The organism is Leifsonia aquatica, assembly GCF_014190775.1.
GTDB lineage: Bacteria > Actinomycetota > Actinomycetes > Actinomycetales > Microbacteriaceae > Leifsonia > Leifsonia aquatica.
In genome coordinates this window covers 115344-342250 of the sequence record NZ_JACHVP010000001.1, presented here as the reverse complement: position 1 = coordinate 342250, position 226907 = coordinate 115344, and the positions used below count along the sequence as shown (strand labels likewise).

Sequence of the window (226907 nt, the reverse complement as noted above, 5' to 3'; positions counted from 1 at the left end):
CCGTGCCGAAGTCGGGCCCGGCGAAGCGGTCGAGCGCCTCGCGCTGGGCGACCGCGGACCGCAGCCGGATCTGGTCGGACTGGCCGTGCACGACGACGAGCTGCTCGCCGAGCTCGGTGAGCACGCTCACCGGGGCGCTGCGTCCGCCGACGACGGCGCGCGAGCGCCCCTCGGCGGAGACCGAGCGGCTCAGCACAAGCTCCGCCGCTCCCCCGCCCAGGGCGTCGACGTCGCCACCGGCGTCGCGGACGCGCTCGACGACGTCACCGGAGTCGATGACGCGCCAGCGCCCTTCGACCCAGGCCTGGCCGCTCCCCAGTCGCACCGCGCCGGTGTCGGCGCGCGACCCGAGCAGCAGGCCGAGGGCGGAGACCACCATCGTCTTGCCCGCGCCGGTCTCGCCGGTGATCGCGGTGAATCCCGCGCCCAGGGGCAGGGAGGCGTCGGCGATCACACCCAGGTCTTTGATCGAGATCTCCTCGATCGCTCCACGCACGTCAGTCACGTCAGTCACGGCCCGCCGGCCCCCTCCATCCCGTGACGGGAAGATCGAACTTCTGCACCAGCCGGTCGGTGAACGGCCCCGGGTGCAGGCGCGCCAGGCGCACGGGCACCGGCGATCGGCGCACGACCACGCGGGCTCCACGCGGCAGGTCGAAGGCCCGCCGGCCGTCGCACCAGAGGATGCCCTCGCCGCCCGTGCGGTCGAGCAGCTCGACGGCGAGCGACGACTCCGCGTCGACCACCAGCGGCCGCGAGAACAGCGCGTGCGCGCTGAGCGGCACCAGCAGCAGGGCGGCGACACCCGGCCAGACGACTGGGCCGCCTGCGGAGAACGAGTAGGCGGTCGATCCCGTCGGGGTCGACATCACGACGCCGTCGCAGCCGAAGCTCGACATCGGCCGGCCGTCGACCTCGATCACGACCTCGAGCATCCGCTCGCGGCTGGCCTTCTCGACCGTGGCCTCGTTCAGCGCCCAGCTGTCGTAGACGACCTCGTCGCCGACCTTCACCCGGGCGGAGAGCGTCATGCGCTCCTCCACCGTATAGTCCTTCGAGAGGCCGCGTGCGACCGCGATCTCGAGGTCGTCGCGCTCGCTCTCGGCGAGGAAGCCGACGTGGCCCAGGTTGACGCCCAGCAGCGGCGCGGAGCAGCCGCGCACCAGCTCGGCCGCGCGCAGGATGGTGCCGTCGCCGCCGAGCACGATCACGAGCTCCAGCTCGTCGGCCGCGACCTCGTCGCCGAGGAGGGCGATGCGGTCGAGGCCCGGTTCCGCCGCGAGGAGGTCGCGCCGCTCGTCCGCGCTGAGCACCGGGATGACGCCGGCCTCGAGCAGCTGCGTGCACACGCGCACGCCCGCGTCGAGGGAGTCCTGACGGCCGGTGTGCGCGACGACGAGGATGTATCGCGTCGCTGCTCCCATACCCGACTCTCCCTCCGGTCGTGCTCGTCATCCCATTCTGTCGGAGAATCGGCCCGGTCTGGGTCGATCGCCCGCACCTGTGGAGAATTCACGGGATGTTCCGCCGGGCCTGCGCCCGCTGCCGCCTGCGCTCAGCCGGCGAGCTCCTGCGCCCGGTCGAGCCACTCCGTCGGGTTCGCACCGCGCTCCGTGAGGTGGATGAGGAACTCGCGGTTGCCGTGCGAGCCCGCGATCGGCGAGGCGATCACGCCCGCGGTGCCGAGCCCGAGGTCGAACCCGGCCCAGAGCACACCGGTCAGCGCGTCCGCCCGCAGGACGGGGTCGTGCACGATGCCTTCGCGCACGCCGGTGCGGCCCACCTCGAACTGCGGCTTTACCAGCAGCACGAAGTCCGCCTCCGGCACGACCGTCTCGCGCAGGGCGGGCAGCACCTGGCCGAGGGAGATGAACGAGAGGTCGGCGACGACGAGATCGGGCCGTGCGTCGTCTCCCGTCAATCCCGCCAGCTGCTCGGCGGTGAGGGAGCGCACGTTGACGCCCTCGAACGACGCGAGCCGCTCCTCCTGCATCAGCTGCGGGGCGAGCTGGCCGTGGCCGACGTCGACCGCGATCACCCGCGCCGCGCCGCGCTCGAGCAGCACCTGGCTGAAGCCGCCGGTGGAGGCGCCCGCGTCGAGCGCGAGGCGCCCCGTCACCGGCACGTCGAAGGCGTCGAGCGCGGCGACCAGCTTGTGCGCGCCGCGGCTGACGTAGTGGTCGGCGCCCGCGACCTCGACGCTCTGCTCCTCGCCCACCTTGGCCGACGCGCGCACGACGGGCGCGCCGTCCACGGTCACCAACCCCTGGGCGATCAGCGTCGCGGCGTGCGTGCGCGACCGGGCCAGTCCGCGCGTGGCGAGAGCGACGTCGAGCCGTTCAGCCATGCCGCTGCGCGTCGGCTCCCTCGAGCCGTTCGGAGAGCTCGGCGTGCAGCTGGGCGTACGCGTCGGCACGCGCGGCGAGCGGCTGCTCCTCGATCACCTCGAGGCGGGCCACCAGCGCGTCGTCGCTGTCGTCACGATCCTGGTCGGACATGCGTTCAGACTACTCGTCGGCCTATTCGACGAACACGCCGGCGAGCGTCTTCTTGCCGCGCCGCAGCACGACCATCCCGCCCGGGAGCGCCGCGCCACCGATGGGCGCATCCGCGTCCTCCGCCTTCGCGTTGTTCGTGTACACGCCGCCCTGGGCGACCGCCCGGCGCGCCTCGCCGAGGCTCTTGGTGAGCCCGGTGTCGGCGAGCGCCTGCGCGATCGTCGTGCCCGGCGCGGTGGTCGTGTTCGGCAGCTCGCGCAGGGCCGACTCCAGGGTGGCTCGGTCGAGGGAGGCGAGGTCGCCCTGGCCGAACAGCGCCTCGGCCGCCGCGATGGCCGCCTCGGTCTGCTCGACGCCGTGGACGAGGGTCGTCACGTCGCGGGCGAGCCGGAGCTGCGCCTCGCGGCGGAACGGCTCGTCGGCGACCTTGTGCTCGTACTCGGCGATCTCGTCGCGGGTGAGGAACGTGAACACCTTGAGGCGGCTGATCACGTCCGCGTCGTCGGTGTTGACCCAGAACTGGTAGAACGCGTACGGGCTGGTCAGCTCCGCGTCGATCCAGATCGCGTTGCCCTCGCTCTTGCCGAACTTGGTGCCGTCGCTGTTGGTGATGAGCGGCGTGCCGATGGCGTGCACGTGGGCGCCCTCCACCTTGCGGATGAGCTCGGTGCCGCTGGTGAGGTTGCCCCACTGGTCGCTGCCGCCGGTCTGCAGCACGCAGCCGTACTGGCGGTACAGCTCGAGGAAGTCGAGGCCCTGGAGGATCTGGTAGCTGAACTCGGTGTACGAGATGCCCTCGTCGGAGTTCAGGCGCGCCGAGACGGCGTCCTTCTTGAGCATGGTGCCGACGCGGAAGTGCTTGCCGATCTCGCGCAGGAAGTCGATCGCCGAGAGCGGCGCCGTCCAGTCGAGGTTGTTGACGAGGCGCGCGGCGTTGTCGCCCTCGAAGCTCAGGTACTTCGACACCTGGCCCTGCAGCGAGCGCACCCACTCGGCGACGGTCTCGCGCGTGTTCAGCGTGCGCTCGGCCGTCGGGCGCGGGTCGCCGATCAGACCGGTCGAACCGCCGACGAGTCCGAGGGGCTTGTGGCCGGCCAGCTGGAGGCGGCGCATGGTGAGCAGCTGCACGAGGTGGCCGAGGTGGAGGCTCGCCGCCGTCGGGTCGAAGCCGCAGTAATACGTGACCGGTCCGCCCGCGAGGAGTTCTTTGAGTGCGGCCTCGTCGGTGGAGACGTGGACGAGACCGCGCCAGACGAGCTCGTCCCAGATGTCGTCGAAGGACGGGTCGATGGCCTGCGTTTCGAGGGTGGCGGATTCGGACATCTGCCCAGATTATCAGCGGGAGGGCCGCCTCCCCGGCCGTCCTGAATCAGGGCCAGGGGCCTGATCTACTAGCAATCAGGTCCCTACGCCTGATAGAGTTCCAGTCAGGCCACCAGCCCTGACCAGCCAGGAGGACCGATGTTCGTGATCACCGCGGACCAGGTCGGCAGCCGCACCGGCCCCGACCTCGCCACCGAGACGATGCGCGCCCTGCAGGAGCGCCACGGCGAGACCCTCGCCCTGCCCATCGACCGCAACGCCGGAGACGAGCTCCAGGCGTTGACGCGCGACCCCGCGACCGCCTTCGCCCTGGTGCTCGAGCTGACCCGCGACGGCCTCTGGAGCGTCGGGGTCGGACTCGGCTCGGTCCGCCTCCCCCTCCCCGCACAGACCCGTGCCGCGAGTGGAGACGCCTTCGTCGCGGCGCGCACTGCGGTCGGGCGCGCGAAGAAGTCCCCGACGCGGTTCGCTGTGGAGGCGGTCGCCGACCCCGAGGCCGCTCACGACGTCGAAGCCCTCGCCGACCTCCTCCTCACCCTCCGGGACGGGCGCTCCCCCGCCGGCTGGGAGCTCTACGACCTCATCTCCGCGGGCCTGACCCAGGCCGAGGCCGGCGCACGACTCGGGATCACGCCGCAGTCGGTGAGTGATCGCGCCCGCGCCGCGAACCTCCGCGTCGAGCTGGCGGCCGTCCCCGCCCTGACTAGGCTGTTGGCGAGCGCCGATGCCGCCCAGCTCGTCGCTCCCCCCGCGACCGCGCACGAATCGGAGGACGAATGACGACACTGCCCCCGGCGGCCTTCCTCGCCTTCTTCTTCCCGCACGCGGTGTGGGTGCTCGTCCTGCTGCTGACGATCGCCGCCCTCTGCTGCATGGTCGCCACCCTGCGCACGCCCCGGCGCCCTCTCGTCTACACGGCGAGCGGCCTCCTCGCGGTCGCGTTCGTCCTCGCGGTGCTGCCGCAGGAGCAGGCTCCCCTGGAGTTCCGCCTCTTCATCGGCATCGCGGCGCTCGCGCTCAGTGTCGCGGGAGGCGGGCCCGCCTCCCAGCTGGTCCTCGCCCTCGCCACGCGCAGCACGACGGTCGCGGGTGACCACGGCGGCATCGTCGTGCACGACCGCTCCACCGGCTCGGCCGCCGACGCCACTCGCGAAGTGCTGCGCGGCGGCACCACCATCGGCTTCCTGGAGCGCTTCGCCACCACCGGCGCGATCATGGCCGGCTTCCCGGAGGCCCTCGGCGTGCTCATCGCCATCAAGGGCGTCGGCCGCTTCACCGAGCTCGACACCGCCGAGGCGCGCGAGCGGTTCATCATCGGCACGCTCGTCAGCATCACCTGGGCGTGCGTCTGCGCGGGCCTGTTCCGCTTCGTGGCTGCCTGAGCTCAGTCGTCGACGCTCAGTCGTCCGATTTCGGGTGCCGCTTGTACGGCGACACCGTCGGGTCGCCCGGCAGCCAGTAGCGCCACGGGAAGGCCCCTCCTCCGCCGGCGCCCGAGACACCGGTGCGCGGGCCGGTCGCGTACTCCGCCTGCTCGTCCGGCAGCAGCAGCTCGAAGCGACCGCCGAACAGGTCCGCGCCGTCGTCGGCCAGCGCGATCCCGGCCGCGACGACCAGCCGCGCCGGTCCACGCGCGAGGTCGCGGTGCGGGATGGTGCGGCCGCTCGCTCCGACCCGGCGCACCTCCGCGAGGGACTCCCCCTCGACCACCTCGGCCGCCCGCAGGAGCACCGCCGTGGCCTCGCCCTCCGGCGAGCAGACGACGTTGGCGCACACGTGCATCCCGTATGTGAAGTACGCGTACAGGTGCCCGGGCGGGCCGTACATCACCGCATTGCGCTTGGTGCGGCCGCGGAAGGCGTGCGAACCGGGGTCCAGCCCGTCGCCGATGTACGCCTCCACCTCCGTGATGCGGAGCCCGACCGTCCCCTGGGCGGTGGTGTGGCGGAGCACGGCGCCGAGGAGGCGCGGCGCGACCTCCAGCGACGACGCCTCGAAGACCTCGCGTCGGGGATGGTGCAGCGGCATCGCGGGCCGGGTCCGCGTCAGAAGATGCGGCCGCCGGCGGCGACCGCGACGATCAGCCCGACGACGATGACCGCGATCGCGACCACGACGATCGTCGGGATGATCCACGGACGCTTCGGCGGCGTCTGCTCGGGGCGGGCCATCAGACGAGGTCCCGTCGCGTCGCGGCGAACGAGCCGGTGAAGGCGCGCACGCGCTCGGTGAGGGCCGCGAGTTGCTCGGCCACCCGATCCGGTGCCGTCCCTCCGACGCCGGCGCGGCTGGCGACCGAGCCTTCGACGGTGAGCACGGAGCGCACCTCCGGGGTCAGCAGCGGCGAGACGGCGGCGAGCTGGGCATCGTCCACCTCGTGCAGCTCCAGGCCGTTCTCCTCGGCGAACTTCACCAGGCTGCCGGTGATCTCGTGCGCGTTCCGGAACGGGACGTGCTGCTTGACCAGCCACTCCGCGACGTCGGTCGCGAGCGAGAAGCCCTGCGGCGCGAGCTCCGCCATCCGGTCGGTGTGGAAGCGGAGGGTGGCGACCATGCCCGCAAAGGCGGGGAGCACGACCTCCAGCGTCTGCACCGAGTCGAACACCGGTTCCTTGTCCTCCTGCAGGTCGCGGTTGTACGCGAGCGGGAGGCCCTTGAGCGTCGTGAGCAGTCCGGTCAGGTTGCCGATGAGGCGGCCGGCCTTGCCGCGGGCGAGCTCGGCGATGTCGGGGTTCTTCTTCTGCGGCATGATCGACGAGCCGGTCGAGTAGGCGTCGTCGAGGGTGACGAAGCCGAACTCGCGGGTGTTCCAGAGGATGATCTCCTCGGCGAAGCGGGAGAGGTCGACACCGATCTGCGCGGCGATGAAGGCGAACTCCGCCACCACGTCGCGCGCGGCGGTGCCGTCGATCGAGTTCTCCGAGCTGGCGGCGAAGCCGAGCTCGCGCGCCACCAGGAGCGGGTCGAGACCGAGCGTCGAGCCCGCCAGGGCGCCCGAGCCGTAGGGCGAGACGTCGGCGCGCTTGTCCCAGTCGGCCAGACGCTCCAAGTCGCGCACGAGCGGCCAGGTGTGCGCCAGCAGGTGGTGGGCCAGCAGCACCGGCTGGGCGTGCTGGAGGTGCGTGCGACCCGGGAGGATCGCCGTCGGGTGCGCGTCGGCCTGCGAGGCGATCGCGTCGATGAGGGCGATCAGCCGCTCGGCGATGACCCCGGCGTGGTCGCGCAGGTAGAGGCGCACCAGCGTGGCGATCTGGTCGTTGCGGCTGCGGCCGGCGCGCAACTTGCCGCCGAGCTCGGCGCCCGCGCGCTCGATCAGGCCGCGCTCCAGCGCGCCGTGCACGTCTTCGTCGGACTCGGCCGCGACGAACGCGCCCGAGACGACGTCGGCGTCCAGCTGGTCGAGTGCGGCGAGCATGCCCGCCAGCTCGGCGTCGTCCAGGTAGCCCGCTGCGGCGAGCGCCGTGGCGTGCGCACGGGAGCCGGCGATGTCGTAGGCGGCGAGCGCCCAGTCGAAGTGGGTGGACTTGCTCAGCGCTGCCAGCTCGGGTGAGGGTCCTCCCGCGAACCGGGCGCCCCAGAGGGAGCCCTCGCCGGTCTTGCCGACCCCGGTGCCGTCCGTGCCGTCCGTGTCCTCGCTCATGCGGCCTCCTCCTGGTTCTTCGCGAGCAGCCAGGCCAGCAGGGCCTTCTGCGCGTGCAGCCGGTTCTCGGCTTCGTCCCAGATCACGGACTGGGGGCCGTCGATGACGTCCGCCGCCACCTCGTAGCCGCGGTAGGCGGGCAGGCAGTGCAGGAAGATCGCGCCCGGTGCGGCCTGCGCCATGATCGCGGCGTCGACCTGATAGTCGCCGAAGGTGGCGAGGCGCTGGGCCTTCTCCGCCTCCTGCCCCATCGACACCCAGGTATCGGTGACGACCACGTCGGCGGCGGCCGCCGCGGCCGCCGCGTCGGTGAAGACCTCCACCGAGCCGCCCGTACTCTCGGCGATGCGGCGCGCGTCGGCGAGGATCGCCGGGTCGGGCGCGTACTCCGCGGGGGCGGCGACGCGCACGTGCATCCCGGCGGTCGCGCCGCCGAGCAGGTACGAGTGCGACATGTTGTTCGCGCCGTCGCCGAAGTAGCTCATCGTCAGCCCGGCGAGCGAGCCCTTGTGCTCCTGGATGGTCTGCAGGTCCGCCAGGATCTGGCAGGGGTGGAACTCGTCCGACAGCGCGTTGACGACCGGCACCCTGGTGCCCGCCGCCATCTCCTCCAGGCCCGCCTGGGCGAAGGTGCGCCAGACGATGGCGGAGACCATGCGCTCGAGCACTCGCGCGGTGTCGGCGACCGACTCCTTGCCGCCGAGCTGGCTGTCCGCGCTCGAGACGACGAGCGGGCTGCCGCCCAGGTCGGCGATGCCGACGGCGAACGAGACGCGCGTGCGGGTCGAGGTCTTGTCGAAGAACACGGCGACGGTCTGCGGTCCCTCCAGCGGCTTGCGCGCGTACGGGTCGCGCTTGAGCTCGGCCGCCAGGGCCAGGATCTCGGCCTGCTCGGCCGGGGAGATGTCGTCGTCGCGGAGGAAGTGCCTGGTCATCGGATTCTTTCGTCTCGGGAGGTCAGAGGGCGGCGAGGGCGCGGCCGAAGCGCTCCCGGAACTCCGCCAGTTCGGCGTCGCCCACGATCAGCGGCGGCGCGAGCCGGATGCTGGACTCGTTCGGGGCGTTGATGATGAGCCCCTCGGCGAGGGCGGCGTCGGACAGGCGGTGCGCCTCCCCCTCGGTGAGCCCGATGCCGATCAGCAGGCCGGCGCCGCTCACGTCGCCGATGAGCGGCGAGTCGTAGGACCGGATGATGGCCCGCAGCTCCTCCCCGCGGCGAGCGGCGTTCTCGACCAGGCCGGCGCGCTCGATCTCGCCGAGCACGGCGTTGCCGGCCGCGGTCGCGAGCGGGTTGCCGCCGAACGTGGAGCCGTGCTGGCCTTGGGTGAAGAGGTCGGATGCCCAGCCGAACGTGACGAGCGCACCGATCGGCACACCGCCCGCGATCCCCTTCGCGACGGTCACCGCGTCCGGGAGGATGCCCTCGTGCTGGTAGGCGAACCAGCGGCCGGTACGGCCGACGCCCGTCTGGATCTCGTCCAGGATGAGCAGCGCGCCGTGCTGCTCGGTGAGCTCGCGGGCACGGGCCAGGAAGCCGGCGGGCAGGTCGAGCACGCCCGCCTCCCCCTTGATCGGCTCGATGAAGAGCGCGGCGACGCGGTCGTCGATCGCCGCCTCCAGCGCCGCGATCGTGGAGTCGATGTGCTCGACTCCGCCCGGGAGCGGCTCGAACGCCTCGCGCATCGGCGGCTTGCCGGTGAGGGCGAGGGAGCCCATGGTGCGGCCGTGGAACGCGTTGTTCAGCGCGAGCACGCGGGTGCGGTGGCCGTGCGGTCCGCGGTTCAGGCGCGCGAGCTTGAAGGCGGCCTCGTTGGCCTCGGCGCCCGAGTTGCCGAAGAGCACGCGGCCCTGATCGCCCGCGCCGGTGATGGTGCGGAGGCGCTCGGCGAGCTCCAGCTGCGGTGCGGTCGAGAAGTAGTTGGAGACGTGGGCGAGCGTGCCCACCTGGTGGCTCACCGCCTCCACCAGTGCCGGGTGCGCGTGCCCGAGCGAGTTGACCGCGATCCCGGCGAGGAAGTCGAGGTACTCGACCCCGTCCGTGTCCCAGACCCGGCAGCCCTCGCCGCGCGCCAGCATCAGCTTCGGCGTCGCCAGCGTGCGCATGATGGCGTCGCCGAAGCGACCCTTCCACTGTCCCTGTGTCAGCTCGCTCACGCGGGCACCACCTCCGTTCCGATTCCGGACTGCGTGAAGACCTCGAGCAGGATCGAGTGCGGCACGCGCCCGTCGATGATGGCCGCCTTCTCCACGCCGCCGTCGACCGCGTCGAGACAGGCCGCCATCTTCGGGATCATGCCCGACTCGAGGGAGGGCAGCAGCTCGCGCAGGTCGTCGGAGTCGATCTTCGACAGCAGTGAGTCGCGGTCGGGCCAGTCGCTGTAGAGGCCGGCGACGTCGGTCAGGATGACCAGCTTCGCGGCTCCGAGGGCGACGGCGAGCGCGGCCGCCGCAGCGTCGGCGTTCACGTTGAGCGCCTGCCCCGGGTCGTCGATGTCCGGCGCGATGGAGGAGACGACCGGGATGCGGCCGGCCGCGATCTGCGCGTGCACGGCCTCCGGGTTCACTCCGACCACGTCGCCGACGAGACCGAGGTCGACCTCCTCGCCGTCCACGACCGCTCCGCGGCGCCGACCCTGGAACAGGCCCGCGTCCTCTCCCGAGAGGCCGGCCGCGAGCGGGCCGTGCTTGTTGATGTTGCTGACGATGTCGCGGCTGATCTGGCCGGTGAGCACCATGCGCACCACATCCATCGCCTCCGGGGTGGTCACGCGGTAGCCGCCGCGGAACTCGGAGTGGATGCCGAGCCGGTCGAGCATCGCCGAGATCTGCGGTCCGCCGCCGTGCACCACGACCGGGCGGATGCCCGCGTAGCGGAGGTAGACCATGTCCTCGGCGAAGGTGCGCTGCAGGTCCTCGTTCACCATGGCGTTGCCGCCGAACTTGATGACGATGATCTGGTCGTGGAATCGCTTGAGCCACGGCAGCGACTCGATCAAGGTCGCGGCCTTGGCGGCTGCCGCAGAGCGGTCCTCCGCCTCGTCGATGGCCTCGGTGTCGATGGCTGCCGTGTCGATGCCGGCGGGGTCGATGTCTGAAGGAGTCGTCATATCAGCTGGCGTACGCACTGTTCTCGTGCACGTAGTCGTGCGTGAGGTCGTTGGTCAGGATGGTCGCCGTCTCGGCTCCCGCGTGCAGGTCGATCAGCACGTGCACGGCGCGGGGCGCGAGGTCGACGAGGTCGCGCGGCTGGTCCGGCTCCCCCGCCGTGCAGACCTGGACGCCGTTGATCGCGACGTCGATCCCGTACGGGTCGAACGCGGCATCGGTCGTGCCGACGGCGGCGAGCACCCGGCCCCAGTTGGGGTCGTTGCCGAAGATCGCGGCCTTGAAGAGGTTGCTGCGCGACACCGCACGTCCGACCTCCACCGCCTCGTCCTCCGAGTGCGCGTTCACGACCTCGATGGCGATGTCGTGGGAGGCGCCCTCGGCGTCGGCCTGGAGCTGCTCGGCCAGGCTGCGGCACACCTCGGTCAGGGCGAGCGCGAACGCCGCCTCGTCGGGCACCACGCCGCTCGCGCCGGAGCCGAGCAGGGCGACGGTGTCGTTGGTGGACATGCAGCCGTCGGAGTCGAGCCGGTCGAAGGTGACCCGGGTGGCGGTGCGCAGTGCGCGGTCCAGCTGCTCGGAGTCGAGCACGGCGTCGGTGGTGAGCACGACGAGCATCGTCGCGAGGCCCGGCGCCAGCATCCCGGCGCCCTTCGCCATGCCGCCGACCGTCCAGCCCTCGGGCGCGCGATGCTCGGCCTCCTTCGGCCGTGTGTCCGTGGTCATGATGGCCTCGGCGGCGCCCAGACCCGCGTCGGTCGCCAGGGCGGTGGAGGCGGCCTCGACACCCGCGACGAGCTTGCCGAGGTCGAGCTGGTCGCCGATCAGACCGGTCGAGCAGACGAGCACGTCACCGGCGGAGACGCCGAGCCGCTCGGCCACGGCCTCGGCCGTCGCGTGCGTGGTCTGGAAGCCCTGCGCGCCGGTGTAGCAGTTGGCGCCGCCGGAGTTGAGGACGATCGCCGAGACCACACCGTCGGTCATGACCTGCTCGCTCCACAGCACCGGGTTCGCCTTGCAGCGGTTGGTGGTGAAGACGGCGGCCGCGGCGGTGAGCGGGCCGAGGTTGCGCACCAGGGCGAGGTCGCGCTTGCCGCTCGACTTGAGCCCGGCGACCACGCCGGCTGCGGCGAATCCGGATGCTGCGGTCACGCTCACGGGGCGACTCCATTCACTGCGAGGCCCGTCGTCTCGTCGAGACCGAGGGCGATGTTGGCGGACTGGATGGCGGCGCCGGCCGTCCCCTTGTAGAGGTTGTCGATCGCGAGCACCGTCACGACGCGGCCAGCGGCCTCGTCCAGGGCGACCCCGATCAGTACCGTGTTCGAGCCGAGCACGTCGGCGGTCCGCGGCACGGACCCGGCGGGCAGCACGTGCACGAACGGCTCGTCCGCGTACGCGGCCTCCCACGTCGCCTGCACCTGCTCGGGCGTGACGCCGGGCTTCACCCGCGCGGTCGTGGTCGCCAGGATGCCCCGCGACATCGGCACGAGCACCGGGGTGAACGAGACGGTCGGGGCGGTGGCGCCGGCCTTGCGGAGGTTCTGCTGGATCTCCGGGATGTGGCGGTGCGTGCCCCCGACGGCGTACGGGTTGGCGGAGCCGAGGATCTCGCTCGCGAGGTACATCGTCTTGAGGCTCTTGCCCGCACCCGACGGACCGACCGCGAGCACCGCGACGACGTCCTGCTCCTCGACCAGCCCGGCGTGGATGCCCGGGGCGAGTGCGAGCGAGACGGCGCTGGCGTTGCAGCCCGGTGCGGCGATCCGCGTGGCGCCGGCGATGTTCTCGCGCTGGCGGCCGTCTCCGACCTGCAGCTCCGGGACGCCGTACGCCCAGGCGCCGAAGTGCTCGCCGCCGTAGAACGCGGCCCAGTCGGCCGCGTCCTCCAGGCGGTGGTCGGCGCCGCAGTCGACGACGAGCGTCTCCGCCGGCAGCTGCGCGGCGATCTCGCCCGACTTGCCGTGCGGCAGCGCGAGGAAGACGATGTCGTGGCCCGAGAGGTTCTCGGCCGTGGACTCCACGAGCGCGAGGTGCGCCAGCGAGCGCAGGTGCGGCTGGTGCGCGATGAGGGGGTGACCGGCGTTCTGATGCGCGGTCACGGTGCGGATCTCGAAGTCCGGGTGATCGGCGAGGATGCGGAGGAGCTCCCCACCCGCGTATCCGGATGCGCCGGCGACGGCGACCGAGAAGGTCATGCTACTTCCTTAGTGAGTGGACGACAGGGGCCTCGGCGACGGCGACGCCCACGTCGACCCACGAAGGGTCGCCCGAACGCCGCCTAGATTCGGCGGTCGCGCAGGCGTCGGCGCAGGGCGCGGGCGGCGAGGGCCGCACGCGAACTCACGGTGCACCGGACGGAAAGCATGCGTCCACCCTAGCGGCCCCGCGGCGCCCGCCGCCACTCGGCGGGCGCCACGACGTCATTCGCGGATGGCCGCCCCGAACCGCTCGGCGGCGAGCGCCGCTCCGGAGAGCTTCGCCTCGCTCGCCTCGGCGGCGGTGAGCGTGCGGTCCTCCGCACGGAAGCGCAGGGCGAACGTCAGGCTCTTGCGTCCCTCCGGCAGCCCGGTGCCGCGGTAGTCGTCGACGAGGCGGATGTCCTCGAGCAGCGCACCGGCGCCCTCCTGCACCGCGTCGAGCACCTCGCCCGCGGGCACCTCGACCGGCACCACCAGGGAGAGGTCCTGCGTCGCGGCCGGGAAGCCGGCGATCACACGGGCGACGATGTCGTCGGACGACACCGCGATGAGCGCGTCCAGGTCGAGCTCGAACACGGCGACCACGCGGGGCAGGTCGAGCTCGGCGGCCAGCGCCGGGAGCAGCTCGCCCGCGTAGCCGATCGCCGTGTCGACGCCGTCGCGACCGCGGGCGATGAGGCGCGCGGTTCGTCCCGGGTGCAGAGCCTGGTGGCTGCTCTGCTCCGGGCGGACCTGCACGCCGACCGCCGCAGCGGTCTGCGCGACCATGGCGAGGGCGTCGGCGATGCCGGCGGCGACCGCCTCCAGTCCCGGCTGCTTCTCGACCGTGTGGCCGACGACGAGCCCGGCGAGATGCCGCGGCTGGGCCGGGATGCCGGCGTTCAGCGCGTCGAGGGTCTCGTCCGCCGGGAGGGCGGCGCCGGGCGGGAGCGTCTCGCTGCCCAGGCGGTCGGCGCTCGGGAGGAACACCGTCCCGAGCTCGTAGATCGACAGGTCGACCAGGCCGCGCGCGATGTTGCGCTTGGCGACGTCGACGAGCCCGGGGAGGAGCGAGGTGCGCAGGTACGGCGCGGTCGCGTCGAGCGCGTTGGCCAGCTTGACGGCGGGCACGCCGCCCGCCTCGGGCGAGCCGAAGAGGTCGTTCTGCTTCTCGCTCACGAACGGGAAGGCGAGCACCTCGGTGGCGCCGTTGTCCGCGAGGATCTGCGCGACGCCGCGGCGGAGCTTCTGCTCGCGGCTGAGCCCGCGCCCGGGAGGCGCGACCGGCAGCACCGAGGGGATGCGGTCGTACCCGACGATGCGGGCGACCTCCTCGGCGAGGTCCGACTTGTCGAGCAGGTCGGGCCGCCAGCTCGGCGGAACGACGAGGAGCGCACCGGCGGTCTCGGAGACCGATCCGCCGATCTCGGCGAGCGCACCGCGCACCTCGTCGGCGGTGAACTCCACGCCGATGAGGCCGGCGATGTAGCCGTCGGGGAGGCGGATCGCCTCGGCGTCGGTCGCGGCATCGTGCAGCGAGCCGAGCTCGTCGGCGTGGCCGCCGGCGAGCTGCTCGAGCAGCTGGACGACGCGCGCCGCAGCCGCCACGGCGACGCGCGGGTCGACCCCGCGCTCGAAGCGCTTGGACGCCTCGCTCGGCAGCTTGTGCCGGCGGGCGGTGCGGGCGATCGACACGGGGTCGAAGTTCGCGGCCTCGATGAGGACGTTGGTGGTGCCCTCGCCGATCTCGGTGGAGGCGCCGCCCATGACGCCGGCGAGACCGATCGCGCCGGAGTCGTCGGTGATCAGGAGGTCCTCGACGTGCAGCGCACGCGCCTGCTCGTCGAGCGTGACCAGGGTCTCCCCCGGGTGCGCCCGGCGCACGACGAGACCGCCGGTCACCTTGTCGAGATCGTAGCCGTGGATCGGCTGGCCGAGCTCCAGCATCACGTAGTTCGTGATGTCGACGATGAGCGAGATCGACCGGATGCCGGCGAGCTTGAGCCGCGACACCATCCACGGCGGCGTCGGGCGGCTGCCGTCCACGTCGCGCACGACGCGGGTGACGAACACGCTGGAGCCGATGCGCCCGCGGATGGGCGCGCGATCGTCGATCGCGACCGAGAAGCCGCGCGCGTGCTCGGCCGCCGGGGCGACCGTGACGGCGTCGGCCGGATCGCGGAAGGCCGCTCCCGTCGCGTGCGAGTACTCGCGGGCGATGCCGCGGATCGAGAACGCGTAGCCGCGGTCGGGCGTGACGTTGACCTCCACGGCCGTGTCGTCCAGGCCGAGCAGCGAGATCGCGTCGGTCCCGACCTCCGGGTCGAGGCCCATCGTGACGAGGCGCAGGATGCCGGCGTGGTCGTCGCCGAGGCCGAGCTCGCGGGTCGAGGCGATCATGCCGTCCGACACGTGGCCGTAGGTCTTGCGGGCCGCGATCGGGAACGGACCGGGCAGCACCGAGCCGGGCAGCGTCACGACGACCTTGTCGCCGCGCAGGAAGTTGCTCGCGCCGCAGACGATGCCGCGCACGTCCTCGCCGCCGTCGGCTGCCGTCTGCCCCTCGGGGGCGACGCGCACCTGGCACCAGCGGATGGTCTTGCCGTTGCTCTGCGGCTCCTCGACGAAGTCGAGCACCTCGCCGACGACGACCGGTCCGGAGATCTCGAAGGTGTGGATGTCCTCCTCCTCGAGCCCGACGGCGACGAGGGCGGCGTGCACCTCCTCCGCGGTCGTTCCGGGCTCGAGGTCGACGTACTCGCCGAGCCAACTCAGGGGGACGCGCATCAGACCACCATTCCGAACTGCTGGGAGAAGCGGACATCGCCCTCGGCCATGTCGCGCATGTCTTTCACGTCGTTGCGGAACATCAGCGCCCGCTCGACGCCCACGCCGAACGCGAAGCCCGAGTAGACGTCGGGGTCGATGCCCGCGGAGCGGAGCACGTTCGGGTTGACCATGCCGCAGCCGCCCCACTCGATCCAGCGCGCGCCGCCCTTGAAGGTCGGGTGCCACAGGTCGAGTTCGGCGCTCGGCTCGGTGAAGGGGAAGTAGTTCGGGCGCAGGCGCACCTTCGCCTCCTCGCCGAACAGCGTCTTCACGAAGTGGTCGAGGGTGCCACGCAGGTGCGCCATCGTGAGGCCCTTGTCGACGGCGATGCCCTCGGTCTGGGTGAAGACCGGCAGGTGCGTCGCGTCGAACTCGTCGGTGCGGAACACGCGCCCGGGCGCGATGCGGTAGACGGGCAGCTCGTTGCCGAGCAGCGCCCGCAGCTGCACCGGGGAGGTGTGGGTGCGCAGCACGAGGTGCGAGTCGGTGGGCTCGGCGAAGAACGTGTCCTGCATCGCGCGCGCCGGGTGGTCGGCGTCGAAGTTCAGCGCGTCGAAGTTGTACCACTCGCTCTCGAGCTCGGGTCCCTCCGCGACCTCCCAGCCCATGCCGACGAAGCTGTCGGCGATGCGCTCCTGCAGGAGCGACAGCGGGTGCCGGGCGCCGGGGGTCCAGCGGGAGGGGAGCGCGGTGACGTCGACCGTCTCGGCGGCCAGCGCTGCGGCCTCCTCCTGGGCGGCGATCGCCTGCTCCTTGGCGGCGAACGCCTGGCCCACACGGGCACGGGCGCCGCCGACGAGCTTGCCCGCCGCGGCCTTCTGGTCGCCCGGGAGGGAGCGGATGCTCGCGTTCAGGCGCGCGAGCGGCGAGCCCTCCGCGGTGTGCTCGTGCCGCACGGCCTTGAGCGCGGCCGAGTCGCCCGCGGCGTCGATCGCGGCGAGCGCCGCCTCGACCGCCGCTTCGACCGAGCCTTCGGTGATTTCGGTGGTTTCAGACACGGTTCCTCAGTCTAGTCGTCGGCGTACACCGGATAGGCGGCCTCCCAGAGCCCCTGCGGATCAGGGACCGTCAGGCCGGCGAGCTCGAGCGTCAGCTGGTCGATCAGCGAGTGCCAGCCTGCCGCGAAGTCCGGCGCCGAGCGTAGCCGCCCGGCGCCGAAGATCTCCTCGATCGGGTCCTGCACCAGGGTGAGGACGGTCGTGCCGGTGTCGCCGTCATCGAGGCGGAAGGCGACCGAGGCGCTCCCCCAGCTGAGGCGTAGGAGGTGCCCCTCGACGAGATCGAGCACCTCCAGCTCCTGCACGCCGCCCTCCACGTTCTCGTCGCCGAGCCGCATGACGTCGCTGCGGCGCAACCGCCGCTCGCGCGCGGGGTCGTCCGGCCAGCCGAGCACGGGCCAGAGCCAGCGGCCGACGCGGTCCGGGAGGGTGAGGGCGTCCCACACGTCCGCCCGCGGGGCGTCGAGCACCCGGCGCAGTCGCACGCCCGAGAGCCCGTCGACCCGCTCGGTCTCTCCTGCGACGAGTGCGGCCTCCGCCATCCGGTAGTCGGCGAGAGCCTCGTCGAACGCCGCGGGGTCGGCCGCCTCGCCGAGGTAGCCGTCGTGCTCCTCCGCCGATGCGGAGGCTCCGAGCTCCCTGGCCAGGTGCGTGAGCACGTCCTGCCAGCCCGCGCCGTACACCGAGGCGGTCACGGCCTGCACGCGGCGGTGGTTCAGGCGCAGGATGGCGGACGCCGTCCCGGCGGGCTCGATCGTCGCCTCGAGTTCGGTCTCGGCTTCGGTCTCCCCTGCGCCGGTGAACCGCCAGCTGACGAGGAGGCGCGACTCGGGCTCGCAGGCGAGCACGCGTCCCGTCACCCGGGCGTCCTGATCGGGCCCGCCCATGTCGAGCTGGAATGCGTCGGGCGTGCCGCTGAATACGCCGATCCAGCGGGCGAGGCGCGCCGGATCCGTGAGCGCGCTCCAGAGCTCGGCAGGCGTCGCGGGATACTCCCGTTCGACGGTGACGGAGCGGCGCGCGCCGTCGAGGGCGATGTCTCCCCAGAGCGTCACGATCCGGCCTTCCGCGCGGGGACGTGCCGATCCGCGCGCGTCTGCTTCCGGCCGCGGGCGAGCTCGGTTCCGAGCGCGTCGAGGCGCTGCTCCCAGAACGCGCCCAGACCGTCGAACCAGGCGGCCGCGTCGGCGAGCCCGGCTCCATCGAGGGTGTACACCCGCTGCTGACCGCTCACACGGGAATCGGCGACGCCGACCTCCCGCAGCACACGGAGGTGCCGTGATGCGGCGGGCTGACTGATGCCGAACTCGTCCGCCGCCAGGGCGGCGAGCTCCCCTGCTGTGCGATCACCTGCTGCCAGCAGCTCCACGAATCGTCGGCGGACGGGATCCCCGACGGCTTCCAATGCGTCCATGAACGCAAGCTATCATCCCCGCGTTATATAACGCAAGGGTTAAAGACAGGGTCAGGACCGCTGTGCGAACGCCGATTCGTAGAGGCAGACGGAGGCCGCCGTGGCGAGGTTCATCGATTCGGCCTTGCCGTAGATCGGGACCGTGACGGTGCGGTCCACGAGCTCCAACTGGTCGTCGTCGAGACCGTGGGCCTCGTTGCCGAAGACCCAGGCGGTGGGACGGGACAGGAGGCCGTCCGTGCGTGCGGCGAGGAGGTCCTCCCCCTTGATGTCCGCCGCGAGCACGGTGAGCCCGGCCGAGCGTGCGCGACCGATCACGTCGGCGAGGTCCGCGCCGACGGCGACGGGCACGTGGAAGAGCGAGCCGGTGGTCGAGCGGACCACCTTCGGGTTGTAGAGGTCGACCGTGCGGCCGGTGAGCACCACCGCGTCGGCACCGGCCGAGTCCGCGGCCCGGATGATCGTGCCGGCGTTGCCCGGGTCGCGGACCTCCTCCAGCACGGCGACGAGCTTCGGGCCGTCGGCGAAGATGTCCTTCACGGAGGTCGGGAACTGCCGGCAGACCGCGACGAAGCCCTGTGGCGTCACCGTGTCGGCCATCGTCTCGAGCACCTGCTCGGTCACGAACTCGACGTCGACACCCGCCTCGACGGCGGTCTGCGCGATGTCCGTGTAGCGTTCGAGCGCCGTGGGGGTGGCGTAGAGCTCGACCACGAGTTCGGGTCGGAAGGCGAGCGCCTCCGCGACGGCCTGCGGCCCTTCGAGCAGGAAGAGACCGGTCTCTGACCGGGCGTTCCGCTTCGCCAGCTTCGCAACGGATCGGACGCGCGGAGAGCGCGGGTTGTCAAGCATGCGACCAGCTTAGGGGCAGCTCCACGCCGGGCCCGGGAGGCGGATCGAACCCTTTCGCGCCGCGTCTCGTGTCTAGGGGAAGAGCCGAAGGAGGCAGGAGCCATGAGGACCGGAACCAGAGCAGTGGTGATCGCGGGTGCCGTCGCACTCGCGCTGAGCGCGGGGACGGCGGGAGCGCTGGCCGCCACGACCGGACGCGGCGGTGCCGACGATCCGCCCAGCGTGATCGAGGACAACGTCCGCGTGCCCGCCGCGACGCCCTCCCCGTCGGCGCCCCGCCCCACACCCGCCACGGTGCCCGCGCCCGGGCCGGCGGTCGACGACCACGGAGCCGACGACCCCGCCACGCACGACGTGGGCGACGACCACGGCACCGACGACCCCGCGACCCACGACGTCGGAGACGACCACGGCGCAGACGACCCCGCGACCCACGACGTCGGAGACGACCACGGCGACCACGGCGCCGAGCCCGGTCACGGTGGTCACGGCGGCGACGACTGATCCCGGCGCCCCGCAATTCCGGAGATCTGGCGGCTACTGCTCAGGAACGCCGGAGTTCCGGCCCTCTGAGCGGCGTGTCCTCCCGATCGTCCGGAGTTCCGGCGAAATAACTGGCGCGCCATCCCGAGCTTCCGCGGAGTCGTCCGGAGTTGCCGGTGTCGGCTCGCAACTCCGGACACCACAAACGGCACGCCGCTCAGTTCACCGTTCGAACGGTGATGTGCTTGCCCAAGCCGAACATCTCCGGATTTGCTTGACACCCGCCACGCAGAACGGCCCGGTCGACGTGAGTCGACCGGGCCGTTCGTGGTGGTGCAGCTGCTTACGCGGCGGCCTTCGGAGCCGAGGTGTCGGCCGGGAGGGCCTTCTTGGCGGTCTCGACGAGGGCCGCGAAGGTCGCGGGCTCGGTGACGGCCAGCTCGGCGAGGATGCGACGGTCCACCTCGACGCCCGCCAGGCCGAGGCCCTGGATCAGACGGTTGTAGGTGAGGCCGTTGGCACGGCTCGCGGCGTTGATGCGCTGGATCCAGAGACGACGGAAGTCGCCCTTGCGCTGGCGGCGGTCACGGTACGAGTAGACGAGCGAGTGGGTGACCTGCTCCTTGGCCTTGCGGTAGAGGCGCGACCGCTGCCCGCGGTAGCCCTCGGCGCGCTCGAGGATGACCCGACGCTTCTTGTGGGCGTTGACAGCCCTCTTCACTCTTGCCATTAGTCAAACTTCCTTAAAACGTACGGGTGGGGTTACTTGCCGAGCATCCGGCGGACGACCTTCGCGTCCACCTCGGGCACGACCTGGTCGGCGTTCAGGCGACGCTTGCGGTCGCTGGACTTGACCTCAAGGTTGTGGCGCATGCCGGCCTGCTGCTTCATGACCTTGCCGGTGCCGGTGATCTTGAAGCGCTTCTTGGCGCCGGAGTGGGTCTTCTGCTTGGGCATTACTTCTCCTCGTTGGTCGCCTGGGCGGGCGAACTCTCGTCGGACTGCGCAGCGTCGTCTGCGTCAGCAACCTCATCGGTGTCGCGCCCCTGGGCGCGAGCCTTCGATGCGGCACGTTGTGCGTTGGCCTCGGCCTTGGCCTCGGACTTGTTCTTCAGGGGGCTGATGATCATCACCATGTTGCGGCCGTCGATGGTCGGGTTCGACTCGACCTGGCCCAGCTCGGCGACGTCCTCGGCGAAGCGCTGCAGGAGGCGGACGCCCTGCTCCGGGCGCGACTGCTCGCGACCGCGGAAGAGGATCATGGCCTTGACCTTGTCGCCGGCCTTCAGGAAGCCTTCGGCGCGCTTGCGCTTGGTCTCGTAGTCGTGCTTGTCGATCTTGAGGCGGAAACGCACCTCTTTGAGGATGGTGTTCGCCTGGTTGCGCCGGGCCTCCTTGGCCTTCTGCGCAGCCTCGTACTTGAACTTGCCGTAGTCCATGATCTTCGCGACCGGCGGCTTCGAGTTCGGCGCAACCTCGACGAGGTCGAGGTCTGCCTCCTGAGCGAGCCGGATGGCGACCTCGATCTTGACGACACCGACCTGCTCTCCGCTGGGGCCGACGAGTCGAACTTCGGGGACGCGGATACGGTCATTCGTACGGGGATCGCTGATGTTTGTCTCCTCTGATCGAGCGATGCTTCACAGCCGCGGATCATCGGGCGACGATCCGGCGAAAGAGGAGGTTCCACGCACCAGCACAGCCCTGCGATCGAAATCGCAGTGCTTGGTACAGCACCCTGTCTACCTCCGCGCCGGAGCGCATCGGCGGAGTGCAACAACCCGGTAACCTGTAAGCGGTCAAGCGCGGGTGGGAGGAATCTCCACTTTCGTACCGGGACAGAAGTCCCGGAGCCCGAACGATTCTAACAGAGGAATGCAGTGAGCGACACATCCCCCTCCTTCTCCTACCAGGAGGCCGACCCCCAGCACCACGACGAGGCCCTCTCGGAGGCCACGCGCGACATCGCCGACGTGCCCGCCGTCGAGGTCATCACCACCACGGCGGTGCACCTGATGAGCGCCGCCGCGGTCAAATGCGGGCTCGCCGACGACCCGGACGCGCAGACCGATCTCGACGAGGCGCGCAAGCTGATCGACGCCCTCGCCGGCCTCGTCACCGCGAGCGCGGCGCACCTGGGCGACCAGCACGCGCGCAGCCTGCGCGACGGACTGCGGTCCCTCCAGCTGGCCTTCCGCGAGGCCTCCCCCATCCCCGACGAGATCGGCAAGGGCCCGGGCGAGAAGTACACCGGACCGGTCAACTGATCCCATGGACGCCGCCGCCGTGCGCGCACTCGCCCTCGGCCTCCCGGAGGTCGACGAGTACGAGCACGGCGGCCTTCCGGCGTTCCGCGTGCGCGGCACCCGGTTCGCGACCATGCTCGACGCGGAGTCGTCGACGATTAACCTGATGCTCGGCGAGGCCGGCATCCGCGAAGCAGCGGCGGCGTGGCCCGAGCACTGCTCGGAGCGCTGGTTCGCCGGGCGTCTCTCCTCGGCGCGGGTCGCGTTCGCGACCATCGAACCGGCGCTCCTGCGCGAGCTCGTCACCGACGCCTGGCGCAACCGGGCTCCCGCCGCGCTGCGCCGGACGCTCGACTGACTCCTGCGGCGCGGCCGGTCGTCGCTACCAGCGCGGAGGCCGGCGGTCCGTCCAGCGCACCGTCCGCTCCAGCTGCGCGGCCAGGGAGAGCAGCGTGCGCTCGCCTCCGGGGCGCCCGATGAGCTGCACACCCATCGGGAGGCCGCTCTCGGTCTGCGCGACGGGCAGCACGATCGCGGGGAGGCCCGTGACATTCACCATCGAGGTGAACGGTGTGTACTGCACCTGCTGGGCGAAGTTGTGCTCGCCGTCCTCGGCGTCGTACCAGCCGACGGGTCGCGGGGTCATCGCCAGGGCCGGAGTGAGCACGGCGTCGAACGACGACAGCTGAGCGATGAACGAGCGCTCGTAGGCCGTCAGCGCCGACAGGGCCTCGCCGAGCTCACGCGCGCCGAGCTCGCGACCGCGGCGGACGAGCCAGGAGGTGAGCGGCTCCAGGAGGTCGAGCGCCTCGCCCTCGAGCGGAACGCCCGCCGCTCCCGCCTGCCAGATCGTGCGGAACGCGGGCGCGTACGTCGCGTCGGGCCGCAGCGCGGTCTCCTCCATCCCGTGACCCATCGCCGTGAAGGCATCGACCGCGGCGTCGAGGGCGGCGCGGGCTTCGGGGGCGATGGCGATCTCGTAGGCGTCGTCCCAAGCGGAGGTCGTCATCACGCCGAGCTGGAAGCGGCCCTCGCCGCGGACGGCGGTGCCGAGGAAGGGGCCGTCGTCGTCGTACGGCGCCCGGAGCGTGTAGTGGTGGTCGATGCGGTCGCCGACCTTGGCGATCATCCCGTCGAGGAGGAGTGCGGCGTCGGCGGTGGTGCGCGCCAGCGGACCGTCGACGACCAGGCCGCCGAGGGAGGCGATCCCACTGCCGGCGGGGACGAGACCACGCGTGGGCTTGAGCCCGACGAGACCGCATGCCGCTGCGGGAATACGGATCGATCCGCCGCCGTCCGAACCCGGCGCGAACGGCAGCATCCCGCTCGCCACCGCGACGGCCGCGCCGCCGCTCGACCCGCCGGCACCGAGCGAGGGGTCCCACGGGTTGCGCGCGGGAGGGGCGGCGAGCGACTCCGTGTACGCCGGGAGCCCGAACTCGGGCGCGTTGGTCTTGCCGAGACTGACGGCTCCCGCAGCGTCGAGTGTCTCGACGATCTCGTCGCTGGTATCGGGCACGTAGCCGGCGAAGGCGCGGGAGCCGAATCCGGCGGGCACGCCGGCTCGCCGCCAGAGGTCCTTGTCTCCGGAAGGCAGCCCCCAGAGCGGCGCCGTCTTCGGCACCCGCTCCGCCACCTCCTCCGCTCGCGCCAGTGCGGCGTCGCGGGTGACCGTGACGAACGCGCCGAGTTCCGGATTCAGCCGCTCGATGCGATCGAGGTAGTGCGAGGTCAGCTCGCGGGGTGAGACGCGTCCGCTCTGCAGCTCCTGCCAGAGCGCGAGCGCGGTGAGCTCGTGGAGTTCCGCCATGGCGCCAGGCTATCCCGCTCTTGACAAAGCCGGGCAGGCCTGGTTGGTTAGTTACATGAGTAATGAACCAAAGAGGTTCGGATGATCGAAGAGGGCAAGCCGATCTTCGTTCAGATCGCCGAGCAGATCGAGGACGACATCATCGACGGGGTCTACCCCGCCGAGACGCAGGTGCCGTCCACGAACGAGTTCGCCGCCTTCTATCGCATCAACCCGGCCACAGCCGGCAAAGGCGTCAACCTCCTCGTCGACGAGGGGGTCCTCTACAAGAAACGAGGCATCGGAATGTTCGTCTCCACGGGGGCTCGGGAGCAGCTCGTCGCCAAGCGGCGCGAAGCGTTCCGCGACGAATACCTCCGCCCCCTCCTCGCCGAGGCCGCCAAGCTCGGCATCGACCCCTCCCAGCTCGCCCAGATGATCCAACGGAAGGAGTGAGCGCATGAGCGCCGCCCCCGTCCCGGCCGTGCAGGTCTCGGGAGTGACCAAGAGATTCGGGTCGTTCACCGCGATCGACGACGTCTCCGTCACCATCCAGCCCGGCCGCATCCACGGCCTCCTCGGGCGCAACGGCGCCGGCAAGACCACGCTCATGCAGCTGATCACCGGCCAGGACTTCCCGAGCTCCGGCGACATCCGCGTCTTCGGCGAGAACCCCGCCGAGAACGCGCGCGTGCTCTCCCACCTCTGCTTCATCAAGGAGAGCCAGCGCTATCCCGAGGACTTCCAGCCCAAGCACGTCTTCCGCAGCGCACCGTGGTTCTTCGAGCACTGGGACGCCGAGTTCGCCGAGCGCCTCATCGAGGACTTCCGCCTCCCCGTGAACCGCCGCATCAAGAAGCTGTCCCGTGGCCAGCTCTCGGCCGTCGGCGTGATCGTCGGCCTCGCCTCCCGGGCGCCGCTGACCTTCTTCGACGAGCCGTACCTCGGGCTCGACGCCGTGGCGCGACAGATCTTCTACGACCGCCTGCTCGAAGACTTCGCCGAGCATCCCCGCACCGTCGTCCTCTCGACGCACCTGATCGACGAGGTGGCGAACCTCCTCGAGCACGTGATCGTCATCGACCAGGGCCGCATCCTGATGGATCAGGATGCCGAGGAGCTCCGCAGCTCCGCCACCACCGTGGTCGGCCCCCGCAGTGCCGTCGACGCGTTCGTCGCGTCGCACGAGGTGCTGCATCGCGACGGGATCGGCGGCCTCGCCTCCGTCACCGTCTCCGGCCTGAGCAGCGCCGATCGCGCCGCCGCCGGTTCCGCCGGGCTGGAACTCGCCCCGGTCTCCCTCCAGCAGCTCATCGTCCGCAAGACCAACGTCCGAGAGACAGAATTCGAGCAGAGCGCATGACCGCGATCGATCCGGGAGCCCTGGCGCTCCCGACCTCCGAAGCACGCCAGCACCGGGTCTGGCGCATCGTCCGGCTGAACCTCGTCAACAAATGGACCGTCATCTGGCTGCCCATCGTGATCATGGGGTTCATCTGGCTGGTGAACTGGCTCATCTGGTGGATCATCTGGGCGGCGAGCGCCGGCCCCGACCGCGCGAAGGCACTGGAGGGCACCCAGTGGAGCGGCGGAGCGTTCTACGTCTTCGTCTACATGCTGGTGATCGGCATCCAGGTGATCTCGGCGACCTTCCCGTTCGCCCTCGGGTACGGCACCACCCGCCGGGACTTCTCGCTCGGCTCCGGGCTCACCTTCCTGATCCTGTCCATCGGCTACGCCCTGGGATTCGCGATCCTGTCGGCGATCGAGGAGTGGACCAACGGGTGGGGGCTCGGCGGCCACCTCTACACCTCGGTGTACTTCGCCGACCAGAGCTTCCTCGGACGCTTCTTCATCGTCCTCTGCGGGATGCTGTTCTTCTTCGCCGTCGGGGCCTTCTCGGCCACGCTCTTCATGCGCTGGCGGATGAACGGCATCCTCGCGGCCGGCGCGGTGCTCGTGCTGCTCCTCGTCGGCGCGATCGCCCTGGTGACGCTCACGGACAGCTGGCCGGCCGTCGGCGAGTGGTTCGCCTCCGCCGGTCCGCTCGGCCTCGCCGCGTGGCTGCTCGTCCCCACCGTGCTCGCCGCCCTGGCGGGTCACGTGGTGCTCAGCAGGGCGACGCCGAAGAGCTGATCCGGCGTGGACGTGGCCCGGGCATCCCTCCTCGCACAGCGGGATGCCCGGGCCACGATTGTTCATCGGCCTCACTCGGCCGGCGAATGCCGTCCGACGATGTCGTGCCTCCACCCTACGAACGGATCGGCCGCCCGGACGGGCTCTTCACCGCATGCGTAGTGAGTTCATAGCCCGTTCCTAGCCTTCGGCGGCGGGCTCCTCCCCCAGCTCCTGGAAGACGGTCAGCTGGAGGCCGGCCGGAGCCGACAGGCGCGAGTTGAGCGAGTTCCAGGGCGTGACCGTGGGCGGCGCGATCAGCTCGGCGCCGGCGTCCACGAGGCGCGCGGTCACGGCCCGTCCGTCCCCGACCTCGAAGGCGAGCCGGATGTGCGGCGCGACCGGTCGCCCGACCTCCACCTGGTCGATCATCGCCTTCTGCGCGGGGTTGGCGAGCTCGAGCGTCGCGCGTCCCGCGTCGAGGATCGTCACCTGTGCTCCGCCGTCCCCCGCGTACGCCTCCTGCTCCGGGAGGCCGAGCGCGTCGCGGAAGAACGCCAGCGCCGCGTCGTAGTCCCGCGCCTCGACCACGATCCGCAGCTGCCTGACCCGTGCCGTGTCGTCCATTCCTGATTCCTCCCCGATCGGTAACGTGTGCTCGTGCTGGGATACATCTTCCTCGGGATCGCGATCGCCACCGAGATCGTCGCCACGACGTTCCTGAAGTTCACCTCGGGCGAGAACCCGAAGTGGTGGGCGTTCGTGATCGTCGTCGTCGGCTACGTCGCGTCGTTCGTCGCCCTCTCCCAGTCGCTCTCGCGCGGGGTGCCACTGGCCATCGCCTACGCGATCTGGTCGGCCGTCGGCGTCGCCGCGATCGCCCTGATCTCGTGGGTGTTCTTCAAGGAGCCGCTGACCTGGGTGCAGGTCGCCGGGCTGGTCCTCGTCATCGGCGGCGTCGGGCTGCTCGAACTGGGCGGCAAGCACTCCGCCTGACGCGTCAGGCCGAGCCGACGAACGCCTCCAGCGCCTCGTCGATGGTGCTCGCCGGCGGGATGTACTCGAAGACCGCCCCGATACCGGACGGTTCGTAGGTGCCGTCCGCCGCGACCGTGATCGTGCCGAGGAGGCGGCCGCGGCCGAGTTCGTCGTCCTCCAGCTGGGTGTGGTCGTAGACCGTGTACTCGTCGCCGTCCTCGTAGACGGTCAGGTCTTCCAGCAGGGGCATCTCAGAACCTCCTCGTGAAGGGCAGCGGCTTCCGCATCCGGATGAGCAGCAGGAGCGGGACGAGCACGTAGGGCCCGTTATACAGCAGGAAGATGATCGGGTGCGGCGTGCGCTCCCCCACCGGGCCGAAGAACTCGACGCCGAAGATCGGGATCGCCGTGAGGCTGATGATCATCGTGGCGTAGATCACCGCGAAGAGCTGGATCCAGTTGAACCCCTTCACGAGGCAGACGATCAGCAGCACGTAGAACGGCAGGTAGACGAACGCGCTCGTGCCCGTGATGAACCGCAGCCACAGCGGCTCCGCCTGGTAGAGCGGGTCGTACTGCGACGAGTACGTGTAGTTCCACTGGGCCAGGATGTTCGTCGTCGTGGCGGTCTGCGGGATGCCGAGCGTCGGGATGGCGTCGCTGATGATGCAGGTGATCACGAACAACGAGAAGATCACCAGGAAGAAGATGTCGATCGGCCGCTTGCGCAGCGGGAGGTTCGCGGGCGTCGCTGGGGCGGCGGGTGCGACCTGGCCGGTGCCGGAAGTCACTGTGCTCACAGCGCGAGCCTAGACCTGCGCGTGCCGCATCATGCGGAGGCGACGCGCCCGGAACCCGCTGTCATTTGAGCGACTTCTGCAGCAGGACCGTGCCGAGCCAGCGGTCGAACTTGTAGCCGACGCGGCCCATCCGGCCGATCTCCTCGAAGCCGAAGTTCTCGTGCATCTTGATCGACGCTTCCGCGCCCTTGTCGGCGATGACGGCGATCATCTCCTTGAGCCCGGCGGCCTTCGACCGGTCGATGAGCTCCTGCATCAGCACCGGGCCCAGGCCCTTGCCGGTGGACGCGGCGCCCAGATAGATGGAGTTCTCGACGGTGAACCGGTAGGCGCGCTTCTGCTTCCAGGGGGAGACGAGGGCATAGCCGAGGATCTGGCCGCTGGGCGACTCTGCCACGATGAACGGCATCCCGAGCTTGTGGAGGTACGCGTACTTGCTGCGCCACTCGCGGAGGGTCATGGCGTCCTCGTCGAAGGTCACCGTGCTGTTCGCGACGTAGTGGTTGTAGATCTCGCGGATGTGCGGCAGATCCTCCGGCCGCGCCTCGCGCAGGACGTACTCGAACGCCGGCTCGGCCTCCGCCGGCTTGCGCAGATGACGCGGCAGCTGACGGCGCGTCTCGTATTCCTCTTCCAGCACGGGGACAAGCCTACGTCGCTCACGTTGCGTGCGCGTTACGGTTCGAGCGTCCAGTCCACCGGCGCGAGGCCGCGCTCCGCGAGCAGGGCGTTCGCCCGCGAGAACGGACGGGAGCCGAAGAACCCGCGGGACGCCGAGAGCGGGCTCGGGTGCGGCGACTCGATCGCCGGGTTGTCGCCGAGCAGCGGCTTCAGCGTGGAGGCGTCCCTCCCCCACAAGATGGAGACGAAGGGCTGGTCGCGCGCGACGAGGCTGCGGATCGCGTGCTCGGTGACCGCCTCCCAGCCGGCACCGCGGTGCGAGGCGGGGGCGCCGGGCCGCACGGTCAGCACTCTGTTGAGCAGCATCACGCCGTTGTCCGCCCACGCGCTGAGATCGCCGTGGACGGGAGGGGTGATATCGAGGTCGTCGCGCAGCTCGCGGTAGATGTTCTGGAGGCTGCGCGGCACCGGCCGCACGTGCCGCTCCACGGCGAACGACAGCCCGATGGGATGACCGGGCGTCGGGTACGGATCCTGGCCGACGATGAGCACGCGCACGTCCGCGAGCGGGGCGCGGAAGGCGCGGAGAACGTCCGGCCCGGCCGGGAGGTAGGGGCGGCCGGCCGCCACCTCGGTGCGCAGGAACTCCCCCATCGCGGCGATGCGGTCGGCGACGGGCTCGAGGGCGTGCGCCCATCCCGGGTCCATCGAGCCGTCCGCGGCCAGCTCGGCGAGCGACTTCGCCACGGGTGCGGTCAGTGCGCCGCGGTGACCGGCGGCAGGGCCGACCAGGGGAAGGTGATCCAGCGGTCCGTGCGGCGCCAGACGAAGTCCGGTTCGAGGACGGTGCGCGGCTTGGAGTAGAGGCAGACGGTGCGCACGTCGGCGCCCGAGGCGGCGATCAGGTCGACGACCATGGCCAGCGTGCGGCCGGAGTCGGACACGTCGTCGACGAGGAGCACGCGCTTCGCGTTCAGAGCGGACGAGTCCAGCATGGGCGGCAGCACCACCGGCTCGGGGAGGCGTTCGTCGACGCCCGTGTAGAACTCGACGTTCAGTGCGCCGCAGGCCTTGATGCCGAGGGCGTACGAGATGGCTCCGGCGAGCAGGAGGCCGCCGCGCGCGATCGCGATGACCATGTCGGGCTCGAAGCCGGACTCGAGGACCTCCCCCGCGAGATGGCGAGCGGCGTCGCCGAACTCCAACCAGCCCAGCACTTCCCGTTCCGTCTCTGCGAGAACACCTGTACCTGAGTCGTCGAGTTCGCTGGCCACCCCCCTACGTTACCCGCCTCCGACCGGTGCTAGCATCCAGCATGACCTCAGAGAAGACCGTCGCTCCCCGCCGGGCCGCTGTCGCGATCGGCGTCACCGCCGGCCTGATCGGATGGCTCGCCGTCGTCGAGCTCACGAGCGGAATCCTGCAGGGCTACTACGTGCCCCTGATCTCGGACACGGTCAAGCACCTGGGCATCCACGACGCCGATTACAACTGGTTCGAGGCCGCCCAGCTGCTGCTCTCCGCGCTGGTCGTGCCGCCCCTGGCGAAGCTCGGCGACATGTTCGGGCACAAGCGCATCCTGCTCATCGCGACGGTCATCACTGCGCTGGCGACGTGGGCGCTGGCGTTCTCGGGCAACTTCACGATGTTCCTCATCGCGTTCGCCCTGCAGGGCTTCTACGTGGTCTGGCTGCCGCTGGAGGTCGCGCTGATCTTCGACCGCGGCCGCCGCACCGGCACAGGCGCGTCACAGACCCGTCGCGCCGCCGGCCTGCTGGTCGTCGCGCTGGAGCTCGGCGCGATCCTCGGCGCGATCGGCGCCGGGCTGCTCTTCGAGGCCGTCGGGCAGAACCTCACGATCACGCTGATGATCCCGGCGATCGCCGTGACCCTCGTCTTCTTCGCCATCCTGTTCGGTGTCCCGGAGTCGGAGCCGACACCCGACCGGAAACTCGACGGCGTCGGCTTCCTGCTGCTCACCCTCGGACTGCTGCTCATCACCTCGGGGCTCACCTTCCTGCGGATCAACGGCGTCGGCACCTGGTGGGTGTGGGTCCTCATCGCCGCCGGCATCCTGGCCTTCGTCCCGTTCGGCAAATGGGAATTGAAGCAGTCCGACCCGGCGATCGACCTGCGGGTGCTGCGGCGCCCGAACATGTGGCCCATCCAACTCACTGCGGGACTTGTCGGCATCAGCCTCCTCGGGGCCCAGGCGCCGCTCAGCACCTACGCCGGAACCGACCCGGTGAACGGCTACGGGCTCGGCCTCTCGGCGGGGCAGCGCAGCCTCCTGATCGGCGCCTATCTGATCTCGATGATCGTCGGCGCCGTGCTCTTTCCGCTGGTGTCGTCGTGGCTGACCCCGCGTGTGACGCTCATCGCCGCCTCGTTCCTGGTCGCCATCGGCTACCTCCTCTTCCTGCCGTTCCACCTGGAGACGTGGCAGGTGTTCACCAACATGGCGATCGCGGGCATCGGCTCCGGCGCGCTGGTCGGAGCGCTGCCCGCAGCGGCAGCCGCGGCGGCTCCACGAGGCCAGACCGGCGTGGCCACGGCCATGACCAACACCACGAAGACCATCGGAGGCTCGTTCGCCTCCGCCGTGTTCGGCGTCGTGCTCCTCGCCGGCGCGGCCACGGTCACAGCGACGGCCGCGAGCCTCTTCGGCTACATGCTCGTCTGGACCATCTGCGGACTCGGCGCCCTGGTCGCCGCCGTCCTCCTGTTCTTCGTGCCCAAGCTGGCGTTCGCCGACGCGGAGGAGCCCACCGCCTGAACGCGGACGAGCCGCCGCGGGTTCCGGAGCTTCCGGATCCCGCGACGGCTCGTCGCGTGATGGTGCGGGAGGCTACGCGCGCGCGGCCTCGGCGACCGAGCGGGCGGCGGCGAGGCCGGCCGACAGGTCCGCCTTCAGGTCGTCGATGTTCTCGAGGCCGACCGAGAGGCGCACCAGGCCCGGGGTGACGCCCGCGGTGAGCTGCTGCTCCGGGGTCAGCTGGGAGTGCGTGGTCGACGCCGGGTGGATGACGAGGCTGCGCACGTCGCCGATGTTGGCGAGGTGGCTGAACAGTGCCAGGTTGTCGACGAGCGCACGGCCCGCGTCCACGCCGCCCTTGAGCTCGAACGAGAGCACCGCGCCGACGCCCTTCGGGGCGTACTTGTTGGCGGCGGCGTACCACGGGCTGGTCGGCAGGCCGGAGTAGTTGACCGTGGCGACGTCGGGGTGGTTCTCGAGGAACTCCGCGATCTCCTGCGCGTTCTGCACGTGGCGCTCGACGCGCAGCGAGAGGGTCTCGATGCCCTGGATGAGCTGCCAGGCGCTGGCCGGGGCGATCGCCGAGCCGAGGTCGCGGAGCAGCTGCACGCGCGCCTTGATGATGTAGGCGAGGCCGTCGCCCACCGCGGCGGTGTAGCTGGCGCCGTGGTACGACGGGTCCGGCTCGGTGAGGCCCGGGAACTTGTCGACGTTCTTCGACCACTCGAAGCTGCCGCCGTCGACGACGATGCCGCCGATGACGGTGCCGTGGCCGCCGAGGAACTTGGTGGCCGAGTGGACGACGATGTCGGCGCCGTGCTCGAACGGGCGGATGAGGTACGGGGTCGCGATCGTGTTGTCGACGATCAGAGGAACGCCGGCCTCGTGCGCGACGTCGGCGACGAGCGCGATGTCGAGGATGTTGATCTTCGGGTTGCCGATCGTCTCGGCGAAGAAGAGCTTGGTGTTCGGGCGGACCGCGCGGCGCCACTCGTCGGCGTCGTCCTGGTTCTCGACGAACGTAGTCTCGATGCCGAGCTTCGCGAGGGTGTACTTGAAGAGGTTGTACGTGCCGCCGTAGATCGAGCTCGACGAGACGATGTGGTCGCCGGCCTGCGCGATGTTGAGCACGGCGAAGGTCTCGGCCGCCTGGCCGGAGGCGACGAGGAGGGCGCCGGTGCCCCCTTCGAGCGCGGCGACGCGCTCCTCGACGACGGCCTGCGTCGGGTTCTGGATGCGGGTGTAGATGTTGCCGAACTCCGCCAGGGCGAAGAGGTTCTTGGCGTGCTCCGCGTTGTTGAAGACGTAGGAGGTGGTCTGGTAGATCGGGGTGGCGCGCGCGTTCGTCACGGGGTCGGGCGCAGCACCGGTGTGGATCTGCTTGGTCTCGAACTGCCAGTCGGCGGCGTCGGTCATGGCGTAGCTCCTTCGGGTGGAAATCGACGAGCGGCTTTGCCACCGCCTCCAGACCAGGGTAGAGGCGCGCCTCACGCACGGGCAACGCACCCGAAACACGCCGTAACCCGTGAGAATAGGGTCCATGAGCAGACGTGTGGTCGTGACGGGAGCGAGTTCGGGCATCGGGGCGGCGACGGTGCGTCTCTTCCGCGAGGGCGGCTGGGACGTGGTCGGGGTCGCCCGCCGCGAGGACCGGCTGCGCGATCTCGCGGACGAGACCGGCGCCGAGGTCTTCGTCGCGGACCTCACCCGCCAGGAGGACGTCGACGCGCTGCGCGACCACCTGGCGGCAACGGGAGGCGTCCACGCCCTCGTCAACAACGCCGGCGGCGCGCACGGGCTCGCCTCCGTCGAGGAGTCGAGCGTCGACGACTGGGTGTGGATGTTCGAGATCAACGTCCTCGGCACCAAGCGCGTCATCAGCGCACTGCTCCCTCTGCTCCGGGAGGGGGCGGCGCAGACCGGGCACGCCGACATCCTGAACCTGACCTCCATCGCCGGCCACCAGGCGTACGTCGGCGGCGGCGGATACAACGCGGCGAAGTTCGCCCAGCACGCGCTGACCGAGGTGCTGCGGCTGGAGCTGAACGGCGAGCCCATCCGGGTGGTGGAGGTCGCCCCCGGCATGGTCGCGACCGAGGAGTTCTCCCTGGTCCGCTTCGGCGGCGACCAGGAGAAGCGCGACGCCGTCTACGAAGACGTGCCCGAGCCGCTGACCGCGGAGGACATCGCCGAGACGATCGTGCACGCCCTGGAACTCCCCCGGCACGTCGACCTCGACCTGATCGTCGTCAAGCCGGTCGCGCAGGCGGCGCCCTACCGCTTCCACAAGGGTCAGCTCCGGGTCAAGGACTGAGACCGTGGGCGACGACGCGAAGCGCGAACGCTGGGAGCGGGTCACCGCGTGGCCCGGGATCGGCGCGAGCGTGGTCTTCATCGTCGCCTACTCGGTGAACATCCTGGCGACCGATCCGCCGAGCGCCGTGCACGCGGTCGTCGTGACGGTGCTGATCGTGGTCTGGGCGTTCTTCCTCGTCGACTACGTCGTGCGGATCACGCTGGCCGCCCACAAATGGCGGTTCGTCCGCGCCAACGTCGTCGACCTGCTCTCCGTGCTGTTCCCGATCGCCCGGCCGTTCCGGCTCCTGGGCTCGCTCCAGCGGATCCCGGTGCTGCGCGGCAACTCGGCGGCGCACCTGCGGCGACGCATCCTCATCATCGCGGCGACGTTCGTCGTGATGTTCATCTACGTCATCGCTCTCACCGAGTACCAGATCGAGCGCTACGCTCCCGGCTCCAACATCCACTCGTTCGGCGACGCCGTGTGGTGGGCGTGCGTGACGATGGCGACGGTGGGGTACGGCGACTACTACCCGGTCACGGTGCCCGGCCGCATCCTGGCCGTCGTCCTGATGATCGGCGGCATCGCGATCGTGGGCACGGCGAGCGCGACGATCGTGTCGTACCTCAACGAGCACACGCAGCACCTCCGGCACCAGCCGCCGTCCGACGAGGGGCGTCGCCTCGACCTTCCCCGGGAGGACGACGCGCGGGAGACGCCGAAGGGCGACGAATGACCCCGACGCCCCTCGCTCGGTAGAACCGCTACTCGCCCGCGGTCGCCGCTTTGGTGACGCCGCGGTCGACCCGCGTCGCGGTTCCCGGTGCTGCGGCGCTCAGCGCGTTGGCACCGAGCGCACCGCCCGCGAGAGAGCCGAGGATCGAGCCCAGGTCGAGCCCGGTCAGGTCTTTCACGACCTTGGGCACCTCGCTGACGACCTGACCGACCGTTTTCGTGACGGCGGATGCGCCGTCGGTGCTGATCACGGTGAGGTTGTCGATGTTGGCGAGCGGCTCCGCGACGGCGCGGGTGATCTCGGGCAGGCGGTCGATGATCTCCGACGCGAGGCCGGCCTCGCCGAACTTGCGCAGCGCCTCCGCCTTCGCATCCGTGGCCCGGGCCTCGGCGAGACCCTCGGCCTCGATCGCGGCGGCACGCGCCTCGCCGTCGGCGCGGACACCGGCGGCGAGCGCGATCTGCCGGTCGCGCTCCGCGTCTCCCGCCAGGCGCACGGACTCGGCGGCGGCCTGCGCGTCCTGCACGGCGGCGACCTTGTTGGCCTCGGCGATCGTGCGGCGCTTGTAGGCGTCGGCCTCGGTGGCGGCGTTGGTGGCGTCGCGCTCGGCCTGGGCACGCTGGACGGTCGCGTAGGCGTCGGCCTCGGCCGGCTTGCGCACCTCGATGTCCAGGCGCTCCTGCTCCACCTTGGCCTTCTCGGCCAGCGCGTCGCGCTCCTGGGTGGCGACGAGCTTCTCCTGCTCGGCCTGCGCGAGCTGACCCGCGGCCTCGGCCTCGGCGTTGGCGCGGTCGGTCTCGGCCTTGATGCTGGCCTGCTTGAGGCTCAGCGCCTTCTGGCGCTCGGCGATCTGCTCGGCCGCGTCGATGCGCGCGAACTCGCTCGCCCTGGCCGTCTCGACCTCACGGATCTCGGCGTTCTGCTTGGCCAGCGCGGCCTCCGCGCGACCGAGGTCCGCCAAGTAGTTCGTCCCGGGGGTGGAGATGTCCGAGATGTTCAGGAGGTCGACCTGGAGGCCCTGTTCGGCCAGGTCGACCTTCGTGGCCTCGACCACGGCCTCCGAAAGGGCGTTGCGGTTGGAGATGATGTCCTTCACCGGCATGTTGCCGATGATCGAGCGGAGCGAGCCCTCCAGCGACTGCTGGATGATCTCGGTGAGCGAGTTCTGCTGCGACAGGAAGCGCTGGGCAGCGCGGCGAACGCCCTCGGGGGTGCCCGAGACCTTGAAGTTCACGCTCGCCTGGATCGCGAGCTTGATGAAGTTGCTGTCGACGCCCTCCACCACGATGCCGATCTGTCGCTGCTCCAGCGAGATCGCGAATCCCTGCTGCAGGATCGGCCAGATGAAGACGCGGCCGCCGATGACGACACGCTGCCCGCCCTCGTGCTCCCCCGAGACGGTTGCCGCAGCCGACGGCCGGCCGGCGCCGCGGCCGACGATGACGAGCGCCTCGTTGGGCGCCACGCGCCGGATGCGGCTGGCGATGAAGAGGAACACCGCGAGGACGGCGACGATGATGCCGACGACCGCGATGATGCCGGCGATGGAGGAGGGAGTGGTCATGTCTCAGTCCTTCTCAGGGTCGGTGGATGCGGGGATGGAAGCGGATGCGAGGCGGACGACCTTCACACGTGAGCCATGCGTCTCGACCACGCGGATGACGGTCCCGGCGGGGATCTCGTCGTCGGAATAGGCGAGCCGCGACTCCAGCTCGTGCGGCCCGTCGAGGCTGACCTCGCCGCCGTTCGGGCTGACGCGCGTGCGGGCGACGCCGGTAAGGTCCGCGGGGTTCGACGGAGCGCCGTCCTCGCTGCTCTGGAAGCGCCGTACGAGCAGCTGCACCCCGACGAGCGTCACGAGTCCGGCCGCGGCGGCGATCACGTACGCGAAGCCGACGGGCCAGTCGTTGGCGAGCACGAGAAGCCCGGACGCGCCAAAGATCGTGAGACCGGCGCCCAGGCCGGTGCCGGAGAGTGCCCCGTCCAGGAGGTCCAGGAGCTCACCGAAGAGCATCGAGATCAGGAGGAGCGCCAGCCCCACCCCGCCGATGATCAAGAAGACGATCATGATCCGCCCACCCCGCAACACATGTTGAAGCTCTCATCAATTTGAAAGCCAAGTCCCAGGAAGCCTACTGCACCGGTGGCGACGTAACAGAGCGCCGACGCTCGTCCCACTCCGGGAGAATGGGGCCATGGAGTGGCAGACATCCGCCGATACGGCGCCGTCGAGTTTCATCACGGAGGCCCAGGCACGCTCGCTGCTCGGCAAGCCCCCGGCGAGCGGCGCGTGGAAGGAGACCGACCCGCCCGCCGGCCGCCGCTTCGCGGGCATCGGGCCGTTCTCGTTCGAGAGCGGCGAGTCGCTCCCCTACGTCCGAATCGCTTACGAGACCTGGGGCGAGCTCTCCCCCACCGGCGACAACGCCGTCCTCGTCCTCCACGCGCTCACCGGCGACGCCCACGCGGTCGGCTCCTCCGGTCCGGGACAGCCGACCGCCGGCTGGTGGTCCGGGATCATCGGCCCCGGCAAGGCGATCGACACCGACCGCTGGTTCGTCGTCGTGCCCAACATGCTCGGCGGCTGCCAGGGGACGACCGGTCCCGCCTCCATCGCGCCCGACGGCGCCGAATGGGGACCGCGCTTCCCGTTCACGACCATCCGCGATCAGGTGAACGCGCAGGCGGCCTTCACCGACGTGCTGGGCATCGACCGCTGGGCGGCCGTCGTCGGCGGTTCGATGGGCGGGATGCAGGCGCTCGAGTGGGCGGTGTCGTTCCCCGAGCGGGTCGAGCGCCTCGCGGTGCTCGCCGCGCCTCCCTTCTCCACGGCCGACCAGATCGCGCTCAACTCGGTGCAGATCGAGGCCGTCCGCACCGACCCCCTCCACCGCGGCGGCGTCTACTACGACGCCGGCGACGGCGACGGGCCGCACCAGGGCCTCGCGCTCGCGCGGCGGATGGCGCTGCTCAACTACCGCAGCCCGTCGGAGCTCAACGCCCGGTTCGAGCGCACGTGGCAGAGCGGGATCAGCCCGCTCGGCGGCGGCGGGCGGTTCGCCGTCGAGTCGTACCTCGACTTCCACGGCAACAAGTTCACGCGCCGCTTCGACGCCAACAGCTACATCACGCTCGTCCAGGCGATGAACTCGCACGACGTCGGCCGTGACCGCGGGGGCGTCGCCGCAGCGCTCTCCCGCGTGACCGCCCGCACCCTCGTGCTCGGGATCGACAGCGACCGCCTGTTCCCGGTCGAGGGACAGGAGGTCATCGCCTCCCACCTGCCCGACACGATCGACGGTAGAGTTCCTGTGGTGATCCGCTCGGACTTCGGCCACGACGGGTTCCTCATCGAAGACGACGCCGTCAGCGAGCACCTGCGGCGCCTGTTCGCGGCCTGAGCGGAACGGAGGAGGATGTCGCGCATCCAGAAGGAGCGTGATCGGCTCCTCGCAGCGACCGCCCGCACCGTCGGGCTCACCGCGAGCGCGACCGCCCTCGTCTGCCTGAGCATCCCGGGAACGCTCCCGCTGCCGCTCTACCTCGCTTCCCTCGTGTTGCTCGCGTGCCTCGCCTACGCCCAGTTCCAGCTGGGGACGCTGCTGCGCTCCACGCTGTGGATGTGCGTGATCGTGGTCGCGGGCTCCGCGATCGTGCTCGTCAACCTCCTGCCGATGGAGCCGCTCGGCCCGTCCGCGCTGAGCGTGGTCGGTGTCGTCGGCGCGGTGGGAATCGCCTGCCTGTCGGTGCTCTCGGTCACCTCCCGCGCCCGGCTGCTCGTGCTGATCGCGGCCGCGGTGGTCACTCTGGCCGCCACGTTCACGACGCTCATCGCGACGCACTCGCGACTCGCCGAGCCGGTGCTGCTCATCGTCGCGGGATGGGTCGCACTGACCGCGACCGGGGTGTGGCTGGCGCGCACCGTGCCGCGCACGCTGAAGCGCATCTCGACGATGAGCCGCGCCTACCGGGTGGAGCGTCAGGCGAGCGAGACGGAGGCGCGTCGCCGCCAGGGCGCGCGCCTGCTGCACGACACCGTGCTCGCGACGCTCACCCTCCTCGCCCACTCCGGTGTCGGGGTCGGGGTCGGGGCGCTCCGCGAGCAGGCGGCCGAGGACGCTGCGCTGCTGCGGCAGCTGCGCCTCGGCTTCACGCCCGACCCCACCCGCTCCGGCGACTACCGGCTCAAGCCCGTCGAGGAGTCGACCCTCGGCAACACCCTCGAATCGGTCAAGCAGCGCTTCCGCCGCATGGGCCTCGAGGTCAACTGGCACGGGTCCGGCCAGGTGCTGCTGCCGAGCGACGTGCTCGACTCGTTCCTCCTCGCGCTCGGCGAGTGCCTCGAGAACGTCCGCCGCCACTCCGGCGTGAACGAGGCCCACGTTACCATCACCGACGACGAGACCACGGTGCGCGCAATGGTCACCGATGCGGGCAAGGGCTTCGACGTCGGCAGCATCGAGGAGGGCCGGCTCGGCTACACCGAGTCGATCGTCGCCCGGCTGCGCGACGTCGGCGGGAACGCACGCCTCTTCTCCTCCCCCGGCAGCGGGACGACCGTGGTGCTGGAGGTGCCGAAATGAGACGTGCGGACGAAGCGACCATCCGGCGCCCCGCGCTCGCCCGCCCGGCCGACGAGGAGCGCGACGCCCTCGGACGCGCCCGCCTCGATCTCGGCTTCAACGTGGCGGCGCTCGCACTGATCGCGTTCCTGCTCGTGCTCTTCGTGCTCAACATCGGCGTGTACCCCGTGCTCCCCCTCGGCATCGCCGCCTGGGCCCTGATCGCCGTCACCCTCGTGGCGGCGCTCGTGCTCCGGTTCCGTCTGCCCGAGGAGCTGCCCGGCTGGCTCTTCGCCGCCGCGCTCATCATCTGGGCCGCCGCGGTCGCGCTCGACGTCGTGGGGACGTCGTCGCCCGACTGGCTGCCGCTGACCGCCGCCGCCGCGGTGGGCCCCGCCCTCCTGCTCTGCGTCCCGGTGCGGCCTCCCCGCGACATCGTGATCGTCACGGCGGTCCTGGGCGTGGTGCTCGCGGTCGTGCTCGTGCTGCGCTCGGGAGGCGACATCCGCATGCTCGGCCCGGGCGTCGTGACCATCGCGATCGCGATCGCGCCGCCCCTGATCAGCATGCAGATCATCCGGTCGCTCCGCACCCTCGTGCAGCTGGAGCTGGACCTCGTCCAGGTGCAGAGCACGGTGTCGTCACCGGGTTACGCGGTCGGCATGATGGCGTCGGAGGAGCTCGCCCGCCTCGACCTCGCCGCCGAGCGCCTGCTCGACGGCGTCGCGACCGGTCGCACCCCGCTCCCGCTCGACGAGGCGACCGCGGACGCCGCGGCGAGCATCGCGACCGAGCTGCGCCTCCACCTCATCCAGGGTCGCAAGGAGACCTGGCTGTACCACGCAGTGACCGAGTCCGCCCTGCTCGGGCCCACCGTCGCGTTGACCGATCCCGAGGGGCTGGCCGCCGGCCTGAAGCGCGACCAGCGCGACGGATTGCTGACCGCGGTCTGGCTGCTGATCAGCGATCCGGTCCGTACCGGTGCCGGCCAGCCGCGGAGCCTCTCGCTCGACATCTCCCGCCCCGTCGCCCCGCTTCCGGGCTCTCCGACAGCCGGAACCGCGATGGCCATCACGATCGCGAGTACCGGTGTGCCGCGAAACGGGGTAGACCCCGCGGCATGGCAAGCTATCCGTAAAGTGGGTCGATTCGTCGAGTCGTTCTCGGGCTCGACGCTCCGCATCGACATCACCACTGTGAGCGACACCACGGCCGACCCGACCTGACGGCCGCACCAGAACCGAAGAGAGGCTGCTCGTGAGCGAGGCTCCCCCCATCCGTATCGCCATCGTCGACGATCACAAGATGCTGCTCGGTGCGCTGACCGAGTGGATCCGCAATGCCGCGGACGACATCAACATGGTCGCGGCCGTGGCCAGCTGGCCCGATCTGCTCACGCACCCGGAGTTCCCCGTCGATGTCGTGCTGCTCGACCTCGACCTCAAGGACAACATCCCCGTGTCGCTGAAGCTCTCGACGCTGAAGACGACCGGCGTCCGCACGGTGCTGATGAGCACCTACTCGGAGCCGGCCGTCGTGCGCGAGGCCCTGGCGGCCGGTGCGCTCGGCTACCTGGTGAAGAGCGAGGACGCCGAGATGATCGTGGAGGCCATCCGCGCGGCGAGCAAGGGCGAGTCGTTCATCTCGGCCGAGCTCGACCTGGCGCTCAACGCCGGCGAGATCGGCGGGGCTCCGAAGCTGAGCGCGCAGGAGCGCCGCGTGATGGCGCTCTACGGCGCCGGCGAGCCGGTGAAGGCCGTCGCCTTCCAGCTCGGCATCTCCGACGAGACCGCCAAGAGCTACCTCAAGCGCATCCGCGAGAAGTACCGGGTCGCCGGCTACGACGTGGGCACCAAGGTCGCCCTGCGCAAGCGCGCCATCCAGGACGGCATCCTGCTGCAGAACGACTGACGCCCCGCGCGTCCGTCAGTCGATCGGCACCGTCGGGCGCTGGGCGTGCACGACCCCCGTGTCCACACCGCGGTGGATGCGCGAGCGGTCGATGCCGAACGACACCAGCGCCAGCACGATGCCCGCCACGGCGAGCACGGCGCCGACGGCGACCGGCGAGACGTAGCCGAACCCGGCCGCGATGGTGAGGCCGCCGAGGAAGGCGCCCATCGCGTTCGCGATGTTGAGCGCCGAGTGGTTGAGGGCCGCAGCGATGGACTGGCTGTCGTGCGCCACATCCATCAGCCGGGTCTGGATGGTGGGCGAGAGGGCCGAGGCCGCTCCCGCGATCACGAACACCGAGATCAGGAGTCCGGCCAGCGTCGCCGCCGTGAAGAACAGCACAGCGAGACCCGCCAGCAGCACGACGAAGAACAGCATCATGCTGCGCTCCACACTGCGGTCGGCCATGCGCCCGCCCAGGATGTTGCCGACGGTCATGCCGATGCCGATCAGGACGAGCACGAGCGGCACCGCCGACTCCGGCAGCCCGGTGACCGTGGTCGCCATCGGCGAGATGTACGTGTAGACCGCGAAGAACCCGCCGAAGCCGATGGCCCCGATGAGCAGCGCCAGCCACACCTGCAGCCGGCCGAACGCGCGGAGTTCGTTGCGAAGGGTCGCCTTGGGGTCGCCGGCCTGCCACGGAACGAGGAAGGCGACCGCGGCGAAGGTGAGCGCGAAGATCGCGGCGACGACCAGATACGCGATGCGCCAGTCGGTCGCCTGCCCCACCCAGGTGATGAACGGCACACCGATGACGTTCGCGATGGTGAGCCCCGAGAGCACGAAGGCCACACCCTGCCCGCGCTTGCCCGGGCCCATGAGCGAGGCCGCGACCAGGGATGCGATGCCGAAGTACGCGCCGTGCGGCAGAGCGGAGAGGAAGCGCGCGACCAGCACCAGCCCGAAGGTGGGCGCGAGCGCCGATGCGATCGTGCCGACGGTGAAGGCGACGAGCAGCCACAGCAGCAGCTTCTTACGCGGCAACCGTGCGGCGACTGCGGCGATCGTGGGGGCGCCGACGACCACGCCGAGCGCGTAGGCCGAGATGATCCATCCCGCCTGCGCGATCGCGTCCGTCGACGACGCCGCGTAGACCTGCGGCAGGAGGTCGTGCGCGATGTTGGGCAGCAGCCCCATCGCGACGAACTCGGTGGAGCCGATGCCGAACCCCCCGAGGGCGAGGGCCAGCAGCGCAAGACGAGTACGGGCCGACGACAACTGCGTCGGCCCGTCGATTCCGGGATTCACTCGGACAGCCTATATCGAATCGTTTCGATCGGATGCCCGGAGAGCACTCGTCACGTAACGATCACGTGAAATCCGGGCGGTCACGTGTATTCGGCGGCGCTCAGGCGTCGAGTGCGGCCTCCAGGCGCTCCAGCTTGCCGTCGAGCTCGCCGGTGTGGCCGGGGCGGATGTCGGCCTTGAGGACCAGCGAGACCCGGGTGCCGAACGCGCCGACGGCCTCGGTGGCGCGGCGGACGACGTCGAAGACCTCGTCCCAGTCGCCCTCGATCTCGGTGAACATCGAGGAGGTGCGGTTCGGGAGGCCGGACTCGCGGACGATGCGGACGGCGGCGGCGACCGCGTCGTGCACGGAGTCGGAGCCGTCGGGGCCGCCGCTCGGGGCGACGGAGAAGGCGACGATCATGGTGTTTCCTCTCGGAGCGGGGCGCCCGCCGCCGCGGCGACAGGTGCACGGAACGGCCAGACCCGGGTGGGCACGGTGTCGTAGACGGCATCGTCGGCGTGCCGATGGCGCCACAGCGCGCCGATCGCCCAGCCGAGGATGACGAAGTACATGATGTTGCGGACGGTGAGCACGGCGACCATCCCCGGGTCGGGGATCAGCAGGTAGTCGTACAGGAACGGATACAGCACCTGGGTGAGTCCCGCGGTGGCGAGGACGAGGAGCGCCGGGGTGCGGAAGCCCCTCCCCTGGTAGACGAGCCCGATGACGACCGGGGCGGCGAGCCAGGTGATGTACTGCGGAGAGCCGACCTTGTTGAACGCGATGAGGGCCGTCACGATCGCGAGGGAGAGCTCCGGCAGGATGCGCGTGTACGGGGTCCGGCGGTGCAGCGCCCGGATGCCGAGGAGCGCGACGACCACGCACGTGATGGCGAGCAGCGGGTTCATCAGCGACCCCGCCAGCTCGGTGCCCGCGCCGCTCACCTGGAAGGTGATCAGCTGGGAGTCGTAGTAGACGGCCGCGCCGGGGACGTGGAAGGCGGCCTGCCACATCCAGAACGTGCTCACGGGCGCCTCGATCTGGATGCCGCGGCCGGTCTGCATGGTGATGAAGCTGAGGAGGTGCATCCCGGCGCCGAAGATGAGCGGGACCGCCACGATGACGGCCGACGTGACGACCGCGACGACCACGATGTGCCAGCGGGTCCGGAGCGCGACGACGGCGGCGACGAGCACGGCGGCCGGCCACACCTTGATCCAGGTGGCGACGGTGAGCACCACGACGGCCGCCCGCTCGTGGACGGCGAGCCACAGCAGCCCCACGATCGCGAGCGCAGCCGCGACGGAGTCGAGCCGGCCGACGGCGATCGGTCCGAGCAGCAGCAGGAACCCGAGCCACCACCAGGCGGCGATGATGCGGCGCGGATCCCGGCCGACGATGAGCGTCGCGAACGCCGCCGCATCCAGCAGCAGCACCATGGTGAGCCAGCCGCCCACGTAGTTGTCGACGCCGAAGAGCAGCGGGAGCATCACGGGCACCAGGGCCCCGAAGGGGTACACCCAGTCGGAGTCGACCCCGACGATCTGCGTGCCCTGCGCAGCCAGCTGCGCCCACGGCTTGTAGACGAAGTACACGTCGCCGAGACCCTTGCCGCCCTCCAGGGCGAGGCCGCCGATGATCAGGTGCACGAGCAGGAAGCCGATCCAGAGCGCGAGGGGATGCGCGAGCGCCCGGCGCAGCGCCCCCGGGGCCGACGCCGGAGCGGCCGACGCCGATATCGGCGCTGCGTCCATCCCCATGCGCCTCATCCTAGGGGACGCCTCAGACCGCTCCCCTGGGAGCACGACCGCGCTCTCTGAGAAGATCGCGGACCACGTGCGGCACCGCCTCCGCGATGTCGAGAGCGACGATCGGTGCGCCGTCGGAGGCGCGCTCCCCCGCACGTCCGTGCACCCAGGCCGCCGTCGCGGCGAGCGCGGCGAGCGCCTCGTGGCCGCGCGCTGCGATCTCGTCGGCGTGCGTGGCGACCAGTGCGCCCAGGATGCCGCCGAGCACGTCTCCGCTGCCCGCGGTCGCGAGCCACGCGGGACCGGCGGTGACGGTGAAACGGCCGCCGGACGGGACGGCGATGTGCGTGGTGTGCCCCTTCAGGAGCACGGTGACGCCGAGGCTGCGGGCGGCGCGGGCGGCCCAGGCCGCCGGATCCGCCGCGATCTCGGCCGCGGTCACCGCGTCGGAGTCGTCATCCGCCTGCGCGGCCAGCATGCCGGCCAGCTCGCGGTAGTGCGGGGTCACCACGACCGGCCCGACGGCCGAGCGGACGAGGTCGAGCGCTCCCGCATCCACCACCAGCGGCGTGCCGTCGGCGAGGGCCGCCTTGAGGCGGAGCAGGTCGTCAGAGGGGCGTGCGCTCGCGTCCATCCCGGAACCGATCAGCCACCCCTGCACGCGCCCGCCGGCCGAGACGGCCTCGGGACGACGGCGCAGGACCTCTTCGGCGGGTCGCGGCGCGCCGAGATACCGGATCATCCCGACGCCGGTCCGAGCCGCCGCCTCCACCCCGAGCACGGCGGCGCCCGGGTAGCGGTCCGACCCGGTCACGACGCCGAGCACTCCGCGGGAGTACTTGTCGCTCGCCTCGCCGGGCACCGCGATCCACTCGGCGGCGTCGGCCTCTCCCCATTCACGGACCCGGTCCTTCTGCGCGTCGTTCATCGCACCTCCTCCCCCCACGATAGGTTCTCCGGCCGCGATGGGCCCGTGCGCCCGCGATAAGTTGGAGGCATGGGCATCAGCATCCCCGGCAGAGTGGTCGTCTTCGACTACGGCGAGGTCATCTCCGTCACCCCCACCGAGGCGGATCGCACCGCGCTGGTGGAGCTGGCGGGCGGCGATCGCGACGTGTTCTGGCCCGCCTATTGGCGGCACCGCCACGACCTCGATCAGGGCACGCTCGGCATCCAGCAGTACTGGCGCGGGATCGAGCGCGAGCTCGGCGAGAAGTGGGACGACGCGACCATCCACCGGCTGTGGCTGGCCGACTTCCGCAGCTGGCTCACCATCGACCCCGGCACCCTCGACGTGCTCATCGACCTGCAGGAGGGCGGCACCCGGTTGGCCCTGCTGTCGAACGCGGGTCGCGATTTCGGTTCGTACTTCCGTCACGGCACGCTCGGAGATCTGTTCGAGCAGGTGTTCGTGAGTGGCGAGCTCGGGACCATCAAGCCGGACGCCGCGATCTTCGAGCACGTGCTGGAGGCGCTCGGCGTCACGCCAGAGCAGACGGTCTTCATCGACAACAAGGAGGAGAACGTCCGCGGCGCCGAGGCTGTCGGCATCGCGGGGCACGTGTTCACGACCTCCGCGGACCTCCGGGCATATCTCGAGGGCCTGGCGGCTTAGACCTGTCGATGACTACTCTCTTCGATCCATACACCGTGCGGGGAGTGACGGCCCGCAACCGCCTCTGGACCTCCCCGATGTGCCAGTACTCCGTGCTCGACCGCTCGGGTGTCCCGCAGCCGTGGCACCTCGTGCACCTTGGCTCGATCGCCGCCGGCGGCAGCGGCATCGTCTTCACCGAGGCCACCTCGGTCAGCCCCGAGGGGCGCATCTCGCCGGAGGGCACCGGCATCTGGACGGACGAGCAGGCGGAGGCCTGGCGCCCGATCGCCGACTTCATCGCCGGCCAGGGCGCCGTGCCCGGCATCCAGCTCGCCCACGCCGGCCGCAAGGCGTCGAGCTGGGCGGCCTGGGGCTTCGAGGACCGCACCGGCGGCTCAGTGCCGCTGGACGAGGGAGGCTGGACCACCGTCGCACCCTCGGCGGAGGCGTTCGGCGACATGGCCGTCCCGGTCGCTCTCGATCTGGCCGGGATCGACACGGTGGTCGAGGACTTCCGCGCGGGCGCGCGCCGCGCGGTCGACGTCGGCTTCCGCATCCTGGAGCTGCACGCCGCCCACGGCTACCTGCTGCACCAGTTCCTCTCCCCGCTCGCCAACCACCGCGAGGACGAGTACGGCGGGTCCCTCGAGAACCGCGCCCGCCTGCTGCTGCGCATCGTGACCGCGGTGCGCGAGGAGGTCGGCGAGGACGTGCCCCTCTTCGTCCGCTTCTCCGGCAGCGACTGGGCTCCGGGAGGCTGGGACGAGCAGCAGACCGCGACCGTCGCCGGCTGGGCGCAGGAGGCCGGGGCCGACTTCTTCGACGTCTCGAGCGGCGGCATCGCGGCCGGCATCCGCATCCCGATCGGGCCCGGCTACCAGGTCCCGTTCGCCGAGCACGTGCGGTCGTCGGCCGAGGTCCCGGTCAGCGCGGTCGGCCTCATCACGACCCCGCAGCAGGCGGCGGACATCGTCGAGAGCGGCGCCGCCGACGCGGTGATGCTGGCGCGCGAGATCCTGCGCGACCCGCACTTCCCGCTCCGGGCCGCCCACGAGCTCGGCGCGACCATCGACTACTGGCCGCCGCAGTACCTGCGCGCGCAGTGGCGCTGAGGCTCCCGCACCGCTGACACCGCGACGCGGCCCGGCGCTCAGGAGCGCCGGGTCGCGTCCTGCACTTCGCCGACGAGCTCCTCGATGATGTCCTCGAGGAACAGCACGCCGGCGGTCTCGCCTTCGGCGTCCACGACGCGCGCCAGGTGGCTGCCCGAGCGACGCATCGTCGCGAGGGCGTCCTCCAGGTCGCTGTCGACGAACACCGTCACCAGCCGGCGCACGCGCTTGGCGGGGACGGGGAGCTCGAAGCCGGTCTCCTCGAGGTCGAGCACGTCCTTGAGGTGCAGGTAGCCGGTGGGCTCGCCCTCCGAGTCGGGCACGACGTAGCGGGAGAAGCCGTGCTTCGCCACGGCGCGCTCGACGTCGGCGGGGGTGGGCGACGGCGGCAGCGAGACGAGGGTGCCCGGGAGCACCATGACGTCGCGCACCTTCTTCTCCGTGAACTCGAACGCGGCGGTGAGCGCGCCGGTGCGGTCCATGAGCACGCCCTCGCGCGTCGACTGGTTCACGATGGTCGCGACCTCGTCGAGCGTGAACGTGCTGGCCGCCTCGTCCTTCGGCTCCACCCGGAACAGGCGCAGGACGCTGTTCGCCGTCGCGTTGAGCGCCACGATGATCGGGCGCACGGCGCGGCCGATCGCCACCAGGGGCGGCGCGAGCAGCAGGGCGGCCCGGTCGGGCATCGAGAAGGAGATGTTCTTCGGCACCATCTCGCCGAAGACCACGTGCAAGAAGGACACGAGCACCAGCGTCACGATGAACGCGACCGTGCCGATGACCTCCTCCGACCATCCCGTCGCGTGGAGGGGGACCTCCAGCAGGTGGTGGATGGCCGGCTCGGAGACGTTCAGGATGAGCAGCGAACAGACGGTGATGCCGAGCTGCGTGGTCGCCAGCATCAGCGTGGCGTGCTCCATCGCGTAGAGCGCGGTCTTGGCACTGCGCTTGCCGCGCTCGGCGAGCGGCTCGATCTGCGAGCGGCGCGCGGAGATGACGGCGAACTCGGCGCCGACGAAGAAGGCGTTGACCAGCAGCAGGACGACCAGCCAGACGATCCCGATCCAGTCACTCATGGCGCACCCCCTCCGCCGTCGGGTCCGTCACCGGGTCGGGCGTGTACCGGATGCGGTCGACGCGCCGCCCCTCCAGGCGCTCGACGCGCAGCGTGCCGCCCTCGATCGGGACCTCGTCGCCCACCTTCGGCAGGCGGCCGAGCTCGTTCATGACGAAGCCGGCGACGGTCTCGTACGGGCCCTCCTCTGGCACGGTGACCCCGGCGCGCTCCTCGAGCTCGTCGGGGCGCAGGATGCCGGGGAAGGTGATGGAGTCGCGGCCGCGCACGACTCCGGCGCGGGTGCGGTCGTGCTCGTCGGCGACCTCGCCGACGATCTCCTCGACGAGGTCCTCGAGGGTCGCGATGCCGGAGGTCCCGCCGTACTCGTCGACGACGACGGCCATCTGGTAGCCGCGGCCGCGCAGCTCGCCGAGCAGCGTCTCCAGGTTCATCGTCTCGGGCACGCGCAGCGCGTCGGTCTGCAGCGCCGAGACGGGCACCTTGGCGCGGCGCTCGCGCGGCACGGCGACCGCCTGCTTGACGTGGACGAACCCGACGACGTCGTCCACGTCCTCGTCGACGACGGGGAAGCGGGAGAAGCCGGAGCTCCGGGCGAGGCCGATCACGGCCTGCGCCGGATCGGTGCGGCGGACGGTCTCGATGCGGGGGCGCGGGGTCATCACATCGGAGGCGTTGCGGGTGGAGAAGGCGAGGGTGCGGCTCAGCAGCGTGGCCGTATCGGCCTCCAGCACTCCCGCACTCGCGGAGCGCCGGACGAGCGACGAGAGCTCCTCGGCGGTGCGGGCGCCCGAGAGCTCCTCCTTCGGCTCGATGCCGAGCAGGCGCAGGAACCCGTTGGCGGTGCCGTTCAGCAGCGCGATGAACGGCCGGAACACCGTGGTGAACACGGTCTGGAACGGGATGACGAGCTTCGCCGTCGCGATCGGCAGGGCGAGCGCGAAGTTCTTCGGGACCAGTTCGCCGAGGATCATCGACAGGAGGGTCGCGACCAGGATGGCCACGATCGTCGCGATCGGCGTCACCGCCGCATCCGGCAGGCCGATCGCGAGCAGCGGACCGCGCAGGAGCGAGCTGATCGCGGGCTCCATCGTGTAACCGGTGAGCAGCGTGGTGAGCGTGATGCCGAGCTGCGCGCTGGAGAGATGGGTCGAGGTGATCTTCAGCGCCGCGATGGTCATCGACAGGCGGGACTCGCCACGGGCGCGCCGGGCCTCGAGGTCGCCGCGGTCGAGGTTCACGAGCGCGAACTCGCTCGCGACGAAGAGGCCGGTGCCGATCGTCAACAGCAATCCGACGCCGAGGAGGAGCCACTCAGAGAGCACGGTGGTCACCCCGCTCGCGCCGGCACGGCGGACTCGGGAGCTGGAATGGGCTACAAGAAGGAGGGTCGTCCATTTCCCGGCCAGTATAGCGGCGCGGTCTGCGAGGCATCGCAGCGGATCCGGGGTGGATTCCCAGCGTCTCCATCGAACGGCCATAGTCGCCGCGCAGGGCCGCCTCCGACAGTGACCTCAGCACCCACCCGAGAGGATCCGTCATGAGCACCGCCGACCCGAACGCCGCCGTCCCGAACCCGGGATGGCCGCAGCAGCCCGTCCCTCCGCAGCAGTCCGTCCCGCCGCAGCAGCCCGCTCCGCACTACGCGCCCCCGCAGCCGGCGCCGAACCAGACGTGGCAGCAGCCGGTCGCCGCGAAGCCCGCCGCGAACGGCAGCATCCTGCGCCGCTGGCCGGTCTGGGCCCAGAACACCGCCATCATCGTCGGCGCCGTGGCCGTGCTCGCGATCGTGTTCTTCGCCGGCTTCTTCACCGGGCACGCGACCGACGGTCCGCAACGTGGAGGCTTCGGCACGAACCAGAACTTCGATCCGCGCCAGTTCGGCGGCGGCACCGGCGGCACCGGCGGCGGCTCGACCCAGCAGGGCGGCGGCGCCACCGGCGGCACGACCCAGGGCGACGGCTCCTAGGCCCTGGCCGCGAGCATCGTCTCCATCAGCGCGATCTCGGCGTTCTGGCTCGAGACCACCCCGGAGGCGAACGTGCGCACGGTGCGGTCCTCGCTGCGCGCGAGGACCGCATCCGCCATCTCGACCGCGCCGCGGTGGTGGGCGATCATCAGCGTGAGGAACACACGTTCGGCCTCCACCCCCGACACGGCGCGCAGCTGCGCGATCTGTGCGGGCGTCGCCAGCCCCGGCATCGGCTCCCCCGGTGCATGGGCGCCACCATCGTGGTCGTGGGCCCCCGCTGTGCCTCCGACGGTGGCCGGGCGCGTCATCCACGTCATCGAGGGCTCAGCGGCCGCCTGCGGCAGCCCCCAACCGGTCAGCCAGCCGTACAGCTGACCGGCCTGCTGGCTCTGCGTCGTGGCGATGTCGTAGGCGAGGAGGCGCGTCTCCGCGTCGTCGGTGCGGTCGCGCACGATCATCGCGAGCTCGACGCCCTGCTGATGGTGCTCCTGCATGTCGCGGGCGAAGCCGGCCTCGGCGCTCGTCGTCCCCGGCGTCTGCGGGGCGCCCACGCTCAGCCGGCCCGCCGAGAAGGCGAGCACCCCGGTGACCGCGACGATCACCAGGCCGGCGAGCACGAGCGGCCACGCCCGTCCCGGCGCGCGACCCATCGGCTAGGAGACCTTGCCGGGGGCGTCGAACGCGCCCGTGCAGGAGGCGCCCGGCTCGGGCACCGACGAGCTCTGCCAGTACGCCTCGAAGAACTTCGCGATGCGGGGGTCGTCGGCCTTCTGCACCTGCAGCTGCACGTTCCAGCCGCTCAGCACGATCGGGGCCGGGAGGTCGTCGTACGGCGACAGGACCGCGTACGTGCGCGGGATCTTCGTCTTCAGCAGGTCGAGCTGGCTCGCGGGGAGATCCGGCGAGTACGTGACCCAGATCGCTCCGTGCTCCAGCGAGTGGACGGCGTTCTCGTTCGGCACCGGCTGGTCGTACACGCCGCAATTGAGCCACATGGGGTTGTGCTCGCCGCCGGCGGGCGGCGTCTGCTTGTAGTCCACGGCGCCCGTCACATGCCCGGCCGTGTTGTCGAACGTCTGCACGCCCTCGATGGAGACGTTCTTCCCGCCGGCCTCGTACGTCGCGGCCTTCGGAGCGGTCACGATGATCGTCGCCACCAGCGCCACCACCGCGACCACGCCGGCGATGGCCGACCCGATCCCGATCCAGCGGTTGCGCGTGCGGCGCGCCTGCTCCTTCTTGAACTGCTCGAGCTTCGCCGCTCGGGCCTCGGCCTGACGCTGCTTGCGATTCGGGGCGGACGGGGATGGGGTCACGACGGGCCTCATTTCGACGTGGAGCGTGCGCTCCGACGGGGTGGGGTCGTCGGGGACAACCCGTTCGCGAGAGTCTCGCATTTCCGCCGGGCCGGCGCTCACAGATCCTTCTCAGCCCTGAAGGGCCTCCGCGCTACCAGCTGACCGGCAGCGCCTTGCCCTCCTCGTAGCCCGCGGCCGACTGGATGCCGACGAGCGCGCGCTCGTGGAACTCGGCGACGCTGCGCGCCCCGGCGTAGGTGAAGGAGCTGCGGACGCCGGTGGTGATCATGTCGAGCAGGTCCTCGACCGACGGGCGCAGCGGGTCGAGGTAGATGCGCGAACTGGAGATGCCCTCGGCGAAGAGCGTCTTGCGCGCGAGGTCGTAGGCGTCGAGGCGCTCGAACCGGCCGTTGACCGCCTTCGTGCTCGCCATGCCCCAGCTCTCCTTGTAGAGAGCGCCGCGCTCGTCGCGGTCGAGCGTGCCCGGCGCCTCGATCGTTCCGGCGAACCAGGAGCCGATCATCACGGAGGCGCCGCCGGCCGCGAGAGCGAGGGCGACGTCGCGCGGGTAGCGCACCCCGCCGTCGGCCCACACGTGGGCGCCGAGCTCGCGGGCCGTCTCGCTGGTCTCGAGCACCGCCGAGAACTGCGGACGGCCGACCGCGGTCATCATGCGGGTGGTGCACATCGCGCCGGGGCCGACGCCGACCTTCAGGATGTCCGCGCCGGCGGCGACGAGGTCGCGCACGGCCTGCTCGGTGACGACGTTGCCGGCGACGATCGGCAGACCGAGACCGAGTTCCTTCACGGTGCGCAGCGCGCGGCGCATGCCGTCCTGGTCGCCGTGGGCCGTGTCGATCACGAGCACGTCGACGCCCGCCGCGGCGAGCGCCTTGGCCTTGCCCGCCACGTCGCCGTTGATGCCGATGGCGGCGGCGACGCGCAGACGGCCGGAGGCGTCGACCGCCGGGGTGTAGATGGTGGAGCGCAGCGCGCTCTTCTTGCTCAGCGTGCCGACGAGGCGGCCGTGGTCGAGCACCGGCGCGAACTCCAGCCCGGCCGCGTCCATCACCTCGAACGCGGCGCGGCCGTCGGTGAGGTCCTCCGCGTCGAGGGAGGTCAGCGTGCCGTGGAGCAGGTCGCCGATGCGGGCATCGGGCAGGGCGGAGCCGAGCTGCACCGCGGCGAGGCAGCCGAGGAACGCGCCCGACTGGTCGTGCACGACGATCCCGTGGCCGTCGACGGCCGGGATGCGGCGGAGCACGTCGGCGACGGTCTCCTCCGGGGTGGCGGGGTACGGGGTGTCGAAGGCGACGGGCTGGGCCTTCACCCAGCGGATCGCCTCGTCGAGGTCCTGGAGGTGCATGTCCTGCGGGAGCACGCCCAGGCCGCCGCGCCGGGCGAGGGTCGCGGCGAGGCGCTTGCCCGTCACCGAGTTCATGTTCGCGGACACGATGGGGATCGTCGCCCCCGTGCCGTCCCCCGGAGCGAGGGAGACGTCCAGCCGACTCGTCACGTCCGAGCGGGACGGGACGAGGAAGACGTCCGAGTAGGTGAGGTCGTGGCGCGGCGTCGTTCCATAGAACTGCATGGGAATAACGGTATCGCCCCCGACTGGGCGCCTGCACGGATGCGCCGATGGGATTAGGCTTGATGTTCGGATGGAAGCGGGCGGCCACAAGCCGCCCGATCGGACGAAATCAATGGAGAGAGTGGGCGAGCGGCTGTGTCGAGCCAATTGACCGGAGTGGGAACCGACGACGGATCGTCGGGCGAGTTCGGGGCCAACGAATGGCTCGTGGACGAGCTGTACGAGCAGTTCGTCAAGGACAGGAACTCGGTCGACAAGTCCTGGTGGCCGACCCTCGAGAGCTACCGCCCCACGGTCAAGGACGGCGACGCGGACGCCTCCCTCCCCTCGCCCGACGAGACCCCCGCATCCACCCCGGCCGAGCCGGTCGTCCCGACGCCCAGCGAGCCGACGGCCCCGTCGCCGGCCGAGCCGACGGTCCCCGCCCCCACGGAGCCGCCGAGCACCCCGTCGGACGCCCACCCCGTCACCACCCCGATCCCCGTGATCGGCAGCCAGCCCGTCGCGCGCACCACCTCGGTGGCGCCGAAGCCCGCGCCGGTCCCGGCCGACGCCCCCGTCACCTCCCCCAACACCGTCGTCGGCGACGGCGAGGAGGCGGAGGACAAGGTCACCCCGCTGCGCGGCATGGCCAAGTCGCTCGCGACCAACATGGACGCCTCGCTCACGGTCCCCACCGCGACCAGCGTGCGCACCATCCCGGCGAAGCTGATGATCGACAACCGCATCGTCATCAACAACCACCTCAAGCGCGCCCGCGGCGGCAAGGTCTCCTTCACCCACCTCATCGGTTGGGCGCTGATCAAGGCGCTCAAGGAGTTCCCGAGCCAGAACGTCTTCTACGACGAGGTCGACGGCAAGCCGTCGGTCGTCGCTCCGGCCCACATCAACCTCGGCATCGCGATCGACATCCCGAAGCCGGACGGCACCCGTGCCCTCCTCGTCCCGAGCATCAAGCGCGCCGACACGATGCGCTTCGGCGACTATCTCGCCGCCTACGAGGAGCTCGTGCAGAAGGCGCGCGCCAACAAGCTGACCGCCGGCGACTTCGCGGGCACCACGATCTCGCTCACCAACCCGGGCGGCATCGGCACCGTGCACTCGGTCCCCCGTCTGATGAAGGGGCAGGGCGCGATCATCGGCGCCGGCGCACTCGAGTACCCGGCGGAGTTCCAGGGCTCGAGCGAGAAGACCCTCGCCGGCCTCGCGATCGGCAAGACGATCACGCTGACCAGCACCTACGACCACCGCGTCATCCAGGGCGCCGGCTCGGGCGAGTTCCTCAAGATCGTGCACGAGCTGCTGATCGGCAAGCGCACCTTCTACGAGGACATCTTCGCCGAGCTGCGCATCCCGTACGCCCCCATCCGCTGGAACCCGGACATCAGCGTCGACCTGGCCAGCGCCGTCGACAAGACCGCCCGCGTCCAGGAGCTCATCAACTCGTTCCGCGTGCGCGGCCACCTGATGGCCGACATCGACCCGCTCGAGTACAAGCAGCGCTCGCACCCCGACCTCGAGATCGAGACCCACGGCCTCACCTTCTGGGACCTCGACCGCGAGTTCGTGACCGGCCAGTTCGGCGACAAGCGCACCATGAAGCTGCGCGACATCCTCGGCGTGCTGCGCGACTCGTACTGCCGCACGGTCGGCATCGAGTACATGCACATCCAGGACCCGGCCCAGCGCAAGTGGTTCCAGGACAAGCTGGAGCGCGCGTACGAGAAGCCGACCCACGACGAGCAGCTGCGCATCCTCGGCAAGCTCAACGAGGCGGAGGCGTTCGAGACCTTCCTGCAGACCAAGTACGTCGGCCAGAAGCGGTTCAGCCTCGAGGGCGGCGAGTCCACCATCGCCCTGCTCGACACCATCCTCCAGGGCGCGGCCGAGGCCGAGCTCGACGAGGCCGCGATCGGCATGGCCCACCGCGGCCGCCTCAACGTCCTCACCAACATCGCGGGAAAGACCTACGGTCAGATCTTCCGCGAGTTCGAGGGCACGCAGGACCCGCGCACGGTCCAGGGCTCGGGCGACGTCAAGTACCACCTCGGCACCGAGGGCACCTTCAAGGGCGCCGGCGGCGAGGAGATCCCCGTCTACCTCGCGGCCAACCCGTCCCACCTGGAGGCCGTCGACGGCGTGCTCGAGGGCATCGTCCGCGCCAAGCAGGACCGTCGCCCCGCCGGCACGTTCCTCACCCTCCCGATCCTCATCCACGGCGACGCCGCGATGGCCGGCCAGGGCATCGTCGTCGAGCAGATGCAGATGTCGCAGCTGCGGGCCTACCGCACCGGCGGCACGATCCACGTCAACATCAACAACCAGGTCGGCTTTACGACGCCTCCCGGCGAGGGCCGCACCTCGGTCTACTCGACCGACGTCGCGAAGACCATCCAGGCGCCGATCTTCCACGTGAACGGCGACGACCCGGAGGCCGTCGTGCGCGTCGCGCAGGTCGCGTTCGAGTACCGCCAGGAGTTCAAGCGCGACGTCGTCATCGACCTCATCTGCTACCGCCGCCGCGGTCACAACGAGGGCGACGACCCCTCGATGACGCAGCCGCTCATGTACAACCTCATCGAGGCGAAGCGCTCCGTGCGCCGCCTGTACACCGAGGCCCTCGTCGGCCGCGGCGACATCACCGAGGAGGAGTACGAGCAGGCGCACCGCGACTTCCAGGAGCGCCTGGAGCGCGCCTTCATGGAGACGCACGCGGCGCAGACCAACTCGACCCCGATCGTAACCGCTGACGGCGTCGCGGCCGGGCTCGAGCAGCCCGCCGCGCAGCAGGCCGACGACAACGTGGGAGAACCGGAGACCACGGCCGTCTCGGAGCAGGTCATCCAGCTCATCGGCGACGCGTTCAACAACCCGCCCGCGGGCTTCACCGTGCACCCCAAGCTCCAGCAGCTGCTCAACAAGCGCAGCGACATGAGCCGCAACGGCGGCGTGGACTGGGGCTTCGGCGAGCTGCTCGCTCTGGGCTCGGTCCTCATCGAGGGCACCCCGGTGCGTCTCGCCGGTCAGGACGCCCGCCGTGGCACGTTCGTGCAGCGTCACGCCGTGCTCCACGACCGGGTCAACGGCCAGGAGTGGCTGCCGCTCGCCAACCTCAGCGACAACCAGGCACGCCTCTGGATCTACGACTCGCTCCTGAGCGAATACGCGGCGATGGGCTTCGAGTACGGCTACTCGGTCGAGCGTCCCGACGCGCTCGTGCTCTGGGAGGCCCAGTTCGGCGACTTCGCCAACGGCGCCCAGATCGTCATCGACGAGTTCATCTCCTCGGCCGAGCAGAAGTGGGGCCAGCGCTCGTCGCTCGTCCTGCTCCTCCCCCACGGCTACGAGGGCCAGGGACCGGACCACTCCAGCGCCCGCATCGAGCGCTACCTGCAGATGTGCGCCGAGAACAACATGACCGTGGCGCGCCCGTCGACGCCCGCGTCGTACTTCCACCTGCTGCGCCGTCAGGCGTACGCCCGCCCGCGCCGCCCGCTCGTCGTCTTCACGCCGAAGGCGATGCTGCGACTGCGCGGCGCGACCAGCGACGTGGCCGACTTCACGTCGGGCAAGTTCGAGCCGGTCATCGACGATGCCCGCATCACGGACAAGACCGCCGTCAAGCGCGTCCTGCTCCTGGCGGGCAAGCTCTACTACGACCTGCTCAACGAGCTGGACAAGAACCCGAACCCCGAGATCGCGCTCGTCCGCGTGGAGCAGTACTACCCGCTCCCCGGCGCCGAGCTCAAGGCGGTCGTCGACTCCTACCCCAACGCCGAGCTGGTGTGGGTGCAGGACGAGCCCGAGAACCAGGGCGCCTGGCCGTACATGATCCTGGAGACCTCCAAGCTGGGCCCGCGCCCGCTCGGCGTCGTCTCCCGTCCGCCGTCGGCCTCCCCGGCCGCCGGTTCGGCGAAGCGTCACGCACAGGAGCAGTCGGTCCTGATCCAGCGGGCGCTCACGCTCTAGCCGCGCCGTACGCGTTGCGTCGAAGGGCTGCCGGACCTCGGTCCGGCAGCCCTTCTCGCTGTCTCTCGGCCCTTACGCGAGCCACCGGACCCGGCGTACGTTGAGGGCATGACCGTCCTGACGAATCACCGCCTCGGCGAGCCCTGCTGGGTCGATCTCGCCTCGTCCGATGCCCCGCGAGCCCGCGACTTCTACACGGCCCTGTTCGGCTGGACCGCCGACGAGGCGGGCGCCGAGTACGGCGGTTACACCACGTTCCGCAAGGACGGCCGCACCGTGGCCGGGCTCGGCCCCGCGATGCCGGGAGCGCAGGCGGACGCGTGGCTCACCCACCTGCTCGTGGAGGACGCGGACGAGGCGGAGAAGGCCGCCGGCGACAACGGCGCGCAGTCGCTCGCGCCGGCGATGGACGTCGGCGATCAGGGGCGCCTCGCCATCGTCGCCGACCCCGGGGGTGCCGTCGTCGGGCTGTGGGAGCCGCGGGAACACCGCGGCTTCGAACTGGTCGCCGAGGTCGGCGGGATCGCGTGGCACGAGCTCTACGCGCGCGCCTACCCGGCGCAGATCGACTTCTACACGAAGGTGTTCGGCTGGCAGACGCAGGTCCTCGGTGACACCGCGGACTTCCGGTACGCCACGTTCGGCGACCCGGACGCGCCGAGCGGCGGCATCTACGACGCCGACGGCATGCTCCCTCCCGGCGTCCCGTCGCACTGGGTGGTGTACTTCGGGGTCGCGGACGCCGAGGCCGCATCGCAGCGCGTCGTCGAGCTCGGCGGAACGATCGTGCGCGACCCGTGGGACAGCGAGTTCGGGAGGTTCGCGCAGGCGACGGATCCCCTCGGCAGCCTCTTCTTCCTGCACCAGGTGGGCACCGGCAGCTGAGGCGAGCCGCGCTCTCCCGCGATCGTCAGGGACGCGTGCGGAGGCCGTCGACGAGAAGGTCGAGCAGACGCGCGATCTGCGCCTCGTCGGCGACGTCGCGCGTCGCCAGGAAGAGCCCGACGAGGGCGGTCGTGACGTCGTCGGTCGCGAGGTCGCCGCGCAGGACGCCGGTCTCCGCCCCGGCGTGGAGGAAGGCCCCGATGGCGCCGTTCACGCGCTCGCGGGTGTGCGCCGTGTTCGCCGCGTCGGCGAGCGCCCCGGCACGCAGCGACTCCGCCATCCCGCGCTTCGTCATCACGAAGGCGGCGTACCGGTCCAGCCAGGTCCGAAGAGCCACATCGGCCGGCCGTGCGTCATGCAGGTCGTCCGCCACCGCGATGACTGCGTCGAGCTCACTGGCGTAGACAGCCGCGACGAGGTCCTCACGGGTCGGGAAGTTTCGGTAAAGCGTGCCGATCCCTACGCCGGCATCCCGGGCGATGGCCTCGAGGGACACCTGCTCGCCACCCGCCGCGAACGCGGCGCGTGCGGCGTCGACGAGGAGCGCGCGGTTGCGCGCGGCATCGGCGCGGGGTGCGCGCGAACGGGTCGTCGCGGTCTCTGGGGATGACAAAACGGAGGCCCCTCCGTATAGTGGACGAGTAAGCGGAGGTCCCTCCGCTCTTTGACGAGTATAGAGAAGAGCCACTCCATGAGCGACACCTCCCTCCGCCCCGGCGGCACCTACGACTTCGCCGGGCACCCGGTCGCGCGCATCGGCTACGGCGCGATGGCACTGGAGCGGTTCGCCACCGATGCGGCATCTGGCGAGCGTCTGCTCCGCCGCGCCGTCGAGCTCGGCATCGATCACATCGACACGGCCGACTTCTACGGCGACAGCGTGGCCAACGACCTCATCCGGCGCGCCATCCGGCCCGAGGACGACGTGCTCGTCGTCACCAAGGTGGGCGCCCTCAAGAACCCCGGCGGCCCCATCCCGCTGCGGCCGGGCCAGAAGCCGGAGGAGCTGCGGCACGCGGTGGAGGACAACCTCCGCTCACTCGGGCGCGACCGCCTCGACGTGGTCAACCTCCGCCGTCTCGACGTCGGCCCCGGCATCGAGGCGGAGGGCGACCAGCTCGTCGACCTCGACGATCAGCTTGCGGAGCTCGTCGCACTGCGGGATTCCGGCGTCATCGGCGCCATCGGTCTGAGCGCTGTCGACATCGACACGCTGCGCCGCGCGCTGCCGGCGGGCATCGTGTGCGTGCAGAACGCGTACGGCGTCGTCGCGCGCCGCTTCGAGCCCCTGCTCGAACTCTGCGTCGCCGAGGGCATCGCCTGGGCGCCGTTCTTCCCGCTCGGCTCCGGCTTCCCCGGCATCCCGAAGGCGACGGAGCAGCCCGAGGTCATCGCCGCGGCCGAGCGGATCGGGGCGACGCCGGCGCAGGTCGGGCTGGCGTGGCTCCTCGGTCACGCGCCGAACGCGCTCGTGATCCCCGGGACATCGAGCGTCGAGCACCTGGCCGAGAACGTCGCCGTCGGCCGCATCACGCTGGACGCGTCGACGACGGCCGAGCTGGACGGGATGTGGGACGCGCGATTCGCCGCAGCGGGCGAGCCCGCCCCGCAGTGGACCGACTGACCGACGAAGCGGTCAGTGGGCGGTCGCCTGGAACGACCGGATGCGCAGCAGCACCTCGGTACGCAGCGTCTCGGGAGCCGTCTCCTTGCACGCCCGCTGCACCACCTCGGTCAGCACCACGTTGAGGTGCGCCTCGTTCGTGCACCCGTCGCAGTTCGCGAGGTGCTCACGAATGTCGGCCGCATCCTCGCGGCAGAGCTCGTTGCGCAGGTATTCTTCGAGGTCCTTCTTGGCCTTGTCGCAGCCGCAGTCCGTCATTTCGTGCTCCTGGTGGTCTGCACGGCGGCGGGCTGGACAGCAGAGAGCCCGCGCTCGTGCGCGTAGTCGGTGAGGAGTTCCCGCAGCATCTTGCGACCGCGGTGCAGCCGGCTCATCACCGTGCCGATAGGGGTCTTCATGATGTCGGCGATCTCCTGGTAGGAGAATCCCTCCACATCGGCGAGGTAGACGGCCAGCCGGAAGTCCTCCGGGATGGCCTGCAGCGCGTCCTTGACGGCACTGTCGGGCAGGTGGTCGATCGCCTCGGCCTCGGCGGATCGGCTGGACGACGCGGAGATGGACTCCGCCCCTCCGAGCTGCCAGTCCTCGAGTTCGTCGATCGTCCCCTGATACGGCTCGCGCTGCTTCTTGCGGTACGTGTTGATGAACGTGTTGGTGAGGATGCGGTACAGCCACGCCTTGAGGTTCGTGCCCTGCTGGAACTGCGCGAACGCGGCGTACGCCTTGACGTACGTCTCCTGGACCAGGTCCTGTGCGTCTGCCGGGTTCCTGGTCATGCGGAGGGCCGCTGCGTACAGCTGGTCCATGAACGGCAGGGCCTGCTCCTCGAAGAGGCGACCGCTGTCCTCGGTTTCGGTGCTCATCAGGGGCAAGTCTAGTTGTGCCGCCGCCGAAGCGTCCCGACGGATGCGCACCGCGCCGCCGGAGCGGGTCCCGAGGCCTGCGCGACGGGTCGTCGCCACGCGTGGAGCGTCGAGAACGGCGGTCCTGGATGCCACGGGATGTCCTTCCTTCAGACGGGAACACGGATACCCTTGACAACAATGCTGATCTCGAAATATTCCGCTCCTGACTTCGATCCGTACGGCGACGCCCGCACGGAGGAGCCGAACACGCTCTGGCCCGCTCCCGTCGCCTCCGGCCCGGTCTCGGCGTCCGTGTCCCTACCGGGATCGAAGTCGCTGACCGCCCGCGAACTCGTCCTCGCCGCCCTGGCCGACGGACCGTCGCTGCTCCGTGCACCGCTGCATTCGCGCGACAGCGCCAACATGATCGAGGCGCTGCGGTCCCTCGGGGTGCGCATCGAGGAGAAGGGCGGCGACAGCGAGTTCGGCGCCGACCTGCTCGTGACCCCCGCCGAGGAGCTGCTGGGCAGCACCACCATCGAATGCGGCCAGGCCGGCACCGTGATGCGGTTCGTGCCGCCGGTCGCCGGGCTCGCCCTCGGCCCGACCTCGTTCGACGCGGACGACTCGGCCCGCGGACGCCCGATGGGCGCCATCGTCGCGGCCCTGCGCGCGCTCGGCGTCGACGTGAACGACGACGGCCGCGGCTCCCTTCCCTTCACGGTGCACGGAACCGGATCCGTCGCCGGCGGCGCGATCAGCGTCGACGCCTCCAGCTCCAGCCAGTTCGTCAGCGCCCTGCTCCTCTCGGCCAGCCGCTTCGACGAGGGGCTCGATCTGACGCACTCCGGCGAGCGCCTCCCGAGCCTCCCGCACATCGAGATGACCATCGCGGCGCTGGCCGCGCGCGGCGTCGAGGTGGAGTCCCCCGAGGTCGGCCGCTGGGTCGTGCGTCCGGGCGCCATCGCGGCGCTCGACGTCGACATCGAGCCCGACTTGTCGAACGCCGCGCCGTTCCTGGCGGCGGCGGTCGTGACCGGCGGCTCGGTCACGATCGCGGGCTGGCCCGACGAGACCACGCAGGTGGGCGCCGATCTGGCCGACCTGCTCCCGCTGTTCGGTGCGACCGTGACGCGGGAGGGCGACCGCCTGACGGTCACCGGGCCCGAGCGTGTCCGCGCCGTCGATCTCGACCTCACCACCGGCGGCGAGCTCGCGCCGGCCCTGGTCGCGATCGCGGCGCTGGCCGACGGTCCGAGCGAGATCACCGGCATCGGCCACATCCGCCATCACGAGACCGATCGGCTCGCCGCGCTGGCCGCCGAGATCAACGGCCTCGGCGGCGCGGTCACCGAGCTCGAGGACGGCCTCCGCATCGAGCCGCGTCCGCTCCGCGGCGGGGTGTGGCGCAGCTACGAGGACCACCGGATGGCGACCGCCGGCGCGATCGTCGGCCTCGTCGTCCCGGGCGTCGAGATCGAGAACGTCGCGACGACGGCGAAGACGCTGCCGCAGTTCACCCAGCTGTGGACCAGGATGCTCGCGGAAGGCACGACGCCGCAGTGACCGAGAACACGGGCGCCTGGTGGGCGGATGACGACGATGACGACGAGTACGACGTCTACGACGAGTCGAACATCCGGTCGCGGCCGAACCCGAAGGGCAACCGGCCGCGCACCAAGACCCGCCCGGAGCATGCCGACGCCCGCATCGCGCGGGTGCTCGGCGTCGACCGCGGCCGTTACACGGTCCTGCTCGACGAGGACTCCGGCGACGAGCACCAGCTGACCGCCGCGCGCGCGAGCGAGCTGCGCCGCCAGCCGATCGTCACCGGCGATCGCGTCGCCGTCGTCGGCGACACCACCGGCGAGGAGGGGACGCTCGCACGGATCGTCCGCATCGAGGAGCGCACCACCCTGCTGCGCCGCAGCGCGGACGACACCGACGAGGTCGAGCGCATCGTCGTCGCGAACGCGGACCAGATGCTGATCGTCGTCGCCGCCGCGAACCCGGAGCCCCGCACCCGCCTGGTCGACCGCTACCTGGTCGCCGCCTACGATGCCGGGATCGCGCCGATGCTCTGCGTCACGAAGATCGACCTGGCCGACCCCGGACCCTTCCTCGAGAACTTCGCCGGGCTCGACCTGCCGGTCTTCACCAGTCGTGAGGACCGCATCCCGGTCGACGAGATCAAGGCCGCCCTCGTCGGTCACGACACGGTCGTCGTCGGGCACTCGGGCGTCGGCAAGTCCACGCTCGTCAATGAGATCGTCCCCGGAGCCCGCCGGGCCACCGGGCACGTCAACGTCGTGACGGGACGCGGGCGGCACACGTCGTCGTCGACGGTGTCCCTCCGCGTCGAGAACGGCGAAGGGCATGGCTGGGTGATCGACACCCCCGGGGTGCGCTCGTTCGGCCTCGGTCACGTGAACACGGACAGCATCCTGAAGTCGTTCACCGATCTCGCGCTGCTCGCGGAGGACTGCCCCCGCGGATGCACGCACCTGCCCGACGCTCCGGACTGCGCCATCATGGAGGCCGTCGAGTCCGGCGCCCTGGGAGAGGCCGGCAAGGCGCGGCTCGACTCGCTGCAGCGCCTCCTCACGACCTTCGCCCGCTGACCCTCCTCGCGGCGCGCGCGACCCGTGCGCCAGAATGGAGGCATGACTGACGTGCGACTCGAAGCCGGCGACACGGCCCCCGCGTTCACCCTCACCGACCAGGACGGCTCGCCCGTCTCGCTCGGCGACTACGCCGGGGAGAACGTGATCGTGTACTTCTACCCGGCCGCGATGACGCCGGGCTGCACCAAGGAGGCCTGCGACTTCCGCGACAACCTCAACTCGCTGAAGTCCAGCGGCTACCGGGTGATCGGCATCTCGAAGGACGCCCCGGCGCAGAACAAGAAGTTCCAGGAGCAGGAGGGGCTCAACTTCCCGCTGCTGTCCGACGAGGACCTCGCGGTGCACAACGCATACGGCGCCTACGGCGAGAAGAAGCTCTACGGCAAGGTGGTGCAGGGCGTCATCCGCTCGACCTTCGTGGTCGACCCGGACGGCTCGGTGCGACTGCCGCTCTACAACGTCAAGGCCACGGGCCACGTCGCCTCGCTCCGTAAGAAGCTCGGCCTCGACTGACCCGGGCCCGGTGCCCGCTGCCGCGCCCGGCTAGGCCGGGAGGCGCGGCACCGACGCGAGCAGCCGCTGCGTGTAGGGGTCGGCCGGGGAGCGCAGCACGTCCCGGGTCGGCCCCTGCTCCACGATCCGGCCGCCCTGCAGCACGACCGTCTCGGCGCAGAGGGACGCGACGACGCTGAGGTCGTGCGAGACCATCACGACGGTCATCCCCTCGTCCGCCGCCAGTCGGCCCAGCAGCCCCACGATCTGGATGCGCGTCGTCACGTCGAGCGCGCTCACGGGCTCGTCCGCGAGCAGCACCCGCGGGCGGGAGACGATGGCGCGGGCGATCGCGATGCGCTGACGCTGGCCGCCGGAGAACTCGTGGGGGTAGCGGCCGGCGGCGTCCGCGGGGAGCGCGACGGCCTCGAGCGCGGCCGCGACCCGGTCGCGGGCATCGGCTCCGGAGGCGAGCCGGAGGGAGGCGAGCGGCTCGCCCACGATCCGCCCGACGCTCTGGCGCGGGTCGAGGGACGAGTACGGGTCCTGGAAGACCGTCTGCACGCTGCGCCGGAACTCGCGCATCAGCGATCGGTCGCGCCGGTCGAGCGGTGCGCCGTCGAACAGCACCTCGCCGGTCGTGGGCCCGGAGAGACCCAGCAGCAGCGAGAGGATGGTGGTCTTGCCCGCGCCGGACTCGCCGACCAGCCCGACGCTGCGGCCGGACTCCACTGTCAGGGACACCCCCTCGAGGGCGGCACCGGTCGCGCGCCGGTAGCGGAAACCGGCGTCACGGAGCTCCAGGATGGCGGTCACGGCACCTCCAGTGCGGCATCGAGCTCTCGGGCGCTGCGCACGAGTTCGACCGTGTACGGGTCCGTGGGGGCGTCGAGGAGCCGCTGGAGGGCGCCCTCCTCGACCACGCGTCCGCCGCGGAGCACGAGCGCGCGGTCGGTCATGCGCGACACCACGGCGAGGTCGTGGCTGACGAACAGCAGCGACATCCCCCGGTCGGCGATGAGCGTGTCGAGCAGGGAGAGCACCTCGGCCTGCACGGTCACATCCAGGGCGGTCGTCGGCTCGTCGGCGATCAGCAGCTGCGGACGGCAGGCGAGCGCGGCGGCGATGGCGACGCGCTGGCGCTGGCCGCCCGAGATCTCGTGCGGGTACGCCCGCGCGATCCGCTCCGGGTCCGGCAGGCGGACCTCGTCGAGCGCCTCCCGGACGGCGGTGCGCAGCGCGGCCCCGCGCAGCCCGAGATGGCGCTTCAGCGGTTCAGCGACCTGCTGGCCGAGCCGCATGAGCGGGTCGAGCGCGGTCAACGGCTCCTGGAACACGAACGACACGGTCCGGCCGCGCAGCGGGACGAGGTCGCGCTCCTTCGCCCCGACGACCTGCACGCCGTCGAGCTCGACGCTGCCGGTCGCGGTCAGCCCGTCGGGGAGCAGTCCCGCGACGGCGAAGGAGGTCAGGGACTTGCCCGAGCCGGACTCGCCGATCAGGCTCACCCGCTCCCCCGCGCCGATCGAGAACGAGACGTCGCGGACGAGCGGAGACCCGTCGCGCGCCGAGACGGAGAGGTTGCGCACGTCGAGGATCATCGCGATCGCCTCCTGGTCGGGTCGGCGACGTCGCGGAGGCCGTCGGCCACGAGGTTCACGCCGATCACGAGGATCACGAGGGCGATGCCGGGCGCGATGGCTCCGACCGGGGCGACCGCCACGGTCCCCTGCGCCTCCTGCAGGAGGCGACCCCACGACGCATTCGGCGGCGGTGCGCCGAGTCCGAGGTACGACAGGCTCGCCTCGGCGAGCACGGCGATGCCGAACTGGAGCGCCAGGTTGACCAGCAGGGTCGGCCAGATATTGGGCAGGATGTGGCGCGCGACGACGCCCGGCCACGTGGTCCCCGACGTGCGAGCGGCCGTGACGTACTGCTGGGAGAGCACGCGTTTCGACAGCACCCGCGTCAGCCGCGCGATGACGGCCGACATCGCCAGTCCGATCGCGAGGATCGCCGTCCCGAGCGACGCTCCCTGAGCGGCGACGATCAGCATCGCCAGGAGCAGGGTCGGGAAGGCGATGAGGATGTCGAGGATCGCGGAGATCGTGTCGTCGAGCCAGGTCGAGGCGAACGCGGCGAGCAGGCCGATCGTGATGCCGACGACGGCCCCGATGAGCACGGCTCCGAGGCCGACCGCCAGAGCGATCCGCGCGCCCACCATCAGCTGCGAGAGGAGGTCGCGGCCGAGCTTGTCGGTGCCGAGCCAGTGGGAGGGCCCCGGCGGTTCGAGCCGGCTGCCGGCCGTGTCGCTGGGGGCGTACGGGAGCCAGAAGAACGACACGAGCGCGACGACCACGACCAGCCCGACGAGCGTCAGCCCGATCCCGAGCGTCACGGAACGGCGGCCGCGGCGACGCACGCCCGGCTGCGGGGCGGCGCCCTGCGCCGCGGCCTGATCGACGACCGCGCTCATCGGTTCCCCGAGATGCTCTGCCGCAGCCGCGGGTCGACGAGACGCTGCACGACGTCGGCGGCGAAGCCGATGATCAGCACGGCGAAGGTCGAGACGAACAGGATGCCCTGGATGGTCTGGAAGTCGTGCTGCTCGATCGCCCGCAGCAGCATGCTCCCGAGTCCGGGGAGGGTGAAGACGCTCTCGACGACCACGGCGCCGAGGAAAGTCGTCGCCAGCTCGATGCCGAGGATGGAGATGACGGGCACGGCGCCGTTGCGCAGGCCGTGCCGCCACATGGCCGTGCCGAAGCCCGAGCCGAGCGCGCGGGCATTGCGTAGATAATCGCTCCCGATGACGTCGAGCGTCGCGCTCCGCACGTAGCGCGCGATGGAGGCGCTCATCACGATGGCGATGGTGATGATCGGCAGGGCGAGCGATTGCAGCGCGGCTGCCGGATCGGCCCAGTCGTCGCGCGGGAACCCGCCGGACGGGAACCAGCGCAGGTTGATCGAGAAAACGCTGACCAGCAGGATGCCGACCCAGAAGACCGGCACGGCGATGCCGAGCTGCGAGAACGCGGACACCGCGATCCCGTACCACCGGTCGGCCTTCCACGCGGCGACGAAGCCGATCGGGAGCGCCAGCACGAGCGCGACCACGAAGGAGATCAGAGTGAGCGGGACCGTCACCGCGAGGCGGGAGACGATCTCCGGCCCGACGGGGAGCGACGTGATGAACGACTCGCCCAGATCGAGGGTGAGGAGGCTGCCGAACCAGGAGAAGAACTGCTCGATCAGCGGCCGGTTGCTGCCCACCTGCTCCTGCGCCGCCGCGATCTGCTGCGGGGTGGCGTTGACGGAGAGCAGCGCATTGGCCGGGTCGCCCGGCAGCACGCGCAGCAGGAAGAACAGCACGACCATGGCGAGCAGCAGCGACACCACGAGGAACGCGGTGCGACGCAACAGATAAGGAGCCATGGTCTTTTCAGCGTAGATGCCCGGGGAGTCCGTCACGGACTCCCCGGGCGATCGGTGGATAACTCGCGCGGGGCGCTACTTCTTGACGATGTCGTACGTGTAGAACGTCGAGTTCAGCCCGTTGACCGTGTAGCCGGAGAGGTCGCTCGACGCGACGACGATCTGCGGGGTGAGGTAGAGCCACACGCTCGCCGCATCCTTCGCGATCTGCTCGTTGACCAGCTTGAGCTTCGCGGTCTGCTCAGCGGTCGTGGACGACTGCTCGGCCTCGTTCACCCACTGGGTGACCTGCGGGTTGTTGTAGCCCCAGTAGAAGTCCGGGTTGCCGTACCAGACCACATCGCGATCGTTCACGTGCTCCTGGAGGGTCGCCTCGAAGTTCTTCTCCTTGAACACCTTCGAGTACCACTCGTCGGCGGAGATGGTGTTGATGTTCACCGTGATGCCGACCTTGGCGAGCTCGCTCTTCACGAACTCGGCGACCGCGGGGTGCGGGTCGTAGCTCGGGGTGTCGAGCGTGAAGGTGAAGCCGTCCGGGTAGCCGGCCTCGGCCAGCTCCTTCTTGGCGAGCGAGACGTCGTACGGGTTCACCTTGGTGAGGTCCTCGTACCAGGGGTCGCTCGGCGGGACCATCGAGCCGATGAGCGTGCCGTAGTCGCCCCAGATGGAGTTCAGCAGCTTCTTGGTGTCGATCGCGGAGTAGACCGCCTTGCGGACCTCGGCCTTGTCGAACGGCGCGACGCGGTCGTTGAACGCCAGGAGCTCCTTGACCGTCGACTTGCCGTCGTTGATCGTGTAGTCCTTGTTGTCCTTGATCTGCGCCAGGGAGTCCGGGCTCTGGATGTTGGTGACGATGTCGACCTGGTTGGTCAGGAGCGCGTTCGAGAGCGCGGAGGCGTCGGTGAAGTAGTCGAAGACGACCTCCTTGTTCTTCGCCTTCTGGCCCCAGTAGCCGCTCCAGCGCTCGATGCTGAGCGAGCTGCCGCGCTTCCATGTGCCGAGCGTGTACGGTCCGGTGCCGTCCTCCGCCGTCTTGTAGTCCTTGACGCCCGGACCGTAGATCCAGACGTAGCTGAGGTTGTACGGCAGCGAGATCGACCGGCTCTTCAGAGTGATGACGACCGTGTGCGCGTCAGGGGTCTCGATTCCCGAGATCACCGCGAGCTGCGACTTGCGCGCCGACTGGGAGTCGTCGGCGGTCACGCGCTCGATGCTGCGCTTGACGTCCGCGCTGGTGAACTCGGAGCCGCCGTGGAACTTCACGCCCTCACGGAGGGTGAAGGTGTAGGTGAGGCCGTCTTCGCTGGTCGTGTACTTGGTGGCGAGGAGGGGCTCGACCTTGCCGTCGTCGGTGAGCTTGAACAGCCCCTCGTAGACGTTGCCGTTGAACGCCTCGGTCACACCGCTGCCGCTACCGGCCGTGTTGTCGAGGTGCACCGGCTCGTTCTGCGAGCCGACGGCGATCGTCGCGTCCGTACCGGACGCCGACGAGGAGGACGAGGCGCCCGAGCACCCGGCGAGGGCCAGCGCCGTGGCGAGGCCGATCGCGAGCGTCGCGAGCAGGGGGGTCTTTCTCAACGGAGTTCTCCTGTGCTGTGGGGAGGGTGGTGGGGGTGGATGGTGCCGGATGCGCTCAGTGCGCGCCGCCCGAGCGGAGCACGACGCGCTTCTCGCCCGCGGGGACGGGCACGGAGAAGCGGTTGTTCCGCGGCGGCAGCGGACAGTTGTACTGGTCCGAGAAGCCGCAGGGAGGCACGAATGCGCGGTTGAAGTCCAAGACGACGCGGTCTCCGTCGCGCTGCACGAACAGGAACCGGCCGGACGCGTACGTCCCGCTCTCCCCCTCGGCGCCGTTGGTGGCGTCGGCGAACACCAACAGGAGCGTGCCGTCGTCATCGAAGGCGCTCAAGGTGTAGTCCACGCCGTCGCGGCTGAAGGTGATGTCGCCGGGGACGACGAGCTCGCGGGTCAAGCCGTTGTCGCGCAGGTGCTCGAACGGCACGGTGCGATCGGCCGCGACCGGGTGGAACTCCGCCTCCACGACCCACGACGGGTCGAAGGGGAAGGCGTCGATGGTCTCGAAGGCGCGGATCGCGGGCGACGCCGCATCCCAGAGGCGGATTCCGCGCTCGGGCTCGCCTGTCTCGAGGTTGCGCCGGCTGAGCTCGGTGGCCGTCACCGTCTCGGGCTGACCGACGAGCGCCTCGTCCGCGGTGGTGGCGTCGCCCGGGGCGAGCCAGCGCGTCTCGATGAGCGCGAGGTTCCCTGTGGGACCGACGACCGAGGAGAGCCGCGCCTGGCGCCAGGCGTCGTAGCCGGCACGGGCGGCGTCGACGGAGGCCGGCGAGGCGGTGGAGGGTGCGGGGGTCTGCTGCGGGGCGGAGAGATCAGTCACGATGTCGGGCATAACGCACTCAGTCTGCGTCTTGTTCCCGCCGAATGCTCATTCGTGTTGCTCAGTGTTGCGCACCGTGGCGCGGACGACCGATGGCGTCAGCGCGAGAACGCCCGCGACGATCGCGGGGATGAGCAGTGCCCAGCCGAGGTCGGGGCGCGCGACGAGACCCTGGAAGCAGCCGACGGCGACGGCGATCTGCAGGATCTGGATGGTCACCGTCGAGGCCCGCGCCCACGCCCGCTTGCGCAAGATGCCCACCGCCGTCACGATGACCCAGATCGCTGCCAGCGCCGTCAGGATGAAGATCGCGATCGCCGTCGTCAGGTACTCCGGCGTCAGCGTGAGCAGATCGATCAGGAGCCAGACGGCGAGTCCGGTGACCAGGGCGGCCTCCAGGAACAGGATCACCGCGAGCGCCAGGAGCGCTGGCGGACGCGTGGTCGAACCGGGCACTATACCACCCCACCATTTCCGTCTTGTGTTCTCAGCGTTATCCCATACAAAACTATTGATTCGAGTTAAGCGCTATGGGAGCATATTGGAGGTCGAGTTAGTGCTCACAGGGTGGTGGGCAGGTCTTTTTCCCAACGGATCTGAAGAACCCTGTAACCCGACTGTTTATCTGCATCTTAGGCCACTGAGGCCAGGAAACATTCAGCAAACAAGGAGCATATCTTCATGGATTGGCGCGACAAAGCCGCCTGCCTGACCGCGGACCCCGAGCTTTTCTTCCCCGTCGGAAACACGGGTCCCGCCGTCGACCAGATCGACAAGGCGAAGGCGGTCTGCGCGCGCTGCACCGTCACCGAGATCTGCCTGCAGTACGCACTCGAGACCGGCCAGGACTCGGGCGTCTGGGGTGGTCTCTCCGAGGACGAGCGCCGCGCACTCAAGCGCCGTGCCGCCCGGGCCCGCCGCGCCTCCTAGCGGCACGCTCCACCGAAACGTCACCACCTCGCACCACAGCACCGCCGAGGCGGCGCTCCGCATCCAGCTGGACGGACACCTAGCACCCCGAACAGCAACGACTCCGCGGAGCGCCCCTCGGCTTTTCTCGTCCGAGGGGACCCGCCGGGTCAGATCGTGGTGAGGTAGCGCAGCGGGACCTCGATGGTGACCTCGGTCCCCTGACCCATCAGGGTGTGCCAGTCGATCGCGCCGCCCAGCTCGCCCTGGATGAGCGTGCGGACGATCTGCGTCCCCAGCCCCGACCCGACCTTGCCCTCCGGCAGCCCCGAGCCGTTGTCGACCACCTTGACCGTCAGCGACTCCGCCGACCGGTTCGCGATGATCTCGACCTGCCCCTCGCGGCCGGCGAGGCCGTGCTCGACGGCGTTCGTGACCAGCTCGGTCAGCGCGAGCGCGAGCGGCGTCGCGTACTCGCTCGGAAGGGTGCCGAACGAACCCGTCTTCTTCGGGTGGACCGTCGTCGTGTGGCTGGCGGCGACCTCCGCCACGAGGAGCAGGACTCGGTCGAACACGTCGTCGAAGTCCACGATCTGAGCGAGCCCAGTCGAGAGCGTGTCGTGGACGACGGCGATCGCCGCGACACGACGCATCGCCTGGCTGAGGGCCTCACGGGCTTCCTCCGAGTGGGTCCGGCGGGCCTGGATGCGCAGCAGAGACGCGACGGTCTGCAGGTTGTTCTTCACCCGGTGGTGGATCTCGCGGATGGTCGCATCCTTGGTGATCAGCTCGCGCTCCTGATGGCGCTGCTCGGAGACGTCGCGGCAGAGCACGATGGCGCCGACGCGCTCCCCACGGTTGCGGATCGGAATGGCGCGGAGCGACACGGTGACGCCGCGGGCCTCGATGTCGGTTCGCCACGGCGCGCGGCCGGTGACGACGAGCGGCAACGATTCGTCGACGGTGAGGGTACCCGCGACCAGGCCCGTTGTGACCGTGGCCAGCGACTGGCCCTCCAGCTCACCGGTGAAGCCCATGCGGTTGAACGCGCTCAGCGCGTTGGGGCTCGCGAACGTCGTCGTACCGTCGACGTCGAGCCGGATGAGACCGTCCGCCGCACGCGGCGCCCCGCGCCGTGGTGCCGCTGGAGCTCCGAGGTCCGGGAAGTCCCCGGTGGCGATCATGCTGAACAGGTCGTTGGCGCACTCGTTGAACGTCAGCTCCTGACGGCTCGGAGTGCGCGCCTCGCTGAGGTTCGTGTGCCGGGTGACGACGGCGATCGGCTCGTCGGCCGTGTTGGGCGAGTGGACCGTGAGCCGGCGGATGACGGGGACGGCGCGTACGCGCGTGGGGGTCTCCTCGTACCAGTCGGGCGCGGAGGTGTCGATGATCTCCTTCGTCCGGAAGGCATCGGTCACCTGCTGCTTCCACTCGGGCTTGATGCGCTGCCCGACGAAGTCGCGGTAGAAGAGCGTCGCGGCGCTCGAGGGCCGCGCGTGGGCCACCGCGACGAAGTCGTCGTCGGTCGTCGGCACCCAGAGGACGATGTCGGCGAACGCCAGATCCGCGAGCAGCTGCCAGTCGCCGACGAGCCCGTGGAGCCATTCCACATCGGCCTCGGACGAGCGGCCTTGGGCATGGATGAGATCACTGAGCGTCGACACCCCCCTAGTGTAGGCGGACCTCCGAAGCCGGACGCCGGTTATCCACACGCGCGTTGGCACCCTGGACTCCCCCGCCCGCCACTGCTTGAGTGAGGTCGTGCGAACCGCGGCCGGGGGGCCGTGTCAGAGATCAGGGGGAATCGTGAGCACGAGCATTCCAGCGCGCATCGGCGGCGGTACGGCGCCACGCTCCGGGCACGGCAGGTCTCCGCCGAACCCCGCCTCGCCGACGATGGCAGACGCCGCACCACACCCAGCACAGCACAAGGAGACCCATGTCGACGAGAGCGACGACGATCGAACGACTCGCCCCACGCGGACGGACGACCGCGACGGACACGACCACCCCCGCGTGGCAGGGCCGGAGGGGCGATCTGCACGATGCCCTCCCGGACGCGGCGCGCCGGTCGTTCGCGGCGCATCCCGTCAATCACAGCCCTCGCGCGCGGACGAACGGTGCGGACACCGCTGCCGTCACGCCGCGACCGCCCGCCGAGCCCTCGCCCGCAGCGACATCGGATGCCGCCGATAGGGACGCCGACCAGGCGCAGATGCGACTGGATCAGGCGCGACTCGATCAGGACCCGACTCTGTTGTGCGCGAACCTGGCCCTGTGCGTCGTCGAGATCCTGGCGGGCGCGCGCGCCCTCGATCAGATCGGCCGATGGGTCACCGACTCGGTCTTCGTCCACCTGCTGCGCCGCACTGTGATCGCGGCGCGCTCCCGTGCGGTCTCCGCCCAGGAGGCGATGCGTCCGCGGTTCTCGATCGGCACGCCGCGGCTGACGCATCCGGCGGAGGGTGTCGTCGAGGCGGTCGTGATGGTGCACCAGGTCTCGCGGTCGCGGGCTATCGCGCTTCGACTGGAACGTCATCGCGCGCGCTGGCGCGCGACCGCGATCAGCGTGCTCTGACCCGGAAACGCCGTATGGCGGCCCCGAAGGGCCGCCATACGGTGATGCGAGGACCCGCCGGGGTCAGCGCTTCTTGGACTGTGCGCGACGCTCGGCGCGATTGGCGGGCGCCTCGTCGGCGTCGGCAGGGACGGCCTGTCCGAACGCTCCACGCTGCGTCGCCGCCTGCTGCGGAGCCGCAGCCTGCGGAGCCGCCTGCTGCTGCGCGCGCTGGGCCCGCGCGGTGGCTGCCTTCTCGATCTGACCACGCTGGTTGCGGACCTCGACGCCACCGCCCTCGCCAGGGGCGGAGTAGCTCAGCGCCTGCTCCCCCTCGCCGCGGGCCAGGCCCTTGGCTGCGACAGACGGGGACTCGACCTCGCCGGGAGCCTGGTTGACCTCGACCTCCAGGTTGAAGAGGAAGCCGACCGTCTCCTCGCGGATGGCGCCCATCATCTGCTGGAACATCGCGTAGCCCTCGCGCTGGTACTCGACCAGCGGGTCGCGCTGCGCCATGGCGCGCAGCCCGATGCCGTCCTTGAGGTAGTCCATCTCGTAGAGGTGCTCGCGCCAGCGACGGTCGATGACCGACAGCACGACACGACGCTCGAGCTCGCGCATGGCGGGCTCCCCGAGCGACTCCTCGCGGCGCTGGTAGGCGATGCGGGCGTCCGAAAGGATCTCGCGCCGCATGAACTCGCGGTTGATCCGGCCCTTGTTGCCGGCTTCGGCGATGACCTCGTCGATGCTCACGCCGATCGGATAGAGCGTCTTCAGCTCGGCCCACAGTGCGTCGAAGTCCCAGTCGTCTCCGCTGCCCTCGCCCGTGTGCTGGTCGAGGATGTCGTCGATCACGTCGGTGAGGAACTTCTGCACGCGCTCGTGCAGGTCGTCGCCCTCGAGGATCTGCCGACGGTCGCCGTAGATGGCCTCGCGCTGACGGTTGAGGACATCGTCGTACTTGAGGACGTTCTTGCGGATCTCGGCGTTGCGCGCCTCGACCTGGGACTGAGCGCTGCGGATCGCGCGGCTCACGACCTTCGACTCGATCGCCATGTCGTCCGGCACGCTGGACCGGCCCATCAGGCTCTCGGCGGCGCCGGCGTTGAACAGGCGCATCAGGTCGTCGGTGAGCGAGAGGTAGAAACGGCTCTCGCCCGGGTCGCCCTGACGGCCGGATCGACCGCGCAGCTGGTTGTCGATGCGGCGGGACTCGTGGCGCTCGGTGCCGAGCACGTAGAGGCCGCCCGCCTCGATGACCTTGTCGGCCTCCTCCTGGACCTTCTCCTTCACGTCCGAGAAGACCTGGTCCCACTGCTCTTCGTATTCGTCCGGCGTCTCGACCGGGGACAGCCCGCGGGAGTTCATCTCGGCGACGGCGATGAACTCCGCGTTGCCGCCGAGCATGATGTCCGTACCGCGGCCGGCCATGTTGGTCGCGACGGTGACGGCTCCGAGACGCCCGGCCTGGGCGACGATCGCGGCCTCGCGCGCGTGGTTCTTCGCGTTCAGGACCTCGTGGCGCACGCCCTTCTTGGCGAGGGCCCGCGAGAGGTACTCGCTCTTCTCGACACTCGTCGTGCCCACCAGAACGGGCTGGCCCTTCTCGTGCCGCTTCGCGATGTCCTCGACGACCTGCTCGAACTTGGACTGCTCGTTCTTGTAGACGAGGTCGGGCTGGTCGATGCGCTGCATCGGCTTGTTCGTGGGGATCGGGACGACGCCGAGCTTGTACGTGCTCATGAACTCGGCGGCCTCGGTCTCGGCTGTACCGGTCATCCCGGAGAGCTTCTTGTAGAGACGGAAGTAGTTCTGCAGGGTGACCGTGGCAAGGGTCTGGTTCTCGGCCTTGACCTCCACACCCTCCTTGGCCTCGATCGCCTGGTGGATGCCCTCGTTGTAGCGACGGCCGACCAGGATGCGGCCGGTGTGCTCGTCGACGATGAGCACCTCGCCGTTCATGACCACGTAGTCCTTGTCGCGCTTGAACAGCGCGTTGGCCTTGATGGCGTTGTTGAGGAACGAGATGAGCGGGGTGTTGGCCGACTCGTAGAGGTTGTCGATGCCGAGGTAGTCCTCGACCTTCTCGATGCCGGGCTCGAGCACTCCGATGGTGCGCTTCTTCTCGTCGACCTCGAAGTCCTCGCCGACCGTGAGGCGCTTGGCGAGGTTCGCGAACTCGACGAACCAGCGGTTCGCCTCGCCGGACGACGGTCCGGAGATGATGAGCGGCGTCCGGGCCTCGTCGATGAGGATCGAGTCCACCTCGTCGACGATGGCGAAGTAGTGCCCGCGCTGGACCATGTCCTGCGCCTGCCATGCCATGTTGTCGCGCAGGTAGTCGAAGCCGAATTCGTTGTTCGTGCCGTAGGTGATGTCGGCCGCGTACTGCTCGCGGCGCTCCTCGGGGGTCTGCCCGGACAGGATCACGCCGGTCGTCATGCCGAGGGCGCGGAACACGCGGCCCATCAGCTCGGACTGGTAGCTCGCAAGGTAGTCGTTGACCGTGATGACGTGGACGCCGCGGCTGGCGATCGCGTTGAGGTATGCGGCCGTGGTCGCGACGAGGGTCTTGCCCTCACCGGTCTTCATCTCGGCGATGTTGCCGAGGTGGAGGGCGGCGCCGCCCATGAGCTGCACGTCGAAGTGCCGCATGCCGAGCGTGCGCTTCGCGGCCTCGCGGACGGCGGCGAACGCCTCCGGCAGGAGGTCGTCGAGCGACTCGCCGTTGCTGTATCGCTCGCGGAGCTCCACCGTCTCATGCATGAGCTCTTCGTCGGTGAGCGCCGAGAAGTCGTCCTCGAGGGCGTTGACCGCTTTCGCGTACGCCTCGAGCCGACGGAGGGTGCGCCCCTCGCCGAGACGGAGAACCTTTTCCAGAACTGAGGCCACTGATGCACTCCACTTGTGTTCGGTCGGGCCGATCGTGCCCGCGTCCCTGTCGGACGCACGCCGAACGGCTGGCACCGCCGACGTTAGAGACATCGTACGGGATCAGCCGCCCGGTTCCTCCAGCGGGAGCTGAAAGCCAGCCGAATGGAGGGTGAATCCGGGGGATGAGAGCGCCGATGGCGGCCGCCGCCCGGGCGGACGCCATCGGCGCACTGCCGTCAGCCGAGCTTGCGGCTGGCGGTCGCCACCTCCTGCAGCTCATCGGCGTCGTCGTCCAGCGCGATCACGCCGTAGTCCCAACCCTTGCGCCGGTAGACGACGCTCGGCCGCTCGGTCTCCTGGTCGACGAACAGGTAGAAGTCATGTCCGACGAGCTCCATGTAGTAGAGCGCGTCGTCGACGGTCATCGGAAGCGACGCGAAGACCTTCTTGCGGATCACGACGGGCGAGTACTCCTCTTCGGCGGCCTCGTCGTTCGTCTCCTCGTCCTGCACCACCGGCACGCTTCCGGTCCTGACCTGGTCGAGCACCGCCACCGGCGCCGCGGCGAGCCCCACGGCGCTGAAGCCGTCCGTGCTCGCTTCCCGCAACGAGGTCGGGCGATGCTGCCCGCGATGCACCTTGCGGCGGTCCTTGGCTCTGCGCACGCGTTCGAGGAGCTTTCCCAGCGCGAGGTCGAACGCCGCGTATTTGTCGGTGCCCGTCGCCTCCGACCGCACCACCGCCCCCGGTCCGACGAGCGTCAGCTCAACCCGGTCGTTCCCGTTCTGGCCACCGAGCTTCTCGTTGTGGCGGCTGACCTTGATCTCGAAGGAGATGGCCCGCTCTGCCAGATGCGCGACCTTGTCCGACTTCTCGGTCGCGTATTCACGGAAGCGATCAGTGATTCCCAGGTTGCGTCCGATGATGTTGATGTCCATGGAGACCTCCCTGATCCGACGCGGAGCCGTCCTGATCACGGTGGGCGACCCTCGCGCCTTTTCGACCACCGTAGTGCTCCCCTCTGGGTAAAGGAACCGGAAAACGCATGTTATTCGCTGGGAGCCCGCCGTAACCTCGCCGAGAGCTCCTCCGGAGCGCGGCGCGGCGTCCGTGCGACCGCTGCCGCACCCACCACGACCCCGCCGACTGCCTCGATCGCGCGCGCGGCCTCGGCCACCGTCGCCCCGGAGGTGACGATGTCGTCGACGATCAAGCAGCGCCGACCGCGGAGGCGGCCCGACGCCGCCAGGCTGCCATCGCGGTTCGCCGCACGGCCCGCCGACGAGAGCCCCGCCTGGTCGTCCGTCTGCCGGGTGAGGCGCAGCGCGCGCCACAGCGGAGGGACGAGGATGCACGCGTGAGCGAGCATCATCCCTGACGGGTGGAACCCCCGCTTCCGACGCGCGGCCGCGGTGGACGGGATCAGCACGGGCAGGAGGGCGTGCGCCCGGCGGCCGGCGGGGACCACGCTGGCGCGCTGCGCCTCGACGATGGCCGCGCGGAGTGCGCGCCCGAGCGCCGGTGCGGCGTCGACGCGGCCCGATTCCTTGAAGGCGAGAAGCACCCGGCGCGCCACGCCCGAGTACTCGAGCGCCGACCAGAGAGGGACGCCGCCCGCCGTCGCCGCGGAGACCCGTGGCGCCAGCTCGCGCCGGCAGGCGGAGCAGAGGCTCCGGTCGGCCTCGCCGCATCCGGAGCATCGGACAGGGAGCAGGACGGCGGCGGCGTCGCGGACGGATTCACGGAGCACGGAGATCGAAGTCATGCGTCCAGCTTCGCGACGGCGGCCGTCCCCAGACGGCGATCTCTCGAATCTGTGGAGGACGCGACCGTCGCGGCACCCTGTGGAGAGCTAGGGCTGTCCGAGCTGGACCGCGACCGCCCCCACCTTGTCGGTCTGCGCCTGCCATCCCGTCCCGGTCGGTGCCTGGAGGCTCCCGTCGGCGGTGAGCACCAGATAGCGGGCGAGGCCGTTCGCCCCGACGATCGTCCGTCCGCCGCCCGGGCCGGTGGTGACGGTCTGCTCGCCCCCGATCGTCTGCTCGACGATGCTCGTCGCGTCTCCGGTCGTCGAGGTGAGCAGCGCGACGCTGAGCTCGCCCGTCCAGGCGACCGAGAGCGGAGTCCCGGAGGCCACCGCGAGTTCGACCGGCTGGGTCAACGACGTGGGCACGCCCCCTGAGCCGCGCACGATTCCGGACGCGACGAGCGAATATCCCGTCGACGTCTGCAGCAACGCGACGATCCGGGTGCCGTCGCGCGAGACGGCGAGCGACCGGATATCGACGGCCGTCGGCCAGTCCGTCGCGACGGCGTGGGCCTCCCCGTTCGTCCCCGTCGCCTGCAGCGCGGCCGGCGCGTCCGCCGGGACGGACAGGACCCACCCGCTGTTGTCGATGGTCGGGGGGATCAGGCCCGGCCTGGCATCCACCCGCACCGTGTCGCCGGAGCGCCGGACGAGGTAGACGCCGCCCGCGGAGAGCACAGCGGCCTGGTCGCGCGCAGCATCCAGTGCCACCGCGGTGGGCTGCAACGCCACGACACGCTCGCCGAGCCCGCTCAGCGACGCGACGCTCGACCCGGTCAGCAACCCGAACGAATCTCCGCGGTACACGATCGGGTGCGAGTCGACCGACGGGTCCTGCTGAGGCGCGGCCCCGGAGCTGAGCGGTGAGATCTGCTCCACGTTGCCTTCGATGGAGAGCTGCACGGACTGGGCCAGGCTGCCCAGGCTCTGCTCCAGTTGCAGCTGCATGCGCTGGAGCTGCACGGTGTCGGCGCGCCCGGCCTCGGAGCTGAGATCGACCTGGGCCACCCCGCCAGCAGTCGTCACCGACGGCACCGCGAGCTGGGTTCCTTCGGGGAAGGCGCTGCTCACCGCGCCGGAAAGCCACTTGGCCGGACCGGAGAGGACGGCGCTCGCGACGCGGGTGGCAGAGGTCGCCACCCGAGCGGGGAACCACCGGGCGTCGGGGACCAGGTACGAGAAGTCAGGGCTGTAGAAGTACAGGGTCTGCTGCGTGTAGACCGCACGGAAGGTCGGATCGTCGATGACGACGCCGTTGGGCGCGACGGCGATGCGCCACTCCCCGTCCTGCTTGACCAGCTCGTAGCGCAGGCCGATAGGCGCCTTGGTCGTCGCCGGGTGGTAGGTGCCGACCGAGTCGACGCTCGCGACCGGGTCGACGTCGACGCTCCACTGGTCGCCGTCGTGGTCGTAAGTGCGGTTGCGGCCGTCGTCGACGGTCACGGATTCGTCCGGGTTCCAGCTCGCCGCCATGGCGGTGGTGAGGTACTCGCGGGCGATCTGGAAGTTGTTCTTCGGGCTGGAGGCGGCGTCGATGAAGCCCTGCACGATGCGCTGCTGCGAGGCTCCCTTCTCCGGCTTCGAGGGGTTGAAGTCGAGGTCGAGCGGGTCGTCCACCTGCGCGACCGTCCCACCCGGGCGCACCGGACCGGCATCGGGGATGCTCGCGCAGGCGGAGAGCACCACTGCGACGGCGACCACGAGGGCCGCGGCGAGCGCGCGGATCGGCCCGCGGTTCATGCGCGAGCCTCGCTCTCGGTCACGGGGAGGGTGGCGTCCCCGGCCGGGAGGCCGTCGGGCAGCTCCCCCGCGTCTGCCGGCGGCAGCGGCAGCGGGGAGGCGACGATCTCGCGACCAGGCACACGGGGCAGGGTCAACCGGAAGCAGGATCCTTGGCCCGGCATCGACCAGACCTGCAGCCAACCGGAGTGGAGGGTCGCGTCCTCCAGTGAGATGGCCAGTCCCAACCCGGTGCCGCCGAGCGTCCGCTTGCGGGAGGGGTCGGCTCGCCAGAAACGGTCGAACACGTGATTGACGTCCTGGTGGCTCATCCCGATGCCGTAGTCGCGGACGGTGAGGGCCACCGCGGTCTCGTTGCTGTCGACCGTGACGACGATCGGGCGTCCCTCGCCGTGCTCGATCGCGTTCCCGACGAGGTTGCGCACGACCCGGCGGATGCGGCGCGGATCCATCCCGACGTCGAAGTAGCCGCCCGGGGCGTCGAGGGTGAGAGGAGATCCGTTCTGCTCGGAGATGGACCGCAGCTCATCGATGACGTCCTCGGAGAGCCGGACGAGGTTGGTGGGCTCGGGGTCGAGCACGACGGATCCGGCGTCGTACCGGCTGATCTCCAGCAGGTCCGAGAGCAGGCGGTCGAAGCGCTCGACCTGCGTGTGCAGCAGTTCGGCGGTGCGCTCGGTCGCCGGCGGGAACGTCGCGCGCTGGTCGTAGATCACATCTCCCGCGAGGCGGATGGTGGTCAGGGGCGTCCTCAGCTCGTGCGAGACGTCCGAGACGAAACGCTGCTGGAGCTGCGACAGGGTCGCCAGCTGGTTGATCTGGCTCTGCAGGCTGTCCGCCATCCCGTTGAAGGAGCGCGCCAGCGTTGCGAACACGTCCTCGCCCCGCTCCGGGATGCGCACCGCGAGATCACCTGCAGCGAGCCGTTCGCTCGTGCGGGCGGCGACGCGGATCGGCTCCACCACGAAGCGCACGATCACCCAGGTGATCGCGCCGATCAGGACGATCAGGGCGAGCCCGGCGATCAGGAGGGTGTTCTGCACGAACAGCAGCGTGTTCTCCGAGTCGCGCAGGTTGTAGCCGATGTAGAGCTCGTACCGTCCGTACGACGGGAGGGTGAGCTGCGTGCCGACGACGATGCCGGGGTCGGTGGAGCCGGAGACTCCGGGCAGTGCGACGGACTGGTAGAACTGCTTGGTCCCGCCGCTCTGCACCTTGGCGCGGAGGGCGTCCGATATGACCGAGTTCAGCGCCGGGCTCCCTCGGTCGGGCGGAGCGAGGACGCTGGTGTCCTGGCCAGGCACCCGATAGGCCGCGACGAGGCGGCTGGAGGTCGAGGTCTGCACCGACTGCAGCGCCGAGTTCAGGAGGTTGCGCCCGCCATCCGCCGACGACACATCGGACGCGTTCATGGTCGTCTGAGCGGCCGTCGTCGCGCGGCTGGAGTCGCGAAGGGCCTGATCGAGCCGCGACTGGTAGAGGTCGTTGGAGATGCTCAACGCCATGTAGATCCCGGTCACCAGGATGGCGACGCCGGTGAGCGCGAGGGTGATCGTGACGGTGCGCAGCTGGAGCGACCGGCGCCACTGCCGGGAGAGGCGCGACGGCGCCTGCCGCCACCACTCCTTGTCCGGCCATCGGAACCGCATCGCGACCGTCTCCGCGCTACGTCGCCGCGCCGGCGCGGTAGCCGACGCCGCGCACGGTCATGACGATCTTCGGGTTGTCCGGGTCCTTCTCGACCTTGGCCCGCAACCGCTGCACGTGCACGTTCACGAGCCGGGTGTCGGCCTTGTAGTGGTAACCCCAGACCTGCTCGAGCAGCATCTCCCGGGTGAAGACCTGTTGCGGCTTGGAGGCCAGGGCGAGGAGGAGGTCGAACTCGAGCGGAGTGAGGGCGATGCGCTGCTCGCCGCGGCGCACCTCGTGACCGGCGACGTCGACGACGAGGTCGCCGATGCGGAGCTGCTCGGTAGGCGGGTTCGAGGCGGCCGGGCGCAGGCGAGTGCGGATGCGCGCCACCAGCTCCTTCGGGTTGAACGGCTTCACCATGTAGTCGTCGGCGCCCGACTCGAGGCCCTTGACCACGTCCGCGGTGTCGGACTTCGCCGTCAGCATGATGATCGGCGTCCCGGACTCGGCGCGGATCCGGCTGCACACCTCGATGCCGTCGAGGCCGGGCAGCATGAGGTCGAGGAGCACGAGGTCGGGCTTCGCGGTGTGGAAGGTCTCCACGGCTTGTGCGCCGTCCTCGCAGAACACCGGATCGAACCCCTCCGTGCGCAGCACGATGCCGATCATCTCGGCGAGGGCGGTGTCGTCGTCGACCACCAGGATGCGACTAGTCATGTGCGAAGTTCCCCTGAACCCCTCTCGGGCGGCCGGCGGCCGCGGATGCAACGGCACAACTGTAGTCGAGTCGCCTGGTCGAGCCGTGGAAGGCATCCGCACAAGCGCTGTGGAGAGATCGGGAGTCCGCTCGCCCCCTGTGGACGGGACAGTGCGGAAGCAGCGGATGTGCCAGCATGGGAGCAACGCACGACGGGCGGGGATGAGAGGGCACGGCGTGAGCGACGAACAGAACGGTCAGACACCGCAAGCAGCCGGGGGAACGGCGCCGGACGGTGGCACGCCTCCGAGCGCGCAAGGAGCGCAGGAGCAGCCGCGGTACGGCGAGTACGCGCCGGGATACGGGCAGCAGCCTCCGGTGTACGGGCAGCAGCCGCCGGTGTACGGGCAGCAGCCGCCGTCGTGGCAGCAGCAGCCCCCCGCCTGGCAGCAGCAGCCCGCGTGGCAGCAGACCGGCGGCCCGTACGGTCAGCAGCCGGGCTGGGCGCCGCCGCCCAAGCCGGGGCTGGTCCCGCTGCGTCCCATGTCGTTCGGTACCCTGATCGGTGCTCCGTTCCAGGCGCTGCGCCGCAACCCCAAGATCACCGTCGGTTCGGCACTGCTCCTCCAGGGCATCCCGACGATCCTGGTCACCGTGGTCCTCGCCGGCGCCATGTACTTCCTCCTCGAACGCGTGATCAACTCCGACGCGTCCGACCGGAACACCCTGCTCGCCGGCGCCATCGGCGGCAGCGTCGTCCTGGGGCTGCTCTCCATCGTCGTGTCCGCGATCTCCGGCGCCCTCCTCCAAGGCGTCGTCGTCGGAGAGGTGGCGCGGGAGACGCTCGGCGAGAAGCTGACGTTCCGCTCGCTCTGGCAGCTCGTGCGCGGCCGCATCGGTGCGTTGATCGGCTGGACGTTCCTCGTCTCGTTCGCATGGTTCGTGGCGATCGCGCTCGTGGTCGCCGTCGTGGTGGCGCTTGCCGCGCTCGGCGGACCGGCCGGCGTCGTCGGAGCCGTCGCCGTCGGCATCCTCGGCGGCTTCGGGATGGTCGCCCTGGCGATCTGGATCAACACCAAGATCGCCCTGGTACCGAGCGCCATCGTGCTCGAACGACTCCGGATCGGCGAGGCCGTCGCCCGGTCGTGGCGCCTCACCAACGGCTACTTCTGGAAGTCCTTCGGCCTGATCGCCCTCATCGGCGTGATCGTCTACGCGGTCACCCAGATCGTCGCGACGCCGTTCGGACTCATCGGCGGCATGATCGGGGGAATCTTCGCTCCGACATCGCTCAGCACGGACGATCCGTCGTCGTTCACGCAGATCTTCGTCGGCCAGCTCGGGGTCAACGCGCTGTCCAGCGTCGTCAGCGCGGTCGTCGGAGCGATCGGCAGTGTCGTGGAGACCGCCGCGGTCTCCCTCCTCTACATCGACCTGCGGATGCGCAAAGAGGGGCTCGACCTGCAGCTCGTGCGCTTCGTCGAGGCGCGCCAGACCGGTCAGGAGCTCCCCGACCCCTACGTCGTGCCCGCGCCGACGGCCCCGACGGCGCCACCGCCCTGGCCGGGCAGCTGAGGCCCGTGCGCTTCGACATCCCCGTCGACCCGTCCTCCCCGCAGGCGCAGGAGTGGATCCGGGAGGAACTGGCCAAGCCCGAGTACCAGGCCGCGAAACCGACCTGGTTCGACCTCGCCTCCAAGGCGGTATCCGACTGGATCAACTCCCTCCTCCAGGGCCCCACCGGGGACGCCGGGCCCGTCCTGCTCCTGGTGGTCGTCCTGGTGATCGCGGCGCTGATCGTCGCCGCATTCGTGATCTTCGGCCGCCCGCGCGTCAACCGGCGCTCGACCCTCGACCGGCGGCCGCTCTTCGGAGCCGACGACGTGCGCTCCGCCCAGGAGTTGAGGCGTTCCGCCCAGGAGGCCGCATCCTCCGGCGACTGGGTGACGGCCATCGAAGAGCAGTTCCGGGCGATCGCCGTCGGCCTGGACGAGCGCACACTCGTGGGTGTGACGCCGGGGACGACCGCGACTCATTTCGCGGCGGCCGCCGCCGCAGTCCTTCCCGCCGAACGCGACCCGCTCACCGAGGCGGCGCGGGCGTTCGACGCCGTGCGGTACCTCGACCGACCGGGCACCGCCTCCGCCTATCAGCAGCTGGTCGCCCTCGATCAGCGGTTGCAGCAGGCCCGCCCTGCGCTCCCCGTGGCGGTGTCATGACGACGACCCGAACTCCCGATCGTCCGACGGCCGCCTCGACCGCGCCTGTCGACGCCACTCCGGTCTCCCCCACGCTCCGGCAGAGCGGCCGGCGCGCGGTGCCGTGGATCGTGCTCGGCGCGATCGCCGTGCTGGTGGCGCTCGCGGGTGTCCTCCTGACCGGCGGCCAGACGCACTCCGGCGCCCCGCTCGATCCCGGCAGCGCCGCGCCGACCGGAGGCAAAGCGCTTGCTCAGGTGCTCCGCGCCAAAGGCGTCGACGTGCAGAGCGCCACGTCGCTGGAGCAGGTGCGCACAGCCACGGCCGGCGGCGGGGAGGCGACCGTGCTCGTCTTCGACAACGACGGCAACCTCGAGCCCGCCGCTTACCGTGAGCTGGCCCAGTTCGCGAACACCATCGTCATCGTCGAGCCCTCGTTCCGCACACTCGGCGAGGTCGCGCCCGGCGCGCGTGCGAGCGGAGAGCCGACCGGCCCGGTCGACGCCGGATGCGGGGTGGCCGCCGCGCAGCGGGCCGAGCGGATCGACCCTCGCGCGACCGACAACACGGCCGGATCCACCGTGCCCGGGACCTTCCGGGTCCAGGACGACGGCGCCGCCTGCTTCGCCGACGCGTCCGGCGCGGCTTCCCTCGTCCGCACGACCTTCACCGGCGCGACCGTCTACCTCGTCGGGTCCGCACCCCTGCTGATGAACGACGGGGTGGACCGGGAGGGCAACGCAGCGCTCGGACTCTCCCTCCTCGGCCAGCACCGCACGCTCATCTGGTATCTGCCGGGTCTCGACGACCGGCCCGTGACGGGGCCGCCCGACATCGCCGCGCTCACGCCGGGGTGGGTGACGCCCGTCCTGCTCCTGCTCGTCCTGGTCTTCGTCGCTGCAGCGATCTGGCGCGGTCGAAGGTTCGGTCCGCTCGTCGTGGAGAATCTCCCCGTCGTCGTGCGCGCGGGCGAGACGCGCGAGGGGCGTGCGCGCCTCTACCAGCGGTCGTCCGCGCGACTGCGCGCGGCCGACGCGCTCCGCATCGGCGCTCTGGGCCGGCTCGCCGCTCTCGCCGGCCTCCCCCGGACGGCGACCACGACAGAGGTCGCCGACGCCGTCTCCGCCCTCGTCGGTCAGGACCGCCACCGGGTGCGAGGACTGCTCGTCGACGACATCCCCCGCACCGACGGCGACCTCGTCGCCCTCTCCGACCACCTCGCGGAGCTCGAACGAGCCACCGCCACCGCCGTCTCCCCCGCCGCTGCGGGCCCGACCGGAAGAATGGAGCCATGACCGACGTCACGACCGGAGCCCACGCTCATCCCGCACCCGCGGACGCCGCCGCCCTCCGCCAGACGCTCGCACGCGTGCGGGCCGAGGTCGGCAAGGCCGTCGTCGGCCAGGACGGCGCCGTCACCGGGCTGATCATCGCCCTGCTCGCGCGCGGTCACGTCCTGCTGGAGGGCGTGCCGGGTGTCGCCAAGACCCTTCTGGTGCGCTCCCTCAGCCAGGCGCTCAGCCTCGACACCAAACGGGTGCAGTTCACCCCCGACCTGATGCCCGGCGACGTGACCGGATCGCTCGTCTACGACGCGCAGACCGGAGGGTTCGTGTTCCGCGAGGGACCGGTCTTCACGAACATCCTGCTGGCGGACGAGATCAACCGCACGCCTCCCAAGACCCAGTCCGCACTGCTGGAGGCGATGGAGGAACGCCAGGTCAGCGTCGACGGCGTGAGCCGTCGCCTGCCCGACCCGTTCATCGTCGCGGCGACGCAGAACCCGATCGAGTACGAGGGCACGTACACCCTGCCCGAGGCCCAGCTCGACCGCTTCCTGCTCAAGCTCACGCTCGACGTGCCGGAGCGCGAGACCGAGGTGGAGGTGCTGCGACGTCACGCGGCCGGCTTCAACCCGCGCGACCTCGCCGGCGCGGGCGTCACACCGGTTCTGACCGCGGCCGACCTGCAGGCCGCCCGCGAGTCGGCGGCGTCCGTCGGCGCGAACGCCGACGTGCTGGGCTACATCGTCGATCTCGCCCGCGCCACACGGCAGAGTCCGTCCGTGCGCCTGGGCGTGAGCCCGCGCGGGACGACCGCGCTCCTCGCGGCGGCCAAGGCCTGGGCCTGGCTGTCGGGCTACGATTCGATCACGCCCGACCACGTGCAGGCGATGCTCGTGCCCGTCTGGCGGCACCGCATCCAGCTGCGGCCGGAGGCGGAACTCGAGGGTGTGGGCGCCGACGCGATCCTGCGGTCGATCGTCCAGCAGGTCCAGGTTCCGATCTAGGGCCCGCCATGACCGTATCCGGACGCTTCGTCGCCCTGCTCGCGCTCGGCGTCGTCCCCGTCGTCCTGCTGGGCGGGGAGGCCGCACTCGCGTACGCCGCCCTCGGCGCCTGGGTCGTGCTCTGCCTCCTGCTGGGCGCCATCGACCTCGTCCTCGCCGCGTCGCCGCGCCGGGTCGTCCTCGAACGCTCGATCCCGGCCCGCGTGCGCCTCGGCGCGGAGGCCGTCTCGGAGCTCTTCGTGACCAACACGGGCCGCCGCACCATTCGTGGCACAGTGCGCGATGCCTGGGAGCCCTCGGCGGGCGCGACACCCCCGCGCCAGGCCCTCCACCTCCCGGCGGGTGAGCGCCGGCGTCTCACAGTCGCACTGCGGCCATGGCGGCGCGGCGAGCGCCGGGTCGCCCAGGTCACGGTGCGCGCCTGGGGACCACTGCACCTCTGGGCGCGGCAGGCCACGCTCGCCGTTCCCGGGCGCATCCGGGTCCTGCCGCCGTTCTCCTCCCGCAAGCACCTGCCCTCCCGCCTGGTGCGTCTCCGCGAGCTCGACGGCACGACCAGCGTGCTGCTGCGCGGGCAGGGAACCGAGTTCGACTCCCTTCGCGAGTACGTGCGCGGTGACGACGTGCGCTCCATCGACTGGCGCGCCACCGCCCGCCGCCACGATCCGACCGGGGGCAGCGGAGCGCGCGTCATGGTGCGCACCTGGCGCCCGGAGCGTGACCGACGTGTGGTGGTCGTGGTCGACAGCGCCCGCACCTCCGCCGCTCGCATCGCCGACGAGCCGAGGATCGACACGGCGTTCGAGTCCTCCCTGCTGCTCGCCGCCCTCGCCACGCGTGCCGGCGATCGCGTCGACTTCCTCGCCTACGACCGCAGGGTGCGCGGTCGGGTGCACGGGGCGAACGGCCCCGAGCTGCTCTCGCGGATGGTCGACGCGATGGCCACCATCGATCCGGCGCTCATCGAGATGGACTGGTCCGCCGTTCCCGGCCAGATCGCGGCGATGACGAGCCAGCGTTCGCTCGTCGTCCTCGTGACGTCGCTCGACGCGCCCGGCGGGTCCCGCGGTCTGCTGGCGATCCTCCCCCAGCTGACGCGCAAGCACCTGGTCGTCGTGGCGAGCGTCACCGACCCGGACACTCTGGTGGCCACGCGGCAGCGCGGCGACCGTACGGAGGTCTACCGCGCCGCCGCCGCCGAACGTTCGTTGCTCGACCTCAGCCGGGTCACTGCCGCCGTTCAGCGGCTCGGTGGGGATGTCGTGACCGGATCACCCGAAGACCTGCCGCCGGCGCTCTCCGACCGGTACCTCGCGCTCAAGGCGGCCGGCCGGCTGTAGCGGAGGGGGTCAGCCCGCGACGATGCGGCGCGCTCCGGCGTCGAAGTCCGCGAGGTCGCCCGTCTCACCGAGCCGCACGGCCCGGCGCCCGACGACGATCATGTAGAAGAGGAACGCGGCGAGCGCGAGCGCTCCGATCGCGATCTTCGCCCACACCGGCAGTGCCGACGGCGTGACGAATCCCTCGATCAGGCCCGAGACGAACAGGCTGATCGCACAGCCCACCGCCACCGTGAACAGGGCGCGACCGTCCTCGGCGAGCGCTTGCGCACGGGTGCGCGCCCCGGGCGCGATCCACGCCCAGAAGATGCGGAGACCGGCCGCCGCGGCGACGAAGACGCTGGTGAGCTCCAGGAGGCCGTGCGGGAGGATGTAGGAGAACATGACGTCCCCGCGGCCGTACGCGAACATGACGCCCGCGGCCGTCCCGACGCCGACCGCATTCTGGACGATGACGTAGGGCACCCAGAGCCCGGTGATGCCGAAGGCGATGCACTGGGCGGCGATCCAGGCGTTGTTGGTCCACACCTGGCCCGCGAACGACGACGCCGGGTTGTTCGAGTAGTAGTCGATGAAGGTGTGGTCGACGTACTGCCGGAGGTTCGCGTCGCTGCCGAGGTTGCGCAGCACGTCCGGGTTGCCGGTGATCCACAGCGCGTAGAGCGTCCCGATCACGACGGTGACGGCGGCGACGGCGAGGACGATCCAGCGGATGCGGTAGAGCGCGGCGGGCAGCTCGAGTGCGAAGAACCGCGGGATCTGGGAGAACAGGTTGGCACCCGCGCCGGTGAAGCGCAGCCGCGCGGTGGAGAGGGTGAGCGAGAGGCGATCGCCCACCGCCGTCGACCCCGCGCTCGTCTGGATCGCCGAGAGATCCGCGGCTCCCGACTGGTACAGGTCGATGAGCTCGTCGGCGTCGCGGCCGTCGAGGCGCCCCTTCTTCGCCAGCTGGGCCAGCCGGTCCCAGTCGGCGCTGCGCGCTGCGGTGTATGCGTCGAGATCCATCTGCTTGAATGATAGCCATGACGGCAGCGGCGGACGCGTTCCCGGAGCCGGTCGAGCGCGAACTGGTGACCGGCGAGGCCGTCACCCTCGACGTCAAGCCGGCCAGCTACATCCTGCGTGCCGCGGGCACGTTCATCGACTGGGTCGTCTACATGCTCGTCATGCTGGGCTGCGTGCTTCTGCTCGTCGCGACGGGTGGAGGCCTGGACGAGGCGCTCGTGCGCGCTCTGGTCGTCCTGATCCTCGTCTTCGGTACGGTCGTGATACCGCTCACGGTGGAGCTCGCCTCCCGTGGTCGGTCGCTCGGCAAGCTGGCCGTGGGCGCCCGCATCGTGCGCGACGACGGCGGCGCGATCGGCTTCCGCCACGCATTCATCCGCGCCCTGACCGGCGTGCTGGAGATCTTCATGACCGTCGGCGGGATCGCCGCCCTGGTGGGTCTGCTGAACACCCGGTCCAAGCGGCTGGGCGATCTGCTCGCAGGGACGTACAGCCAGCTCGTGCGCGTTCCCGCGCCGCGTCCTCTCGACCTCTATCTCTCGCCCGCTCTCTCCGGGTGGGCAGCGACGGCCGATGTCGGCCGCCTCCCGGACCGGCTGTCGCGCCGGATCGCGCAGTTCGTGCGGCAGGCTCCGCAGCTCACACCGGCGGCACGGTACGGTTTGAGCACCGAGCTCGCCCGCGAGGCGTCCGCGTTCGTGTCGCCGCTGCCGGACGTGGACGCCGAGACCTTCCTGGTCGGGGTGGCGCTGCTGCGCCGCCAGCGCGACGCGCGGGGCCTCGCCCTCGAGCAGCAGCGCCTGGACCGCCTCGCCCCCGTGCTGGAGGGTCTCCCGCACGCGTTCCCCGACCGCTAGGAGCATCGTGACCGAGAGCAGCACCGCCGACTACCGCGCGCACTTCGATGCGACCGTCGCGTTCGCGAACGGGGGCGGCCTCAGCGCGGAGGGGTTCCGGCTCGACCTGCCCAGCGCAGACGTCGCGGAGGCCGACGTCGCTCGACTGTTCGTCCAGCACCTCGGCCTGGCGCTGGTGAGCAGCGTGCAGCTGTCCGGTCTGCGCATCGTCGAGGAGCAGCACCGCGGAAGCCGCGGCATCGACACGGCGTCCGCGCCGGATGCGCCGGATGCGCCGAACGCGCGCCGGGTCGTCGATCTCAGCCACACCATCCGCGCTGGGCTCGTCACCTATCCCGGGCTCCCCGCTCCGGTCATCACGCCGCACCTCACCCGTGAGGACTCCCGAGCGCGGTATGCCCCCGGGACGGAGTTCGCCATGGATGTGATCACCATGATCGGGAACACGGGCACCTACCTCGACAGCCCGTACCACCGCTACGCGGACGGCGGCGATCTGGCATCGCTCGACCTCTCCACACTCGTCGGTCTGCGAGCGGAGGTCGTGCACGTCGACGATTCGACCAGCCGCGGCGTCCCGGCCGAGGTCTTCTTCGACCGCGAGGTCGCCGGCGCGGCCGTGCTGGTGCACACCGGCTGGGATGCGCACTTCGGCACTCCCGCCTACGCGAGCGGCGCGCCGTACCTCACCGAGGAGGCAGCGGCTTACCTCGCCGGGCAGGGCGCCGCGCTCGTCGGGATCGACTCGCTCAACATCGACGACACCGAGGGCGGCGGCGCACGGCCGGTCCACTCCCTGCTCCTCGCCGAGGGGGTGCACGTGGTCGAGCACCTCACCCGCCTCGGCGAGCTCCCGGCCCGCGGCGCGCGTTTCACCGCCGCGCCCCCGGCCGTCGAGGGATTCGGGACGTTCCCCGTCCGCGCGTTCGCGGAGCTCTGACCGCGGCTCAGTCGTGCAGGATGCGCTGGAACAGCACGTGGTCCTGCCAGCGTCCGGCGATCTGCAGGTAGTCCGGCGCGACGCCGATGCGCTCGAACCCGGCGCGCGTCAGCACGGACTGAGACGCATGGTTGGCGAGCAACGTCGCAGCCTGGACGCGGTGGAGCCCGAATCCGCGCGCGGCGTCCAGCACGGCGCTGAGGGCCGCCGAGGCGAGCCCCTTGCCCGTGTGCGCACGGTCGAGCCAGTAGCCCACCATGGCGCTCTGGAAGGCCCCGCGGACGATGTTGCTGAGGTCGATCCCCCCGGCGATCTCGTCGCCGTCCACGAGGACGAGCGGGAGGCCCGAGTCGAGGTCGCGCAGGGCGAGCAGCTCACGCGTGCGGGCGAGTTGCCCCGCCTCGGTGAAGAACTCCTCCGTGCGGGTCGGATCCCACGGCGCGAGATGGCCACGGTTGCGGACGTAGGCAGCCGAGAGGGCCGCGGCGTCCTGCTCCGTGCGCACGCGCAGGATCAGGCCGCCGGGCAGCTCGCGGTCGGTGAATTCGAGTGTCATCAGTAGCGGTAGTGGTCGACCTTGTAGGGGCCGTCCACGGGCACGCCGATGTACGCGGCCTGCTCCTCGGTCAGCACGGTGAGCTCGACGCCGAGGGAGTCGAGGTGGAGGCGGGCGACCTTCTCGTCGAGGTGCTTGGGGAGCACGTACACGCCGATCGGGTAGTTCTCGCTCGAGACGTACAGCTCGAGCTGGGCGAGCACCTGGTTGGCGAACGAGTTGCTCATCACGAAGCTCGGGTGACCGGTGGCGTTGCCGAGGTTCATCAGGCGGCCCTCCGAGAGCACGAGGATGCTGCGGCCGGTCGGCAGGCGCCACTCGTGCACCTGCGGCTTGATCTCGATCTTCTCCGCGCCCGGCAGTGCCTCGAGCGACGCCATGTCGATCTCGTTGTCGAAGTGGCCGACGTTGGCCACGACCGCGAGGTGCTTGAGACCGAGCAGGTGGTCGAGGGTGACGACGTTCAGGTTGCCCGTGCCGGTGACGAGGATGTCGACCTGGTCGACGACCGACTCCAGCCGCGCGACCTGGAACCCGTCCATGGCCGCCTGCAGCGCGTTGATCGGGTCGACCTCGCTGACGATCACGCGCGCACCCTGGCCGCGCAGCGCCTCCGCCGCACCCTTGCCGACATCGCCGTAGCCGGCGACGAAGGCCACCTTGCCGCCCATCAGCACGTCGGTCGCGCGGTTGAGGCCGTCCGGGAGGGAGTGGCGGATGCCGTACTTGTTGTCGAACTTGCTCTTGGTCACCGAATCGTTGACGTTGATCGCCGGGAAGAGCAGCTCGCCGGCCTTGGCCAGCTCGTACAGGCGGTGGACGCCCGTGGTCGTCTCCTCCGTGACGCCGATGATGCCGTCAGCGACGCGGGTCCAGCGGTCCGCAGACGAGGCTAGCGACTCGCGCAGCACGGACAGGATGACCCGGTACTCGTGGCTGTCGCCCTCCGCGTCGCCCGGGACAGCGCCGGCCGCCTCGAATTCGCGCCCCTTGTGGACCAGGAGGGTGGCGTCGCCGCCGTCGTCGAGGATGAGGTTCGGGCCGGTCCAGTCGGCGCCTGCGGCCTCCGCTTCGGCGCTCCAGTCGAAGATCTGCTGGGTGCACCACCAGTACTCCTCCAGCGTCTCGCCCTTCCAGGCGAAGACCGGCACACCCGCGGGCGCCGCGAGGGTTCCGGTCGGGCCGACCGCGACGGCCGCGGCCGCGTCGTCCTGGGTGGAGAAGATGTTGCAGCTCGCCCAGCGCACCTGCGCGCCGAGGGCCACGAGGGTCTCGATGAGGACGGCGGTCTGCACGGTCATGTGCAGCGAGCCGGCGATGCGCGCGCCGGCGAGCGGCTGCGACGGACCGAACTCCTCACGGAGGGCCATGAGGCCCGGCATCTCGTTCTCGGCGAGTCGGAGCTGGTGGCGTCCGGCAGCGGCGAGGGACAGGTCGGCGACCTTGAAGGGCAGGGCGGTATCGGACACGGTCGAAGCTGGCATGGCACCCATTCTCGCATTGCGCGACCGGGAGCGGGCCCCGGATGACGACGGGGCGCCGTCAGGCGCGGATGAGCGCGAGGACCTCGTCGCGGATGCGCGCCATCGTCGACGTGTCCGCGGCCTCCACGTTCAGCCGGAGGAGCGGCTCCGTGTTGGAGGAGCGCACCGAGAACCACCAGAACGGTTCGTCCTGGCCGACCTGTCCGACGACCGTCAGGCCGTCGAGCTCGTCGAACTCGGCTCGAGAGGCGAAGGCCTCCACGATGCGGGTGAACGCGCCGGGGACGTCGTCGATGGTCGAGTTGATCTCGCCCGACTGCGCGTACGGCGAGAACGCGGACGCCAGCTCGGACAGGGGGCGCTCCTGACCACCGAACTCCGCGAGCAGGTGCATCGCCGCCAGCATCCCGTTGTCGGCGCTCCAGAAGTCGCGGAAGTAGTAGTGCGCCGAGTGCTCGCCGCCGAAGACGGCGCCGGATTCGCGCATCGCGGCCTTGATCAGCGAGTGCCCGACACGGGTGCGCAGAGGGGTGGCGCCCGCGGCCTCGATCGTCTCGGGGACGATGTTGGACGTGATGAGGTTGTGGATGACGGTGATCTCGGCGTCGGGGTCCGTGGCGCGGGCCCGCGCGATCTCGCGCAGCGCCACGATCGCGGCGACGGCCGACGGGTTGACCGCGTCGCCGTTCTCGTCGACGACGAAGCAGCGGTCGGCGTCGCCGTCGAAGGCGAGTCCCAGATCGGCGCCGTGCTCGACGACGGCCTTCTGCAGATCGACGAGGTTCGAGGGCTCCAGCGGGTTGGCCTCGTGGTTCGGGAACGTGCCGTCCAGTTCGAAGTAGAGCGGGACGATCGTGATGGGGAGGGCCGGAAGGCCCGCCTCCTCGCCCAGCACCGACGGGACCGTGAGGCCGCCCATGCCGTTGCCCGCGTCCACGACGACGGTGATCGGGCGGATGCCGCTCAGATCGACGAGCGAACGGAGGTAGGCCGCGTACGAGGCGAGGACGTCCTCCGCGCGGAACGAGCCCGGGGTCGGCACCGGCGCGACGCCGTCGGCGAGGAACGCGGCGGCGCGGTCTCGCACACCCGAGAGCCCGGTGTCCATGCTCAGCCCCTGCGCGCCCGCGCGGGAGAGCTTGATGCCGTTGTACGTCGCCGGGTTGTGACTGGCGGTGAACATCGCGGCGGGAGCCGCGAGGGCGCCCGAGGCGTAATACGACTCGTCCGTCGAGCAGAGTCCGATCGAGACGACGTCGGCGCCGCGCGCCTGCGCACCGCGGGCGAACGCCTCAGCGAACCCCGGAGAGCTGTCGCGCATGTCGTGCCCGACGACCAGGTCTCCGCCGGCCGCGCCGACCTCGTCGACGAAGGCGGCGCCGATGGCCTCGACGACCTCGGGGGTCAGCTGCTCGCCGACCAGCCCACGGATGTCGTAGGCCTTGACGACGGAGTCGAGAGAGGTACGGAGGTCATCGGGATCGCGTCGGTTCACGACCCATAACCTACTTCACCGAAGACCTCGTGGCGCACGATGCTCCATCCCTGCGGCGCCGAGAGCCGCTCGGCGTGGATGGCGCACAGATCGTACGTGTGCGGCTCGTGCGAGAGGCTCAAGGGGCCGAGGACGGCCATCGAGTCCGCGTAGACGTACGTGAGCGTGGCGACGGCATCGCGCGGACACGCGACACGGGAACACGGACGGCTCAACATCGGGCTCAGACTACCCGAGCCCGTGCGACGTAGGATGGCGACATGCCCCGCAACCGCCGCACCAGCAGCCAGCCGCCGGCCACCAGCCGCTGGCGCAGCAGGCACGGCCGCGGCGCCCGCGGACCGGTGACGGGGCCGCACCTGCCGATGCTGCAGAACCGCATCGACTTCTTCGACATGACCGTGGCCTCCACCGCCGACTACCTCAAGGGCGTCTGGCCGGAGGAACTGGCGGACGTCCACTTCGAAGTCGCGGCGACGCCGATCGGCAACACCGGCACGGACGGGGTGGACCGCTGGCGCGTCGACCACTCCCGGCGCCGCATCGTGTTCTACCGGGTGCCCATCCAGCGGTTGACGAAGCTGCACCGCGAAGACGACATCCACCGGCGCATGTATATCGAGGGCTGCGTCTTCCGCGCCGTCGCCGAGCTGCTCGGCAAGGACCCGTGGGACCTCGCACCGGATCGGTTCCGTCACTTCTGACGTCGCACGGTCACCGTCAGCGGGGGTAGACCTCGATCGGAGCGGCGAGAGGCCCGGGCGGCGCAAGTGCGAACGTGCTGCTCGCTCCGTCGGCCCCGAAGCTCACACTCGCGCGCAAACCCTCGGCGCCGTCGATCGTGTACCGGGTAGCGGTCACCGGGACGTGCGCCGAGCCTTCCGCCGGGACGACGAGAGTGGTGGCCTTCCCTCCGGCCGGTGTGATCGTGACCGTGCGGTCCTCCTCACCGGCATTGGCGAAGTGCAGCGCCCCGCCCGGACCGTTGGGCACGGCCGCGAGCAGCGTGTCGTTCAGCGGAGAGGACGAGACGAACCAGGAGAAATCGCGCTTCGACGCGCCGATGCGCGTCGTCCTCGCGGCCGCGACGACCGGCACCGACGAGTTGACGGTGACGGTGTAGCTCCCGTCCTTCAGGTCATCGAGGGGAATCTCCGCGACATTGCCGGCCTTCACCGTCTGAGCGTGCGAGGTTCCGGCTGCGGTCCCCTCCTCCCCCACGACGCCGACCGTGACGTCGGCGTCCGTGCTGCCGGGGACGAAGATCCGGAGGGCAGGGAACTCCACGCCGACGTTCTCACCGGATTCCGCGGCCGTCACGGCCGCGAGGTTGACGATCGTCATCCCGGAGATGATCTGCTGACGCGACGGAGCGCCCGTGCCGCCGGTGAGCTCCACTCCCTGGGGCTGGATGCCCTGCTCGAAGCTCTGCTGCATCGTGGCGACGACCTCGCCGCCCGTCGTCTGGACATGGACGACCGGTGCGGCGGCGGCGGGTGCGAGGCCCGCGAGCGGGATCACCTTCTGACCGCCGGCCGGGACGGTGATCCCGGTCGCGCCGGGCGCGCTGACGACGCCGGTCTCGGTGTAGATGCTGAGCGACACCGTCGCGTCGACGGAGGTCGGGTTGGCCAGCAGGACGAGGCTCGTCTGACCGAGCGATGTCGCCCCCGCGACGAGCCAGATGTCCGCGGCCGGCTCCGCGCACGCGGCGGCGGCGAGCCCGGCGAGGTCGTCCGACGTCACGGTCTGAACCTGAGCGCCGGCGAAGAGCGGCGGGGTACTGGCGCCCTGCGGTGTGGAGACAGTGAGGGCCTGCGGAGCATCGGAGCTCGAATCGGCGTCCGAATCGGGCTTCAGACCGCGCACCTGGACGTCGGGCCCGTCGGTGCCGTAGCTGCTGCTCGCCTGTCCGATCGGGCTGGCCTGCGTCGCCGAGCCGGCGTCCGCCGCCAGCGCTAGGACGGGGCCGGGGCACACGCGCTGCTGGTCGGCCGCGACCGGCCGGACCGTCTTCGAGGGGGCGCCGATCGCGAAGTCGGGCAACGGGAGCAGGGTCGCGCCGGCGATGGCCACCACGGCGACGCCTGCCCCGACGATGCCACCGAGTGCCCGGGCGCCGATGCGGGCCAGTCCACGCTTGTCAGCCACGGTCGCCTCCATCGTCGGTCACACGTCGCGGTCGGATGATCGTCTCCTCGAGTCCGTCTTCGAGCGTCGTCTGCTGCTCGTCGACAATGGGCACGGGCCGGGTGGGGAGTCGCTGCTCGTCAGCGGGCTGCGCCTCGGTCTCGGCCGGGTCGGCCGCGAGAGGCGAGGGAAGGGCCACGGCCACCGGAGGCCGGCCGACGAGGGGCACTCGTTCGGCGGGCATCGCGGGAGCGGGGGCCATGGCAGGGATGGCCGACGGCGCGGCGGACCGCGTATCGGCCGTCGGCGCGATGTCGCCCGCGGGCTCGGGCTCGGGCGCGGGCTCAGGCTCGGGCTCGGGCTCGGGCTCGGGCTCGGACGCAGGTTCGGGCTGCGAGGCCGACGCGTCGCCGGTCTCTGGCCCGGGCTCCGGGACCGGCTCCGCAGCTCGCGCATCGTCCTCGTCCGCCGACTCCACCGCGGCCTCGTCCTCCGGCTCGGCGTCGTACTCGGCCAGGCTCTCGTCCGCGATCGTCTCGTCGCCCTCGGCCGGGTGCTCCGGCTGGTCGTCCGGCTCCACCGCGACCACGTCCGCACCCTTGCCCTGCGCGCGGCGGGCGTTGAGCTCGGCGACGCGGTCGGCCGAACGCGTGGTGGGGATGGACATGAGCAGGGTCACACCGACGACGATGCCCTGCACCAGCAGCACGAGGATGCGCCAGATCCCCCCCGCGTCCGCCGGGATCCCAGCCGCAGCCGGCACGCCGGTCGTTCCGCGGGAGAACGCCCAGAGTCGTCCGCTGTCCGTCGTACCGACGCTCGTCAGCACCGCATTGGCGTCGAGGGCGACCGTGGCCCGGGTCTGGGTGGCCTGCGCCGCGCCCGTGTCGTCTCCGTCGAGCGGGAGAGCCGCGGGGGCGAGAAGGACGAAGTCGACGCCGAGATCGGTCAGCTCCTTCGTCGCGTCGTATCCGCTCCGCGACGCGAGGTTGCCGGCGAGCGTCGCCAGGTCGCCCTGGTCGGTCGTCACCGTCCTCCGTGTCGTGGCGAGCGTCGACTGGTCATCGAGGGTGGCACCAGCGCCGCGGACGACCTCCGCGGCGATGCCCCCGCCCGGCTGCGGCGTGATCAGCAGCGTCCCGGTGCGAGGCTGAGTCGAGGCCTTGGCCGTGACGACCGCAGGCATGGTGCGCCCGTCGCTCTCGGCGACCGCCGCGGTGTGGTTGACGGTCATGATCGCGACCGGTGCCGCAGCGACACCGATCGCCACGATCGCGACCCAGGCCGGGTAGACGGCGGCGCGGCCGAGGGCGGAGAGGGCGAGGACGGCCGCACCGGTCATCCCGAGCCAGTAGAGGCTGACGGCGGTCCCTGGCCAGATCGGCACGACGGTCCCGCCCGCGACGGCGACCTGGAGGTGCAGCGCGCCGACCGCGGTCACGAAGCCGGCGAGCGCGACCGCAAGGGCCACCACGGCGCGCACGGTGCCGCGCAGGAAGAGGGCGAGGAGGGCGAGGATGCCCAGCGGCGCGAGGAGAATGGCGACCAGGATCGTGGGCGCGTGAGCCAATCCGGTGCCCTCGAGCACCTGATGCCAGCCGCCGAGCATCCCGTCGGGGAAACCCAGCGCCAGCTGCCACGCGGGTGTCTGACGGGAGTCGAGCGGGACGCCGGGATCGGCGAGGATCGAGAGCCAGGCGCCGCGCGTGCCCTGCTGCCAGACGAGCGGTGCGAACAGAACGATCGTCGGCAGCGGGATGAACGCGATCCGCGCCGCGCGACGGCCTGCGAAGACGATCGCCGCGATCCAGGCGATCACGAGCGCCGGGAGCAGGATAGGTGCGCATGCGGCCGTCGCCGCCGCGAGCAGGGCGGTCGTCGCACTCGCCGCCCACGAGCGCCGTGCCGCGAGTCCCGCGAAGAAGAGCCACGGCAGCAGGAGGTGCGCGAGCACGGCCGACGGCCGTCCGTCCTGCATCGCCAGGAACAGGGTCGGCGCGAACGCGTAGACGAGGGCTCCGAAGACGCGCAGCATGGTGCGGGAGGTGAGTCGGGCGGCGGCCAGCCACGCGCCGAGCGCGGTGAGGGGCAGCGCGACGATGTAGAGCACCACGAATGAGAGGGACGGCTGCCAGAAGGTCACCGAGCCCATCACGGCGAGTACGGCGGAGAACGGGTCGGCGGCACCGGTGAAGCCGAGGCTCACATCCCGCCACCCGTAGCCCAGGTTGGCCCAGAGCTGCCCGACCGACGTGTCGAGGGGCAGCAGGCCTCCCCCGGCGAGCGCGCCGGAACCGACCAGCGGGTAGAACAGCAACGCGCCCGCGACCAGCGCGATCAGCACGGTCCAGCCGCCGCCGGTACCGAAGAAGTCGAGATCCTGTCGTTCGCCCTGCTGGGAGACGAGTGCGGCCTCGCGCTTGAGCGCGCGGGCGCGGCGCACCTCGGCGAACGGGATGCGGAGCGGAGCGACGGCCGCCCAGGTGACGGTGCGGCTCTTCGCCAAGCGCCCGCGTGCGTTGCCCACCGCCATTCCGGAGAAGGCGACCCGGAACGCCGCGGCGAGCTCGCCGCCGATGGAGCCCGGCTCCTTGCGCAGCAGCCGGACCAGAGAGCGCAGGATCGCGAGCGGGACCAGGCTCAGCCAGTGGAACGGAACGGCCCAGCCCGGCGCGTAGACCATCCGGCGGTGCAACTGCGCCGCGCGCCGCTCTTTGACGAGCCGGCGCCGGACGCGCCACTTCGGAGAGAGGTTGGGGCCGGCGAGCCCATCGCCGCCGATGGCGACCCGGGCCTGTGCGACGAGCGTCACGCGGTACCCGGCCAGGCGCGCCCTGGTGCAGAAGTCGAGGCCGTCGTCGGCGGTCGGGAGAGCCGGATCGAAACCGTCGAGCGCCTCCCACAGAGTCTGGCGCACGAGCATTCCGGCGGACGACACGGCGAGCACATCGCTCAGGCCGTCGTGCTGAGCCTGGTCGAGCTCGTTCTCGACGAGCGGCACGGAGGCGCCGAACGGGGTCATGGCCTCGCCGAACTCGCGGATGAAGGCCGGATCCTCCGCGTCGACCAGCTTGGGTCCGACGACGGCGACCGAGGGGGACACTTCGAGCGCGGCGAGCAGTGCGGCGAGTGCCTCGGGCTCCGGCGCGGTGTCGTGGGCGAGCAGCCAGATGAGCTCGTCCGACGAGGTGGTCGGGGGCAGGACGCGGATCGCGGTCGCCACCGCTGCTCCGAACGGGAGCTTCTCGGGGATGCTGAGCAGCTGGGTGGGTCCGGACTCGGCCAGCAGGCGGGCGGCGTCGTCCGTCGTCGCACAATCGACGGCGATCACGGCGTCCGGTTTCCTGGTCTGAGCCGCGAGGGCGTCGAGAGTGCGCTGGAGGCGGGGGCCGCCGCTGTGGGCGACGACGATGGCGGTGACTCTCGGATACATCGGAGTCAGCCTAAGTTGGGGTCACGCCGATTCCGGTAGTGCGTCGGGCGCGGCGTGGATTCGGCGACGGTCAGCCGGCGCGCTTGCGGAGCTTGCGACGCTCGCGCTCCGAAAGACCGCCCCAGATCCCGAACCGCTCGTCGTTGGCGAGCGCGTACTCGAGACACTGCGACCGCACCTCGCAGGAGGTGCAGATGCGCTTGGCGTCGCGCGTCGAGCCGCCCTTCTCGGGGAAGAACGCCTCGGGGTCGGTCTGCGCGCAGAGCGCGTCGGTCTGCCAGGCCAGCGGATTGTCTTCGGCCTCGTCGACATTCGACCGGACGCCCGGAACTCCGAGCCGGACCGGATCGATGAACCAGTCGTCGGGTACCCCAGAACGATATTCAGGAACTGTCATATCGGTCTCCCCACCCCATCAACTACTGGGACACGCAAAAGACGTGTCCCAGTAATTACACCGTTGTCATTCGCGTCCGTCAAGTCGCGAATCGTAAAGCCTTAAGCCGTGGTCGAGACTTCACGACGCGCCGACGGTCGACAACAATAGCGACACGCCCGAACGTTCTACCCCCGGGAAGGCGGTCTCAGGACGCGGCCTGGCGTGCTTCCCAGGCGCTGCGCACCATCTGGTCGAGTGTGTGGCGCATCTTCCAGTCGAGGTCGCGCGCGGCGAGCTCTCCGGACGCAACGATCCTCGCCGGGTCACCCGCGCGTCGAGGCCCCACTTCTGGGGTGAAGGCGATCCCGGTCACCTCGGCGACCGTCGACATGATCTCGCCGACGCTCACGCCGTCGCCGCTGCCGAGGTTGTAGACCGCCTCGATCTCCTGACCTGCGTCCAGGCGCTTGGCCGCGGCCACGTGGGACACGGCCAGGTCGGCGACGTGGATGTAGTCGCGCACACAGGTGCCGTCGGGCGTCGGATAGTCGGTGCCGTTGATGCGGGGCGTGCGACCGTCGACGAGGGCGTCGAAGACGAGCGGGAAGAGGTTGTGCGGGCTGGTGTCGCGCAGCGCCGGGTCGCCCGACCCGACCACGTTGAAGTAGCGGAGCGACGTGTGGCGCAGGCCTGCCGCGACGCCCTGGTCGTGAAGAAGCCACTCGCCGATGAGCTTGGACTCGCCATAGGGCGACTCGGGGCTCTTCGGCGTGGTCTCCGTGACGATGTCGACGTCCGGGGTGCCGTACACCGCCGCCGAGGAGGAGAAGACGATCGCGTCGACGTCGGCCTCCTGCATCGCGGCGAGCAGCACCGCGGTCGCGGTCACGTTCTGCTCGTAGGTGTGCAGCGGCCGCTGGACGGAGACGCCGGCGTACTTGTACCCGGCGACGTGCACGACGCCGCTGATCGCGTTCTCGGCGAAGACCCGCTCGAGGAGCGCGCCGTCGAGGATGGTGCCGCGGTAGAAGGGGATCCCCGCCGGCACGAAGTCCTCATGGCCGCTGGAGAGGTCGTCCACCACCACGACGTCGATGCCCTCGTCGCGGAACGCCCGCACCACGTGCGAGCCGATGTAGCCTGCTCCTCCGGTCACCAACCACGCCACGGGGTCCTCCTGCTCTGCTCGCCGATCGAGTGCAGGAGAAACCCTATCGCGGGCGGATCAGACGAACGCCGCCTCGCCGGTGATGGCGCGGCCCACGATGAGGGTGTTCATCTCACGGGTGCCCTCATACGAGTAGAGCGCCTCCGCGTCCGCGAAGAAGCGGGCGACGTCGTACTCGATCACGATGCCGTTGCCGCCGAGGATCTCGCGGCACCACGCGACGGTCTCGCGCATGCGTGCGGTGGCGAACGCCTTGGCGAGCGCCGAGTGCTCGTCGCGCTGCTGCCCGTCGTCGAGCATCTGCGAGACGCGGGTGCACAGCGCGATGGAGGCGGTGATGTTGCCGATCGACTTCACCAGGAGGTCCTGGATGAGCTGGTGCTTGGCGATCGGCTTGCCGAACTGGACGCGCTCCTGCGAGTACTTCAGGGCGGCCTCGTACGCACCGATCGCGACGCCGACGGCGGCCCACGCGACCTCGGCGCGGGTCAGGCGCAGCACGGCGGCCGTGTCCCGGAAACTGTTGGCGTTCTGCAGGCGCAACGACTCGGGGACGACCACGTTCTCGAGGGTGATGTCGGCGTTCTGCACCATGCGCAGCGACTGCTTGCCCTCGATCTTCGTCGCCGTGTAGCCGGGGGTGGAGGTCGGCACGATGAAGCCCTTGACCTGACCGTCCTCGGCGCTCTTGGCCCAGATGATCGTGATGTCGCTGAAGGTCGCGTTGCCGATCCAGCGCTTCGAACCGTTGAGGACCCAGTTGTCGCCGTCGCGGGTGGCGACGGTCTGGAGTCCCTGGGCGGAGTCGGAGCCGGAGGTCGGCTCCGTCAGACCGAAGGCGCCGATGACCTCGCCGCTCGCGAGCTTGGGCAGCCACTCGGCGCGCTGCTCGTCGGAACCGCAGACACCGACGGCGCCGAGCGCCAGGCCGTTCTGCACGCCGACGTAGGTGCTGACGGACGCATCCACGCGCGCCAGCTCGAGGGCGACCCAGCCGCGGAACACGGCCGAGTTCTCGAACGCCGCGGTCTGCGGGAAGCCGAGGCCGATCGTCCCGGTGCCGTGCAGCACCTCCACGATCTGGTGCGGGAACTCGGCGCGCTCCCAGTACTCGTTGACGATCGGCTTGATCTTCGTCTCGAGCTCCGAGCGGAGGTTCGTGAGGAACTCCTTCTCGCGCTCACCGAGGAGGTCCTCGAAGCCGTAGAAGTCGCTCGCGAGTTTCTCGAAGGCCATGTCTGCTCCAGTGCGTCCAGGGGATCTGCGGGCCGCAGCGCGGCCAGCGCCAGCCTAGGGACGGTCGGCGGGCTTCACAAAGCGGTTGGTAGTTTGATCTAACCGGATCGAAGGGAACACGACGGATGTTTGTGCGCATCGGCAACACGCCGCGGGACTACGCCTGGGGATCGCGCACCGCGATCGCCGGACTGCTGGGCACCACTCCGAGCGGCGAGCCGGAGGCCGAGCTCTGGCTGGGCGCTCACGCCGGTTCCCCCGCGCGCATCCTCGACCCAACGCAGACCGCGGGTGCCGAGGACCTCGCGGCGTGGCCGGAGACGGCCCACCTGCCCTACCTGCTCAAGGTGCTCGCGGCGGCCGGACCGCTGTCGCTGCAGGCGCATCCCTCGTCCGAGCAGGCCAGGGAGGGCTTCGAACGCGAGAACGCCGCCGGCCTCGCCGCCGACTCCCCCGAGCGCAACTACAAGGACCCGTTCCACAAGCCCGAACTGATCTTCGCGCTCTCCGATCCGTTCGAGGCGCTCTGCGGATTCCGCGATCCGGCCGTCAGCCGCGCGGTGTTCGAGGAGCTCGCGACCAGCTCGGGCGATCCGCGCATCGCCGCGTTCGCCGACACCCTCCAGGGCGAGCCGGGCGACGTGCTGCGCCGCGCGACCGAGTGGCTGCTCGGAGGCGACTCGGCCGTGGCGGAGCTGGTGGAGGCCGTGGTCACCGCGTCGGAGAGCCGCGACGACCGCGACGCCGACACGGTGCGGATGCTGTCCGCTGCCTTCCCCGGCGACCCCGGCATCGTCCTCGCGCTGCTCCTCAACCGGGCGACGCTGCGGCCGGGAGAAGTGCTCTACCTGCCCGCCGGCAATATCCACGCCTACCTCGACGGTCTCGGGATCGAGCTCATGGCGGCGTCCGACAATGTGCTCCGCGGCGGCCTCACGCCGAAGCGGATCGATGTCGCCGAACTCGTGCGGGTGCTCGACTTCTCGCCGATCGTGGCGACGCCACTGGCGCCGGAGCATCCCGCGGCGGGCGTCGAGGTCTTCCGGCCCGACGTCCCCGACTTCGCACTCGACCACGTGGTCGTCGGCGGCGGGGTCGCATCGGCGCCCGTCGAGCTGCCGGGCACCGCGATCGCCCTCTGCACGGCGGGTGAGGTGGAGCTGACCGGGGCGAGCGGATCGCTGCGGCTGACCAGAGGCGAAGCCGCAGTGGTGACCGCCGACGAGGGGACGCTCACGGTCACCGGCGACGGCACGCTCTTCGTGGCGACGCCCAACCGGTGAACGTGCGCCCCCGCGTCGGCTATCCTGCCCGGATGACCCCCGCTTCCCCGCCGCTCGATGCGCGCGTCCGCGCCGCCCGGGCGACCACGGGGACGGCGGCCTCCGTCTTCGCCTCGCTGCTGCTCTTCACGCTCTTCGCCGGCGATTTCTGGCGCAATCTGATCAGCTGGCCCGGGTACTTCGTGCTCGCCGCTCTGCTGGCGGCCGGCAGCGTGGTGTTCCTGGTGCGGCTCCGGCCGGCGTTCCGGTGGCGCAAGGCGCCCAAAACGCTCGTGCTCTTCCTGCTGCTCGCCGTGGTGTCGATCGCCTGGTCGGCCTATCCCGGCGCGAGCGCCCTCGGCGTTCTCGCCCAGCTCGCGACGACGGCCGGGGCGGTGTTCCTGGCGCTGTGCCTCAGCTGGCAGGGGCTGGTCGCTGCGCTCAGCAACGCGTTCAAGTGGGTGCTCGGCCTGTCGCTGGTCTTCGAACTGGTGGTCGCGGTCTTCGTGCGTCACCCTGTCCTGCCGCTCACGCCGATCCAGCCCGTCCCCGCGGGCAAGCTGCCGTCCGCGTTCTACTGGAGCCGCGACCTGCTGTTCCACGGCGGCCCGATCCAGGGCATCCTCGGCAACAGCAACCTCCTCGCGATGGTCGCGCTCCTCGCGCTGATCGTGTTCGGCATCCAGCTGGCCGACCGGGCACCCCGGCGGGGCGTGGTGATCGCGTGGCTCGTCGTGGCCGCGCTGACACTCGCCCTCACCCGCTCGTCGACCGTGATCGTCGCGACGCTGGTCACCGCCGTCGTCCTCGGCTTCGCCCTCTGGACGCGCCGGGCGGGGCCCGATCGGCGCCGCCCCGTCTACCTGACGGCCGCCGTCGCGGTCGTCGCGGTCGTCGTCCTCGTCTCCGTCTTCGCCTCCCGCATCCCGGCGCTGCTCGGCAAGAGCGAGGACCTCACGGGCCGCCTCGACATCTGGGACAAGGTGATCGGGCTGGCGCAGCAGCGCCCCGCGTTCGGCTGGGGCTGGGTCAGCTACTGGGCGCCCTGGGTGTCGCCGTTCCACGACCTGGCCGAGCGCAACGGCGTCGTCTACCTGCAGGCCCACAACGCGTGGCTGGACGTCTGGCTCCAGCTCGGGATCGTCGGGCTCGTGGTCTTCGCCCTCCTGATCATCAGCACGCTCTGGAGGTCGTGGTTCTTCGCCGTCGACCGGCCGCGGGTCGACGTCGCCGACCGTCTCCCCTACACCGCGTACGCGCTGCTGCCCCTGCTCCTCCTGGCCGCCCTGCTCGCCCAGTCGCTCGCGGAGAGCCGCATCCTGATCGAAGCGGGATGGACGCTCCTCGTGGTGCTCGCGGTGAAGACGAAACAAGCCGCCCCGTAGGATTCCTGGTATGGCCGAACCGCGCACCCCCCGGGTCCCCGCCGCGGTGACCGAGTTCCTGGGTTCGGCGCGCTTCAACTCCGCGCTCGCCCTGCTGGCCGTCGGCGTCGCCTTCTCGACCCACGCCATCCGTGCGCTGATCGGCTGGCCCGGACTCATCGGCGCCCTCGCGGTGCTCGCGGTGCTCGCCGCGCTCTCGTTCGCGGCGCAGTGGCGCCTGATCGAGTGGCACGGGCTCCTCCCGGTGTCGGCCCTGCTCTTCGTCGGCTGGTGCGCCCTGTCGCTGCTGTGGAGCCAGTACCAGTGGGCGACGCTGGCCGGGGTCATCTACCAGCTGCTCTTCGCCTTCCTGGCGGTCTACATCGCGCTCGTGCGGGACGCCATCCAGATCGTGCGGGTGGTCGGCGACGCCCTGCGCTTCCTGTTGACCGTCTCGCTCGCGTTGGAGGTGCTGAGCGGCCTGCTGCTCGACCTTCCGATCACCTTCCTCGGCATCCAGGGCAACATCGCCTCCGGCGGCCCGATCCAGGGTCTGTTCGGCTCGCGCAACCAGCTGAGCATCGTCGCGCTCATCGCGTTCGTCACGTTCCTCGTCGAGCTGCGCACGCGCTCGGTGCGCCCGCCGCGGGCAGCCTTCTCGATCACCCTCGCGGTGCTCTGCATCCTGCTCGCCCACTCCCCCGTCATCGCGGCGGTCTCCCTGGTCGTCGGGCTCGCGACGCTCGCGCTCTACCTGATGCGCAAGGTCCCGGTGCACCAGAGGACCTTCGTGCAGTGGGGGCTCGCGATCCTCACGGTCGCGGCGCTGGTGGCCGCGTACATCTACCGCACCCGGGTCATCGACCTCCTCAACGCCCGCGCGGACTTCCAGGTGCGCTACCAGCTCTGGATCCAGATCTGGGAGCTGATCCCGGTGCAGCAGAGCGTGGGCTGGGGCTGGGCCGGGGCGTGGCCCACCGACCTCTACCCGTTCACGGCCATCCAGGCCGCGACCGGCGTCTACCATTCGGACGGCCTCAACGCCTACCTCGACGTCTACCTGCAGGTCGGCATCATCGGCCTCCTGCTGTTCGTCGCGCTCATCGGGCTCGCCTTCGTGCGCTCGTGGCTCCTGGCATCCAACCGGCGCAGCGTCGTCTACGCCTGGGCGCCGCTCGTGCTCGTGTCGCTGCTCGTCACGAGCGTCTTCGAGAGCTCGATCCTGGTCGAGGCCGGATGGATGCTGCTCATCGTGTGCACCGTCAAGGCGTCGCAGGGGATGAGCTGGCGGCTGCGGCTGCCGCACCGGGACTCACGCCGGCTGTAGGAGGTCCCGGATGATGTCGGCACGCCCGCGGCTGGCGAACCGTTCGTAGCGGCCGCCCACGGCGATTCTGCGGACACGCCAGGGGCGGCGGAGCCGATTGGCGGGCAGGGCCGCACGCTCCGCCTCGAAGCGGGCCTTCTCGCGCGCCGCGTCGACGAACCCGGGAGGGACGCGGTCACCCAGAGCGGCCAACCGATCGGCCAATACGCCGAACCGTGTCGCCAGTACCGCGTTGCGGTCGCCGCGCGGCTCGAGCACCCGCCTCATCTTCCCGGCCACTGTCGGTGCCGCGACGCCGATCTGGTTGGAGTCGTGCTGCCGATAGTCGATCGTCGGCTCCTGGAGCACCTCCACACGACCCGCCGCTGCCGCCACCGCGGCGAGCCATTCGTCGTGCACCCACCCGTCGGCGAATGGAAGAGTGACGTCGAGCAGCGTGCGGCGGAAGACGACGGTGGCTCCGGTGGCGAGGTTGCGACGGATGAACGCGTCGAACGCCCTCCCCGCCAGCTCCGCGTCGAACTCGGACGCGGTGACCTCCAGCGACTCGAAGAGGGTGCGATGCAACGGCTGTCCGTCGGTGTCGACGAGATCAGCGTCCGTGTGGACGAGCAGCAGCCCCTCGTCCGCCGCGAAGCGGGCCACGATGCGCTCGAGGCGCCCCTCGTGCCACACGTCGTCCTGGTCGCTCAAGGCGATGAGATCCCCGGTGGCGGCCTCGACCGCCCGCTGGAAGTTGCGGGTCACACCGAGCGGCCGCTCACCTGTGAGCACGACGACCGTGACGCCGTCGGCCAGGGGGGACTCGGCGATCTCCCGCACGATGCTGAGCGTCTGGTCCGTCGATCCATCGTCGGAGACGATCAGCTCGTCGGGGCGGGGGCGCTGCAGAAGGATGCTCTCGATCTGCTGGCGCACGAACCGCTCACCGTTGTACGTGCACAGGGCGACGCTCACCCGCGACTCGGCCATCACTTGCGCTTCAGAACCACCGACAGCACCCCGAGGAACATGCCGGCCATGATCGTCTGCGCGCCGAGGATCATCAGCAGAGCGGCGGGAACGGCGATACGGAGAGTGTCCTGGGCGTTCAGCGCACCGAAGCCCGACGAGGCCCACACGGAGAACTGGATGACGGCGATCGCCAGACCGAGGAGGAAGAGGATCACACCGGCGATGGCGCTCGACTCGAGGCTGATGCGTCGCTCCAGGCGATCGAAGTTGCGGCTTCGGGGTATTCGGAAACCTTCGTGCTGAGCGTAGATCTTGCTCAGGATGGCGAAGATCACCCCTTGGTAACCCACCACCGCCAAAGCGGCCAGATAGACCTGGCTCGACACATCGAAACCGATGTCGCCGATGACGAGCGGACCGAGACTCAGGAAGAACGTCCCGAGGATGCCGATCGCGAAAGCGATGGAGCCCGGGACCAGGAACAGCCACCGCGGACTGAAGATCAGCAGGAAGCGGAGGTGGCGCCAGCCATCGCGCCAGCTGCGCAGGTGCGGTGGCCTCGAACGCCCGTCCTTGCTGAGGGTGGTCGGCACCTCGCTGACCTTGCTGCCGTTGAGCGAGGCCTTGACGACCATCTCGCTCGCGAACTCCATCCCTGTGGTCTGGAGGTGGAGCTGCGTGATCGCCGCACGGTTGAATCCGCGCAGTCCGCAGTGGAAGTCGGAGATCGGCGATCGGAAGAAGATCTTCCCGATGGTCGAGAGGACGGGATTGCCCAGATATTTGTGCAGCGGGGGCATCGCACCTGGTTCGATCCCGCCGAGGAACCGGTTGCCCATCACGAGGTCGTCCCCAGCGCGCAGCCGTTCGACGAAGGGATCGAGGTTCGAGAAGTCGTAGCTGTCGTCCGCGTCGCCCATGATGACGTAGGTGCCGTGGGCGGCGGCGATACCGCCGAGGAGGGCCGCGCCGTAGCCCTTCTCCGCCACCGGCACGACACGCGCGCCGTGCGCTTCGGCGATCTCCTGCGAGCCGTCGGTGCTGCCGTTGTCGGCGATGAGCACCTCGCCCACGATTCCGGCGCGCGCGAGGTAGGCCTGCGCTTTGTCGATACAGACGGCGAGCGTCTCGGCCTCGTTGAGGCAGGGCATGAGGATCGAGAGCTCGATCGCCTGGACGGTGGTCATGAAAGGTCGGGATCCTTGGTCGGTCGTCGTGGAATGAAGCCGATCATATCCATAACGACCCGATCGGCTCGTCAGTCGCCGCATGTCTGCGATAGTTGACGGGTGACTCAGGACGCCCGCCCGACCATCGACGTCGTGGTTCCGGTCTACGGGAACTGGCACCTCACCGAACGGTGCCTCGCCCACCTCACCGCGCAGACGGTGCCCCATCGTGTGATCGTGGTCGACGACGCCGGACCTGACGACACCGTCGCACGGCTGGAGGCGGACTATCCGGCTGTGACCGTCGTCGCGCTGGCGACGAACAAAGGCTTCGCCGGTGCGTGCAACGCCGGCATCGCCGCAGGAGACGGCCAGATCGTCGTCCTCGTCAACAACGACGTCGAGGCCGAGCCGGAACTGCTCGAACGGCTCGTGCAGCCGTTCGCCGACGACCCCGGCACGGGGAGCGCCTCGCCCCTCCTCCTGAAACCGGACGGCCGGGTCGACGCGTTCGGGATCTGCGCCGATCCGACCATGGCGGGATTCGTGCGGTACAACGGTGCCACCGAGGCAGACGTCGTCGACGGCGCCCCCGCACCACGGCTGCTCGGCCCCTACGGGGCCGTCGCCGCTTATCGCCGCACCGCCCTGGAGGCGGTGGGCCCGCTCGACGAGGGCATCCAGATGTACGGCGAAGAACTCGATCTGGCGCTCCGCCTCAGCGCCGCAGGCTGGTCGACGGCCGCCGTCGTCGGTGCGCGCGGCATGCACCTGGGCGGCGCGACCTCCGGCCGGGGCTCGGCTCAGCAGCGACGACGGGCCGGATTCGGCCGCGGATACCTCGTGCGCGCCTACGGAGTGCTGCGCACGCGCCACTTCGCACGGGCCCTGCTCACCGAGCTCATCGTGTGCGCGGGCGACCTGGTGCTCAGCCGCGATCTCGCTTCGACGTCCGGCAGGCTCGCCGGCTGGCGGGCCGGACGGACCGCGTCCCGCAGGCCGAGGCGCATCCCGGGCGTCGACACGCATCTCGGGTTCGTCCAGTCGCTGCGGCTGCGTGTCGGAGACAGGCGGGCCTGACCGATGAGCACGGAACTCCCTCCCGAGATCCGCCTCCGGCGCGCGGCGATGTCGCTCATCACGCTGGTCGGAGGGGTCTCGCTCGCGGTGATCCCCGCGGCCACGATCTCGATCTCGTCCCGAATCTTCACGATCTCCGAGCAGGGCGTCATCTCGGTGATGATCATGGTGGCGACGTTCATCGGCCAGCTCACCTTCGCCGTCGTCGTCGAGTCCCGGCTGAGCTCCGCCGGCACCGAGCGGCGGGTCACGTTCCCGCTCTGGCTCGCCGGACTCTCACTGATCGCCGCCCTCGCCGTTGCGATCCGGTTCGATGACGCCGTCGTGCTGTGCATCGCCCTGCCGGTGTTGCTCGCCTCACTCGAAGTGGGACGCGGCGTGTCCGTGGCCGAGCGACTGGACACCCGCGAGATCGGCGCGGCGATCGCCGTCGGCGTCGGAGCGCTGGCCGGAGTGCTCGCCGGGTTCTCCGGCGCGCGCTGGGCGCTGATCCCCCTGGTCGCAGGGATCTTCGTCGCCACCCTCATCCGTTCGCTGCCCGTCGAGCACCGGCCGAGCGCCCCGGAGCCGCGGGTGCTCGGCTGGGTGGTGGCCGACGTCGCCCTGACGGGCAGCATCTACCCGCTGATCAACTGGACGATCCTGTCGTTCCTCGGCCCGCTGCCCTCCGTGCTCTTCACCTCCATCTCGACGGTCTCCGGGGTTCTGGCCATCCCTCTGAACTTCATGCGATTGCGGCTCCTCAAACAGCACTCGCTGCTCGACATCGTGGTCTCGGCCGGATCGGTCCTCGCCGCGACGGTCGTCATCTTCGTCTGCGAGTTCCTCGGTGTGTTCGGGTACATCTTCGGCGCGGGATGGACGCTGCAGGCAACGGTCCTCCCCCTGCTGATCGCGTGCCTCTGGCGGGCGGCCTCTTTGGCGACGACGATCCCGTTCGCGTCGCTGCGTCGCATGGGCGAAGCACGGCTCCTGACCATCCTCCGCGGAGTCGTGGCCGTCATCACCTTCGCCGTCGCCGCGGCGGTGGTCGCCACCCAGCAGCTGGGCTGGATCTTCGCCGTGCTGCTGCTCGGGGAGCTTCTCCAGGCGTTCCTCTATGAACTCGCCCGGCGCCGCAAGACCGCCGCCCCACGAGAAAGGGTCTGACCGCGATGCCCCGCATCCTCGTCGATCTGCTCTTCTACACGGGCACGAAGGGCGGTATGGAGTCGTACGTCAGGAACGTCTATCGAGAACTGGGCGGCCTCACCGACGGGCTGGAGTACACCGCACTGCTCCCCCGTGAGGCGGAGAGCCTCGATCTCGGCTGGTTCCCGGGCGACGTCGTGCGGTCCTCGGTCTCCGGGGAGGCGCGCGCGTCGTGGGCACTCGGGGAGCTCCGATCGGTGCCCGCCGCGGCACGGCGGATCGGCGCCGACCTCATCCACGCCCCCGCGAACATCGGGCCGATCCGTTCGCGGGTGCCCGTGGTGCTCACGGTGCACGACCTCCTCCCGTTCGTGCATCCGGAATGGGTACCGGGACCCTACTCGCCGGTGCTGCGCGCGCTGATCTCGCGCGCGGCACGGAACGCGCGCCGCGTCATCACGGTGAGCGAACAGTCGCGCGCCGATCTGCAGCGCATCCTGCGGCTCGGCACCGACACGGTGGACGTCGTCCCCCTGGCCGGCCTCCCCGTCTCCGAACGCACGGCGAGCGCGCACCGTGCGGACGACCTCATCCTGAGCCTCGGCAACCGGATGCCCCACAAGAACTTCGAGACGCTCCTCACGGCGATCGCCCGCATCCCGAGCGAAGCGCGGCCCCGCCTCGTCATCACGGGGTCGCACGGCGACGATCCGCTGCGCCCGCTCGTCGAGAGGCTCGGCATCGCCGCCACCACGACCCTCCTCGGGTGGGTCGACGACGACGAGATCGAACGGCTCTACTCCGAGGCGACAGCGGTCGTCGTCCCGACCTTGTTCGAGGGATTCGGGCTTCCGGTCCTCGAGGCGATGTCGCGCGGGTGCCCGGTCATCTGCTCCGACCTGCCGGTCCTGCGTGAGGTGGGAGGCGATGCCGCACTGTACGTGGACCCGCGCGACCCGGACGGGCTGGCCGATGCCCTGCGCGCTCTGCTGGGCGATGCCGCCGCACGCGAGCGACGCTCGTCGGCGGGTCTCGCCCGAGCCGAAGGGTTCTCCTGGGCGCGGACCGCGCTCGCGACGGCAGAGAGCTTTCAGCGGGCGCTGGACGAGTAGCGCTTCACGATCTCGTCGACCGAGGAGCCGAGGTTCTGAGACCGCCGGGCGGTCGCGAACCATTCGGCGGTCGTGGCTCGCAGCGCCGCTCCTCCCCCGACCGCATCCAGGATCGCCGACCCGAGCGACTCCGCGCCGGCGTCGTCGGCGACGAAGCCGTTGACACCGGCTTCGATCAGATCCGCGGCGGCATTGTCATCGCCGGCGACGACGACGCTCGGCGTCCCGACCGCGGCAGCCTCCGCGACCACGAGCCCGAAGCCCTCGCGTCTCGACGGGTTGACGAGCACCGCGGCCTCCGAGAAGAGGCGCGCGAGCTCGTCGTCCTCCACGCGACCGCGGATGTCGAACAGCGGCCCGACGTCCTCCGCCTCAACAGCACGGCGCAACGCTTCCGTCTCGGGCCCGGTCCCCACGACCACGACGTGCACGGAGGGGTCGCGGCGCCGGGCGACTCCGATCGCGGCAGGAAGCGCCGTCAGCTGCTTGTCCGGGATGTGGCGTCCGGCGAAGAGCACGAGCCCGGGATCCACCGGGGTCGGGTGCGCCGTCACCGGCGCCTCGGCGAGATCCAGGAGGCCGAGGACGATCGGATCGAGCCGACGTCGATAGCGGCGGATCCGCGCGCGCGTGAACGAACTGTTCACGGTGACATCCGACGTGAGCCGGAGGGCGACCCATTGCAGCACCGACGCGACAGTGCCGACGAGCGGGCCCGAGTACTCGCGCCACTTGCGCCAGGTCCACACTTCGAGCCAATCGCTGAGCAGGCGCGTCCGTGTGCCGATGGTCGCGGCGCGGGCCGCGAACACATTGAGCACCGGGAGAGCGCTGGCGATGACCAGGTCGTACTCCCCACGACGGCGACGAAGCTCGCCGAACGCCGCCGCCGCGAAACCCGCGGCAGCCGCCGTGCGACGACCGCCGGAGGCATCGTAGATCTCCCCGCTCCACACCGGGACGACCGTGAAGGACGCGTCCGGCTCATGGCCGTCGCCCCACTGGCGTCGCGTGAGGTAATCGACGCTGTGCCCGCGCTCGACCAGCAGCTCGGCCATCCGACGGTACACGCGCTCCCCACCGCCGGTGTTCACCGGGAAGAGGCAGTCGTACACGATGGCGATCCGCACGCTAGCGCCCTCCCGGAACGGCGGGCGAGGCCGCCTCGATCGTCGCGTCGACGGGCCGCTCGGGGAGGTCCGCAGCGGGATCGCGGTGACCCGTCTGGAAGCCCAGCCACACGGCGAAGCCGACGGTCGCCAGCCCGTAGAGGACGAGGAGGAGCTCCCACCCCAGCGGCGGCTGCCACTCGGGATGGAACATCGCGCCGATACCGTGGCCGAAACCGGTGACGTACCGCCGAAGGACGGTGAAGAACGCCAGAACACCGAAGAGCGCGCACAGGGCGAGGCCGATCCGCACGACCCGCACGGAGAGGAAGTCCAGACGCGATCCGCCCGCCCTCGACAGCATCCAGGCGGCCAGGAGAGGGACGGCGATGTACAGGAGCAAGCCGTAGCGCCCCTGCCAGATCAGGCCCGTGCGCGAGATCTGGACGCCCTGGACGACGGCGGGGATGAGGACTGCGCCCGCCAGCGCGCACACGACGACCACGGCTGCCCGCCGTCCGGCCCCGCTGACGGCGAGAATGACCAGCACACCGATCGCGACGACGACCAGGGCGTAGAGCATCCACGGCAACGGGGTGTCGAGCCAGCCGAAGACGCCGAGGCCCTGCTGAACGTACCCGGGCGTCCGGCGGAGCATCGCGGCGACACCGGAGACGACGCTCGCGCCGACCAGTGGTGCATCGTTCGCGCCCGCCTGCCCGCCCGCGCCGTTCGTGGCGATCGTCCAGGCGGCCGAGAAGAGCATCCCGACGGCGATGACGCCAACCCAGATGTACGTGCGCCCCCTCGAGAAGAAGGCCCGCGCAGCTCTCCATCCGACGACGGCGACGCACGCCGCGACGATCACGACCACCCAGAGCGGCCCGATCGAGCGCGCGTTGGCGAGCAGGATCGCCGACACGGTCACGAGCGTCCACAGGTACGCACGCGGAAGTCCCACGTCGTCGGAGAGCGGATCGTGACGTTCGAGAAGGCGCAGCAATGTCGCCCACAGCCCCGCCGCAGCGGCGACCTCGAGCCCGTTCGGATTCACCGAGCCGGCGAGATAGAGCACCATCGGGCCGGCGACGAGCATCATGCCCAGCGGCAGCCAGCGCGAGCGTCGCGATGAGAGCGCCGCTTGGAAGCCGAACGCCAGCAGTGCGGAGCAGAGCAGAGCGCCGGCGATGCGCATCCCGTAGACGCCCGCCTCCCCCTGGTCGGTGAGCAGACTCGGCCAGCCGACGAGGTAGTAGTAGATCGGGTTGTACGCTCCGACCCAGGTATCGAAAGTGGAGGATCCCGTGCCGTCGCCGAAGTGCACCGCGCAGTGCGCCGAATCCTCGGGGACGAACAAGAAGCACATCGCCGAGTGGTTGTAGTGATAGCCGGGCGGCAGCTGGACGACGAGGTACTTCGCGCCGGGCTCCACCGCGCCGATCACCTGTCCGCGTACTTGTGCGATCGCCTTCGCGGCGTGGGCGTTCTCGTCCGGCACGGAGAAGAGCGGGCTCGCGAGCGCCCACAGACTGGACAGCACGGCGAGGAAGACGAACGGGATCCAGAAGGTCCGGACGGACCGCGATCGTCGAACCGCGATCGCTGGCGAGTCGGATGCGGTCACCCGCATCACGCTAGGGCATTCCGTGCCCGGCCCGGATCGCGACATGCGCGTCCCACGCGGACCGCACGATGTCGTCCAACCCGTGGGACGCCTGCCAGCCGAGTCGATCGCCGATCTTCTCCGCCGATGCGACGACCACCCCGGCATCCCCGGCTCGACGACCGACGATCTCCGGGACGAGCGAGGAGCCGGCGGCCTGGAGGATCGCCTCGACCATCCGGCGCACGCTCGTGCCCTCGCCGGTACCGACGTTGAACACCTCGTGGTCGCCGCGCCCGGCCACCGTGCTGTCGACCGCGGCGAGGTGAGCCCGGGCGACGTCCAGCACGTGAACGTAATCGCGCACGCAGGTTCCGTCGGGCGTCTCGAAGTCGTCTCCGAAGATCAGCGGAGGAAGCCCTGCGTCGATCCGCTCGAACACCATCGGCACGAGGTTGAGCCGGGCACGGTCGGCCAGCTCAGGTGCTCCCGTGCCCGCAACATTGAAGTACCGGAGGCTCACGGCGGAGAGGCCGAACGAGCGTCCCGCATCCTGGACCAGCTGCTCACCGACGAGCTTCGTGCTGCCGTACGGATTGATCGGCTGCGTCGCCGCACCTTCGGTGATCGCGGCCCCGCTCGCCATCCCGTAGACGGCTGCCGACGAGGAGAAGACGAGTCGCGAAACTCCGGCGTCCTCCATGGCGAGCAGCAGGTTCGCGAGGCCCCCGACGTTCTGCTGGAAGTACCACGCGGGCCGCTCGACCGACTCACCGACCTGCTTGCGGGCCGCGAAGTGGAGCACCGCGTCGATCCGCTCCTCTCGCAGGCACGCGGCCAGCCGCGGGATGACATCGACGGACGCAAGGTCGGCCTTCATCAGTCGGACGTCCGGAACCCGGTCGACGTCACCGGAGATCAGATCATCGGCGACCACCACATCGTCGCCGCGCTCGATCAGCAGGCGGACGACATGCGCACCGATGTATCCGGCTCCGCCGGTGACCAGGATTCGCATGGAGACGAGTCTACGAGACGCCGTTGCGGTCGGCTCCGTCGACGGCGGGCTCCACCGGCACCGTTTCCGCCGCGGTGGCCTGCCCGGCCGGCGGCACGGGCTCCGCAGGGCGTCCTGCCTCGACCTCAGCGGCTGTCGGCGCCTGCAGGATGGCCAGCTGCCGGGCGAGGATGGTGATCTCGCGCTCGGTGTTCCGATGGCGGCGCTGGACGAGGATCGAGTTGCCCGCGAACACCACGATCAAGCCGTAGAGCAGGAGGTCCGCCCCTCGGCCCACCCCGAGGACGTGCGCGACCGCCGTGACGGCGGAGGGGAAGATCACCGCGAGCACGACCAGGACCAGCAGCGCGATCATCAGCAGCCGGCGGATCGCGACGTGCCGCTGACCGCGCCCGGGAAGCATCAGGAACACCGCGAACGCGGCGAGCGCGACGATGAGGATGATCTTGATGACGGTCTGACCGGCGTCCATGGCGCGCCTCCCTACTTCACGAACAGATCGCTGAGGATGTTGACCGAGTTCCAGACGGACTGGCCTTTGGCACGCGAGTAGTCCGTGTAGACCACGTGCACCGGCGCCTCCGCCCAGCGCAGTTCGTTGCGCGAGATCTCGGACACGATCTCCGAGGCGTGAGCCATGCGGTTCTGCGTGATGGCGATGGACGAGGCGGCCCGCCTGTTGAACGCCCGCAAGCCGTTGTGCGCGTCGGTCAGGTGCACACCGGTGCTGCCCCGCTGGAACGCCACGGCCGTCTTCAGCACCGCCTTCTTCACCGGCGACACCCGCGTGCGATCGTCGAGGAACCGGGAGCCGATCACGACGTCGAGCGGCTGCGTCGCCAGCATGTCGACCATCGTGAGCGCGTCGGACACCTGGTGCTGGCCGTCGGCGTCGAACGTGACGAAGTAGTCGGCCTCCGGGTCGCCGAGTGCCCAGTCCAGACCCGTGCGGAGGGAGGCGCCCTGACCGAGGTTGATCGGATGGCGGACCACCACTGCTCCCGCCGCAGCGGCTTCGTCGGCGGAGCCGTCGGAGGATCCGTCGTCGACGCAGACGACCTTCGGGAACACCGTGCGAGCGTCCTCGATGACGGCTCGGATGACCGGCGCCTCGTTGAAAAGCGGGATCACGAGCCAGGTCTTGCCCTCGACAGCGGAAATCGGTCGTCTCCAGATCGCGTACGTGTACGGAAATTGCTGATCCATACTAGCTCCGCCGTACCGTGGGGGAGCTGGATGCACCCCGGACGCTCAGGGCCCTGTCACGTGCGGCGTGGTAGTTTCGATGCGCGTTGCTCGCGTTCTGGGGCATACGCCTCCCACCTACGAAAGGACGAACGGCGTTGGCTTTCGTCGCACCAGGGGCCGATGTCTCGCCCGACGCTTCGATCGGCGAGGGCTCGAAGGTCTGGCATCTCGCGCAGGTCCGCGAGTCCGCCGTCCTGGGCGAGAACTGCATCGTCGGCCGCGGCGCCTACATCGGCACGGGCGTGCGGATGGGCGACAACTGCAAGGTCCAGAACTACGCACTCGTCTACGAGCCCGCCGTGCTCGGCGCCGGTGTCTTCATCGGCCCGGCCGTCGTCCTCACCAATGACACGTATCCCCGCGCGATCACTCCCGATGGGGAGCTGAAGAGCGCCCATGACTGGACGCCCGTCGGCGTCACGATCGGCGACGGCGCCTCGATCGGCGCCCGCGCCGTGTGCGTCGCGCCGGTCACGATCGGGCGCTGGGCCACTGTCGCCGCCGGCGCGGTGGTCACCAAGGACGTTCCCGACTTCGCCCTTGTGGCGGGTGTGCCCGCCCGGCGGATCCGCTGGGTGGGCAAAGCCGGCGTGCCGCTCGAGCAGCACGGGGACGAGTGGGTGTGCCCCAGCACCGGGGACCGCTACATCGAAATCGACGACGTACTTACTGAGGTGGACGAATGACTGAAGCTGGAGCTTTCATCCCGGCGGCGAAGCCGATCATCGGGGACGAGGAGCGCGCCGCCGTCGACGCGGTGCTCGCGTCCGGGATGCTCGCCCAGGGCGAGGAGGTCGCCGCGTTCGAGCGCGAGTTCTCCGCTCAGCTCGTGGACGGCCGCCACGCGGTCGCCGTGAACTCCGGGACGGCCGGACTCCACCTCGGGCTCCTGGCCGCCGGCGTCGGGCCGGGCGACGAGGTCGTCGTCCCCTCCTTCACCTTCGCCGCCACCGCGAACTCCGTCGCGCTGACCGGGGCGACCCCGGTTTTCGCCGACATCGACCCCGTCACGTACAACCTCGACCCAGCGGCGGTGGAGGCGGTCATCACCGAGCGCACCGTCGGCGTCATGCCGGTGCACCTCTACGGCCAGCCGGCCGACATGGGGGCTTTCGCGGACCTCACGGCCCGCCGCGGACTGCGACTGTTCGAGGACGCGGCGCAGGCGCACGGTGCGCAGTACGACGGGCGTCCGGTCGGATCGTTCGGCGCGTTCGGGATGTTCAGCCTCTACCCGACGAAGAACATGACCTCCGGCGAGGGCGGCATCGTCACCACGGGCGACGACGAGGTCGCGCGCCGACTGCGCCTGCTGCGCAACCAGGGCATGGAGAAGCAGTACGAGAACGAGATCGTCGGCTTCAACGCCCGGATGACGAACCTCCACGCCGCGATCGGGCGCGTGCAGCTCACCAAGGTTCAGGGCTGGACCGAGCAGCGCCGTTCCAACGCCGCGTTCTTCGACGCCAACCTCAGCGGCGTCGGCACCCCCGTCGTCGCGGAACGGGCGTCGCACGTGTATCACCAGTACACGATCCGCGTTCCCGAGGGCCGTGACGGCTTCGCCGCCGCCCTCCGCGAGGAGTACGCGATCGGGAGCGGGGTCTACTACCCCATCCCGAACCACCGCCTCCCGTCGTTCGCCCGCACGGAAGACCTCCCCGAGACCGAGCGCGCGGCGCAGGAGGTCCTCTCCATCCCCGTGCACCCGTCGCTCACCCCCGCGGATCTCGACCGCATCGTCACCGCGGTGAACGCTCTCGCCGGAGCGGGCGCCTGATGGCCGACGTACGGGTCGGTCTCATCGGCCTCGGGATGATGGGACGCCACCACGCGCGCGTGATCCGTGAGGTCGAGGGCGTCACGCTGTCGGCCGTGGCCGACCCGGCCGGGGACCCGCACAACGTGTCCGGAGACCTTCCCCTCCTGTCCAGCGTCGATGAGCTGATCGCCGCCGGCATCGATGCCGCGGTGGTCGCCGTCCCGACGATCTACCACGAAGCAGTCGCGACCGCGCTGGCGGAGGCGGGCGTGCACACGCTGGTCGAGAAGCCGATCTCCCCGGACATCGATTCTGGCGAGCGGCTGGTGGATGCCTTCGAGAAGCGTGGACTGGTCGGTGCGGTCGGCCACATCGAGCGGTTCAACCCGGCGTTGCAGAGCCTGCGCGAGCGCATCGAGGCGGGCGACCTGGGAGAGGTGTTCCAGATCGCGACCCGGCGTCAGGGTCCGTTCCCCGCGCGGATCGCGGATGTGGGGGTCGTGAAGGACCTCGCCACCCACGACATCGATCTCACCGCCTGGCTCGCGCAGAGCGGGTTCAGCTCGGTGGCCGCTCAGGTCGCGCTTCGCAGCGGCCGTGAGTTCGAGGACATGGTCTCGTTCACCGGCCTCCTGGACAACGGCGTGATCACGAACCATCTGGTGAACTGGCTGTCGCCGATGAAGGAGCGCGTGACCGTCGTCACGGGCGACCGAGGCGCCTTCGTCGCCGACACGATCAGCGGTGACCTCACCTTCTACGAGAACGGCACGACGACGACCGAGTGGGAGTCCGTCATGGCCTTCCGCGGGGTCAGTGAGGGCACCGTCGTCCGCTACGCGCTCACGAAGCGCGAACCGCTGCGGCTGGAGCACGAGGCGTTCCGGGATGCGATCCTCGGCAAGACGTCGAGCGTCGTCACGATGCGCGAGGGCCTGCAGAACGTGAAGGTCGCCGAAGCAGTCCTCCGATCCGCACAGGGCGCCTCGACGGTACACGTCTCGGAGTGAGAGCGCGCACGCCGAGGCGTGTCGTCATCGCCTCCCGACTCTACGCACCCGAGGTGGGAGCCGCGGCGTTCAGGCTGCGCGCCCTCGCTCGAGGCCTCGCTGCGGAGGGTGCACGCGTCCGGGTCGTCACGACCACCCCTCCGCGCGGGACTCCAGCGATGTCGCCCGATGCAGGCGTGGCCGTCGCCCGATTCCCCGTCCTCCGCGATCGCGGCGGGAATGTGCGCGGATACGTGCAGTATCTGAGCTTCGACGTGCCTCTCGCCGTCCGCCTGCTGTTCACCGGCGGAGATCTCGTCGTCTCGGAGCCACCGCCCACCACCGGGATCGTCGTCGCGCTCACGAGCATGATCCGCCGGCGCCCCTACGCGTACTACGCCGCAGACGTCTGGTCGGATGGGCTCGTCGCGCTGGGAGCTCCGAGGGTGCTGGTCTCCGTGATGAAGGGCGTCGAGGGCTTCGTGCTCCGGCATGCGGCGACGGTGATCGCGGTGTCCGAGGAGGTCGCTCAGAAAGTCGTCGACTTCGGCGTCGCGCGGAGCGCGGTCGCCACCGTCGACAACGGCGTGGACACCGAGGTGTTCACGCCGGACGGCCCGGTCGCCCCGGGCGCGAGACCGGCCTTCGTCTACACGGGATCGATGTCGGAGTGGCAGTCGCCGGCGATCTTCGTCGAGGCGCTCGCGATCGTGCGACAGCGCTTCCCGGAAGCATCGATCCGCTTCTTCGGGCAAGGGGTCGAGGAGTCGCACGTCAGCGAGGCCGCCGCGCGGCTGGGCCTCGCCGACGCGGTCCACCTCGGCGGCGTGATCCCCCCCGCGGAGACGGCGGAGTGGATCCGCGGCGCGACGGCCGCGCTCGCGAGCATCCGTCCCGGGATCGGCTACGACTTCGCCAAGCCCACGAAGACGTACGCCGCAGCTGCGTGCGGCACGCCCGTCGTCTTCGCGGGACGCGGTGCGGGTGCGGCCCTCGTCGAGCGCAACGATCTGGGCTGGCGGAGCGATTTCACGCCGGAGGCCGTGGCGCAGGCCATGATCGCCGCCGCCGAAGCGGACGGCGGCGCGGACCACGCGCGACGACGCGTCTCCCGTGTGGAGTGGGTGCGCCAGCACGCCTCCCTCGCCGCAGCGGGCCAGCGGGCTGCGCGGCGGCTGCTCGCATCGGAATGATCCGACGCCGGCCCGCAGGCTACGCGGCGCCTCCGGCGACCCGCCCGGCGAGCTCTTCCACCACACGCTCGGCTGCGTGGCCGTCTCCGTACGGTGCGGCGAGGGTCGCAGCCGGCCGCGGCCGCTGAACGGCGTCACGCAGGCTCGACAGGTCGGACCCGACGAGCACATTCCAGCCGAGATCGACCGTCTCGACCCATTCCGTCTCGGGCCTCACCGTCGTCGTGGGCACGCGCAACAGGAACGCCTCCTTCTGCAGCCCGCCGGAATCGGTCACCACGCCGGCGCTGCCGAGGACGGCGGCCACCAGCTCGGGGTAGGCCAATGGAGCAGCCAGCTCGATCGCGCCCCGCTGGAGTTCGACGCCCGAGGCCGAGGCCGTGGCCACCAACCGTGGGTGCGCCAGCAGGCGCACCGGCCGGTCGAGCCCCGCCAGCGCGTCGATGATCGCTGCCAGTCTCCGGGGATCGTCCGTGTTGTCGGGGCGGTGGATGGTGGCGACATAGTAGTCGCCTGCACGCGCGGCTTCGCCGCTCGCCGCGAGGACCTGATCGCGCACACGGTAGAGGACGTCGGTCATCACGTCGCCGACGAGCACGCTGCGGTGGCCGAGCCCCTCGTCGGCGAGGTGCCCCATCGCGACCGCCGTCGGCGCCAGCAGCAGGTCGGACGCGTGGTCCGTCAGGACCCGGTTGTGCTCCTCGGGCATCCGTCGGTTGAACGACCGCAGTCCCGCTTCGAGGTGCGCCAGGGGAGTGTGGAGCTTGACCGACGCCACCGCGGCGGCGAGCGTCGAATTGGTGTCGCCGTAGACCAGGACCCAGTCGGGGGCGTATCGCTCGATCACCGGCTCGAGCGCGGACAGCATCGCGCCGGTCTGCTCGCCGTGCGATCCGGATCCGATCGCCAGGTTCACATCGGGCTCCGGGATCCCGAGATCGCGGAAGAACACATCCGACATCAACTCGTCGTAGTGCTGACCGGTATGGACGACGATGTGATCGGCCCGCCCCGCCATCGCCGAGGCGATCGGAGCCAGTTTGATGAATTGTGGACGAGCGCCCACGACACTTAATACGCGCACCCCGGTAGCCTATTCGCCCTGTCGCCGAGGGCGCTCGCGGAGCCCCTGCCCACGGTTCGCGCAGGTGCCTTTCTGTAAACTGACCGGGACACCCGGCGGTTGACGGGTGCAGAGACGAGCCTTGATGATCCCGATCCCCCACGCGTCCGATCTGCGACGGCACAGGGTGCCCGAGCTGTGAAGGCACTCTGGAGCACCATCCGTGAGCTGGTGCCGCTCCTCCCACCGGCCGGGCAGCGCTATCTGACGTTCTACTCGTGGTTCGTCGGGCTTCTCGCCGTGCTCGACGCGGTCTCCCTCGGCCTGCTCGCCGTCGTGATCACCCCGCTCCTCTCTGGGAGCTCGCTCACCGTTCCCGTGCTCGGCACGATCGACACGGCCGGCCTCGTATGGATCCTCGTGTTCGTCTGCGTCGTCGTGATCGTCAAGGGCATCCTCGCGTCGCTCATCCAGTACCTGGCGACCCGGAGATTCGCCGCCTTCGAGCTCGCGATCGGCGACCGTCTGCTGAACGCGTACATGAGGGCGCCCTGGGTCGAGCGGCTCAAACGCAATTCTTCGGACGTCGTGCGGCTCGCGGATTGGGGTATCGCCAACACCATCGCCGGCGTCCTCCTGCCGGCCGCATCGCTCGTCGGCGAGGCGACGACGTTCATCGTGGTCTTCCTCGTCCTCGTGGTCGCCCAGCCTGCGATCGCGGCGACCGCGGTCATCTATCTGGGCCTCGTCGGGCTGGCCCTCTACTTCTGGGTCTCACGTCGCTCCCAGGTCGCCGGCCGCGTCAACCGCGACTACTCCTACCGGGTCTCGCGCCTGCTCACCGAGATGATCGGGGCGCTCAAGGAGGTGACGCTGCGGAACAAGTCGGACGAGGTCGCAGCGGTGGTCCATGCGAACAGGGTGAAGACCTCCCAAGCGCGCGCCAACATCCAGTTCCTCAACCTCGTGCCGCGTTACATCCTCGAGTCCGCAGTGATCGGGGGAATCGTCCTCGTCGGCGCGGTCGGGTACGTCACCGGTGGAGGACTGACCGCGGCGATCACCGCCGTCTCCATCTTCAGCCTGGCCGGGTTCCGGATGGCACCGTCGATCACGCGATTCCAGGCCGTCATCGGTACCACCACTGCCAACCTCCCGCACGCGCAGAACGTCATCGCGGACATCAAGCTCATGGAGCGGCAGAATGCCGAAGCCCGGGGTGGGCTCGACACCGGCCATCTGCCCGAGCACCCCACGACGCTCGATCTCGACGACGTGACGTTCTCCTACGCGCCCGACGCGCCGACGGCGTTGCGCTCGATCTCACTCTCGATCCCGTTCGGCTCCACCGTCGCCTTCGTCGGGTCGTCCGGAGCCGGGAAATCCACGCTCGTCGACCTCATCCTGGGCCTGGTGGATCCGACCTCCGGCTCCATCTCCATCGACGGCACGCCGCTGCGGCACGTGTCGTCGGCATGGCATTCCCGCGTCGGTTACGTCCCCCAGGACGTCTCGCTCTTCGACGGGACCGTCGGTCAGAATGTCGCTCTGACCTGGTCGGACGATGTCGACGCCGACCGTGCCAGGGCCGCTCTGGAGCAGGCCCAGCTCTGGGACGTGATCGCGGGCCGCGAGGGCGGACTCGATGGCGTCATCGGCGAGCGCGGCCTCGCCCTCTCCGGAGGTCAGCGTCAACGTCTCGGGATCGCGCGCGCACTCTACGTTGACCCCTTCGTCCTCGTGATGGACGAGGCGACGAGCGCACTCGACTCGGCCACCGAAGCCGCCGTCGCCAAGGCGATCCGGGAGCTGCACGGCAAGGTCACGGTGATCCTGGTCGCCCACAGGCTCTCCACCATCCGTCACGCCGACCGCATCTACTTCATGTCGGACGGCCAGATCGCCGCCAGCGGGACGTTCGACGAGCTCGTCAGGGATGTCCCCGCTTTCGCCGAGCAGGCCGCACTCGCCGGAATGATCGAGTAGCCACGGCATGCGCGTCCTCGTCGTCACCACCTGGTTCCCCAGCGACAGTCGCCCGGGAGAGGCCCCGTTCAACCTGGAGCACGTCCGCGCTATCGCACTCCGGCACGACGTGCGCGTCATCCACGTGCGACTCGGAGGGACTGCCGCACCCGCGACCGAGACCTATCACGGCATCCGAGTGCGGAGAGTGTCCTTCTCGCCGAAGCGGCCAGCGCAGGCGCTGAAAGCGTTGGGCGAGATCCGTCGCGCGGTCCGCAGCGCCGACATCCTGCACACGATGGCCTACTCGTCCGTTCTGGTGATGGCGCTCGCAAACGCGTTCTTCCGGGTCCCCTGGGTGCACACCGAGCACTGGAGCGGAGTGACCGATCCGGCGCGCACGGGCGGACTCTGGCTCCGGTTGGCCTGGCTGCGCCGGTTGCTGCGGCTGCCCGACAAGCTCACCGGCGTCACGACCCAACTCACCGAGGTGCTCGCGCGGTTCGGCCGGCCGGGGGCGACCAGTGTCGTGCCCTGCGTCGTCGAGAACTCGTCGCCGATCACAGCTGCGCCGTTCGGTGACACCGTGGAGCTCGTGGCGGTGGGCGGCTTGGTGCCGGGCAAACGGCCGCTGCTCGCCGTCGAGACGCTCGCGTGGCTGGTCGCGCACGGGCACCCCGCACACCTGACCTGGCTGGGCACCGGGCCGCTCGCCTCCGAGACGGAGGAGCTCGCCGGACGCCTCGAGGTCTCCGACTCCCTGACTCTCGCCGGCAGCCTGCCTCTCCGGCAGGTGTTCGACCACCTCGCGGCGGGAGATCTGTTCTTCCTGCCGACGGCGCACGAGAACTTCCTCACCAGCGCGGCCGAGGCGCTCTCGGCGGGGCGGGCCGTCGTCGTCCCGGCGAGCGGCGGATATCGCGACTACGTCGATGATGGCAACGGCGAGCTGGTGGAGGAGGCGACGCCGGCCGCCTTCGGCGCAGCGATCCTGCGCGCGGTCGAGAGGTTCCGAGAGGTCGATCCGCACACGCTGGCGGAGCCGATCCGCGCACGCTTCTCACTGGAGACCGTCGGCGCCGCGTTCGACGCCCTCTACCGCGATCTGACCGCGTCGCGGTAGGCCGTCTCGAGGACGTCGACCCAGCGCTCGGGCGTGTGCTTGCCCAGCACCCAGCGTCGAGCGTCGAGTCGCGCGGAGGCGGCGACCGGATCGACCAAGGCGAGCGCGGTCTGCTCGACGACCTCCTCGACGGTCCCGGTGAGGACGGGCGGTGGATCTCCCCCGTCCTGGAGCTCCCGGACCGGGCACAGGACGACCGGCCCGATGGCCATCGCCTCGAGCTCGCTCACACCGATAGCCCCGGAACCCTGGCCGATCGCGACGTCGGCGCCCGCGACGAGGTCGAGGAACTCGGCATGGCGGAGCCGTGGAACCAGTTCGACCCCGCGGGCCGCGGCCTCCCGGGCGCCAGGGCCCCAGTCGAGCCCGACGATGCGCACGTCGGCGGGAAGCGCGGCGCGGAGGGCGCTCGCCACCGCGAGCTGGGTCTCGACGCCCTTGGAATCGTCCCAGCGCGAGACGAACAGCACCGTCTGCTGCCCCGAACGGCGCGGAGTCCGCCAGCTCGGCAGACGTTGCGGTTCCACGAAGGCGGGCATGTACTGAGCGTCGGGTCGCGCGGTCGTCGCTTCCTCGACGGTGTCGAGATTGGTGTAGTAGACGGAGCTGGCGCCGTCGATGGCCCGCTGCACCATGTCGTGCGTGCGGGGATCCTTCCACTGGCGCCGGATGTCCGTTCCGTGCAGATGCAGCAGGTACGGACGCTTCGGAATGTACGGCTTGCGCATCAGTGGAACGGTCGTGGCGTAGTGGATGTGCAGCACGTCGCTGCTTGCGGCGGCGCGAGCGTGGCGCAGGACGAACGGTAGCTCACGGAGTCTGCCAGCTCCGCCGCCGAAACCGGCGGCGGGCCGAACCTTCTCGGGGGGCAGGTAGCCCCACCGGAGTCCCGAACGGGCGGCGGCATCGACGAGCGCCCTGGCCACGAAGGCGCAGTCGTTGACGTGCGTCACGCGCGGCGGTCGGGGGGCAGGGCTCACGGTCACATTCTCTCATTCGACGGCGGCCGGTCCGGGTCCCGCCTCTCCGACCGTCCAGGCTGCTCCGGGTAAGCTTTCCCAGTGCATTACTCCCCAACGGATCCGTCCGGTCGACGTCGATGGCCCCTCCTCCTCGGGGTCCCCATCTTCGCGCTGATCGCCCTGATCATGTGGGCGGTCGCCACCCCCGTCGGCTCCAGCCCCGACGACGACTATCATCTCGCCAGCGCATGGTGCGCTCTGGGCGACCGGCCCGGCCTCTGCGAAGAGGTGCCAGGACATCCGGAGGAGCGCGCGATCCCCAAGGGCGTCGCGCAGGTCCTCTGCACCGATCTCTTCCCGAGCCAGCTCGAGAAATGCGACGTCGACCCCGGCCAGTCCGTGAACGACCTGATCCCGACCGCGCGCGGCAACTTCGCCGGCACCTACCCGCCGGTCTACTACGCGGTGATGGGCGTGTTCGCCAGCAGCCAGTACGCCGTGTCGGCGATCGTGATGCGCATCGTCAACGCCATCCTCTTCGTGGGGCTCACGTCGTTGCTCTATTGGCTCCTCACGCCCTCCCGGCGCCGGACGCTGCTCTGGACCTGGGCGATCGGCATCGTGCCTCTCGGCATCTCACTGCTGTCGTCCAACAACCCCAGTTCGTGGGCGATCATCGCAGGCGGCTCCTTATGGCTCGCCGTGCTCGGGTGGTTCGAGGCCGACGGGCGACGGGCGATCGGCCTCGGAGCCCTCGCGGTCGTCTTCGCGGTCATGGGCGCCGGTGCGCGTGCGGATTCCGCGATCTACACCGTCCTCGGCATCATCGTCGCCGGCATCCTGGGCGCGAGCCGATCCCGCGCCTTCCTCCTGAAGGCGATCCTGCCGCTCGCCCTCGTTGTGGTCGCCGCCCTGTTCTACTTCGGCGCGAACCAGTCCGTGAGCACCGGCGGCCTCACGGGAAGTCACGACACGACCGCGCCGCTCACGACGGCCCAGTACGTGTGGGACTACTTCATCGATCTCCCGCAGCTCTGGGCGGGAAGCCTCGGCACGTGGCCGATCGGCTGGCTCGACATCCCGATGCCCGCGGTCGTCTCTGTCGCCGCCGTCGGAGTCTTCGGAGCGGTGACGTTCGCGGGGCTGCGTTCGGCCTCGGTCCGTAAGCTTCTCGCGCTCGGGTTCGCGCTCGCGATGCTGTTCGCCGTGCCGGCGTGGATCCTGCTGAAGAGCAAGGCGCTGGTCGGGCAGGAGGTGCAGCCGCGCTACATCCTCCCGCTGCTGCTGATGTTCGCGGGAGTCGCCCTCGTCGAGGCCACCCGTCGCCGGATCGCCTTCACTCGACTCCAGATCGGCGTCGCAGCGCTCGCATTGTCGATCGCGAACGCTGTGGCTCTGCACGCGAGCATCCAGCGCTACGTCAGCGGCCTGGGCGACCCCGACATCGACCTCGGACACGACGTGCACTGGTGGTGGGGCGGCCCGGTCTCCCCCATGATCGTCTGGATCCTCGGCTCCCTCGCCTTCGCGGCGGCAGTGTCGGGAGCACTCTGGCTCGCCCACCGACGGGTCGGGATCGCGGCCGCCCCGTCGAGCGAGACACCGGCGCGGCCGGAGACGGTCGGGAACAATGGCTGACACCACTCCTCCGCCCGACGCACCGGCGTCGGCGTCCTCGCCGCTCGCGCGACTGCTCGGGCACTCGGCCGTCCGCTACCTCATCGCCGGCGGTCTGAGCTTCCTGGTCGACTTCGGGCTGCTCGCCCTCCTCCATGACGTGCTGCTCTGGCCGGTGTGGCTGGCAAGCGGGACATCGTTCCTCCTGAGCTTCGCCTTCACCTACACGATCCAGCGGATCTTCTCGTTCGGGTCGACGGCGCCGCACGGCCGTGCCGTGCTGCGTTACACGCTGCTGGTGGCGTTCAACACGATCGCGACCGTGATCATCGTCTCCCTGATCAACTCGTCGGTGGCCGGCTGGGCTGGCGGCAAGATCATCGCGACCGTCGTCACCACCGTCTGGAACTACTTCGCCTACCGTTACTGGGTCTTCGCCGACCCGCGCCAGCCAGAACCGGGTCCGGACGCCGGACCCACCGAAAGGACGTGACCGTGTACAACGGAGCCCGCATCGCTGCAGTGGTCCCCGCTTACAAGGAAGAGGCGATGATCGCGACGGTCATCCGCACCATGCCGGAGATCGTCGACCACATCGTCATCGTGGACGACCACAGCCCCGACGCGACGAGCGATGTCGTCCGAAGCGTCGGCGACCCCCGGGTGACCCTGATCCGCCACGAGGTCAACCAGGGTGTCGGCGGAGCGATCATCACCGGCCACCGGGCCGCCCTCGAGCTGGGCGCCGACGTGAACGTCATCATGGCGGGCGACGCGCAGATGGACCCCGAGTACCTTCCGCCGCTGCTGGACGCGGTCACCACCGAAGGCTACGGCTTCGCGAAGGCCAACCGGTTCTTCTCCCCCGAGTCCTTCCACGGGATGCCCGGTCATCGCGTCTTCGGCAACATCGTGCTCTCGTTCATGACGAAGCTGGCCTCGGGCTACTGGAACCTCTTCGACCCGCAGAACGGCTACACCGCGATCCGGGCCGAAGTGCTGAAGCGCGTCCCGCTCGACAGCGTCTCCAAGCGATACAGCTTCGAGAACGACCTGCTCATCCACCTCAACATCCTCCAGGTCCCCGCGACGGACGTACCGATCCCCGCCGTCTACGGCGAGGAGGTGTCGAGCATCAAGCTGTCGAAGGTCGTGCCCGAGCTGCTCGCCCTCCTGACGCGCGGCTTCTGGCGGCGAATCTGGTACCGCTACGTGCTCTGGTCGTTCTCGCCGATCGCCCTCCTCCTCTTCCTCGGTCTGATCCTGTTCGTCGTCGGTGTCGGAGTAGCGATCTGGGTGTGCTTCCAGATCGCGGCCTCGGTCGTGGCGACGGCCGCGACCGTCATGCTGGCCGCGCTTCCGCTGATCCTGGGGTCGCAGATGCTGATCAGCGCACTGCAGCTCGATATCCAAGCGAGCCCGTCGACGCCGAATCTTCCGCCGTTCGAGTGATCGGCGCCATCGAGTCCAGCGCCGGCCTCCGACCCTCGGGCACCGACCTGTATTAGGATCTATCGCGGTATCGGGGCAACGCGCTCGTCGACAGCACACACATCGGGGAGCATCATGCAGACCGCTATCGAGCAGAACACCACACCCGCGTCGTGGGGCCGCAGGGCGTGGAGGGGGACCCGGAAGCGCTGGGTTCCGCTCCTGCTCGTGTTCGCCTCCTTCGTCATGGGGTTCACGGTGACCGCTCATCACTCCGAGGCGCTCTCGCCGATCGACGAGTGGGTGTACACCGACTACCTCTACAAGCTCCCCCAGCAGGTCATCATCCCCCGCGGACAGGAGATCGGGCCGGAAGCGCTCGCCCTCATGGCCTGCGCCGGCGTCCGGGAGTACGGCGCGATGGGACCGAAGTGCGGCTCCGACTATTCGGCCCACCTCGACCAGTTCCCCCAGGGCGGCATCACCTCGGCTGACGGGTACACACCGCTGTACTTCGTGATCACGTGGGTCGGAGCCAAGGCGATCCAGCTCGTCACTCACACATCGCTCGTCGAAGCAGCGCGTTTCACCGGCGCATTCTGGCTGGCCGGGGGCATGCTCCTCTTCTACTGGCTACTGAGTCTGATGCGGATCAGGCCCGTCATCACCCTGGGACTCGGTCTTGCGGTGATCGCGTCGCCCTTCGCCTGGTGGACCTTCACCTTCATCAGCACCGACGCTCCGGTCTTCGCGCTCGGCGCGCTGATGCTCATCGCCGCGATCAAGTATCTCCGGGGGCAGTGGTCCGGCTGGTGGTTGCCTGTGCTGGCCGCCGTCGCGACGCTCTTCAAGATCACAGCCATCCTGGCGGCAGCTCTCGTCGCACTCTTCCTGATCCTCGAGTACGTCCGCAGGCGGATGCGCGCACGGCCACGACGGCGCGGTTTCGACTGGAGGAGCGCCCTGCTCGGACGCGGCGAGGACGGCGCTCTCATGATCGCCGTCTCCACGGGAATCGCGGCGCTCGTCGCCGAGGTGGGCTGGCTGGCGCTCCGCGCGGCCGTCGCCGTCGGCCCGGCCGCGAATCAAGGTGTCACCGGCCGGATGACGCTGAAGGACCTTGGCTCCCAGTTCGTCAACTTCCTGCCGGGCACGATCATCTCGAACGTCAACATCACCGGCCGGGTCGAGCTCGGTCTCCCCATTCCGCCGTTCATCGTGGAGCCGCTCTCCTGGATCACCGTCGGCGGTGTCGTCGGCGCGGTCGCGATCTACACCTGGCGTCGGGCGAACAGCCCCTTGGTGTACGCGGTCGCAGCGCTCGCGATCCTCGGCGCGCCGCTCCTCGCGATCTCCCTGGACGTCCAGGGCACCTACTTCCCCATCCCGCCACGGTACGGCACGGCGCTGCTGCCGGCCTTCCTGCTGGTGGCCGCACTCATCGTCCGCAGTCGCGTCGCGAAGACCCTGCTCGTCGCGTATCCGATCGTGGTTCTGGGAGTCGTCCTGGTCTACTCCCCCGTCTTCGCCTGACGCCGCGAAGGCGGCCGTCCGCGAGGTGTCGCCGACGGCCGCGACCGTGGTCAGGCGACGCCGATGACCCGGTAGATCACTCCCGGCCACGCCTCGGCCGAGCTCAGGCGTCGACCGTCGATGATCGCCGCGATACCGGGCAGGTCGCCCGGTCCCAGCGCGCGGTACTCGGCGTGGTCCGTCTGGATCAGGGCGGCGTCCGCCTGATCACCAAGCGTGTAGGGATCGAAGCCGAGCGACCGCAGTTCGTCGTCGGAGTAGAGCGGATCGTGGACGAGGGGGACCGCGCCCCGCGCCCGGAGCGCGTCCACCGTCGGGAACACGCCGGAGAACGCGGTCTCCTTGACACCGCCCCGATAGGCAGCGCCGAGGACGACGACGCGTGCACCCGTGAGGTCGCCGAAGGCACCCTCGAGCATGGTCACGGCGTGCGTGGGCATACCCGCGTTCGCTTCCCTCGCCGCGCGGACGATGGTGGCCTCCGGGTCGTTCCAGAGGTACAGGCGCGGATACACCGGGATGCAATGGCCCCCGACCGCGATGCCGGGACGGTGGATGTGGCTGTACGGCTGCGAATTCGACGCCTCGATCACCTGGTAGACGTCGATGCCCGCGCGCTCCGCGTAACGGGCGAACTGGTTCGCGAGGCCGATGTTCACGTCGCGATAGGTCGTTTCTGCGAGCTTGGCGAACTCCGCGGCCTCGGCCGTTCCCAGATCCCACACGCCGTTCGGCCGAGCGAGGTCTGCGCGCTCGTCGAAGTCGAGCACGGCCTCGTAGAACTCGGTGGCGCGACGGGCGCCGCGCTCGCTCAGGCCGCCGATGAGCTTCGGATACTTGCGCAAGTCCGCGAAGATGCGCCCCGACAGCACGCGTTCCGGCGAGAAGACGACGTCGAAGTCGACACCCTCCACCAGGCCGGAGGTCGCCTCCAGACGAGGAGTCCAGCGTTCACGGGTGGTGCCGACGGGAAGGGTCGTCTCGTACGAGACGAGCGCCCCTCGGGTGAGGTGCTTCCCCACGGATTCGGTGGCGGCGTCCATCCATGCGAAGTCGGGCCGGGCATCCTGGTCCACGAACAGGGGCACGACGATGACCACGGCATCAGCGCCGGGAACGGCGTCGGCGTAGTCCGTCGTCGCGCGGAGCGCCCCGGAGGACACGACACGCGCCAAGGCATCGCTCAAGCCCGCTTCGCCGGGGAACGGCGGCGTGCTCGCGTTCACGAGGTCGACCAGGGCGGAGTTCACATCGACGCCGACGACCTCGTGCCCCTTCGAAGCGAACTGAACGGCGAGCGGAAGCCCGATCTTGCCCAGGGCGACTACCGCGATCTTCATCTCGTCATTACTCCCGCCGATGTGCGAACCAAAGCGTGTCAATCCTAAAGGGCTACACGCTATGGGTCTGCCGGGAGCCCCCGGCCCCGCGTCTCAGGCTGCGGGGCCGGTCGGGATCGCGGACGCGAAGAGCGGGTGGACGTCGAGGTAGGCGGCGCCCTTGCTGAGCTCCGCGAAACGCTGCATCGACCCGATCGGTCGCTTCGTGCCGCCGTCGAGCCAGAAGATCGAGCCGTCGGGAGTGCGGATGAACGCGGTCGCCGGCGTCGTCACCTTGAGCAGCTGGCAGGTGTACGAGTCGAGGGCGACGAAGGCGAAGGGATACAGCGCCTTGATGCCCGGATCGACCTTGTGCACGCTCCCACCCGCGCTGACGTAGTCCGTCGAACCGCAGGTGAGTCCGAATCCGAGGAGCGTCGCCGACGTCGGGTATGCGTCCAGCCTCGCCTGCGTCGTGAAGCTGTACCCCGTGATGCCCGCCTCGTTCGCGAAAGCGAAGTTGGACAGTGCGATCTTGTTGGTCACGCCGTTGATCAGGTAGACGGTGGCACTGTTGGTGGAGAGCACGAGTGTGTTGCTCGTGAGCGCGACGGGCCCCTTCGGGATCGCGGCGACGAGCGAATCCGGCACCGTGGTTATCACCGGGGTCTTGCCGCCCGCGAGCGCGACGAGCGACTCCCAGGCGCCGACCGGCAGCAGTTTGTCGGCCATCACGATGTAGACGGTCGCCGACGAGGGCGTCTTGATCATCGAGCCGGCGACGATCGTCCCCTTCGACGGGTACGCCCCGAGGAATGCCTGGGGAACGGCGACCGCCGGAAGTGCGGAGGTCGATCCGGTGTTCCAGGCGTAGCTGCCCCCGTCCGCCAGCACGTACTTGGTGGCCGTGCCCGCCACTTGGACGATCCCGGTGAACGACGCTCCCTTGGGGATGAGCGCGAGGCTGTTCGGGCTGAGCGAACCAGCGGAGGCATTCGGCAGGCCGGCACCTGCGGCGGCGCCCGCGTCGACCGGGTAGGCGGACTTGTTGCCGAGGTAGGAATAGCTCGACGTGCCCCGCTGGGTCGCGAAGACCGCGTCACGTACGATCGGCGCCGCGTACGGCAGGGCCGAGACGGCGGACTCCGTGAGGACGTTGAAGCCGCTCGGCAGGCCGGCTGCGCTCTGCGACGTGTTGTCCAGGATCTCCCGCTTGGTGCCCGACGTCACGTAGTACCGCGAACCGGCGGTCGTGCCGAGGATCGGTCCCATGGCGGGACCTGTCGCGAACCCCGACAGTTGGTCGTCGCTGAGCTGCACGAAGCCGCTCACGTCGCATTTGCCCCCGTAGTCGACCACGAGGCCGCACGAACCGAACGGGAGCTTGATGCTCGCATCGGTGAAGTAGATCGTCCCGTTCGGCGAGCGCATGACCCGTCCAGCGGGTTGCATCGTGGCGAAACCGTCCAGATAACTCTGGGACACGAAGCCGACCTGCCCGAGGGGCGCGTATGCGGTGAGCATCTCCTGGTTCAGCACCGGGTACTTGCTGGTGCCGGAGACGATGTAGACCGTCGCATTGGACGTCGTGCGGACGAGGCTGGTGCCTGCGGTGGTCGAGCCGAACCAGTCGGTGTAGATGCGCCAGAAGTTCCGGTTGCCGTAGGCGCTGCAGCCGTCCCCCGTCCCGTAGAGGTTGGCCAGCGCCGCCCCGTTCGGCTGGTAGGGCGTGTAGTTGTAGAGTCCGGCCGTCGCCTGGTTCTGGATGAAGACGTTCGACGAGCCGCAGCTGGCGCTCGGACTGTAGCGGATGGCGTTGACCCTGCCTGCCACGTGGTTCCAGCCGGTCGGGTTCGCCGCGTAGCGCTTGAACTGAAGCGCTGCGTTGTAGACCTGGTTGAAGAAACCGAGGTAGGTGGAATCGCACGCCGCGGTGTCCGGGCAGGCGTAGCCGGTGGCCTTCTGGTACTGCGTGCTGTCCGGCCACGTGTCGGAGACGAGGCCCTGCTCCTTCTCGAGGAGCACCAGGAGGGCCTTCTGGCTGATGCCGCACGCCGCACCGACCTTGGCGATGATGACGGAGGCGAGCTCGTTCGAGGCGCCCGTGTAGGCATCGCACCGTCCGGCCACCGCGGCGCGCGTCGTCGTGGTCTGCCGGTAGTCCTTCAGGCACGTGTATCCGGACCGGCAGGAGGGCACCTTCGCGGACAGAGTCGCCTGGACCTCCGACGCCGTCAGTGCGGCACCGTCGAAGAAGAGGGCGTCGCTGATGATGTCACCGGCGTTGAAGTCCGAGGCGACCGCAGCGGCGGCCGGCTCATCGGCGGTCGGGGTGAGGGACCCGAGGAGTCCGGCGACCAGCGAGACGATCACGGCAGCAGGGACGACAAGGAGTCGGCGTTTCACGGGACCTCCACGGTCGTCGGGATGGACGTGTATGTCGTGCCGTCGTGCTCGTACGACAGGGTGAGGGTCCACGACCCGCGCGTGAAGTCCTCGATGGGCGACTGCACGAGGCCGCAGGAGGTGGTCATCCGGTCGGCAGCGCCGGTTCCGTCCGCCGTGACCGTCGCGCCGTCACGCTCGTAGGTGAAGACGCAGGGTGCGCCGTCTTCCACGACCCCCTGGATGTAGCCGGAGGCCGAGATGTTCTTCCCGTCGACATCGACGCTCGCGACGACGAGAACCGCCTCGATCGTCGGCGGCGCCGACGGCTCGACCGCTCCGGGCGTCGCCGTCTTCGACGGGAGCGACGACGCGCTCACGGTGGCCTCGGGCGCGGCGGACGTGCAGGCCGTCAGCAACGCGGCGGCCATCAGCACCGCGGGGGCAGCGCCGAAGAGGGTGCGGGCGATCCTGCTCATTCCTGTTCCGGTCGGGGATGATGCGACGATGACGTCGCTCGAAAAATGCGTTCGGGTCGCCGTTCGACCCTATCCGGTCTCGTGGGCCCAGCACAGCGCCTCTAACGGGGTACACGGCCCGGCGGGCGCCCAGGTGCGCTGGGTTAACATGTACGTCATGACTTCCCTCGAGGCGCAGACCCGAGCTGCGCTGATCGCCGACGAGCCCCTCGTCGAAGTAGGACGGAGCTCCGGATTCTTCCGTGGCGCGTGGAGCTCCCTCGCAGACATCTGGGCGCATCGCGAACTGCTCGGCCTGCTGACCCGTCGCGAGATCAAGTCCCGCTACAAGGACAGCTCCCTCGGCCTGGTCTGGAGCCTGTTCCGGCCGATCGCGCAGCTCCTGATCTACTTCCTGGCCATCGGGCAGGTGCTCGGCGCCGCCCGCGCCACGCCCGACTTCGCCATCTTCGTCTTCATCGGCCTGACGATGTGGGGGCTGTCGTCGGAGATCGTGCAGAGTTCCACGACGTCGATCCTCGCGAACGCCGGCCTCGTGAAGAAGGTCTATCTGCCACGGGAGATCTTCCCGCTCAGCTCCGTCGGAAGTGCACTCTTCAACTTCCTCGTCCAAGCCGTCGTCCTGACGCTGGCCATCATCTTCCTCGCGAGCGTGCCCTTCGATTGGGACGCCGACATCCTCCTCGCCCCGGCGTCGGTCATCACGCTCGTCGTGTTCTCGACCGCCTGCGGTCTGTTCCTCTCCGCCGTCAACGTGTATCTACGTGACGCCCAGCACATCCTGGAGATCGCCCTGATCATCCTGTTCTGGGCGTCGCCGATCGTCTATTCGTACACGTTCGTACACAAACTCCTGCAGGGCAACTGGCTCGAGCAGCTCTATCTCGCGAACCCGGTGACCATCACGATCCTCGGCATGCAGCGAGCGCTGTGGTCGGCCGGGGACACCGCCACCGGCCCGATGGCCCAGGTCTGGCCCGATGCGCTCGGTATCCGGATCCTGGTCGTGTTCATCGTCAGCATCGTCCTCCTCTGGCTCGCGCAGCGCCTGTTCGCGCGCCTCCAGGGGAACTTCGCCCAGGAGCTCTGAGAACGTGTCCACACCCACCATCGCAAGCGTCGACGGGGTATCCAAGCGCTTCGTCATGCACAAGGAGAAGTCCCTCAAGGAGCGGGTGGTCAACTTCCGCCAGTCGAAGCGGCACCGCGACGACTTCTGGGCCCTTCGCGATATCTCCCTCGACATCAAGACGGGGAGCACCGTCGGTCTCGTCGGGCACAACGGCTCGGGCAAGAGCACGCTCCTGAAGGTCATCGGCGGGATCATCCAGCCGACGACGGGGACGGTGCGACGCCGCGGACGGATGGCGGCGCTGCTCGAACTCGGCGCAGGTTTCCATCCCGACCTCACCGGTCGCGAGAACGTCTACCTCAATGCCGCCATCCTCGGGCTCACCCGCACCGAGACCGACGCGCATTTCGAGGAGATCGTCGACTTCTCCGGGATCGGCGAGTTCATCGACACCCAGGTCAAGTTCTACAGCTCCGGCATGTACGTGCGGCTCGCCTTCGCGGTCGCGATCCACGTCGACCCCGATCTCCTGCTGGTGGACGAAGTCCTGGCGGTCGGCGACGAGCCGTTCCAGCGCAAGTGCATGGAGAAGATCGCGCAGTTCCAGCACGAAGGCCGCACGATCATCCTGGTCAGCCATTCGGCGGAGCAGGTCGGGTCGCTGTGCGACCGCGTCGTCGTGCTCGATGGCGGCCGCATCCAGCACGACGGGACGCCCGGAGAGGGAATCCGCATCCTCCGCGAAGGCTACGAGGACGAGCGCAAGGCCCTGCTCGTCAACGCCGACGGGACGCGCCGGCGTCTGGCGCTGGAGGTCGGCTCATTCGAGGTCGAGACGGTGCCCGAGAGCCAGGGCGTCCGTCTCGTCGCTCGCCTCGGGGTCGACGTCAACGAGCCCGTGAAGGACTGGGGCGTCGGCTTCTCGATCGAGAGCCCGCTCGGCATGCGTCTCTACAACATGACCACGTTCGACGAGATGACCCTCCCGACGAGCGTCGGACGGCACGAGTTGGTGTTCACCCTTCCCGATGTGCGCCTCGGACCGGGCCAGTACCTCATCAACGTGGGGCTGGGCGACAAGGCCGGGCGAAACTACGATCTCGCGACGCCCGCCGGCACGTTCGAGGTGCCCGGCGAGGACTTCGGCAACGGGATCCTCTCCCTTCGCACCCAGGTCGAGGTGGAGGGCAGCACCGCGCTCTCCCGGACGACCCAGGTCGAGCTCAGCTGACGAAGCGGTGCGGCCCGCGGGGCCGCACCGCTTCCCTGAGTCCCAGCAGGAACCGATCAGCGCTTGGCAGCCGCCTTCGCCTCGTGCTTCAACTTGCGCTTGTGCTCCAACGAGCCGGCGCTGATGGCACCGTGGTCGTCGAGGTCGACGAGTGCGGAGCGTCGGTAGCTCTGCCATTTGGAGAGGTGGAAGGCGGGGTTGATCGCCAGCCAGTAGGCCTTGCGCTTCCATGAGTAGGCGTGGTCGCGGACGATGCGGATGCTGTCTCCGACGGTCCCCTTGAACGCGTAGAACACCACGGCGCTGCGGCTGATGACCGGGAGCTCCCCGGTCCCGATCTGGCGGAGGCCCACCGTCTCGTCGAAGATGCGGTCGCGGTACTCGCTCAACGTCAGATCGTTCGAGTGCTCGACCATGGCGCGCGGTGCATACGCCTTGACGTACCCGTTCATGATGACGTCGTTGCCGAACATCTGATCCTCCGCGTAGCGGACGTCCCGGTACGGGATGACGTCGAGCAGAAACTGGCGGCGGACCGCCGAATTCACGTCGGAGTAGAACGACATGACGGAAATGCTCGCCTTGTCCTTGAGGAGCTCGGGAGTCGCGTAGTACAACGTCGTCCCGAAGTCGGGACCGAGATGACGGAACATGCCGTGGATCTCATACTTCTGAAGGGGGAACGCACGGGGACGCGCCACCTGCTTGCCGAGCACGGCCACGACTTCGGGGAAGCGCCGGAACGGTTCGATGATCTCCGTCATCCAGTGCTTGTTGCTGGGCACCGCGTCATGGGTCAGATAGGCGATGAACTCGCCCCGGGCGAGCTGAGCCGCCAGGTTGCGCGTCTTGCCGTGGCCGAACTCCGAGTTCGGGATCTCGTGCAGGCGCACTTCGGGGAAGGAGCGGACGATGTCGAGCGTCCGGTCGGTGGAGCCGGAATCGATGACGAGGACCTCGAAGGCCTCGGGGAAGTCCTGCTTCCGGAGTTTCTTCAGAATGCGCTCGATGTACTTCTCACCGTTGTAGGTGAGGATCGTCACCGTGACGACGGGCTCGTCGGCCACCGTCACTCCCCTTTCATTTCGTTGTAGGTCCGGCGGATCCCCTCGTCGAGAGGGGTCAGATCCAATCCGCCGTACTGTGCTTCGTACCGACTCGTGTCGAGGACCACGTGATCCACGAATGTCGGAGGCTTCTCGCGGCGCTCGACCGCGAAGTCGATGCCGGTCACCCGGCGGAGCGAATCCAGGACGTCGTTGACCGAGTGTCCGGCACCGCTGCCGATGTTGTAGACCGCGTGCTCTGGCTCGCTGCCGACCATGGGCAGGATCAGGCGCACCAGGTCCTCGACGTAGAGGTAGTCGCGGACCATCGTCCCGTCGCCGAACTGCACGACGGGCTGGCCGGTGAGGATCTGTCGCAACGCGATCGGGATCAGCCCCTGCTTCTTGCTCGGGTGCTGACGGGTGCCGTACGGGTTCGAGATGCGCAGGGCCGTCGAGGCGAGCCCGTGCTTGACGCGGAAGAAGCGAAGATACTGCTCGATGGCGAGCTTGCCGATCGCGTAGGGGGACGCGGGAGCGGTCGGATCCGACTCGGAGTACACGCTCATCCCCTGGTCGCCGTAGATCGCTCCTCCGGTCGAGGCGAAATAGACCCTGCGGACACCGGCCTGCACGCTGGCCTCGAGCAGCTCGATGGTCTGCGCCACGTTCGTGCGGATGTCGAGTGTCGGATCCGACTCGGCCGTCGCCGGCGTCGTGGTCGACAGGAAGTGGAACACGTATTCCTGTCCGGACACGGCCGACTCGATGTCACCCCGGCTGAGGAACTCGCCCACCATCACCTCGGCGGCCGCCTCGAACGTCGGTTCGCGGGAGCTGAACCGGTCGAAGGCGCGCACCTCGTGGCCCGCGGCGGCGAGGCCGTCGACGAGATGGGAGCCGATGAAGCCGTTGGCTCCGATGACGACGGCCCTAGCCACGCATGGCCCTCTCGAACGCGTCGACGAACGTCCTGCCGGACTCGGCCCACGTGGTTCCTCCGACGGATTCCGAGGCCAGGCGCGCGTGCTCGGGGGCGTCGGGGCGTTCGACGACCTCGACGAGCTTGCGGGCGATCGCGATCGGCGAGGCGGGCACGTACTCGATGTAGGGGTTGTCGGAGACCATCCGGTTGTTCGGTCCGTCGTTCACGACGGGGATGACGCCGCTCGACAGCAGCTCGAGTGGGAGGAGCGACATGTTGGAGAGCGAGAGGACGAGACCGGCGGCACAGCGGTTGTAGACCGCATTGAGCTCGCTGAGCTGGAGGCTCGACAGATTGTTGTACGCGAACGGGATCTCCCAGTTGGAGACGTCCCATCCCGCGAGGTTGATGGTGACGTCGGGGCGCGCGCGCGCGAAGTCCTCGAGCGCGACGAGGCCGAACTCGAAGGCCCGCCGCGGGGTCACCGGCCGCGCGTAGAAGAAGATCTCGTTGCGTCGTTCGGCGTTCTCGTACCGGTAGAGCGAGCGGTCGACGGAGAAGTCGAAGTGATCGGTCTTCATCCCGAAGTCGGTGCCGAGCTTGTGAGCCAGCCATCCGCCGGCGGTGATCCCGTGGTACCCGAAACGGTAGGTGTTCTCCGCGAGGAGGGCCTCCGAACCGAGCGGGTAGAAGAGCGGCTCGTAGTCCTGCACGAAGTAGAAGCGGCGGGCGCGGCTGCTGTCGAGGAACGCAGGATACGCGGTCTCCCAGCCGGTGGCGAAGATCGCGTCGGTGCCGTCGGCGACGCCGCGATCGCGGTCCCACACCTGGATGTCGCCGTCCAGGTCCGGGTAGGCCTCCGACGCCGCGAGCATCGAGCGGACGACCTGGAGATCCACGGCGACCTCACCGGCGTGGTAGAGGTACACGTCGCAGCGATGTCCGGCCTGCTCGGCGAACTTGATGAAACGGAAGAGGTTCTGGTGACCGCCGCTCTCCTTGCCGGGAGGAGACATGATCCAGGCGATGCGCGAAGGACGGTCGGCGACGGAGATCGGGTCGGTGATGCGCTCGGGGAGCACGGTCCAATCCACTGCGGCGGCGTCGCCCAGGTCGACCAGGAGTCGCGGCTTCTGCGGACCGGCGACCTGGACCAGCTTCGACCGCAGGTATCCGTAGGTCGCTCGCGGACCGTGGTTCTTGAGCAGGAGCAGCCCCGTCCTGGCTTTGCGCACGAGGACGCGGGGACCGCGCTCGACGGCTCGGGAGAACAGCTTGCCTACAGATGCCACGTCGTCTTTTCGTCTTCCTCGTATCGCTCTACACCGGCTCAGGGGCCTACTGCCGACGGCAATCTTGCCACACCTGGTTGAGAGCATCCCTCAAGAGGCATCAAGTATGCTCGTCGGGTGCTTCGCTCCCCTGCTACGACGGCCGTCGTGACCGTCAGTTACAACTCGAGCGGGCAACTCGACCCATTTCTGACGTCGCTGCAGCCAGAGATCGCTGCCGGCGTCCGCGTGGTCATCGCGGACAACGCCTCGGCAGACCTCGACGAGACCGAGCGGATCGCGCGCACGCACGGCGCCACGGTGCTGCCGCTCGGGGAGAACCTGGGCTACGGAGGTGCGATCAATCGCGCCGTCGCCGCCCTTCCCCGCGACGTGGACGCCGTTCTCGTGTGCAACCCGGACGTGCTCGTCGGCGAGGACGCCCTCGCCACCCTGCGCGAACGCCTCGACGGCGACCCCGGAATCGGCTCCGTCGGGCCGAAGATCCTGAACGAAGACGGCTCCCTGTACCCCTCCGCCCGGCGGATCCCCTCGTTGCGCACGGGGATCGGCCACGCCCTGTTCGTCCGCGTGTGGCCGGCCAACCCGTGGACGCGGGCCTACCGGTCCGAGCAGGACGCGGATGCGCGCGATGTCGGCTGGTTGTCCGGCGCCTGCGTCCTGGTGAGGCGTACGGCGTTCGACGCGCTGAACGGCTTCGACGAGGGCTACTTCATGTACTTCGAGGACGTCGACCTCGGCTACCGGATCGGCCGCGCGGGACTCCGCAACCGCTACGAGCCTGACGCCTCGGTGATCCACGTCGGCGGGCTCTCCACCCAGTCGGAGTCCCGCCGGATGATCCTCGTCCATCACGAGAGCGCCTACCGCTTCCTCGCCAACAAGTACCGCGGCCCGCTGCTCGCCCCGCTCCGGCTGGTGCTGAAGGGGGCTCTCGCCGCCCGCGGATGGCTGCTCACCCGCCGCTCCTAGGGGCCGGTCAGCCGTTGGCGGGCAGGCTCTCGAGATAGGCGCCGTATCCGCTCTTCACCAGCGGAGCCGCCAGAACGGCGAGCTGGGCGTCATCGATCCATCCGGCACGCCAGGCGACCTCTTCGATGCAGCCGACTTTGAATCCCTGGCGGTCCTCGATGACGCGGACGTACTCGGACGCCTGCATCATCGATTCGAATGTCCCGGTGTCGAGCCAGGCGGTGCCGCGATCGAGCACCTGCACCTGCAGGGTCCCCGCCTCGAGATACCGCTCGTTGACGGTGGAGATCTCGAGCTCGCCACGCGCGCTGGGTGCGATGGTCTTCGCGATCTCGATCACGGAGTTGTCGTAGAAGTAGAGACCGGGGACCGCGTACTTGCTCTTCGGCTGGGCCGGCTTCTCCTCGATCGAGAGAGCCTTGAAGTCGTCGTCGAACTCGACCACGCCGTAGGAGGTCGGGTTGCTCACCTGGTAGGCGAAGATGACGGCGCCGTCGACGTCGTTGTGCGCCTGAAGCGACGAGCCGAGGCCCGTCCCGTGGAAGATGTTGTCCCCGAGCACGAGCGCGACCGACTCGTCGCCGATGAAGTCCTCGCCGATGATGAACGCCTGGGCGAGGCCGTCCGGCGACGGCTGGACCGCGTACTCGATCCGGATCCCCAGGTGCGAGCCGTCACCGAGCAGTGCACGGAACTGGTCGTTGTACTCCGGCGTCGTGATGATGAGGATCTCGTTGATCCCGGCCATCATCAGGGTCGACAAGGGGTAGTAGATCATCGGCTTGTCGTAGATCGGCATGAGCTGCTTCGAGATGCCCTTGGTGATGGGCCACAGCCGGGTGCCGGAGCCGCCGGCCAGAATGATTCCGCGCATGACTTCAGTGATTCCTTACTTGTCGTTCAGCGACGCGTAGAAGGCCCGTGCGGCATCCCACGTCGGCAGGAGTCCAGCGTCCCGCGCTTCGAGGAGGCCCGGTGCGCCGGTGTCCTTCGGCGACAGGAGAGGCTCGCCCGCCTCGGGCGGGAAGACCAGCGCGATGTCGGCGTCCAGAGGGTTGATGCCGTGCTCGCGCGTCGGGTTGTAGGTGTCCGAGACCAGGTAGCTCACGGTCGCCCCCTCCGTGAGCGCGACGAAGCAGTGCCCGAGCCCCTCTGCGACGTAGATCGCGCGGCGGTCGACGTCGTCCAGCAGCACGCTGTCCCACTGACCGAACGTCGGCGACCCGACGCGGATGTCGACGACGAAGTCGAGCACGGCGCCGTGGGGCGCCATCACGTACTTCGCCTGGCTGGGCGGGATGTCGGCGAAGTGGATGCCGCGCACCGAGCCGCGCTTGGACACGGACAGGTTGCCCTGACGCAGGTCCAGCGGGTGGCCGACCGCCTCCTCGAGCCGATCGAAGCGGTACCACTCGGTGAACATCCCGCGGTCATCCGAGTGCTGCTTGGGGGTGACCTCGTAGGCGTCGGGGATCGAAAGTTCGCGGATCTGCACCCCGGGAGTCTACCAATCAGGCCCCCGCGGTAGACTCCTGCACGGTTCATCGACAGAAAGCACCCATCTCTCCCATGAAGATTCTCGTCACCGGCGGCGCCGGATTCATCGGCTCCAACTTCGTCCGACGCACCCTGCAGGACGCCTACCCGGGCCTCGAAGGGGCCGAGGTCGTCGTGCTGGACGCACTGACCTACTCCGGCAACCTCGCCAATCTCGCCCCGGTCGCGGACTCGCCGCGGTACACGTTCATCAAGGGCGACATCCGCGACGGCGCGCTCCTGGACGAGCTGTTCCCGACCGTGGACGCGGTCGTCCACTTCGCCGCCGAGTCGCACGTCGACCGCTCGGTGCGCGACGCGTCGATCTTCGTCGAGACGAACGTGCTCGGCACGCAGCAGCTGCTCGACGCGGCCCTGCGCCACGACCTGAAGCGCTTCGTTCACGTCTCGACCGACGAGGTCTACGGCTCGATCGCCGAGGGCTCCTGGGCGGAGGACCGCCCGCTCGAGCCGAACTCCCCCTACTCCGCGTCGAAGGCCGGCAGCGACCTCCTCGCCCGCAGCTACTTCCGCACCCACGGCCTGAACCTGTCGATCACGCGCTGCTCGAACAACTACGGGCCGTACCACTTCCCCGAGAAGGTCATCCCGCTGTTCGTCACGAACCTCATCGACGACAAGCACGTCCCGCTCTACGGCGAGGGCAACAACATCCGCGACTGGCTGCACGTCGACGACCACACCCGCGGCATCGCGATGGTGCTCGTGAACGGCCGCGCCGGCGAGATCTACAACATCGGCGGCGGCACCGAGCTCACCAACAAGGAGCTCACCCAGCTGCTGCTCGACGCGACCGGCAAGGACTGGTCGTACGTGGACCGCGTCGCCGACCGCCTCGGCCACGACCTCCGCTACTCGGTCGACATCTCCAAGATCCGCAGCGAGCTCGGCTACGAGCCGCAGGTGCCGTTCGAGCAGGGGCTCGCCGACGTCGTGCAGTGGTACCGGGACAACCGCGAGTGGTGGGAGCCGCTCAAGGCCCGCGCCGCACTGGACGCCTGAGCGCCGGCACCATGACCCGCTATCTCATCGCCGGCGCCCGCGGCATGCTGGGCCAGGACCTCCAGCGCGCCCTGGAGGGTCGCGACGTGACGGCCCTCGGTCGCGCCGACTTAGACGTGACCGACCGAGACGCCGTTCTCGCGGCCGTGGCCGGGCACGACGTGGTCATCAACGCCTCCGCCTACACGAAGGTCGACGACGCCGAGACGCACGAGGACGAGGCCTACGCGATCAACGCGACGGGAACCGAGAATCTCGCCGTCGCCGCAGAGCACCACGGTGCGAAGTTCGTCACCGTGTCGACCGACTACGTGTTCGACGGTCAGGCGACCGAGCCGTACGCGGAGGACACCCCCCGCGACCCGCTGAACGCGTACGGCCGCACGAAGGCCGCCGGCGAGGAGCTCGCACTGGCTGCACACCCCGATGGGACGTACATCGTGCGGACGGCGTGGCTGTACGGCGCGGGCGGCGCGAACTTCGCGAAGACGATGGTGAAGCTCGCCGCGAGTCACGAGACGGTCAGCGTCATCACCGACCAGGTCGGCCAGCCGACGTGGACCGGTGACCTCGCCGCGCAGATCGTCGCCCTGCTCGACGCGGACGCCCCCGCGGGCGTCTACCACGGCACGAACTCGGGCCGCGCGTCGTGGTTCGACTTCGCGAAAGCGGTCTTCAGCGCAGCCGGATTGAACCCTGATAGGGTCACACCGACCGACAGCTCGACCTTCGTGCGGCCCGCAGCACGACCAGCTTTCTCGGTGCTCGGTCACGAGGCCTGGCGCGCAGCCGGCCTCGATCCCATGCGGGCGTGGGAGGCAGCATTGGCCGACGCAGCGCGTCACGGAGTCCTGGAGCAGAATGACAACCCTCAGGGTGGTGATCGATGAGCTGATCGGCGACGCTCCCGGCGGTGCACGCCGCTACACCGAGGAGCTCACCCGACAGCTGATCACGACCGCCCCGAAGGGCTGCGACGTCGTGGGCATCGTCTCCGCGGTCTCCGACCAGCAGCTCGACGACCTGCGACTCCGCCTCCCCGGTCTCGCCGACATCACCCGGCTCCCGCTCGCCCACCGCGAGCTCACCGTCGCGTGGCAGTCCGGTGTGCGTCTCGGCGGCATCCACGGCATGGTGCACGCGCCGACCCTGCTCGCTCCACTCCGCCGGCGACGCTCGCTCCAGGACGGCGACCAGGTCGCCGTGACCATCCACGACACGCTCGCGTGGACGCATCCCGAATCCCTCGGAGCCGGTACGGCGATGTGGACGAAGGCGATGGCGAAACGCGCGCGCAAGCACGCCGATGCCGTGGTCGTCCCGACGCACGCGGTGGCGGCCCGCCTCGCCGACGAGCTGGACTTCGGCGACCGCATCCGGGTCATCGGAGGCGCTCCGGCGACCGCCCTGCGCCTCCCGGCCGACGCCGACGAGCGCGCCGCCCGCCTGAAGCTGCCGGAGACCTACGCTCTCACGCTCGGGTCGATCATGCCGCGCAAGGGCGTGGCTCCCCTCATCCGCGCCGTCGCGCGCCCGGAGGCCCACGGCATCCCCTTGCTCATCGCCGGTCCCGATCGCTTCGGCGACGGCTCGGCGACCGGCGTCGCGGCCGCCGCCGGTCTTCCGGAGGATCGCGTCCGCGCGCTCGGACAGCTCGAGGACGCCGACCTCGCCGTGGTGCTCGACCGGGCGACGCTCTTCGTCTACCCCAGCCTCGCCGAGGGGTTCGGGCTGCCGATCGTCGAGGCGTTCAAGTTCGGCCTGCCGGTCATCCACTCGGACGACCCGGCCCTCGTGGAGGTCGCGGGCGGCGCGAGCCTCGTCGTGGAACGCCCCTCCCCCACCGACTCGGACGAGAGCGGCTACACCGAGAGGCTCGCCGCGGCGATCGGCCCTGTGCTCGACGACGGTGCCCTGCGCGAGCGCTTGAGCGTGCTCGCGTCGGACCGTGCCCGTGCGTTCAGCTGGCGCGACTCCGCCGAGCGGGTCTGGCAGCTGCACGCCGACCTCTAGCCGGAGCGAAGCTCAGCGACGGTTCGCGGACTCCGGCTCGCGCGCGCGATCCACGGCGGTCCAGGGCGCTTCCGCCTCGGAGTCCTCGCGGCCGAACCAGGCGTGGTACCGCTCCGAGGCCCACGCTCCGACCGCCTTCGACCACAGGTGGCTGCGCTTCTCGATCAGCCAGGTGAACGCGATGGAGACAGCCACCGCCACCGGGATGCCGAACAGCAGGGCGACATACCAGGGCTCCGCGGCGAACAGGTAGGTGCTGAAGATCAGGATCGGCACGTGCACGAGGTACAGGCTGAACGAGATCGTGCCGGCGAACTGGAACGGCCGCGACTCGAACACCGCACGCAGCGGCTTCCAGCCCAGGACCGCGACGACGAGGCCGGCGGCCGCGAGGGGGACCAGGCCCTTGAGGGCGTGCTCCAGATCGGGGAGCTGCGTGATGCCGGGACCGAACAGCCACGGTGCGATCATCAGCAGCGCGCTGCCCACGGTGAGGCCCGCCCAGAGCGGATGCCGGTACCAGCGGGCGTTGATGCGGTCGGCGACGTTGCGCACCGCGTCGAGGCGCACGGCGATCACGGCGCCGACGAAGAAGGCGGGGAGGTACTCGAGCTCGCCCGAACCGGTGCGGGCGCCGAGCCAGGTGAGCACGCAGGCCAGGGTCAGCCCGCCGATCCACCACTTGCGGACGGCGATGGCGAGGACGGCGAACACAGGCAGGGCGAGCGAGAACAGCAGCTCCCAGCGCAACGACCAGAGCGGGTTGTTGATCTGCCCGTCGCCGCCGAGCAGGTCGATCGCCTTGACGATGTACTCCCAGCTGAAGTTCGGCGTCGACGAGTTGCTCAGCCAGGTGCCCTTCGGCTGCGTCGAGATCTGCGGGATGGCGGCGACCCAGACGGCGGCGAGGAGCACGGAGGCCGTCACCGGCACCATGAGGCGCACCACTCGACGCGGGAAGTACGCGACCCAGTCGAACCCGCGGTGGCGGACCACGGGCAGGGTGACGACGAGCCCGGAGAGCACGAAGAAGACGATCACCGACTCCACGCCGGCGGTCGCGAATTTGAGGGGCGTGTAGCTGATCCACCACATCGCCGAGCCCGCGGGAGCGTTGCCGCCGCCGGGTGTGCCGGGGAAGTCGGGGTTGGTGTAGAGGGCGTGGTGGAACACGACGATCACCGCGGCGAGGCCCCGGAGTCCGTCCAGTGCCGTCAGCCGGGTGCTCGCCGGTCGCGTCGTTTTCTCTGCCACGTTTCCAGCTGTACCCGTCATAGGCGGGCGACGCTACGGGGTTGCGCTGAGCGGTCCCTGTGACCTATTAAGGGGTCGGCTGGACGCGCTCCGCCTACTTCGCGGTCGGTTTCGGCGATGCCGGGGCGACCGCCTGCTGCACGAGCTGGTGGATCTGCGTGTAGTCGGGATCCGTCGGATCGATCGTGGGCGGCACGAGTTCGAGCTGGTCGACGGGGAGCTTGCGCGTCTTCATCCCGAGGTCGACGAAGTACCCGAGCATCGACTGCGGGATGTCCGTCTTCATCACCTGGGATCCGGCCTTGGCGATCCCCTCGAACTTGCTCACGACGTTCACCGGGTTGACCTGCTTGAGGATGGCGTCCTGCAGCTGGCGCTGCCGCGCCATCCGGTCGTAGTCGCTCGAGCCGTGCCGGGCGCGGGCGTACCACTGCGCGTGATAGCCGTCCATGTGGTGCTGACCCGGCTCGATCCACTCGACGACGCCGTTGAGGTCCTCGTCGCCGCCGATCGGGATGCGGTCCGTCACGGTGATGTCCACGCCGCCGAGAGCGTCGACGAGGTCGGCGAAGCCCTGCATGTCGATCAGCACGTAGTACTGGATGGTCAGGCCGGTCGCGCCTTCGAGCGCATCCCGCATCGCCTCGATCCCGGGCTCGCTCTTGTTCTTCGTCGCGTTCGGGTAGAGGTCCTTCTTGTAGGTCTCGACCTCGGTGTAGATGGAGTTCAGCTGGCAGACGTCCACGTCGCAGCGGTCCTCGTAGCCGTACCCGTCGGGGTAGAGCGTGTGGAGAGGCGACTTCTCCGGGAACGGCACCGGATCGAGGTCGCGGGGCAAGCCGATGGTGACCGCCTTGCCCGTCGACGCGTCGATGCTGACGACGGACATGCTGTCGGGGCGCAGGCCGTCGCGGTCCGGGCCCGCATCGCCGCCGAGCAGCATGATGTTGTACCGGCCGTCGACGGGAGGCTCCGACGGGCCGGCCGAGAAGATGTCGCCCAGCGCGCCACGAGCGGAGCCCGCCACGACGGAGGCATAGCCCGCGGTGCCCGTCAGCCCGACGAGCACGACGACGGCGAAGGCGGCGATCAGACCGCGCGCCCGCGAGGTCGTCTTGACCAGACGCACCAGCCGCAGCGTGTCGAGCGTGAGCACGACCCACAGCACCGCGTAGAGGACGAGGACGATCTGCAGCACGGTCAGGCTGCCCGCCTGGGTGGCGAAGGTGTAGATCGTCGCGGGTGCGACCAGGTACACGACGAGGGCGATGATCGCGAGCAGCCACAGCAGCCCGGTCGCGATCAATCCGACCCGGCCGAGCCGCCGGTTGCCCGCCACCACCTGCACCGATCCGGGCAGCAGGACGTTCATCAGGACGAGCCACCAGCCGCGCCTGGTCATGACGGGCGCGGAGGAGGCGTCCGGATGACGCAGCGGGCTGGTCGGGTTCATAGCTTCGCTTGCAGGGCCGCGTTCTTCTGCTCCACGCTGGCCTCCAGATCGGCGGCGAAGCGCTCGAGGGCGGCCGTCAGCTCCGGGTCGGACGTGGCGAGGATCTTGACAGCCAGGAGGCCGGCGTTGCGTGCCCCGCCGATGGAGACGGTCGCGACCGGGACACCGGCCGGCATCTGCACGATGGAGAGCAGCGAGTCCAGGCCGTCGAGCCGGGCGAGCGGGACGGGGACGCCGATGACGGGCAGCGTGGTCACGGCGGCCAGCATCCCGGGCAGGTGGGCGGCGCCGCCGGCTCCGGCGATGATGACGCGGACACCGCGCCCGGCGGCGGCGGTACCGAAGTCGATCATCTTCACGGGCGTGCGGTGCGCGGAGACGACCTCGACCTCGTGGGCGACTCCGAACTCGGTGAGCAGGCGCGAGGCCTCCTGCATGACGGACCAGTCCGAGTCGGAACCCATCACGACGGACACCAGGGGTTGGGGGTTCTCGGGCATGGCAATAATCGTATGGGCGCGCACCCCCGCGTCCGGGTTACGGCGCGCGCGAGTCGGGGCGCCCGGGATCAGCCCTCGAAGTACGCGGCTGCGGCGCGGGCGCGGTACACGACGTCGTCGAGGTCATCGCCCCCGACCGTCACGTGACCGACCTTGCGGCCGGGCCGCGGCTCCTTGCCGTAGCCGTGGAACTTGGCCTCGGGATGCGCGGCGAGCGCCGCCGGGTAGCGGTCCTGGAGGCTGCCCTCGGCCGGTCCGCCGAGGATGTTGACCATCACGGACCACTCGTCGCGCTGGCGCGTCTCGCCGAGCGGCAGGTCGAGAACGGCGCGCAGGTGCTGCTCGAACTGGCTGGTCACCGCGCCCTCGATCGACCAGTGGCCGCTGTTGTGCGGGCGCATGGCGAGCTCGTTGACGAGGATGCGCCCGTCGGTGGTCTCGAAGAGCTCCACCGCGAGCACCCCGGTCACGCCGAGCCCGTCGGCGATGCGGGTCGCGATCTCCGCAGCGGCCTCCGCTGTGCGTCCGGCCGCGCCGGGAGCCGGGGCGATGACCTCCGCGCAGACACCGTCGCGCTGGACCGTCTCGACCACGTGCCAGACCGCGGAGCCGCCGGAGGGGCGACGCGCGATCAGCTGGGCGAGCTCGCGACGGAAGGAGACCAGCTCCTCCACCAGGAGCGCGCCGCCGCGGCCGTCCTCCGCCAGGGCGAGGAACCAGTCGTCCGCCTCGCTCGCCTCGGAGACCACGCGGACGCCCTTCCCGTCGTAGCCGCCGCGGGCGGTCTTGACCACGGCACGGCCGCCGTGGTCGGCGAGGAAGGCCGCCAGCTCGTCGGCCGACTCCACCGCCGCCCAATCGGGCACGGGCAGACCCAGCTCGCTGAGCTTGGCGCGCATCTGGATCTTGTCCTGGGCGTAGAGCAGGGCGTCGGGCCCCGGATGCACGGGTACGCCGCGGGACACCAGCTCGCGCAGGATGGCCGGCGGGACGTGCTCGTGATCGAAGGTGATGACGTCGACCGTCTCGGCGAAAGCGAGGACCGTGTCGAGGTCGCGGTAGTCGCCGACGCCCGTCGCGGCGATCTCCGCGCTCATGCCTTCGGCCTCCTCGAGCACGCGGATGTCGATGCCCAGCTCCACCGCCGGGGGGATCATCATCCGTGCCAGCTGGCCGCCGCCGATCACTCCGACTGTGTTCCTGACCATCGAACGCTCTCTCCTCGACTCTTCATGCACCCCGTGGCAACTCTCAGCATCGGGCTACCGGGCTCGCGTAGTGTGGCGAGCGCACTACCCATCTTCCCGCATGACGACGGCCGGAGCATGACGAACGAGAATCCCCCTGCGGCGCACAAGGCGCGGCTCCTCCCCCAGCTGATCAAGTTCGGCGCGGTGGGGGCGGTGGGCTTCGTCGTCAACCTCGCCGTGTTCAACGGGCTCATGCTGACCGTCCTCGCGGGCGTGCCGCACAAGACGCTGATCGCCACTGCGATCGCCACCCTCGTGGCCATCGGCACGAACTGGGTCGGCAACCGCTACTGGGCCTTCTCGCAGAACCGGCAGGAGAACACGGCACGCGAGGGCGCCGAGTTCTTCATCGTCAGCCTCGCCGGGATGGCCATCCCGCTGCTGTGCGTCTGGGTGTCGCACTACGTGCTGGGCTTCACCTCGCTGCTGGCCGACAACATCGCGAACAACGTCGTGGGCCTCGCGCTCGGGATGGTGTTCCGCTTCGGCTTCTACCGCTGGTGGGTGTTCTCCCCCGACCGCGCCGAGCGCCGCACCAGGCGCCGCGCCGTTCCCGCCGCCCAGACCTCCGAACCGGCGGTCCTCACCGGCTCGACGCTAGCGGGATCCCCAGACGGTCGTCTCGTCGGAGACTGACTCGGACTGCTGCCGCCGGAGCGCGACGACGTTCTGCGCGTGCTCCATCAGCTCGCTCAGTGCGCGCTGCACCTGATCGGCCTTCGGCACGTCCTTGAGGACGACCGGGTGATCGAGCCCCGCGTTGATCCGCACGTCTCCGGACCGGAAGGCGCTCTGCAGCCAGTTGCGCTTGACGCTCACGTCGTAGCCGCGGCTGTGGAGCAGTTCCTGCCGGACGCGCACGAAGAAGCCGTGCCGGATGACGATCCGCCGCGTTGTGATCGTGTAGCGGCGGCTGAGCCAGGCGGCCAGGGGCAGGAGGAAGAGGAGGAGCAGGACGGCGGCCGCCGACGACCACAGCAGCACGATCTCCCACACCTCGTCGAGCCGGCCGGCGAAGAAGCCGACCGCGCCGCTGGCGGCGATCAGGGCGAGGCTCGGCCAGAACAGCACACGCGCGTTCCGGCGCAGACGCGCCACGACCCGCTCCGGGGGCTGGCCGGGCACCCCGTCCGTCGTGTTGCTCATGCTTCCCATTAATACCGCAGGTGCGTCACGTCGCCCGCTGCGACAGCCGTGCGCCCCGTATCCGACTCCACGATCAGTCGTCCGTCGACGTCGATCCCCACCGCCGTGCCGAGCAGATCGTCGCCGCCGGGCAGTTCGACGCGGACGGCGCGACCGATGGTGTGGCAGGCTTCGACGACCTCGTCGCGCAGCGCGCTGCGCACCGGATCGCCTCCGGCCGTCAGGTACTCGCGATAGAGCGTGATCAGGTGGGCGAGATACGACGCGAGCACGGCATCCGCATCGGGCGCCTCCGCCCCGGCGACGACGAGGGAGGTGGAGGTCGCGGTCGGCAGCTCGTCCGGCTCCTGGTAGAGGTTCACACCGACGCCGATCACCAGGCCCGAGAGATCGGGCAGCAGCTCGGAGAGCGTCCCGCTCACCTTCGCGCCGTCGATGAGGACGTCGTTGGGCCACTTGACCGATACGGTCCCCGGCACGAACGGAGCGATCGCACGGCTCATCGCGAGACCCGCCAGCAGCGGGAACCAGCCGAACGCGTCCGGGGCGAGACCCTCCGGCTTCAGCAGCACCGAGATCGCCAAGGTGCGCCCCGGCGGCGACACCCACACCCGGCCGAGCCGCCCCCGCCCTCCGGTCTGGTTCGTCGTCACGATGACCGACAGGTCGGGCAGCCCTGCGGCGCGCGCGCTCAGGACGTCGTTCGTCGACCCGGCCTCCGGCAGCACCTCCAGCCCGGGGACGACGGCTCGGCTCCGGCGGAAGTCCACGTGATCGCTCTGCTGCATTGGCCCAGTCTGCCAGTGCAGGGCCCCGATTTTGTAGGATCCCGTCAACGGCACGGCCTCTGCACTGGCAGGTAGAGTGAACGGCGTGACCGACACCGAAGCACGCCAGACCGCCGATCTCTCCACCACCGCAGGCAAGCTCGCGGACCTCAAGGAGCGGTTCCACGAGGCCGTCACCGCCAGCGGGCAGGCCGCGATCGAGAAGCAGCACGCCAAGGGCAAGCTCACCGCTCGCGAGCGCATCGACCTGCTGCTCGACCAGGGCTCGTTCGTCGAGTTCGACGAGTTCGTGCGCCACCGCACCCACGCCTTCGGGATGGAGGCCAAGCGGCCGTACGGCGACGCGGTCGTCACGGGCGTCGGCACCATCCACGGCCGCAACGTCGCGGTCTTCAGCCAGGACTTCACGATCTTCGGCGGATCGCTCGGCGAGGTGGCCGGCGAGAAGATCATCAAGGTGATGGACCACGCCCTCAAGACCGGCGTGCCGATGATCGGCATCCTCGACTCGGGTGGCGCGCGCATCCAGGAGGGTGTGGTCGCGCTCGGCAAGTACGGCGAGATCTTCCGCCGCAACACGGCCGCCTCCGGTGTCATCCCGCAGATCTCGATCGTCATGGGCCCGGCGGCCGGCGGCGCGGTGTACTCCCCCGCCCTCACCGACTTCGTCATCATGGTCGACAAGTCGAGCCACATGTTCGTCACCGGCCCGGACGTGATCAAGACCGTCACCGGCGAGGACGTCGGGTTCGAGGAGCTCGGCGGCGCGCTCACCCACAACAAGATCTCCGGTGTCTCCCACTACCTCGCGAGCGACGAGGAGGACGCGCTCGACTACGCGCGCAACCTGCTCAGCTACCTCCCCCAGAACAACCTCGCCGAGCTCCCGCAGTACGAGTCGGAGCCCGAGCTCGAGACGACGGACGCGGACCTGCGCCTCAACACCGTCATCCCGGACTCCCCCAACCAGCCGTACGACGTCAAGACGATCATCGAGGGCATCGTCGACGACGGCGAGTTCCTCGAGGTGCAGCCGCTCTTCGCCCCGAACATCGTGATCGGCTTCGCGCGGGTCGAGGGACGCTCCGTCGGCATCGTGGCCAACCAGCCGAGCGCCATGGCCGGCACCCTCAACATCGACGCCGGCGAGAAGGCGTCGCGGTTCGTGCGCTTCTGCGACGCGTTCGGCATCCCGATCCTGACGCTGGTCGACGTGCCCGGGTACCTGCCCGGCACCGACCAGGAGTGGACGGGCGTCATCCGTCGCGGAGCCAAGCTGCTCTACGCGTACGCCGAGGCCACCGTCCCCCTCGTCACGATCATCACCCGCAAGGCCTACGGCGGCGCCTACATCGTCATGGGCTCCAAGCAGCTCGGCGCCGACATCAACCTGGCCTGGCCGACCGCCGAGATCGCGGTCATGGGCGGCCAGGGCGCGGTCAACATCCTGTACCGCGGCGAGATCAAGCGGGCCGAGGAGGCCGGCGAGGACGTCGCCGCCGTGCGCACCAAGCTCGCCAACGAGTACACGTACAACGTGGCCAGCCCGTTCCTCGCGGCGGAGCGCGGTGAGCTCGACGGCGTGATCGAGCCGTCGGCCACCCGCGTCTCGGTCATCAAGGCCTTGCGGGCGCTGCGCACCAAGCGCGCGACGATGCCGCCCAAGAAGCACGGGAACATCCCGCTGTGACCGGCGAGCTCGACCCGTCGCAGATCCGGTTCGTCACGCGCGGCGTGACGCCGGAGGAGGTCGCGGCGGTCACCGCCGTACTGACGGCGGCCGCCGCCGAGCAGGCCGCGGCCGCGAGCGATGCACGCCCGACGGCCGGACCGGACGCCTGGGCGCGCAGCCAGCGCCGGTTGCGCTCGCCACTCGACCCGGGTCCCGGCGCCTGGCGGTCGTTCTCAGGCTGAGCCACGCGCTCGGTGACAACGTCCCCCGCTTTGTACCCCGATGCCGGCGTCCCCCACATGCGGGACAGCCTGGATCTCGGCTTCCGTCCGGGAAGGAGGACACAGGGTGTCCCCCGGTGTCCTCCAAAATGACGACTATGTAATCCCTGGGATTGGCGTCAATATAGTTATTGCTAGGTGTCTCTCCTCGTGAGTCACACCGCCGAATCACTCGTCGACTAGGGTAAGCAGGCGAGTGCTTTGGGGGCGAGTCAGGGCGATATTCGGGTTGTCGCCCTGACTCGGGGTTTGAAAAGGGGCCGACAATTCGGGTGTCGGCCCCTTTCTCCTTTTAACCGGCGGACGCCTCGAAGATCTGGAAGGGGCGCTCAGGCAACGGGGCGCGGGATCTCCAGCCACAGATCGACTTCGTCGTCGTCCGAGTCTGCGCCGAGCGCGTTCGCGGCGCCGTCGTCCGACATCCGCAGTCCGACCACCGTCACGGCAGTCTGCGACGAACGGGGCACGGTGCGCACGATCAGCTTGTCCGTCGTCGTCCCGCGGATCGCCTCGGCGAGGCGGCGCAGCACGGCCTCCAGACCACGCTGGTCGAGATCGTCGATCCCGCCCTCGTCCAGGAGGCTGACCACGACGCCGCGGCGGCGCGCGTCCATGACCTCCCGCCGCACATCGTCGTTGAGAAGGCGCCGGCCGCGGATCTCGTCGCGGATCGCGCCCTCCAGATACCGGCACTCGCGTCGCTCCGCCTCGGTGAGGTCGCCGCCGCGCCGCACGATCTCGGCGAGCATGGGCGCTGCGACCCGGTAGGTCTGGCGGAGCCGGAGCTGCCGTTCCATGACGTGCGCCTCCTGCGCGGCCTGCCACTCGGTGGCCTCCCGCTCGGCCCGCGCGAACTGCAGGGAGTCGCGTCCGGCCTTGGCCAGCGACCCGGCGATCACCACGGCGACGCCGACCCACACGACCGACCCGATCACGCCGATCCCCGCCAGGGCTCCCGGCCCGGCCCAGAACACCGTCTGCACGGCGAGGAACCCCACCCCGAGCCAGGCGAAGAGCGACTGCCTCCGGACGGCGCAGATGGTCATCAGCGTCCCGACGGCGGCGACGTACCACGTGCCGTAGCCGTTGTCCTTGGCGGGATCCAGCTGACTCGTGACCAGGATCGGGATGACCACGCAGACCGCGAGGTCGAAGGCTGCCAGCCACAGCGGCATCTTCGTCGGGCTCGTCGGCCACAGGCTCATCACCGTCGCGACCGCGTACAGGGTCATCGCCACGATCGGCGGACCGGGGTTCGCCGGGATGGAGAGGGAGGAGAGTGCGAGGAAGAGGTGGTACGCCGAGAAGAGGGCACCGAGACCGAGGAAGAGGACGCGGTTGAGGGTGATCACTCGACCACCTCCTGCTCCCGGTCGGACGACGGCCAGAGGATCACGACGGTCGTCCCGTTCCCGGGCTCGGACTCGATGCGGGCACGGCCTCCGACCTTCGCGAGACGGTCGCGGATGCTTACGCGCAGCCCCAGGCGTTCCGCCGGCACCTCATCGGCCGAGAACCCACGGCCCTCGTCGCGTACGACGATGTGCACCGTCGCCGCCGGGCTGCCGCCGCGGATGCTGATGCTACGCGCCACCTCGGGTCCGCCGGCGTGCTGCATGCTGTTCACCATCGCCTGGACGCTCGCCGAGTACACGGCCTCCGCGACGTTGACCGGCAGGCTGTGCACCTCCACATCCTGGACCTCGATGGCGAAGGGGGACGAGAACGCGTTCGCCGCCGTCACGAGACGCTCGGTCAGCCGGTCGAGTCCGACCAGCGACTGGTCCTCCGGCGTCGATGCCTCGGCCGCATGGAGGTGTCCGATCGCATCGGCGGCCATCGTCGCCGCCAGCTCCTTCTGCTCCGGACTGCGAGCGCTGGCCGCGGAGAGCAGGGTCGTCAGGACGCTGTCGTGCACGATCGCATCGACCTGCACCCGCTCGACCTCGGTGGCGTGCTGGCGCACCGCGGTGGCGTACCGCGCGAGCGCCTGGCTCTGCGCGACGTCGACGCCCGACGACGCCTGGCGCATCATCGCGATGATGGCCAGGATCGCACCGCCGAGGATGATCGCGTACACGGCGTCGAGACCCGCCAGCTCCGCGCCCACGCCGCCGCCCGCCGGGAGCGCGCGGATCACGCCGTAGGCGATCGGCGCGATGAGCGTGTAGACCACGGCGAGCCAGAGGGGGTATGCGACCGCGGCGAACGCCGTGAAGACGTTGCAGAGGAACCAGATCCAGGGTTTGTCCGCCGTGAAGGCCGCGGGGTCCGAGACGACGAACGGCCACGTGACGATCGCGACCAGGTACAGCACGGCGAGGACGGCCATCGCGCCCTTCACCCAGCGCTGCAGGATCGCCAGCAGGACCGTCACGACGATCCCGCCGAAGATGACGGCGGTCATCACGAGGCCCCACGGCTGCACGAGCACGTGCTGCTGTGCGATGGCGGTGGGGATGGTCTGCAGGCCGAAGACGACACCGAAGGCGGCGACCGTGCGGTCCGCGATGCGCTCGATGCGCGCCCGGCTCAGCGGGTTGCGAGGCTTCGACGTCTCGCGCGGAGCTCCCGGAACGGTCCCGGGACGCACCAGGTCAGACGCGCTCATTGCCCGTGTCGGGATCGAGACCCGGCAGGATGCCGTCTTCCACCGCGCGCCGGAGCAGATCGACCTTCGTGGGGGCCGGGCGGCCGACCTCCACGTACTTGACCCGGATGCGATCGAGGTATTCGCGAGCGGTCGAGTTCGCGATCCCGAGCTGGGCCGCGACCGCCTTCAGCGGCAGGCCCGATGCGTAGAGGTGCAGGACGTCGCGCTCGCGCCGGCCGAGCTGGGCCTTCGCGAAGTCGCTGTCGGCGTCGATCGCGGTCGCCCACTCCAAATTGTTGAGCACGTCGCCGCGCGCGACGGTGGCGATCGCGTTCATCACGGTGGTCGTCGGCGACGACTTCGGGATGACGCCGGCCGCGCCCGCGGCGAGCGCCTCGCGCACACTCGCCACCCGGTCGGCGATGCTGTGCACCAGCACGGCCGCCCCGGTCGCCTGCGCGCGCTTGACGTTGTCGGTCACCTTCGACCCGTCGCCCAGCGAGAGATCGAGGACGACGACGTCGCACTCCTGGCCGCCCAGCTCGGCGACGAATTCGTCGACCGTCGCGGCGGTGATGACGACCTCGTAGCCGGCGTCCTGGCAGGCCGCTTTCAGCCCCAGACGCACCGATTCGTGATCGTCGACGATAGAAACCCGCACCATGTGGTTCATCGTAGTGGTGCGGAGGCCGGTGTCCCCCGTCAGGGCGTCAGCGTGGCGACCGCTTCCACGTGGTGGGTGTTCGGGAACAGGTCGAATGCGCGCAGCGAGCGCAGCGGATAACCGCGCTCGGCGAAGAACGCGAGGTCGCGGGCGAGCGCGACGGGATCGCAGGCCACATAGACGATCTGGGCGGGGCGGAGCGACGCGATGGACTCGACCACGGCACGTCCAGCACCCGAGCGGGGCGGGTCGAGCACGACGGTCGCGGCGCGGAGGCGGCCGCGGTCGGTCGCGCTGGCGTTCGCGGCGAGGTCGGCGGCGAAATGCTCGACGCGGGCCGTCACCGCGGAGGCGCCGACCCAGTCCGCGAGGTTCTCCGCTGCATCGTCGGTGGCCGCCTCGTCGCTCTCCACGGAGGTGATTCGCAGCGTGGAGCCGAACTTGTCGCCGAGCGCGGCGGCGAGCAGGCCGACCCCGCCGTAGAGGTCGAGGTTGGCGGCGCGCGGGTCGAACAGCGCTTCGTCGACCGCGTCCTGCACGGCCGCGGTGAGGGTCGAGGCCGCGCCCCGGTGCACCTGCCAGAAGCCGCGCGCGTCGAGCCGGAACTCGCGGTCGCCGACGCGCTCGCGGATCGGGACGGGACGTCGGCGCGGGCGGGCGAGCCGCTTGCCGGTGCGGATCGGAGCGTCGTTGACGAGCACGTGGGCCGCACCGCCCGAAGTGGCCACGACGTCGATCGATTCGGCGCCGGGGAACGTCTGACCGAAGGGGGCCGCCTCCTGGACGGCGTCCGTGGCGAGCGGGAGGCTGCGCACCGGGATGATGGTGTGCGTCCGCGCCGCGTACGGGCCCACCCGGCCGTCGTCGCCCACCTGCAGGCGCACCCGCGTGCGCCATCCCGTGCCGTCAGGCGACTCCTCGATCGGCTCCACCTCGACACGGCCTCCGGTCGGGCTCACCTGCGCGATCGTGTCCGCGTCGAGACGGCCCGCGCGCTGGAGGGCGTCCTCGATCACGCGTCGCTTGAGCTCGCGCTGGTGCGTGAGGCGGATGTGCCCGAACTCGGCGCCGCCGGCGCGCTGGCCCGGCTCGCGGTCGATCGACGCGGCGTCCCAGACGTGCTCCTGGCGCTCGGGGGCGGCGTCGATCACCTCGACGGCTTCGCCCCGCCAGAAGCGGTCGTGGGTGCGGTCGGAGATGCGCGCGCGGATCCGCTCGCCCGGCAGGGTGTCGGGCACGAAGACGACCCGCCCTTCGTGGCGTGCGACGAACACGCCGCCGTGGGCGACGTTGGTAATGTCGAGGTCGACCTCATCGTTCTGGGGCATCCTTCGAGCATCCCACACACAGGTGACCATGCGCCTCTATCTCGCGTCCACATCCCCCGCCCGCCTCGCCCTGCTGCGCGCGGCGGGAATCGAGCCGGTCGTCGTGCCCTCGCACGTCGACGAGCCCGCCGCCGTCGCCGCCGCCGAGGCGGAGCACGGCCCGCTGGGCCCGTCCGCGATGGTGCAGCTCCTGGCACGGCTGAAGGCCGAAGCCGTGCGCGGCACGCTCGACGGGGAGCCGATCGACGGGCTGATCCTGGGCGGCGACTCCGCCTTCGCGATCGACGGGCTCATCCACGGCAAGCCGCACCGCCCCGAGATCGCGCGCCAGCGGTGGCTCGCCCAGCGCGGCCGCACCGGCGTTCTGCACTCCGGGCACTGGCTGATCGACCACCGCGACGGCCGGGAGAACCGCTCGGTCGGGGCGACCGCGGTCGCCTCCGTGACCTTCGCCGACGTCACCGACGCCGAGATCGACGCGTACGTCGCCAGCGGTGAGCCGCTCGAGGTGGCGGGCGCGTTCACGATCGACAGCCTGGGCGGACCGTTCATCACGAGTGTCGAGGGCGACCCGAGCACCGTGGTGGGGCTCTCGCTCTCCACCCTGCGCACGCTGGTGCGCCAGCTCGATGTCGAGTGGACCTCTCTCTGGAACCGTTTGTAGACCCTCCAATCGCCGGATGTTCCATTTTTGTGAGGATCGTCCAAAACGAGGGGTGCTCGGCGGCATAGGCTAGAGAACTGTGCCAGCCATCAGCAAGGTCCTCATCGCAAACCGGGGCGAGATCGCCGTCCGCGTCATCCGCGCCGCTCAGGACAGCGGGATCGGCTCCGTCGCCGTCTACGCCGACCAGGACCGCGACGCCCTCCACGTGAAGCTCGCCGACGAGGCGTACGCCCTCGAAGGCACGACCAGTGCAGAGACGTACCTGGTCATCGACAAGCTCCTCTCGATCGCCCGGAGGTCCGGCGCCGACGCCGTGCACCCCGGCTACGGCTTCCTCGCCGAGAACGCCGACTTCGCCCGCGCCGTCATCGCCGCGGGCCTGACCTGGATCGGCCCGTCGCCCGAGGCGATCGAGCGTCTCGGCGACAAGGTCTCCGCGCGCCACGTCGCCGAGAAGGTCGGCGCCCCGCTCGCGCCCGGCACCCTCAACCCGGTGGCCGACGCCGCCGAGGTGCTCGAGTTCGTCGACCAGTACGGCCTGCCCGTCGCCATCAAGGCGGCGTTCGGCGGCGGCGGACGCGGACTCAAGGTCGCCCGCGAGCGCGACGAGGTGGCGGAGCTGTTCGAGTCCGCCACCCGCGAGGCCATCGCCGCCTTCGGCCGCGGCGAGTGCTTCGTCGAGAAGTACCTCGACCAGCCGCGCCACGTGGAGACCCAGTGCCTCGCCGACGCCTACGGCAATGTGGTCGTCGTCTCCACCCGCGACTGCTCGTTGCAGCGCCGCCACCAGAAGCTCGTCGAGGAGGCCCCCGCGCCCTTCCTCACGACCGAGCAGACCGAGCAGCTCTACAGCGCCTCCAAGGCCATCCTCAAGGAGGTCGGTTACCAGGGTGCCGGCACCTGCGAGTTCCTCATCGGCAAGGACGGCACGGTCTCCTTCCTCGAGGTGAACACGCGTCTCCAGGTCGAGCACCCCGTCTCGGAGGAGGTCACCGGCATCGACCTCGTGCGCGAGCAGTTCCGCCTCGCCGAAGGCGGCACCCTCGACTACGACGACCCGGCGCCCCGCGGCCACTCGTTCGAGTTCCGCATCAACGGCGAGGACGCCGGCCGCGGGTTCATCCCCTCCCCCGGCCCCGTGCACGTCTTCAAGCCCGCGGGCGGCCCCGGCGTGCGCGTCGACAGCGGCATCCAGGCGGGCGACGAGATCAGCGGATCGTTCGACTCCATGCTCGCGAAGCTCATCGTCACCGGAGCCAACCGCGAGGAGGCGCTCGAGCGGTCGCGCCGCGCCCTCGACGAGTTCGAGGTCGCCGGGCTGCCGACCGTCATCCCGTTCCACCGCGCCATCGTCCGCGACCCCGCCTTCGCCCCGCAGGACGGCGAGCCGTTCTCGATCTACACGCGCTGGATCGAGACCGAGTGGAACAACGAGATCGCGCCATGGTCGGGCGAACTGGGCGACCAGACCCCGGCCGAGCGCCGCAGCAGCGTCGTCGTCGAGGTCGAGGGCAAGCGCATCGAGGTCTCGCTCCCCGCGAAACTCCTGACCGGAGGCGGATCCGCGTCGGCCTCCACCGCTCCGGCCCCGCGCCGTCGCGGCGGCTCGGGCGCGGTCGACACCGCCACCGGCGACTCCCTCACCGCTCCGATGCAGGCGACGATCGTCAAGGTCGCCGTCGCGGACGGCGACGAGGTCGTGAAGGGCGACCTGGTGCTCGTCCTCGAAGCCATGAAGATGGAGCAGCCGCTGACCGCCCACAAGGACGGCACCATCGCAGGCATCAACGCCGCCGTCGGCGAGACCGTCTCCTCCGGCCACCTCCTCCTCAACATCGTCTAGCGCTCCACGCCGCTAACGGAGGAGATCCGACTCATTTCGAGTCGGATCTCCTCCGTTACCTGCGTTTCGGGGTGGAGCCGGACGAAGTCTCCTCCGTTGCCGTGACGATGTTTTCGATGGTCGCCACAACGGCATCCGCATTCTCCAGCACCTGCCGCGCCGTGAACCGGAGGCGGCGTCTGCCCTGAAGCTCGAGAGCAGTGTCGCGCAGCCTGTCGCGTTCGAACGCTGCGGGATCGGAGTGGTACGCGTAGCCGTCGACTTCGACGTGGAGGAAACCACCCACCCGAAGATCGACACGGCCGACTCCGGGCACCGCGATCTGCTGCTCGATTAGATGGCCGCGTGCCTGGAGACGCTGACGCAGGATCGACTCGACTCCCGAATCCGAACCTGGCCTCGCCCTGGCCGCGATCGTGCGTACGCGAAAAGGTTCCTCGGCGAAGATCCGCGTGAGGCGGGCCGGCGCCACGCGGCCACTCGAGAGCGCGGTGTCGAGGACCGCGACTGCAGTCTCCTCGTCGGCGCACCTGACCGCGGAACGCAGGCAGTCCTCGAACGAGACCCGCCAGAGCTCAGGATGCGGCTCGCTCGTCTCCCAATGGCGCACGTCGGCCTCTCCGGCGCGTCCGGCGTGGGATGGCAGCGTGACGTGGAGCCGGCCGTCCGTCCCTCCCCACAGCCCGTAGGAACGCGCAGCCGAGACGCACGAGAGTCGGCCGCCGATGCGGAGCGCCGAGAGGGCCTGAGGCGAAAGATCGGGCCGGCCGTAAACGCCGCGGCGCGGCCGAATCAGCAGACCATCGGCCATCGCGAGGGCGAGGGCGCGCTCGGACGCACCCGCCGCTCGTAGCCGTCTGGTCGTCGCAGCGCCGCCGAGTTGGTCGAGAAGGGTCATCCAGTGCATGGGGCCATGCTCCCCACGCTGGGGATCGGTTGGTGGCCGATCTCCGAAACTGTGGATAACGCATTGTTGGGAACGGAGGAGGATTCGCGCGACACACCGAGCCCGGGCAGGAAACGGAGGGGATCTGGGGAGGCGGGGCCGGAATCTCCTCCGGTGGCGACACCGAGGCCGCGGGCGTCGGCCGTTCAGTCCTCCGGGGGTGAGCCCTTCAGGGAGATGCTGATCTCGTCGGCGTCGAGGTTGGTGAGGGCGGAGGCGAGCACGTCCGCGTCGAAGGTGCCGTCGTCGCGCGCGTCGAGCAGGGCCGTGCGCTGGGCGTGCAGGCGGTCGAGCGCGAACTTCTTCATGACCTCCATGTTCTCAGGGGTGCGCTCGCGCGACTCGGGCAGGGGGATGTGCTTGGCGGCGTCCTGCAGCATCGACATCACCCGCTGGCGCTCCTCGTTCTGGGCCGCTCGATCCACCTGGGCGGGCTTCACCAGTTTCAGCAACCAGCCGATCGTCCCGCCCTGGATGAGCAGCGATCCGGCGGCCACGAGGAACGCGATGAGGATGAGGACGGGGCGGGACGGGGTCCCGTCGACCGGCAGGGTCTGGGCCGCGGCGACGGTGACCGCACCGCGCATCCCGGCCCAGACCACGATGGTGCCCTCCCGCCAGCCGAGGGGCGCGCCGGTGAAGTAGTCGATGTCGGCGAGGGTGCGGCGCAGGCGGGTCGTGAAGCGCCCGACGTCCTTCTCGGAGGGAACGCGCCCGTTGCCGGGTCCCCCGGTCCGCACGAGCGCCTTCGGATCGTTGTCGGCGTCCGCGATCCGTTGCTGCATGGTCTCGATGCGCGGTCTGAGCTTCTCGCTCCGGCGCGCTCGGCTGCCGAGGGATCGCAGCAGCGGTGCGACATAGGCCGCCCGCACGAGGATGGTCAGCAGCAGGGCGCCCGACGCCACGAGGGCAGCCGGGAGGACGCCCTCGTGCACCTTCTCGACCTTCTGCACGATGCCGAACAGCTGCAGGCCCATGGTGAGGAAGACCATGCCCTCCAGCACGAGCTCCACGGTCCGCCAGTTCTGGGCATCCGACAGCCGGTGCTGCGGCGAGAGCACCCGTGGCGCGCGCCTGCCGGTCACGAGACCGGCCACCACGGCGGCGACGAGGCCGGAGGCGCCGAGCGCCTCGGCGGGCAGCGACGCGATGAAGGGGACGGTGAACGAGATGACCGTGTTGACCGTCGCATCCGTCACCCGTGCTCGCACGAACAGGTTGACCCGGCCCACGACCCAGCCGAAGGCGACGGCGATCGCGACCGAGTAGGTGAAGGTCCAGATGACGGTCCCGATCGCGAAGGAGGCGGCGGCTGCGGCGATCGCGGCCCGCAGCAGCACCAGCGCGGTCGCGTCGTTCAGCAGGCTCTCGCCCTCGAGGATGGCGACCACGCGAGGCGAGACGCCGCTCTTCTTGACGATGGAGGTCGCGACCGCGTCCGTCGGGCTGACGATGGCGCCGAGCGCGATGCCCCAGGCGAGGTCGAGCCCTGGGATGGCCCAGGAGAAGAAGAAGCCCAGGATCACCGAGCTGAGCACGACGAGCAGCACGGAGAGGCCGCCGATCGCCGTGAACTCCCGCCGGAAGTTCATCGACGGCATCGACACCGACGCCGAGTACAGGAGGGGCGGGAGGATCCCGGCGAGGATCCACTGCGGCTCGATGTCCACCGCGGCCACGAACGGCAGCAGGCTGACGAGGATGCCCGCGACGACCAGGATCAGCGGGGACGCGACGCCGAACTTCGGGCCGATGGTGGTCGCGGCCGCGATGGCCAGGACGGCGAGGACGCCGACGACGAGTCCGATCTCCATGCCCCGGACCCTACCTCAGAGGACGATGTGCATGGCGCGCGCGGCGTCCGAGATCGAGCCCGAGAGCGAGGGGTAGACGGTGAACGCACGGGCGACCTGGTCGACCGTGAGGCGGTGCTCCACCGCGAGCGCGAGCGGGAAGATCAGCTCCGAGGCGCGGGGGGCGACGATGACGCCGCCGATCACGGTGCCGGAGCCCGTGCGGGCGAACAGCTTCACGAAGCCGTCCCGCAGGCCGAGCATCTTGGCGCGCGGGTTCGACTTCAGCGGCAGCTTGTAGATGTCGCCCTGGGCGATGCCGTCCTCGATCTGCTTCTGGTTCCAGCCGACGGTCGCGATCTCGGGCTGCGTGAAGATGTTGGAGGTCACGTTGCGCAGCTCGATCGGGTTGACCGCGTCGCCCATGGCGTGGAAGACGGCCGTGCGCCCCTGCATGGAGGCGACGGAGGCCAGCGGCAGCAGGTCGGAGCAGTCGCCCGCCGCGTAGATGTTCGGGATGGACGTGCGCGCGACGCGGTTGACGCGGATGTGGCCGGACGGCGTCTGCTGGATGCCGGCCTCCTCGAGCCCGATGCCCGTGGTGTTCGGGATGGAGCCGACGGCCATGAGGCAGTGGGTGCCCTCGACGGTGCGGCCGTCCGAGAGGGTCGCGACGACGCCGTTCTCGGTGCGCACGACGGACTCCGCGCGGGACTTCGAGAGCACCTGCATGCCGTTGCGCTTGAAGACGTTCTCGATGACGCGTGCCGCGTCGGCGTCCTCGCCCGGGAGCACCTGGTCGCGGGAGGAGATGAGCGTGACCTTCGAGCCGAGCGCCGTGTAGGCGGAGGCGAACTCGGCGCCGGTGACACCGGACCCCACCACGATGAGGTGCTCGGGCACGGCGTCGAGGTCGTAGAGCTGCGTCCAGGTGAGGATGCGCTCCCCGTCCGGGACCGCGCTGGGCAGGACGCGGGGGCGCGCGCCGACGGCGATGACGATCGTGTCGGCCTCGACCCGATCGAAGTCGGTGCCGGAGCCGCCGCGGGCGGTCGAGACGATGATCGCCCCGTCGCCGTCGAGTCGTCCCTCTCCGTTGACGATGTTCACGCCGGCGCGGACGAGCTCGGCGCGCATGTCCTCCGACTGCTGACGGGCGAGGCCCATCAGGCGCTTGTTGACCGCGGCCAGGTTGACGGCGATCTCGGGACGGACGGGCTTGCCGTGGTCGCCGCGGCTGTAGAACTGCACGCCGAGGTCGGCCGCCTCGGCGATGGAGTTGGTGGCCTCCGCCGTCGCGATGAGGCTCTTCGAGGGGACAACGTCGGTGATGACGGCGGAGCCGCCGACGCCCGACCGCTCGACCAGGGTCACGTCGGCTCCGAGCTGCGCTCCCGCGATCGCCGCCTCGTAGCCGCCCGGTCCGCCGCCGAGCACGGCGATGCGCTGCTTGCGCTCGAATTCAACCGCCATGCACACCATTCTTCCGCATGCGCACGCGCCGATGCGCATCCCGTCGCTCCTGGACGCCCGCAGCGCGCTCAGTAGAGTTGGCTCATGCTCGAAACGAACACGAATCCCCTCGACGACCCCCAGGCCGATCCGTTCGCGATCGCCCGCCAGGCGGCGGAGCAACTGGCCGAGAAGACCGGCGTCGAGAAGCACGACATCGCACTCACGCTCGGCTCCGGCTGGGGCAAGGCGGCGGACCTCATCGGCGAGACCACCGCGACCATCCCCGCCACCGAGATCGTCGGGTTCGGCAAGCCCGCGCTGGCCGGCCACGTCGGCACGCTGCGCTCGGTGCTCCTGCCGAGCGGAAAGCGCGCCCTCGTCATCGGCGCCCGCACGCACTACTACGAGGGGCACGGCGTGCGCCGGGTCGTGCACAGCGTGCGCACGGCGGCCGCCACGGGTGCGACCACGATGATCCTCACCAACGGCGCGGGAGGCATCAAGGAGCACTGGAAGCCCGGCACGCCCGTGCTGATCAGCGACCACATCAACCTCACCGCGGACTCCCCGCTCGAGGGCGCGACCTTCATCGACCTGACCGACCTGTACTCGAGCCGCCTCCGCGAGCTCGCGAAGTCGATCGACGGGTCGCTCGACGAGGGCGTGTACACGCAGTTCCGCGGACCGCACTACGAGACCCCGGCCGAGGTGCAGATGGCGAAGACCATCGGCGGCCACATCGTCGGCATGTCGACCGCCCTGGAGGCGATCGCCGCGCGCCAGGCCGGGATGGAGATCCTGGGCATGTCGCTCATCACCAACCTGGCCGCGGGCATCCAGAAGACTCCGCTGAGCCACGCCGAGGTCATCGAGGCGGGCCAGGAGGCCGAGCCGGTGATCAGCGCGCTCCTCGCCCGGATCGTGGCGGCGCTGTGAACCCCGCGCTCGACACCGACGGCCTGCTCGCCGCGGCGCGCGCCTGGCAGGAGCAGGACCCGGATTCGGAGACCCGCGCCGAGCTGGAGGCGCTGGTCGCCTCCGCCGCCGAGGGCGACGCGGACGCCGTGGCCGACCTCCACTCGCGGTTCGACACCCGGCTCGCCTTCGGCACCGCCGGCCTCCGCGGGGAGATTGCAGCCGGCCCCAACCGGATGAACCGCGTGCTGGTCTCGCAGGCCGCCGCCGGCTTCGCCCGCTGGCTGCTGGAGCACGCGGAGGACGGAACGCCGTCCCTCGTCATCGGCTACGACGGCCGCAAGAACTCGGACGTCTTCGCGCGGGACACCGCGGAGCTGATGGCGGGCGCCGGGGTGCGCGCCGTGCTGCTCCCCCGTCTGCTGCCGACGCCCGTCCTCGCGTTCGCGGTGCGGCACCTCGACGTGAGCGCCGGAGTGATGGTCACCGCCAGCCACAACCCGCCGAACGACAACGGCTACAAGGTCTACCTCGGCGGCCTGGATCACGGCTCGCAGATCGTCTCGCCGACGGACGCGGAGATCGCCGCGCAGATCCTGGACGTCGCCTCGGGCAGCGTGCTCGACCTTCCGCGCTCGGAGCAGTACGAGATCGCGTCCGACGACGTCGAGCGCGCCTATATCGAGGCCACCGCCGCGCTGGCGACGACCGATGCACCGCGCGACGCCGTCTCGTTCGCCTACACCGCCATGCACGGCGTGGGCTGGCGCACGGCCCGCGAGGTGTTCGCGGCGGCAGGTTTCGCCGAGCCCGAGGTCGTCGCGGCGCAGATCGACCCGGACCCCGCCTTCCCCACCGTGTCGTTCCCCAACCCGGAGGAGCCGGGCGCGATGGACCTCGCGTTCGAGACCGCCCGGGCCGCCGGCGTCGACCTCGTCATCGCGAACGACCCGGACGCCGACCGGCTGGCCGTCGCCATCCCGGACGCGTCGGAGCAGGGGTACCGCCGGCTGAGCGGCAACGAGGTCGGCGCGCTCCTCGGCTGGCGCGCCGCCGAACTCGCCGAGGCGTCCGCGGGAGACGGCGCGCCCGGCGGCGTGCTGGCCTGCTCGATCGTCTCGTCCCCTGCACTCGCGGCGGTGGCGACCGCGTACCACCTCGACTTCGCCGACACCCTCACCGGGTTCAAGTGGGTCTCGCGCGCGCCCGGGCTCATCTTCGGCTTCGAGGAGGCCCTGGGCTACCTCGTGAACCCGGAGACCGTGCGCGACAAGGACGGCATCTCCGCGGCGACCGCGCTGCTCGACCTGGCGGCGACGCTCGCCGCGCAGGGGCAGAGCATCGCCGACCGCCTGGACGCGTTCGCCGAGAAGTTCGGGTACTTCGCCAGCGATCAGATCTCGCTGCGCGTGACCGACCTCTCGCGCATCGGCGAGATCATGGCCGCGCTGCGTGCGACGCCGCCGAGCCGGCTCGGCGATGTCCGCGTGGAGCAGATCGACGATCTGCGCGACGGCTTCGAGGGCCTCCCCCCGAGCGATGTGCTGCGCATCCACCTCGCCGATGGCTCGCGCGTGATGGTCCGCCCGAGCGGGACCGAGCCGAAGCTGAAGATCTACATCGACGCCTCGAGCGACGAGGGCACCGTCGACGAGCGCCGGGCCACGGCGACCGCGCGGGTCGCCGCGCTGGGCGACGCGATGCGCGCCCTCACAGCGTAGGGACGGACCGCGACCGGAAGGTGGCGCGGGCGGCGTAGCTGAGCAGGAACGCCGCCAGCGCCACCACGGTCACGACGGCGCCCGCGACCGGAACCGCCTCCGCCCCTCCCGCGCCGAGCGCGAGGGAGCCGATGGGAGGCGCGATCGCGATTCCGACGTACATCGCGGTCGAGTACCACGAGAGCGCGAGCGCCGAGGTCTCGGGGTCCACGTGCACCAGCCGGTGCTGCACGGGGATCGCGATCGCGAACGCCGCGATCCCCCAGAGGGCGAACACGACCAGGGAGGCCGCGAACGACGCCTCCACGAACGGCAGCACCGCGAGCGCGACGACCTGGCCGACGAGGGCGATGGCCGCGACGGCTCGGCTGCCGAACCGGTCGGTCAGCGGCCCGGCGACGATGTTGCCGACGATGCCCGCCGCTCCGTAGGCCAGCAGCAGGACGGCCAGCAGTGAGCCGGAGCCGCCGGTGGAGGGGCGGGTCACCGCCGCGGAGAAGATGTAGACGATGTTGAATCCCGCGATCATGAACACCGTGGTCGCGAGCAGCGCGAGCACGCGCAGGTCGGCGAGGGTTGCGAGCCGCCGACGCAGCGTCGCGGGTGGAGCCAGGGGCACGCGCCGCACCAGCAGCGGGATGAGGACGGCGAGCACCGCGCCGAGGGCCACCACGCACCAGAGGGCGAACCGCCAGCCGGCGACGCCGCCGAGGGCCGTGCCGAGCGGCGAGCCGACCGCGGTGGCGAGCGTGAAGCCGGCACCCACCAGCGCGAGCGCCCGCCCCCGCTTCTCCGGGGCGGAGAGGGCCGCCGCTGCCGCGGTGGCCGTCGGGACGAGTGCGGCACCGCCGACGCCCGAGAACGTGCGCCCGGCGATGAACCAGCCGAGATCGGGCGCGAGCGCCGCAACGGCGGTCCCGACCGCGAACAGGGCGAGTCCGGCACCCATCAGCGTCGAGCGCGGCACGCGCGGCAGCAGGATCGAGACGGCCGGTGCCGCGATCGCGACGACGAGGGAGTAGGTGGTGATCGACACACTGACGGCCGAGGGGCTGGTGCCGAGCGTGCTGGCGATCTGCGGCAGCAGGCCGGCGATGACGAACGCGTTCGTCCCCACGACGAAGAGGCCGAGCGCGAGGACCACGAGGGCCGGGGTGGTCCTGCGGTACGATTGTTCGATGGTCGTCATACGGTCAGCGTAGGGCGACTGTTCGATGATTGTCAAACAATTGGACGCCGCATGACCGAATACCCCTCGCCGCCGATGGACGCGGTCGAGCTGGTGGATCTGCTCCGCGCCGTCGCCGATCCGGTACGGCTGCAGATGGTGCGCGTCCTCGCCGACGGCGAACCCCATCCCAAGACCCTCACCGAGTGGGGATGCGACGTGCAGAAGTCGACCATGGCGCACCACTTCAAGACGCTGCGCGAGGCGGGCCTCACGAACACGATCGTCAACGGACGCACGCACGACATCCAGTTGCGCCGCGCCGAGCTCGACGCCCGGTTCCCCGGACTGATCGAGGCGCTGCTGACGGACTGACCGCCTGCTAGCCGAGCGCCTCGTCGAGCTTGCGCTCCAGCTCGTCGAGGTCGAAGTAGTTCTCGACGACGATCACGTCGGCGTTCGTCGGGCCGATGCGCTCCACGAGCTCCGGCGACGACAGGATGACCTGGGCGTCCGCGGCGGCGGCCGACAGACTGCCGACGTCGGTCGCGGTCACGTCGGCGTCGATGCCCAGCCGGTCCAGCACCCGTTCCGCGTTGACCTTGAGGATGCCGGAGGTGCCGAGCCCGACGCCGCAGATCGCGACGATCTTCATCGGGCGTTCTCCTCCGAGCGGGCGAGCACACGCTGCACGTCGGCCACGTCCTTCGCCGCCGCCAGTGCGGGGATGGACTCGGGATCGTTGAAGACGTTCGCCAGCTCGGCGACGCTCGTCACGTGCGCCTCCGGAGTGGAGACGGCCAGGCCGAGCACCACCGAGACCGGGTCGTTGTGCGGGTGGCCGAACACCACCGGCTCGTCGAGCGTGACGACGGCGAGACCGTCGTGGTTCACGTCCGGGCCGGGGCGCGCGTGCGCGAGGGCCAGGCCGGGAGCGATCACGATGTACGCGCCGAACTCCTCGATCACCTGGATCATCCGGTCGCCGTAGCCCTGCTCGGTCGCACCAGAACGGGTCAGCGCCTCGCCCGCGAGCCGCACCGCATCACGCCAGTCGGAGGCGTGCGCCCCGACGGTGACGGCGGATTCGGGCAGCGGTGGCAGCGGCATGATCCCAGCGTAGCCGTCGCCGTGTCAGGAACCCTCGAAACCTGCTGTGATGATGTCCGCCAGCTCCTCACGTTCCTCCAGCGGGAGGAACGCGCCGGCGGCCGCGTTGAGCTGGAAGATCTCCAGGTCGGTGCGGTCGTAGGCGAAGGCGTCGGCCAGGATGCTCAGCTCGCGGGTCAGCGTCGTGCCGCTCATCAGTCGGTTGTCGGTGTTCACCGTCACGCGGAAGCCGAGCTGGTAGAGCAGGTCGAACGGGTGGTCGAGGATGTCGGTGCCCCAGGCGGCGATGGCGCCGGTCTGCAGGTTCGAGGTCGGGCTGGTCTCCAGCGCGATCTCGCGGTCCTTGACCCACTGCGAGAGGGTGCCGAGCGTCACGTACGTGTTCTCGTCGTCCTGGCGCTCGATGGAGATGTCCTCCGCGATGCGCACGCCGTGGCCGAGTCGCAGGGCGCGGCCGTCGAGGAGGGCGCTGCGGATGCTGTCGAGGCCGTCCGCCTCCCCCGCGTGCACGGTCGCCGGGAAGAAGTTCTCGGCCAGGTAGTCGAACGCGGCCCGCTGGTTCGCGGGCGGGAAGCCCGCCTCGGGACCGGCGATGTCGAAACCGACCACGCCGTTGTCGCGGTGACGGACGGCGAGCTGCGCGATCTCGAGTCCGCGGTCGAGGTGGCGCATGGCGCTGACGAGCTGGCCGACGCGGATGCGCTTGCCGGTGGCGCGCACATCCTGGATGCCGGCCTCGATGCCCTCCTGCACCGCCTCGACGGTCTCGTCCAGGCTGAGGCCGCGGGTCAGGTGCTGCTCGGGCGCCCAGCGGATCTCGCCGTACACGACGCCGTCGGCGCCGAGGTCCTGCACGAACTCGCGGGCGACGCGCGTGAGACCCTCGCGGGTCTGCATCACGGCGGTCGTGAGATCGAACGTCTTGAGGTACTCGACGAGCGAGCCAGAGTTCGACTTCTCGCCGAACCAGCGGGCCAGCTCGACCGGGTCGGTCGTCGGCAGCTCGAAGCCGATGGCGTCGCCCAGCTCGATCACCGTCGAGGGGCGGAGGCCGCCGTCGAGGTGGTCGTGCAGCGACACCTTCGGCAGTGCGCGGATGTCGGTCCCGTCGGCGAGTGCGTACCCGGCGTTCTGTTCGCTCATGTCCTTCAATCTATCGGTTCGCCGGGGCGGTTCAGGAGATGCGGTCGGCGATGAGCGGACCGCGGGTGAACGGCGTGCCGGCCGGCGCGATGCGGTACGCGCCCTCGATGGCCTCGAGCGCGCGCTCGAAGCGCGCGGGCTCGTCGGCCGAGAGCGTGAACAGCGGGTCGCCCTTACGGACCGTGTCGCCGGGCTTCGCGTGCAGGTCGATGCCGGCGGCGTGCTGCACCGGGTCCTGCTTGCGCGCGCGTCCGGCCCCGAGACGCCAGGCGCCGATGCCGAACGGCAGCGCCTGCTGCTCGACCAGGATGCCGTCGGACTCGGCGACGACCGTGTGCGTCTCCTTCGCGACGGGCAGCGGGGCGTCCGGGTCGCCGCCCTGGGCGCGGATGACCTCGCGCCACTTGTCCATCGCGCGGCCGTCCTTCAGCGCCGCTTCCACGTCTTCGTCCGGGCGTCCGGCGAGGGCGAGCATCTCGCGGGCCAGGGCCACGGTCAGCTCGACGATGTCGGCGGGGCCGCCGCCCTCGAGCACCTCGACGGACTCCCGCACCTCGTTCGCGTTGCCGATGGCGAGGCCGAGGGGGACGTTCATGTCGGTGAGGAGCGCGGACGTCGCGACGCCCGCGTCCTTGCCGAGCTCGACCATGGTGCGGGCGAGCTCGCGCGACTTCTCGATGTCCTTGAGGAATGCGCCCGAGCCGAACTTCACATCGAGCACCAGCGCGCTGGTCCCTTCCGCGATCTTCTTCGACATGATCGAGGACGCGATCAGCGGAATGGCCTCGACCGTTCCGGTGATGTCGCGCAGCGCGTAGAGCTTGCCGTCGGCCGGAGCGAGCCCCGACCCGGCGGCGCAGATGACGCCGCCCTCGTTCTGCAGCTGGGCGAACATCTCCTCGTTGCTGAGGTTCGCGCGCCAGCCCGGGATGCTCTCGAGCTTGTCGAGCGTGCCGCCGGTGTGGCCGAGCCCGCGGCCCGACAGCTGCGGGACGGCCACTCCGAACGTCGCGACGAGCGGCATGAGCGGGAGCGTGATCTTGTCGCCGACGCCGCCGGTCGAGTGCTTGTCCGTGGTCGGCTTGCCGAGCCCCGAGAAGTCCATGCGCTCGCCTGAGGCGATCATCGCCATCGTGAGGTCCTTGATCTCGCGGCGCGTCATCCCGTTGAGGAAGATCGCCATGATCATCGCGGACATCTGCTCGTCGCCGACGTAGCCGCGGGTGTAGGCGTCGACCAGCCAATCGATCTCGGCGGTGCCGAGCTCTCCGCGGTCGCGCTTGGTCCTGATCAGGTCGACGGCGTCGAACGCCTCGACCGCTCCTGCAGTCTGGGTCACGGGATCTGATTCCTAGTCGTTGTTGCGGTACTCGTCGAGCTGGCGCGGGCCGAACGCGTCGGGCAGCACCTCGTCGATCGTGCGGATGCCGGAGACGGTCTGCAGCAGCATCCCCTCGGCGGAGTGCTCGTAGAGCAGCTGGCGGCAGCGCCCGCACGGCATGAGGATGTCGCCTCCGCCGTTCACGCAGGTGAAGGCGACGAGGCGCCCTCCGCCGGTCATCGCGAGCGAGGACACCAGCCCGCACTCGGCGCAGAGCGTCACGCCGTAGCTGGCGTTCTCCACGTTGCAGCCGCTGACGATGCGCCCGTCGTCGACCAGCGCCGCCGCTCCCACGGGGAACTGCGAGTAGGGGACGTAGGCGTGCGACATGGCCTCGGTCGCGGAGACGCGCAGCGCCTCCCAGTCGATCTGCGGCGCGGTCATGACTTGATGTAGGGCTTGCCGTCGGCGGCGGGTGCCCGCGACATCCCGACGAGGCCGGCGACCGCGAAGATCGTCACGACGTACGGGAGCATGAGCATGAACTCGCTCGGGACGGGCGAGCCGATGATGCCGAGCACGTTCTGCAGGTTCGACGCGAAGCCGAAGAGCAGGGCCGCGAGGGTGGCGCGGATCGGGTCCCAGCGACCGAAGATGACGGCCGCCAGGGCGATGAAGCCCTGTCCGGCGGTCATCTCCTTGGAGAAGGCGCCGACCGAGCCGAGCGTGAAGTACGCGCCGCCGAGTCCGGCGATCGCTCCGGCGAGGGAGACGTTCCAGAACCGCGTGCTGTTGACCTTGATGCCGACGGTGTCCGCGGCCTCCGGGTGCTCGCCGACCGACCGGAGGCGCAGTCCCCAGCGGGTCTTGAACAGACCGAACCACACCACGAAGATCGCGATGTACATGAGGTACTCGATGATCGTCTGGTTGAAGAGCACCTTCCCGATGATCGGGATCTCGCTCAGGAACGGGATGGGCCAGTCCGGCAGGCGCGGCGGGTGGTTGAGGGCCGACGGGTCGGCCGCGAGCACCTGCGAGTAGAAGAAGCTCGTGAGACCGGTGACCAGCACGTTGAGCACGACGCCGACGATGACCTGGTCGACCAGGTACTTGATGGCGAAGGCGGCGAGCACGAACGAGACCAGCACGCCGGCGACCATCGCGGCCAGCAGGCCGACGACCCAGCTGCCGGTGAGCGTCGCGGTCATGGCCGACACGAACGCTCCGGCGAGCAGCTGGCCCTCGATGGCGACGTTGACGACGCCACCGCGCTCCGAGATCACGCCGCCCAGGGCGCCGAACACGAGCGGGACCGAGAGGCTGATCGTGCCGAGCAGGAGGCCGGTGACCGGGACGGGCAGCTCGCCCGAGCCCGCCCAGGCGAGGAAGCCGAACATGAACGCCAGGGCGAACACGACGACGAGCCAGATCGGCGTCTTGCGTGCGTTCCAGGAGAGGTAGGCGCTGCAGGCGGTGATGATCGCGAGGATCACGATCACGACGATCGTCGTCGAGAACGTGTCGACGACGAGGTTCGGGAGCTTGACCGCGTCGGACGACTCGGAGAACCGGAAGGTGCTCTGGCCGTGGCGCGAGAAGCCGAGGAACAGGACGAGGCTGATGACCACGAACACCGCGAAGGCGATCGGGGCCTTCCAGGAGCGGATCTCTGCCTTCTCCAGCGCGATGGGCGCGGAGTCCGGGATGACGGGGGCCGTGGTGGTCACTTGGCCGCCACCTCCTTCGTGACGATGGGACGCTGTCTCCGGGGAGTGCTCCCGGGCGTCGGCAGGCGGAAGATCGCGCGCACCAACGGCGGCGCGGCGACGAAGAGGACGATGAGCGACTGCATCACCAGGACGATGTCGATCGGGATGTCGTTCGCGGCCTGGATCGTGAAGCCACCGGCTTTGAGCGCCCCGAAGAGCAGACCGGCGATGAAGACGCCCCACGGCTTGGACCGGCCGAGCAGGGCGACGGTGATGGCGTCGAAGCCGATCCCCGCGTCCACGCCCGAGCTGATGCCCTGCGGGAAGACGCCGAGCGCCTGGCTCGCGCCGGCGATGCCGACGAGGCCACCCGCGATGAGCATCGCGTAGAGGTAGATGTTCTTGACGTTGATGCCGGCGACGCGGGCCGCGTTCGGGTTCTCGCCGACGGCACGGAAGCGGAAGCCGAGGCTCGAGCGGTTGATCAGCCACCACACGAAGACCGTCGCGGCGATCACGACGATGAATGCCCAGGTGAGGTTGTACTGCTCGCCGAAGAGCGGCGGGAAGACCGCGTTGGCGTGGATCGCCGGCGCCTTCGGGTTGTTCGAGCCCGGCGCCTGCAGGAGGCCCTGGGTGCGCAGCATGTACGCGACCAGGTAGAAGGCGATGTAGTTGAGCATGATCGTCACGATCACTTCGTGCGCGCCGGTCCTCGCTTTCAGGACGCCGACGATGCCGGCCCAGATCGCGCCGCCCGCGATGCCCGCCACGACGGCGAGCACGAGGTGGATGACCGGGGGCAGGTTCCACGAGAAGCCGACCCAGGCCGAGGCGGCCGCGGCGATGAGGATCTGTCCCTGGCCGCCGATGTTGAACAGGCCGACGCGGAAGGCGAGGGCCACGCCGAGACCGCTGACGATCAGCGGTGTGGCGAATGTCAGTGTCTCCGTCAGCGGCCGGATTCCGGCGGCGAACGTCGGCCGGCGGAAGTTGTAGATGGCTCCCTGGAACATCGACACGTAGGCGCTGGAGACCGAGTCCCAGATGGCCTTGAACGTGTCGCCCGGGCGGGCGAAGAAGTATCCCGCCGCCTTCTGCACCTCGGGGTCGGTGGCGGCGATCAGGATCGCGCCGACGACGAGCGCGAGCACCACGGCGAGGATCGAGATGATCACCGGTCCGCCCATGATGTCGCGGACCGCCTTGTTCCAGCGGTCGTCGTTCTCCGGCTTGCCGGCCGGCTGACCGGCCGGTGCCGGTTGCGTCGGCGCCATGGGCTGGCTGGGAGTGGGGGTCCCGGTCATGCTGCTGCTCCTGCCTGCTCCGGCGACTCGCCGGCCATCATGAGGCCGAGGACGTCTCGCGACGTGTCCCCCGGCACGATTCCAACGATTCCCCCGCGGTACATGACGGCGATGCGGTCGGCCAGCGCCGCGACCTCGTCGAGCTCGGTCGAGACGACGATCACCGGCACGCCGGAATCGCGGGTCTCGACGATGCGCTTGTGGACGAACTCGATCGAGCCGACGTCCAGACCGCGGGTCGGCTGCGCCGCCACGAAGAGCCGCAGCTCGCGGCTCAGCTCGCGGGCGAGCACGACCTTCTGCGCGTTGCCGCCCGAGAGGCGGCCGACGGCGGTGTCGATCGACTGGGTGCGCACGTCGAACTCGCGCACCTTCTCTTCGGCGAACTGCTTGAGGTACGAGAACTGGATGTTGCCCGCCTTGACGAAGGGCTCCCCGGTCGAGCGGTCCAGCATCAGGTTCTCCTGGATGCTGAACTCACCGACGAGGCCGTCCTCGTTGCGGTCCTCCGGCACGAACCCGACACCGGCGTCGAGAACCTTGCGCGGGCTCTGCCCCTGGATCTCGTTGCCGTCGAGCACGATCGTGCCCTCGACCCGGGGCTGCAGCCCGAGGATGGCTTCGGTGAGCTCGGTCTGACCGTTGCCCTGCACGCCGGCGATGGCGAGGATCTCGCCCGCACGGACCTCGAAGCTCACGCGGTTGACCACGAGCTGGCCGATCGGGTCGATCACCGAGAGGTCCGTGACCACGAGCGCCGCGTCGCCGGGCGCCGCCGGCTCCTTGTGCACCGTGAGGGAGACCGCGCGACCGACCATCATCGACGCCATCTCGGCGTTCGTGGCGGTGGGTTCGGCCTCGCCGACGACCTTGCCGAGGCGGATGACCGTGATGCGGTCGGCGACCTCGCGCACCTCGCGCAGCTTGTGGGTGATGAAGATGATCGCCGTGCCCTGCTCCTTGAGCTGGCGCATGATGCCCATCAGCTCGTCGGTCTCCTGCGGGGTCAGCACGGCTGTGGGCTCGTCGAAGACGAGCACCTTCGCGTTCTGGGAGAGCGCCTTGATGATCTCGACGCGCTGCTGCACGCCGACGGGGAGGTCTTCGACCAGCGCGTCCGGGTCGACGTCGAAGCCGAACCGGGCGGAGATCTCGCGCACCTTCGCGCGGGCCGCGGCCAGGTCGAGACGACCGCCGAACTTCGTCTGCTCGTGGCCGAGCATGACGTTCTCGGCGACGGTGAGGACGGGGATCAGCATGAAGTGCTGGTGCACCATGCCGATGCCGGCCTTCATGGCGTCGCCGGGGCCGGCGAAGTGCTGCACGACGTCGTCCAGCAGGATGTCGCCCTCCTCGGCCTGGTAGAGGCCGTAGAGGACGTTCATGAGGGTCGACTTGCCTGCGCCGTTCTCGCCGAGCAGGCAGTGGATCTCGCCGGGTTCGACCGTGAGGTCGATGTGGTCGTTGGCGACCAGGGCACCGAACCGTTTGGTGATGCCGCGAAGTTCGAGCTTCATTCGGGTGGGGTTCCTTCTCTACTCGCCCGTGGTGAGCACAGAGACATTGAGCGGTGGCACGCGACAACGGCGGTGGCCTCGTTGCGCCTGATCAATCTACCTTCTGCGCATATGTCAGTCTGTGCTCAGATGAGCATCTGGACAAGGGCACGACAACGGGGAGGCCAGCGGCGCTGACCTCCCCGTCGAGTGTGTTGCCGTCGTTGCTGTGTTACTGCTTGGGCGACGAGGGCGACGTGACCTTGATCGAGCCGTCGATGATGCCGGCCTTGATCTTGTCGAGCTCGCCCTGCAGGCCGGAGTCGACCTTCGAGGCGAAGTCGTGGAACGGCGCGAGGCCGACACCGTCGTTCTTCAGCGTGCCCACGTACGGGGTGCTGTCGAACTTGCCGTCAGCGGCCTGCTTGACGACGTCGTTGGTGGCGGGCTTCATGCCCTTCATGACCGAGGTGAGGAGCAGGTCCTTGACGCTCGGGTCCGACTCGTAGACGTCGGCGTCGACGCCGACCATGGCGATCGACTTGCCGGAGTCCTTGATGGCCTGCGCGGCCGACTGGTAGATCGGGCCGCCGACCGGCATGATCACGTCGGCGTTCTGGTCGATGATGCCCTGAGCCGTGTTCTTCGCGGTCTCGTTGGCGTCGAAGCCACCGGTGAAGGAGCCGTTCTGCGCGTCGACATCCCAGCCGACGACCTTGACCGACTTGCTCTTCTGGTCGTTGAAGTACTTCACGCCGTCCGCGAAGCCGTCCATGAAGATGGTGACGGTCGGGATCTGCATGCCGCCGAAGGTGCCGACGATGCCGGTCTTCGAGTAGCTCGCGGCCGCGTAGCCGGCGAGGAACGCCGCCTGGGCGGTGTCGAAGATGATCGGCTTGACGTTCTTGGCCTGGATCGAGTTGTCGTCGATGATGGCGAAGTTGACGTCAGGGTTCGACGCGGCGGCCTTCTTCGTCGCGTCGGCGAGCAGGAAGCCGACGGTGACGACCAGGTTGCAGTTCTGGTCGACCATGCTCTGGATGTTCGGGGCGAAGTCGTTCTCGCTCTTCGACTCGGCCTTCTTGTAGTCCACGCTGAGCGACTTGGCGGCCTCCTGGAGGCCCTCGTAGCCGAGCTGGTTGAACGAGTGGTCGTCGAATCCACCCGAGTCCGAGACCATGCAGGGCAGGAAGTCGCTCTTCGCGGCGCCGGTCGACGAGCTGTCGGACGGTGCAGCGGAGCACGCGGCGAGCAGCGCGATGACGCCGGTCGCTGCAAGACCGACGAGGCCGGCCTTACGGGCTGTGATTGTCAAGGTTGTCCTCCAAGATGCGTGACCGGCGCAGGTGCCCGCCGGCCAGGGTATGCACTGACGTTACCGAATGTGACGAACCGCTCCGTTCGAAAATCCGGCTTCTTCATGCAAGCGTTACAAACGCGCGCGCCGTTGGCGACTGCTCATTTGAGCAGCCACCAACGGCGCGTTGACCGTCGAACCGCGCGCTACATCCACCCGCGCTTCTTGAACAGCACGTAGAGCAGCGTGCTCAGCCCCAGCATCGCGACGATCGCGAGGGGGTAGCCGAACTGCCATGCCAGTTCGGGCATGTGCTCGAAGTTCATGCCGTAGACGCCCGCGATGAGCGACGGGGCGAAGAGGATCGCCGCCCAGGAGGAGATCTTCTTGACCTGCTCGCCCTGCTCGTGGGTGGAGAGGGCGAGGCGGGTCATCTCCTCGTTCTGGCGTTCGGAGACCAGGGTCGAGTTCACGGTGAGGATGTCGCGCAGCAGGTAGCGGAAGCCGTCCACGCGCTCGTTCACCTGCGTGAGGTGGTCGGCGACGTCGCGCAGGCGGCGTTCGAGCTCCTGGGTGACGCCGTACTTGGCCGTGCCGCGTTCGAGCGCGATCATCACCGCGGAGAGCGGATGGGTGGCGCGCTGGAAGTCGATGACCTCGCGGGACAGCTCGTAGATGCGTCGGGAGACGAGGGCATCCCCGCCGAACACCTGGGTCTCGATCTCGTCGATGTCGTTCGCGAGCCCGGCGACGACCGGGCTGTACGCGTCCACGACGGCGTCGATGATCGCGTAGAGCACGGCCTGCGGGCCGAGCGAGAGCAGCTCGGGCTCCGCCTCCATGCGATGCCGCACGGTGGAGAGGTCGGGCGACTCGCTGTGACGCACCGTGATCACGAAGTTCGGTCCGACGAAGAGGTGCAGCTCGCCGAAGTCGACCTCCTCGGGCACGTCGAGGTAGTTCGCCGCCTTGAGCACGACGAAGAGCACCGTGTCGTAGCGTTCCAGCTTGGGCCGCTGGTGGGCGACGATCGCGTCCTCGATGGCGAGCGGGTGGAGGTTGAACTCCTCAGCCAGCGACATCAGCTCACGCTCGCTCGGCCGGTAGAGGCCGATCCAGGCCACGCCGTCGGGCGTCGCGTCGAGAGCGCGATAGGTCTCGGCCAGCGTGGTCGGCGACGCGACGCGGACGCCGCCGCGGTACACCGCGCTGTCCACCATGCTCGAGCGCGACGGGGCCGAACCGGGCGCGGGCTCCGGGGCGACGATCGAACTGGGAGGGTCGACCCTCCGCGACCGGGAAACGAAGGGCATGGGAATGCCGCGTCGGTTGATGTTCGCCATCGTTCACCTCCAGGGAGCGTGCGGAAGGGTGGACGGCCGCCTGAGCGGCCACCTAACTGTACGCGCGCTGCCTGCCGACCGGCTGGACGCCGCTCTCCGCCGCCTCTGCGCATGCGTTCAGGATCACGCGCTCGTAGTGCCCGACGAGCTCCCCGCAGAGGACGTCCCAGCCGCGGCCGAGGACGGCCCGCCTCCCGGCCTCCCCCATCCGGAGCCGCAAGCCTGTGTCGCTGACGATCATCGCGACGGCGGCACGCAGCGCCCGCTCGTCGGACGGCGGGAAGAGCAGCCCGTCGACGCCGTGCTCGACCAGGTCGACCGGTCCGCCCGCACGCGGGGCGACGACGGGCAGGCCGGAGGCGTGCGCCTCCTGCACGGTCTGGCCGAAGGTCTCCTCCGACCCGGTGTGGACGAAGAGGTCGAAGGAGGCGTACGCCGCGGCGAGGTCGTCCCCACCCAGCCGCCCCAGCCAGGTGACGGGCACTCCGCGCAGCTCGCGCTCGACGGCGTCGCGCGCGGGTCCGTCGCCGACGATGGCGACCGAGACGCCGGGCAGGCCGCGCAACGCCCGCAGCCGCTCCACCTGCTTCTCCGGCGCGATGCGACCCACGTATCCGACGACGACCTCGCCGTCGGGCGAGAGCCGGTCGCGGAGCGCGACCGCCGCCTTCGTGCGCCGCTTGTTGGGGTGATAGCGCTCGAGGTCGACGCCACGGCCCCAGCGGCCGATCCGCGAGACGCCCGCGTCGCGGAGGTCGTACTCGGAGGCGGCGGAGGGGGCGAGCGTGAGATCGGCGCCCTCGTGCACCCAGCGCACGTACTTCCAGGCGATGGCGGAGGTGAGCCCGAGCCCGTTGCGGCGGGCGAAGCCGGCGACGTCGGTCTGGTAGATGGCGACCGACGGCACGCCCAGCCGGTTCGCCGCGGCGATGGCCTGCGCACCGAGGAAGAAGGGAGAGGCCGCGTGGAGCACGTCCGGGGCGAACCGGGCGAGGATGCGCTGCACCTGCGGGCTCGGCAGCCCGACCGGGAACTGTCGGTAGGCGATGGACGGGACCTGGTGGATGCGGAAGCCGGCGTACTCCGCCGGCGCCCCCGCCTCCGGGCAGATCACGATCGCCTCGTGCCCGGCCTCCGCCAGATGGTCCAGCACGCGCAGCACGCTGTTCGTGACCCCGTTGACCGTGGGGAGGAAGCTCTCGCTGACCACCGCAACCCGCATGCCGCCACGCTAAGCAGCCGGGGTTGCCCGGCCGTTGCCCCGCGATGAACGGTGCATGTCCAGCGCCGATCGGTATCCTGTCCAGCATGAGCCGCAGCACCCCGCTCGACCACTTCTACAGCGTGATCCCCGCCGGTGGCGTCGGATCCCGGCTGTGGCCGTTGTCGCGCGCAGACGCGCCCAAGTTCCTGCACGACCTGACCGGATCGGGGCAGACACTGCTGCGCGACACCTGGGACCGCCTGACGCCGCTCTCCGGCGACCAGCGGATCATGGTCGTCACCGGCCGTGCGCACCGCGCCGCGGTCGAGGCCCAGCTCCCCGACCTCGCCGACCCGAACGTCGTGCTCGAGAGCGAGGGACGCGACTCCACCGCCGCTATCGGGCTGGCCGCCGCGATCCTGGAGCGTCGCGAGCCGGGCGTCATCATCGGCTCGTTCGCCGCCGACCACGTCATCCGCGACCAGGCCCGCTTCCGCCACGCGGTGCGGGAGGCCGTGCACGCCGCCGCCGCCGGCTACATCACCACCATCGGCATCCAGCCCACCGAGCCCGCCGTCGGTTTCGGCTACATCCACACCGCCGGCGAGACCGCCGAGATCGCGGGTGCACCGACCGCCCGCCTCGTCGACTCCTTCGTCGAGAAGCCCGACCTCGCCACGGCGGAGGCGTACGTCGCCGACGGCTCGTATCTCTGGAACGCGGGCATGTTCATCTCCCGCGCCGACCTCCTCCTCGAGGAGATCGGTCGCAACAAGCCCGACCTCCACGCCGGCCTGCTCGAGCTCGCCGCCGCCTGGGACGACCCGGCGACGCGCGGGCCGGCCGTCGACCGCATCTGGCCCGGCCTCGAGAAGATCGCCATCGACTACACGGTCGCCGAGCCGGCTGCGGCGGCCGGACGCCTCGCCGTCGTGCCCGGCTACTTCGACTGGGACGACGTCGGAGACTTCGCGTCGCTGGCCAAGCTGAACTCCGGCGGCCGCAAGTCCGACCTGGCGATCCTCGGCGAGAACGCCCGCGTGCTCTCCGACTCGTCCAGCGGCATCGTCGTGAGCCAGAGCAACCGGGTGATCAGCCTGATCGGCGTGAAGGACATCGTCGTCGTGGACACCCCGGACGCCCTCCTGGTGACGACCAGCGAGAACGCGCAGCGCGTGAAGGCCGTCGTGGACGCGCTCAAGGTCACCGGCTCGACCGACGTCCTCTAGCGCAGAAGGGGCGGAGCCTCAGTCGACGACCGAGGGTCCGCTCTGCACATCCGCGGCGATCCGGGAGATCTCGGCGTCGTCGAGCTGGATGCCGGCGTCGTCGAGGCGCTGACGCAGGACCTTCTCGCTGTCCTCGCGCGGCAGCCGCTGCATGTCCGCGCGCATCTGTTCGACGATGCCGGCGACCTTGGCACCGGTTCCGGCATCGTTGCTTCCGTTCATGACGGGTTCGTCTTGGGTCATGCGTCGGAACGTACGCCTCCACGCCGCCGACGCAAGGGATGTTTATCTCGACGTCGAGATAACTGAGGTCACCCTAAGCAGCGCCCGGATGACCCGCGGCATAGACTGGGCAACGCGCTCAGCGCGCCTCATGAAGCGACATGCAACCAGGGAGGGTTGTTCGTGCCAGACCAAGCGGCAGTGACTCTGCAGCCGACGAAGAACCGGCCGGGCGGCACGCTGTACCGCGGCCGCGAGGGTATGTGGTCGTGGGTGCTTCACCGCATCACCGGCGTCGCCATCTTCTTCTTCCTGCTCGTGCACATCCTCGACACCTCGCTCATCCGGGTCAGCCCGGAGGCGTACAACGCGGTGATCGGGACGTACAAGAACCCCATCATGGGGCTCGGCGAGATCGCCCTCGTGGCGGCCATCGTGTTCCACGCCTTCAACGGCATCCGGATCATCCTGATCGACTTCTGGAGCAAGGGCGTCAAGTACCAGCGCGCCATGTTCTGGATCGTCATCGCCCTCTGGGTGATCCTGATGGCCGGATTCATCCCCGTGCAGCTCGTGCACATCTTCGCGGAGGGGCACTGACATGACGACCATCGAAGCGCCCCGCTCCCCCGCCCGCCCGGCACGCAAGGGCGTCAACTGGGAGAAGTGGGGCTGGATCTACATGCGGCTCTCCGGCCTCGTGCTGATCGTCCTGATCTTCGGCCACCTCCTGGTGAACATCGTGCTCGGCGACGGCGTCAAGCAGATCGACTTCGCCTTCGTCGCCGGCAAGTACGCGACCCCGTTCTGGCAGATCTGGGACCTCCTCATGCTCTGGCTCGCCATGATCCACGGCGGCAACGGCATGCGCACCCTCGTCAACGACTACGCGCACAACAAGACGGTGAACCGCATCCTCCGCTGGGCGATCCTCGCCGCGGTGGTCGTGATGGTCGTGCTCGGCACCCTCGTGATCTTCACCTTCGACCCCTGCCCGGTGGGCGCCGCGGCCGACCAGCTGCCGTCCTTCTGCCCGGTCAAGTAACGGAAAACCGCACCTGTGACTACGACTGAATCCTCTGAATCGACCGTCATCGACGGCGTCCACTACCACGAGTTCGACATCGTCATCGTCGGCGCCGGCGGCGCCGGGATGCGGGCGGCCATCGAGGCCGGACCGCACGCCAAGACGGCCGTGATCTCGAAGCTCTACCCCACCCGCTCCCACACCGGCGCGGCGCAGGGCGGCATGGCCGCGGCGCTCGCCAACGTGGAGGAGGACAGCTGGGAGTGGCACACCTTCGACACCGTCAAGGGCGGCGACTACCTCGTCGACCAGGACGCCGCCGAGATCCTCGCCAAAGAGGCGATCGACGCGGTCATCGACCTCGAGAACATGGGCCTGCCGTTCAACCGCACGCCCGAGGGCAAGATCGACCAGCGCCGCTTCGGCGGTCACACCCGCGACCACGGCAAGGCCCCGGTCCGCCGCGCCTGCTACGCGGCCGACCGTACCGGCCACATGATCCTGCAGACGCTGTTCCAGAACTGCGTGAAGCTCGGCATCAACTTCTTCAACGAGTTCTACGTGCTCGACGTGATCATGAACGAGGTCGACGGCGTCGACCAGCCCGCTGGCGTCGTCGCCTACGAGCTGGCGACCGGCGAGCTGCACGTCTTCCACTCGAAGGCGATCATCTTCGCCACCGGCGGCTTCGGCAAGATCTTCAAGACGACCTCCAACGCGCACACCCTCACGGGCGACGGCGTCGGGATCATCTGGCGCAAGAAGCTCCCGCTGGAGGACATGGAGTTCTTCCAGTTCCACCCGACCGGCCTGGCCGGCCTCGGCATCCTCCTCACAGAGGGCGCGCGCGGCGAGGGCGCCATCCTCCGCAACGCCAGCGGCGAGCGGTTCATGGAGCGCTACGCCCCGACCATCAAGGACCTCGCCCCGCGTGACATCGTCGCGCGCTGCATGGTCCAGGAGGTCGCTGAGGGCCGCGGCGCCGGCCCGCACAAGGACTACGTGCTGCTCGACTGCACGCACCTCGGCGCCGAGGTCCTCGAGACCAAGCTGCCGGACATCACCGAGTTCGCCCGCACCTACCTCGGCGTCGACCCCGTCGTCGAGCCGGTGCCGGTCATGCCGACCGCGCACTACGCGATGGGCGGCATCCCGACCAACAACAACGCCGAGGTGCTGCGCGACAACACCACCGTCGTACCCGGCCTCTACGCCGCGGGCGAGTGCGCCTGCGTCTCGGTCCACGGCTCGAACCGTCTGGGCACCAACTCGCTCCTCGACATCAACGTCTTCGGCAAGCGCGCCGGCAACAACGCCGTCGAGTACGTCAAGACCGCGACCGCCGTCCCCCTCCCGGAGGACCCGGCCGCGTTCGTCCGCGGACTCATCGACGACCTGCGCACCGGCACCGGCACCGAGCGGATCGCCGCGATTCGCAAGGAGCTGCAGGACGAGATGGACAAGAACGCCCAGGTGTTCCGCACCGACGAGTCGCTCGAGCAGGTCACGGGGACCATCCACCGCCTCCGCGAGCGCTACAAGAACGTCGTCGTGCAGGACAAGGGCAAGCGGTTCAACACCGACCTGCTCGAGGCCGTCGAACTCGGCTTCCTGCTCGACCTCGCCGAGGTCGTCGTCTACTCGGCCCGCAACCGCAAGGAATCGCGCGGCGGACACATGCGCGACGACTACCCGAAGCGCGACGACGAGAACTACATGCAGCACACGATGGCCTACCTGACCGGTGACCCCCACTCCGCCGACGCGGCGGACCACATCACCCTCGACTGGAAGCCGGTCGTCGTGACGCGTTACGAGCCCATGGAGAGGAAGTACTGATGTCGACCGCCGTACTGGAGACTCCCCCTGCTCCCGAAGCCCCCGTCCAGTCGTTCACGGTGACGCTGATCATCCGTCGCTTCGACCCGGACGTGGACACGGAGCCGCGCTGGCAGGACTTCGACGTCGAGATGTTCCCGACGGACCGCATCCTGGACGCGCTGCACAAGATCAAGTGGGAGCAGGACGGGTCGCTGACCTTCCGCCGCTCCTGCGCGCACGGCATCTGCGGATCCGACGCGATGCGCATCAACGGCCGCAACCGCCTCGCCTGCAAGACGCTGATCAAGGACCTGGACATCTCCAAGCCGATCTACGTCGAGGCGATCAAGGGCCTGCCGCTGGAGAAGGACCTCATCGTCGACATGGAGCCGTTCTTCGCGAGCTACCGCGAGGTGCAGCCGTTCCTCGTCGCGAACAGCAAGCCGGAGAAGGGCAAGGAGCGCGTCCAGTCCGTCGCCGACCGTGCGCGCTTCGATGACACCACCAAGTGCATCCTGTGCGCTGCGTGCACGTCGTCGTGCCCCGTGTTCTGGACCGACGGCCAGTACTTCGGCCCGGCGGCCATCGTGAACGCGCACCGGTTCATCTTCGACTCCCGCGACGACAACGCGCAGGTGCGCCTCGACATCCTCAACGACAAGGAGGGCGTCTGGCGCTGCCGCACGACCTTCAACTGCACCGATGCCTGCCCTCGTGGCATCCAGGTGACGCAGGCGATCGCCGAGGTCAAGCAGGCCATCATGCGCGGCAAGCCGTAGCGGTCCGCGCTGACGACGAACGCCCCCGGTCCTGCGACCGGGGGCGTTTTCGCGTCTGCGGGCGAATATCGCTGGCCCAGCAGGATGCGCAGAGACCGTGTCCCCCGCTAGAGTGACACATCGTGCGTCCCACCGGGGCCACCTAGCCACTACGAACCCGAGGAACAACCATGGCGTCCGCACACGACTTCTTCCTGCTCGGCGACCACGAGGCTGCCAAGCAGCTCGTCGTCTCCGCCCTCGCCTCCGAGGGCTTCGTCGTCACCTCCACTCCGACGGGTGGCCTGCTCGCCAAGCGTGGCAGCGCCGCCTCGACCTTCTGGCTCGGCGCCTTCGCCGGCAAGAACTTCCAGCTGACCTTCCTCGTCGACTTCATGGTCGACCAGCAGGGCCGGCTGGTGGCCCGCCTCAACCGCAACATGGCCGGAGGCGCGCTGAAGGGCGGCGCGATCGGCGCCGCCAAGACCGACACGGCGTTCCAAGAGACCGCCAACGCCATCGCGGCCACCCTGCACCCCGCGGGCATCCTGGCCGACAGCATCTCGCAGAAGTAACACCTCGCAGAAGCAACACCTCACCGCCACCGACCCCGCATCCCGAATCGGAGCCACCTCACCATGACCGACCAGACCCCGAACGCCTACCCGCCCGCTCCCCCGGCCGGCTACACCCCGTACCCGACGCAGAAGAGCGGCACCAACGTCCTCGCGATCATCGCCCTCGTCGGCGGGTTCGTCTTCCCGCTCGCGGGCGTGATCTGCGGCCACATCGCCCTCAGCCAGATCAAGCGCACCGGCGAGAGCGGCCGCGGCCTGGCCCTCGCCGGCCTGATCATCGGCTACGTCTACATCGCGTTCATCATCCTCGCCGTGATCTTCGCGATCGTCGGCGGCGTGATCGCCGCCTCCTCGGGCTACTCGAGCTACTCGTACTGAGCCGACCCACAGAGCCCCGGTCGACGCGCTCCTCGCGCGGACGGCCGGGGCTCCGTCGTTCCGCCGGCGCGAGGCGGTGCGATCAATGGCGCCGCAGGAACGCGTCCTCGCCGACGTAGTCGAAGTCGCCCTCGTCGACCTCCGTCGCCCACGGTGGCGTTCAACCGAACGACGCCGCCCACTCGATCGCCGGACGCACGGTCTCCGCATAGGCGCCGACGGGCCGATAGCCGAGGGCGGTGGCGGCCGACAGATCGAGTTCGATCCCGGGGACGACATCCCACGGGTGCCGGCCCTGCTCGTCACCCTCCACCAGCACCTCGTCCCAGTTGTGCCCGAGCGTCTCGGCCACGACGCGCGCGATATCGCGCCCGGTCGGCACATCCGGATCCGCCGCGTTCAGGATGCGGGCAGCGGGATGGTCTGCGGCCGTCTCGACGAGAGCCGCGGCGTTCACCGCTGCCGTCGGGTGGTCGTAGCCCCGGCCGCCATGGGCGAGCAGGACGACGGCCCGGCCGTCCAGCACGCGCCGCACGAAGTGCCACTCGCGGGGGAACGCCGCCCCCGCGCCGTGAACCTTCGACGCCCGCAGCACGGTGACGGGATGGCCGCTCTCCAGAAGCACGCGCTCGGCCGCGACCTTGTTGCGCCCGTAGCCCTCCCTGCTCTGGTAGCGGCCGTCCCAGGCGGGTTCGAGCGTGTCGGTGTCCTCCCGCACCGGACCGCCGAACCGCGGGCGCTCGTCCGAGTTGATGTGGCGTCCGTCCGCATCCACGTAGACCGCCTTGCTGGAGAACATGACGGACGCTCCGACGCCGCCCAGGTGCGGGAGCAGCAGCCGCGCGTCGTCCGCAGTGAAGCAGAGCGCGTCGACCAGCAGATCGGCCCCTCCCCGGAGCGTCCCGGCCAGAGCGGCCGGGTCGCGGCGATCGGAACGCAGATGCCGGACGCCGGCCTCGGCGAGCGCCTCCGGCATCCGCTCGGGATCACGACCGGTGACCGAGACGTCCCACCCGGAGGCGGCCAGCCGGAGGGCTGTCGCCCGGCCCAGGAGCCCCGTTCCGCCGAGGATGATCGCAGAAGGCATCCCGCCAGCCTATGCGCTCGATATCCTGAACCGGTGGCCAAGAAGACCCGACCAGCACCGGCGGCGGTGAGCCCCGACCCCGCTCTGCAGCGCGCCGAGGGGACGGTCGAGCCCGAGGAGAGCCTGAAGGACCGGTTCCGCGACGCCGCGGAGCCGATCAAGGAGCGGCTGGAGAAGCCGGTCGCGCGGGTCTCCCACGTCGCCAAGTGGGTGCAGGCGCTCCGGCCGTACCGGGTGTACATCAACTACTCCCACTCGGACGGCAACCTGCGGGCGGCCGGGATGGGCTTCCAGTCGCTGTTCGCCGTCTTCGCCGCCGTGTGGCTCGGCTTCTCGGTGGCGGGCCTGTGGCTGACCGGCAACCCCGAGATCTACAAAGCCCTGGTGGAGCTGATCAACCGTGCGGTGCCGGGCCTCATCTCGACCCCGACCTCGCAGGGCGTGATCGACACCACGCAGCTCGAGCAGGCGACCTCGTTCGGCTGGGCCGGCGCCATCGCCGCGATCGGACTGCTCTGGACGGCAATCGGCTGGCTGTACTACACCCGCCAGGCCGTCCGCGCGGTGTTCGGCCTGAGCAGGGACACCACCAACTACGTCCTGCAGAAGATCCGGGACCTGTTCCTCGCCCTCGGATTCGGCCTGGTGTTCATCTTCTCGGCGACTCTGACGATCGTCAGCACGCAGGCCCTGACGTTCTTCCTCGATCTGGTCGGCCTGCCCTCCGACTCCGCCGTGACCAGTGTCATCACCCGGATCTCCAGTCTCGTGGTGTCCGTCGCCCTCAACATCGTCACGCTCGGGGCGATGTTCCGCGTCATGGCGAGGGTCGCCATCCCGTGGCGCAACCTCTTCTTCGGCGTTCTTCTCGGCGCCGCGATCCTCGCCGGTCTGAGCGTGCTCGGCGGCGTGCTGCTCGGCGGGGCGACGAAGAACCCGCTGCTCGCCACCTTCGCCGTGTTCATCGGTCTGCTGCTGTGGTTCAACCTCGTCTCGCGCGTCATCCTGCTCTCGGCCTCGTGGATCGCGGTCGGGATGCTCGACCGGGGACTCTCGCCGCGGATGGTGACACCCGAGCAGGCCGCCGCCGAACGCGCCGCCGCAGAGCACGAGGCGCGCGTCGTGGTGGCGCGGGCGGAGCTCGCGGACGCCCGCACCGAGCTCGCCGAGGCGCACTGGTTCGGCCGGCTGTCGGCCCAGCGCAAAGTCGAGAAGGCGGAGCACCGCCTCAACGATCTGCTCGATCTGGGGAGCGTCGGCGGCCACCGGTAGGCTTGATCCATGCCCACGAAACCGCTGCGAATTGCGACGATCAACACCAACGGCGTGCGCGCCGCGTTCCGCAAGGGCATGGGCGGCTGGCTCGACGGGCGCGACGTCGACATCCTCGCCATCCAGGAGGTGCGCGCCTCCACCGAGGACCTCGAACAGCTCCTCGGCCCCGACTGGGACATCGTGCACGACCCCGCGACGGCGAAGGGGCGCGCCGGCGTCGCGATCGCCAGCCGGCACCGTGCCGCGATCCACCGGGTGGAGCTCGGACCGTCGGAGTTCGACAGCGCCGGCCGCTGGCTCGAGGCCGACTACGAGGTGAACGGCACCGTGGTCACGGTCGTGAGCGCGTACGTCCATTCGGGCGAGGCCGGCACCGAGAAGCAGGTCGAGAAGTACAAGTTCCTCGACGCGATGGAGAAGCGTCTGCCCGAGCTGCAGAAGCACAACGAGCTCGCCGTCGTGATGGGCGACCTCAACGTGGGCCACCGCACCCTCGACATCAAGAATTGGAAGGGCAACGTCAAGCGCGCCGGGTTCCTCCCCGAGGAGCGCGCGTACTTCGACCGCTTCGTCGGCGCGGAAGGCGAGCCCGGCTACAACGACGGCGCCGGCCTCGGCTGGGTCGATGTGGGCCGCAAGCACGCGGGCGATGTCGACGGCCCCTACACCTGGTGGTCGTGGCGCGGACAGGCGTTCGACAACGACACCGGCTGGCGTATCGACTACCAGCTGGCCAGCCCCGCCCTCGCGGCGCGGGTGAAGGATTACGCGGTGGACCGTGCGGCCGCCTACGACGAGCGATGGTCGGACCACACCCCTGTGGTCGTCGACTACGCCATCTGAAGCATCCGCATCCATCGATCGAAAGCACGGACATGACCTCTCTCCCCCGCCTCTACTCGGGCATGCAGCCCTCGGCCGACTCGCTGCACCTCGGCAACTACATCGGCGCGCTCCTGCAGTGGAAAGACCTGCAGAGCACTCACGACGCGTTCTTCTCCGTCGTCGACATGCACGCGATCACCGTCGCGCAGGACCCTGCCGAGCTCCGCGAGAAGACCCGCCGCACCGCGGCGCAGTACATCGCGGCAGGCATCGACCCGTCCGCCTCCACCCTCTACGTGCAGTCGCACGTCGCCGCCCACGCCCAGCTGCAGTGGGTGCTCGCCACCATCACCGGCTACGGCGAGGCGGCACGCATGACGCAGTTCAAGGACAAGTCCGCCAAGCAGGGCGCGGACGCGACCTCGGTGGGCCTCTTCACCTACCCGGTGCTGATGGCCGCCGACATCCTGCTCTACGACGCCGAGGTGGTGCCGGTCGGCGACGACCAGCGTCAGCACGTCGAGCTGACGCGCGACCTCGCCGAGCGGTTCAACAGCCGGTTCGGCGAGACCTTCGTCGTACCGCAGACGCTCACCCTCAAGGAGAGCGCCCGTATCTACGACCTGCAGAACCCGTCGTCGAAGATGTCGAAGTCCGCCGACTCCGGCTCGGGCATCGTCTGGCTGCTGGACGAGCCGGACGCGACGCGCAAGAAGATCATGCGTGCCGTGACCGACACCGACGGCGTCGTGTCGTTCGACCGCGAGGGCAAGCCCGGCATCTCGAACCTGCTCAGCATCTACGGCGCCCTCAGCGGCCGGTCGATCCAGTCGATCGAGCTGGAGTACGAGGGCAAGGGGTACGGAGACTTCAAGAAGGGGCTCGTCGAGGTCGTCGTCGGTGCGCTCGGCCCGGTGCGCGAGCGCGCGCTCGAGCTGCTCGCCGACCCGGCCGAGCTGGATCGCATCCTCGCCCACAACGCCGCTCGCGCCGACGAGGTCGCCGAGGCGACCCTCGCCAAGGTGTACGACAAGGTCGGCTTCCTGCGGCGGGTCCGCTGATGGCGACGCCATCCGCTGCGCCCGCGGTGCTCACGGGCCAGCGGGTGGTGCTCTCCGTGCCCACGGACGCCGACGTCGACCGGATCGCCGAGCTGTGCGTCGACCCCGCGATCGCCGAGTGGACGACCGTCCCCGCGCCGTACACGCGGGACGACGCGATCGGGTTCGTGAACGGGTTCGTCGCGGATGGATGGGCCAGCGGGCGCATCCACACGTGGGGCATCCGCGTCGGGAGCGACCTGGTCGGGATGATGGGGCTGCACGGCATCGAGGACTCCGCGGCTGAGATCGGCTTCTGGCTGGCCCCCGAAGCACGCGGCCTCGGTCTGATGTCAGAGGCCACCGCGCTCGCGCTGGATTACGGCTTCGCCCCGGCGCCCGACGGTCTGGGCCTGCAGCGCATCGTCTGGCACGCCTTCGCGGGCAACGTCGCGAGCGCCGCCGTCGCGCGCCGCGCCGGCTTCACCTTCGAGGGCGTGAGCCGTCTGGGCGCGGTACACCGCGGCCGGCGCCGCGACGACTGGCAGGCCGGTCTGCTCGCCACGGACCCACGCGTCCCGAACGACGGCTGGCCCGCGGAGACCGTGGCGTGAGCCGGCCGTCCCTGGTGCTCTTCGACCTCGACGACACGCTCTTCGCCCATCGGGCGGCGGTGCAGCTCGGGATCCGGCGCTACACCGCGTCCCTCGGCGAGCCCTACGGGATGCTCGAGGAGGCGGAGCTCGGGGCTCTCTGGCACGACCTCGAAGAGGAGCATTACCACGAGTACCTCGCCGGCCGGCTGGACTTCGAGGGGCAGCGGCAGGCACGCGCCCGCGACTTCGCCGCCCGGCACGGCGTGGCCCTCTCGCCCGACGAGGCGAGCGCCTGGTTCGCCTCCTACTTCGAGCACTACGTCGCCGCCTGGTCGCTCCACGACGACACCCTCCCCTGCCTCGACGCCCTGGAGGCGGCGATCCCGGGAGTGCGCTTCGGCCTCATCACGAACGGCGACCTCGCCTTCCAGCGGCGCAAGGTCGAGTCCGTCGGGCTGGACCGGCGCATCCCGGTGCTCATCGCCTCCGGGGAGGTCGGCGTCGCGAAACCAGACACAGCGATCTTCCGCCACGCGTGCACCGTGTTCGACGTGGCCCCGGCAGACGCCGTCTACGTCGGCGACCGTCTGCGCACGGACGCGATCGGCGCCGCGCAGGCCGGGCTGACCGGGGTGTGGCTCGATCGGCGCGACGCGGCTCCGGAAGAGACGGACGCGCTGGAGGCTGACGCTCTCGGAGTACTCCGCATCCGCGGTCTCGACGAACTCACGGACGCGCTCGTCTCCTGATCCGGCGCCATGCGTTGAGCGACGTCAGTTGCCTTTGGTGCAGGTCTGTTCGGCGGCGGTCTGGCCGGTGACGGTCGACGGCAGCGCGACGGAGGTGGTGGTCGGGGCCGGTGTCGCAGTCGCGGTCGGGGTCGCGGTGGATGCGGGGGCCGTCGCCGCCGGGGTGGGCGTCGCTGCCGGAGTGCTGGGCGCGGCCTCGGTGGCGGCGCCGGTCGTGCCGGTCAGCTGGATCGGCGTGTCGGACGTGAGCGCCTGCTGCAACGCCGCGACCCCGGTCGGCTCGGGGACGACCCGGTTGACGTCGTCCGGATCGGTCATCGACGGGTACTGCACGAAGACGAAATCGGTGAGCGGCACGCTCTTCAACGCCAGCGCGATCGACACCAGGGTCGTCGGCGAGTCGAGGGTGTCGGAGAGCTGGATGTTGGAGGTCGCCGACTTCGCGAGGCCGTAGAGGGTGAGCGGGTTGCTCAGCACGCCGGCGCTGGTCGCCTTGCGCAGCAGCGCGGACAGGAACAACTGCTGGTTGCTGATCCGGCCGAGGTCGCTGCCGTCGCCGACACCGTGCCTGCTGCGGACGAACGCCAGCGCCTGAGCGCCGACGAGCGTCTGCTCCCCCGCCGACAGGTCGAGCCCGACATACGGGTCCGTCACCGCGGACGCCAGGCACACCGTCACTCCCCCGACGGCATTGGACATGGCGATCACTCCGTCGAAGGAGATCTCCGCGCCGTAGGGGATGGTCAAGCCGGTGAGCTGCTCCGCCGCCAGCACGACGCACGACAGGCCGCCGATGGAGAGCGTGGTGTTGAACTGACCGCTCGAGACGGCTGAACTCGGCCCGTCCGAGGTCGGGCACGACGGGATGGGCGCCATGAGATCGCGCGGGATGCTGATCACCGTCGCGTGCTGGTGGTCGGCGGAGAGGTGGAGGACCATCGTCACGTCGTTGTTGCCCGCCCCCGAACTCCCGGCGAGCTCGTCGGAGGTCGAGAACTGGCCGCCCTGGTCGGTGCGGGTGTCCGTCCCCGCGAGCAGGATGTTCACGGCCCCGCTCTCGGCGCCGACCGTGGGCGGCGTGACCGTCTTGCCCGACGCCGAGACGAGGTGGATCGACGGCTTGAGCGAGTGCAGCGTGTCCCCGACGGCGTATGCGGTGACGGCGCCCGCCGACACGACGGCGACCGCGACCACCGCCGCGATCAGGCGCGCGAGCGGCCCGCGCGCCGAGCGGGCGGCGAGGCGTCCGTGGCGGACGGCGACCGCGGTCGAGGAATGTCTCACACCAGGACGGTAGCCGCCTCACCTGCGCACGGGCTTTCGGAGCCATGAGGAAACCGCGAGGTGATCCTGGGAGCCGGCCCGGCGGAAACGCGAAGCGCCGCCCGGCGGACCAGGCGGCGCTCGTCGTGCGAGAGGCGATCAGGCGTTCTCGACGTCCTCGTCGACCCAGTCGAAGGTCTTCGTGACGGCCTTCTTCCAGAGGCGCAACTGGCGGTCGCGCTCGGCGTCCTCCATCTTCGGCTCCCAGCGGCTGTCCTCCTGCCAGTTCTTGCGGAGGTCGTCCAGGTTCTCCCAGAAGCCCACCGCGAGACCGGCGGCGTACGCGGCACCCAGCGCGGTCGTCTCGGCGACGACCGGGCGGATGACGGGGACGCCGAGGATGTCGGCCTGGAACTGCATGAGGGTGTTGTTGGCGATCATGCCGCCGTCCACCTTCAGCTCCGTGAGGTCGACACCGGAGTCGGCGTTGACCGCGTCGAGCACCTCGCGCGTCTGGAAGGCCGTGGCCTCCAGCGCCGCGCGGGCGATGTGCCCCTTGTTGACGTACCGCGTGAGGCCGACGAGCGCGCCGCGCGCGTCCGACCGCCAGTACGGCGCGAACAGGCCGGAGAACGCCGGCACGAAGTACGCGCCGCCGTTGTCCTCGACCGTCTTGGCCAGCTCCTCGATCTCCGGTGCGCTGGAGATGAGGCCCAGGTTGTCGCGCAGCCACTGCACAAGCGAGCCGGTGACGGCGATCGAGCCCTCCAGGGCGTAGTGCGGCTTCTCGTCGCCCAGCTTGTAGCCGAGCGTCGTCAGCAGACCGTTCTTGGAGTGGACGATCTCCTCACCCGTGTTGAAGATGAGGAAGTTACCGGTGCCGTAGGTGTTCTTGGACTCGCCCGTGTCGAACGCCGCCTGGCCGAAGGTGGCGGCCTGCTGGTCGCCGAGGATGCCCGCGACGGGCACCTCGCGCAGCAGGCTCGACGCCTCGACGGTGCCGTAGACCTCGGAGGAGCTCTTGATCTCCGGGAGCATCGACTTCGGGACGTTGAACGCCTCCAGGATGTCGTCGCGCCAGCTCAGCGTCTCGAGATCCATGAAGAGGGTGCGGGAGGCGTTGGTGACGTCGGTCGCGTGCACGCCGCCGTCGACGCCGCCGGTCAGGTTCCAGAGGACCCAGCTGTCGGTGGTGCCGAAGAGCAGGTCACCGCGCTCGGCGCGCTCGCGGGCGCCCTCGACGTTCTCCAGGATCCAGACGATCTTCGTGCCGGAGAAGTAGGTGGCGAGCGGGAGGCCGACGATCGGCTTGAAGCGCTCGACACCGCCGTCAGCGGCGAGACGGTCGACGATGGGCTGGGTGCGGGTGTCCTGCCAGACGATGGCGTTGTAGACGGGCTCGCCGGTGTTCTTGTCCCAGACCACCGCGGTCTCGCGCTGGTTGGTGATGCCGACCGCGGCGATGTCGTGACGGGTCAGGTCGGCCTTCGAGAGCGCCTGGCCGATGACCTCACGGGTGTTGTTCCAGATCTCGACGGGGTTGTGCTCGACCCAGCCCGCCTTCGGGAAGATCTGCTCGTGCTCGAGCTGGCCGGTCGAGACGATCGACCCGGACTTGTCGAAGATGATGGCGCGGGTGCTGGTCGTGCCCTGGTCGATAGCGACGACGTAGTCGGCCATAGGTAACTCCTTTGTTTGGGGGGTGGGGCTGATGAGGGCCGGTCGAGTTTCCCCGACCGGCCACCCGGGTGTTGTGGAGGTCTACTTCCAGAGCATCGGCAGAAGGACGATGGCCAGCCAGCCGGCGAGCAGACCGCCGATGATCGGTCCGACGATCGGGATCCAGGAGTACGACCAGTCGCTCGATCCCTTGCCCTTGATCGGGAGGACGGCGTGAGCAAGGCGCGGGCCGAGGTCACGGGCGGGGTTGATCGCGTACCCGGTCGGACCACCGAGGCTCGCGCCGATCGCGATCACCAGCAGGGCGACGGGAAGGGCGCCGAGAGCACCCATGCCGACGTTGGTCCCGGGCTGCTGGCTGAACCCGATCACGACGAAGACCAGGACGAACGTTCCGATGATCTCCGTGACGAGGTTCCAGGCGTAGCTGCGGATGGCGGGGCCGGTCGAGAACACGCCCAGTTTGTTGGCGGGGTCGGGCTCCTCGTCGAAGTGCTTCTTGTACGCGAGCCAGGTGAACACGGCGCCGATGAAGGCGCCGATCAGCTGAGCGAGAATGAACAGCACGATCGTGACGAAGTTGACGTCCACAAGCGTGTGGGCGTCCTTGTTGCCGAACTGTGTCGCACCATTCGCCCAGAGGCCGAGCGTCACCGCCGGGTTCAGATGGGCGCCGGAGTTGTAAGCGACGACGACGCCCGAGAACACCGCGAGACCCCAGCCGATGTTCACCATCAGGAACCCGCCGTTGAAGCCCTTGTTCTTGATGAGCGCGACGTTCGCCACGACACCGGTACCGAGGAGGACCAGCATTGCCGTGCCCACCAACTCAGACAGGAAATCTACACCGATATTGTCCACGTTGACCTTCCAGTTGTTCGGTTGACCCGCACCCTGTTGTGCGATGAGGTGTGATCCAAGTCAGGGTGGGCACTTGAACGCTATTGGGCCGTGCCGACCCGGACAAGGACCGTGCTATGCACGTTCGTGCATTATCGGAGCGCCGCGGCTTCGCTCCCGTCTCCGGACACGAGGTGCACCCGGTGGGCGGCTGCCAGTTCCGCTATGAACGCATCTTCCTCCTCGGAGCGCCGGTTTGGCGACCATCCGAGCGCGTTTGCCGTGATTTCGCCGATCTCGTGGACCAGCGGGCCACTGACCGCGCCGGTGAAGGCGAGGCTGGTGCGGCGCAGGAAGACGTCGGAGAGGTGCGCGACGTGCTCCGTGCGCACCAGGTAGTCGACCTCGGCGCGGGAGTAGTCGGGGGCCGCGGCGAGCGGTGCGTCGTCGCCGTCGGCGCCGGCGATCGCGTCGATGACGAACGTCGCCTTCGTGCCGTAGCGGTGCAGGAGCTGCGCCGCGCGCTCGGTGCCGACGTCGGCGCCGTAGCGGGCGATCCAGTCCCGTTCGGCCTGCGCCGTGGTCGGGAAGCCCGCGCCACCGCCGATCGCGAGGCCGAGGGTGGAGAGTCGGCGCTCGGTCTTGAGCGCGGCGAGGGTCTCGTTCGCGAGGTGCTCGGAGAGGGCGCGGAACGTCGTCCACTTGCCGCCGACGAGGCTGAGGACCGTGGTGTCTCCCAGGCCCGCGAGGGTGCCGGGGACGATGCGGTAGTCGCGGGAGACGAATCCCGGCGCCGTGTCGTCGTGGTGCGGCAGAGGGCGGACACCGGAGAAGCTGTAGACGATCTGCTCGCGGGTGACCGGGATCGATGGGAAAACGTGCGAGACGAGTTCGATGAAGTAATCGATCTCGTCCTCGGTGCAGACCGCGGGCACGTTCAGGTCCGCGTCGATGTCGGTCGTGCCGACCATGACCCGGCCCTTGAGCGGGTAGATGAGGACGATGCGGCCGTCGTTGTTCTCGAAGAACATCTCGCGTCCCTGGCAGGCCTCGAGCAGGCGCTGGTTGTCGAGGACGATGTGCGACCCCTTGGTGCCGCCCATGAAGCTCGTGTCCTGGCCCAGCGCCTCGTTGGTGAGGTCTGTCCAGGGTCCGGAGGCGTTGACGACGACCTCGGCGGAGATCGCGAACTCCTCGCCGGACTCGCGGTCGCGCACCAGCACGCCGCCGTCCTTGGTGCCGACGGCCTCCACGTAGTTGACGGCGCGGGCGTGCGGACCGGCGGCGAGGCCGTCCGCGAGCACGTCGAGCGCGAGCCGCTCCGGGTCGTGCACGGAGGCGTCGAAGTAGGTGGCGGTGTACTTCAGGCCCGGGTTCAGCTCGGGGAGCGTCTCGAGGGACTTCTTGCGGCCGTGGAACTTGTGACGGGGCACGCTGCCGCCGTCACGCGAGAACGCGTCGTAGATGGTGAGGCCGGTCTTGATGAGGAACGCGCCGCGCTCTTTCGGCTTGCCCTGCTTGTGCGTGAGGAACCGCAGCGGCGCGGCGAGGATGCCGGAGAAGGTGGAGTAGATCGGGATCGTCGTCTGCAGCGGCTTCACGTAGTGGGGCGCGATCTTGAGCAGGCCGTTGCGCTCGGTCACCGACTCCTTCACCAGGCGGAACTCGCCGTTCTCGAGGTAGCGGATGCCGCCGTGGATCATGTGGCTGGAGGCGGCGGACGCGCCCGACACGAAGTCGTTGCGCTCCACGAGCACCACGTCGACGCCCTGGAGCGCCAGGTCGCGGAAGGTGCCGAGGCCGTTGATGCCACCGCCGATGATGAGGACCTGGGCGGTGGGACGGTCCTGGAGGCGCTTGACCTCGCTGCGGACGCTCGACGTCGCTGTCACGGGAGACTCCTGTATTTCTGTCGATCGGGTGAAACGTGCAGCTATAGTCTTGGTTGCCTGCACAACTTCGATCAAGCTCGATGCACATACGTGCAGGGCTCCCCGATCCGAGAAGACGACCCCGATGACCTCCCCCGAACCCGACACCCTCACGGACAAGGTGCGCGACGCCCTCAAGGCGGGCCACCTCTACTACATGCAGGACCTCACGATGGAGGCCATCGCGCACGAGATGCACACGTCGCGATCCAGCGTCTCGCGGCTGCTCAGCTACGCGCGCGCCTCCGGACTGGTCACGATCCAGATCGCCCAGCCGCACGAGCGGGCCACCCGGATCCAGCAGGAGATCCACGACCGCTACGGCATCGCGGCGCACATCGTCCCGATGCCGAGCGCCATCAGCGACGTCGACCGGCTCGAGCGCGTCGCCATCTCCGCTGCACGGATTCTCGACCGCTTCATCGACTCGAACCAGACCGTCGGGGTGGCGTGGGGCTCCACCATGAGCGCCCTCAGCCGCCACCTCATCCCGAAGGAACTGCACAACATCGAGTTCGTGCAGCTCAACGGCGCCGGCAACACCTATACGACCGGCGTGCTCTACGCCTCCGAGATCCTGCGCCGCTTCGGCGACACGTTCTCGGGCACGATCCAGGAGTTCCCCGTGCCCGCCCTGTTCGACGACCCGCAGACCAAGGTCGCGATGTGGCGGGAGCGCAGCACCCGGCGCATCCTCGACATCCAGGAGCGGATGGACGTCGCGCTGTTCGGCCTCGGCTCCCCCTTCTCCGAGGTGCGGTCGCACGTGTACGCGGGAGGCTACCTGGGCCAGGAGGACTACGCGTCGCTCGACGAGTCGGGCGTCGTCGGCGACGTCGCGACCGTGTTCTTCCGCGAGGACGGCAGCCACCACGACATCCCGCTGAACCAGCGCGCCAGCGGCCCCGACATCGACCTGATCAAGCGCGTGCCGCGACGCGTCTGCATCGTCTCCGGCCCCTCCAAGGTGCACAGCCTCCGCGGCGCGCTGGCGGCGGACCTCATCACCGACCTCATCGTCGACGAGGGGACGGCCCGCGCGCTGGTGGCCCGCGACGATGACGCCGGGTTGCCGCGGGAATAGTCCCGCCACGGGGGCGTTGACTACACTCGACAACAGAACAACGTGCTCCGGGGTCGGTGAGAGTCCGAACCGGCGGTCATAGTCCGCGAGCGGGCGGCGTGCGAACGCCTCCTGCTGAACCGGTGGAATTCCGGTACCGACGGTAATGCGTGCAGGCTCAGGCCCGTGCGCTCAGTCCGGATGGGAGGCAGCACGAAGCGGTGGTCGGTGACGGCCGCCGCCCGCGCGACCCCGGGACACGTCCGCTCTTCGACAGACAGGACGACGATCCCATGACCCGGGAAGCAGCGATGCGCACCGCGCTCGAGCTGGCCGCGAACGGCCCGGCCACCGGCGTGAACCCGCGGGTGGGCTGCGTGATCCTCGCCGCCGACGGCCGCGTCCTCGCCGAAGGCTGGCACCGTGGCGCCGGCACCTCGCACGCCGAGGTGGATGCGCTCTCCCAGCTGCCCGAGGGCGGCGCGCAGGGAGCGACGGCCGTCGTCACGCTGGAGCCCTGCAACCACTGGGGACTGACCGGCCCGTGCTCCGAGGCGCTGATCGCCGCGGGCGTCGCCGAGGTCGTCTACGGCGTCGACGACCCCGGTCGCAACTCCGGCGGCGGGGCCGAGCGCCTGCGCCAGGCCGGCGTCGTGGTGACCGGCGGCGTGCTCGCCGCCGAGATCGAGGAGTTCCTGGGCGACTGGCTGACGGCCGCACGACTCGGCCGGCCGCACATCACCGTCAAGTGGGCGAGCAGCCTGGACGGGCGCGCGGCCGCCGTCGACGGCACGAGCAAGTGGATCACCGGCGCGGCCGCCCGGCAGCGCGTGCACGAACAGCGCGAAGCGTCCGACGCGATCGTCGTCGGCACGGGCACCGTGCTCGCCGACGACCCGAGCCTCACCGCCCGCGGAGACGCCGGCGAGCTGCTCGCCACGCAGCCGACGCCCGTCGTCGTCGGCACCCGCGCCATCCCGAACGACGCGGCCGTCTTCCGCCACCCGCGCCCCGTCGTCTTCGAGGGCACTCACGACCTCGAAGCCGTGGTCGCCGACCTCCACCAGCGCGGGTACCGCCGCGTCTACGTCGAGGGCGGCCCCACCCTGGCGAGCGCTTTCGTCGCCGCCGGCCTCGTCGACGAGTACGCGATCTACCTCGCGCCGACCCTGATCGGCGGCCCCCGTCTCGCGCTCGGCGAGATCGGCGTCGGCACGATCGGCGAGCAGCGGCGGCTGCGCATCCTCGGCGTCGAGCAGCTCGGCGGCGACCTCTACGTGCGCGCCGTGCCCGCCGCCACCTCCTCCCCCGACTCCGCTCAGGAAGGCTGACATGTTCACCGGAATCATCGAAGAGCTCGGCGAGATCACGGCCGTCGACCGCGTGGCCGACGCCGCCAGGATCACCGTCCGCGGACCGCTCGCGGTCAGCGATGCGAAGCACGGCGACTCCATCTCCGTCAGCGGCGTCTGCCTCACCGTGATCGGCCAGGATGCACAGACGTTCACGGCCGACGTGATGGCCGAGACGCTCGCGATGAGCACCCTCGACGACGTCGCCCCGGGACGCCGTGTCAACCTCGAGCGCGCCGCGCAGGTCGGCGACCGACTCGGCGGCCACATCGTGCAGGGTCACATCGACGGCACCGCGACCGTGCTCTCCGTCACCGACGGCAGCGCCTGGCGCGTGGTGCGCCTCAGCCTCGACCCGGAGCACGCGGCCCTGGTCGTGCGCAAGGGCTCGATCGCGATCGACGGCGTCTCGCTCACGGTCAGCGAGGTCGGCGGCGGACGCGAGGACGGCTGGTTCGAGGTCTCCCTCATCCCGGAGACCCTCGCCGCGACCACGCTGGGCGACCGCGCGCCCGGAGATCGCGTCAACATCGAGACGGACATCCTCGCCCGCCACGTGGAACGCATGCTCGCACTCGGCGAGCGGAACGAACGGAGTGAGTCATGAGTCTCGCCACCATCCCGGAGGCCCTCGCCGAGCTGCGCCTCGGCCGGCCCGTCATCGTGGTCGACAACGAGAGCCGCGAGAACGAGGGCGACGTCGTGATCGCCGCGGAGCTGGCCAGCCAGGAGTGGATCGCCTGGACGGTGAAGAACTCCTCCGGCTTCATCTGCGCTCCGATGACCAACGAGATCGCCGACCGTCTCGACCTGCCGGTGATGGTCGCCAACAACGAGGACGACCGCGGAACGAACTACACGGTGAGCGTCGACGCCGCGAACCGCCTCTCGACCGGCATCAGCGCCGCCGACCGCGCGCACACGCTCCGCGTGCTCGCCGACCTGGATTCCACGCCGGCCAGCCTGCACCGCCCCGGTCACATCATGCCGCTGCGCGCGGTGGAGGGCGGCGTGCGGGAGCGCGACGGCCACACCGAGGCCGCCGTCGACCTCCTCACCCTCGCGGGGCTGACGCCGGTGGGCGCGATCTCGGAGATCGTCGCGGACGACGGCGAGATGATGCGCCTGCCCGGACTCATCGAGCTGGGCGAGCGCGAGGGCGTGCTCGTGGTCACCATCGAGGCGCTGATCGCCTACCTGCAGGAGTTCCACTGCGACCAGCCGCTGGCGCCGGTCACCCCCATCCCCGAGTCCTCCCGCGTGATCTTCGAGGTCGAGACGACCGTCCCGACCACGCACGGGCCGTTCCGGATGCGCGCCTACCGGGACCGCATGACGGGCGCCGACCACGTCGCGATCGTCGCGGGCGAGCCCGGAGCCAACGGCACCCTGGTGCGCGTGCACTCGGAGTGCCTCACCGGGGAGGCGTTCGGCTCGCTCAAGTGCGAGTGCGGTCCGCAGCTCGACGCGGCGCTCGACACGATCCAGCGCGACGGCGGCGTCGTCGTCTACCTGCGCGGCCACGAGGGGCGCGGCATCGGCCTCATCAACAAGCTGCGCGCGTACAAGCTCCAGGAGGACGGCCTCGACACGCTCGACGCCAACCTGGCGCTCGGCCTGCCGATCGACGCCCGCGACTACGGCGCGGCCACGGCCATCCTGCAGGACCTCGGCATCGAGTCCGTACGCCTGCTGACCAACAACCCGGAGAAGGTGCGCCAGCTCGAGGAGCACGGCATCGACGTGGACGAGCGGGTGCCGCTCGTGGTCGGCGTCGGCGCCTTCAACGAGGGCTACCTGGAGACCAAGCGCGACCGGATGGGTCACGCGATCGGGAGCATCGACCAGACCCCGATGGACGACACGGCTGCGATCGCAGCGGAGAGGACCACACGATGAGCGGAGCGGGAGCCCCCAACGCGGCAGCGGCGATCGACGGGAGCGGCCTGAATGTCGTGATCGTCGCCGGCACCTGGCACGAGGAGATCACGGACGGCCTGATCGCGGGCGCGCAGCGCACGCTCGAGGCGTCGGGCGCCACCTGGTCGCTGGTGCGCGTGCCGGGCAGCTTCGAGCTCCCGGTCGTCAGCAAGACGGCCCTGGAGTCCGGCGCCGACGCTGTCGTGGCACTCGGCGTCATCATCCGCGGCGGCACCCCGCACTTCGAGTACGTCTCGGCGGCGGCGACCGACGGCCTCACGCGGGTCGCCCTCGACACCGGCAAGCCCGTCGGCTTCGGCGTGCTCACGCTGGACGACGAGGCGCAGGGCATCGACCGGGCGGGCCTCCCTGGCTCGAAGGAGGACAAGGGCGAGGAGGCGGCCCACGCCGCACTCGCCACCGCGATCACCCTCCGCGAGCTGCGCGGCTGAGGCTACGGCTTCCAGACCATCAGCACGACGACGGCGACGAGGAGCAGGGACGCGACGCCCGATCCGGCCGCGATGGCCGGGTACTTCGCCACGGTCCCGCCCTCGATCGCCTCGCCGGCACGACGCATCGTCGGCACCACGAGGAAGAGCGTGAGGGCGAGAGCGACGGCGTAGAGGATGATCGACCACAGGATCCACGGCGTCACGATGCTCAGGTCGTACTTCTTGTCGGCCAGGCTCATCGCGCCGAACCCGAAGACGATCACGAGCAGCGACAGCAGGGACATGAGGTTCGTCGACTTGGCGAGCACCTGGACCTGTCCGGCGTTGCCCGCGCGCACGGCGCGCATGGCCGTCATCGGGAGGATGGCCATCGGTCCGACGATGAAGACGGCCGCGACCACGTGGAGGACGTTGAACAGAGTATCCATGCGGCCAGCCTAGCGATCGGGGCGGTGCGCGGATTCGTGCGCCCCGCGGTCCGCGCATAAGCTGGAAGATGCGCCACAAGCGCTTCCACCTCCACTTTTCCCCGCCTCACCAGCTCCGGACGCCCGATCGACGCCCGTACTCACCGCGGTCTCGCCTCCCGTCCCGGAAGATTCCACGCATGTCTACGACGGCCTCCGTCAATCCAACGCCCTCCCCGCAGCCCGTGAACACCCGCGGCCGCGTGATCCTCGCCAGCCTCATCGGCACGTCGATCGAGTTCTACGACTTCTACGTCTACGCGACCGCGGCCGTGCTGGTCTTCCCCTCGCTGTTCTTCACCAGCGAGGACCCGACCGCCGCACTGCTGTCGTCGTTCGCCGTCTTCGGCGTCGCGTTCATCGCGCGCCCCGTCGGCTCCATCCTCTTCGGTCACTTCGGCGACCGGATCGGGCGCAAGGGCACCCTCGTCGGCTCGCTGCTGACGATGGGCGTGGCGACCGTGCTGATCGGCTGCCTCCCCACCGCGCAGACCCCGGGCTGGGAGTTCTGGGCCCCGTTCCTCCTCGTCGTGATGCGCTTCTGCCAGGGTCTCGGACTCGGCGGCGAGTGGAGTGGCGCGGCCCTGCTGGCGACGGAGAACGCCCCCGCCGGCAAGCGCGCCATCTACGGCACCTTCCCGCAGCTCGGCGCCCCGATCGGCTTCATCGTCGCTAACGTGCTCTTCCTCATCCTGAACCTCTCGATGAGCGCCGACGCGTTCGCGGCCTGGGGATGGCGTGTGCCGTTCCTGCTCAGCGCGGTGCTCGTCATCGTCGGCCTCTACGTGCGGCTCAAGCTGGTGGAGACGCCCGCCTTCCAGAAGGTCGTCGACGACGGCGAGGTCGCGAAACTGCCCCTCGCCCGGGTCTTCAAGACCAGCTGGTGGCAGATCATCCTCGGCACGTTCATCATGCTGGCGACCTACGTGCTCTTCTATCTGATGACCGCCTTCACGCTCACCTACGGCACCACTGCGGGATCCGCCGACGCCGCTCGTGCCGCAGCCGAAAAGGCCGGCAAGGCGTTCGACCCGTCGACGTTCGTGCCCGGCCTCGGCTACACGCGCAACGACTTCCTCATCATGCTCATCATCGGCGTGGTGTTCTTCGGCATCTTCACGCTGGTCGCGGGGCCGCTCGCCGAACGCTTCGGACGTCGCAAGACGCTGATCTGGGTCACGCTCGGGATCATCGCCTTCGGCCTCCTGTTCGTCCCGCTCTTCGCGGGCGGGACCGTCGGCACGATGGCGCTGCTCATCGTCGGCTTCACGCTCATGGGCCTCACGTTCGGCCCGATGGGCGCCGAGCTGCCCGAACTCTTCCCGACGAACGTGCGCTACACGGGCTCGGCCATCGCCTACAACCTGTCGAGCGTGCTCGGTGCCGCCGTCGCGCCGACGATCGCGGTCTGGCTGTGGACGGTCGGCGGCGGATCCACCGTCTGGGTCGGGGTGTACCTGTCGCTGGCGGGTGTGCTCACGCTGATCGCCCTCCTCCTCTCCAAGGAGACGAAGGACATCGACTTCTCCGACAACGTCAGCTGACGCTCCGCTGAACCACGAGAGCCCCGCGGATCCTGGATCCGCGGGGCTCTCGTCGTGTCGGGACGCGAAGGGCGTCAGCCGTGCTGGCCGCCTTGCTTCGACTGGAAGAACTCGGCGGCGCTCTGTCCGTCGACGCTCGTCGCCGGCGCAGCGGGGGCCGCCGGGGCCGCCGGCGTCGCCGGTGCGGCCGCCTTGGCCTTCGGCTTCGGCTGGTCGTCGATCACGGCCTGGAGCGTCTGCGCGTCCGCCTTCGCCTGGTCGTCGGCTGCGTTCAGGGTCTTCACCGCGTCGCGCAGGGCGTCGGTGTTCGAGGCGACCGTCTTGTTGAGCAGCGTGGCGTTGGCCGCGATCGTGTCGAGCGTGTTGCCGAGCTGGGCGACGAACCCCGCGAGAGCGGGCTCGGCCGAGCCGCCCGAGCTGCCGCCGACCTGGTACTCGGTGACGAGCTTCGGAGCATCGGCGACGGTCGCCGCATCGATCCGCTTGGCGTGGTCGAGGACGGTCTCGCCGTCCACTCCGACCTTCTTCGCAGAACTGGTCATCTGTTCCCTCCCCTCCTCGGGACTACGCGGAAACGCGTTCGCGGACCGGCGCCGGAGGAGTCCGGTGCCGATCCGCGAGCGACGTCGTTCAGAGCGAGAAGCGCCCGGCGGACGACTTGTCGGACGACACGTAGTGCTGAGAGATCTCGTCGGTCTTGTTCGAGATCTGCTCGAGCAGCGTGTTCAGAGCGGTGAGGGACTGGGTCCACTTGCGCTGGGCGTCGTCGTACGCCGTCTGCGCCTGGCCGTCCCAGGAGGCGCGGAGCTTCCCGACCTCGGACTCGAGCTGCTCGAGCTGGGACTTGATGCCGTTGGCACCGGTGCGGATCTGGCCCGAGAGAGCGGTGAGCTGTCCGGGGTCGACTGACATCGACTGCATGTTCAAACCTTCCTTATGCCTGAGCCGTACCGGCTCAGGAGCCCATCATCGACGAGAGACCGGAGATCGTCTGCTGGTGCGACTCCTCCGTGCTGACCTGGTCGCGCTCGGTGCCGCTCAGGGCGTCCTCGAGCGTGATGAGCACGTCGTTCAGCTTGCGCGTCTCGTCGTCCCAGCGGGCCATCAGCTGCGAGAACGCGCCCGCCGCCTCGCCGGTCCAGAAGCCGCGGAGCTGCTCGATCTCGCCCCGGACGAACTTGACCTGCTGGTCGATTCCGGACTTGGCCGTCCCGACCGCTTGGGCTCCGCGCTTGAGCGCGCCCTCTTCTGCTGAGATCACTCCATCAACCATGACACTCCATTCCTGATTCCATCACTGGTACGCACGGCAAGACCCCCCAAGCTCACCGACATGCAAGTGCACATGAGGTCATGTCGACACCCGCCACGCTATTGGCGATACCGCGGGAGTGCAACCTCTTCACGGGGATATCAGTGCTAGCACCCATGCGGGCCGACGGCGTGTCGGCTTGGCTAGGATAAGACGGCGTGGCGGTCGGCACCGCCACGCCGATTACAGGGGGAGGCACGGACCGGGTGAGTCAATCCGTCAGCACACTTCGGGCGCTCCTGCGCATCTCGGTCCAGAGCGAAGGCAGACGACTCGACGTCGGCGTCCCCGCGCACCTCCCGCTCATCGAGCTGATGCCGGGCTTCGCCCGCAGCCTCGGGGTGCTCGACCCGACAATGACGCACGTCGGATACACCTTGCAGCGCGCCGACGGCAGCACGGTCGATCCGAGCCGCGGCGCGCTCGACCAGGGCATCCAGGAGGGCGAGCTGCTCACGCTGGCCCGAGGAGCTCTGCTCGCCGAGCCGCTCGTCTACGACGACATCGTGGAGGCGGTGCTCGACGCCACCGCCGAGCAGCACCGTCCGTGGACGGCCGCGGACAACACCCGCACCGCTCTCGCGGTGAGCCTCACGATGCTCGCCGTCTGCGCCGTGCTGCTGGTCGCCGCGGGGAACTCGCTCGCGATCGGCCTGATCGTCGCGATCTGCGGCGCCGTGCTCCTCCTCACCACCTCCGCCGTCCTGTCGCGCGTCGGACAGCCGGAGGCGGGCTGCGGCCTCGGGCTCGCGGCCGCCGCGTTCGGCGCCGTCAGCGGCTACCTCGCCGTCCCGGGCGGAGAGTCCCTCTGGGGCTGGCCCCTCGCCGCCGCCGGTCTCGGCGCCGTGGTCGTCGGCGGTGCTGCGCTCGCGCTGACCCCCTATCGTCCCGAGCTCCAGCTCGTCCCCGTCGCCGCAGGAGCCGCCGTCGGCATCCCCGCCGTGATCACCGGCCTGATCCCGGACGCTCAGACCGCCGCGTACTCGCTCACGGTCGCCATCGTCGCCACGCTGGCCAACGCTCTCCCCTGGCTCGCGCTCAGCTCGACCCGGCTCCGGGTGATCAGCCCGCAGAGCGACAGCGAGGTGTTCGCGACTCCCGCGCCGATCGACGCGGAGGACGTGCGCCGCCGCGCCGCGGCCGGCCACCGCGCCCTCGTCGCGCTCCGCCTCGCGCTCGGCCTCTCGGTGCTGGCCTCGACGCCGGTCGTCGCGGGGGCGACACCGCTCGGCGCCGTCCTCTGCGCGCTGGCGTTCCTCGGCTTGATGTTCCCCGCCCGGCAGAGCTACTCGCGCAGCAACGTGCTGACCCTCATGGCGCTCGGGACGGCCGGGATCGACGCCACCGGGCTCACGGTGGCGGTCGCCCAGCCCGCGCTCATCCCCGCCCTGCTCGCGGTCCTCGGCGGTGTGACGGTCATCACGATCGTCGTCACGCTGCTCGACCCGCGCGTGCGCGTCCGGCTCGGCCGGCTGGCGGACACCGCCGAGGTGGTCGTCCTGGCTCTGCTGCTCCCGATCGGCGTCATCGCGGCCGGACTGGCCTGATCGGTGGCGAGCAAGACCGACCTCATCGAGGCCCAGAACTTCTCGCGCCGACGGCTGCTCACGGCCTTCGTCAGCGGTGCGCCGGGTGGCAAGGAGCTCGAGCCCGCCCGCCCGCTGCGTGCGGTCGTCATCGCCGTCGTGCTGACCGCGGCCGTGCTCCTCGCCGGCGCGTTCTACGGCTTGATCCAGCCCGGCCTGCCACAAGGCTGGCAGAACGGCCGCATGGTCATCGCCAAGGACACGGGCGCGCGCTACGTCTCCGTCAAAGGCGTGCTGCACCCGGTCATCAACACGGCGAGCGCCCGGCTCCTCATCCCGTCCTCCAGCTTCGCCGTCATCACGACCGACTCGCACGCCCTCTCCGGCATCAAGGTGTCCGACCCGGTCGGGATCGTCGGGGCTCCGGACGCGCTCCCCGCCGCGGACGCTCTCGTGAACACCGGCTGGACGGCCTGCGTCACCGACGACGCGGGCATCGCCACGACCATCGCCACGCGCCCCGCCGCCACCGCGACCTCGCGCGCCGTCGTCGTCGAGAACGGCGGCGACCGCTGGGTCGTCGCCGACGGGCTGCGCTACCGGGTGGACGGGGAGAACGCCGACGCCGTGCTGCGCGCCGCCGGCATCGACTCCCTCGCACCGGTCCGCGTCTCGTCGGACTGGCTCAACCTGTTCTCGCCCGGCGCCCCGCTGGAGCCGCTCGTCATCACGGACGCGGGGACACCGGTCGCCGGCGGCGCGCTCGACGACGGGCCCCTGCTGGTCGGAGAGGTCGTCCACACCTCGGGCAGCCCGGCCGAGCAGCGCTTCGTCGTGCAGCCAGACGGTGCGCTCGCCACGCTCAGCCCGTTGGCCTGGCAGCTCTACCAGCTCGGCTCCGGCCGGACGATGACGGCCGTGCGCGACGTCTCCGCCTCGGCGGTCGCGAGCCTGCACACCGCCAAGGCCCCCGCCGGCGGTGCGGACTGGCCCGCCGACGGCTTCACCTCGATCACCTCGGGCGATCGCGCCTGCGCGCTGCTGTCTGCGGACTCCGGCGGAACCCGCACGGTGCTCGCGACGGCGCCGTCGTCGCGCACGGCCACAGCCGGCGTCACGGTGCAGGCCGGCCACGGCGCCCTCGTGGATGCGGCGGGACGCGGCAGCGGAAGCGCCGGGATGCTCACCCTGGTCGACGCGACGGGCACGGCCTTCGCCCTGCCGGGAGCCGACGACGAGACCGTCAAACGACTCGGCTACGCTCCCGACGACGTCGGCACGATCGAGCAGAGCTGGGTGGCACTGCTGAAGAGCGGCCCCGAACTGAGCACGTCCGCCGCGGGGGCGACCTCGACCGCGTCGGCCGGATGACCCGCCCTCGCGGTCGGTTCGCGGTCGCGGGACTCGCGGGGGCGGTCGCTGTGCTGCTCAGCTCGGCCCCGGCTGCCGCGCTGGTCGCTCCCGGCGCCACGGTCGCGCGCGGCGCCTCCGTCCCCTCGGTCGTCGTCGCGGCCGACACCGGCTGCACCGACGCCGCGACGCTCATCCCCCAGCGCCCTCCGGCGCTGAACCAGCTCCAGGCACCCTCCGCGTGGGATGTCACGCGGGGCGCCGGCGTCGTTGTCGCCGTGGTCGACTCGGGAGTGGATGCGGCGAACCCGCACCTGTCCGGGGTCCTCGCGGGAGGCACCGATCTGGTCGGCGACGGGGTCGGCTCGGCCGGCTACGCGGACGGCTACGGGCACGGCACGGCCATCGCGGGTGAGATCGCGGCGCAGACCGTGGACGGCTCCGGGGTGGAGGGTCTCGCCCCCGACGCGCGCATCCTGTCCGTGCGCGTCTTCGCCGGCACCGACGACCAGGCCGTCGCTGCCGGCACCGGTCCCAGCATCTCCCGTCTCGCTGCGGGCATCCGCTTCGCGGCGGACGCCCACGCCCAGGTGATCAACGTCTCCCTCTCGACCGCGGTCGACGATCCCGCCCTCCGCGACGCGGTGGCGTACGCGACCGCGCACGGCAGTCTCGTCGTCGCCAGCGCGGGGAACCGCGACTCCTCCCTCGCAGTGGAGAAGGACCAGCAGGACGGCGTGCGCTATCCCGCCGGCTACCCGGGCGTCCTCGGCGTCGCCGCGACCGGGGCGAGCGGCGTCGTGACCGACGACAGCATCCACGGTGCGCACGTCGCGCTGAGCGCCCCCGGCCAGAACGTCCTGACGGCCGCGAACACCGGCGGGGACTGCGTGTACGCGTCCAGCGCACCGGCGACCAGCTTCGCCACCGCGTACGTCGCGGCGGCCGCGGCGCTGGTCGCCTCCGCGCATCCCGACGAGACGCCGGCTCAGTGGGCGTACCGTCTCACCGCGAGCGCCATCCGCCCGCACCCCGGCACCCGCGACGACCAGTCCGGGTGGGGCGTGGTGCAGCCGTACGAGGCGATGGTGCTCGTCCCCGGCGCTGAGACGGCCGGACCGCCCAATCCCTTCACGTCGGGCCCGACGCCCGCGGACGACACGGCGACGGCCGGGGCGGTCAGCGTACGGGCGAACGACGACAGCCAGGCTCGGCAGTCGGCCATCGCGGTGGCGATCTCGGTCGTCGGTGGCAGCCTGCTGGCCGCCATCGCCGCGCTGAGCATCCTCTTCGCGCGCCGGAGACGGGCCGCAGCGACGACGGAGTCTTAGCCGCCGAAGACGACGGCCGCGATCCCGATCAGGCCGCCGATCGAGACGACGCAGGCGCCGGCGATCCCCGCGACGGTGATCCACCCGGCCCTCCGGCTGGAATGGCGCACCGAGCTCATCGACGGCGCTTCCGCGCGGGTGGCGTCGGGCCCCGAGCCGAGGTCGGGGCCGGGAGCCGGCGGCGCAGGGATGGGACGCGGCTCGTAGGTGTCGACCGCGTTCGCCCCGACCGCCTCGGCGGCGCGGATGGACGGCGACACACTGGTCGGAAGCACGATCGGCGTGCGCTGGGCCCGGAGCGAGCGCCGTGTGCGCGGGAGGGGCGTCCGTGGCGGGACGACCGGCGCCTCCGATCCGGCTGCGCCGGTGCCGGCGGCACGGCGGGCGATGACCGTGTCGTCGGAGTCGTCGACCGGCGTCTCCGCGTCGTCGTCGGGACGGTGGACGACACGGGTCGCCTCGACCTCGTCGCCCTCCTCGCGATGCACCACGCGAGTCGCGTCGAGCTCCGGGTCGGTCAGCGGACGTGGGGTGACGATCGTGTCGTCGAGCTCCGGGTCGGGCTGCGGCTCGGGCTCGGGCGCGGGCTGGAGCTCGGGCTGGGGCTCGTGCTCTGGTGCCGGCACGGGTGCTGATGGCGCCGACGCGACGGCGAGCCGGGGAACGACGGGCGGGTCGACCGGCGCGACCGTTGCGCCCTGCTCGGGAGCGGATTCGGTGGGAGGCGAGACCCGGCGCACGACGACGGTCTCGTCCAGGGGTTCGGGTTCGGGCTCGGGCTCCGGTGCCGGGACGGCGCGCTGGACCACGACCGTCTCGTCGATCGGCTCCGGCTCCGGCTCCGGTTCCGGCTCCGGCTCCGGCTCCGGCTCTGCGGCACGGCGCTCTACGACCACCGTCTCGTCCACCGGCTCCGGCCGGTGCACCACGACGGTCTCGTCCAGCGGGTTCGGCTCGGGGTCCGCGCGTCGGACGATGATGGTCTCGTCGAGCTCGTCCAGCGCGTCTAGCTCGTCCAGTTCGCCGAACTCGTCCACCTGCTGCTCGTCGTCGCGACTCATACCGGCACCGTGTCTCCATCGTCGGTCCACTCGGAAGGCTCGCGGGTGTCGGCCGGACCGGCGGTACCCGGGTCGCCGCCCGCGAGCACGTCAACGACGACTGCGGTGACGTTGTCGCGGCCTCCGGCGCGGTTCGCCGCCTGGATCAGTGCCGCCGTCGTGGCCGAGGGACGGCCTCCCGCGACGAGGATCTCGCGCAATTGCTCGTCGCTGAGCTCGCCGTGCAGACCGTCGGAGCAGACCAATAGGCGCTCACCCGTGGTCACGGGCATGAGCCAGCTGTCCGCGCGTGCGTCCACAGAACCGAGGGCCCGCGTGATCACGTTCTTGTCGGGCGCCGTCGCCCGTTCGTCGTCGCGCAGCACCCCCGCATCGATCCGCTCCTGCACCAGCGAGTGGTCGACGGTCAACTGCTCCAGGAAGCCGCCGATGAGGCGGTACACCCGCGAGTCGCCGACGTTGACGATGAGCCAGTGCGGTCGCCCCTCGTGCACGACCAGGATGACGCCGCTGAGTGTGCTCCCGGCGCCCCGCGCGGTCGTTGCGGCCAGCGCAGCCGTGCGACGGGAGGCCTCGTCGATCGCCGTCGACACCTGCATCAGATCGACGGGGCCGCCGATGCACAGTGTGTCGCGGAGGGCACCGACCACCTCGGCACTGGCCTGCGCGCCCGCCTCGTGGCCGCCCATTCCGTCGGCCACCGCGAACACCGGTGCGATCGCGAGGCAGGAGTCCTCGTTCGCCGCCCGGCGGCGCCCCACATCGCTGCGGGCGTCGGCGCTCAGCTGCACGCCGGAGACGACGGCTGTCATCGGCGGTCCTCTCGTTCGATGTGCAGACCGACGGTCCCCAGTAGGAGCCGTCCGGAGACGGGGGCGGAGTCGCCCGGCGCGAGCTGCCGTTCGACGCCGCCGAGGTCGAGGAACACGCCGTTCGTGGACTGGAGGTCGGTGACGATCCAGCCGTCCCCCTCCCGGGTCAGACACGCGTGCTGCTTCGAGAGGGTGCGCGAGGTGTCGGGCACGGCGAGGTACTGGACGCCGGGCTCCTCCCCCGCCGGACGGCGGCCCAGGACGACCACGTCGGCCTCCAGCGGGTGGCGACGTCCGTCGTCGGTGACGAGGGTCCAGCTGACGACGGCCGGGCGCTCGACCACGATCGTCTCCGCCGCGTCGTCGTCGATGTCGACGCTCTCCTCGACGGAGACGGGCTCGGGCACTGCCACGGGCTCGAGCGCCGACTCCGGCTCGGGCTCGAGCGCCGACTCCGGCTCGGGCTCGGGCGATTCCGGCGCCGGAGGCTCGGCCGGCGCGTCCATGAACGGGGTGCGGATCGGCGGGAGGTCGGCGACGGGTTCCGCAGGCGGCGCGATGGCGTCCAGCGGCTCCGCGCCAACCGGCGGCGCGATGGGGACCGGCGGGACGACGGCGACAGGAGGCTCCGCGATCGTCGCCACGGCGACGAACTCCACCGCCGGTTCCGGCACCGGCTCCGGCTCCGGCTCCGTGATCCGGGCGGGCGCACGCTCCTCGGTCGCGGCCGGCTCCCGGGTCGACGCCAGCACGGTCGCCCAGACCGGCGGCAGCAGGACGGCCAGCACCGTGGAGCCCGCTCCGCGGCCGAAGGTGCGACCGATCCGGTCGGCGGCCAGGGCGCGCAGGACGATCGCATAGACGCAGACGACGGGGATGAGAAAGAACACGACCGTCCACGCGGGGCGCCCTCCCAGTCGCAGGATCTCGGCCTCGTTGAGCACGGGCACCCAGGCGCGCCACGGCTCCACGCCGCGCCGGGCGAACACCCGGGAGAGCGCGGCGGCGTACCAGAGGAAGATCGCGAGCCCGATGATCAGGCCGACGAGCCCCGCGATGAGCGAGAGGGCGACGAGGGTGGCGGTGCTGTCGGTCATGCGCTCGCCTTCCGGGTTCGGGGCGCCGCGAGCAGTCGCCAGGAGAGTCGCAGACGCGGGCGTCCGAGGGCACGCACGAAGGAGGCGGGGTTGATCGCGGCGAGCAGCGACCGGACCGGTCCGCGCTCGGCGCGCAGACGCGCGCGCTCGGTGTCGAGGAGCTCCCAGGCGCGCTCCGCCGCCTCCCGGGTGGGTGGATGTTCGGCGAACACGGCGATGTCCGTGAGCGCGGCGAGCTCGATAGCGGCGGGAGAACCGATCGCGGCCGCGACATCGCGGCGCGTGCCCGGCAGCGCCGGATCCCCGCCGTCGGTCCGGGCGTCGATCAGCTCGGCCCAGGCGCCCACGACGGCGACCTCGGGTACGGGGGCGTGACGGCGGCGGCCACGCCGCATCCGCTTCGCGATGAGGAGCACCAGGAACGGCAGCGTCAGCAGCAGGAGCGTCGCCACGGCGAGGCCGATGATCGTCAGCACCCGCAGGAGCACGGTCACCCACTCGGGCTGCTCCTGCACCACGGCGCGGGTCGCGTCCCGGTCGTCGTGCTGAGCGGCCGGCGGCAGCACCGTGCCGACCTGCGGCTGCTCGGGGACGGTCGGGTTCTTGGGCAACTGGTGGTCGAGGGAGATGAGCGTTGGAGCCTTCTTGAACTGCGGCTCGACGTCGACGGTCGTCCACTCCCCCGACCCGGGAGCACGCACCTCGATCCACGCGGCCAGGTTGGCTCCCGTGCACGTGCCCGAGCAGTTCGGTACGCCGCCCGTCTCGCCCGTGCCCATGCGCACCCCGACGACGACGCGGGACTCGTAGCCCACCGCCCGCGCGAGCAGAGCGCCCGCTGCCGCGAACTGTTCGTCGTCGCCGACTCCCGACACCAGCAGGTCCGCGCTCGACGCGCTCCCGACCCGGTTCTGCTGCTCGAGCAGCTGGCTGAAGAGGGCCTCGATCCGGGCGGTGGAGTGGCCGGCGAAGCTCGACTCAAACGGGTAGGCGGACTGGCTGCGCAGCGCGGCGATCCAGCTGGCCGCCTGGTCGTCCTCCGCGAGCGAGTGGCTGAGGTAGCCGCGGTCGCGCAATCGGGAGATGAGCTCCTCGAATCCGTCGGCGGTGCGGGGCTGCCCCTGGGCCTCCAGCCACGCCGCGAGCTCGGGGTGCGCCTTCAGGTCGACGAGGCTGCTGGTGCCGGGGTCCGCCAGCGGGACGGCCGGGGTGCCGGTCCCCTGCACCTCGTAGCTGTCACCGCTGCGTACGCCGCGCGCCCCGTCGGTGCCCGGTGTGGTGTCGATGCCGGCGCCGGTCTGCTTGTCGAGGTAGAAGGCGTCGGTCAGCGCCGCGGCGCGCGGACCACTGAACGTGGGCGACGTGCGGGTGTCGGCCGGCATGGGCAGCCAGATCCCCGAGTACCCGTCGCCGATGGTGACGGTCAGGGTCCGCGCGCCGGGCGCGGGCGAACCGCCGGGCAGGCGCGAGAAGCGGGTGTCGCCCGAGACGAGGAAGTGCTCGCCGTCCCAGTCGTCCAGGGTGGCCAGCCGCAGCCGGTCGACGCCGGATCCCGCACCCGTGACCGAGAAGAGCTCACGGTCGTACGCGTCCTTCTCGAACGACGCGCGGTAGCGGCCGAGCGGCGTGGTCTGCTGCTGGACGACCAGCAGCGGCTCCGTCGAGGTGCGCAGCGTCTCTCGCGTGCTCGTGCCGGCGAGTGCGGGCCCGGCGGTCAGACCCGCAGCCAGGGCGACGATCAGGAGTCCGGCGCCCAGCAGACGGCGACGGACCGCGGCACCTGCGGAGGCCGAACCCTGGCGCACCACGCCGACCGTTCCGCGCGCGGCGGCGAGGGCGGCGCGACGGCGCAGCTGAGCGCGCAGTGTCAGCCAGACGAGGGAGGCCGCGACCAGGAGCAGGCCGAGCAGCACCTCCCGGGGCGCATCGATGCGGATGCCCAGCAGCAGGAACGGGGCGCCGGGGTCCGTGGCCCCGAACGCGATGCCGAAGACGCCCATCCCGAGGACGACCGGGACGGCTGCAGCCGCCCGGCGCTCGGGCGAGAGTGCCAGAGCCGCGGCGATCGCGGAGCCGATCAGCAACAGCGCATAGACCGGGACCAGCACCGCCTGGTACTGGCCGACCGGCAGGTCGAGGGTGAGCAGCTGCTTCCAGCCCAGGACGATGCCGGTCAGCCCGTCGAGGAGGCCGCGCAGCACGCCGAGGGGCGAGGACAGCGCCGACGGCACGGCGAGGGGCACCACGCCGACCAGATAGAGGCCGGCCACGACGACGATGTGCAGCCACGCGGGCCAGCGTCGCAGCCGCGCCACGACGGCCGTGCCGACGCCGACGACACCAGCGTAGGCGGCGACCGCGATGAGCCGCGGCGTCTCGTATAGCGGCCACGCGAGGGCGCAGGCGAGCGCGAGGCCGACCAGCACGTAGGCGACGGCGAGGATCGTCTGCGGCACGTCCGGCCGGAGTGCGGCCGCGCGCTGTCTGCGGGCCCGGCGCGCTGCCGCCCGCGCTCCGTCGCCTGCCACCGGGGCGCTCACTGCAGGGCTCCGCGGGCGATCAGCTTGCCGAGGTCGTCGAGAGCGCCGACGGTCAGGACGCTCATCGGACCGAAGCGGCGGAACGCCGGGTCCGCGCCGAGCTCGCAGCGGACCGCGACGCACTGCGTGTCCGGCCCGAACGCGATCGAGGCGCCGCGCAACCGGCCGAGCGGGGTGTGCGCGCCCGTGACCAGGAACACGACCGAGAGGTTCGGGTTCGACTGGGCGGTGAGCTTCGCGACGTCTTCGAGGCGGCTGGCGCGCTCGGCCAGCTCGATCTCCGAGAAGCCGTCGAGCATGGCGGCGGCGTTGCGGGTCGGCAGCGTGCGGATGGTCACGACCTCGCCGCGCACCAGCTCCGGGCGCTCGGCGCTCGTGGTCACGACCAGATCGCGGCCGTCGCGCACGGCCTGCAGGCTGAGCGACGCCGCGACGCTGACGGCGAGCTCGAACTCGTCGTCCGACTCGTACTCCTCCTCGGCCGTGATGCCGATGGTCACGGCGATGCGCGAGTGCCGCGCCTCCTCGTACTGCCGCACCATCAGGCGTCCGGTCTTCGCCGTCGACTTCCAGTGGACGTGACGGCGGGAGTCGCCGGGGACATAGTCGCGGATGGCGTGGAACGCGAGATCGGCGTCGACGATCGTGCTGGTGGGGAGACCCTCGAGGTCGCGGATGAGTCCGGCACTCGTGCCGGGGATGAGCGCGGTCACCGGATGCACGTGGAGCGTGTGGACCTCGGGCCAGAGCGCCTCCCGCCGCAGCAGCCCGATCGGGTCGCCGCGGGACACGGAGACCGGGCCGACGTCGATGACACCGCGTCGAGCAGCCGCGATCGACAGACGCTCGGTGTGCTCGGCGCCGGCGGCGAGCAGCGGCACGTAGGCCTCCGCGAGGCCGGTGCCGATGGGCACGTCCACGCGCCCGGGCAGCGACGCCCTGCTGCCCGCGTTGCGGACCACGAGGCTGCCGGTGACGTCGTCCCCCGCGACCACGCGCTCCCGGTCGAGGGCGAGCTGCACCCGGTAGTCGTGCGAGCCGAGGAGAAAGGGGACGCAGACGACGATCAGCGCCGCGGCGGCCGCGGCGACGATCCAGCCGAGACTCCAGCCGGCGACCCAGCCGGCGACGGCACCGGCGATGAGCACGCACACGACGAGCCACCCGGGCGCGGTGACGGTCTCCGCCAACCAGCGCGCGGAGGCGCGCAGCGCCGAGCCGACGGCCGCCGCGGCCGCACGGCCCCAGAAGACGCCGTCCTCGACGATGCCGGTGCTGCTCCTCGTGACGCTCGTGACCGTCGAGGCACGCGTGCGCGTGCCGGTGACGGTGCGCGTCAGCCGCGAGGAGGTGTCGTCGTACTCTGCCATCCGCCTCAGGCCGCTCCGTTCTCCACGGGCGCCTCGACGTCCAGCAGGATCTGCCCGATCACGGCGTCGGCGGTCACACCGTCGAACTCCGCGTCCGGGTTGAGCACGAGGCGGTGCGCGAGCACCGGGAGGGCCAGGTCGCGCACGTCGTCGGGGGTGACGAAGCTGCGGCCGTGGGCGACGGCCCAGGTCGCGGCGAGGCGTGCGAGGGCGAGGCCGCCGCGCACGCTCACACCGAGCTTGACCTCGCTCGCACGGCGGGTGGCCGCGATGAGCCGCATGATGTAGTCGAGCACGAGCGGGCTGCTGTAGACGCCGGCGACGAGGTCGGACATGGTCACGATCAGCTGGGCGTCGACGATCTCCGGAACCTCGCGGCGCGGGTGCATCGCGCCCTGCAGGATCCGCAGGGTCGACGCGTCGTCGGGGTAGCCGATGGACGCGCGGATCATGAAGCGGTCGAGCTGCGCCTCGGGCAGCCGGTAGGTGCCGGCCTGCTCCACCGGGTTCTGCGTCGCGATCACGACGAACGGCACACCCACGGGGCGGGTGACGCCGTCGACGGTGACGCGGCCCTCCTCCATGACCTCCAGCAGCGCCGACTGGGTCTTCGGGCTGGCACGGTTGATCTCGTCGGCCAGCACCACGTTGGCGAAGATCGGGCCCGTGTGGAACTCGAACTCGCCGCGCTTCTGGTCGTAGACCGTGATGCCGGTGACGTCGCCCGGCAGGAGGTCGGGGGTGAACTGGATGCGCGTCGACGTGCCGCGGATGGTCTGGCCGAGGGCGCGGGCGAGCGCCGTCTTGCCCGTGCCGGGGACGTCCTCGAGCAGGATGTGGCCCTCGCTCAGGAGGGTCGCGAACACGAGCTCGACGATGTGCCGCTTGCCGAGCACCGCCTGCTCGACGTTCTCCACGAGCTGGGCGAAGGTCGACTGGAACCAGGCGGTCTGTTCGGGGGTGATGGTCATGCGTCTTCCTTGGTCGTCGGTCGCGGTCGTGTCGGTCTCGGTGTCATGGCGTCGCTCATCCGCCGGTCCCGCCGCCGGAGCCGCCTCCGCCGCCGGTCCCCGGGTCGGGGTTCGGGTTCGTCGGGGCTGCGACGCCGCACCGGGTCAGTGTCCGTTCGCCGAGCGCCGCGTAGGCGCCGGTGAAGGTGATCTTGTAGCTCACGGTCAGCGCCGCGGTGTCGTTCGCGATGTCGATCGTGTACGCATTGGCCGACTTCACCGCGCCCGAGAACACGATGTCGTCCTTCGTCGGAGCGGCCGTGCAGTCGGTCGGCACGTTCACGGTGACCGTCGTCGGGATGGTCGTCGACGTCACGTCGGCCTCCGCCCCGCACGCGCTGGTGCTGCTCAGGAAGCAGTAGCTGTACGTGATGTGACCCGGGTCGACGTCGCGAGAGAGCGAGAAGTTCGAGGTCAGCTGGCCGTTGATGCGGTAGAAGACACCGAAGAGGTTGCGCTGCGGCACGTTCGGGGCGGTCACGTTCAGGAACTCGTAGCCGCTGGTGAAGGCGCCGGAGGTGATCGTGCGCGACGGGTCCACGCCGACCGTGTAGGTGACGCCCTGGCCGCCGGGCGAGACGGTGAAGGTGTACGCCTGCTGCACGCCGGTCGAGACCGCGCCGAACCCGTTCGCGGCGCACGCCTGCCCGAAGTACTTGGTGTACTCCTGCAGCCCGCCGAAGTTGTTCGACGCCTGACCGCCCGGCATCACCGGATTGCCGTTGCCGTCCATGGAGCACGACGGCTGCGGCGACCCCTCACGCCACACGGCGTAGAGGACGCTGACGCCCTTGGCGCTGTGGTTCGCGTCCACCCCGACGTCCTTCAGCTGCAGCGCGGTGTTCGACGACGCGACGAGGGACCCGTTGGACGTGACGATCGGCGAGCCCGAGACCTGCACCGACTGCGCCCACACCGAGCCGGTGTTGCCCGACCCGAGCGGCGGCTGGAACTGGCTGACCGGCGTGACCGAGACGTTCCGCGATCCCGGGGAGGCCGTCCCCGTCCACGTGGTCGTCGCTCCGCTGCGCGGGATCTGCGCGACGGGGTTGCCGTCGATGCTGATCTGGAACCCGCTGGTGTCGTCGCTCGACTGGATCGACAGCGAGATGACGCCCTGCGTCGCGTTCGTGCGCGCCGGGTCGTAGACGGTGCTGCTGCTGCCGCCGCTGATGACCGGAGGCTGGTAGGCCCAGGTGAGCACCGGCGTCGTGTCGAGCGACTCGCCCACCGCGTTGACCGCCCGGGCGGTGAAGGTGTGGCGCTGTCCGTTCACGAGGCCGCCGACGGTGCACGAGTACGTGCCCGCCGCGCCGGCCGCGCAGCTCGACGGCACCTGCTGGCCGTTCTCGTAGATCGCCACACCGCGGAGCCCGGGGTGCGCGAGAGCCGCCTCGCCGAGGGTGACGAGCAGTGTGACGCTGGATCCCGTGAAGCCGGTCGTCGTCACCGAGCTGGGCTGCGCCGGATAGCCCTGGACGTCGAGCGTGAGGGTGCCGCCGCCGGTGCGACCCTGTGCATCGGCGACGGTGTAGGGGACGATGCAGCTGCCGCCGGCCGGCTTCGGCCCGCCGGGCCAGGTGGCGGTGATCGCGGTGGTGCCGGAGGCGGAGATCGCCGCGACCGCGCAGGTCGTCTGGCCGAGTCCGACGAGCTTGAGCCCCGAGCCCTGCTTGCCCTGGAACGGGTCGTACTCCCCCGCAACGCCGATGACGGTGACGGCGCACGAGGGGCCGCTGCTCACCGAGCACGACTGGGTGAAGGTCGCGGCGCGCGGCGCGTCCGGCGGTGCGGCCCCCACGACGAGCGTCACGTTGGCGGTGAGCCCGCCGAACGACGTGACCTTCACGGTCACCGTCTCGCGGGCTCCGGGATGCGCGTCCGCCCGCGCCGTCGCGGTCAGCGTGCGACCGGATTGGGTGACGGCGAAGTTGGTCCCCGAGTAGACGATGGAGTAGTCGAGGGCCGCCTGATCCCCGACGCGGCCACCCTCCCAGCTCGTCAGATCGGAGTACAGGTCGATCGTCTGCGAAGCGCCGGGCGCGACCGTGCGGCTGACGGAGTTGAGCTGCGCCTGCGGGCTCTTAGGCTGGATGACGACCGGGACCGGCAGCGCCGTCCAGGTGCTCTGCCCGGCGAGACGCACCTGCACCGTGCAGGTGTCGGTCCACGGCGCCTCCCGGCCCGCCGCGTACGACGCGGTCGAGCCGCCGGCGGGTGTGCACCGGGCGTTCGCGCGCTGCACGGCGAAGGTGCTGTCGTCGCGCACCTGCAGGGCGTCGCCGGAGGCGAGGTCGACGGCCTCCTTCAGCGGGATGGACACCGACTGCTCCTCGCCGACCTTGTAGGCGGGGAGGCTGCCGGCGAGCTGCAGGCGCATGTCGTCGAACGCCGGGATGCGCAGGAAGCCGTAGCCGACGGACTTCCGCCCGGTCTGGTCGGTGCCGGTCAGCGAGAACGGCACGAGGGCGCCCTCGCGCGGGACCGGCCCGCTGATCCGGTGGCCCTTCACTGTGTACGACGAGGCCGCGGGACCCCACACGGCCAGCGTGAGGTCGGAGATGCTTCCGGAGCTCCACACGGTCTTGCCCGCGACGACGTCGATGCCGGTGGCGAGCTCCCCGCGGTCGCGGGTGCCGACAACGGTGTCGGTCACGACCGGGACGTCGGTCGCGGCCTCCGCCGTCACGGTCACCACGATGAGACCCTGCGCGGTGCTGGAGGTCGCCGAGGACTTCACCGTGTAGATGTACGACTGCACGCCCTCCACGCTGCCCGGGAGCAGTCGGACCGTTCCCGACTTCAGGTCGGTGCCGGAGGCGATCAGGCCCTTCAGCCGGTTGTACTCGCTCGAGCCGGGGAGCTCGGGGGCGTTCGGGACAACGGAGACGAGGCTCAGCGTCCCTCCGGCGGGGTCGCGGTCGTTCAGGAGGGGCTGGACCGTGAGCGGCGTGTTCGATCCCTTGACCGTGCGCACGGCGTCGCTGTAGGTGATCGGCGCGACGTCGGCATCGGCGCTGCCGAGCACGGCGATGCGGATGACGCCGTCACCGGTGGCGCCGGCCCGGTCGCGCAGCGTGTAGCCGAACGACACCTGGCCGCCGCTCACGCCGCCGCCCGGCGCGGTGTAGACCACCGATCGGCCGTCGGCGCCGATGGTCGCGGCGCCGGAGCCGGCCTTGGGCTGGGAGAGCGAGGAGAGCACGGTGGCGTCGCCGTCCGGGTCCTGTCCGGCGGAGGGGATGGCGAGGGTGACGGTCCCGCCGGCGCGCACGCGGGCAGTGAGCGTCGACGGCTCCGGGGCACGGTTGGCTCCGTCCGCCACGACCGTGACGGTGATCTCGGTCGAGTCGAGGCGGCTGGGGTCCGACTCCACGTAGTCCGAGTAGTGGACGGTGTAGACCCCGGCCTTGGTGGGCGCGAGGTAGCGCACGGTGTCCCCCGCGGCGAAGACGAGCTCGCCGGAGGCGCCCGACCCTTCGATCTGGGAGGCGAGGACGAGGCGCTCGCCCCGCGGTGCGATGTCGTTGGCGGTGACCGGGATGTCGACCTGGGTGCCCGCGCGCACCGTCACGGCGTCGGGACGCGCGATCGGCCCGATGCCGGTCGCGGGGTCGACGAGGAAGACCGTGATCTCGCCTTGCACGGTCTGCCCGGCGCCGTCGCCGATCGTGACCGTGGCGGTGCCGATGCGTCCGGGCCGTCCGTCCGCCGTGGTGCCGCTGACGCGCACCTGGGCGTTGTCGACGACGCTCGCCGAGAGCCGGTCGTCGTCCGCCGTCACCGACTGCACGGCGAGGACGCGTCCGGAGGTGTTCTGGACCGCCGGGAGCACGTCGAGGGTCGTGTCCTCCTGCGCCCGGGCGAACGCGACGAGCGGCGGGATGGTGAGGGCGCGGCCTCCCGCGACCACGCTGAACCGGAGCACGCCGGTCTGCTCCGCCTTGGTCTGGGCGTCCTGCACGGTGTAGCCGACGAAGTACTCGCCGGCGGCCTTCGCCGTGAGCTGGATGGTGCCGGCCGCGCCGTTCGGCGTCACCGTCGCGTTGTCCTTGTCGCCCGTCGTGATGACGGCGTCGGTGAGCCGGTACGAGCCGGAGCCGCCCTCCACGTGGTCGGCGATCGCCTCGGTGCGCGGCTCGCCGACACCGGTGACCACCGCGGCGGGCACCGTCGTCAGGGCGGGATCGGCCGCGACGGAGACGACGAGCTCCTTGGTCGTCTGCGCACCGCGCGCATCCACCACCGTCACGGTCACCGCGTAGGTGCCCGCCCCGGCGTTCGGGTCGGTGTGGCGCACGGCCACGTGCCCGTCTGCCGTCGCGACGACGCGGATCGGCGCGGCGGCGTCCGTCTTGCGGGCGTCGGCCAGGGCGATCGGGTCGCCGTCGGGGTCCACCCACGCGGAGAGGACGGGGACCGAGACGGTGCCGCCCGGCGCCAGCGACACCGTCGGCCAGGTCTGCATGCAGTTCTCGATGCCGCACCAGGCCGGGGCCCCGTTGTCGGCGTCCGCCACGACGTGCAGGGTCACGGTCGCCGGCTGCGACTGCATGAGGCCGTCGGTCACGACGTAGCTGAACGTCGCGGTGCCGCTCTGCGCGCGCACGTGGACGGCGAGCTGCTGGTCATCGGCCGTCAGCGAGAGGTCGCCGAAGCCCGGGTCGCTCAGGCCACCGCCGAGCGAGTCGGGCACGATCGTCAGCACGGCCCGCTTGACCGGCGAGTGCGCGTTGAGGAGCACGGGGAGGAGGGCGGTCGCGCCCGCGCGCACGCCGAAGCTCGACGGCTGCGCCACCGGCGGCATCTCCTGCGTGACCTCCTCGACCTGCGTCGTGGTCTCGGTCTCCTGCGTCTTCTTCTCATCGTCCGCGTTCCACTGCGACGGCGGGATGAGCGTGCCGTCAGGGATCGTCCAGAGAGTCCCCGACTCGGTCTCGTCGAGGACGGCGCGCTGGCCGTTGCTCAGGATCTGCGGGGCGAGCGACCGGGCGTCTTCGAGCGTGCCCTGGGGCACGTCCAGCGCCTTCGCGCCGTCGCGGGACGACCAGAGGCGACCGGCCGTCGTGGAGAGCCACGCACCGTACACCGTGCCCGCCACCTCGGTCGGCGCGGCGGGCGTGCCGGACGCGTCGAGCGTGCGGCCGGACTGGCCGCTGCGCACCTGGACCGACACGAGGCCGGAGCCGTCGGCGAAGTAGGCGGTGCCGTCGTCGGAGGTGCTCCCGGCGATCGCGTCGCTGCCGAGGCGGACGTCGACCGCGGCATCGCGGCCGGCGATCCACGCCTTGCTCTGCGCGGGGGCGGCGAGCACCCAGGTGCCGCCCGCGAGGGCGAGCGCGACCTTGGCCGAGGCCGGCGGCGGGGAGGCGAGCTTCGCGGCGTCGCCCGTCCAGGTGCCGCGGGCGGCGTCGTAGACGCGCACCGCGCGCTCCTTCGCCGAGTAGAGGGCGACGGTGCCGTCGGCGCCCACGGCGACGGCCGTCGCGACGTAGCCTTCGGCACCCTTCGTGGTCTGCTCCTGCTGCAGCGGGTCGATCGGGACGGGCTTGCCCGCCGACCCCTGCGCGGAGAGCTGCTGCACGTAGACCGTGCCCGCGTCGGTGAGGTACGCGGCCCAGTCGCCGTTCGAGAGCACCTGCCGGGTGCCGCTCGGGGTGGAGGCGCCGGTCGAGCCGCCCGACGATTCGGACGAGGACGTGGATGCGGCCGCCGCCGACCCCTCCACCAGGGCCTTCGGGTCGGCCGGATCGACGTCCCACGCCTGGCGGAAGCCCTGCGTGAAGACGATGCCCTGCGAGCCGTGCTGCACGACGCCGCTCGGATCCTCCGCATCCCGCACCGTGCTGAGCTGCTTCAGGTCGGTGTCGACGCGCGCGTATTGGCCGGACGCCTTGGTCACCCACACGGAGCTCTCGACGGCCTCCGACTTCTGGGTGTCGTACCCCTGCGCGATCACGGCGCCGGTCACGACGAGCGCGATGGCCGCGACGACCGCGGTCACGGCGGCGACGCGGCCGAAGCGCCGCTGGGGTGCCCGCTGCTTCACAGCACTCCACCCGCGATCAGGGCGACGCCCACGCCGACGACGGCGACGACCGCCACCCCGGCGCCGATGAGGGCGGGGACGATCGGGTTGCCCGCCCAGCGGCGCTCGCGCACGACGAGGCCGTCGCGGTCGCGCTTGGCCTCCGCCGCGGCCTCGGCCTGCTTGGCCTCGCGCTGCGCGCGGCGGGAGTCGGGGTTGACGGTGGAGACGACGGGGCCGCGGCGATCGCGGTCGTCGAGGTCGATGAGTCCCGCGGCTCGCGCCCACTCGGGCGAGGCGACCTCGATCGCGGTCGGCGGGATGCCCAGCTCGTACTGCACCCAGCGGAGCTCCTCGGCGAACGCCTGCGCGGACGCGAACCGGCGCGACGGATCCTTCGACAGCGCGGTCCGCAGCGCCTCCTCCAGGCGCGGCGGGACGTCGTCGCGGCCGGTCGGCGTGTACACGGCCTTCAGGATGCGGCCCGTCATCAGGTCGCGCGTGTTCGCCTGGCGGCGGTCCGACTCGAAGGGGCTGCGCCCGGTGAGCAGGGTGTAGACGGTGGCCGCCAGGCTCCAGACCTCGCTGGCGATCGTGCCGTTGGTGGTCTCCTGCAGGACTTCCGGCGCCGACCACGGGACCGACATCGCGACGTCGCCGTCCTCGTCGTCCGCCGCGGCGATGCCGAAGTCGGCGAGCACGGCCGAGCCGAGCGCCGTGATCAGGATGTTGGAGGGCTTGATGTCGCGGTGCAGCAGGCCCGCGCGATGCACGGTCTCGACGGCGCCCGCGATCCGCACACCGGTCTCGAGCACCGTCGACAAGGCGAGGGAGTCGCGCCGGAGCCGTGCGCTCATCGTGTCGGGGCAGTACTCCATCACGAAGAACGGACGGCCGTCCGACGAGATGCTCGCGAGGTGCACGGTGACGATCGCGGGATGCGCGCTCAGCCGGGCGAGGATGTCCGCCTCCGCGTTGAACGCACGCAGGGTCTCGTCGTTGACGGCCTCCGCGGCGAGCACCTTGACCGCGACCACGCGGCGCGGGAGGTCCTGCTCGTACAGGAAGACGTCGGCGAACCCGCCGGATCCGAGCGGGCGGATGACGGCGTACCCGGGCAGCACGGGCGGGGAGGCGATGGCTCGTCTGCTCACGCCTCGGCCCTCCGCTCGTTACGACCGGGCATCACGGTCCTCTCCCCCGACGAACCGGATCGTGCGGCCCCGGTCTGGTCACAGGGCCGCCGGAACCCCGGCGTCCTCACCAGCCTATTCGATTCCATCCGCCGGATCATCGCCCCGTTCGGGTCGCAGGGAGGGCGAGCTGGGCCGAGAACAGACCGCGCTCGCGGCTCACGACCTGGGCGCGTCCCGGCACCGACGGGATCGGCTTCACCCGGTCGATCAGGGCGCCCTCCTCCGGGTTGCCGCCGAGGATGATGCCGGTGACGCCGAGGTCGGTGAAGCCCTGGATGATCGGGTCGTACGCCTGGCGGCTCGCACCGCCGGTGCGCCGCGTGATGATGACGTGGAGGCCGACGTCGGCCGCCTGGGCGAGCAGCGGGCGCAGAGCGGCCACCGGGTTGCCCTGGCTGGTCGCGACGAGGTCGTAGTCGTCCACGATCACGAAGCCCTCCGCGCCCTTCCACCACGAACGGTCCCGCAGCTGCTCGGTCGTCACGTCCTGGCCCGGGAGGCGGCCGGAGAAGAACTGGGCGAGCTCGCCCACGCCCGACATCGCCTGGTCGTGCGACGTGATGTACGCACCGAGGTACTCGCTCGGGATCTCGCCGAGCAGTGCGCGCCGGTAGTCGATCGCGAAGATCTTGGCCTGCTCCGGGGTGTAGAGCCGGCCGATCTCCTGCACGATGCCGCGCAGGAACGACGACTTGCCCATCCCGGAGTCGCCGTAGAGGTAGAGGTGCGACTCGGCGGCCAGGTCGATGCCGAAGGGGGCGAGCTGGGCCTCGTCGACGCCGAGGAGCAGCCGGCGGTCGCCCGCGGGCGCCTGGGCGCGCACCTCGTCGAGCGAGATGTCCTCCGGCAGGAGCCGCAGCTTCGGGCCCGCCGGCCCGCGCCAGGCGTTCGAGACGCGGTCGACGAGGTCGTCGACGCCGTCGACCAGCCGGGACGCGTCGCCCGAGCCGTCGATGCGCGGCAGGGCGCCGAGCATGTGCAGCTTGCTCGGCGCGAGACCGCGGCCGGGGGCATCGGCGGGCACGTTGGCGGCGGCCTTCCGGTCGATCTCGGAGTCGCTCGCGTCGCCCTGGCGCAGCTCCACGCGGGTCTGCAGCAGGTCCTTCAGGCTGGAGCGGATCTCGAGCCACCGGTTCGTGGTGACGACGAGGTGAACGCCGAAGCTGAGTCCGCGCGCCGCGATGGCCTGGATGCGGGGTTCGAGCGCCTCGTACTCGGTCCGCAGCGTCGACCAGCTGTCCACGACGAGGAACACGTCGCCCCAGCCGTCGTCGACCAGTCCCTCGGCGCGGCGCTGCCGGTAGGTGTCGATCGAGTCGATGCCGTGCTGGCGGAAGTACAGCTCGCGGGCGTCCAGGATCGACTCCACCTCGGCGACCGTGCGGCGCACCGACTCCTCCTCGGTACGGGTCGCGACGCCGGCGACGTGCGGCAGCCGCTGCATGCCGACGAAGCTGCCGCCGCCGAAGTCGAGCACGTAGAACTGCAGTTCGAGCGGCGTTCCGGTGAGGGCGAGGGATGCCACCAGGGTCCTGACGAGCGTGGACTTGCCGCTGAGCGGTCCGCCGACGATGGCCACGTGACCGCCCGCGCCGCCGAGGGAGACGACGAGCTGCTCGCGCCGCTGCTCGAGCGGCACGTCGACGACGCCCAGCGGGACAGTGAGCGAACCCGCCGCGCGCCACGACGGCGACACGAGCCCCAGGGCCGGGTCGACCGCGAGGTCGGGCATGAGCCGGTCGAGGGGCTCGGGATCGCGCAGCGGCGGCAGCCAGACCTGGTGCGCCGCAGGACCGCGGCCGCTCATCCGCTCGACCGCGATCTGGAATGTGCTGCGCTCCTCCACCGGCTCGACGGACGTCGTCACGACCGGAGCCTCGGTGGACTCCGGGAGTTCGAGCGGCTGCGCGGCCGCCGTGAACAGGGCGACGTCCGCGGCGGTCGCCGTCACGGGGCCGTCGCCGCCACCCGCGCGACGGCGGGTCTTCGGCGGACCGGAGACGTAGGCGGCGCGGAACTGCGTCATCGACTCGGTGTCGGCCTTGAGGTAGCCGACGCCCGGCTCCTGCGGCAGCGTGTACGCGTCCGGGACGCCGAGGACCGTGCGCGACTCGGCCGCGGAGAACGTGCGCAGACCGATGCGGTACGAGAGGTAGGTGTCGAGGCCGCGGAGCTTGCCCTCCTCCAGCCGCTGCGACGCGAGCAGGAGGTGGATCTGCAGCGATCGGCCGACGCGGCCGATGCTCACGAAGCTCTCGACGAACTCCGGCTTCGCCGCGAGCAGTTCGGAGAACTCGTCGGCGACGATCAGCAGCGCCGGGAGGGGTTCGAGGTCGGTGCGGCCGTTGCGGCGCGCCTTCTCGTAGTCGGACACGTTCGCGAAGTTGCCTGCCGCGCGCAGCAGCTCCTGTCGCCGCACCACCTCGCCCTGCAGGGCGTCCTGGAAGCGGTCCACGAGGGCCAGCTCGCTGCCGAGGTTCGTGATGATGGCGGACACGTGGGGCATCCCCGCCATGCCGGCGAAGGTCGCGCCGCCCTTGAAGTCGACGAGCACGAAGTTGAGCTGCTCGGGCGAGTGCGTCAGCGCGAGGGCGAGCACCAGCGTGCGGAGCACCTCCGACTTGCCGGAACCGGTGGCGCCGATGAGCACGCCGTGCGGTCCCATGCCCTGCTGCGCGGCCTCCTTGAGGTCGAGCA

The 226907-nt window shown here is 70.4% G+C and carries 214 protein-coding genes and 1 riboswitch (2 of these 215 cut by a window edge); of the genes, 86 read left to right on the top strand and 128 right to left on the bottom strand.

Features of this window, described 5'->3' with window-relative positions:
- The 5 genes from recN to tyrS form a co-directional block, all read right to left on the bottom strand.
- A protein-coding gene (gene recN, locus FHX33_RS01565; protein WP_183428402.1) for a DNA repair protein RecN crosses the window boundary here: on the bottom strand, positions 1–505 show its start. The gene continues 1220 nt to the left of window position 1, outside the view; the window shows 505 of its 1725 coding nt (coding positions 1–505); it begins with the start codon at positions 503–505; the stop codon falls past the left edge of the window.
- A gap of 1 nt (position 506) precedes the next feature.
- A complete protein-coding gene (locus FHX33_RS01560) occupies positions 507–1424 on the bottom strand; it encodes an NAD kinase (RefSeq protein WP_021755623.1) in 918 nt (305 codons plus the stop codon).
- A gap of 131 nt (positions 1425–1555) precedes the next feature.
- The gene (locus FHX33_RS01555) at positions 1556–2347 is read right to left on the bottom strand and encodes a TlyA family RNA methyltransferase (protein WP_183428082.1); all 792 of its coding nucleotides are present in this window, start codon (positions 2345–2347) and stop codon (positions 1556–1558) included.
- On the bottom strand, positions 2340–2498 hold the full coding sequence (locus tag FHX33_RS01550) for a hypothetical protein (protein ID WP_021758125.1): 159 nt from the start codon (positions 2496–2498) through the stop codon (positions 2340–2342). Before FHX33_RS01550 ends, FHX33_RS01555 begins: the two co-directional genes overlap by 8 nt.
- 21 nt (positions 2499–2519) lie before the next feature.
- A complete protein-coding gene (gene tyrS, locus FHX33_RS01545) occupies positions 2520–3821 on the bottom strand; it encodes a tyrosine--tRNA ligase (RefSeq protein WP_021758124.1) in 1302 nt (433 codons plus the stop codon).
- 138 nt (positions 3822–3959) lie between these two features.
- On the opposite strand from tyrS, the gene FHX33_RS01540 reads away from it, so the two are divergent.
- Both FHX33_RS01540 and FHX33_RS01535 read left to right on the top strand, forming a co-directional pair.
- A complete protein-coding gene (locus FHX33_RS01540) occupies positions 3960–4601 on the top strand; it encodes a hypothetical protein (protein ID WP_021758123.1) in 642 nt (213 codons plus the stop codon).
- Complete coding sequence (locus FHX33_RS01535; protein WP_021758122.1) at positions 4598–5203, top strand: hypothetical protein; 606 nt, start codon at positions 4598–4600, stop codon at positions 5201–5203. The genes FHX33_RS01540 and FHX33_RS01535 overlap by 4 nt, the downstream gene beginning before the upstream one ends.
- A gap of 16 nt (positions 5204–5219) precedes the next feature.
- Here the strand turns inward: FHX33_RS01535 and FHX33_RS01530 are convergent, their stop codons facing one another.
- From FHX33_RS01530 to FHX33_RS01475, 13 genes are all read right to left on the bottom strand, one after another.
- Positions 5220–5849, bottom strand: coding sequence for a DNA-3-methyladenine glycosylase (locus FHX33_RS01530; RefSeq protein ID WP_183428081.1), 630 nt, complete (start codon positions 5847–5849; stop codon positions 5220–5222).
- Positions 5850–5866: 17 nt separating this feature from the next.
- The gene (locus tag FHX33_RS21870; protein ID WP_021765105.1) at positions 5867–5992 is read right to left on the bottom strand and encodes a hypothetical protein; all 126 of its coding nucleotides are present in this window, start codon (positions 5990–5992) and stop codon (positions 5867–5869) included.
- Positions 5992–7461, bottom strand: coding sequence for an argininosuccinate lyase (gene argH, locus FHX33_RS01525; protein WP_183428080.1), 1470 nt, complete (start codon positions 7459–7461; stop codon positions 5992–5994). The genes FHX33_RS21870 and argH overlap by 1 nt, the downstream gene beginning before the upstream one ends.
- Entirely contained in the window at positions 7458–8396 is a 939-nt protein-coding gene (gene argF, locus FHX33_RS01520) for an ornithine carbamoyltransferase (protein ID WP_021764104.1), read from the bottom strand. The genes argH and argF overlap by 4 nt, the downstream gene beginning before the upstream one ends.
- A 22-nt stretch (positions 8397–8418) precedes the next feature.
- Positions 8419–9564 (bottom strand): acetylornithine transaminase, encoded by a 1146-nt coding sequence (locus FHX33_RS01515; RefSeq protein ID WP_246396971.1) that lies wholly within the window; start codon positions 9562–9564, stop codon positions 8419–8421.
- Positions 9565–9611: 47 nt separating this feature from the next.
- Positions 9612–10568 carry an acetylglutamate kinase gene (argB, locus tag FHX33_RS01510; RefSeq protein ID WP_021764102.1) on the bottom strand — a complete coding sequence of 319 codons (957 nt, stop codon included), beginning with the start codon at positions 10566–10568 and terminating at the stop codon, positions 9612–9614.
- A 1-nt stretch (position 10569) separates the two neighbouring features.
- On the bottom strand, positions 10570–11724 hold the full coding sequence (gene argJ / locus FHX33_RS01505) for a bifunctional glutamate N-acetyltransferase/amino-acid acetyltransferase ArgJ (RefSeq protein WP_039923062.1): 1155 nt from the start codon (positions 11722–11724) through the stop codon (positions 10570–10572).
- Positions 11721–12764 (bottom strand): N-acetyl-gamma-glutamyl-phosphate reductase, encoded by a 1044-nt coding sequence (gene argC, locus FHX33_RS01500; RefSeq protein ID WP_021764100.1) that lies wholly within the window; start codon positions 12762–12764, stop codon positions 11721–11723. Before argC ends, argJ begins: the two co-directional genes overlap by 4 nt.
- A 225-nt stretch (positions 12765–12989) precedes the next feature.
- On the bottom strand, positions 12990–15533 hold the full coding sequence (pheT, locus tag FHX33_RS01495; RefSeq protein WP_183428079.1) for a phenylalanine--tRNA ligase subunit beta: 2544 nt from the start codon (positions 15531–15533) through the stop codon (positions 12990–12992).
- Entirely contained in the window at positions 15533–16573 is a 1041-nt protein-coding gene (gene pheS, locus FHX33_RS01490; RefSeq protein ID WP_183428078.1) for a phenylalanine--tRNA ligase subunit alpha, read from the bottom strand. The genes pheT and pheS overlap by 1 nt, the downstream gene beginning before the upstream one ends.
- A gap of 11 nt (positions 16574–16584) precedes the next feature.
- Positions 16585–17628, bottom strand: a complete 1044-nt coding sequence (locus FHX33_RS01485; protein WP_183428077.1) for an SRPBCC domain-containing protein — start codon at positions 17626–17628, stop codon at positions 16585–16587.
- The gene (locus tag FHX33_RS01480) at positions 17625–17987 is read right to left on the bottom strand and encodes an ArsR/SmtB family transcription factor (RefSeq protein ID WP_021764868.1); all 363 of its coding nucleotides are present in this window, start codon (positions 17985–17987) and stop codon (positions 17625–17627) included. The genes FHX33_RS01485 and FHX33_RS01480 overlap by 4 nt, the downstream gene beginning before the upstream one ends.
- A 51-nt stretch (positions 17988–18038) precedes the next feature.
- Positions 18039–18839 carry a TrmH family RNA methyltransferase gene (locus FHX33_RS01475; protein WP_021764867.1) on the bottom strand — a complete coding sequence of 267 codons (801 nt, stop codon included), beginning with the start codon at positions 18837–18839 and terminating at the stop codon, positions 18039–18041.
- 102 nt (positions 18840–18941) lie between these two features.
- On the opposite strand from FHX33_RS01475, the gene FHX33_RS01470 reads away from it, so the two are divergent.
- On the top strand, positions 18942–19343 hold the full coding sequence (locus tag FHX33_RS01470) for a hypothetical protein (RefSeq protein WP_183428076.1): 402 nt from the start codon (positions 18942–18944) through the stop codon (positions 19341–19343).
- Between the two features lie 322 nt (positions 19344–19665).
- On the opposite strand, the gene rplT is transcribed toward FHX33_RS01470, so the two are convergent.
- Genes rplT through infC form a run of 3 tightly spaced genes read right to left on the bottom strand, consistent with a single transcriptional unit; the run spans position 19666 to position 20935 of the window.
- The gene (gene rplT, locus FHX33_RS01465; RefSeq protein WP_021765189.1) at positions 19666–20052 is read right to left on the bottom strand and encodes a 50S ribosomal protein L20; all 387 of its coding nucleotides are present in this window, start codon (positions 20050–20052) and stop codon (positions 19666–19668) included.
- 32 nt (positions 20053–20084) lie between these two features.
- Positions 20085–20279: a 50S ribosomal protein L35 gene (gene rpmI / locus FHX33_RS01460; RefSeq protein WP_021765188.1), complete on the bottom strand. Its 195-nt coding sequence runs from the start codon at positions 20277–20279 to the stop codon at positions 20085–20087.
- Complete coding sequence (infC, locus tag FHX33_RS01455; RefSeq protein WP_081704095.1) at positions 20279–20935, bottom strand: translation initiation factor IF-3; 657 nt, start codon at positions 20933–20935, stop codon at positions 20279–20281. The genes rpmI and infC overlap by 1 nt, the downstream gene beginning before the upstream one ends.
- A gap of 267 nt (positions 20936–21202) precedes the next feature.
- On the opposite strand from infC, the gene FHX33_RS01450 reads away from it, so the two are divergent.
- Both FHX33_RS01450 and FHX33_RS01445 read left to right on the top strand, forming a co-directional pair.
- Complete coding sequence (locus tag FHX33_RS01450; RefSeq protein WP_021765186.1) at positions 21203–21589, top strand: DUF1844 domain-containing protein; 387 nt, start codon at positions 21203–21205, stop codon at positions 21587–21589.
- 4 nt (positions 21590–21593) lie between these two features.
- Positions 21594–21926, top strand: a complete 333-nt coding sequence (locus tag FHX33_RS01445; protein ID WP_021765185.1) for an MmcQ/YjbR family DNA-binding protein — start codon at positions 21594–21596, stop codon at positions 21924–21926.
- A 24-nt stretch (positions 21927–21950) separates the two neighbouring features.
- Here FHX33_RS01445 and FHX33_RS01440 read toward each other — a convergent pair whose 3' ends face one another.
- On the bottom strand, positions 21951–23378 hold the full coding sequence (locus FHX33_RS01440) for an amidase (RefSeq protein WP_183428075.1): 1428 nt from the start codon (positions 23376–23378) through the stop codon (positions 21951–21953).
- Positions 23379–23459: 81 nt separating this feature from the next.
- Here FHX33_RS01440 and FHX33_RS01435 point away from each other — a divergent pair, with 81 nt between their 5' ends.
- The 3 genes from FHX33_RS01435 to FHX33_RS01425 are packed head-to-tail and all read left to right on the top strand — an operon-like array spanning position 23460 to position 25493.
- Entirely contained in the window at positions 23460–23813 is a 354-nt protein-coding gene (locus FHX33_RS01435) for a GntR family transcriptional regulator (protein ID WP_021760817.1), read from the top strand.
- Positions 23814–23817: 4 nt separating this feature from the next.
- Positions 23818–24720 carry an ABC transporter ATP-binding protein gene (locus FHX33_RS01430; protein WP_021760819.1) on the top strand — a complete coding sequence of 301 codons (903 nt, stop codon included), beginning with the start codon at positions 23818–23820 and terminating at the stop codon, positions 24718–24720.
- Entirely contained in the window at positions 24717–25493 is a 777-nt protein-coding gene (locus FHX33_RS01425; protein ID WP_021760821.1) for a hypothetical protein, read from the top strand. The genes FHX33_RS01430 and FHX33_RS01425 overlap by 4 nt, the downstream gene beginning before the upstream one ends.
- Positions 25494–25673: 180 nt before the next feature.
- Here the strand turns inward: FHX33_RS01425 and FHX33_RS01420 are convergent, their stop codons facing one another.
- Positions 25674–26099: a VOC family protein gene (locus FHX33_RS01420; RefSeq protein WP_021760823.1), complete on the bottom strand. Its 426-nt coding sequence runs from the start codon at positions 26097–26099 to the stop codon at positions 25674–25676.
- Positions 26100–26132: 33 nt separating this feature from the next.
- Here FHX33_RS01420 and FHX33_RS01415 point away from each other — a divergent pair, with 33 nt between their 5' ends.
- Positions 26133–26468 carry a DMT family transporter gene (locus FHX33_RS01415; protein ID WP_081703912.1) on the top strand — a complete coding sequence of 112 codons (336 nt, stop codon included), beginning with the start codon at positions 26133–26135 and terminating at the stop codon, positions 26466–26468.
- A gap of 4 nt (positions 26469–26472) precedes the next feature.
- Here the strand turns inward: FHX33_RS01415 and FHX33_RS01410 are convergent, their stop codons facing one another.
- The 5 genes from FHX33_RS01410 to FHX33_RS01390 form a co-directional block, all read right to left on the bottom strand.
- A complete protein-coding gene (locus tag FHX33_RS01410; protein WP_021760827.1) occupies positions 26473–26700 on the bottom strand; it encodes a hypothetical protein in 228 nt (75 codons plus the stop codon).
- A gap of 1 nt (position 26701) precedes the next feature.
- On the bottom strand, positions 26702–27250 hold the full coding sequence (locus FHX33_RS01405) for a DUF2781 domain-containing protein (RefSeq protein ID WP_039921570.1): 549 nt from the start codon (positions 27248–27250) through the stop codon (positions 26702–26704).
- Positions 27251–27311: 61 nt separating this feature from the next.
- Positions 27312–27890: a GNAT family N-acetyltransferase gene (locus tag FHX33_RS01400; RefSeq protein WP_021760831.1), complete on the bottom strand. Its 579-nt coding sequence runs from the start codon at positions 27888–27890 to the stop codon at positions 27312–27314.
- A 35-nt stretch (positions 27891–27925) separates the two neighbouring features.
- Positions 27926–28618 (bottom strand): uracil-DNA glycosylase, encoded by a 693-nt coding sequence (locus FHX33_RS01395; protein WP_021760833.1) that lies wholly within the window; start codon positions 28616–28618, stop codon positions 27926–27928.
- A gap of 8 nt (positions 28619–28626) precedes the next feature.
- Positions 28627–29145 carry a phosphoribosyltransferase gene (locus FHX33_RS01390; RefSeq protein ID WP_039921572.1) on the bottom strand — a complete coding sequence of 173 codons (519 nt, stop codon included), beginning with the start codon at positions 29143–29145 and terminating at the stop codon, positions 28627–28629.
- A gap of 41 nt (positions 29146–29186) precedes the next feature.
- Between FHX33_RS01390 and FHX33_RS01385 the strand changes: the two genes are divergently transcribed.
- Positions 29187–30647 carry an MFS transporter gene (locus FHX33_RS01385; protein WP_021760837.1) on the top strand — a complete coding sequence of 487 codons (1461 nt, stop codon included), beginning with the start codon at positions 29187–29189 and terminating at the stop codon, positions 30645–30647.
- Between the two features lie 72 nt (positions 30648–30719).
- Here the strand turns inward: FHX33_RS01385 and FHX33_RS01380 are convergent, their stop codons facing one another.
- On the bottom strand, positions 30720–32042 hold the full coding sequence (locus FHX33_RS01380; RefSeq protein ID WP_021764362.1) for a bifunctional o-acetylhomoserine/o-acetylserine sulfhydrylase: 1323 nt from the start codon (positions 32040–32042) through the stop codon (positions 30720–30722).
- A gap of 124 nt (positions 32043–32166) precedes the next feature.
- Here FHX33_RS01380 and FHX33_RS01375 point away from each other — a divergent pair, with 124 nt between their 5' ends.
- Complete coding sequence (locus tag FHX33_RS01375; RefSeq protein ID WP_021764361.1) at positions 32167–32940, top strand: SDR family oxidoreductase; 774 nt, start codon at positions 32167–32169, stop codon at positions 32938–32940.
- A gap of 4 nt (positions 32941–32944) precedes the next feature.
- Positions 32945–33661 (top strand): potassium channel family protein, encoded by a 717-nt coding sequence (locus FHX33_RS22040; RefSeq protein ID WP_021764360.1) that lies wholly within the window; start codon positions 32945–32947, stop codon positions 33659–33661.
- A 28-nt stretch (positions 33662–33689) separates the two neighbouring features.
- Here FHX33_RS22040 and FHX33_RS01365 read toward each other — a convergent pair whose 3' ends face one another.
- The gene (locus FHX33_RS01365) at positions 33690–35225 is read right to left on the bottom strand and encodes a flotillin family protein (protein WP_183428074.1); all 1536 of its coding nucleotides are present in this window, start codon (positions 35223–35225) and stop codon (positions 33690–33692) included.
- A 3-nt stretch (positions 35226–35228) separates the two neighbouring features.
- Positions 35229–35729, bottom strand: a complete 501-nt coding sequence (locus FHX33_RS01360; RefSeq protein ID WP_021764934.1) for an NfeD family protein — start codon at positions 35727–35729, stop codon at positions 35229–35231.
- Positions 35730–35856: 127 nt separating this feature from the next.
- Here FHX33_RS01360 and metX point away from each other — a divergent pair, with 127 nt between their 5' ends.
- Genes metX through FHX33_RS01340 form a run of 4 tightly spaced genes read left to right on the top strand, consistent with a single transcriptional unit; the run spans position 35857 to position 40134 of the window.
- Positions 35857–37062 (top strand): homoserine O-acetyltransferase MetX, encoded by a 1206-nt coding sequence (gene metX, locus FHX33_RS01355; protein ID WP_021764935.1) that lies wholly within the window; start codon positions 35857–35859, stop codon positions 37060–37062.
- Between the two features lie 15 nt (positions 37063–37077).
- A complete protein-coding gene (locus tag FHX33_RS01350; RefSeq protein ID WP_021764936.1) occupies positions 37078–38244 on the top strand; it encodes a sensor histidine kinase in 1167 nt (388 codons plus the stop codon).
- Positions 38241–39449 (top strand): hypothetical protein, encoded by a 1209-nt coding sequence (locus FHX33_RS01345; protein WP_021764937.1) that lies wholly within the window; start codon positions 38241–38243, stop codon positions 39447–39449. Before FHX33_RS01350 ends, FHX33_RS01345 begins: the two co-directional genes overlap by 4 nt.
- Positions 39450–39480: 31 nt before the next feature.
- A complete protein-coding gene (locus FHX33_RS01340) occupies positions 39481–40134 on the top strand; it encodes a response regulator (protein ID WP_021764938.1) in 654 nt (217 codons plus the stop codon).
- A 15-nt stretch (positions 40135–40149) separates the two neighbouring features.
- Here FHX33_RS01340 and FHX33_RS01335 read toward each other — a convergent pair whose 3' ends face one another.
- The 4 genes from FHX33_RS01335 to FHX33_RS01320 form a co-directional block, all read right to left on the bottom strand.
- Positions 40150–41427, bottom strand: coding sequence for an MFS transporter (locus tag FHX33_RS01335; protein WP_039923658.1), 1278 nt, complete (start codon positions 41425–41427; stop codon positions 40150–40152).
- A gap of 100 nt (positions 41428–41527) precedes the next feature.
- Complete coding sequence (locus FHX33_RS01330) at positions 41528–41830, bottom strand: thiamine-binding protein (protein ID WP_021764940.1); 303 nt, start codon at positions 41828–41830, stop codon at positions 41528–41530.
- Entirely contained in the window at positions 41827–43170 is a 1344-nt protein-coding gene (locus FHX33_RS01325) for a glycosyltransferase 87 family protein (protein ID WP_051337051.1), read from the bottom strand. Before FHX33_RS01325 ends, FHX33_RS01330 begins: the two co-directional genes overlap by 4 nt.
- A 22-nt stretch (positions 43171–43192) precedes the next feature.
- Positions 43193–44086, bottom strand: a complete 894-nt coding sequence (locus FHX33_RS01320; RefSeq protein ID WP_183428073.1) for an ADP-dependent NAD(P)H-hydrate dehydratase — start codon at positions 44084–44086, stop codon at positions 43193–43195.
- 69 nt (positions 44087–44155) lie between these two features.
- Between FHX33_RS01320 and FHX33_RS01315 the strand changes: the two genes are divergently transcribed.
- The gene (locus FHX33_RS01315) at positions 44156–44773 is read left to right on the top strand and encodes an HAD family hydrolase (protein ID WP_021759660.1); all 618 of its coding nucleotides are present in this window, start codon (positions 44156–44158) and stop codon (positions 44771–44773) included.
- Positions 44774–44781: 8 nt separating this feature from the next.
- A complete protein-coding gene (locus FHX33_RS01310) occupies positions 44782–45867 on the top strand; it encodes an NADH:flavin oxidoreductase/NADH oxidase (protein WP_039921417.1) in 1086 nt (361 codons plus the stop codon).
- 38 nt (positions 45868–45905) lie between these two features.
- On the opposite strand, the gene FHX33_RS01305 is transcribed toward FHX33_RS01310, so the two are convergent.
- Together FHX33_RS01305 and FHX33_RS01300 are read right to left on the bottom strand one after the other, a co-directional pair.
- Positions 45906–46943: a hemolysin family protein gene (locus FHX33_RS01305; protein WP_021759665.1), complete on the bottom strand. Its 1038-nt coding sequence runs from the start codon at positions 46941–46943 to the stop codon at positions 45906–45908.
- Positions 46936–48276, bottom strand: coding sequence for a hemolysin family protein (locus tag FHX33_RS01300; protein WP_021759667.1), 1341 nt, complete (start codon positions 48274–48276; stop codon positions 46936–46938). Before FHX33_RS01300 ends, FHX33_RS01305 begins: the two co-directional genes overlap by 8 nt.
- Before the next feature lie 206 nt (positions 48277–48482).
- Between FHX33_RS01300 and FHX33_RS01295 the strand changes: the two genes are divergently transcribed.
- The gene (locus FHX33_RS01295; RefSeq protein WP_021759670.1) at positions 48483–48911 is read left to right on the top strand and encodes a hypothetical protein; all 429 of its coding nucleotides are present in this window, start codon (positions 48483–48485) and stop codon (positions 48909–48911) included.
- Here the strand turns inward: FHX33_RS01295 and FHX33_RS01290 are convergent.
- From FHX33_RS01290 to guaB1, 3 genes are all read right to left on the bottom strand, one after another.
- Entirely contained in the window at positions 48908–49564 is a 657-nt protein-coding gene (locus FHX33_RS01290) for a DUF305 domain-containing protein (RefSeq protein WP_021759672.1), read from the bottom strand. The genes FHX33_RS01295 and FHX33_RS01290 overlap by 4 nt on opposite strands.
- 3 nt (positions 49565–49567) lie before the next feature.
- Positions 49568–50230 carry a DUF3105 domain-containing protein gene (locus tag FHX33_RS21865; RefSeq protein ID WP_039921420.1) on the bottom strand — a complete coding sequence of 221 codons (663 nt, stop codon included), beginning with the start codon at positions 50228–50230 and terminating at the stop codon, positions 49568–49570.
- A gap of 133 nt (positions 50231–50363) precedes the next feature.
- Positions 50364–51803, bottom strand: a complete 1440-nt coding sequence (guaB1, locus tag FHX33_RS01280) for a GMP reductase (RefSeq protein WP_021759676.1) — start codon at positions 51801–51803, stop codon at positions 50364–50366.
- Between the two features lie 135 nt (positions 51804–51938).
- On the opposite strand from guaB1, the gene FHX33_RS01275 reads away from it, so the two are divergent.
- Together FHX33_RS01275 and FHX33_RS01270 are read left to right on the top strand one after the other, a co-directional pair.
- Positions 51939–55772: a multifunctional oxoglutarate decarboxylase/oxoglutarate dehydrogenase thiamine pyrophosphate-binding subunit/dihydrolipoyllysine-residue succinyltransferase subunit gene (locus FHX33_RS01275; protein ID WP_183428072.1), complete on the top strand. Its 3834-nt coding sequence runs from the start codon at positions 51939–51941 to the stop codon at positions 55770–55772.
- Between the two features lie 108 nt (positions 55773–55880).
- Entirely contained in the window at positions 55881–56657 is a 777-nt protein-coding gene (locus FHX33_RS01270) for a VOC family protein (RefSeq protein ID WP_021759680.1), read from the top strand.
- Positions 56658–56682: 25 nt separating this feature from the next.
- Here the strand turns inward: FHX33_RS01270 and FHX33_RS01265 are convergent, their stop codons facing one another.
- Complete coding sequence (locus FHX33_RS01265) at positions 56683–57270, bottom strand: TetR/AcrR family transcriptional regulator (protein ID WP_021759682.1); 588 nt, start codon at positions 57268–57270, stop codon at positions 56683–56685.
- 78 nt (positions 57271–57348) lie between these two features.
- On the opposite strand from FHX33_RS01265, the gene FHX33_RS01260 reads away from it, so the two are divergent.
- On the top strand, positions 57349–58281 hold the full coding sequence (locus tag FHX33_RS01260) for an aldo/keto reductase (RefSeq protein ID WP_021759684.1): 933 nt from the start codon (positions 57349–57351) through the stop codon (positions 58279–58281).
- Positions 58282–58293: 12 nt separating this feature from the next.
- On the opposite strand, the gene FHX33_RS01255 is transcribed toward FHX33_RS01260, so the two are convergent.
- Together FHX33_RS01255 and FHX33_RS01250 are read right to left on the bottom strand one after the other, a co-directional pair.
- Positions 58294–58539: a zf-HC2 domain-containing protein gene (locus FHX33_RS01255; protein ID WP_021759686.1), complete on the bottom strand. Its 246-nt coding sequence runs from the start codon at positions 58537–58539 to the stop codon at positions 58294–58296.
- Positions 58536–59144, bottom strand: coding sequence for a sigma-70 family RNA polymerase sigma factor (locus tag FHX33_RS01250; protein ID WP_021759688.1), 609 nt, complete (start codon positions 59142–59144; stop codon positions 58536–58538). The genes FHX33_RS01255 and FHX33_RS01250 overlap by 4 nt, the downstream gene beginning before the upstream one ends.
- A gap of 180 nt (positions 59145–59324) precedes the next feature.
- Here FHX33_RS01250 and aroA point away from each other — a divergent pair, with 180 nt between their 5' ends.
- From aroA to bcp, 3 genes are read left to right on the top strand one after another with little or no spacing between them, the layout of a single operon-like run.
- The gene (gene aroA / locus FHX33_RS01245; RefSeq protein WP_021759690.1) at positions 59325–60692 is read left to right on the top strand and encodes a 3-phosphoshikimate 1-carboxyvinyltransferase; all 1368 of its coding nucleotides are present in this window, start codon (positions 59325–59327) and stop codon (positions 60690–60692) included.
- Complete coding sequence (gene rsgA / locus FHX33_RS01240; RefSeq protein WP_021759693.1) at positions 60689–61747, top strand: ribosome small subunit-dependent GTPase A; 1059 nt, start codon at positions 60689–60691, stop codon at positions 61745–61747. The genes aroA and rsgA overlap by 4 nt, the downstream gene beginning before the upstream one ends.
- 42 nt (positions 61748–61789) lie before the next feature.
- Positions 61790–62263 carry a thioredoxin-dependent thiol peroxidase gene (bcp, locus tag FHX33_RS01235; protein ID WP_021759695.1) on the top strand — a complete coding sequence of 158 codons (474 nt, stop codon included), beginning with the start codon at positions 61790–61792 and terminating at the stop codon, positions 62261–62263.
- A 30-nt stretch (positions 62264–62293) separates the two neighbouring features.
- Here the strand turns inward: bcp and FHX33_RS01230 are convergent, their stop codons facing one another.
- The 7 genes from FHX33_RS01230 to FHX33_RS01200 all read right to left on the bottom strand — a co-directional run bounded on the left by FHX33_RS01230 (position 62294) and on the right by FHX33_RS01200 (position 68528).
- Entirely contained in the window at positions 62294–63058 is a 765-nt protein-coding gene (locus FHX33_RS01230; RefSeq protein ID WP_183428071.1) for an ATP-binding cassette domain-containing protein, read from the bottom strand.
- Positions 63055–63843, bottom strand: a complete 789-nt coding sequence (locus FHX33_RS01225) for an ATP-binding cassette domain-containing protein (RefSeq protein WP_021764495.1) — start codon at positions 63841–63843, stop codon at positions 63055–63057. Before FHX33_RS01225 ends, FHX33_RS01230 begins: the two co-directional genes overlap by 4 nt.
- Positions 63840–64718, bottom strand: coding sequence for an ABC transporter permease (locus FHX33_RS01220; protein ID WP_021764494.1), 879 nt, complete (start codon positions 64716–64718; stop codon positions 63840–63842). The genes FHX33_RS01225 and FHX33_RS01220 overlap by 4 nt, the downstream gene beginning before the upstream one ends.
- Complete coding sequence (locus FHX33_RS01215) at positions 64715–65677, bottom strand: ABC transporter permease (RefSeq protein WP_039923352.1); 963 nt, start codon at positions 65675–65677, stop codon at positions 64715–64717. The genes FHX33_RS01220 and FHX33_RS01215 overlap by 4 nt, the downstream gene beginning before the upstream one ends.
- A gap of 75 nt (positions 65678–65752) precedes the next feature.
- Positions 65753–67255 (bottom strand): ABC transporter substrate-binding protein, encoded by a 1503-nt coding sequence (locus FHX33_RS01210; protein ID WP_021764492.1) that lies wholly within the window; start codon positions 67253–67255, stop codon positions 65753–65755.
- 55 nt (positions 67256–67310) lie between these two features.
- Positions 67311–68084: a DUF1684 domain-containing protein gene (locus FHX33_RS01205; protein ID WP_021764491.1), complete on the bottom strand. Its 774-nt coding sequence runs from the start codon at positions 68082–68084 to the stop codon at positions 67311–67313.
- 36 nt (positions 68085–68120) lie between these two features.
- Positions 68121–68528 (bottom strand): hypothetical protein, encoded by a 408-nt coding sequence (locus FHX33_RS01200; protein WP_248616284.1) that lies wholly within the window; start codon positions 68526–68528, stop codon positions 68121–68123.
- A 225-nt stretch (positions 68529–68753) separates the two neighbouring features.
- Between FHX33_RS01200 and FHX33_RS01195 the strand changes: the two genes are divergently transcribed.
- The gene (locus FHX33_RS01195) at positions 68754–69002 is read left to right on the top strand and encodes a WhiB family transcriptional regulator (protein WP_018190103.1); all 249 of its coding nucleotides are present in this window, start codon (positions 68754–68756) and stop codon (positions 69000–69002) included.
- Positions 69003–69151: 149 nt separating this feature from the next.
- Here FHX33_RS01195 and FHX33_RS01190 read toward each other — a convergent pair whose 3' ends face one another.
- The gene (locus tag FHX33_RS01190) at positions 69152–70645 is read right to left on the bottom strand and encodes a sensor histidine kinase (RefSeq protein WP_039923344.1); all 1494 of its coding nucleotides are present in this window, start codon (positions 70643–70645) and stop codon (positions 69152–69154) included.
- A gap of 275 nt (positions 70646–70920) precedes the next feature.
- On the opposite strand from FHX33_RS01190, the gene FHX33_RS01185 reads away from it, so the two are divergent.
- A complete protein-coding gene (locus FHX33_RS01185) occupies positions 70921–71559 on the top strand; it encodes an Rv3235 family protein (protein WP_051337034.1) in 639 nt (212 codons plus the stop codon).
- A 63-nt stretch (positions 71560–71622) separates the two neighbouring features.
- Here FHX33_RS01185 and secA read toward each other — a convergent pair whose 3' ends face one another.
- From secA to mtrA, 6 genes are all read right to left on the bottom strand, one after another.
- Positions 71623–74430, bottom strand: coding sequence for a preprotein translocase subunit SecA (gene secA / locus FHX33_RS01180; RefSeq protein WP_021764487.1), 2808 nt, complete (start codon positions 74428–74430; stop codon positions 71623–71625).
- A gap of 218 nt (positions 74431–74648) precedes the next feature.
- Entirely contained in the window at positions 74649–75350 is a 702-nt protein-coding gene (hpf, locus tag FHX33_RS01175; RefSeq protein WP_021764486.1) for a ribosome hibernation-promoting factor, HPF/YfiA family, read from the bottom strand.
- Positions 75351–75460: 110 nt separating this feature from the next.
- Positions 75461–76177 (bottom strand): ComF family protein, encoded by a 717-nt coding sequence (locus tag FHX33_RS01170; RefSeq protein WP_183428070.1) that lies wholly within the window; start codon positions 76175–76177, stop codon positions 75461–75463.
- Between the two features lie 87 nt (positions 76178–76264).
- Positions 76265–77959 carry an LpqB family beta-propeller domain-containing protein gene (locus FHX33_RS01165; RefSeq protein WP_021764601.1) on the bottom strand — a complete coding sequence of 565 codons (1695 nt, stop codon included), beginning with the start codon at positions 77957–77959 and terminating at the stop codon, positions 76265–76267.
- The gene (mtrB, locus tag FHX33_RS01160) at positions 77956–79608 is read right to left on the bottom strand and encodes an MtrAB system histidine kinase MtrB (protein ID WP_021764600.1); all 1653 of its coding nucleotides are present in this window, start codon (positions 79606–79608) and stop codon (positions 77956–77958) included. Before mtrB ends, FHX33_RS01165 begins: the two co-directional genes overlap by 4 nt.
- Positions 79609–79624: 16 nt before the next feature.
- Positions 79625–80308, bottom strand: coding sequence for an MtrAB system response regulator MtrA (gene mtrA, locus FHX33_RS01155; protein WP_021764599.1), 684 nt, complete (start codon positions 80306–80308; stop codon positions 79625–79627).
- 217 nt (positions 80309–80525) lie between these two features.
- Between mtrA and FHX33_RS01150 the strand changes: the two genes are divergently transcribed.
- The 5 genes from FHX33_RS01150 to FHX33_RS01130 are packed head-to-tail and all read left to right on the top strand — an operon-like array spanning position 80526 to position 86116.
- Entirely contained in the window at positions 80526–81863 is a 1338-nt protein-coding gene (locus FHX33_RS01150) for a DUF7847 domain-containing protein (protein ID WP_155829087.1), read from the top strand.
- 5 nt (positions 81864–81868) lie between these two features.
- Positions 81869–82507 carry a DUF4129 domain-containing protein gene (locus FHX33_RS01145; RefSeq protein ID WP_021764597.1) on the top strand — a complete coding sequence of 213 codons (639 nt, stop codon included), beginning with the start codon at positions 81869–81871 and terminating at the stop codon, positions 82505–82507.
- Positions 82504–83781: a DUF4350 domain-containing protein gene (locus FHX33_RS01140; protein WP_183428069.1), complete on the top strand. Its 1278-nt coding sequence runs from the start codon at positions 82504–82506 to the stop codon at positions 83779–83781. Before FHX33_RS01145 ends, FHX33_RS01140 begins: the two co-directional genes overlap by 4 nt.
- Entirely contained in the window at positions 83778–84776 is a 999-nt protein-coding gene (locus tag FHX33_RS01135; RefSeq protein ID WP_021764875.1) for an AAA family ATPase, read from the top strand. Before FHX33_RS01140 ends, FHX33_RS01135 begins: the two co-directional genes overlap by 4 nt.
- An 8-nt stretch (positions 84777–84784) precedes the next feature.
- Positions 84785–86116 carry a DUF58 domain-containing protein gene (locus FHX33_RS01130; protein ID WP_183428068.1) on the top strand — a complete coding sequence of 444 codons (1332 nt, stop codon included), beginning with the start codon at positions 84785–84787 and terminating at the stop codon, positions 86114–86116.
- 9 nt (positions 86117–86125) lie between these two features.
- On the opposite strand, the gene FHX33_RS01125 is transcribed toward FHX33_RS01130, so the two are convergent.
- Positions 86126–87121: a stage II sporulation protein M gene (locus FHX33_RS01125; RefSeq protein ID WP_021763961.1), complete on the bottom strand. Its 996-nt coding sequence runs from the start codon at positions 87119–87121 to the stop codon at positions 86126–86128.
- Positions 87122–87138: 17 nt separating this feature from the next.
- Here FHX33_RS01125 and FHX33_RS01120 point away from each other — a divergent pair, with 17 nt between their 5' ends.
- Both FHX33_RS01120 and FHX33_RS01115 read left to right on the top strand, forming a co-directional pair.
- Positions 87139–87978, top strand: coding sequence for an RDD family protein (locus FHX33_RS01120; protein WP_039922944.1), 840 nt, complete (start codon positions 87139–87141; stop codon positions 87976–87978).
- 7 nt (positions 87979–87985) lie between these two features.
- The gene (locus tag FHX33_RS01115; protein ID WP_021763959.1) at positions 87986–88918 is read left to right on the top strand and encodes a cyclase family protein; all 933 of its coding nucleotides are present in this window, start codon (positions 87986–87988) and stop codon (positions 88916–88918) included.
- A 7-nt stretch (positions 88919–88925) separates the two neighbouring features.
- On the opposite strand, the gene FHX33_RS01110 is transcribed toward FHX33_RS01115, so the two are convergent.
- Genes FHX33_RS01110 through FHX33_RS01095 form a run of 4 tightly spaced genes read right to left on the bottom strand, consistent with a single transcriptional unit; the run spans position 88926 to position 92671 of the window.
- On the bottom strand, positions 88926–89474 hold the full coding sequence (locus tag FHX33_RS01110) for a GNAT family N-acetyltransferase (RefSeq protein WP_021763958.1): 549 nt from the start codon (positions 89472–89474) through the stop codon (positions 88926–88928).
- Positions 89474–90958 (bottom strand): adenosylhomocysteinase, encoded by a 1485-nt coding sequence (ahcY, locus tag FHX33_RS01105; protein ID WP_021763957.1) that lies wholly within the window; start codon positions 90956–90958, stop codon positions 89474–89476. The genes FHX33_RS01110 and ahcY overlap by 1 nt, the downstream gene beginning before the upstream one ends.
- Before the next feature lie 58 nt (positions 90959–91016).
- Positions 91017–92453 carry a phosphomannomutase/phosphoglucomutase gene (locus tag FHX33_RS01100; protein ID WP_021763956.1) on the bottom strand — a complete coding sequence of 479 codons (1437 nt, stop codon included), beginning with the start codon at positions 92451–92453 and terminating at the stop codon, positions 91017–91019.
- Entirely contained in the window at positions 92450–92671 is a 222-nt protein-coding gene (locus FHX33_RS01095; RefSeq protein WP_021763955.1) for a DUF3499 family protein, read from the bottom strand. The genes FHX33_RS01100 and FHX33_RS01095 overlap by 4 nt, the downstream gene beginning before the upstream one ends.
- Positions 92672–92713: 42 nt before the next feature.
- Between FHX33_RS01095 and FHX33_RS01090 the strand changes: the two genes are divergently transcribed.
- On the top strand, positions 92714–93157 hold the full coding sequence (locus tag FHX33_RS01090) for a metallopeptidase family protein (protein WP_039922941.1): 444 nt from the start codon (positions 92714–92716) through the stop codon (positions 93155–93157).
- 16 nt (positions 93158–93173) lie between these two features.
- Here FHX33_RS01090 and FHX33_RS01085 read toward each other — a convergent pair whose 3' ends face one another.
- From FHX33_RS01085 to FHX33_RS01065, 5 genes are all read right to left on the bottom strand, one after another.
- On the bottom strand, positions 93174–94604 hold the full coding sequence (locus FHX33_RS01085) for a DUF5719 family protein (RefSeq protein WP_039922946.1): 1431 nt from the start codon (positions 94602–94604) through the stop codon (positions 93174–93176).
- Positions 94597–98016, bottom strand: coding sequence for a glycosyltransferase family 2 protein (locus tag FHX33_RS01080; RefSeq protein ID WP_183428067.1), 3420 nt, complete (start codon positions 98014–98016; stop codon positions 94597–94599). The genes FHX33_RS01085 and FHX33_RS01080 overlap by 8 nt, the downstream gene beginning before the upstream one ends.
- Before the next feature lie 70 nt (positions 98017–98086).
- On the bottom strand, positions 98087–98413 hold the full coding sequence (locus tag FHX33_RS01075; RefSeq protein WP_021762796.1) for a WhiB family transcriptional regulator: 327 nt from the start codon (positions 98411–98413) through the stop codon (positions 98087–98089).
- A 187-nt stretch (positions 98414–98600) separates the two neighbouring features.
- A complete protein-coding gene (gene galE / locus FHX33_RS01070; protein WP_021762795.1) occupies positions 98601–99563 on the bottom strand; it encodes a UDP-glucose 4-epimerase GalE in 963 nt (320 codons plus the stop codon).
- A gap of 57 nt (positions 99564–99620) precedes the next feature.
- Complete coding sequence (locus FHX33_RS01065; RefSeq protein WP_183428066.1) at positions 99621–100799, bottom strand: acyl-CoA dehydrogenase family protein; 1179 nt, start codon at positions 100797–100799, stop codon at positions 99621–99623.
- A 125-nt stretch (positions 100800–100924) separates the two neighbouring features.
- Between FHX33_RS01065 and manA the strand changes: the two genes are divergently transcribed.
- Genes manA through FHX33_RS01050 form a run of 3 tightly spaced genes read left to right on the top strand, consistent with a single transcriptional unit; the run spans position 100925 to position 104752 of the window.
- Positions 100925–102082: a mannose-6-phosphate isomerase, class I gene (gene manA / locus FHX33_RS01060; RefSeq protein ID WP_021762793.1), complete on the top strand. Its 1158-nt coding sequence runs from the start codon at positions 100925–100927 to the stop codon at positions 102080–102082.
- A gap of 32 nt (positions 102083–102114) precedes the next feature.
- Positions 102115–103446: an O-antigen ligase family protein gene (locus FHX33_RS01055; RefSeq protein WP_021762792.1), complete on the top strand. Its 1332-nt coding sequence runs from the start codon at positions 102115–102117 to the stop codon at positions 103444–103446.
- A gap of 10 nt (positions 103447–103456) precedes the next feature.
- The gene (locus FHX33_RS01050) at positions 103457–104752 is read left to right on the top strand and encodes an O-antigen ligase family protein (protein WP_021762791.1); all 1296 of its coding nucleotides are present in this window, start codon (positions 103457–103459) and stop codon (positions 104750–104752) included.
- On the opposite strand, the gene FHX33_RS01045 is transcribed toward FHX33_RS01050, so the two are convergent.
- Together FHX33_RS01045 and FHX33_RS01040 are read right to left on the bottom strand one after the other, a co-directional pair.
- The gene (locus FHX33_RS01045) at positions 104738–105724 is read right to left on the bottom strand and encodes a glycosyltransferase family 2 protein (RefSeq protein ID WP_021762790.1); all 987 of its coding nucleotides are present in this window, start codon (positions 105722–105724) and stop codon (positions 104738–104740) included. The two genes, FHX33_RS01050 and FHX33_RS01045, sit on opposite strands and share 15 nt — an antisense overlap.
- Entirely contained in the window at positions 105724–106893 is a 1170-nt protein-coding gene (locus FHX33_RS01040) for a glycosyltransferase family 2 protein (protein ID WP_021762789.1), read from the bottom strand. The genes FHX33_RS01045 and FHX33_RS01040 overlap by 1 nt, the downstream gene beginning before the upstream one ends.
- 102 nt (positions 106894–106995) lie before the next feature.
- Here FHX33_RS01040 and FHX33_RS01035 point away from each other — a divergent pair, with 102 nt between their 5' ends.
- From FHX33_RS01035 to FHX33_RS01025, 3 genes are read left to right on the top strand one after another with little or no spacing between them, the layout of a single operon-like run.
- Positions 106996–107955: a glycosyltransferase family 2 protein gene (locus tag FHX33_RS01035; RefSeq protein WP_021762788.1), complete on the top strand. Its 960-nt coding sequence runs from the start codon at positions 106996–106998 to the stop codon at positions 107953–107955.
- A gap of 3 nt (positions 107956–107958) precedes the next feature.
- Positions 107959–109104, top strand: a complete 1146-nt coding sequence (locus FHX33_RS01030; RefSeq protein WP_021762787.1) for a hypothetical protein — start codon at positions 107959–107961, stop codon at positions 109102–109104.
- A gap of 5 nt (positions 109105–109109) precedes the next feature.
- Entirely contained in the window at positions 109110–110198 is a 1089-nt protein-coding gene (locus FHX33_RS01025; RefSeq protein WP_021762786.1) for a glycosyltransferase family 4 protein, read from the top strand.
- On the opposite strand, the gene FHX33_RS01020 is transcribed toward FHX33_RS01025, so the two are convergent.
- Genes FHX33_RS01020 through FHX33_RS01000 form a run of 5 tightly spaced genes read right to left on the bottom strand, consistent with a single transcriptional unit; the run spans position 110177 to position 115134 of the window.
- Complete coding sequence (locus tag FHX33_RS01020) at positions 110177–111328, bottom strand: glycosyltransferase family 4 protein (RefSeq protein WP_021762785.1); 1152 nt, start codon at positions 111326–111328, stop codon at positions 110177–110179. The two genes, FHX33_RS01025 and FHX33_RS01020, sit on opposite strands and share 22 nt — an antisense overlap.
- Before the next feature lies 1 nt (position 111329).
- Positions 111330–112931: a DUF2142 domain-containing protein gene (locus tag FHX33_RS01015; RefSeq protein WP_169730328.1), complete on the bottom strand. Its 1602-nt coding sequence runs from the start codon at positions 112929–112931 to the stop codon at positions 111330–111332.
- A gap of 10 nt (positions 112932–112941) precedes the next feature.
- A complete protein-coding gene (galE, locus tag FHX33_RS01010; RefSeq protein WP_021762783.1) occupies positions 112942–113928 on the bottom strand; it encodes a UDP-glucose 4-epimerase GalE in 987 nt (328 codons plus the stop codon).
- 10 nt (positions 113929–113938) lie between these two features.
- On the bottom strand, positions 113939–114400 hold the full coding sequence (locus FHX33_RS01005; RefSeq protein WP_021762782.1) for a DUF2304 domain-containing protein: 462 nt from the start codon (positions 114398–114400) through the stop codon (positions 113939–113941).
- Positions 114401–114411: 11 nt separating this feature from the next.
- Complete coding sequence (locus tag FHX33_RS01000) at positions 114412–115134, bottom strand: glycosyltransferase family 2 protein (RefSeq protein ID WP_021762781.1); 723 nt, start codon at positions 115132–115134, stop codon at positions 114412–114414.
- Between the two features lie 137 nt (positions 115135–115271).
- On the opposite strand from FHX33_RS01000, the gene FHX33_RS00995 reads away from it, so the two are divergent.
- Genes FHX33_RS00995 through FHX33_RS00980 form a run of 4 tightly spaced genes read left to right on the top strand, consistent with a single transcriptional unit; the run spans position 115272 to position 119120 of the window.
- Positions 115272–115862 carry an acyltransferase gene (locus FHX33_RS00995; protein WP_021762780.1) on the top strand — a complete coding sequence of 197 codons (591 nt, stop codon included), beginning with the start codon at positions 115272–115274 and terminating at the stop codon, positions 115860–115862.
- Positions 115859–116956 (top strand): DegT/DnrJ/EryC1/StrS family aminotransferase, encoded by a 1098-nt coding sequence (locus tag FHX33_RS00990; protein ID WP_021762779.1) that lies wholly within the window; start codon positions 115859–115861, stop codon positions 116954–116956. The genes FHX33_RS00995 and FHX33_RS00990 overlap by 4 nt, the downstream gene beginning before the upstream one ends.
- Positions 116956–117948 carry a Gfo/Idh/MocA family protein gene (locus FHX33_RS00985; RefSeq protein ID WP_021762778.1) on the top strand — a complete coding sequence of 331 codons (993 nt, stop codon included), beginning with the start codon at positions 116956–116958 and terminating at the stop codon, positions 117946–117948. Before FHX33_RS00990 ends, FHX33_RS00985 begins: the two co-directional genes overlap by 1 nt.
- Complete coding sequence (locus FHX33_RS00980; RefSeq protein ID WP_039922028.1) at positions 117945–119120, top strand: glycosyltransferase; 1176 nt, start codon at positions 117945–117947, stop codon at positions 119118–119120. Before FHX33_RS00985 ends, FHX33_RS00980 begins: the two co-directional genes overlap by 4 nt.
- A 19-nt stretch (positions 119121–119139) precedes the next feature.
- On the opposite strand, the gene wecB is transcribed toward FHX33_RS00980, so the two are convergent.
- Positions 119140–120204, bottom strand: coding sequence for a non-hydrolyzing UDP-N-acetylglucosamine 2-epimerase (wecB, locus tag FHX33_RS00975; RefSeq protein WP_039921904.1), 1065 nt, complete (start codon positions 120202–120204; stop codon positions 119140–119142).
- Positions 120205–120381: 177 nt separating this feature from the next.
- On the opposite strand from wecB, the gene FHX33_RS00970 reads away from it, so the two are divergent.
- Together FHX33_RS00970 and FHX33_RS00965 are read left to right on the top strand one after the other, a co-directional pair.
- Complete coding sequence (locus FHX33_RS00970; RefSeq protein WP_021762631.1) at positions 120382–122169, top strand: ABC transporter ATP-binding protein; 1788 nt, start codon at positions 120382–120384, stop codon at positions 122167–122169.
- A gap of 7 nt (positions 122170–122176) precedes the next feature.
- Positions 122177–123271, top strand: coding sequence for a glycosyltransferase (locus tag FHX33_RS00965; protein WP_021762632.1), 1095 nt, complete (start codon positions 122177–122179; stop codon positions 123269–123271).
- On the opposite strand, the gene FHX33_RS00960 is transcribed toward FHX33_RS00965, so the two are convergent.
- Complete coding sequence (locus FHX33_RS00960) at positions 123244–124251, bottom strand: glycosyltransferase family protein (RefSeq protein ID WP_155829001.1); 1008 nt, start codon at positions 124249–124251, stop codon at positions 123244–123246. The genes FHX33_RS00965 and FHX33_RS00960 overlap by 28 nt on opposite strands.
- An 81-nt stretch (positions 124252–124332) precedes the next feature.
- Here FHX33_RS00960 and FHX33_RS00955 point away from each other — a divergent pair, with 81 nt between their 5' ends.
- From FHX33_RS00955 to FHX33_RS00940, 4 genes are all read left to right on the top strand, one after another.
- On the top strand, positions 124333–125871 hold the full coding sequence (locus FHX33_RS00955) for a DUF2142 domain-containing protein (protein WP_155829002.1): 1539 nt from the start codon (positions 124333–124335) through the stop codon (positions 125869–125871).
- A complete protein-coding gene (locus FHX33_RS00950) occupies positions 125864–126343 on the top strand; it encodes a GtrA family protein (RefSeq protein ID WP_021762635.1) in 480 nt (159 codons plus the stop codon). The genes FHX33_RS00955 and FHX33_RS00950 overlap by 8 nt, the downstream gene beginning before the upstream one ends.
- Before the next feature lie 2 nt (positions 126344–126345).
- Positions 126346–127302, top strand: coding sequence for a glycosyltransferase family 2 protein (locus FHX33_RS00945; protein ID WP_155829003.1), 957 nt, complete (start codon positions 126346–126348; stop codon positions 127300–127302).
- Between the two features lie 114 nt (positions 127303–127416).
- Complete coding sequence (locus FHX33_RS00940; protein ID WP_021762637.1) at positions 127417–128814, top strand: hypothetical protein; 1398 nt, start codon at positions 127417–127419, stop codon at positions 128812–128814.
- A gap of 50 nt (positions 128815–128864) precedes the next feature.
- Here the strand turns inward: FHX33_RS00940 and FHX33_RS00935 are convergent, their stop codons facing one another.
- The 3 genes from FHX33_RS00935 to FHX33_RS00925 all read right to left on the bottom strand — a co-directional run bounded on the left by FHX33_RS00935 (position 128865) and on the right by FHX33_RS00925 (position 132997).
- Positions 128865–130154, bottom strand: a complete 1290-nt coding sequence (locus FHX33_RS00935) for a nucleotide sugar dehydrogenase (RefSeq protein WP_021762638.1) — start codon at positions 130152–130154, stop codon at positions 128865–128867.
- Positions 130155–130247: 93 nt separating this feature from the next.
- Positions 130248–132539 (bottom strand): hypothetical protein, encoded by a 2292-nt coding sequence (locus FHX33_RS00930; protein ID WP_051336942.1) that lies wholly within the window; start codon positions 132537–132539, stop codon positions 130248–130250.
- Positions 132536–132997, bottom strand: coding sequence for a hypothetical protein (locus FHX33_RS00925; RefSeq protein WP_021762640.1), 462 nt, complete (start codon positions 132995–132997; stop codon positions 132536–132538). Before FHX33_RS00925 ends, FHX33_RS00930 begins: the two co-directional genes overlap by 4 nt.
- A 157-nt stretch (positions 132998–133154) precedes the next feature.
- Between FHX33_RS00925 and FHX33_RS00920 the strand changes: the two genes are divergently transcribed.
- Both FHX33_RS00920 and FHX33_RS00915 read left to right on the top strand, forming a co-directional pair.
- Complete coding sequence (locus tag FHX33_RS00920) at positions 133155–134087, top strand: ABC transporter permease (protein WP_039921921.1); 933 nt, start codon at positions 133155–133157, stop codon at positions 134085–134087.
- A gap of 4 nt (positions 134088–134091) precedes the next feature.
- Positions 134092–135300, top strand: a complete 1209-nt coding sequence (locus FHX33_RS00915) for an ABC transporter ATP-binding protein (RefSeq protein ID WP_051336943.1) — start codon at positions 134092–134094, stop codon at positions 135298–135300.
- 56 nt (positions 135301–135356) lie between these two features.
- On the opposite strand, the gene FHX33_RS00910 is transcribed toward FHX33_RS00915, so the two are convergent.
- Genes FHX33_RS00910 through FHX33_RS00900 form a run of 3 tightly spaced genes read right to left on the bottom strand, consistent with a single transcriptional unit; the run spans position 135357 to position 138563 of the window.
- Positions 135357–136367, bottom strand: coding sequence for a glycosyltransferase family 2 protein (locus FHX33_RS00910; protein WP_039921925.1), 1011 nt, complete (start codon positions 136365–136367; stop codon positions 135357–135359).
- 2 nt (positions 136368–136369) lie between these two features.
- Positions 136370–137287 (bottom strand): NAD-dependent epimerase/dehydratase family protein, encoded by a 918-nt coding sequence (locus FHX33_RS00905; protein ID WP_021762644.1) that lies wholly within the window; start codon positions 137285–137287, stop codon positions 136370–136372.
- Positions 137280–138563 (bottom strand): rhamnosyltransferase WsaF family glycosyltransferase, encoded by a 1284-nt coding sequence (locus FHX33_RS00900; protein WP_248616247.1) that lies wholly within the window; start codon positions 138561–138563, stop codon positions 137280–137282. Before FHX33_RS00900 ends, FHX33_RS00905 begins: the two co-directional genes overlap by 8 nt.
- Positions 138564–138680: 117 nt before the next feature.
- On the opposite strand from FHX33_RS00900, the gene FHX33_RS00895 reads away from it, so the two are divergent.
- Complete coding sequence (locus tag FHX33_RS00895; protein ID WP_039921911.1) at positions 138681–139535, top strand: glycosyltransferase family 2 protein; 855 nt, start codon at positions 138681–138683, stop codon at positions 139533–139535.
- Positions 139536–139542: 7 nt separating this feature from the next.
- On the opposite strand, the gene rfbA is transcribed toward FHX33_RS00895, so the two are convergent.
- Together rfbA and FHX33_RS00885 are read right to left on the bottom strand one after the other, a co-directional pair.
- On the bottom strand, positions 139543–140409 hold the full coding sequence (rfbA, locus tag FHX33_RS00890) for a glucose-1-phosphate thymidylyltransferase RfbA (RefSeq protein WP_021762647.1): 867 nt from the start codon (positions 140407–140409) through the stop codon (positions 139543–139545).
- Between the two features lie 15 nt (positions 140410–140424).
- Positions 140425–141030 (bottom strand): dTDP-4-dehydrorhamnose 3,5-epimerase family protein, encoded by a 606-nt coding sequence (locus FHX33_RS00885; RefSeq protein WP_021762648.1) that lies wholly within the window; start codon positions 141028–141030, stop codon positions 140425–140427.
- Between the two features lie 74 nt (positions 141031–141104).
- Here FHX33_RS00885 and rfbB point away from each other — a divergent pair, with 74 nt between their 5' ends.
- From rfbB to FHX33_RS00870, 3 genes are read left to right on the top strand one after another with little or no spacing between them, the layout of a single operon-like run.
- On the top strand, positions 141105–142094 hold the full coding sequence (rfbB, locus tag FHX33_RS00880) for a dTDP-glucose 4,6-dehydratase (RefSeq protein ID WP_021762649.1): 990 nt from the start codon (positions 141105–141107) through the stop codon (positions 142092–142094).
- Positions 142095–142105: 11 nt separating this feature from the next.
- Positions 142106–142984, top strand: coding sequence for a dTDP-4-dehydrorhamnose reductase (rfbD, locus tag FHX33_RS00875; RefSeq protein ID WP_021762650.1), 879 nt, complete (start codon positions 142106–142108; stop codon positions 142982–142984).
- Entirely contained in the window at positions 142956–144107 is a 1152-nt protein-coding gene (locus FHX33_RS00870; RefSeq protein ID WP_021762651.1) for a glycosyltransferase family 4 protein, read from the top strand. The genes rfbD and FHX33_RS00870 overlap by 29 nt, the downstream gene beginning before the upstream one ends.
- 12 nt (positions 144108–144119) lie before the next feature.
- Here the strand turns inward: FHX33_RS00870 and FHX33_RS00865 are convergent, their stop codons facing one another.
- From FHX33_RS00865 to FHX33_RS00850, 4 genes are all read right to left on the bottom strand, one after another.
- The gene (locus tag FHX33_RS00865) at positions 144120–145361 is read right to left on the bottom strand and encodes an acyltransferase family protein (RefSeq protein WP_248616248.1); all 1242 of its coding nucleotides are present in this window, start codon (positions 145359–145361) and stop codon (positions 144120–144122) included.
- 94 nt (positions 145362–145455) lie between these two features.
- A complete protein-coding gene (locus tag FHX33_RS00860; RefSeq protein WP_039921914.1) occupies positions 145456–146814 on the bottom strand; it encodes an LCP family protein in 1359 nt (452 codons plus the stop codon).
- Complete coding sequence (gene purE, locus FHX33_RS00855) at positions 146811–147314, bottom strand: 5-(carboxyamino)imidazole ribonucleotide mutase (RefSeq protein WP_021762654.1); 504 nt, start codon at positions 147312–147314, stop codon at positions 146811–146813. Before purE ends, FHX33_RS00860 begins: the two co-directional genes overlap by 4 nt.
- Positions 147315–147382: 68 nt before the next feature.
- Complete coding sequence (locus FHX33_RS00850; protein WP_081703933.1) at positions 147383–148552, bottom strand: 5-(carboxyamino)imidazole ribonucleotide synthase; 1170 nt, start codon at positions 148550–148552, stop codon at positions 147383–147385.
- A gap of 87 nt (positions 148553–148639) precedes the next feature.
- Here FHX33_RS00850 and FHX33_RS00845 point away from each other — a divergent pair, with 87 nt between their 5' ends.
- Positions 148640–149200: a GtrA family protein gene (locus tag FHX33_RS00845; protein WP_021762656.1), complete on the top strand. Its 561-nt coding sequence runs from the start codon at positions 148640–148642 to the stop codon at positions 149198–149200.
- Here FHX33_RS00845 and FHX33_RS00840 read toward each other — a convergent pair.
- The gene (locus FHX33_RS00840) at positions 149162–149710 is read right to left on the bottom strand and encodes a PH domain-containing protein (protein ID WP_218874961.1); all 549 of its coding nucleotides are present in this window, start codon (positions 149708–149710) and stop codon (positions 149162–149164) included. The genes FHX33_RS00845 and FHX33_RS00840 overlap by 39 nt on opposite strands.
- Positions 149711–149718: 8 nt before the next feature.
- Positions 149719–150498 (bottom strand): biotin--[acetyl-CoA-carboxylase] ligase, encoded by a 780-nt coding sequence (locus FHX33_RS00835; RefSeq protein WP_021762658.1) that lies wholly within the window; start codon positions 150496–150498, stop codon positions 149719–149721.
- Between the two features lie 76 nt (positions 150499–150574).
- Here FHX33_RS00835 and FHX33_RS00830 point away from each other — a divergent pair, with 76 nt between their 5' ends.
- On the top strand, positions 150575–152188 hold the full coding sequence (locus FHX33_RS00830; protein ID WP_051336944.1) for an acyl-CoA carboxylase subunit beta: 1614 nt from the start codon (positions 150575–150577) through the stop codon (positions 152186–152188).
- Positions 152185–152412, top strand: coding sequence for an acyl-CoA carboxylase epsilon subunit (locus FHX33_RS00825; RefSeq protein ID WP_183428065.1), 228 nt, complete (start codon positions 152185–152187; stop codon positions 152410–152412). Before FHX33_RS00830 ends, FHX33_RS00825 begins: the two co-directional genes overlap by 4 nt.
- A 368-nt stretch (positions 152413–152780) precedes the next feature.
- Here FHX33_RS00825 and FHX33_RS00820 read toward each other — a convergent pair whose 3' ends face one another.
- Genes FHX33_RS00820 through FHX33_RS00805 form a run of 4 tightly spaced genes read right to left on the bottom strand, consistent with a single transcriptional unit; the run spans position 152781 to position 157036 of the window.
- A complete protein-coding gene (locus tag FHX33_RS00820) occupies positions 152781–153803 on the bottom strand; it encodes a hypothetical protein (protein WP_021763520.1) in 1023 nt (340 codons plus the stop codon).
- Entirely contained in the window at positions 153800–155062 is a 1263-nt protein-coding gene (locus FHX33_RS00815; protein ID WP_021763519.1) for an ATP-binding protein, read from the bottom strand. Before FHX33_RS00815 ends, FHX33_RS00820 begins: the two co-directional genes overlap by 4 nt.
- Entirely contained in the window at positions 155049–155708 is a 660-nt protein-coding gene (locus FHX33_RS00810) for a response regulator transcription factor (RefSeq protein ID WP_039922616.1), read from the bottom strand. The genes FHX33_RS00815 and FHX33_RS00810 overlap by 14 nt, the downstream gene beginning before the upstream one ends.
- A gap of 38 nt (positions 155709–155746) precedes the next feature.
- A complete protein-coding gene (locus tag FHX33_RS00805; protein ID WP_183428064.1) occupies positions 155747–157036 on the bottom strand; it encodes a class I SAM-dependent RNA methyltransferase in 1290 nt (429 codons plus the stop codon).
- 28 nt (positions 157037–157064) lie between these two features.
- On the opposite strand from FHX33_RS00805, the gene FHX33_RS00800 reads away from it, so the two are divergent.
- Both FHX33_RS00800 and FHX33_RS00795 read left to right on the top strand, forming a co-directional pair.
- On the top strand, positions 157065–157700 hold the full coding sequence (locus FHX33_RS00800) for a Maf family protein (protein WP_183428063.1): 636 nt from the start codon (positions 157065–157067) through the stop codon (positions 157698–157700).
- 79 nt (positions 157701–157779) lie between these two features.
- Positions 157780–159546, top strand: coding sequence for an acetyl/propionyl/methylcrotonyl-CoA carboxylase subunit alpha (locus tag FHX33_RS00795; RefSeq protein WP_021765146.1), 1767 nt, complete (start codon positions 157780–157782; stop codon positions 159544–159546).
- 55 nt (positions 159547–159601) lie between these two features.
- Here FHX33_RS00795 and FHX33_RS00790 read toward each other — a convergent pair whose 3' ends face one another.
- From FHX33_RS00790 to FHX33_RS00780, 3 genes are all read right to left on the bottom strand, one after another.
- Positions 159602–160453 carry a type IV toxin-antitoxin system AbiEi family antitoxin domain-containing protein gene (locus tag FHX33_RS00790; RefSeq protein WP_021765145.1) on the bottom strand — a complete coding sequence of 284 codons (852 nt, stop codon included), beginning with the start codon at positions 160451–160453 and terminating at the stop codon, positions 159602–159604.
- Positions 160454–160638: 185 nt separating this feature from the next.
- Entirely contained in the window at positions 160639–162306 is a 1668-nt protein-coding gene (locus FHX33_RS00785; protein ID WP_021765144.1) for a cation:proton antiporter, read from the bottom strand.
- 15 nt (positions 162307–162321) lie between these two features.
- The gene (locus FHX33_RS00780) at positions 162322–163758 is read right to left on the bottom strand and encodes an NAD(P)H-quinone dehydrogenase (RefSeq protein WP_039923794.1); all 1437 of its coding nucleotides are present in this window, start codon (positions 163756–163758) and stop codon (positions 162322–162324) included.
- Positions 163759–163842: 84 nt separating this feature from the next.
- Between FHX33_RS00780 and FHX33_RS00775 the strand changes: the two genes are divergently transcribed.
- The gene (locus tag FHX33_RS00775; protein ID WP_021765142.1) at positions 163843–164676 is read left to right on the top strand and encodes a purine-nucleoside phosphorylase; all 834 of its coding nucleotides are present in this window, start codon (positions 163843–163845) and stop codon (positions 164674–164676) included.
- Positions 164673–166376: a phosphohexomutase domain-containing protein gene (locus tag FHX33_RS00770; RefSeq protein ID WP_183428062.1), complete on the top strand. Its 1704-nt coding sequence runs from the start codon at positions 164673–164675 to the stop codon at positions 166374–166376. The genes FHX33_RS00775 and FHX33_RS00770 overlap by 4 nt, the downstream gene beginning before the upstream one ends.
- Here the strand turns inward: FHX33_RS00770 and FHX33_RS00765 are convergent.
- Positions 166366–167565 carry an MFS transporter gene (locus tag FHX33_RS00765; RefSeq protein ID WP_183428061.1) on the bottom strand — a complete coding sequence of 400 codons (1200 nt, stop codon included), beginning with the start codon at positions 167563–167565 and terminating at the stop codon, positions 166366–166368. The genes FHX33_RS00770 and FHX33_RS00765 overlap by 11 nt on opposite strands.
- 51 nt (positions 167566–167616) lie before the next feature.
- On the opposite strand from FHX33_RS00765, the gene FHX33_RS00760 reads away from it, so the two are divergent.
- Positions 167617–167919 carry an ArsR/SmtB family transcription factor gene (locus FHX33_RS00760; RefSeq protein WP_021758347.1) on the top strand — a complete coding sequence of 101 codons (303 nt, stop codon included), beginning with the start codon at positions 167617–167619 and terminating at the stop codon, positions 167917–167919.
- 7 nt (positions 167920–167926) lie between these two features.
- Here FHX33_RS00760 and FHX33_RS00755 read toward each other — a convergent pair whose 3' ends face one another.
- The 11 genes from FHX33_RS00755 to FHX33_RS00705 form a co-directional block, all read right to left on the bottom strand.
- The gene (locus FHX33_RS00755; RefSeq protein WP_021758348.1) at positions 167927–168199 is read right to left on the bottom strand and encodes a PTS sugar transporter subunit IIB; all 273 of its coding nucleotides are present in this window, start codon (positions 168197–168199) and stop codon (positions 167927–167929) included.
- A complete protein-coding gene (locus FHX33_RS00750; RefSeq protein WP_021758349.1) occupies positions 168196–168654 on the bottom strand; it encodes a PTS sugar transporter subunit IIA in 459 nt (152 codons plus the stop codon). The genes FHX33_RS00755 and FHX33_RS00750 overlap by 4 nt, the downstream gene beginning before the upstream one ends.
- Before the next feature lie 24 nt (positions 168655–168678).
- A complete protein-coding gene (locus tag FHX33_RS00745) occupies positions 168679–169797 on the bottom strand; it encodes an adenosine deaminase (protein WP_021758350.1) in 1119 nt (372 codons plus the stop codon).
- 31 nt (positions 169798–169828) lie between these two features.
- Positions 169829–171136: a thymidine phosphorylase gene (locus FHX33_RS00740; protein WP_021758351.1), complete on the bottom strand. Its 1308-nt coding sequence runs from the start codon at positions 171134–171136 to the stop codon at positions 169829–169831.
- Between the two features lie 12 nt (positions 171137–171148).
- Positions 171149–171562 carry a cytidine deaminase gene (locus FHX33_RS00735; protein WP_021758352.1) on the bottom strand — a complete coding sequence of 138 codons (414 nt, stop codon included), beginning with the start codon at positions 171560–171562 and terminating at the stop codon, positions 171149–171151.
- Positions 171559–172848: an ABC transporter permease gene (locus FHX33_RS00730; RefSeq protein WP_021758353.1), complete on the bottom strand. Its 1290-nt coding sequence runs from the start codon at positions 172846–172848 to the stop codon at positions 171559–171561. The genes FHX33_RS00735 and FHX33_RS00730 overlap by 4 nt, the downstream gene beginning before the upstream one ends.
- Positions 172845–174137: an ABC transporter permease gene (locus FHX33_RS00725; protein WP_021758354.1), complete on the bottom strand. Its 1293-nt coding sequence runs from the start codon at positions 174135–174137 to the stop codon at positions 172845–172847. The genes FHX33_RS00730 and FHX33_RS00725 overlap by 4 nt, the downstream gene beginning before the upstream one ends.
- Entirely contained in the window at positions 174134–175654 is a 1521-nt protein-coding gene (locus tag FHX33_RS00720) for an ABC transporter ATP-binding protein (RefSeq protein WP_021758355.1), read from the bottom strand. Before FHX33_RS00720 ends, FHX33_RS00725 begins: the two co-directional genes overlap by 4 nt.
- Before the next feature lie 211 nt (positions 175655–175865).
- Positions 175866–176948: a BMP family lipoprotein gene (locus FHX33_RS00715; protein WP_039921206.1), complete on the bottom strand. Its 1083-nt coding sequence runs from the start codon at positions 176946–176948 to the stop codon at positions 175866–175868.
- A 188-nt stretch (positions 176949–177136) separates the two neighbouring features.
- The gene (locus FHX33_RS00710) at positions 177137–178273 is read right to left on the bottom strand and encodes a magnesium and cobalt transport protein CorA (RefSeq protein WP_039921208.1); all 1137 of its coding nucleotides are present in this window, start codon (positions 178271–178273) and stop codon (positions 177137–177139) included.
- A 52-nt stretch (positions 178274–178325) separates the two neighbouring features.
- Positions 178326–179495 carry a glycosyltransferase family 4 protein gene (locus FHX33_RS00705; protein ID WP_183428060.1) on the bottom strand — a complete coding sequence of 390 codons (1170 nt, stop codon included), beginning with the start codon at positions 179493–179495 and terminating at the stop codon, positions 178326–178328.
- Positions 179496–179581: 86 nt separating this feature from the next.
- Between FHX33_RS00705 and FHX33_RS00700 the strand changes: the two genes are divergently transcribed.
- The gene (locus FHX33_RS00700; protein ID WP_021760713.1) at positions 179582–180706 is read left to right on the top strand and encodes a mannose-1-phosphate guanylyltransferase; all 1125 of its coding nucleotides are present in this window, start codon (positions 179582–179584) and stop codon (positions 180704–180706) included.
- A gap of 18 nt (positions 180707–180724) precedes the next feature.
- Here the strand turns inward: FHX33_RS00700 and FHX33_RS00695 are convergent, their stop codons facing one another.
- Complete coding sequence (locus tag FHX33_RS00695; RefSeq protein ID WP_021760715.1) at positions 180725–180949, bottom strand: hypothetical protein; 225 nt, start codon at positions 180947–180949, stop codon at positions 180725–180727.
- 180 nt (positions 180950–181129) lie between these two features.
- Here FHX33_RS00695 and sdhC point away from each other — a divergent pair, with 180 nt between their 5' ends.
- The 6 genes from sdhC (at position 181130) to FHX33_RS00665 (ending at position 185490) form a co-directional block, all read left to right on the top strand.
- Positions 181130–181528: a succinate dehydrogenase, cytochrome b556 subunit gene (gene sdhC / locus FHX33_RS00690; protein ID WP_276325275.1), complete on the top strand. Its 399-nt coding sequence runs from the start codon at positions 181130–181132 to the stop codon at positions 181526–181528.
- Position 181529: 1 nt separating this feature from the next.
- Entirely contained in the window at positions 181530–181973 is a 444-nt protein-coding gene (locus FHX33_RS00685) for a succinate dehydrogenase hydrophobic membrane anchor subunit (protein WP_021760719.1), read from the top strand.
- Positions 181974–181988: 15 nt separating this feature from the next.
- Complete coding sequence (gene sdhA, locus FHX33_RS00680) at positions 181989–183794, top strand: succinate dehydrogenase flavoprotein subunit (RefSeq protein WP_021760721.1); 1806 nt, start codon at positions 181989–181991, stop codon at positions 183792–183794.
- Positions 183794–184555: a succinate dehydrogenase iron-sulfur subunit gene (locus FHX33_RS00675; RefSeq protein WP_021760723.1), complete on the top strand. Its 762-nt coding sequence runs from the start codon at positions 183794–183796 to the stop codon at positions 184553–184555. Before sdhA ends, FHX33_RS00675 begins: the two co-directional genes overlap by 1 nt.
- Positions 184556–184725: 170 nt before the next feature.
- On the top strand, positions 184726–185109 hold the full coding sequence (locus FHX33_RS00670; protein WP_021760725.1) for a hypothetical protein: 384 nt from the start codon (positions 184726–184728) through the stop codon (positions 185107–185109).
- 63 nt (positions 185110–185172) lie between these two features.
- Positions 185173–185490 carry a DUF4190 domain-containing protein gene (locus FHX33_RS00665; protein WP_021760727.1) on the top strand — a complete coding sequence of 106 codons (318 nt, stop codon included), beginning with the start codon at positions 185173–185175 and terminating at the stop codon, positions 185488–185490.
- Between the two features lie 160 nt (positions 185491–185650).
- Here the strand turns inward: FHX33_RS00665 and FHX33_RS00660 are convergent, their stop codons facing one another.
- Entirely contained in the window at positions 185651–186577 is a 927-nt protein-coding gene (locus FHX33_RS00660) for a Rossmann-fold NAD(P)-binding domain-containing protein (RefSeq protein WP_021760732.1), read from the bottom strand.
- A 33-nt stretch (positions 186578–186610) separates the two neighbouring features.
- Between FHX33_RS00660 and FHX33_RS00655 the strand changes: the two genes are divergently transcribed.
- The 5 genes from FHX33_RS00655 to FHX33_RS00635 are packed head-to-tail and all read left to right on the top strand — an operon-like array spanning position 186611 to position 191062.
- Complete coding sequence (locus FHX33_RS00655; protein WP_039921547.1) at positions 186611–187849, top strand: YihY/virulence factor BrkB family protein; 1239 nt, start codon at positions 186611–186613, stop codon at positions 187847–187849.
- 9 nt (positions 187850–187858) lie between these two features.
- Positions 187859–188695, top strand: a complete 837-nt coding sequence (locus FHX33_RS00650; protein WP_021760736.1) for an exodeoxyribonuclease III — start codon at positions 187859–187861, stop codon at positions 188693–188695.
- A 32-nt stretch (positions 188696–188727) separates the two neighbouring features.
- Complete coding sequence (gene trpS / locus FHX33_RS00645; RefSeq protein WP_021760738.1) at positions 188728–189738, top strand: tryptophan--tRNA ligase; 1011 nt, start codon at positions 188728–188730, stop codon at positions 189736–189738.
- Positions 189738–190331 carry a GNAT family N-acetyltransferase gene (locus tag FHX33_RS00640; protein ID WP_183428059.1) on the top strand — a complete coding sequence of 198 codons (594 nt, stop codon included), beginning with the start codon at positions 189738–189740 and terminating at the stop codon, positions 190329–190331. The genes trpS and FHX33_RS00640 overlap by 1 nt, the downstream gene beginning before the upstream one ends.
- On the top strand, positions 190328–191062 hold the full coding sequence (locus FHX33_RS00635) for an HAD family hydrolase (RefSeq protein ID WP_021763489.1): 735 nt from the start codon (positions 190328–190330) through the stop codon (positions 191060–191062). Before FHX33_RS00640 ends, FHX33_RS00635 begins: the two co-directional genes overlap by 4 nt.
- 24 nt (positions 191063–191086) lie before the next feature.
- On the opposite strand, the gene FHX33_RS00630 is transcribed toward FHX33_RS00635, so the two are convergent.
- The 4 genes from FHX33_RS00630 to FHX33_RS00615 all read right to left on the bottom strand — a co-directional run bounded on the left by FHX33_RS00630 (position 191087) and on the right by FHX33_RS00615 (position 196737).
- Positions 191087–192346, bottom strand: coding sequence for an LCP family glycopolymer transferase (locus FHX33_RS00630; protein WP_183428058.1), 1260 nt, complete (start codon positions 192344–192346; stop codon positions 191087–191089).
- Between the two features lie 138 nt (positions 192347–192484).
- Positions 192485–194005, bottom strand: coding sequence for a glycerol kinase GlpK (glpK, locus tag FHX33_RS00625; RefSeq protein WP_021755755.1), 1521 nt, complete (start codon positions 194003–194005; stop codon positions 192485–192487).
- Between the two features lie 81 nt (positions 194006–194086).
- On the bottom strand, positions 194087–194818 hold the full coding sequence (locus FHX33_RS00620; RefSeq protein ID WP_021755757.1) for an MIP/aquaporin family protein: 732 nt from the start codon (positions 194816–194818) through the stop codon (positions 194087–194089).
- A 179-nt stretch (positions 194819–194997) separates the two neighbouring features.
- Positions 194998–196737 carry a glycerol-3-phosphate dehydrogenase/oxidase gene (locus tag FHX33_RS00615; RefSeq protein WP_021755759.1) on the bottom strand — a complete coding sequence of 580 codons (1740 nt, stop codon included), beginning with the start codon at positions 196735–196737 and terminating at the stop codon, positions 194998–195000.
- 124 nt (positions 196738–196861) lie between these two features.
- Between FHX33_RS00615 and FHX33_RS00610 the strand changes: the two genes are divergently transcribed.
- From FHX33_RS00610 to ribH, 5 genes are all read left to right on the top strand, one after another.
- Positions 196862–197860, top strand: coding sequence for a sugar-binding transcriptional regulator (locus FHX33_RS00610; RefSeq protein WP_021755761.1), 999 nt, complete (start codon positions 196862–196864; stop codon positions 197858–197860).
- Positions 197861–197899: 39 nt separating this feature from the next.
- A riboswitch (FMN riboswitch) is annotated at positions 197900–198057 on the top strand.
- Positions 198058–198132: 75 nt separating this feature from the next.
- Complete coding sequence (gene ribD, locus FHX33_RS00605; protein WP_021755763.1) at positions 198133–199170, top strand: bifunctional diaminohydroxyphosphoribosylaminopyrimidine deaminase/5-amino-6-(5-phosphoribosylamino)uracil reductase RibD; 1038 nt, start codon at positions 198133–198135, stop codon at positions 199168–199170.
- A 1-nt stretch (position 199171) separates the two neighbouring features.
- Positions 199172–199798, top strand: coding sequence for a riboflavin synthase (locus FHX33_RS00600; RefSeq protein ID WP_021755765.1), 627 nt, complete (start codon positions 199172–199174; stop codon positions 199796–199798).
- Positions 199795–201090: a bifunctional 3,4-dihydroxy-2-butanone-4-phosphate synthase/GTP cyclohydrolase II gene (locus FHX33_RS00595; protein ID WP_021755767.1), complete on the top strand. Its 1296-nt coding sequence runs from the start codon at positions 199795–199797 to the stop codon at positions 201088–201090. Before FHX33_RS00600 ends, FHX33_RS00595 begins: the two co-directional genes overlap by 4 nt.
- Complete coding sequence (gene ribH, locus FHX33_RS00590; RefSeq protein ID WP_021755769.1) at positions 201087–201563, top strand: 6,7-dimethyl-8-ribityllumazine synthase; 477 nt, start codon at positions 201087–201089, stop codon at positions 201561–201563. Before FHX33_RS00595 ends, ribH begins: the two co-directional genes overlap by 4 nt.
- Positions 201564–201565: 2 nt before the next feature.
- Here ribH and FHX33_RS00585 read toward each other — a convergent pair whose 3' ends face one another.
- A complete protein-coding gene (locus FHX33_RS00585) occupies positions 201566–201994 on the bottom strand; it encodes a DUF2269 family protein (protein ID WP_021755771.1) in 429 nt (142 codons plus the stop codon).
- 179 nt (positions 201995–202173) lie between these two features.
- Between FHX33_RS00585 and FHX33_RS00580 the strand changes: the two genes are divergently transcribed.
- Positions 202174–203577 (top strand): MFS transporter, encoded by a 1404-nt coding sequence (locus FHX33_RS00580; protein ID WP_021755773.1) that lies wholly within the window; start codon positions 202174–202176, stop codon positions 203575–203577.
- Between the two features lie 74 nt (positions 203578–203651).
- Here the strand turns inward: FHX33_RS00580 and FHX33_RS00575 are convergent, their stop codons facing one another.
- From FHX33_RS00575 to FHX33_RS00565, 3 genes are all read right to left on the bottom strand, one after another.
- Positions 203652–204119, bottom strand: coding sequence for a hypothetical protein (locus FHX33_RS00575; RefSeq protein ID WP_183428057.1), 468 nt, complete (start codon positions 204117–204119; stop codon positions 203652–203654).
- Between the two features lie 88 nt (positions 204120–204207).
- Entirely contained in the window at positions 204208–204498 is a 291-nt protein-coding gene (locus FHX33_RS00570) for a WXG100 family type VII secretion target (RefSeq protein WP_021765178.1), read from the bottom strand.
- A gap of 34 nt (positions 204499–204532) precedes the next feature.
- A complete protein-coding gene (locus FHX33_RS00565; protein WP_021765177.1) occupies positions 204533–204850 on the bottom strand; it encodes a WXG100 family type VII secretion target in 318 nt (105 codons plus the stop codon).
- Between the two features lie 245 nt (positions 204851–205095).
- Between FHX33_RS00565 and eccD the strand changes: the two genes are divergently transcribed.
- The 3 genes from eccD to FHX33_RS00550 are packed head-to-tail and all read left to right on the top strand — an operon-like array spanning position 205096 to position 209096.
- Positions 205096–206436: a type VII secretion integral membrane protein EccD gene (gene eccD / locus FHX33_RS00560; protein WP_183428056.1), complete on the top strand. Its 1341-nt coding sequence runs from the start codon at positions 205096–205098 to the stop codon at positions 206434–206436.
- 3 nt (positions 206437–206439) lie between these two features.
- Complete coding sequence (gene eccB, locus FHX33_RS00555) at positions 206440–207786, top strand: type VII secretion protein EccB (RefSeq protein ID WP_183428055.1); 1347 nt, start codon at positions 206440–206442, stop codon at positions 207784–207786.
- On the top strand, positions 207783–209096 hold the full coding sequence (locus FHX33_RS00550) for a S8 family serine peptidase (RefSeq protein WP_183428054.1): 1314 nt from the start codon (positions 207783–207785) through the stop codon (positions 209094–209096). Before eccB ends, FHX33_RS00550 begins: the two co-directional genes overlap by 4 nt.
- Here FHX33_RS00550 and FHX33_RS00545 read toward each other — a convergent pair.
- From FHX33_RS00545 to eccCa, 9 genes are all read right to left on the bottom strand, one after another.
- Positions 209093–210157: a hypothetical protein gene (locus FHX33_RS00545; RefSeq protein WP_183428053.1), complete on the bottom strand. Its 1065-nt coding sequence runs from the start codon at positions 210155–210157 to the stop codon at positions 209093–209095. The genes FHX33_RS00550 and FHX33_RS00545 overlap by 4 nt on opposite strands.
- A complete protein-coding gene (locus FHX33_RS00540) occupies positions 210154–210969 on the bottom strand; it encodes a PP2C family protein-serine/threonine phosphatase (protein WP_021756691.1) in 816 nt (271 codons plus the stop codon). The genes FHX33_RS00545 and FHX33_RS00540 overlap by 4 nt, the downstream gene beginning before the upstream one ends.
- Positions 210966–212066 (bottom strand): DUF5684 domain-containing protein, encoded by a 1101-nt coding sequence (locus FHX33_RS00535; RefSeq protein WP_183428052.1) that lies wholly within the window; start codon positions 212064–212066, stop codon positions 210966–210968. The genes FHX33_RS00540 and FHX33_RS00535 overlap by 4 nt, the downstream gene beginning before the upstream one ends.
- Positions 212063–214606 (bottom strand): transglutaminase domain-containing protein, encoded by a 2544-nt coding sequence (locus FHX33_RS22035; RefSeq protein WP_183428051.1) that lies wholly within the window; start codon positions 214604–214606, stop codon positions 212063–212065. Before FHX33_RS22035 ends, FHX33_RS00535 begins: the two co-directional genes overlap by 4 nt.
- The gene (locus tag FHX33_RS00525; protein WP_021764678.1) at positions 214603–215976 is read right to left on the bottom strand and encodes a DUF58 domain-containing protein; all 1374 of its coding nucleotides are present in this window, start codon (positions 215974–215976) and stop codon (positions 214603–214605) included. Before FHX33_RS00525 ends, FHX33_RS22035 begins: the two co-directional genes overlap by 4 nt.
- A gap of 5 nt (positions 215977–215981) precedes the next feature.
- A complete protein-coding gene (locus FHX33_RS00520; protein ID WP_021764679.1) occupies positions 215982–216947 on the bottom strand; it encodes an AAA family ATPase in 966 nt (321 codons plus the stop codon).
- A 55-nt stretch (positions 216948–217002) separates the two neighbouring features.
- Positions 217003–223035, bottom strand: coding sequence for an Ig-like domain-containing protein (locus FHX33_RS00515; RefSeq protein WP_183428050.1), 6033 nt, complete (start codon positions 223033–223035; stop codon positions 217003–217005).
- Entirely contained in the window at positions 223032–224168 is a 1137-nt protein-coding gene (locus tag FHX33_RS00510) for a protein kinase domain-containing protein (RefSeq protein WP_183428049.1), read from the bottom strand. Before FHX33_RS00510 ends, FHX33_RS00515 begins: the two co-directional genes overlap by 4 nt.
- Positions 224169–224304: 136 nt before the next feature.
- A protein-coding gene (gene eccCa, locus FHX33_RS00505) for a type VII secretion protein EccCa (protein ID WP_183428048.1) crosses the window boundary here: on the bottom strand, positions 224305–226907 show its 3' portion. The gene runs 1366 nt beyond the window's last position; the window shows 2603 of its 3969 coding nt (coding positions 1367–3969); the start codon falls outside the window, past its right edge — the gene reads right to left on this strand; the stop codon is at positions 224305–224307.

What these genes read in the sequence shown, in the direction of transcription:
- FHX33_RS00670 (WP_021760725.1), top strand. Translation starts at nt 184,726, where the DNA reads ATGGCGTCCGCACACGACTTCTTCCTGCTCGGCGACCACGAGGCTGCC.
- manA (WP_021762793.1), top strand. Translation starts at nt 100,925, where the DNA reads ATGTTTGTGCGCATCGGCAACACGCCGCGGGACTACGCCTGGGGATCG.
- FHX33_RS00595 (WP_021755767.1), top strand. Translation starts at nt 199,795, where the DNA reads ATGAGTCTCGCCACCATCCCGGAGGCCCTCGCCGAGCTGCGCCTCGGC.
- metX (WP_021764935.1), top strand. Translation starts at nt 35,857, where the DNA reads ATGGAGTGGCAGACATCCGCCGATACGGCGCCGTCGAGTTTCATCACG.
- FHX33_RS01540 (WP_021758123.1), top strand. Translation starts at nt 3,960, where the DNA reads ATGTTCGTGATCACCGCGGACCAGGTCGGCAGCCGCACCGGCCCCGAC.
- FHX33_RS00700 (WP_021760713.1), top strand. Translation starts at nt 179,582, where the DNA reads ATGAGCCGCAGCACCCCGCTCGACCACTTCTACAGCGTGATCCCCGCC.
- FHX33_RS00525 (WP_021764678.1), bottom strand. Translation starts at nt 215,976, where the DNA reads ATGGCAGAGTACGACGACACCTCCTCGCGGCTGACGCGCACCGTCACC.
- FHX33_RS00725 (WP_021758354.1), bottom strand. Translation starts at nt 174,137, where the DNA reads ATGACCGGGACCCCCACTCCCAGCCAGCCCATGGCGCCGACGCAACCG.
- FHX33_RS01560 (WP_021755623.1), bottom strand. Translation starts at nt 1,424, where the DNA reads ATGGGAGCAGCGACGCGATACATCCTCGTCGTCGCGCACACCGGCCGT.
- FHX33_RS00580 (WP_021755773.1), top strand. Translation starts at nt 202,174, where the DNA reads ATGTCTACGACGGCCTCCGTCAATCCAACGCCCTCCCCGCAGCCCGTG.
- FHX33_RS00870 (WP_021762651.1), top strand. Translation starts at nt 142,956, where the DNA reads ATGACAACCCTCAGGGTGGTGATCGATGAGCTGATCGGCGACGCTCCC.
- FHX33_RS01075 (WP_021762796.1), bottom strand. Translation starts at nt 98,413, where the DNA reads ATGACAGTTCCTGAATATCGTTCTGGGGTACCCGACGACTGGTTCATC.
- FHX33_RS00585 (WP_021755771.1), bottom strand. Translation starts at nt 201,994, where the DNA reads ATGGATACTCTGTTCAACGTCCTCCACGTGGTCGCGGCCGTCTTCATC.
- mtrA (WP_021764599.1), bottom strand. Translation starts at nt 80,308, where the DNA reads ATGACTAGTCGCATCCTGGTGGTCGACGACGACACCGCCCTCGCCGAG.
- FHX33_RS01250 (WP_021759688.1), bottom strand. Translation starts at nt 59,144, where the DNA reads ATGAGCACCGAAACCGAGGACAGCGGTCGCCTCTTCGAGGAGCAGGCC.
- FHX33_RS00775 (WP_021765142.1), top strand. Translation starts at nt 163,843, where the DNA reads ATGCTCGAAACGAACACGAATCCCCTCGACGACCCCCAGGCCGATCCG.
- FHX33_RS01000 (WP_021762781.1), bottom strand. Translation starts at nt 115,134, where the DNA reads ATGGATCAGCAATTTCCGTACACGTACGCGATCTGGAGACGACCGATT.
- FHX33_RS00935 (WP_021762638.1), bottom strand. Translation starts at nt 130,154, where the DNA reads ATGAAGATCGCGGTAGTCGCCCTGGGCAAGATCGGGCTTCCGCTCGCC.
- FHX33_RS00755 (WP_021758348.1), bottom strand. Translation starts at nt 168,199, where the DNA reads ATGAAGATCGTCGCGATCTGCGGCGTCGGGCTCGGCACCTCCGGCATC.
- FHX33_RS01140 (WP_183428069.1), top strand. Translation starts at nt 82,504, where the DNA reads ATGACGACGACCCGAACTCCCGATCGTCCGACGGCCGCCTCGACCGCG.
- FHX33_RS01120 (WP_039922944.1), top strand. Translation starts at nt 87,139, where the DNA reads ATGACGGCAGCGGCGGACGCGTTCCCGGAGCCGGTCGAGCGCGAACTG.
- FHX33_RS01205 (WP_021764491.1), bottom strand. Translation starts at nt 68,084, where the DNA reads ATGCCCGACATCGTGACTGATCTCTCCGCCCCGCAGCAGACCCCCGCA.
- FHX33_RS00985 (WP_021762778.1), top strand. Translation starts at nt 116,956, where the DNA reads ATGGCCGACGTACGGGTCGGTCTCATCGGCCTCGGGATGATGGGACGC.
- FHX33_RS01530 (WP_183428081.1), bottom strand. Translation starts at nt 5,849, where the DNA reads ATGCCGCTGCACCATCCCCGACGCGAGGTCTTCGAGGCGTCGTCGCTG.
- FHX33_RS00805 (WP_183428064.1), bottom strand. Translation starts at nt 157,036, where the DNA reads ATGCCCCAGAACGATGAGGTCGACCTCGACATTACCAACGTCGCCCAC.
- FHX33_RS00520 (WP_021764679.1), bottom strand. Translation starts at nt 216,947, where the DNA reads ATGACCATCACCCCCGAACAGACCGCCTGGTTCCAGTCGACCTTCGCC.
- FHX33_RS01310 (WP_039921417.1), top strand. Translation starts at nt 44,782, where the DNA reads ATGACTACTCTCTTCGATCCATACACCGTGCGGGGAGTGACGGCCCGC.
- FHX33_RS01220 (WP_021764494.1), bottom strand. Translation starts at nt 64,718, where the DNA reads ATGAGCGCGGTCGTCGATCAGGCCGCGGCGCAGGGCGCCGCCCCGCAG.
- FHX33_RS01345 (WP_021764937.1), top strand. Translation starts at nt 38,241, where the DNA reads ATGAGACGTGCGGACGAAGCGACCATCCGGCGCCCCGCGCTCGCCCGC.
- FHX33_RS00675 (WP_021760723.1), top strand. Translation starts at nt 183,794, where the DNA reads ATGTCGACCGCCGTACTGGAGACTCCCCCTGCTCCCGAAGCCCCCGTC.
- rpmI (WP_021765188.1), bottom strand. Translation starts at nt 20,279, where the DNA reads ATGCCCAAGCAGAAGACCCACTCCGGCGCCAAGAAGCGCTTCAAGATC.
- FHX33_RS01445 (WP_021765185.1), top strand. Translation starts at nt 21,594, where the DNA reads ATGGACGCCGCCGCCGTGCGCGCACTCGCCCTCGGCCTCCCGGAGGTC.
- FHX33_RS00685 (WP_021760719.1), top strand. Translation starts at nt 181,530, where the DNA reads ATGACGACCATCGAAGCGCCCCGCTCCCCCGCCCGCCCGGCACGCAAG.
- FHX33_RS01005 (WP_021762782.1), bottom strand. Translation starts at nt 114,400, where the DNA reads ATGGACGCCGGTCAGACCGTCATCAAGATCATCCTCATCGTCGCGCTC.
- FHX33_RS00780 (WP_039923794.1), bottom strand. Translation starts at nt 163,758, where the DNA reads ATGGCGGTTGAATTCGAGCGCAAGCAGCGCATCGCCGTGCTCGGCGGC.
- purE (WP_021762654.1), bottom strand. Translation starts at nt 147,314, where the DNA reads ATGCCCGAGAACCCCCAACCCCTGGTGTCCGTCGTGATGGGTTCCGAC.
- hpf (WP_021764486.1), bottom strand. Translation starts at nt 75,350, where the DNA reads ATGGACATCAACATCATCGGACGCAACCTGGGAATCACTGATCGCTTC.
- FHX33_RS00535 (WP_183428052.1), bottom strand. Translation starts at nt 212,066, where the DNA reads ATGACCGACAGCACCGCCACCCTCGTCGCCCTCTCGCTCATCGCGGGG.
- FHX33_RS00565 (WP_021765177.1), bottom strand. Translation starts at nt 204,850, where the DNA reads ATGGTTGATGGAGTGATCTCAGCAGAAGAGGGCGCGCTCAAGCGCGGA.
- tyrS (WP_021758124.1), bottom strand. Translation starts at nt 3,821, where the DNA reads ATGTCCGAATCCGCCACCCTCGAAACGCAGGCCATCGACCCGTCCTTC.
- aroA (WP_021759690.1), top strand. Translation starts at nt 59,325, where the DNA reads ATGCTGATCTCGAAATATTCCGCTCCTGACTTCGATCCGTACGGCGAC.
- FHX33_RS01050 (WP_021762791.1), top strand. Translation starts at nt 103,457, where the DNA reads ATGGCCGAACCGCGCACCCCCCGGGTCCCCGCCGCGGTGACCGAGTTC.
- FHX33_RS01170 (WP_183428070.1), bottom strand. Translation starts at nt 76,177, where the DNA reads ATGACTTCGATCTCCGTGCTCCGTGAATCCGTCCGCGACGCCGCCGCC.
- FHX33_RS00840 (WP_218874961.1), bottom strand. Translation starts at nt 149,710, where the DNA reads ATGAGCAACACGACGGACGGGGTGCCCGGCCAGCCCCCGGAGCGGGTC.
- argF (WP_021764104.1), bottom strand. Translation starts at nt 8,396, where the DNA reads ATGACCAGGCACTTCCTCCGCGACGACGACATCTCCCCGGCCGAGCAG.
- FHX33_RS00600 (WP_021755765.1), top strand. Translation starts at nt 199,172, where the DNA reads ATGTTCACCGGAATCATCGAAGAGCTCGGCGAGATCACGGCCGTCGAC.
- FHX33_RS01165 (WP_021764601.1), bottom strand. Translation starts at nt 77,959, where the DNA reads ATGAACCGCGGGCCGATCCGCGCGCTCGCCGCGGCCCTCGTGGTCGCC.
- FHX33_RS01515 (WP_246396971.1), bottom strand. Translation starts at nt 9,564, where the DNA reads ATGCGCACGCTGGCGACGCCGAAGCTGATGCTGGCGCGCGGCGAGGGC.
- ribD (WP_021755763.1), top strand. Translation starts at nt 198,133, where the DNA reads ATGACCCGGGAAGCAGCGATGCGCACCGCGCTCGAGCTGGCCGCGAAC.
- FHX33_RS00785 (WP_021765144.1), bottom strand. Translation starts at nt 162,306, where the DNA reads ATGGAGATCGGACTCGTCGTCGGCGTCCTCGCCGTCCTGGCCATCGCG.
- FHX33_RS01305 (WP_021759665.1), bottom strand. Translation starts at nt 46,943, where the DNA reads ATGAGTGACTGGATCGGGATCGTCTGGCTGGTCGTCCTGCTGCTGGTC.
- FHX33_RS01550 (WP_021758125.1), bottom strand. Translation starts at nt 2,498, where the DNA reads ATGTCCGACCAGGATCGTGACGACAGCGACGACGCGCTGGTGGCCCGC.
- FHX33_RS01470 (WP_183428076.1), top strand. Translation starts at nt 18,942, where the DNA reads ATGAGGACCGGAACCAGAGCAGTGGTGATCGCGGGTGCCGTCGCACTC.
- FHX33_RS00835 (WP_021762658.1), bottom strand. Translation starts at nt 150,498, where the DNA reads ATGCAGCAGAGCGATCACGTGGACTTCCGCCGGAGCCGAGCCGTCGTC.
- FHX33_RS00965 (WP_021762632.1), top strand. Translation starts at nt 122,177, where the DNA reads ATGCGCGTCCTCGTCGTCACCACCTGGTTCCCCAGCGACAGTCGCCCG.
- FHX33_RS01135 (WP_021764875.1), top strand. Translation starts at nt 83,778, where the DNA reads ATGACCGACGTCACGACCGGAGCCCACGCTCATCCCGCACCCGCGGAC.
- FHX33_RS01320 (WP_183428073.1), bottom strand. Translation starts at nt 44,086, where the DNA reads ATGAACGACGCGCAGAAGGACCGGGTCCGTGAATGGGGAGAGGCCGAC.
- glpK (WP_021755755.1), bottom strand. Translation starts at nt 194,005, where the DNA reads ATGGCCGACTACGTCGTCGCTATCGACCAGGGCACGACCAGCACCCGC.
- FHX33_RS00575 (WP_183428057.1), bottom strand. Translation starts at nt 204,119, where the DNA reads ATGACCAGTTCTGCGAAGAAGGTCGGAGTGGACGGCGAGACCGTCCTC.
- FHX33_RS00610 (WP_021755761.1), top strand. Translation starts at nt 196,862, where the DNA reads ATGACCTCCCCCGAACCCGACACCCTCACGGACAAGGTGCGCGACGCC.
- FHX33_RS01270 (WP_021759680.1), top strand. Translation starts at nt 55,881, where the DNA reads ATGACCGTCCTGACGAATCACCGCCTCGGCGAGCCCTGCTGGGTCGAT.
- FHX33_RS01330 (WP_021764940.1), bottom strand. Translation starts at nt 41,830, where the DNA reads ATGATCGTCGCCTTCTCCGTCGCCCCGAGCGGCGGCCCCGACGGCTCC.
- galE (WP_021762783.1), bottom strand. Translation starts at nt 113,928, where the DNA reads ATGCGAATCCTGGTCACCGGCGGAGCCGGATACATCGGTGCGCATGTC.
- FHX33_RS00710 (WP_039921208.1), bottom strand. Translation starts at nt 178,273, where the DNA reads ATGGCGAACATCAACCGACGCGGCATTCCCATGCCCTTCGTTTCCCGG.
- FHX33_RS01125 (WP_021763961.1), bottom strand. Translation starts at nt 87,121, where the DNA reads ATGGATCTCGACGCATACACCGCAGCGCGCAGCGCCGACTGGGACCGG.
- FHX33_RS01040 (WP_021762789.1), bottom strand. Translation starts at nt 106,893, where the DNA reads ATGACCACCGTCCAGGCGATCGAGCTCTCGATCCTCATGCCCTGCCTC.
- FHX33_RS01435 (WP_021760817.1), top strand. Translation starts at nt 23,460, where the DNA reads ATGATCGAAGAGGGCAAGCCGATCTTCGTTCAGATCGCCGAGCAGATC.
- FHX33_RS00990 (WP_021762779.1), top strand. Translation starts at nt 115,859, where the DNA reads ATGACTGAAGCTGGAGCTTTCATCCCGGCGGCGAAGCCGATCATCGGG.
- FHX33_RS21870 (WP_021765105.1), bottom strand. Translation starts at nt 5,992, where the DNA reads ATGGCCCGCCCCGAGCAGACGCCGCCGAAGCGTCCGTGGATCATCCCG.
- FHX33_RS01350 (WP_021764936.1), top strand. Translation starts at nt 37,078, where the DNA reads ATGTCGCGCATCCAGAAGGAGCGTGATCGGCTCCTCGCAGCGACCGCC.
- FHX33_RS00665 (WP_021760727.1), top strand. Translation starts at nt 185,173, where the DNA reads ATGACCGACCAGACCCCGAACGCCTACCCGCCCGCTCCCCCGGCCGGC.
- FHX33_RS00620 (WP_021755757.1), bottom strand. Translation starts at nt 194,818, where the DNA reads ATGCTGGTCCTCCTCGGTACCGGTGTCGTGGCGAACGTCGCGCTCATC.
- FHX33_RS01430 (WP_021760819.1), top strand. Translation starts at nt 23,818, where the DNA reads ATGAGCGCCGCCCCCGTCCCGGCCGTGCAGGTCTCGGGAGTGACCAAG.
- FHX33_RS01065 (WP_183428066.1), bottom strand. Translation starts at nt 100,799, where the DNA reads ATGGCCTTCGAGAAACTCGCGAGCGACTTCTACGGCTTCGAGGACCTC.
- FHX33_RS01375 (WP_021764361.1), top strand. Translation starts at nt 32,167, where the DNA reads ATGAGCAGACGTGTGGTCGTGACGGGAGCGAGTTCGGGCATCGGGGCG.
- trpS (WP_021760738.1), top strand. Translation starts at nt 188,728, where the DNA reads ATGACCTCTCTCCCCCGCCTCTACTCGGGCATGCAGCCCTCGGCCGAC.
- FHX33_RS00720 (WP_021758355.1), bottom strand. Translation starts at nt 175,654, where the DNA reads ATGAAGCTCGAACTTCGCGGCATCACCAAACGGTTCGGTGCCCTGGTC.
- FHX33_RS00810 (WP_039922616.1), bottom strand. Translation starts at nt 155,708, where the DNA reads ATGGTGCGGGTTTCTATCGTCGACGATCACGAATCGGTGCGTCTGGGG.
- FHX33_RS01425 (WP_021760821.1), top strand. Translation starts at nt 24,717, where the DNA reads ATGACCGCGATCGATCCGGGAGCCCTGGCGCTCCCGACCTCCGAAGCA.
- argH (WP_183428080.1), bottom strand. Translation starts at nt 7,461, where the DNA reads ATGAGCGAGGACACGGACGGCACGGACGGCACCGGGGTCGGCAAGACC.
- pheT (WP_183428079.1), bottom strand. Translation starts at nt 15,533, where the DNA reads ATGCGCGTCCCCCTGAGTTGGCTCGGCGAGTACGTCGACCTCGAGCCC.
- FHX33_RS01535 (WP_021758122.1), top strand. Translation starts at nt 4,598, where the DNA reads ATGACGACACTGCCCCCGGCGGCCTTCCTCGCCTTCTTCTTCCCGCAC.
- FHX33_RS01095 (WP_021763955.1), bottom strand. Translation starts at nt 92,671, where the DNA reads ATGTTGAGCCGTCCGTGTTCCCGTGTCGCGTGTCCGCGCGATGCCGTC.
- FHX33_RS01295 (WP_021759670.1), top strand. Translation starts at nt 48,483, where the DNA reads ATGAGCACCGCCGACCCGAACGCCGCCGTCCCGAACCCGGGATGGCCG.
- argB (WP_021764102.1), bottom strand. Translation starts at nt 10,568, where the DNA reads ATGACGACTCCTTCAGACATCGACCCCGCCGGCATCGACACGGCAGCC.
- FHX33_RS01025 (WP_021762786.1), top strand. Translation starts at nt 109,110, where the DNA reads ATGCCCCGCATCCTCGTCGATCTGCTCTTCTACACGGGCACGAAGGGC.
- FHX33_RS00800 (WP_183428063.1), top strand. Translation starts at nt 157,065, where the DNA reads ATGCGCCTCTATCTCGCGTCCACATCCCCCGCCCGCCTCGCCCTGCTG.
- FHX33_RS01110 (WP_021763958.1), bottom strand. Translation starts at nt 89,474, where the DNA reads ATGACACTCGAATTCACCGACCGCGAGCTGCCCGGCGGCCTGATCCTG.
- FHX33_RS00760 (WP_021758347.1), top strand. Translation starts at nt 167,617, where the DNA reads ATGACCGAATACCCCTCGCCGCCGATGGACGCGGTCGAGCTGGTGGAT.
- FHX33_RS00815 (WP_021763519.1), bottom strand. Translation starts at nt 155,062, where the DNA reads ATGAGCGCGTCTGACCTGGTGCGTCCCGGGACCGTTCCGGGAGCTCCG.
- FHX33_RS01260 (WP_021759684.1), top strand. Translation starts at nt 57,349, where the DNA reads ATGAGCGACACCTCCCTCCGCCCCGGCGGCACCTACGACTTCGCCGGG.
- FHX33_RS00920 (WP_039921921.1), top strand. Translation starts at nt 133,155, where the DNA reads ATGACTTCCCTCGAGGCGCAGACCCGAGCTGCGCTGATCGCCGACGAG.
- FHX33_RS00650 (WP_021760736.1), top strand. Translation starts at nt 187,859, where the DNA reads ATGCCCACGAAACCGCTGCGAATTGCGACGATCAACACCAACGGCGTG.
- FHX33_RS01360 (WP_021764934.1), bottom strand. Translation starts at nt 35,729, where the DNA reads ATGATCGTCTTCTTGATCATCGGCGGGGTGGGGCTGGCGCTCCTCCTG.
- ahcY (WP_021763957.1), bottom strand. Translation starts at nt 90,958, where the DNA reads ATGCCAGCTTCGACCGTGTCCGATACCGCCCTGCCCTTCAAGGTCGCC.
- FHX33_RS01475 (WP_021764867.1), bottom strand. Translation starts at nt 18,839, where the DNA reads ATGCTTGACAACCCGCGCTCTCCGCGCGTCCGATCCGTTGCGAAGCTG.
- FHX33_RS00540 (WP_021756691.1), bottom strand. Translation starts at nt 210,969, where the DNA reads ATGACAGCCGTCGTCTCCGGCGTGCAGCTGAGCGCCGACGCCCGCAGC.
- FHX33_RS01325 (WP_051337051.1), bottom strand. Translation starts at nt 43,170, where the DNA reads ATGGGGATGGACGCAGCGCCGATATCGGCGTCGGCCGCTCCGGCGTCG.
- FHX33_RS00845 (WP_021762656.1), top strand. Translation starts at nt 148,640, where the DNA reads ATGACGAACGAGAATCCCCCTGCGGCGCACAAGGCGCGGCTCCTCCCC.
- FHX33_RS01410 (WP_021760827.1), bottom strand. Translation starts at nt 26,700, where the DNA reads ATGCCCCTGCTGGAAGACCTGACCGTCTACGAGGACGGCGACGAGTAC.
- FHX33_RS00950 (WP_021762635.1), top strand. Translation starts at nt 125,864, where the DNA reads ATGGCTGACACCACTCCTCCGCCCGACGCACCGGCGTCGGCGTCCTCG.
- FHX33_RS01315 (WP_021759660.1), top strand. Translation starts at nt 44,156, where the DNA reads ATGGGCATCAGCATCCCCGGCAGAGTGGTCGTCTTCGACTACGGCGAG.
- FHX33_RS00550 (WP_183428054.1), top strand. Translation starts at nt 207,783, where the DNA reads ATGACCCGCCCTCGCGGTCGGTTCGCGGTCGCGGGACTCGCGGGGGCG.
- FHX33_RS01185 (WP_051337034.1), top strand. Translation starts at nt 70,921, where the DNA reads ATGTCGACGAGAGCGACGACGATCGAACGACTCGCCCCACGCGGACGG.
- rplT (WP_021765189.1), bottom strand. Translation starts at nt 20,052, where the DNA reads ATGGCAAGAGTGAAGAGGGCTGTCAACGCCCACAAGAAGCGTCGGGTC.
- FHX33_RS01215 (WP_039923352.1), bottom strand. Translation starts at nt 65,677, where the DNA reads ATGGCTCCTTATCTGTTGCGTCGCACCGCGTTCCTCGTGGTGTCGCTG.
- rfbA (WP_021762647.1), bottom strand. Translation starts at nt 140,409, where the DNA reads ATGCGCGGAATCATTCTGGCCGGCGGCTCCGGCACCCGGCTGTGGCCC.
- FHX33_RS00545 (WP_183428053.1), bottom strand. Translation starts at nt 210,157, where the DNA reads ATGAGTCGCGACGACGAGCAGCAGGTGGACGAGTTCGGCGAACTGGAC.
- guaB1 (WP_021759676.1), bottom strand. Translation starts at nt 51,803, where the DNA reads ATGCAGTTCTATGGAACGACGCCGCGCCACGACCTCACCTACTCGGAC.
- FHX33_RS01225 (WP_021764495.1), bottom strand. Translation starts at nt 63,843, where the DNA reads ATGATCCTCGACGTGCGCAACCTCTCCGTCTCGGCGCGCGACGGGTCT.
- FHX33_RS00940 (WP_021762637.1), top strand. Translation starts at nt 127,417, where the DNA reads ATGCAGACCGCTATCGAGCAGAACACCACACCCGCGTCGTGGGGCCGC.
- ribH (WP_021755769.1), top strand. Translation starts at nt 201,087, where the DNA reads ATGAGCGGAGCGGGAGCCCCCAACGCGGCAGCGGCGATCGACGGGAGC.
- FHX33_RS00790 (WP_021765145.1), bottom strand. Translation starts at nt 160,453, where the DNA reads ATGCACTGGATGACCCTTCTCGACCAACTCGGCGGCGCTGCGACGACC.
- FHX33_RS00570 (WP_021765178.1), bottom strand. Translation starts at nt 204,498, where the DNA reads ATGCAGTCGATGTCAGTCGACCCCGGACAGCTCACCGCTCTCTCGGGC.
- mtrB (WP_021764600.1), bottom strand. Translation starts at nt 79,608, where the DNA reads ATGCGGTTCCGATGGCCGGACAAGGAGTGGTGGCGGCAGGCGCCGTCG.
- FHX33_RS00695 (WP_021760715.1), bottom strand. Translation starts at nt 180,949, where the DNA reads ATGACCCAAGACGAACCCGTCATGAACGGAAGCAACGATGCCGGAACC.
- FHX33_RS00765 (WP_183428061.1), bottom strand. Translation starts at nt 167,565, where the DNA reads ATGACGACCATCGAACAATCGTACCGCAGGACCACCCCGGCCCTCGTG.
- FHX33_RS00705 (WP_183428060.1), bottom strand. Translation starts at nt 179,495, where the DNA reads ATGCGGGTTGCGGTGGTCAGCGAGAGCTTCCTCCCCACGGTCAACGGG.
- FHX33_RS00750 (WP_021758349.1), bottom strand. Translation starts at nt 168,654, where the DNA reads ATGCCGCTGCCACCGCTGCCCGAATCCGCCGTCACCGTCGGGGCGCAC.
- FHX33_RS01290 (WP_021759672.1), bottom strand. Translation starts at nt 49,564, where the DNA reads ATGGGTCGCGCGCCGGGACGGGCGTGGCCGCTCGTGCTCGCCGGCCTG.
- bcp (WP_021759695.1), top strand. Translation starts at nt 61,790, where the DNA reads ATGACTGACGTGCGACTCGAAGCCGGCGACACGGCCCCCGCGTTCACC.
- rfbD (WP_021762650.1), top strand. Translation starts at nt 142,106, where the DNA reads ATGACCCGCTATCTCATCGCCGGCGCCCGCGGCATGCTGGGCCAGGAC.
- FHX33_RS01195 (WP_018190103.1), top strand. Translation starts at nt 68,754, where the DNA reads ATGGATTGGCGCGACAAAGCCGCCTGCCTGACCGCGGACCCCGAGCTT.
- FHX33_RS01130 (WP_183428068.1), top strand. Translation starts at nt 84,785, where the DNA reads ATGACCGTATCCGGACGCTTCGTCGCCCTGCTCGCGCTCGGCGTCGTC.
- FHX33_RS01255 (WP_021759686.1), bottom strand. Translation starts at nt 58,539, where the DNA reads ATGACGGACTGCGGCTGCGACAAGGCCAAGAAGGACCTCGAAGAATAC.
- FHX33_RS01385 (WP_021760837.1), top strand. Translation starts at nt 29,187, where the DNA reads ATGACCTCAGAGAAGACCGTCGCTCCCCGCCGGGCCGCTGTCGCGATC.
- FHX33_RS00735 (WP_021758352.1), bottom strand. Translation starts at nt 171,562, where the DNA reads ATGACCGCGCCGCAGATCGACTGGGAGGCGCTGCGCGTCTCCGCGACC.
- FHX33_RS01090 (WP_039922941.1), top strand. Translation starts at nt 92,714, where the DNA reads ATGCCCCGCAACCGCCGCACCAGCAGCCAGCCGCCGGCCACCAGCCGC.
- FHX33_RS01380 (WP_021764362.1), bottom strand. Translation starts at nt 32,042, where the DNA reads ATGACCGACGCCGCCGACTGGCAGTTCGAGACCAAGCAGATCCACACC.
- argC (WP_021764100.1), bottom strand. Translation starts at nt 12,764, where the DNA reads ATGACCTTCTCGGTCGCCGTCGCCGGCGCATCCGGATACGCGGGTGGG.
- FHX33_RS01030 (WP_021762787.1), top strand. Translation starts at nt 107,959, where the DNA reads ATGAGCACGGAACTCCCTCCCGAGATCCGCCTCCGGCGCGCGGCGATG.
- FHX33_RS01480 (WP_021764868.1), bottom strand. Translation starts at nt 17,987, where the DNA reads ATGGACGCATTGGAAGCCGTCGGGGATCCCGTCCGCCGACGATTCGTG.
- FHX33_RS00640 (WP_183428059.1), top strand. Translation starts at nt 189,738, where the DNA reads ATGGCGACGCCATCCGCTGCGCCCGCGGTGCTCACGGGCCAGCGGGTG.
- FHX33_RS01555 (WP_183428082.1), bottom strand. Translation starts at nt 2,347, where the DNA reads ATGGCTGAACGGCTCGACGTCGCTCTCGCCACGCGCGGACTGGCCCGG.
- FHX33_RS00860 (WP_039921914.1), bottom strand. Translation starts at nt 146,814, where the DNA reads ATGAACCCGACCAGCCCGCTGCGTCATCCGGACGCCTCCTCCGCGCCC.
- FHX33_RS00660 (WP_021760732.1), bottom strand. Translation starts at nt 186,577, where the DNA reads ATGCCTTCTGCGATCATCCTCGGCGGAACGGGGCTCCTGGGCCGGGCG.
- FHX33_RS01440 (WP_183428075.1), bottom strand. Translation starts at nt 23,378, where the DNA reads ATGGCGGAACTCCACGAGCTCACCGCGCTCGCGCTCTGGCAGGAGCTG.
- FHX33_RS01055 (WP_021762792.1), top strand. Translation starts at nt 102,115, where the DNA reads ATGACCCCCGCTTCCCCGCCGCTCGATGCGCGCGTCCGCGCCGCCCGG.
- FHX33_RS00925 (WP_021762640.1), bottom strand. Translation starts at nt 132,997, where the DNA reads ATGAGCAGGATCGCCCGCACCCTCTTCGGCGCTGCCCCCGCGGTGCTG.
- FHX33_RS01365 (WP_183428074.1), bottom strand. Translation starts at nt 35,225, where the DNA reads ATGACCACTCCCTCCTCCATCGCCGGCATCATCGCGGTCGTCGGCATC.
- FHX33_RS01080 (WP_183428067.1), bottom strand. Translation starts at nt 98,016, where the DNA reads ATGTATCCGAGAGTCACCGCCATCGTCGTCGCCCACAGCGGCGGCCCC.
- rfbB (WP_021762649.1), top strand. Translation starts at nt 141,105, where the DNA reads ATGAAGATTCTCGTCACCGGCGGCGCCGGATTCATCGGCTCCAACTTC.
- FHX33_RS00745 (WP_021758350.1), bottom strand. Translation starts at nt 169,797, where the DNA reads ATGAGCGAACAGAACGCCGGGTACGCACTCGCCGACGGGACCGACATC.
- FHX33_RS01045 (WP_021762790.1), bottom strand. Translation starts at nt 105,724, where the DNA reads ATGGCCGAGTCGCGGGTGAGCGTCGCCCTGTGCACGTACAACGGTGAG.
- FHX33_RS01420 (WP_021760823.1), bottom strand. Translation starts at nt 26,099, where the DNA reads ATGGACGACACGGCACGGGTCAGGCAGCTGCGGATCGTGGTCGAGGCG.